The 221,947-nt window shown below is 58.0% G+C and carries 237 protein-coding genes, 2 tRNA genes and 4 pseudogenes (1 of these 243 cut by a window edge); 142 read left to right on the top strand and 101 right to left on the bottom strand.

All coding sequences use genetic code 11. The features are described 5' to 3' along the window. Window positions 1-128 precede the first annotated feature (128 nt). Window positions 129-1,961 (bottom strand): dihydroxy-acid dehydratase, encoded by a 1,833-nt coding sequence (gene ilvD, locus ACR0CR_RS08770; protein ID WP_480598250.1) that lies wholly within the window; start codon window positions 1,959-1,961, stop codon window positions 129-131. Window positions 1,962-2,068: 107 nt separating this feature from the next. Between ilvD and ACR0CR_RS08775 the strand changes: the two genes are divergently transcribed. From ACR0CR_RS08775 to ACR0CR_RS08790, 4 genes are all read left to right on the top strand, one after another. After that, window positions 2,069-2,632, top strand: a complete 564-nt coding sequence (locus ACR0CR_RS08775) for a helix-turn-helix domain-containing protein (RefSeq protein WP_480598251.1) — start codon at window positions 2,069-2,071, stop codon at window positions 2,630-2,632. Next, window positions 2,629-2,901, top strand: a complete 273-nt coding sequence (locus ACR0CR_RS08780; RefSeq protein ID WP_480598252.1) for a CBU_0592 family membrane protein — start codon at window positions 2,629-2,631, stop codon at window positions 2,899-2,901. Before ACR0CR_RS08775 ends, ACR0CR_RS08780 begins: the two co-directional genes overlap by 4 nt. Window positions 2,902-2,971: 70 nt before the next feature. Next, window positions 2,972-3,826, top strand: coding sequence for a 3-mercaptopyruvate sulfurtransferase (gene sseA, locus ACR0CR_RS08785; RefSeq protein ID WP_480598253.1), 855 nt, complete (start codon window positions 2,972-2,974; stop codon window positions 3,824-3,826). After that, entirely contained in the window at window positions 3,826-5,010 is a 1,185-nt protein-coding gene (locus tag ACR0CR_RS08790; RefSeq protein ID WP_480598254.1) for an amino acid aminotransferase, read from the top strand. Before sseA ends, ACR0CR_RS08790 begins: the two co-directional genes overlap by 1 nt. 112 nt (window positions 5,011-5,122) lie before the next feature. On the opposite strand, the gene ACR0CR_RS08795 is transcribed toward ACR0CR_RS08790, so the two are convergent. Next, window positions 5,123-6,448, bottom strand: coding sequence for an ammonium transporter (locus tag ACR0CR_RS08795; protein WP_480598255.1), 1,326 nt, complete (start codon window positions 6,446-6,448; stop codon window positions 5,123-5,125). 33 nt (window positions 6,449-6,481) lie between these two features. Continuing rightward, entirely contained in the window at window positions 6,482-6,820 is a 339-nt protein-coding gene (locus ACR0CR_RS08800; protein WP_058273036.1) for a P-II family nitrogen regulator, read from the bottom strand. Window positions 6,821-7,078: 258 nt separating this feature from the next. On the opposite strand from ACR0CR_RS08800, the gene ACR0CR_RS08805 reads away from it, so the two are divergent. Next, window positions 7,079-9,259, top strand: a complete 2,181-nt coding sequence (locus ACR0CR_RS08805; RefSeq protein ID WP_480598256.1) for a transglycosylase domain-containing protein — start codon at window positions 7,079-7,081, stop codon at window positions 9,257-9,259. Between the two features lie 115 nt (window positions 9,260-9,374). On the opposite strand, the gene ACR0CR_RS08810 is transcribed toward ACR0CR_RS08805, so the two are convergent. After that, window positions 9,375-9,899, bottom strand: coding sequence for a P-loop NTPase family protein (locus ACR0CR_RS08810; protein WP_480598257.1), 525 nt, complete (start codon window positions 9,897-9,899; stop codon window positions 9,375-9,377). A gap of 230 nt (window positions 9,900-10,129) precedes the next feature. After that, window positions 10,130-11,233: a 3-isopropylmalate dehydrogenase gene (gene leuB / locus ACR0CR_RS08815; RefSeq protein ID WP_480598258.1), complete on the bottom strand. Its 1,104-nt coding sequence runs from the start codon at window positions 11,231-11,233 to the stop codon at window positions 10,130-10,132. 91 nt (window positions 11,234-11,324) lie between these two features. Between leuB and ACR0CR_RS08820 the strand changes: the two genes are divergently transcribed. After that, window positions 11,325-11,852: a redoxin domain-containing protein gene (locus ACR0CR_RS08820; protein ID WP_480598259.1), complete on the top strand. Its 528-nt coding sequence runs from the start codon at window positions 11,325-11,327 to the stop codon at window positions 11,850-11,852. Here the strand turns inward: ACR0CR_RS08820 and ACR0CR_RS08825 are convergent. Next, window positions 11,834-12,700 carry a LysR family transcriptional regulator gene (locus tag ACR0CR_RS08825; protein WP_480598260.1) on the bottom strand — a complete coding sequence of 289 codons (867 nt, stop codon included), beginning with the start codon at window positions 12,698-12,700 and terminating at the stop codon, window positions 11,834-11,836. The two genes, ACR0CR_RS08820 and ACR0CR_RS08825, sit on opposite strands and share 19 nt — an antisense overlap. Before the next feature lie 210 nt (window positions 12,701-12,910). Here ACR0CR_RS08825 and ACR0CR_RS08830 point away from each other — a divergent pair, with 210 nt between their 5' ends. Next, window positions 12,911-13,300: a hypothetical protein gene (locus tag ACR0CR_RS08830; protein ID WP_480598261.1), complete on the top strand. Its 390-nt coding sequence runs from the start codon at window positions 12,911-12,913 to the stop codon at window positions 13,298-13,300. Between the two features lie 85 nt (window positions 13,301-13,385). On the opposite strand, the gene ACR0CR_RS08835 is transcribed toward ACR0CR_RS08830, so the two are convergent. The 6 genes from ACR0CR_RS08835 to ACR0CR_RS08860 form a co-directional block, all read right to left on the bottom strand. Further along, window positions 13,386-14,414, bottom strand: coding sequence for an endonuclease/exonuclease/phosphatase family protein (locus tag ACR0CR_RS08835; RefSeq protein WP_480598262.1), 1,029 nt, complete (start codon window positions 14,412-14,414; stop codon window positions 13,386-13,388). After that, entirely contained in the window at window positions 14,411-15,190 is a 780-nt protein-coding gene (locus ACR0CR_RS08840) for a hypothetical protein (RefSeq protein WP_480598670.1), read from the bottom strand. The genes ACR0CR_RS08835 and ACR0CR_RS08840 overlap by 4 nt, the downstream gene beginning before the upstream one ends. 380 nt (window positions 15,191-15,570) lie before the next feature. Next, entirely contained in the window at window positions 15,571-16,176 is a 606-nt protein-coding gene (leuD, locus tag ACR0CR_RS08845; protein WP_480598263.1) for a 3-isopropylmalate dehydratase small subunit, read from the bottom strand. A gap of 42 nt (window positions 16,177-16,218) precedes the next feature. Continuing rightward, window positions 16,219-16,764: an HdeD family acid-resistance protein gene (locus ACR0CR_RS08850; RefSeq protein ID WP_480598264.1), complete on the bottom strand. Its 546-nt coding sequence runs from the start codon at window positions 16,762-16,764 to the stop codon at window positions 16,219-16,221. A gap of 37 nt (window positions 16,765-16,801) precedes the next feature. After that, window positions 16,802-18,205 carry a 3-isopropylmalate dehydratase large subunit gene (gene leuC / locus ACR0CR_RS08855; protein WP_480598265.1) on the bottom strand — a complete coding sequence of 468 codons (1,404 nt, stop codon included), beginning with the start codon at window positions 18,203-18,205 and terminating at the stop codon, window positions 16,802-16,804. Window positions 18,206-18,248: 43 nt separating this feature from the next. Continuing rightward, window positions 18,249-18,344 (bottom strand): isopropylmalate isomerase, encoded by a 96-nt coding sequence (locus ACR0CR_RS08860; RefSeq protein WP_480598266.1) that lies wholly within the window; start codon window positions 18,342-18,344, stop codon window positions 18,249-18,251. A gap of 239 nt (window positions 18,345-18,583) precedes the next feature. Between ACR0CR_RS08860 and rsfS the strand changes: the two genes are divergently transcribed. From rsfS to ACR0CR_RS08875, 3 genes are read left to right on the top strand one after another with little or no spacing between them, the layout of a single operon-like run. Continuing rightward, window positions 18,584-18,946 (top strand): ribosome silencing factor, encoded by a 363-nt coding sequence (gene rsfS / locus ACR0CR_RS08865; protein ID WP_480598671.1) that lies wholly within the window; start codon window positions 18,584-18,586, stop codon window positions 18,944-18,946. Window positions 18,947-18,990: 44 nt separating this feature from the next. Further along, entirely contained in the window at window positions 18,991-19,461 is a 471-nt protein-coding gene (gene rlmH, locus ACR0CR_RS08870) for a 23S rRNA (pseudouridine(1915)-N(3))-methyltransferase RlmH (protein WP_480598267.1), read from the top strand. A 1-nt stretch (window position 19,462) separates the two neighbouring features. Next, a complete protein-coding gene (locus ACR0CR_RS08875) occupies window positions 19,463-19,948 on the top strand; it encodes a flavodoxin family protein (protein ID WP_480598268.1) in 486 nt (161 codons plus the stop codon). A gap of 2 nt (window positions 19,949-19,950) precedes the next feature. On the opposite strand, the gene ACR0CR_RS08880 is transcribed toward ACR0CR_RS08875, so the two are convergent. Both ACR0CR_RS08880 and ACR0CR_RS08885 read right to left on the bottom strand, forming a co-directional pair. Continuing rightward, window positions 19,951-20,298: a hypothetical protein gene (locus tag ACR0CR_RS08880; RefSeq protein WP_480598269.1), complete on the bottom strand. Its 348-nt coding sequence runs from the start codon at window positions 20,296-20,298 to the stop codon at window positions 19,951-19,953. A gap of 35 nt (window positions 20,299-20,333) precedes the next feature. Next, the gene (locus ACR0CR_RS08885; protein WP_480598270.1) at window positions 20,334-21,032 is read right to left on the bottom strand and encodes a DUF599 domain-containing protein; all 699 of its coding nucleotides are present in this window, start codon (window positions 21,030-21,032) and stop codon (window positions 20,334-20,336) included. Between the two features lie 82 nt (window positions 21,033-21,114). On the opposite strand from ACR0CR_RS08885, the gene ACR0CR_RS08890 reads away from it, so the two are divergent. From ACR0CR_RS08890 to ACR0CR_RS08920, 7 genes are all read left to right on the top strand, one after another. Next, a complete protein-coding gene (locus ACR0CR_RS08890; protein ID WP_480598271.1) occupies window positions 21,115-22,554 on the top strand; it encodes an FAD-linked oxidase C-terminal domain-containing protein in 1,440 nt (479 codons plus the stop codon). A gap of 66 nt (window positions 22,555-22,620) precedes the next feature. Then, complete coding sequence (locus tag ACR0CR_RS08895; protein WP_480598272.1) at window positions 22,621-23,718, top strand: FAD-binding protein; 1,098 nt, start codon at window positions 22,621-22,623, stop codon at window positions 23,716-23,718. Between the two features lie 4 nt (window positions 23,719-23,722). Continuing rightward, window positions 23,723-25,045 carry a glycolate oxidase subunit GlcF gene (glcF, locus tag ACR0CR_RS08900; protein WP_480598273.1) on the top strand — a complete coding sequence of 441 codons (1,323 nt, stop codon included), beginning with the start codon at window positions 23,723-23,725 and terminating at the stop codon, window positions 25,043-25,045. Between the two features lie 120 nt (window positions 25,046-25,165). Then, window positions 25,166-25,948: a trypsin-like serine peptidase gene (locus tag ACR0CR_RS08905; RefSeq protein WP_480598274.1), complete on the top strand. Its 783-nt coding sequence runs from the start codon at window positions 25,166-25,168 to the stop codon at window positions 25,946-25,948. Next, window positions 25,945-26,763 carry a trypsin-like serine peptidase gene (locus ACR0CR_RS08910; protein WP_480598275.1) on the top strand — a complete coding sequence of 273 codons (819 nt, stop codon included), beginning with the start codon at window positions 25,945-25,947 and terminating at the stop codon, window positions 26,761-26,763. Before ACR0CR_RS08905 ends, ACR0CR_RS08910 begins: the two co-directional genes overlap by 4 nt. A 124-nt stretch (window positions 26,764-26,887) precedes the next feature. Continuing rightward, window positions 26,888-27,355, top strand: coding sequence for an Hsp20 family protein (locus ACR0CR_RS08915; protein WP_480598276.1), 468 nt, complete (start codon window positions 26,888-26,890; stop codon window positions 27,353-27,355). Between the two features lie 248 nt (window positions 27,356-27,603). Further along, the gene (locus ACR0CR_RS08920; RefSeq protein ID WP_480598277.1) at window positions 27,604-27,846 is read left to right on the top strand and encodes a glycine zipper 2TM domain-containing protein; all 243 of its coding nucleotides are present in this window, start codon (window positions 27,604-27,606) and stop codon (window positions 27,844-27,846) included. Window positions 27,847-27,918: 72 nt separating this feature from the next. On the opposite strand, the gene ACR0CR_RS08925 is transcribed toward ACR0CR_RS08920, so the two are convergent. After that, window positions 27,919-30,102, bottom strand: coding sequence for an esterase-like activity of phytase family protein (locus ACR0CR_RS08925; RefSeq protein ID WP_480598278.1), 2,184 nt, complete (start codon window positions 30,100-30,102; stop codon window positions 27,919-27,921). A gap of 268 nt (window positions 30,103-30,370) precedes the next feature. On the opposite strand from ACR0CR_RS08925, the gene ACR0CR_RS08930 reads away from it, so the two are divergent. From ACR0CR_RS08930 to ACR0CR_RS08965, 8 genes are all read left to right on the top strand, one after another. Then, window positions 30,371-31,450 (top strand): hypothetical protein, encoded by a 1,080-nt coding sequence (locus tag ACR0CR_RS08930; protein ID WP_480598279.1) that lies wholly within the window; start codon window positions 30,371-30,373, stop codon window positions 31,448-31,450. Window positions 31,451-31,656: 206 nt separating this feature from the next. Continuing rightward, window positions 31,657-32,775 carry a hypothetical protein gene (locus ACR0CR_RS08935; RefSeq protein WP_480598280.1) on the top strand — a complete coding sequence of 373 codons (1,119 nt, stop codon included), beginning with the start codon at window positions 31,657-31,659 and terminating at the stop codon, window positions 32,773-32,775. A gap of 57 nt (window positions 32,776-32,832) precedes the next feature. Next, window positions 32,833-34,764: an AAA family ATPase gene (locus ACR0CR_RS08940; RefSeq protein ID WP_480598281.1), complete on the top strand. Its 1,932-nt coding sequence runs from the start codon at window positions 32,833-32,835 to the stop codon at window positions 34,762-34,764. Next, entirely contained in the window at window positions 34,764-35,060 is a 297-nt protein-coding gene (locus ACR0CR_RS08945; RefSeq protein ID WP_480598282.1) for a hypothetical protein, read from the top strand. The genes ACR0CR_RS08940 and ACR0CR_RS08945 overlap by 1 nt, the downstream gene beginning before the upstream one ends. Beyond that, entirely contained in the window at window positions 35,061-35,396 is a 336-nt protein-coding gene (locus ACR0CR_RS08950; RefSeq protein ID WP_480598283.1) for a hypothetical protein, read from the top strand. Further along, complete coding sequence (locus ACR0CR_RS08955) at window positions 35,393-36,730, top strand: DUF6638 family protein (RefSeq protein ID WP_480598284.1); 1,338 nt, start codon at window positions 35,393-35,395, stop codon at window positions 36,728-36,730. The genes ACR0CR_RS08950 and ACR0CR_RS08955 overlap by 4 nt, the downstream gene beginning before the upstream one ends. Continuing rightward, the gene (locus ACR0CR_RS08960; RefSeq protein ID WP_480598285.1) at window positions 36,731-36,997 is read left to right on the top strand and encodes a hypothetical protein; all 267 of its coding nucleotides are present in this window, start codon (window positions 36,731-36,733) and stop codon (window positions 36,995-36,997) included. It begins immediately after the preceding gene. An 11-nt stretch (window positions 36,998-37,008) separates the two neighbouring features. Beyond that, window positions 37,009-37,656, top strand: a complete 648-nt coding sequence (locus ACR0CR_RS08965; RefSeq protein ID WP_480598286.1) for a DUF1523 family protein — start codon at window positions 37,009-37,011, stop codon at window positions 37,654-37,656. Between the two features lie 44 nt (window positions 37,657-37,700). On the opposite strand, the gene ACR0CR_RS08970 is transcribed toward ACR0CR_RS08965, so the two are convergent. The 6 genes from ACR0CR_RS08970 to ACR0CR_RS08995 form a co-directional block, all read right to left on the bottom strand. Continuing rightward, window positions 37,701-38,795: a flagellar basal body P-ring protein FlgI gene (locus ACR0CR_RS08970; RefSeq protein ID WP_480598287.1), complete on the bottom strand. Its 1,095-nt coding sequence runs from the start codon at window positions 38,793-38,795 to the stop codon at window positions 37,701-37,703. Then, complete coding sequence (locus ACR0CR_RS08975) at window positions 38,792-39,799, bottom strand: flagellin (protein ID WP_480598288.1); 1,008 nt, start codon at window positions 39,797-39,799, stop codon at window positions 38,792-38,794. The genes ACR0CR_RS08970 and ACR0CR_RS08975 overlap by 4 nt, the downstream gene beginning before the upstream one ends. Window positions 39,800-39,801: 2 nt before the next feature. Then, window positions 39,802-41,253 (bottom strand): flagellar hook-associated protein FlgK, encoded by a 1,452-nt coding sequence (gene flgK / locus ACR0CR_RS08980; protein ID WP_480598289.1) that lies wholly within the window; start codon window positions 41,251-41,253, stop codon window positions 39,802-39,804. A 33-nt stretch (window positions 41,254-41,286) separates the two neighbouring features. Beyond that, window positions 41,287-42,582, bottom strand: a complete 1,296-nt coding sequence (locus tag ACR0CR_RS08985) for a flagellar hook protein FlgE (RefSeq protein WP_480598290.1) — start codon at window positions 42,580-42,582, stop codon at window positions 41,287-41,289. Window positions 42,583-42,680: 98 nt separating this feature from the next. Beyond that, on the bottom strand, window positions 42,681-43,520 hold the full coding sequence (locus ACR0CR_RS08990; protein WP_480598291.1) for a flagellar motor protein MotB: 840 nt from the start codon (window positions 43,518-43,520) through the stop codon (window positions 42,681-42,683). A gap of 86 nt (window positions 43,521-43,606) precedes the next feature. Next, window positions 43,607-44,944, bottom strand: a complete 1,338-nt coding sequence (locus tag ACR0CR_RS08995; RefSeq protein WP_480598292.1) for a FliI/YscN family ATPase — start codon at window positions 44,942-44,944, stop codon at window positions 43,607-43,609. Between the two features lie 87 nt (window positions 44,945-45,031). On the opposite strand from ACR0CR_RS08995, the gene ACR0CR_RS09000 reads away from it, so the two are divergent. The 9 genes from ACR0CR_RS09000 to ACR0CR_RS09040 are packed head-to-tail and all read left to right on the top strand — an operon-like array spanning window position 45,032 to window position 49,573. Further along, entirely contained in the window at window positions 45,032-45,418 is a 387-nt protein-coding gene (locus ACR0CR_RS09000) for a FlgB family protein (protein ID WP_480598293.1), read from the top strand. A 12-nt stretch (window positions 45,419-45,430) separates the two neighbouring features. Beyond that, complete coding sequence (gene flgC / locus ACR0CR_RS09005; protein WP_480598294.1) at window positions 45,431-45,817, top strand: flagellar basal body rod protein FlgC; 387 nt, start codon at window positions 45,431-45,433, stop codon at window positions 45,815-45,817. Window positions 45,818-45,828: 11 nt separating this feature from the next. Then, window positions 45,829-46,119, top strand: a complete 291-nt coding sequence (gene fliE, locus ACR0CR_RS09010) for a flagellar hook-basal body complex protein FliE (protein WP_480598295.1) — start codon at window positions 45,829-45,831, stop codon at window positions 46,117-46,119. 4 nt (window positions 46,120-46,123) lie between these two features. Next, entirely contained in the window at window positions 46,124-46,396 is a 273-nt protein-coding gene (locus ACR0CR_RS09015) for a flagellar biosynthetic protein FliQ (RefSeq protein WP_480598296.1), read from the top strand. Further along, entirely contained in the window at window positions 46,396-47,106 is a 711-nt protein-coding gene (locus ACR0CR_RS09020; protein ID WP_480598297.1) for a flagellar hook-basal body complex protein, read from the top strand. Before ACR0CR_RS09015 ends, ACR0CR_RS09020 begins: the two co-directional genes overlap by 1 nt. 21 nt (window positions 47,107-47,127) lie before the next feature. Then, window positions 47,128-47,913: a flagellar basal-body rod protein FlgG gene (flgG, locus tag ACR0CR_RS09025; RefSeq protein WP_480598298.1), complete on the top strand. Its 786-nt coding sequence runs from the start codon at window positions 47,128-47,130 to the stop codon at window positions 47,911-47,913. Next, complete coding sequence (gene flgA / locus ACR0CR_RS09030) at window positions 47,913-48,326, top strand: flagellar basal body P-ring formation chaperone FlgA (RefSeq protein WP_480598299.1); 414 nt, start codon at window positions 47,913-47,915, stop codon at window positions 48,324-48,326. Before flgG ends, flgA begins: the two co-directional genes overlap by 1 nt. Next, the gene (gene flgH, locus ACR0CR_RS09035; protein ID WP_480598300.1) at window positions 48,326-49,057 is read left to right on the top strand and encodes a flagellar basal body L-ring protein FlgH; all 732 of its coding nucleotides are present in this window, start codon (window positions 48,326-48,328) and stop codon (window positions 49,055-49,057) included. Before flgA ends, flgH begins: the two co-directional genes overlap by 1 nt. Window positions 49,058-49,066: 9 nt before the next feature. After that, window positions 49,067-49,573 carry a flagellar basal body-associated FliL family protein gene (locus ACR0CR_RS09040; RefSeq protein ID WP_480598301.1) on the top strand — a complete coding sequence of 169 codons (507 nt, stop codon included), beginning with the start codon at window positions 49,067-49,069 and terminating at the stop codon, window positions 49,571-49,573. A gap of 39 nt (window positions 49,574-49,612) precedes the next feature. Here ACR0CR_RS09040 and ACR0CR_RS09045 read toward each other — a convergent pair whose 3' ends face one another. The 8 genes from ACR0CR_RS09045 to ACR0CR_RS09080 all read right to left on the bottom strand — a co-directional run bounded on the left by ACR0CR_RS09045 (window position 49,613) and on the right by ACR0CR_RS09080 (window position 56,744). Next, on the bottom strand, window positions 49,613-49,975 hold the full coding sequence (locus ACR0CR_RS09045) for a hypothetical protein (RefSeq protein WP_480598302.1): 363 nt from the start codon (window positions 49,973-49,975) through the stop codon (window positions 49,613-49,615). Continuing rightward, window positions 49,972-51,060: a flagellar type III secretion system protein FlhB gene (flhB, locus tag ACR0CR_RS09050; RefSeq protein WP_480598303.1), complete on the bottom strand. Its 1,089-nt coding sequence runs from the start codon at window positions 51,058-51,060 to the stop codon at window positions 49,972-49,974. Before flhB ends, ACR0CR_RS09045 begins: the two co-directional genes overlap by 4 nt. Beyond that, window positions 51,057-51,830, bottom strand: coding sequence for a flagellar biosynthetic protein FliR (locus ACR0CR_RS09055; RefSeq protein ID WP_480598304.1), 774 nt, complete (start codon window positions 51,828-51,830; stop codon window positions 51,057-51,059). Before ACR0CR_RS09055 ends, flhB begins: the two co-directional genes overlap by 4 nt. Then, on the bottom strand, window positions 51,827-53,854 hold the full coding sequence (gene flhA, locus ACR0CR_RS09060; RefSeq protein ID WP_480598674.1) for a flagellar biosynthesis protein FlhA: 2,028 nt from the start codon (window positions 53,852-53,854) through the stop codon (window positions 51,827-51,829). Before flhA ends, ACR0CR_RS09055 begins: the two co-directional genes overlap by 4 nt. A 69-nt stretch (window positions 53,855-53,923) precedes the next feature. Then, window positions 53,924-54,613 carry a transglycosylase SLT domain-containing protein gene (locus tag ACR0CR_RS09065; RefSeq protein WP_480598305.1) on the bottom strand — a complete coding sequence of 230 codons (690 nt, stop codon included), beginning with the start codon at window positions 54,611-54,613 and terminating at the stop codon, window positions 53,924-53,926. A 71-nt stretch (window positions 54,614-54,684) separates the two neighbouring features. Then, window positions 54,685-55,113 (bottom strand): Lrp/AsnC family transcriptional regulator, encoded by a 429-nt coding sequence (locus ACR0CR_RS09070; protein WP_480598306.1) that lies wholly within the window; start codon window positions 55,111-55,113, stop codon window positions 54,685-54,687. Window positions 55,114-55,169: 56 nt separating this feature from the next. Next, window positions 55,170-56,489, bottom strand: a complete 1,320-nt coding sequence (locus tag ACR0CR_RS09075; RefSeq protein ID WP_480598307.1) for an MFS transporter — start codon at window positions 56,487-56,489, stop codon at window positions 55,170-55,172. 3 nt (window positions 56,490-56,492) lie between these two features. Continuing rightward, a complete protein-coding gene (locus ACR0CR_RS09080; RefSeq protein ID WP_480598308.1) occupies window positions 56,493-56,744 on the bottom strand; it encodes a metal-sensing transcriptional repressor in 252 nt (83 codons plus the stop codon). Between the two features lie 133 nt (window positions 56,745-56,877). Between ACR0CR_RS09080 and ACR0CR_RS09085 the strand changes: the two genes are divergently transcribed. The 7 genes from ACR0CR_RS09085 to ACR0CR_RS09115 all read left to right on the top strand — a co-directional run bounded on the left by ACR0CR_RS09085 (window position 56,878) and on the right by ACR0CR_RS09115 (window position 61,663). Beyond that, a complete protein-coding gene (locus ACR0CR_RS09085) occupies window positions 56,878-57,492 on the top strand; it encodes a ribonuclease D (protein ID WP_480598309.1) in 615 nt (204 codons plus the stop codon). Beyond that, entirely contained in the window at window positions 57,489-58,457 is a 969-nt protein-coding gene (locus ACR0CR_RS09090; RefSeq protein WP_480598310.1) for a KpsF/GutQ family sugar-phosphate isomerase, read from the top strand. Before ACR0CR_RS09085 ends, ACR0CR_RS09090 begins: the two co-directional genes overlap by 4 nt. Window positions 58,458-58,468: 11 nt before the next feature. After that, window positions 58,469-59,068, top strand: a complete 600-nt coding sequence (locus ACR0CR_RS09095) for an LPS export ABC transporter periplasmic protein LptC (protein ID WP_480598311.1) — start codon at window positions 58,469-58,471, stop codon at window positions 59,066-59,068. Between the two features lie 3 nt (window positions 59,069-59,071). Continuing rightward, the gene (locus ACR0CR_RS09100; RefSeq protein WP_480598312.1) at window positions 59,072-59,563 is read left to right on the top strand and encodes an LptA/OstA family protein; all 492 of its coding nucleotides are present in this window, start codon (window positions 59,072-59,074) and stop codon (window positions 59,561-59,563) included. After that, on the top strand, window positions 59,563-60,321 hold the full coding sequence (gene lptB, locus ACR0CR_RS09105) for an LPS export ABC transporter ATP-binding protein (RefSeq protein ID WP_480598313.1): 759 nt from the start codon (window positions 59,563-59,565) through the stop codon (window positions 60,319-60,321). Before ACR0CR_RS09100 ends, lptB begins: the two co-directional genes overlap by 1 nt. Before the next feature lie 253 nt (window positions 60,322-60,574). After that, a complete protein-coding gene (hpf, locus tag ACR0CR_RS09110; protein ID WP_480598314.1) occupies window positions 60,575-61,138 on the top strand; it encodes a ribosome hibernation-promoting factor, HPF/YfiA family in 564 nt (187 codons plus the stop codon). 60 nt (window positions 61,139-61,198) lie between these two features. Next, window positions 61,199-61,663, top strand: coding sequence for a PTS sugar transporter subunit IIA (locus ACR0CR_RS09115; RefSeq protein WP_480598315.1), 465 nt, complete (start codon window positions 61,199-61,201; stop codon window positions 61,661-61,663). Window positions 61,664-61,711: 48 nt separating this feature from the next. On the opposite strand, the gene dalA is transcribed toward ACR0CR_RS09115, so the two are convergent. Further along, window positions 61,712-62,227, bottom strand: coding sequence for a divisome-associated lipoprotein DalA (gene dalA, locus ACR0CR_RS09120; protein ID WP_480598316.1), 516 nt, complete (start codon window positions 62,225-62,227; stop codon window positions 61,712-61,714). A gap of 171 nt (window positions 62,228-62,398) precedes the next feature. Here dalA and ACR0CR_RS09125 point away from each other — a divergent pair, with 171 nt between their 5' ends. Further along, window positions 62,399-62,998 (top strand): L,D-transpeptidase, encoded by a 600-nt coding sequence (locus ACR0CR_RS09125; protein ID WP_480598317.1) that lies wholly within the window; start codon window positions 62,399-62,401, stop codon window positions 62,996-62,998. 140 nt (window positions 62,999-63,138) lie between these two features. Continuing rightward, window positions 63,139-63,321 carry a hypothetical protein gene (locus tag ACR0CR_RS09130; RefSeq protein ID WP_005979327.1) on the top strand — a complete coding sequence of 61 codons (183 nt, stop codon included), beginning with the start codon at window positions 63,139-63,141 and terminating at the stop codon, window positions 63,319-63,321. Between the two features lie 71 nt (window positions 63,322-63,392). Here ACR0CR_RS09130 and hemH read toward each other — a convergent pair whose 3' ends face one another. Beyond that, the gene (gene hemH / locus ACR0CR_RS09135) at window positions 63,393-64,442 is read right to left on the bottom strand and encodes a ferrochelatase (protein WP_480598318.1); all 1,050 of its coding nucleotides are present in this window, start codon (window positions 64,440-64,442) and stop codon (window positions 63,393-63,395) included. A 57-nt stretch (window positions 64,443-64,499) separates the two neighbouring features. Beyond that, window positions 64,500-65,330, bottom strand: a complete 831-nt coding sequence (locus ACR0CR_RS09140) for a methyltransferase domain-containing protein (protein ID WP_480598319.1) — start codon at window positions 65,328-65,330, stop codon at window positions 64,500-64,502. Between ACR0CR_RS09140 and ACR0CR_RS09145 the strand changes: the two genes are divergently transcribed. The 4 genes from ACR0CR_RS09145 to ACR0CR_RS09160 are packed head-to-tail and all read left to right on the top strand — an operon-like array spanning window position 65,311 to window position 67,652. Next, on the top strand, window positions 65,311-66,075 hold the full coding sequence (locus ACR0CR_RS09145; protein WP_480598320.1) for a double zinc ribbon domain-containing protein: 765 nt from the start codon (window positions 65,311-65,313) through the stop codon (window positions 66,073-66,075). The two genes, ACR0CR_RS09140 and ACR0CR_RS09145, sit on opposite strands and share 20 nt — an antisense overlap. A 37-nt stretch (window positions 66,076-66,112) precedes the next feature. Then, a complete protein-coding gene (grxC, locus tag ACR0CR_RS09150) occupies window positions 66,113-66,370 on the top strand; it encodes a glutaredoxin 3 (protein ID WP_170353766.1) in 258 nt (85 codons plus the stop codon). After that, window positions 66,367-67,197, top strand: coding sequence for a carbon-nitrogen hydrolase family protein (locus ACR0CR_RS09155; RefSeq protein WP_480598321.1), 831 nt, complete (start codon window positions 66,367-66,369; stop codon window positions 67,195-67,197). Before grxC ends, ACR0CR_RS09155 begins: the two co-directional genes overlap by 4 nt. A 14-nt stretch (window positions 67,198-67,211) precedes the next feature. Next, window positions 67,212-67,652, top strand: coding sequence for a MarR family winged helix-turn-helix transcriptional regulator (locus ACR0CR_RS09160; protein WP_480598322.1), 441 nt, complete (start codon window positions 67,212-67,214; stop codon window positions 67,650-67,652). A gap of 534 nt (window positions 67,653-68,186) precedes the next feature. Here ACR0CR_RS09160 and ubiG read toward each other — a convergent pair. Then, the gene (gene ubiG / locus ACR0CR_RS09165) at window positions 68,187-68,933 is read right to left on the bottom strand and encodes a bifunctional 2-polyprenyl-6-hydroxyphenol methylase/3-demethylubiquinol 3-O-methyltransferase UbiG (RefSeq protein ID WP_480598323.1); all 747 of its coding nucleotides are present in this window, start codon (window positions 68,931-68,933) and stop codon (window positions 68,187-68,189) included. 49 nt (window positions 68,934-68,982) lie between these two features. Between ubiG and pip the strand changes: the two genes are divergently transcribed. The 6 genes from pip (at window position 68,983) to infB (ending at window position 76,265) form a co-directional block, all read left to right on the top strand. Then, entirely contained in the window at window positions 68,983-69,960 is a 978-nt protein-coding gene (pip, locus tag ACR0CR_RS09170) for a prolyl aminopeptidase (RefSeq protein WP_480598324.1), read from the top strand. Beyond that, window positions 69,957-70,775, top strand: a complete 819-nt coding sequence (locus ACR0CR_RS09175; protein ID WP_480598325.1) for an ABC transporter substrate-binding protein — start codon at window positions 69,957-69,959, stop codon at window positions 70,773-70,775. The genes pip and ACR0CR_RS09175 overlap by 4 nt, the downstream gene beginning before the upstream one ends. A 159-nt stretch (window positions 70,776-70,934) precedes the next feature. Next, window positions 70,935-71,525, top strand: a complete 591-nt coding sequence (gene rimP / locus ACR0CR_RS09180) for a ribosome maturation factor RimP (protein ID WP_010442531.1) — start codon at window positions 70,935-70,937, stop codon at window positions 71,523-71,525. Next, window positions 71,525-73,135 carry a transcription termination factor NusA gene (gene nusA / locus ACR0CR_RS09185; protein WP_480598326.1) on the top strand — a complete coding sequence of 537 codons (1,611 nt, stop codon included), beginning with the start codon at window positions 71,525-71,527 and terminating at the stop codon, window positions 73,133-73,135. Before rimP ends, nusA begins: the two co-directional genes overlap by 1 nt. A gap of 23 nt (window positions 73,136-73,158) precedes the next feature. Beyond that, window positions 73,159-73,782: an RNA-binding protein gene (locus ACR0CR_RS09190; protein WP_480598327.1), complete on the top strand. Its 624-nt coding sequence runs from the start codon at window positions 73,159-73,161 to the stop codon at window positions 73,780-73,782. A gap of 8 nt (window positions 73,783-73,790) precedes the next feature. Beyond that, window positions 73,791-76,265, top strand: coding sequence for a translation initiation factor IF-2 (gene infB, locus ACR0CR_RS09195; RefSeq protein ID WP_480598328.1), 2,475 nt, complete (start codon window positions 73,791-73,793; stop codon window positions 76,263-76,265). An 85-nt stretch (window positions 76,266-76,350) separates the two neighbouring features. Here the strand turns inward: infB and ACR0CR_RS09200 are convergent, their stop codons facing one another. The 7 genes from ACR0CR_RS09200 to ACR0CR_RS09230 all read right to left on the bottom strand — a co-directional run bounded on the left by ACR0CR_RS09200 (window position 76,351) and on the right by ACR0CR_RS09230 (window position 83,309). Next, complete coding sequence (locus ACR0CR_RS09200) at window positions 76,351-77,541, bottom strand: S41 family peptidase (protein ID WP_480598329.1); 1,191 nt, start codon at window positions 77,539-77,541, stop codon at window positions 76,351-76,353. 141 nt (window positions 77,542-77,682) lie between these two features. After that, window positions 77,683-78,510 (bottom strand): alpha/beta hydrolase, encoded by an 828-nt coding sequence (locus ACR0CR_RS09205; protein ID WP_480598330.1) that lies wholly within the window; start codon window positions 78,508-78,510, stop codon window positions 77,683-77,685. 3 nt (window positions 78,511-78,513) lie between these two features. Next, window positions 78,514-79,392, bottom strand: coding sequence for a tryptophan 2,3-dioxygenase (locus tag ACR0CR_RS09210; RefSeq protein WP_480598331.1), 879 nt, complete (start codon window positions 79,390-79,392; stop codon window positions 78,514-78,516). A gap of 63 nt (window positions 79,393-79,455) precedes the next feature. Then, window positions 79,456-80,484: an L-threonine 3-dehydrogenase gene (gene tdh / locus ACR0CR_RS09215; RefSeq protein WP_480598676.1), complete on the bottom strand. Its 1,029-nt coding sequence runs from the start codon at window positions 80,482-80,484 to the stop codon at window positions 79,456-79,458. Window positions 80,485-80,503: 19 nt separating this feature from the next. Beyond that, entirely contained in the window at window positions 80,504-81,454 is a 951-nt protein-coding gene (locus tag ACR0CR_RS09220) for a PLP-dependent cysteine synthase family protein (protein ID WP_480598332.1), read from the bottom strand. Next, window positions 81,451-82,638, bottom strand: a complete 1,188-nt coding sequence (locus ACR0CR_RS09225) for a glycine C-acetyltransferase (protein WP_480598333.1) — start codon at window positions 82,636-82,638, stop codon at window positions 81,451-81,453. Before ACR0CR_RS09225 ends, ACR0CR_RS09220 begins: the two co-directional genes overlap by 4 nt. A 107-nt stretch (window positions 82,639-82,745) precedes the next feature. Beyond that, entirely contained in the window at window positions 82,746-83,309 is a 564-nt protein-coding gene (locus tag ACR0CR_RS09230) for a helix-turn-helix domain-containing protein (protein WP_480598334.1), read from the bottom strand. A 117-nt stretch (window positions 83,310-83,426) separates the two neighbouring features. Here ACR0CR_RS09230 and ACR0CR_RS09235 point away from each other — a divergent pair, with 117 nt between their 5' ends. Then, on the top strand, window positions 83,427-84,602 hold the full coding sequence (locus ACR0CR_RS09235) for an acetyl-CoA C-acyltransferase family protein (RefSeq protein ID WP_480598335.1): 1,176 nt from the start codon (window positions 83,427-83,429) through the stop codon (window positions 84,600-84,602). A gap of 96 nt (window positions 84,603-84,698) precedes the next feature. Here ACR0CR_RS09235 and ubiB read toward each other — a convergent pair whose 3' ends face one another. Next, complete coding sequence (gene ubiB / locus ACR0CR_RS09240) at window positions 84,699-86,228, bottom strand: 2-polyprenylphenol 6-hydroxylase (RefSeq protein ID WP_480598336.1); 1,530 nt, start codon at window positions 86,226-86,228, stop codon at window positions 84,699-84,701. Beyond that, window positions 86,229-86,981 (bottom strand): bifunctional demethylmenaquinone methyltransferase/2-methoxy-6-polyprenyl-1,4-benzoquinol methylase UbiE, encoded by a 753-nt coding sequence (ubiE, locus tag ACR0CR_RS09245; RefSeq protein WP_480598337.1) that lies wholly within the window; start codon window positions 86,979-86,981, stop codon window positions 86,229-86,231. Window positions 86,982-87,067: 86 nt separating this feature from the next. On the opposite strand from ubiE, the gene mutM reads away from it, so the two are divergent. From mutM to recF, 6 genes are all read left to right on the top strand, one after another. Further along, a complete protein-coding gene (gene mutM, locus ACR0CR_RS09250) occupies window positions 87,068-87,919 on the top strand; it encodes a bifunctional DNA-formamidopyrimidine glycosylase/DNA-(apurinic or apyrimidinic site) lyase (protein WP_480598338.1) in 852 nt (283 codons plus the stop codon). A 66-nt stretch (window positions 87,920-87,985) separates the two neighbouring features. Further along, complete coding sequence (locus ACR0CR_RS09255) at window positions 87,986-88,762, top strand: enoyl-CoA hydratase (RefSeq protein WP_480598339.1); 777 nt, start codon at window positions 87,986-87,988, stop codon at window positions 88,760-88,762. A 227-nt stretch (window positions 88,763-88,989) separates the two neighbouring features. Next, window positions 88,990-89,253: a 30S ribosomal protein S20 gene (gene rpsT, locus ACR0CR_RS09260; protein ID WP_170657895.1), complete on the top strand. Its 264-nt coding sequence runs from the start codon at window positions 88,990-88,992 to the stop codon at window positions 89,251-89,253. Window positions 89,254-89,805: 552 nt separating this feature from the next. After that, window positions 89,806-91,188 carry a chromosomal replication initiator protein DnaA gene (gene dnaA / locus ACR0CR_RS09265; protein WP_480598340.1) on the top strand — a complete coding sequence of 461 codons (1,383 nt, stop codon included), beginning with the start codon at window positions 89,806-89,808 and terminating at the stop codon, window positions 91,186-91,188. Between the two features lie 228 nt (window positions 91,189-91,416). Then, entirely contained in the window at window positions 91,417-92,538 is a 1,122-nt protein-coding gene (gene dnaN / locus ACR0CR_RS09270; protein ID WP_480598341.1) for a DNA polymerase III subunit beta, read from the top strand. 59 nt (window positions 92,539-92,597) lie between these two features. Then, window positions 92,598-93,692: a DNA replication/repair protein RecF gene (recF, locus tag ACR0CR_RS09275; protein WP_480598342.1), complete on the top strand. Its 1,095-nt coding sequence runs from the start codon at window positions 92,598-92,600 to the stop codon at window positions 93,690-93,692. On the opposite strand, the gene ACR0CR_RS09280 is transcribed toward recF, so the two are convergent. Continuing rightward, window positions 93,689-94,255 carry a carboxymuconolactone decarboxylase family protein gene (locus tag ACR0CR_RS09280; protein WP_480598343.1) on the bottom strand — a complete coding sequence of 189 codons (567 nt, stop codon included), beginning with the start codon at window positions 94,253-94,255 and terminating at the stop codon, window positions 93,689-93,691. The genes recF and ACR0CR_RS09280 overlap by 4 nt on opposite strands. 100 nt (window positions 94,256-94,355) lie before the next feature. Between ACR0CR_RS09280 and ACR0CR_RS09285 the strand changes: the two genes are divergently transcribed. After that, on the top strand, window positions 94,356-94,928 hold the full coding sequence (locus ACR0CR_RS09285) for a TetR/AcrR family transcriptional regulator (RefSeq protein WP_480598344.1): 573 nt from the start codon (window positions 94,356-94,358) through the stop codon (window positions 94,926-94,928). Window positions 94,929-95,030: 102 nt separating this feature from the next. Further along, a complete protein-coding gene (gene gyrB, locus ACR0CR_RS09290; RefSeq protein WP_480598345.1) occupies window positions 95,031-97,448 on the top strand; it encodes a DNA topoisomerase (ATP-hydrolyzing) subunit B in 2,418 nt (805 codons plus the stop codon). A 526-nt stretch (window positions 97,449-97,974) separates the two neighbouring features. Here the strand turns inward: gyrB and ACR0CR_RS09295 are convergent. Next, complete coding sequence (locus ACR0CR_RS09295; RefSeq protein ID WP_480598346.1) at window positions 97,975-98,211, bottom strand: hypothetical protein; 237 nt, start codon at window positions 98,209-98,211, stop codon at window positions 97,975-97,977. Window positions 98,212-98,347: 136 nt separating this feature from the next. Between ACR0CR_RS09295 and ACR0CR_RS09300 the strand changes: the two genes are divergently transcribed. Beyond that, on the top strand, window positions 98,348-98,944 hold the full coding sequence (locus tag ACR0CR_RS09300; protein ID WP_480598347.1) for a hypothetical protein: 597 nt from the start codon (window positions 98,348-98,350) through the stop codon (window positions 98,942-98,944). On the opposite strand, the gene ACR0CR_RS09305 is transcribed toward ACR0CR_RS09300, so the two are convergent. Both ACR0CR_RS09305 and ACR0CR_RS09310 read right to left on the bottom strand, forming a co-directional pair. Then, complete coding sequence (locus ACR0CR_RS09305) at window positions 98,941-99,951, bottom strand: BstA C-terminal domain-containing protein (RefSeq protein WP_480598348.1); 1,011 nt, start codon at window positions 99,949-99,951, stop codon at window positions 98,941-98,943. The genes ACR0CR_RS09300 and ACR0CR_RS09305 overlap by 4 nt on opposite strands. Beyond that, complete coding sequence (locus ACR0CR_RS09310) at window positions 99,944-100,879, bottom strand: IS1595 family transposase (RefSeq protein WP_480598349.1); 936 nt, start codon at window positions 100,877-100,879, stop codon at window positions 99,944-99,946. Before ACR0CR_RS09310 ends, ACR0CR_RS09305 begins: the two co-directional genes overlap by 8 nt. Window positions 100,880-100,972: 93 nt before the next feature. On the opposite strand from ACR0CR_RS09310, the pseudogene ACR0CR_RS09315 reads away from it, so the two are divergent. Then, window positions 100,973-101,300 (top strand): annotated as a pseudogene (locus tag ACR0CR_RS09315) (DUF6653 family protein). 209 nt (window positions 101,301-101,509) lie between these two features. Here the strand turns inward: ACR0CR_RS09315 and ACR0CR_RS09320 are convergent. Continuing rightward, window positions 101,510-103,279, bottom strand: a complete 1,770-nt coding sequence (locus tag ACR0CR_RS09320; RefSeq protein ID WP_480598350.1) for a glucosaminidase domain-containing protein — start codon at window positions 103,277-103,279, stop codon at window positions 101,510-101,512. Between the two features lie 115 nt (window positions 103,280-103,394). Beyond that, window positions 103,395-104,366 carry an alpha/beta hydrolase gene (locus ACR0CR_RS09325; RefSeq protein ID WP_480598351.1) on the bottom strand — a complete coding sequence of 324 codons (972 nt, stop codon included), beginning with the start codon at window positions 104,364-104,366 and terminating at the stop codon, window positions 103,395-103,397. A gap of 145 nt (window positions 104,367-104,511) precedes the next feature. Here ACR0CR_RS09325 and ACR0CR_RS09330 point away from each other — a divergent pair. The 3 genes and pseudogenes from ACR0CR_RS09330 (at window position 104,512) to ACR0CR_RS09340 (ending at window position 108,414) form a co-directional block, all read left to right on the top strand. Further along, a pseudogene (locus ACR0CR_RS09330) lies at window positions 104,512-105,284 on the top strand (IS5 family transposase). 485 nt (window positions 105,285-105,769) lie between these two features. Continuing rightward, a complete protein-coding gene (locus ACR0CR_RS09335) occupies window positions 105,770-107,500 on the top strand; it encodes a hypothetical protein (RefSeq protein ID WP_480598352.1) in 1,731 nt (576 codons plus the stop codon). Beyond that, complete coding sequence (locus ACR0CR_RS09340; protein WP_480598353.1) at window positions 107,497-108,414, top strand: transporter substrate-binding domain-containing protein; 918 nt, start codon at window positions 107,497-107,499, stop codon at window positions 108,412-108,414. Before ACR0CR_RS09335 ends, ACR0CR_RS09340 begins: the two co-directional genes overlap by 4 nt. A gap of 412 nt (window positions 108,415-108,826) precedes the next feature. On the opposite strand, the pseudogene ACR0CR_RS09345 reads toward ACR0CR_RS09340, so the two are convergent. Both ACR0CR_RS09345 and ACR0CR_RS09350 read right to left on the bottom strand, forming a co-directional pair. Beyond that, window positions 108,827-109,237 (bottom strand): annotated as a pseudogene (locus ACR0CR_RS09345) (integrase core domain-containing protein); the annotation flags it as partial. Window positions 109,238-109,324: 87 nt separating this feature from the next. Next, a complete protein-coding gene (locus ACR0CR_RS09350) occupies window positions 109,325-110,320 on the bottom strand; it encodes a hypothetical protein (RefSeq protein WP_480598354.1) in 996 nt (331 codons plus the stop codon). 481 nt (window positions 110,321-110,801) lie between these two features. Between ACR0CR_RS09350 and ACR0CR_RS09355 the strand changes: the two genes are divergently transcribed. The 8 genes from ACR0CR_RS09355 (at window position 110,802) to ACR0CR_RS09390 (ending at window position 115,187) form a co-directional block, all read left to right on the top strand. Beyond that, on the top strand, window positions 110,802-111,032 hold the full coding sequence (locus ACR0CR_RS09355; RefSeq protein WP_480598355.1) for a DUF1192 family protein: 231 nt from the start codon (window positions 110,802-110,804) through the stop codon (window positions 111,030-111,032). A 211-nt stretch (window positions 111,033-111,243) separates the two neighbouring features. Next, complete coding sequence (locus tag ACR0CR_RS09360) at window positions 111,244-111,759, top strand: hypothetical protein (protein ID WP_480598356.1); 516 nt, start codon at window positions 111,244-111,246, stop codon at window positions 111,757-111,759. Window positions 111,760-112,151: 392 nt separating this feature from the next. After that, window positions 112,152-112,245, top strand: a tRNA-OTHER gene (locus ACR0CR_RS09365). A 17-nt stretch (window positions 112,246-112,262) separates the two neighbouring features. Beyond that, entirely contained in the window at window positions 112,263-112,685 is a 423-nt protein-coding gene (locus tag ACR0CR_RS09370; protein ID WP_480598357.1) for a hypothetical protein, read from the top strand. Continuing rightward, window positions 112,678-113,175 carry a hypothetical protein gene (locus tag ACR0CR_RS09375; RefSeq protein WP_480598358.1) on the top strand — a complete coding sequence of 166 codons (498 nt, stop codon included), beginning with the start codon at window positions 112,678-112,680 and terminating at the stop codon, window positions 113,173-113,175. The genes ACR0CR_RS09370 and ACR0CR_RS09375 overlap by 8 nt, the downstream gene beginning before the upstream one ends. A gap of 4 nt (window positions 113,176-113,179) precedes the next feature. Beyond that, a complete protein-coding gene (locus ACR0CR_RS09380) occupies window positions 113,180-114,469 on the top strand; it encodes an AAA family ATPase (protein ID WP_480598360.1) in 1,290 nt (429 codons plus the stop codon). A 114-nt stretch (window positions 114,470-114,583) separates the two neighbouring features. Continuing rightward, window positions 114,584-114,817, top strand: a complete 234-nt coding sequence (locus ACR0CR_RS09385) for a hypothetical protein (protein WP_480598362.1) — start codon at window positions 114,584-114,586, stop codon at window positions 114,815-114,817. After that, complete coding sequence (locus ACR0CR_RS09390) at window positions 114,792-115,187, top strand: hypothetical protein (RefSeq protein WP_480598364.1); 396 nt, start codon at window positions 114,792-114,794, stop codon at window positions 115,185-115,187. Before ACR0CR_RS09385 ends, ACR0CR_RS09390 begins: the two co-directional genes overlap by 26 nt. Window positions 115,188-115,356: 169 nt before the next feature. Here the strand turns inward: ACR0CR_RS09390 and ACR0CR_RS09395 are convergent. Together ACR0CR_RS09395 and ACR0CR_RS09400 are read right to left on the bottom strand one after the other, a co-directional pair. Beyond that, window positions 115,357-115,461 (bottom strand): annotated as a pseudogene (locus ACR0CR_RS09395) (IS5/IS1182 family transposase); the annotation flags it as partial. Window positions 115,462-115,565: 104 nt separating this feature from the next. Then, window positions 115,566-116,069 (bottom strand): hypothetical protein, encoded by a 504-nt coding sequence (locus ACR0CR_RS09400; protein WP_480598366.1) that lies wholly within the window; start codon window positions 116,067-116,069, stop codon window positions 115,566-115,568. Between the two features lie 326 nt (window positions 116,070-116,395). Between ACR0CR_RS09400 and ACR0CR_RS09405 the strand changes: the two genes are divergently transcribed. Then, a complete protein-coding gene (locus ACR0CR_RS09405) occupies window positions 116,396-116,932 on the top strand; it encodes a type II toxin-antitoxin system Phd/YefM family antitoxin (RefSeq protein ID WP_480598368.1) in 537 nt (178 codons plus the stop codon). Between the two features lie 83 nt (window positions 116,933-117,015). Beyond that, the gene (locus tag ACR0CR_RS09410) at window positions 117,016-117,321 is read left to right on the top strand and encodes a hypothetical protein (protein ID WP_480598370.1); all 306 of its coding nucleotides are present in this window, start codon (window positions 117,016-117,018) and stop codon (window positions 117,319-117,321) included. Here ACR0CR_RS09410 and ACR0CR_RS09415 read toward each other — a convergent pair. Continuing rightward, complete coding sequence (locus ACR0CR_RS09415; RefSeq protein ID WP_480598371.1) at window positions 117,308-118,144, bottom strand: hypothetical protein; 837 nt, start codon at window positions 118,142-118,144, stop codon at window positions 117,308-117,310. The genes ACR0CR_RS09410 and ACR0CR_RS09415 overlap by 14 nt on opposite strands. Before the next feature lie 677 nt (window positions 118,145-118,821). Between ACR0CR_RS09415 and ACR0CR_RS09420 the strand changes: the two genes are divergently transcribed. Next, the gene (locus ACR0CR_RS09420) at window positions 118,822-119,025 is read left to right on the top strand and encodes a hypothetical protein (protein WP_480598373.1); all 204 of its coding nucleotides are present in this window, start codon (window positions 118,822-118,824) and stop codon (window positions 119,023-119,025) included. Between the two features lie 315 nt (window positions 119,026-119,340). On the opposite strand, the gene ACR0CR_RS09425 is transcribed toward ACR0CR_RS09420, so the two are convergent. The 5 genes from ACR0CR_RS09425 to ACR0CR_RS09445 all read right to left on the bottom strand — a co-directional run bounded on the left by ACR0CR_RS09425 (window position 119,341) and on the right by ACR0CR_RS09445 (window position 123,426). Next, window positions 119,341-120,225 carry a NaeI family type II restriction endonuclease gene (locus tag ACR0CR_RS09425; protein WP_480598375.1) on the bottom strand — a complete coding sequence of 295 codons (885 nt, stop codon included), beginning with the start codon at window positions 120,223-120,225 and terminating at the stop codon, window positions 119,341-119,343. A 72-nt stretch (window positions 120,226-120,297) separates the two neighbouring features. After that, complete coding sequence (locus ACR0CR_RS09430) at window positions 120,298-121,254, bottom strand: DNA cytosine methyltransferase (RefSeq protein ID WP_480598377.1); 957 nt, start codon at window positions 121,252-121,254, stop codon at window positions 120,298-120,300. A gap of 133 nt (window positions 121,255-121,387) precedes the next feature. Further along, window positions 121,388-122,134: a hypothetical protein gene (locus tag ACR0CR_RS09435; RefSeq protein ID WP_480598379.1), complete on the bottom strand. Its 747-nt coding sequence runs from the start codon at window positions 122,132-122,134 to the stop codon at window positions 121,388-121,390. A gap of 126 nt (window positions 122,135-122,260) precedes the next feature. Beyond that, a tRNA-Ser gene (locus ACR0CR_RS09440) sits at window positions 122,261-122,350 on the bottom strand. A gap of 536 nt (window positions 122,351-122,886) precedes the next feature. After that, complete coding sequence (locus ACR0CR_RS09445) at window positions 122,887-123,426, bottom strand: NADPH-dependent FMN reductase (protein ID WP_480598380.1); 540 nt, start codon at window positions 123,424-123,426, stop codon at window positions 122,887-122,889. 476 nt (window positions 123,427-123,902) lie between these two features. On the opposite strand from ACR0CR_RS09445, the gene ACR0CR_RS09450 reads away from it, so the two are divergent. Beyond that, a complete protein-coding gene (locus ACR0CR_RS09450; protein WP_480598382.1) occupies window positions 123,903-124,718 on the top strand; it encodes a FecR family protein in 816 nt (271 codons plus the stop codon). Between the two features lie 44 nt (window positions 124,719-124,762). Next, window positions 124,763-127,021: a CHASE2 domain-containing protein gene (locus tag ACR0CR_RS09455; RefSeq protein WP_480598384.1), complete on the top strand. Its 2,259-nt coding sequence runs from the start codon at window positions 124,763-124,765 to the stop codon at window positions 127,019-127,021. Between the two features lie 216 nt (window positions 127,022-127,237). Here the strand turns inward: ACR0CR_RS09455 and hemC are convergent, their stop codons facing one another. After that, window positions 127,238-128,194 (bottom strand): hydroxymethylbilane synthase, encoded by a 957-nt coding sequence (gene hemC / locus ACR0CR_RS09460; protein WP_480598385.1) that lies wholly within the window; start codon window positions 128,192-128,194, stop codon window positions 127,238-127,240. Between the two features lie 107 nt (window positions 128,195-128,301). On the opposite strand from hemC, the gene hemE reads away from it, so the two are divergent. Then, window positions 128,302-129,336 carry a uroporphyrinogen decarboxylase gene (gene hemE, locus ACR0CR_RS09465; protein ID WP_480598387.1) on the top strand — a complete coding sequence of 345 codons (1,035 nt, stop codon included), beginning with the start codon at window positions 128,302-128,304 and terminating at the stop codon, window positions 129,334-129,336. Window positions 129,337-129,392: 56 nt separating this feature from the next. Here hemE and ACR0CR_RS09470 read toward each other — a convergent pair whose 3' ends face one another. Continuing rightward, window positions 129,393-130,502: a CaiB/BaiF CoA transferase family protein gene (locus ACR0CR_RS09470; protein WP_480598389.1), complete on the bottom strand. Its 1,110-nt coding sequence runs from the start codon at window positions 130,500-130,502 to the stop codon at window positions 129,393-129,395. 129 nt (window positions 130,503-130,631) lie between these two features. Between ACR0CR_RS09470 and ACR0CR_RS09475 the strand changes: the two genes are divergently transcribed. From ACR0CR_RS09475 to uvrC, 7 genes are all read left to right on the top strand, one after another. Next, complete coding sequence (locus tag ACR0CR_RS09475) at window positions 130,632-131,897, top strand: TAXI family TRAP transporter solute-binding subunit (RefSeq protein ID WP_480598391.1); 1,266 nt, start codon at window positions 130,632-130,634, stop codon at window positions 131,895-131,897. A 131-nt stretch (window positions 131,898-132,028) separates the two neighbouring features. Continuing rightward, window positions 132,029-132,958 (top strand): ABC transporter ATP-binding protein, encoded by a 930-nt coding sequence (locus ACR0CR_RS09480; RefSeq protein ID WP_170658270.1) that lies wholly within the window; start codon window positions 132,029-132,031, stop codon window positions 132,956-132,958. Continuing rightward, on the top strand, window positions 132,955-133,716 hold the full coding sequence (locus ACR0CR_RS09485) for an ABC transporter permease (protein WP_170658269.1): 762 nt from the start codon (window positions 132,955-132,957) through the stop codon (window positions 133,714-133,716). Before ACR0CR_RS09480 ends, ACR0CR_RS09485 begins: the two co-directional genes overlap by 4 nt. A 104-nt stretch (window positions 133,717-133,820) precedes the next feature. Continuing rightward, window positions 133,821-134,618, top strand: a complete 798-nt coding sequence (locus tag ACR0CR_RS09490) for a S49 family peptidase (protein WP_480598393.1) — start codon at window positions 133,821-133,823, stop codon at window positions 134,616-134,618. Window positions 134,619-134,786: 168 nt separating this feature from the next. Beyond that, window positions 134,787-135,749, top strand: a complete 963-nt coding sequence (locus tag ACR0CR_RS09495; RefSeq protein WP_480598395.1) for a calcium/sodium antiporter — start codon at window positions 134,787-134,789, stop codon at window positions 135,747-135,749. Window positions 135,750-135,767: 18 nt separating this feature from the next. Continuing rightward, window positions 135,768-136,547, top strand: coding sequence for an SDR family oxidoreductase (locus tag ACR0CR_RS09500; protein ID WP_480598397.1), 780 nt, complete (start codon window positions 135,768-135,770; stop codon window positions 136,545-136,547). 290 nt (window positions 136,548-136,837) lie between these two features. Beyond that, complete coding sequence (uvrC, locus tag ACR0CR_RS09505; RefSeq protein WP_480598398.1) at window positions 136,838-138,712, top strand: excinuclease ABC subunit UvrC; 1,875 nt, start codon at window positions 136,838-136,840, stop codon at window positions 138,710-138,712. Here uvrC and ACR0CR_RS09510 read toward each other — a convergent pair. After that, entirely contained in the window at window positions 138,709-139,593 is an 885-nt protein-coding gene (locus tag ACR0CR_RS09510) for a DMT family transporter (RefSeq protein WP_480598400.1), read from the bottom strand. The two genes, uvrC and ACR0CR_RS09510, sit on opposite strands and share 4 nt — an antisense overlap. Window positions 139,594-139,762: 169 nt before the next feature. Between ACR0CR_RS09510 and pgsA the strand changes: the two genes are divergently transcribed. Genes pgsA through ACR0CR_RS09525 form a run of 3 tightly spaced genes read left to right on the top strand, consistent with a single transcriptional unit; the run spans window position 139,763 to window position 141,125 of the window. Then, a complete protein-coding gene (gene pgsA, locus ACR0CR_RS09515) occupies window positions 139,763-140,431 on the top strand; it encodes a CDP-diacylglycerol--glycerol-3-phosphate 3-phosphatidyltransferase (protein WP_480598401.1) in 669 nt (222 codons plus the stop codon). 3 nt (window positions 140,432-140,434) lie between these two features. Further along, window positions 140,435-140,680, top strand: a complete 246-nt coding sequence (gene moaD, locus ACR0CR_RS09520; protein WP_480531752.1) for a molybdopterin converting factor subunit 1 — start codon at window positions 140,435-140,437, stop codon at window positions 140,678-140,680. A 1-nt stretch (window position 140,681) separates the two neighbouring features. Beyond that, window positions 140,682-141,125: a molybdenum cofactor biosynthesis protein MoaE gene (locus ACR0CR_RS09525; protein ID WP_480598403.1), complete on the top strand. Its 444-nt coding sequence runs from the start codon at window positions 140,682-140,684 to the stop codon at window positions 141,123-141,125. A 6-nt stretch (window positions 141,126-141,131) separates the two neighbouring features. On the opposite strand, the gene ACR0CR_RS09530 is transcribed toward ACR0CR_RS09525, so the two are convergent. The 4 genes from ACR0CR_RS09530 to ubiA form a co-directional block, all read right to left on the bottom strand. Further along, window positions 141,132-141,965 (bottom strand): isocitrate lyase/PEP mutase family protein, encoded by an 834-nt coding sequence (locus ACR0CR_RS09530; protein WP_480598405.1) that lies wholly within the window; start codon window positions 141,963-141,965, stop codon window positions 141,132-141,134. Window positions 141,966-142,055: 90 nt separating this feature from the next. Continuing rightward, on the bottom strand, window positions 142,056-142,376 hold the full coding sequence (locus ACR0CR_RS09535) for a hypothetical protein (RefSeq protein WP_480598407.1): 321 nt from the start codon (window positions 142,374-142,376) through the stop codon (window positions 142,056-142,058). Between the two features lies 1 nt (window position 142,377). Further along, window positions 142,378-144,282 carry an OmpA family protein gene (locus ACR0CR_RS09540; RefSeq protein ID WP_480598409.1) on the bottom strand — a complete coding sequence of 635 codons (1,905 nt, stop codon included), beginning with the start codon at window positions 144,280-144,282 and terminating at the stop codon, window positions 142,378-142,380. 66 nt (window positions 144,283-144,348) lie between these two features. After that, on the bottom strand, window positions 144,349-145,311 hold the full coding sequence (gene ubiA, locus ACR0CR_RS09545) for a 4-hydroxybenzoate octaprenyltransferase (RefSeq protein WP_480598410.1): 963 nt from the start codon (window positions 145,309-145,311) through the stop codon (window positions 144,349-144,351). Window positions 145,312-145,323: 12 nt separating this feature from the next. Here ubiA and ACR0CR_RS09550 point away from each other — a divergent pair, with 12 nt between their 5' ends. From ACR0CR_RS09550 to ACR0CR_RS09595, 10 genes are all read left to right on the top strand, one after another. Continuing rightward, complete coding sequence (locus tag ACR0CR_RS09550) at window positions 145,324-146,049, top strand: 16S rRNA (uracil(1498)-N(3))-methyltransferase (RefSeq protein WP_480598412.1); 726 nt, start codon at window positions 145,324-145,326, stop codon at window positions 146,047-146,049. After that, complete coding sequence (locus tag ACR0CR_RS09555) at window positions 146,046-146,894, top strand: GNAT family N-acetyltransferase (protein WP_480598414.1); 849 nt, start codon at window positions 146,046-146,048, stop codon at window positions 146,892-146,894. The genes ACR0CR_RS09550 and ACR0CR_RS09555 overlap by 4 nt, the downstream gene beginning before the upstream one ends. Continuing rightward, window positions 146,891-147,418, top strand: a complete 528-nt coding sequence (locus ACR0CR_RS09560; RefSeq protein WP_480598415.1) for a hypothetical protein — start codon at window positions 146,891-146,893, stop codon at window positions 147,416-147,418. The genes ACR0CR_RS09555 and ACR0CR_RS09560 overlap by 4 nt, the downstream gene beginning before the upstream one ends. 66 nt (window positions 147,419-147,484) lie before the next feature. Beyond that, complete coding sequence (locus ACR0CR_RS09565; protein ID WP_480598417.1) at window positions 147,485-148,855, top strand: glutamate--cysteine ligase; 1,371 nt, start codon at window positions 147,485-147,487, stop codon at window positions 148,853-148,855. A gap of 70 nt (window positions 148,856-148,925) precedes the next feature. Beyond that, window positions 148,926-149,999: a phenylalanine--tRNA ligase subunit alpha gene (gene pheS / locus ACR0CR_RS09570; protein ID WP_480598418.1), complete on the top strand. Its 1,074-nt coding sequence runs from the start codon at window positions 148,926-148,928 to the stop codon at window positions 149,997-149,999. Next, complete coding sequence (locus ACR0CR_RS09575; RefSeq protein ID WP_480598420.1) at window positions 149,996-150,589, top strand: hypothetical protein; 594 nt, start codon at window positions 149,996-149,998, stop codon at window positions 150,587-150,589. Before pheS ends, ACR0CR_RS09575 begins: the two co-directional genes overlap by 4 nt. Before the next feature lie 281 nt (window positions 150,590-150,870). Then, window positions 150,871-151,674, top strand: a complete 804-nt coding sequence (locus ACR0CR_RS09580) for a CE1 family esterase (protein WP_480598422.1) — start codon at window positions 150,871-150,873, stop codon at window positions 151,672-151,674. Window positions 151,675-151,752: 78 nt separating this feature from the next. After that, entirely contained in the window at window positions 151,753-154,149 is a 2,397-nt protein-coding gene (gene pheT / locus ACR0CR_RS09585; protein ID WP_480598424.1) for a phenylalanine--tRNA ligase subunit beta, read from the top strand. Window positions 154,150-154,409: 260 nt separating this feature from the next. After that, window positions 154,410-155,369, top strand: coding sequence for a hypothetical protein (locus tag ACR0CR_RS09590; RefSeq protein ID WP_480598426.1), 960 nt, complete (start codon window positions 154,410-154,412; stop codon window positions 155,367-155,369). A gap of 62 nt (window positions 155,370-155,431) precedes the next feature. Then, window positions 155,432-155,881, top strand: a complete 450-nt coding sequence (locus ACR0CR_RS09595) for a YtoQ family protein (RefSeq protein ID WP_480598428.1) — start codon at window positions 155,432-155,434, stop codon at window positions 155,879-155,881. A 38-nt stretch (window positions 155,882-155,919) separates the two neighbouring features. On the opposite strand, the gene ACR0CR_RS09600 is transcribed toward ACR0CR_RS09595, so the two are convergent. Next, the gene (locus tag ACR0CR_RS09600; RefSeq protein WP_480598430.1) at window positions 155,920-156,618 is read right to left on the bottom strand and encodes a glutathione S-transferase family protein; all 699 of its coding nucleotides are present in this window, start codon (window positions 156,616-156,618) and stop codon (window positions 155,920-155,922) included. 237 nt (window positions 156,619-156,855) lie between these two features. Here ACR0CR_RS09600 and ACR0CR_RS09605 point away from each other — a divergent pair, with 237 nt between their 5' ends. After that, complete coding sequence (locus ACR0CR_RS09605) at window positions 156,856-157,641, top strand: mechanosensitive ion channel family protein (RefSeq protein ID WP_480598678.1); 786 nt, start codon at window positions 156,856-156,858, stop codon at window positions 157,639-157,641. Window positions 157,642-157,833: 192 nt separating this feature from the next. Here ACR0CR_RS09605 and ald read toward each other — a convergent pair whose 3' ends face one another. Beyond that, the gene (gene ald, locus ACR0CR_RS09610) at window positions 157,834-158,952 is read right to left on the bottom strand and encodes an alanine dehydrogenase (protein WP_480598431.1); all 1,119 of its coding nucleotides are present in this window, start codon (window positions 158,950-158,952) and stop codon (window positions 157,834-157,836) included. Between the two features lie 135 nt (window positions 158,953-159,087). Here ald and ACR0CR_RS09615 point away from each other — a divergent pair, with 135 nt between their 5' ends. Together ACR0CR_RS09615 and ppk2 are read left to right on the top strand one after the other, a co-directional pair. Continuing rightward, the gene (locus ACR0CR_RS09615) at window positions 159,088-159,546 is read left to right on the top strand and encodes an Lrp/AsnC family transcriptional regulator (RefSeq protein ID WP_480598432.1); all 459 of its coding nucleotides are present in this window, start codon (window positions 159,088-159,090) and stop codon (window positions 159,544-159,546) included. A gap of 175 nt (window positions 159,547-159,721) precedes the next feature. Further along, window positions 159,722-160,639: a polyphosphate kinase 2 gene (gene ppk2, locus ACR0CR_RS09620; protein WP_480598434.1), complete on the top strand. Its 918-nt coding sequence runs from the start codon at window positions 159,722-159,724 to the stop codon at window positions 160,637-160,639. A gap of 47 nt (window positions 160,640-160,686) precedes the next feature. Here ppk2 and ACR0CR_RS09625 read toward each other — a convergent pair whose 3' ends face one another. Beyond that, window positions 160,687-161,868, bottom strand: a complete 1,182-nt coding sequence (locus ACR0CR_RS09625) for a CAP domain-containing protein (protein ID WP_480598435.1) — start codon at window positions 161,866-161,868, stop codon at window positions 160,687-160,689. A gap of 283 nt (window positions 161,869-162,151) precedes the next feature. After that, window positions 162,152-162,358, bottom strand: coding sequence for a 30S ribosomal protein S21 (rpsU, locus tag ACR0CR_RS09630; RefSeq protein ID WP_005614280.1), 207 nt, complete (start codon window positions 162,356-162,358; stop codon window positions 162,152-162,154). A 111-nt stretch (window positions 162,359-162,469) separates the two neighbouring features. Between rpsU and ACR0CR_RS09635 the strand changes: the two genes are divergently transcribed. Both ACR0CR_RS09635 and ACR0CR_RS09640 read left to right on the top strand, forming a co-directional pair. Continuing rightward, window positions 162,470-163,162, top strand: a complete 693-nt coding sequence (locus tag ACR0CR_RS09635) for a COQ9 family protein (RefSeq protein ID WP_480598436.1) — start codon at window positions 162,470-162,472, stop codon at window positions 163,160-163,162. 54 nt (window positions 163,163-163,216) lie between these two features. Further along, window positions 163,217-164,203 (top strand): NAD(P)H-quinone oxidoreductase, encoded by a 987-nt coding sequence (locus ACR0CR_RS09640; RefSeq protein WP_480598438.1) that lies wholly within the window; start codon window positions 163,217-163,219, stop codon window positions 164,201-164,203. A 16-nt stretch (window positions 164,204-164,219) separates the two neighbouring features. Here the strand turns inward: ACR0CR_RS09640 and ACR0CR_RS09645 are convergent, their stop codons facing one another. Further along, the gene (locus ACR0CR_RS09645) at window positions 164,220-165,077 is read right to left on the bottom strand and encodes a DUF2189 domain-containing protein (protein WP_480598680.1); all 858 of its coding nucleotides are present in this window, start codon (window positions 165,075-165,077) and stop codon (window positions 164,220-164,222) included. Window positions 165,078-165,272: 195 nt separating this feature from the next. On the opposite strand from ACR0CR_RS09645, the gene ACR0CR_RS09650 reads away from it, so the two are divergent. Further along, window positions 165,273-166,256, top strand: coding sequence for a quinone oxidoreductase family protein (locus tag ACR0CR_RS09650; RefSeq protein WP_480598439.1), 984 nt, complete (start codon window positions 165,273-165,275; stop codon window positions 166,254-166,256). A gap of 22 nt (window positions 166,257-166,278) precedes the next feature. Here the strand turns inward: ACR0CR_RS09650 and ACR0CR_RS09655 are convergent, their stop codons facing one another. The 9 genes from ACR0CR_RS09655 to ACR0CR_RS09695 form a co-directional block, all read right to left on the bottom strand. Beyond that, window positions 166,279-166,812 carry an outer membrane protein gene (locus ACR0CR_RS09655; RefSeq protein ID WP_480598440.1) on the bottom strand — a complete coding sequence of 178 codons (534 nt, stop codon included), beginning with the start codon at window positions 166,810-166,812 and terminating at the stop codon, window positions 166,279-166,281. Window positions 166,813-166,965: 153 nt separating this feature from the next. Further along, window positions 166,966-167,442, bottom strand: coding sequence for a YHS domain-containing (seleno)protein (locus ACR0CR_RS09660; RefSeq protein WP_480598441.1), 477 nt, complete (start codon window positions 167,440-167,442; stop codon window positions 166,966-166,968). 458 nt (window positions 167,443-167,900) lie between these two features. Continuing rightward, the gene (plsY, locus tag ACR0CR_RS09665) at window positions 167,901-168,506 is read right to left on the bottom strand and encodes a glycerol-3-phosphate 1-O-acyltransferase PlsY (protein ID WP_480598443.1); all 606 of its coding nucleotides are present in this window, start codon (window positions 168,504-168,506) and stop codon (window positions 167,901-167,903) included. Beyond that, window positions 168,506-169,786, bottom strand: a complete 1,281-nt coding sequence (pyrC, locus tag ACR0CR_RS09670) for a dihydroorotase (RefSeq protein ID WP_480598444.1) — start codon at window positions 169,784-169,786, stop codon at window positions 168,506-168,508. Before pyrC ends, plsY begins: the two co-directional genes overlap by 1 nt. Continuing rightward, window positions 169,783-170,244 carry a hypothetical protein gene (locus ACR0CR_RS09675; RefSeq protein ID WP_480598445.1) on the bottom strand — a complete coding sequence of 154 codons (462 nt, stop codon included), beginning with the start codon at window positions 170,242-170,244 and terminating at the stop codon, window positions 169,783-169,785. The genes pyrC and ACR0CR_RS09675 overlap by 4 nt, the downstream gene beginning before the upstream one ends. Further along, window positions 170,241-170,627, bottom strand: a complete 387-nt coding sequence (locus ACR0CR_RS09680; RefSeq protein WP_480598447.1) for a hypothetical protein — start codon at window positions 170,625-170,627, stop codon at window positions 170,241-170,243. Before ACR0CR_RS09680 ends, ACR0CR_RS09675 begins: the two co-directional genes overlap by 4 nt. Beyond that, a complete protein-coding gene (locus ACR0CR_RS09685; RefSeq protein ID WP_480598448.1) occupies window positions 170,612-171,130 on the bottom strand; it encodes a hypothetical protein in 519 nt (172 codons plus the stop codon). Before ACR0CR_RS09685 ends, ACR0CR_RS09680 begins: the two co-directional genes overlap by 16 nt. Next, the gene (locus ACR0CR_RS09690; protein WP_480598449.1) at window positions 171,127-172,062 is read right to left on the bottom strand and encodes an aspartate carbamoyltransferase catalytic subunit; all 936 of its coding nucleotides are present in this window, start codon (window positions 172,060-172,062) and stop codon (window positions 171,127-171,129) included. Before ACR0CR_RS09690 ends, ACR0CR_RS09685 begins: the two co-directional genes overlap by 4 nt. Window positions 172,063-172,120: 58 nt before the next feature. Further along, on the bottom strand, window positions 172,121-172,747 hold the full coding sequence (locus ACR0CR_RS09695; protein ID WP_480598682.1) for a scavenger receptor class F, member 2: 627 nt from the start codon (window positions 172,745-172,747) through the stop codon (window positions 172,121-172,123). A gap of 88 nt (window positions 172,748-172,835) precedes the next feature. Here ACR0CR_RS09695 and ACR0CR_RS09700 point away from each other — a divergent pair, with 88 nt between their 5' ends. From ACR0CR_RS09700 to ACR0CR_RS09725, 6 genes are all read left to right on the top strand, one after another. After that, window positions 172,836-173,597, top strand: a complete 762-nt coding sequence (locus tag ACR0CR_RS09700; RefSeq protein WP_480598451.1) for a uracil-DNA glycosylase — start codon at window positions 172,836-172,838, stop codon at window positions 173,595-173,597. Beyond that, window positions 173,597-174,196: a metallophosphoesterase family protein gene (locus tag ACR0CR_RS09705; protein WP_480598452.1), complete on the top strand. Its 600-nt coding sequence runs from the start codon at window positions 173,597-173,599 to the stop codon at window positions 174,194-174,196. Before ACR0CR_RS09700 ends, ACR0CR_RS09705 begins: the two co-directional genes overlap by 1 nt. Then, entirely contained in the window at window positions 174,193-174,813 is a 621-nt protein-coding gene (locus tag ACR0CR_RS09710; protein ID WP_480598454.1) for a LysE family translocator, read from the top strand. The genes ACR0CR_RS09705 and ACR0CR_RS09710 overlap by 4 nt, the downstream gene beginning before the upstream one ends. Window positions 174,814-174,819: 6 nt before the next feature. Further along, window positions 174,820-175,362: a molybdenum cofactor biosynthesis protein B gene (moaB, locus tag ACR0CR_RS09715; RefSeq protein ID WP_480598455.1), complete on the top strand. Its 543-nt coding sequence runs from the start codon at window positions 174,820-174,822 to the stop codon at window positions 175,360-175,362. A 106-nt stretch (window positions 175,363-175,468) separates the two neighbouring features. Further along, window positions 175,469-176,923 (top strand): efflux RND transporter periplasmic adaptor subunit, encoded by a 1,455-nt coding sequence (locus tag ACR0CR_RS09720; RefSeq protein WP_480598457.1) that lies wholly within the window; start codon window positions 175,469-175,471, stop codon window positions 176,921-176,923. A 5-nt stretch (window positions 176,924-176,928) separates the two neighbouring features. Next, a complete protein-coding gene (locus tag ACR0CR_RS09725; protein WP_480598459.1) occupies window positions 176,929-180,330 on the top strand; it encodes an efflux RND transporter permease subunit in 3,402 nt (1,133 codons plus the stop codon). Here the strand turns inward: ACR0CR_RS09725 and ACR0CR_RS09730 are convergent. Continuing rightward, window positions 180,321-180,746, bottom strand: a complete 426-nt coding sequence (locus ACR0CR_RS09730) for an NUDIX hydrolase (RefSeq protein WP_480598460.1) — start codon at window positions 180,744-180,746, stop codon at window positions 180,321-180,323. The genes ACR0CR_RS09725 and ACR0CR_RS09730 overlap by 10 nt on opposite strands. A 4-nt stretch (window positions 180,747-180,750) precedes the next feature. Then, window positions 180,751-181,563, bottom strand: coding sequence for a protein-disulfide reductase DsbD domain-containing protein (locus ACR0CR_RS09735; protein ID WP_480598462.1), 813 nt, complete (start codon window positions 181,561-181,563; stop codon window positions 180,751-180,753). 148 nt (window positions 181,564-181,711) lie between these two features. Here ACR0CR_RS09735 and ACR0CR_RS09740 point away from each other — a divergent pair, with 148 nt between their 5' ends. Beyond that, entirely contained in the window at window positions 181,712-182,266 is a 555-nt protein-coding gene (locus ACR0CR_RS09740; RefSeq protein ID WP_480598463.1) for a YqgE/AlgH family protein, read from the top strand. Here the strand turns inward: ACR0CR_RS09740 and ACR0CR_RS09745 are convergent, their stop codons facing one another. Continuing rightward, window positions 182,267-183,217, bottom strand: coding sequence for an L-threonylcarbamoyladenylate synthase (locus tag ACR0CR_RS09745; RefSeq protein WP_480598465.1), 951 nt, complete (start codon window positions 183,215-183,217; stop codon window positions 182,267-182,269). It abuts the gene before it with no gap. Between the two features lie 137 nt (window positions 183,218-183,354). Here ACR0CR_RS09745 and ACR0CR_RS09750 point away from each other — a divergent pair, with 137 nt between their 5' ends. The 7 genes from ACR0CR_RS09750 to ACR0CR_RS09780 all read left to right on the top strand — a co-directional run bounded on the left by ACR0CR_RS09750 (window position 183,355) and on the right by ACR0CR_RS09780 (window position 189,865). Further along, window positions 183,355-185,061: an acyl-CoA dehydrogenase family protein gene (locus ACR0CR_RS09750; RefSeq protein ID WP_480598467.1), complete on the top strand. Its 1,707-nt coding sequence runs from the start codon at window positions 183,355-183,357 to the stop codon at window positions 185,059-185,061. Then, window positions 185,061-186,107: an MBL fold metallo-hydrolase gene (locus tag ACR0CR_RS09755; RefSeq protein WP_480598469.1), complete on the top strand. Its 1,047-nt coding sequence runs from the start codon at window positions 185,061-185,063 to the stop codon at window positions 186,105-186,107. Before ACR0CR_RS09750 ends, ACR0CR_RS09755 begins: the two co-directional genes overlap by 1 nt. A 5-nt stretch (window positions 186,108-186,112) precedes the next feature. Beyond that, a complete protein-coding gene (locus ACR0CR_RS09760) occupies window positions 186,113-186,562 on the top strand; it encodes a DUF6173 family protein (protein WP_480598471.1) in 450 nt (149 codons plus the stop codon). A gap of 64 nt (window positions 186,563-186,626) precedes the next feature. After that, window positions 186,627-188,465: a glycerophosphodiester phosphodiesterase family protein gene (locus ACR0CR_RS09765; RefSeq protein ID WP_480598472.1), complete on the top strand. Its 1,839-nt coding sequence runs from the start codon at window positions 186,627-186,629 to the stop codon at window positions 188,463-188,465. Further along, window positions 188,452-189,012, top strand: coding sequence for a hypothetical protein (locus ACR0CR_RS09770; protein WP_480598474.1), 561 nt, complete (start codon window positions 188,452-188,454; stop codon window positions 189,010-189,012). Before ACR0CR_RS09765 ends, ACR0CR_RS09770 begins: the two co-directional genes overlap by 14 nt. A 68-nt stretch (window positions 189,013-189,080) precedes the next feature. Next, window positions 189,081-189,215, top strand: coding sequence for an aa3-type cytochrome c oxidase subunit IV (locus ACR0CR_RS09775; RefSeq protein ID WP_480598476.1), 135 nt, complete (start codon window positions 189,081-189,083; stop codon window positions 189,213-189,215). 32 nt (window positions 189,216-189,247) lie between these two features. After that, window positions 189,248-189,865 carry a hypothetical protein gene (locus tag ACR0CR_RS09780; RefSeq protein WP_480598685.1) on the top strand — a complete coding sequence of 206 codons (618 nt, stop codon included), beginning with the start codon at window positions 189,248-189,250 and terminating at the stop codon, window positions 189,863-189,865. Here ACR0CR_RS09780 and ACR0CR_RS09785 read toward each other — a convergent pair. Together ACR0CR_RS09785 and ACR0CR_RS09790 are read right to left on the bottom strand one after the other, a co-directional pair. Then, window positions 189,854-190,186, bottom strand: a complete 333-nt coding sequence (locus ACR0CR_RS09785) for an AzlD domain-containing protein (RefSeq protein WP_480598478.1) — start codon at window positions 190,184-190,186, stop codon at window positions 189,854-189,856. The genes ACR0CR_RS09780 and ACR0CR_RS09785 overlap by 12 nt on opposite strands. Further along, a complete protein-coding gene (locus ACR0CR_RS09790; protein WP_480598479.1) occupies window positions 190,183-190,893 on the bottom strand; it encodes an AzlC family ABC transporter permease in 711 nt (236 codons plus the stop codon). The genes ACR0CR_RS09785 and ACR0CR_RS09790 overlap by 4 nt, the downstream gene beginning before the upstream one ends. Here ACR0CR_RS09790 and ACR0CR_RS09795 point away from each other — a divergent pair. Genes ACR0CR_RS09795 through ACR0CR_RS09815 form a run of 5 tightly spaced genes read left to right on the top strand, consistent with a single transcriptional unit; the run spans window position 190,892 to window position 194,664 of the window. Then, window positions 190,892-191,830 (top strand): formate dehydrogenase accessory sulfurtransferase FdhD, encoded by a 939-nt coding sequence (locus tag ACR0CR_RS09795; RefSeq protein WP_480598481.1) that lies wholly within the window; start codon window positions 190,892-190,894, stop codon window positions 191,828-191,830. The genes ACR0CR_RS09790 and ACR0CR_RS09795 overlap by 2 nt on opposite strands. 5 nt (window positions 191,831-191,835) lie before the next feature. Beyond that, entirely contained in the window at window positions 191,836-192,273 is a 438-nt protein-coding gene (locus tag ACR0CR_RS09800) for a hypothetical protein (protein ID WP_480598483.1), read from the top strand. Then, entirely contained in the window at window positions 192,270-192,914 is a 645-nt protein-coding gene (mobA, locus tag ACR0CR_RS09805) for a molybdenum cofactor guanylyltransferase MobA (protein WP_480598484.1), read from the top strand. The genes ACR0CR_RS09800 and mobA overlap by 4 nt, the downstream gene beginning before the upstream one ends. Continuing rightward, window positions 192,911-193,402, top strand: a complete 492-nt coding sequence (mobB, locus tag ACR0CR_RS09810) for a molybdopterin-guanine dinucleotide biosynthesis protein B (protein ID WP_480598486.1) — start codon at window positions 192,911-192,913, stop codon at window positions 193,400-193,402. Before mobA ends, mobB begins: the two co-directional genes overlap by 4 nt. Beyond that, entirely contained in the window at window positions 193,399-194,664 is a 1,266-nt protein-coding gene (locus ACR0CR_RS09815) for a molybdenum cofactor synthesis domain-containing protein (RefSeq protein WP_480598488.1), read from the top strand. The genes mobB and ACR0CR_RS09815 overlap by 4 nt, the downstream gene beginning before the upstream one ends. A gap of 8 nt (window positions 194,665-194,672) precedes the next feature. Here ACR0CR_RS09815 and ACR0CR_RS09820 read toward each other — a convergent pair whose 3' ends face one another. From ACR0CR_RS09820 to ACR0CR_RS09830, 3 genes are all read right to left on the bottom strand, one after another. Further along, a complete protein-coding gene (locus tag ACR0CR_RS09820; protein WP_480598490.1) occupies window positions 194,673-195,668 on the bottom strand; it encodes a hypothetical protein in 996 nt (331 codons plus the stop codon). A 14-nt stretch (window positions 195,669-195,682) separates the two neighbouring features. Then, window positions 195,683-196,153, bottom strand: a complete 471-nt coding sequence (gene greA / locus ACR0CR_RS09825) for a transcription elongation factor GreA (protein ID WP_480598491.1) — start codon at window positions 196,151-196,153, stop codon at window positions 195,683-195,685. Between the two features lie 238 nt (window positions 196,154-196,391). Continuing rightward, window positions 196,392-196,772, bottom strand: a complete 381-nt coding sequence (locus tag ACR0CR_RS09830) for a VOC family protein (protein ID WP_480598493.1) — start codon at window positions 196,770-196,772, stop codon at window positions 196,392-196,394. A gap of 81 nt (window positions 196,773-196,853) precedes the next feature. On the opposite strand from ACR0CR_RS09830, the gene soxR reads away from it, so the two are divergent. The 4 genes from soxR (at window position 196,854) to ACR0CR_RS09850 (ending at window position 201,721) form a co-directional block, all read left to right on the top strand. Then, complete coding sequence (gene soxR / locus ACR0CR_RS09835; protein ID WP_480598494.1) at window positions 196,854-197,309, top strand: redox-sensitive transcriptional activator SoxR; 456 nt, start codon at window positions 196,854-196,856, stop codon at window positions 197,307-197,309. A 137-nt stretch (window positions 197,310-197,446) separates the two neighbouring features. After that, window positions 197,447-199,093, top strand: a complete 1,647-nt coding sequence (locus ACR0CR_RS09840; RefSeq protein WP_480598496.1) for an electron transfer flavoprotein-ubiquinone oxidoreductase — start codon at window positions 197,447-197,449, stop codon at window positions 199,091-199,093. A gap of 104 nt (window positions 199,094-199,197) precedes the next feature. Beyond that, window positions 199,198-200,910, top strand: a complete 1,713-nt coding sequence (locus tag ACR0CR_RS09845) for a tetratricopeptide repeat protein (protein ID WP_480598498.1) — start codon at window positions 199,198-199,200, stop codon at window positions 200,908-200,910. Next, window positions 200,900-201,721, top strand: coding sequence for a 4-(cytidine 5'-diphospho)-2-C-methyl-D-erythritol kinase (locus tag ACR0CR_RS09850; protein ID WP_480598500.1), 822 nt, complete (start codon window positions 200,900-200,902; stop codon window positions 201,719-201,721). Before ACR0CR_RS09845 ends, ACR0CR_RS09850 begins: the two co-directional genes overlap by 11 nt. Here the strand turns inward: ACR0CR_RS09850 and ACR0CR_RS09855 are convergent. Next, a complete protein-coding gene (locus tag ACR0CR_RS09855; RefSeq protein WP_480598502.1) occupies window positions 201,714-202,712 on the bottom strand; it encodes a polyprenyl synthetase family protein in 999 nt (332 codons plus the stop codon). The genes ACR0CR_RS09850 and ACR0CR_RS09855 overlap by 8 nt on opposite strands. A gap of 56 nt (window positions 202,713-202,768) precedes the next feature. On the opposite strand from ACR0CR_RS09855, the gene ACR0CR_RS09860 reads away from it, so the two are divergent. From ACR0CR_RS09860 to ACR0CR_RS09870, 3 genes are all read left to right on the top strand, one after another. Continuing rightward, complete coding sequence (locus ACR0CR_RS09860; RefSeq protein WP_480598504.1) at window positions 202,769-202,984, top strand: putative signal transducing protein; 216 nt, start codon at window positions 202,769-202,771, stop codon at window positions 202,982-202,984. Next, window positions 202,981-203,754 (top strand): tRNA1(Val) (adenine(37)-N6)-methyltransferase, encoded by a 774-nt coding sequence (locus ACR0CR_RS09865; RefSeq protein ID WP_480598506.1) that lies wholly within the window; start codon window positions 202,981-202,983, stop codon window positions 203,752-203,754. The genes ACR0CR_RS09860 and ACR0CR_RS09865 overlap by 4 nt, the downstream gene beginning before the upstream one ends. Window positions 203,755-203,874: 120 nt before the next feature. Beyond that, the gene (locus ACR0CR_RS09870) at window positions 203,875-204,039 is read left to right on the top strand and encodes a YdcH family protein (protein ID WP_480598508.1); all 165 of its coding nucleotides are present in this window, start codon (window positions 203,875-203,877) and stop codon (window positions 204,037-204,039) included. Here the strand turns inward: ACR0CR_RS09870 and yddG are convergent. The 11 genes from yddG to ACR0CR_RS09925 form a co-directional block, all read right to left on the bottom strand. Then, entirely contained in the window at window positions 204,036-204,902 is an 867-nt protein-coding gene (gene yddG, locus ACR0CR_RS09875; protein WP_480598510.1) for an aromatic amino acid exporter YddG, read from the bottom strand. The two genes, ACR0CR_RS09870 and yddG, sit on opposite strands and share 4 nt — an antisense overlap. Continuing rightward, window positions 204,899-205,846 (bottom strand): transcriptional regulator GcvA, encoded by a 948-nt coding sequence (locus ACR0CR_RS09880; RefSeq protein ID WP_480598512.1) that lies wholly within the window; start codon window positions 205,844-205,846, stop codon window positions 204,899-204,901. Before ACR0CR_RS09880 ends, yddG begins: the two co-directional genes overlap by 4 nt. Before the next feature lie 300 nt (window positions 205,847-206,146). Continuing rightward, a complete protein-coding gene (gene phbB / locus ACR0CR_RS09885; protein ID WP_170353550.1) occupies window positions 206,147-206,869 on the bottom strand; it encodes an acetoacetyl-CoA reductase in 723 nt (240 codons plus the stop codon). Between the two features lie 103 nt (window positions 206,870-206,972). Then, on the bottom strand, window positions 206,973-207,254 hold the full coding sequence (locus ACR0CR_RS09890; RefSeq protein ID WP_480598514.1) for a hypothetical protein: 282 nt from the start codon (window positions 207,252-207,254) through the stop codon (window positions 206,973-206,975). Between the two features lie 112 nt (window positions 207,255-207,366). After that, the gene (locus ACR0CR_RS09895) at window positions 207,367-208,542 is read right to left on the bottom strand and encodes an acetyl-CoA C-acetyltransferase (protein ID WP_480598516.1); all 1,176 of its coding nucleotides are present in this window, start codon (window positions 208,540-208,542) and stop codon (window positions 207,367-207,369) included. Between the two features lie 181 nt (window positions 208,543-208,723). Next, on the bottom strand, window positions 208,724-209,557 hold the full coding sequence (locus ACR0CR_RS09900; RefSeq protein WP_480598518.1) for an EAL domain-containing protein: 834 nt from the start codon (window positions 209,555-209,557) through the stop codon (window positions 208,724-208,726). 93 nt (window positions 209,558-209,650) lie between these two features. Then, entirely contained in the window at window positions 209,651-209,839 is a 189-nt protein-coding gene (locus ACR0CR_RS09905) for a hypothetical protein (protein ID WP_480598520.1), read from the bottom strand. Window positions 209,840-209,931: 92 nt separating this feature from the next. Further along, window positions 209,932-210,903: a sterol desaturase family protein gene (locus ACR0CR_RS09910; protein ID WP_480598521.1), complete on the bottom strand. Its 972-nt coding sequence runs from the start codon at window positions 210,901-210,903 to the stop codon at window positions 209,932-209,934. After that, a complete protein-coding gene (locus ACR0CR_RS09915; RefSeq protein WP_480598523.1) occupies window positions 210,900-211,286 on the bottom strand; it encodes a hypothetical protein in 387 nt (128 codons plus the stop codon). The genes ACR0CR_RS09910 and ACR0CR_RS09915 overlap by 4 nt, the downstream gene beginning before the upstream one ends. Before the next feature lie 80 nt (window positions 211,287-211,366). Beyond that, a complete protein-coding gene (locus ACR0CR_RS09920) occupies window positions 211,367-211,732 on the bottom strand; it encodes a hypothetical protein (RefSeq protein ID WP_480598525.1) in 366 nt (121 codons plus the stop codon). A gap of 58 nt (window positions 211,733-211,790) precedes the next feature. Continuing rightward, complete coding sequence (locus tag ACR0CR_RS09925; RefSeq protein WP_480598527.1) at window positions 211,791-212,357, bottom strand: TlpA disulfide reductase family protein; 567 nt, start codon at window positions 212,355-212,357, stop codon at window positions 211,791-211,793. Between the two features lie 21 nt (window positions 212,358-212,378). Between ACR0CR_RS09925 and argH the strand changes: the two genes are divergently transcribed. The 5 genes from argH (at window position 212,379) to ACR0CR_RS09950 (ending at window position 218,086) form a co-directional block, all read left to right on the top strand. Beyond that, complete coding sequence (gene argH, locus ACR0CR_RS09930; protein WP_480598529.1) at window positions 212,379-213,767, top strand: argininosuccinate lyase; 1,389 nt, start codon at window positions 212,379-212,381, stop codon at window positions 213,765-213,767. Between the two features lie 14 nt (window positions 213,768-213,781). Next, entirely contained in the window at window positions 213,782-213,949 is a 168-nt protein-coding gene (locus ACR0CR_RS09935) for an argininosuccinate lyase (protein ID WP_480598531.1), read from the top strand. A 78-nt stretch (window positions 213,950-214,027) separates the two neighbouring features. Then, window positions 214,028-214,177 carry a hypothetical protein gene (locus tag ACR0CR_RS09940; protein WP_480598533.1) on the top strand — a complete coding sequence of 50 codons (150 nt, stop codon included), beginning with the start codon at window positions 214,028-214,030 and terminating at the stop codon, window positions 214,175-214,177. 65 nt (window positions 214,178-214,242) lie between these two features. Further along, window positions 214,243-215,508: a diaminopimelate decarboxylase gene (gene lysA / locus ACR0CR_RS09945; protein WP_480598535.1), complete on the top strand. Its 1,266-nt coding sequence runs from the start codon at window positions 214,243-214,245 to the stop codon at window positions 215,506-215,508. A 40-nt stretch (window positions 215,509-215,548) separates the two neighbouring features. After that, on the top strand, window positions 215,549-218,086 hold the full coding sequence (locus ACR0CR_RS09950) for a TIGR02302 family protein (protein WP_480598536.1): 2,538 nt from the start codon (window positions 215,549-215,551) through the stop codon (window positions 218,084-218,086). Window positions 218,087-218,107: 21 nt separating this feature from the next. On the opposite strand, the gene ACR0CR_RS09955 is transcribed toward ACR0CR_RS09950, so the two are convergent. Then, complete coding sequence (locus ACR0CR_RS09955) at window positions 218,108-218,839, bottom strand: zinc-ribbon domain-containing protein (protein ID WP_480598538.1); 732 nt, start codon at window positions 218,837-218,839, stop codon at window positions 218,108-218,110. 183 nt (window positions 218,840-219,022) lie between these two features. Between ACR0CR_RS09955 and ACR0CR_RS09960 the strand changes: the two genes are divergently transcribed. Genes ACR0CR_RS09960 through ACR0CR_RS09975 form a run of 4 tightly spaced genes read left to right on the top strand, consistent with a single transcriptional unit; the run spans window position 219,023 to window position 221,928 of the window. After that, complete coding sequence (locus ACR0CR_RS09960) at window positions 219,023-219,700, top strand: cell division ATP-binding protein FtsE (RefSeq protein WP_480598540.1); 678 nt, start codon at window positions 219,023-219,025, stop codon at window positions 219,698-219,700. Next, complete coding sequence (locus ACR0CR_RS09965) at window positions 219,697-220,596, top strand: cell division protein FtsX (protein ID WP_480598542.1); 900 nt, start codon at window positions 219,697-219,699, stop codon at window positions 220,594-220,596. Before ACR0CR_RS09960 ends, ACR0CR_RS09965 begins: the two co-directional genes overlap by 4 nt. Further along, window positions 220,596-221,336: a lysophospholipid acyltransferase family protein gene (locus tag ACR0CR_RS09970; RefSeq protein WP_480598544.1), complete on the top strand. Its 741-nt coding sequence runs from the start codon at window positions 220,596-220,598 to the stop codon at window positions 221,334-221,336. Before ACR0CR_RS09965 ends, ACR0CR_RS09970 begins: the two co-directional genes overlap by 1 nt. Further along, a complete protein-coding gene (locus ACR0CR_RS09975; RefSeq protein ID WP_480598546.1) occupies window positions 221,323-221,928 on the top strand; it encodes a pyridoxamine 5'-phosphate oxidase family protein in 606 nt (201 codons plus the stop codon). The genes ACR0CR_RS09970 and ACR0CR_RS09975 overlap by 14 nt, the downstream gene beginning before the upstream one ends. Before the next feature lie 8 nt (window positions 221,929-221,936). Here ACR0CR_RS09975 and ACR0CR_RS09980 read toward each other — a convergent pair whose 3' ends face one another. Then, window positions 221,937-221,947, bottom strand: partial view of an NAD(P)H-dependent oxidoreductase gene (locus tag ACR0CR_RS09980; protein ID WP_480598548.1) — the end only. The gene runs 583 nt beyond the window's last position; the window shows 11 of its 594 coding nt (coding positions 584-594); its start codon lies off the right edge, out of view; its stop codon occupies window positions 221,937-221,939.

The raw sequence follows: 221,947 nt of genomic DNA on the forward strand, positions 1-221,947 counted from the left end.
CGCCGCGCGTAGCGCGGCGCCGGGCCCAAGGCCGAACGTAGTATCGGCGCAGCCGATAGTGCGCTTCGGGCGCGGGAGCTTTTGTAAACCGGTCAGAGCGTCATGCAAGGGGCGGACTGACCCAATCGTTAGACCTGCCGCACAGCCCCTTTCGCGGCGCTGGTGGCCAATTTGGCATAGGCTTTCAGCGCGGTCGAAACCTTCCGTTTTCGCGGCGCTGCGGGTTCCCAGCCTTTCTCGTCCTGTTCCTCACGCCGCGCCGCCATTTCCTCGTCGGACACGGCCAGATGGATCGTTCGGTTGGGGATGTCGATCTCGATCTTGTCGCCGTTTTGCACAAGTCCGATTTCTCCGCCCTCGGCTGCCTCAGGTGAGACGTGGCCGATCGAAAGCCCTGACGTACCGCCCGAAAACCGACCATCGGTCAGCAGAGCACAGGCTTTGCCCAGACCTTTGGATTTCAGGTACGATGTCGGATACAGCATCTCTTGCATTCCCGGGCCGCCGCGCGGGCCTTCGTAGCGGATGACCACCACGTCGCCCTCTTTCACTTTGCCGGTCAGGATGTCGTTAACGGCCTGATCCTGACTTTCGCAGACATAGGCCGAGCCGGTGAAGGTTAGGCTGGCCGGGTCAACACCGGCCGTTTTCACAATACAGCCGTCGCGCGCGATGTTGCCGAACAGCACGGCCAGACCACCATCCTGACTGAACGCGTGTTCTTGGGACCGGATCACACCACCTTCGCGGTCAGTGTCCAGCTCTTTGTACCGGTTCGATTGGCTGAAGGCTTGTGTCGTCCGCACGCCTCCCGGTGCGGCCTTGAACAGGTCTTGCGCCCTTGGGTTATTGGCAACTTTGATGTCCCAATTCGCGATTGCTTCGCCCATCGTGCCAGAATGCACCGTGCTGCAGCCCTCATGCAGTAGACCGGCGCGGCTGAGTTCGCCAAGGATTGAGAAGATGCCACCAGCCCGGTGCACATCTTCCATATGTACGTTCTCGGTGTTGGGCGCGACCTTGCACAGGCAGGGGACCTGACGGCTCAGGCGGTCCATGTCGGACATGGTGAAATGCACTTCGCCCTCATGGGCGATGGCCAGCAAGTGCAGAACGGTGTTGGTCGATCCGCCCATCGCGATGTCGAGGCTCATGGCGTTCTCAAAGGCTGCGAACGTTGCGATCTCACGCGGGAGGAAGCCTTTTTCGTCCAGATCATAGTGCCGTTTGGTGATCTCGACGATGCGGCGGCCCGCTTCCAAAAACAGCTCTTTACGGTCGGCATGCGTGGCCAGAGTTGACCCGTTGCCCGGCAGGGCCAGACCCAGAGCCTCGGCCAGACAGTTCATCGAGTTCGCGGTGAACATGCCCGAGCAGGACCCGCAGGTTGGGCAAGCGTTTTCCTCGATATGCTGGACCTGCTCATCGGTGAATCGGTCATCGGCGGCAGCGACCATGGCGTCCACAAGGTCGATCTTCTTGGCGTCCAAATCGGCAATGTCGATCTTGCCCGCCTCCATCGGCCCGCCCGAAACAAAGATGGCCGGGATATTCAAACGCATTGCCGCCATCAGCATGCCCGGCGTGATCTTGTCGCAGTTCGAGATACAGACCATCGCATCCGCACAATGCGCATTAACCATGTATTCGACCGAATCCGCGATCACTTCGCGCGAGGGCAGGGAATACAACATCCCGTCATGGCCCATGGCGATGCCGTCATCCACGGCGATGGTGTTGAACTCTTTCGCAACGCCTCCAGCGGCCTCAACCTCGCGCGCGACCATCTGGCCCAGATCCTTCAGGTGGACGTGACCCGGCACGAACTGGGTGAACGAGTTGACGATGGCGATAATCGGTTTGCCGAAATCATCGTCGCCCATACCGGTGGCCCGCCAAAGGCCGCGCGCGCCCGCCATGTTGCGGCCATGGGTTGAGGTTCTGGAACGGTAGAGTGGCATGATGCTGTTTCCCTATTGCCTCGGGTTGCATGTCTTCAGGATTGTACGTTATAGCGCACGTATCACATGTGCGCTATAACGCACAAGAGGATTCGAAAGTTGATGGCATGGCACCGGACGACATAACTCTGAAATTGCGGGACGTGCGGGCGGCTTCCGGGCTGAGTCTGTCAAAGGTGGCCGAGATGACCGGGGTCAGCAAAGCCATGCTGGGGCAGATTGAGCGCGGAGAGTCCAGCCCGACCATCGCAACCTTGTGGAAGATCGCCAAAGGATTTCAGGTGCCGCTCAGCGCGTTGATCGATACGGCCATTGGGGACCGAACGGTGTTCCAGACCGTGACCTTCCCCGGCAGTATCGAGGTCAAGATTGTGTTTCCTTACGACCCTGTGCTGGGGGCCGAGACGTTTCACGTCAGCCTCTCGCCCGCCCAAAGCCACGAATCGCCCGCCCATGCGAACGGCGTCACGGAAGAGGTGTTTGTGCTCAGCGGTACGCTTGAGGTTCTGCGCGGCGAAGACTGGGTTCCCTTGCAAGAAGGGCAGGGTCTGCGGTTCGCGGCGGACATCCCCCATGGATACCGCGCCGGGGCAGAGGGAACGACTTTCCTGAACATGCATCACTATGCCCAGCACGCGGATGGGTTTGAAAATGGCAAGGCACACGCATGACAGCCTTTCTTGACAGTCTGACCATCGTTGACGCCGTTGGCTCATTCGGTGCCCTGATCGTTGTGGCCGCCTATTTTGCGACGCAGATGCGGATGATGAATTCTGACGACTTGGCCTTTCCGGTGGTGAACCTTTTGGGGTCGGTCCTGATCGTTTATTCTCTGGTCCACAATTTCAATTTGGCCTCGATGCTGATCGAAGGGTTCTGGATTCTGATCAGCATCATCGGGATTTTTCAGTATTTTCGCCTAAAACGTACTTCAGAATAGAGCCATCCAGCCTTGAACCCCTATGCTGCCGGGTATAGGGAATTTTCAAGCTCGCTGAGGAGAGGCTTTGATGCAGGACGATCCGAAAACCCTGGTGTCAACTGAATGGCTGGCCGCGCATATCAAAGACCCGGATCTGCGGATTCTGGACGGGTCCTGGTATCTGCCCGCGCAGAACCGGGATGCCAAGGCCGAGTATAACGAGGGCCACATCCCCGGCGCGCGTTTCTTTGATATTGACGAGATTTCCGATCACCGATCCGACCTGCCGCATATGGCGCCTCCGGTCGAGAAGTTCATGTCGCGCCTGCGCGCAATGGGCGTGGGGGATGGCCATCAAGTCGTCGTCTATGACGGCGCAGGGCTGATGTCGGCCGCACGCGTGTGGTGGTTGTTCCGGTTGATGGGGCAGGAAAATGTCGCCGTCCTGGATGGCGGTTTCCCCAAGTGGCAGGCCGAAGGGCGCGAGGTCGAAGACCTGCCCCCCGTGATCCGCGACCGGCACATGACGGTGCGCGTTCAGAACCATCTGGTTCGGGATGTCACGCAGGTTTCTGCCGCGGCCAAGTTGAATGATCATGAGATCATCGACGCGCGCTCGGCCTCGCGTTTTGCCGGAACTGCGGCCGAACCCCGCGAAGGATTGCGGTCGGGCCACATTCCCGGCGCACGCAATGTGCCCTTCGATACGCTGCTGAACAAGAACGGCACAATGAAGTCGCCCGAAGAGTGTCGCGACGTGTTCGAAGCCGCAGGCGTGGATCTGTCGAAACCGGCAATCACCTCATGCGGCTCGGGCGTAACCGCCGCGATCCTCAGCCTTGCGCTTGAGCGATTGGGCAAGAAAGACCACGCGCTTTATGACGGCTCCTGGGCCGAATGGGGTGCTTTCCCGACCCTGCCCGTCGCAACCGGAGAGACCTGATGTTCGAGAATCTCAAACCGCAGCCCGCCGACAAAATCCTGGCGTTGATGCAGATGTATCGCGACGACCCGCGCGATCAAAAGATCGACCTCGGTGTAGGCGTCTACAAAAACGCCGAAGGCGTGACGCCCGTGATGCGCGCGGTCAAAGCCGCCGAAAGCCGTCTGGTCGAAGAACAGCAGACCAAGGCGTATACCGGGTTGGCTGGCGACCCGGCCTTTGCGGATGCCATGATCGGCCTGATCCTGGGGACGTCCGTGCCGCGCGCCAACATCGCGGCCGTTGCCACACCCGGCGGAACCGGTGCCTGTCGACAGGCGTTCGAGATGATCCGCATGGCGAACCCATCGGCCCGCATTTTCGTGTCAAACCCCACATGGCCGAACCACCTGTCGATCCTGAACTATCTGGGGGTGGAAACGGTTCAATACCGGTACTTCGATGACGAGACCCGAGGCGTTGATTTCGACGGCATGATCGCGGATCTGAAAACGGCCAAAGCGGGCGACGTGGTGCTGTTACACGGCTGCTGCCACAACCCCACTGGCGCGAACCTGAACATGGTTCAGTGGCAAGAGGTCGTGAATGTGATCAACGACCTTGGCCTGGTTGCGATGATCGACATTGCCTATCAGGGCTTTGGCGATGGCCTGGAGGAAGATGCTCAGGCCACCCGTTTGGTCGCTTCTTCGGTCAAGGAATGTCTGATTGCGGCCTCTTGTTCCAAGAACTTTGGTGTCTATCGCGAACGCACCGGCCTGTTGATGGCCATCAGCAATGATGGCGGGCAGACCGCCCTGAACCAGGGGACGCTGGCCTTCCTGAACCGCCAGAACTATTCGTTCCCGCCGGACCACGGCGCACGTGTTGTGACCATGATCCTGAGCGATGACGCCCTGCGTGCCGACTGGGCAGCTGAACTGGAAGAGGTGCGCCTGTCGATGCTTGGCCTGCGTCAGCAACTGTCCAAAGAGTTGCAACGCCTGAGCGGCTCCGACCGGTTCGGCTTCATCGCTCAGCACCGCGGCATGTTCTCGCGCCTCGGGGCGGCACCTGAGTTTGTCGAGCAACTGCGCAATGAGCACGGCATCTACATGGTTGGTGACAGCCGTTTGAACATCGCCGGGCTGAACGCCAACACGGTAGCGATTTTGGCCAAGGCGATTGTCGACGTCGGCGTCTGACCCAGCCTCTCGAAAAGGACGTAAGCCGTGCCCGTTTGGGCGCGGCTTTTTTGTTTGTCGAACGAAAAAGGCCGGACGCGAACGCCCGGCCTTAGGTTGTTATTCGCAGGTCTTAGCCTTTTGAGAATTCAGGGTAGGCTTCCATACCCAACTCGCCCATATCCAGACCGTTGATCTCTTCTTCCTCGCCAACCCGCAGGCCAACAGTCGCCTTCAGGATCGAGAAGAGGATGAAGCTGACCACGAAGACGAAGATGCCGATCGCTGCGAAGCCGATAATCTGGGTCACAAAGTTCGCATCACCGTTGGTCCAAGCCACGATGAAGGTACCCCAGAAGCCTGCGATCAGGTGAACCGGGATTGCGCCTACGACGTCGTCGATCTTCATCTTGTCCAGCATCGGCACGGTGAAGACCACGATAATGCCGCCGATTGCACCGATGATCAGCGCCTGGAACAGCGACGGGGCCAGAGGTTCAGCGGTGATCGAAACCAGACCGGCCAGTGCGCCGTTGAGCACCATGGTCAGGTCGACCTTGCCATACATCACCTGCGTCAGGATCAGGACTGCAACGGCGCCCGCAGCAGCGGCCATGTTGGTGTTGGCGAAGATGCGGCTGACGTCTGCAACGTCACCGATGGTGCCCATCGCCAGCTGCGAACCGCCGTTGAAGCCGAACCAACCCAGCCACAGGATGAATGTACCCAGAGTGGCGAGCGCCAGGTTCGAGCCGGGGATCGGAACAACCTTGCCGTCTTTGTTGTACTTGCCGATGCGCGGGCCAAGCACGATGGCACCGGCGAGCGCTGCAAAACCACCTGCGGCGTGCACCAGGGTCGAGCCTGCGAAATCGCTGAAGCCCATTTCAGACAGCCAGCCGCCGCCCCACTGCCAGGACGCCTCGATCGGGTAGATGATGCCGGTCAGGACGATGACGAAGATGAAGAAGGGCCACAGTTTGATGCGCTCGGCCACGGTGCCGGATACGATCGACGCAGTGGTGGCACAGAACATCAACTGGAAGAAAAAGTCCGAACCGACCGATGCATAATCCAGCGCGGTTTCAGTGTCGGCCAGTCCAACAGGCTCCAGCGAGGTCGGGGCGAATGCGCCAAGAATACCCGGGATGGTCCAGCCGTCGCCGGGATACATCAGGTTGAAACCGACCAGCCAGTACATGATGGCGGCGAACGAAAACAGGCCAATGTTCTTGACCAGCTGCATCGCCACGTTCTTGGAGCGCACCAGACCGGCTTCGAGCATGGCAAAGCCTGCAGCCATCCAGAACACCAGAAAGCCGCCCATCAAGAACAGCAAGGTGGTGAAAATATATTGCGTGTGCTGCGCGGCCTCACCAACGGCGGCCTCCTGCGCAAGGCTCATCTGCGGCAGCGCGACAATCGCGGCGGCAGGGATGAGAGATTTCATCAGGTTCATGTGTCTTCCTCGAATAGTGGTGAGTGGCCGCGCTTACAGCGCTTCCTCGTTGGTTTCCCCGGTCCGCACGCGCAGCGCCTGCTCGACATCAAGGACAAAAATCTTGCCGTCGCCGATCTTGCCGGTCTTGGCGGTTTTGGTGATGGTTTCGACGATCTGGTCGGCCATTGTGGCGGGCACCACGATCTCGAGCTTAATCTTGGGTACGAAATTCACGGCGTATTCCGCGCCGCGATAAATCTCGGTGTGACCCGATTGCGAGCCGAAGCCCTTGATTTCGGTCACCATCATGCCGCGTACGCCCGCTTCGGTCAGTGCTTCGCGCACCTCCTCGAGCTTGAACGGCTTGATTGTCGCAATGATGAGTTTCACGTTTGTCCCCTCTGCTTTCCGGATCAGTCCGGTATGTTTGCACTTGCAGAAAAAGCGTGGGCAAGCGCGGTAGGGAACGATTTCCACGTCCCGACGTGAGGGAAAAAGCAGCAAAGTTGCACATTTTTTGCACAAAAACCTACTTTTGATTAAAAATTACGCATTACTTGGAAGGGAAATTAACGGAATTTCGCACCTCTACATGCCAGTGTTGCCGGGGTATGGTGCCCCAAAAGCAAAATCGGGCAGAGTTTGAGCATGACTGAGTCCAGGCGTCGCAAATCACCGCTTGTCGCGGACAAAAGATATCCATCAAAGGGGCGTAAGCCCGCGGCGTCCAAGCGGACGGCCAAGCCCGCTGGCAAGAAGGCTGCGGCGCGCAAAACGACCACACGCAGGACCAAACGTAAGAAAACACGCCGAAAAACGGGCGGTGGTGGCGGTATTTTCCGCCGCATGTTCCGCTGGTTGTGGCGGTTGATCTGGGGCGTGACCTGGCGGGTCGGGGCAGTCTGCGCTGTGCTTCTGGCGCTGGCGATCGGGGTGGTTTACTCAACGTTGCCCGATGTTGATTCCCTGCTGGACGGACGGGCGCGTGGGTCGGTTACGATGTTGGACCGGGACGGCAAAGTCTTTGCCTGGCGCGGCGATCAGTTCGGGGGGGTGATCACGGCGGACACGGTTTCGCCGCATCTCAAGAACGCGGTGATCGCGACCGAGGACAAGCGGTTCTACCGTCATTTCGGCGTCAGCCCCCGCGGCGTGGCCAGCGCCGTGCGCATCAACCTCAGCGAAGGGCGCGGGCCGCTGTCGGGACATGGTGGCTCGACCATCACGCAGCAGACGGCCAAGCTGTTGTGTCTGGGGGTGCCATACGTGCCGGATGACTGGGAATCCGAGGCCGCATACGAATCCGATTGTCGACAGGGGTCGCTGTGGCGCAAGGCCAAGGAAGCCGTCTATGCGATGGCGATGGAGGTCAAATACTCCAAGGACGAGATTCTGACGATCTACCTGAACCGCGCCTTCCTGGGTGCGGGGGCGCGCGGGTTCGAAGCCGCCAGCCAGCGGTATTTCGGAATGTCGGCGGCTGAGGTCTCACCCGCTGAAGCAGCGATGCTGGCGGGCTTGCTGGTCGCACCCTCGCGGTATGCGCCGACCAACAACCTGCAACGCGCGCAGGACCGGGCGCGGCTGGTCGTTGGGTTGATGGAGAATCAGGGCTATTTGTCCAGCGCTCAGGCCAGCGAGGCCCGCAGCCGTCCGGCGGTGCTGTCCGAAGCTGCTGCGGCGCGTGCGGGCGGCTATTTCGCCGATTGGGTCATGGCCAGTGGCCCCGAGTTCTTTACCCGCAACACCACCGAGGATGTGGTGATCCGTACAACGCTGGACCAGCGTATCCAGCAATCGGCGGAGGAGGCGTTGAAGTTCATCTTTCAGGAAAAGGTCCGTGAAGGGTCCAAGGCGCAGGCCGCGATTGTCGTGATGTCCGCCGATGGGGCCGTGCGTGGCATGGTCGGCGGGCGCAAGACGCGCGTGTCCGGCGCGTTCAACCGCGCTACACAGGCGCTGCGGCAGACCGGGTCATCGTTCAAACCCTTTGTCTATGCCACCGCGCTGGAACTGGGGTATTCGCCCTTGGATACGGTCATGGACGAACCGACCTGTTGGGATATCGCCGGGTCCGGTCAGTGGTGCCCCAAGAACTATACCAACAAGTTCTATGGCCGGGTAACACTGGCGGATGCCCTGAAGAACTCGCTGAACATTCCGGCGGTAAAGGTTGCGGATATTTCGGGGCTGGAGAACGTACGAACCGTCACAAGCGGTTTTGGAATCACAAGCGATCTGGCGCAAGGACTGGCGCTCGCGCTGGGCGCTTCGGAAAGCACGCTGATCGAGATGACCGGGGCTTACGCCGGTATCCTCAACGGTGGCTCGGCGGTTGAACCTTATGGTCTGACCGAATTGAAACTGCTGGGCGACGACACGCCGGTGATGGTGACAACGACCGGCATCGGGGAACGTGTCATCAACGACAACGCCGCCAAACAACTGACCTGGATGATGGAACGCGTGGTGTCCGAGGGCACTGGCGGGCGCGCCAAGCTGCCCGGGTGGCAGGTGGCGGGCAAAACCGGCACAACCCAGGCCGCGCGGGATGCGTGGTTCATCGGCTTCACCGCGGATTATGTGACCGGGGTCTGGATGGGGTATGACGACAATACGCCATTGTCCGGCGTGACAGGCGGTGGCCTGCCTGCCGAAATCTGGAAAGAGACGATGGTCCGCGTGACCGAGGGAATGACGCCCACACCGCTGCCGATGATGTCACCGGAACCGCCGGTCAAAACCGCTCAGCCACAGCCGCGCCGCAAGAAGCAAACCGGGTTGGACCGGGCCATTAACAATCTGCTGAACAACATCTTCGGCAATTGACCGAGTAAAGAAAAGGGCGGCACGCCGGATGAGCCTCTTACCTCAGGTGTTTTCGATCATGAGCATGCGGGTTTGGGATTAGCGGCAATTCAATGTCCGGTCTGAGCGCATACCTTCAATCTGGTCGTTGCTGTGCCCACTCTCTGATGACAGCGGCTCGGTCTGCGTTGTTGCGACATCTCCACTTTTTAACCTCATCTGAGCCGTGAAAGACTTCCGAGATATATTTGCGAAATTTCGATCTGTTCTTGAGACTGCGAAGGGCGAATTTGTACTGCTGCCAAGGCCAATCGACATTCCCAGTTGGCAATTCCGGTCTAGTCTTTCCCAGAAACTTCCATGGTCGAGTTGCAAGCTGCCATGCTCTAACCAGCTCAGGCGGGTCAAGCCAGACCAGCGCATCAGCCTGACTAACCGCTTGAGACAAAATGCTTGGGCCGCCCTCAAGTATCCATTCTTCTTTTTCGAGTTCCAGTGCCAGAGCCGCGTCTATCTCGGGTCGAGCGCGCTGTTGCCAACCTGTACGAAGTTTGATTGCGTCGAAGCAGATCACCGGAATTTCTGGCCGTACGGAAGATAACTCCGAAGCGAAACGGCTTTTCCCAACACCATTTGCTCCAGTGACGATGATTTTCCGCATCAGTGCCTCGTTGCTACGGGGCCGCGACGTGCAATCTAGCGACTGAGGTTCTAGATGACAACGACACCTTTTTCCACAAGACCTACACAACTAGAAATACCCCCGCAGGTAGTGCGAGGGTGTTTCCATAATAACAACCCATTGCGCCTTACGTTGTTTTTCGCACAGCAAAACGTCTGGCAAAAGACTTGCCGGACAACTTCGCCCTTGATGCCAACAGGATCGCTGGATCAGAGGCTTTCGTTCAATGCGGCAACAATAGCATCGCCCATTTCTGAGGTCGAAACCGGCTCAACGCCTTCTTCGGCGAGAAGATCGGCAGTGCGTACCCCGTCGGCCAGAACCTTCTCGATCGCGGCTTCCAGACGCGCTGCCTCAGCGCCCTCATCGAAGCTGTAGCGTAGGGCCATTGCAAAGCTGAGGATGCAGGCGATCGGGTTGGCTTTGCCCTGACCGGTGATATCCGGGGCCGAGCCGTGGACTGGTTCATACATCGCCTTTGGGCGGCCATTGGCCATCGGTGCGCCCAGCGACGCCGACGGCAGCATGCCCAGTGACCCGGTCAGCATCGCGGCACAGTCCGACAGGATGTCGCCAAACAAGTTGTCGGTCACGATCACGTCGAACTGTTTGGGCGCGCGTACCAACTGCATAGCGCCATTGTCGGCGTACATGTGGATGACCTCGACCTCGGGGTAGTCTTTGGCCACCTGATCCACAACCTCGCGCCACAGAATGCCCGATTCCATCACGTTGGCCTTTTCCATCGAGCACAGCTTTTTGTTCCGGCGCATTGCCAGTTCAAAGGCCGAGCGCGCGGCGCGTTCGATCTCGGATTCCGTATAGCGCTGCGTGTTGATGCCAACGCGTTCGTTGCCTTCGTCAAAAATCCCGCGCGGTTCGCCGAAATAGACGCCCGAGGTCAGCTCGCGCACGATCATGATGTCCAGCCCCGCGACCACGTCCTTTTTCAGGGACGAAAAGTCGGCCAGCGCATCAAAGCACTGCGCCGGACGCAGGTTCGAATAGAGGTCCATTTCCTTACGCAGACGCAGCAGGCCGCGTTCGGGCTTTACCGAAAAATCCAGATCGTCGTATTTCGGCCCGCCCACTGCGCCCAGCAAAACGGCGTCGACCTCTTGGGCCTTGGCCATGGTCTCGTCGGACAGAGGCTTTCCGTGCGCGTCATAAGCCGCGCCGCCCACCAGGTCCTCGCTCACGTCAAAGTGAAGGCCGCGTTTGTCGCCGAACCAATCGATGATTTTGCGCACTTCGGTCATGACTTCGGGGCCAATTCCGTCTCCGGGAAGGATAAGGAGCGAGGGGTTGGACATGGATAGTCTCCTTGCGTTTTGTTGCACAGGCCCTAGCGTTTGCGGCGCATCGGGTCAATGAGACGATCCGGCCAAAACACAAGGAACACTGATGCTGACACCCGGAATCCCCGCCCCGTCGCTGAAAATTGAAACCGTGGCCCATGGCAGCTTCGATCTAGGCGCTGACGCCGGTGCAAACGGGACACTCGTGATTCAGTATCGCGGCTTGCATTGCCCCATCTGCATTCGCCAGATGGGCGAGATCGAAGCGGCGCTGGATGATTTCGCCGAACTGGGAATCGAGGTCATCATGGTCACCACCGACACCGCCCACCGTGCCGCCGAAACGGTCGAGAAGGCCGGAGTGTCAAAACTGCGCGTGGGCCACAGCCTGCCGCTGGCCGAGGCGCGCGATGTCTGGGGGTTGAACATTTCGGAGGCGCGGAAAGGCAGCGCCGAGCCCGCCTTGTTCGCCGAACCAGGTCATTTCTACATCGCTGCCGATCAGACTTTGTATTACGTCTGGCAGCAAACAACGCCGTTTGCCCGGCCAGCCATGGCGGACATTATCGGGGGGATAAAATTTACGCTTGCCAACAATTACCCGGCGCGCGGCACTTATACCGGCGTCTTGTAGTCCGGCACGAAGGCTTGCTTGAACGCGGTGCGAAGCCACTCGACCGTGACCTGCACCCGTTTGTAGCCCACCGTGTCGGGGTTCAGATACAGGTACAGGGTGCGGCTGAATTCCGGCCGCCCGTTTCCGACACGCACCAGATCGTCGCGCCCCTCGGCCAGGCACATGGGAAGCAGGCCTTTGCCCACCCCTGCGGCAACCGCCGAGACCAGAACGCTGGCATCCGTTGCGGTCAGACGGATCGCCCCTACACCGTTGCTGAGGCGGTCCATGGCGCGGGTGATGATCGGTCGGCTGGCCTCTTCATCGAAGAACGCGACCCAGGCGTCGGGGTCTGTCTTCTGACTGGCTGCGCGGTATACCGCATAAGGCACATGTCCCAGCGTGATCGTATATTCCGCAGACTGGGGCGGGACCTCGAACCAGATCTGCACCGAGGCTTCACCGGTCACCTTGGCAGCAGGCGCACGCGTCAGCAGCCGCAGGTCTAGCCCGGGATTTCGCGTCAGGAACCGCTCCATCCCTGCGCTTGCCAGCTGCTGCATCGTCCAGGCGTTCCCGATGATCCGCATGGTTCCAACCGCCCCGGATTGCGAGCGCGAGATGTCGTCGGTCATGGAATGAAAACCGGTCTCAATCTCTTCGGCGCGGCGAATCGCGATCGCGCCTGCCTCGGTGGCGACAAAGCCCGACTTGGCGCGCACGAACAGAATTGTGCCCAGATCGCGCTCTAGTGCGGTCAGTCGGCGGCCCATGGTGGTCGGATCCACATCCATCTGATGCGCCGCCCCGGTCAGCGACCCCGCGCGGCTGATGGCCAGCAGTATCTTGAGGTTGTCCCAGTTCATGATGCGGCATCCTTTGGTCAAAATCCTGCAAATACGCATGATCTTGATGCAGGTTAGCGGCTTTTTGTCCAGATATTTCCCGATTAAAGTCGCGCCACCCATCTGGTTTCGGCTATTTCCGTTATTTCACAATGGGTTAGTAACACGTCTTTTCTGAAAGGCGGTGGGCGGTCCCGTACGGGGGCTGGCCCGGCTTAAAAGGAAACATGAATGCGAGATTTCTCAAGACTCTGGACCGCGACCCTGTGCCTGTCACTTGTCGTGGCCTGCAGCCAGACCGAGGCCCCGCCGCCGGTTCAGGCTGAACCCATTTTCAACAAATACGGTGATGTTGTGGGGTGTTCCGACGGTTCCAGTCCTGATGGTGCGGATGCGGCCAACCCTTGTCGCCATGTGCCCCCGCCGCCTCCGCCTCCGCCAGATGATTGTGTGGAGATTTCAACTGGAATTCCCTGCCCGCCTGCGGGCGAGGATGGTGACCGCGAAGGCAGTTCGACCAATGGCGGGCGAGATCCGGGTGGAAGCTCGTCCACCGGCAGTCGACCCGATCCAACGGGTGGAACATCGACACCGGGTACGCCACCCGGGTCTTCACCCTGATCGCAATGATTGTATGGTAACAAGTTCGTCTGGTTTTTAAGGCGATCCTCGCGATGAAAAAGGGCCACCCTGCGGTGGCCCTTTTTTATTTGACCTGTAGATCGACCCAGACCAGGCGGTGCCGGCTGGCAGCTTCGGCAATTGCGCGTTGATCGCCATCTGCGTCTGGCCAATACACGCCCGCATCAACAACGTGCCAATCAACCGAAGGCAACACGTAATCCACGCGCATTGCGCCGACCCCCTTCCAGTACACGGTCGCCTGCGACCCGGATGGGTCTGTAGGCCGGGCGTCCTGAAGGGCTGGGTGGGACAACAGGTCGAGAATGGCCTTCTTGCGCCCTTCGCCCTGCTCGGGATCCAGGTTGGCGTCTCCGGCAATGACAAAGGTGTCCGCCGGTTTTGGTCCCATCGCCCCGTTCAGGACATGCGACCAAAGTCGGATTTCGTCTGCATTGCGCAGCCCGTTGCGATCTTCGGGGCCATCAAAAACAGGTGGAGAGGCGTGGAACGTCATCAAGTTGACCAACCCCAGGGGCGATTGGACAGGAACCATCCAATGGGCCGTGTTAGAGAGCAGCTGAACCGCCTGCGCAGGAGCGGACGGGTAAGGCGCACCTTCTGTCTCTGGCAGGGTGGCACCCGGCACATCACGCCATAGAATCTCTGAATAGGAGACAACATCCTCGTTCAGGATGGGGTAGCGTGACAGAACCGCGATACCGTTATGACCGGTGAAACGGCCCCAGCCCTGTGAGTCGCCGGGTCCTTGGGTTTTTCCGTCGCCATCCAGATCGAGATCCGTCGCCATACCTGCGTTCGGCTGCGCCGCGTATTGATTCGGATAGTTCACACCGGCTGCGCGCAACGAACCCACCAAGGCGGTCAGCACCTGCCCGTCTAAATCCCAGTCGATGCCCTGCAGCGCGACAATATCAGGTTGGACAGCTTTGAGAACTTGAACGACCGCATCTACCTGTGGATCGCCGCGGCGAATATCGCGCAGCAATATGCCAGGACCGTCGCGGCTGAGTTCAGTGTTAAAAGTAGCAACGCGTAAGGTTTCCGCCTGTGCCGCCAGCGGAAGCAGCAGGACGACCAGAGCTCGGATCATGCAGTCTGAGTTGCCTCGGTCGTCGAATAGGCGCGTCGCTTTTCAACGATCAGCCCAGCGATGCGCAAGGTCGCCATACCGCGCATGATCATGCTGGCCGGCAGGAATGCCCAGGCGCACAATGTCCAGATCAGCGTTTGCGGATTGCTCAGCGCGACCGGGGTCAGGAACTCGGCCGTCAACTTGATCAGAGCAGGGATCAGGAACGGCAGCAGCGCGCCAATGGCAATGTTCAGTTTTCCGTCCCGCTGCAGACGCGTCACGACGTCTCCGCCTTTGGTGGGGTCGAACAGCGGCAGGTTGGTCCAGACGTTGAATGCGCCATTGCCGGTGGGCCACCCGCGCATTTTTACTGCATAGGCAAAGCTTGCGATTGTGACCAAAGCGGCGACATAGGCGATGCTGGCGGAAATGCGAACCAGATCCTCCAGCCCCTGGTTGGTATCACCCGGCAGCATCAGGACGATCAGGCGCACCGGTGAATAGGGGAAGTCAGCCACGCTTGCGACGGCATAGCCGAAGGCGAAAAACAGGCCGGTCAGCTCGGTCGGGGCATAGACGTTCTTACAGATCAGGGTCAGGAACATAACCATCGACATCAACCCAACGAACCGCAACCGGTTCACCGGTGGCGCGTCCCGGAATTCGATGAAGCTGGGGAAGGCGGAGTTGTATTCGGAGAACGTCAGGATGAACGCCAGAATCGCCAGGAAAACGACGATCTCTGTTCCGTTTGACGTTGATGCCGGAAGGTACAACGCAGGGGTGAGCACCATCAGTGCCACTAACAATCCCCGAATCGCCGCTCCCGTTGTGCGTGCAATCACTATCCGAACCCTTTCCAAACTGGACTTGTCGATTCTGCGTCGACTTAAGTTCCAACTTGAGCCCGCCAGTTATTTTTTGGCGGATGCTTGTTTAGCGCCAACACTGGCGGAAACCCGCTTATCGCTCAAGCCAAGGGGCAGAAAACACCTGATTTCGGGCAAAATGATGGCGAAACTGGTGCGTCATTGCATCATTCCGGACGCAAATCCGACGTGCAATTTAAAAAGACTGCTACATGTTGTGGTTGCCGGGTTCATCACCCCAATGAAAAGACGGGGCCGCCATCGCGACCCCATTAGGTTGAGTATCCACAGATTCGCCCTCAGGCTTACACCCAAGGCCGCGCTTGACTTGCGTGTTCTTCGAACTTGTCGATGTGGTGATCCTTCTCCATCGTCAGGCCGATATCGTCCAGCCCGTTCAGCAGGCAGTGCTTGCGGTGGGGGTCGATGTCAAACGCGATCTCAACCCCGTCCGAGGTGGTGATCTTCTGATCTTCCAGATGCACGGTCATGCGGGCGTTTTCGCCCTTGTGTGCGTCATCCATCAGAATTGAATGGTGCTCTTCTTCGACCACGATGGGCAGGATGCCGTTCTTGAAGCAGTTGTTGAAGAAGATGTCGGCAAAGCTGGTCGAAATCACAACCTTGATGCCAAAATCCTTGATCGCCCAAGGCGCGTGTTCCCGCGAGGACCCGCAGCCGAAATTGTCACCGGCCACCAGAATCTCGGTCTTACGATAGGCGGGCTTGTTCAGAACGAAATCCTCGTTCTCGCCACCGTGTTCATGATAACGCATCTCATCAAACAGCACGACGCCAAGGCCGGACCGTTTGATGGTTTTCAGGTGCACTTTGGGAATGATCATATCGGTGTCGATATTGATCAGCGGCATCGGGGCGGCCACCCCGTGGACTTTGTCGAACTTTTCCATGTCTACACTCCTGCGGGGTAGGGCCGCGCCCTTGCCTCGCTTTTAAGCTTCTTTCGTTTCGTCTTTGGGTGCGTTCTTGATGAAGAACGCCATGAAGATCAGGCCTAACCCGTTGAACAGCATCTCGATGCCCAACAGGATGCCCAGCAAGCTCAGCAAGGCTGCCGGTTCCGCCGCGGCATAAGACCAGATGATACCGGCCAGCACGATCGACAGGATGCCCGAGATCATCGTGGGCCAGAAGAATTGCGTGCCCTTCATCTGGAACGACAGAATGACCCGCGCGATGCCGCCTGCCATGAACAGGATCAGCATCACCGTCGCCAACGTCAGCGTGCCCTGCAGGGGGTGATCCAGAAAGGACCAGCCCAGAAACAGCATGACCGCACCCATGATGAGCGACAGGATCTTGTTGCCGGTACCTTCAACGGTAAAGCCGCCAACGATCTGCAATGCGCCCGCAATCAATAGCAACACGCCGGTTACCACCGTTACGGCAACGGATGCCACCACCGGCGCGCCCAGCACAAAGACGCCGAACGCAATGGACAGCAGCCCCAGCAGCAGCCATTTGACCCAATCACTCATTTTGTATCTCCATCAAATATCTAGATATGAGAGAGTCTTACATCAATTCACGGACATCTGTCAGCCGCCCAGTGATTGCCGCTGCGGCAGCCATCGCGGGGCTCAGCAGATGGGTGCGTCCACCGCGGCCTTGTCGACCTTCGAAGTTGCGGTTCGAGGTCGCGGCGCAGCGCTCGCCCGGTTGCAACTGGTCTGGGTTCATCGCCAGACACATTGAGCATCCCGCCAGACGCCATTCGAACCCGGCTTCTTTGAAGATGTCCGCCAGGCCTTCTTCTTCGGCCTGCGCCCGCACAAGACCCGATCCAGGCACGACCATGGCACGCATCCCGTCCTTGATCTTCTTGCCTTTCAGAATCTCGGCTGCGGCGCGCAGGTCTTCGATCCGACCATTGGTGCAGGAGCCGATAAAGACGGTGTCGATTTCCACGTCGGAGAGTTTCTGACCGGCTTCAAGCCCCATATATTCGATCGACCGGCGGGCCGCGTCGACCTTACCGCCTTCGAAATCTTCTGGGTGTGGAACCGATGCAGTGATCGGCAGCACGTCTTCAGGGCTGGTGCCCCAGGTGACGACAGGCGCGATGTCTTCGCCGCGCAGGGTGATGATCTTGTCGAAATGCGCGTGTTCATCGGTGTAGAGCGTTTTCCACCAGTCCATCGCGGCCTCCCACTGGGCACCTTTCGGTGCATGGGGTCGGCCTTTGACATATTCGAACGTGGTCTCGTCGGGGGCGATCAGGCCCGCGCGGGCGCCGCCTTCGATGGCCATGTTGCAGACGGTCATGCGACCTTCCATCGACAGATCACGGATCGCTTCGCCACAATATTCGATGACATAACCGGTGCCACCAGCCGTTCCGGTCTCTCCGATCACGGCCAGAGTGATGTCCTTGGCGGTCACGCCGGGCTGCAACTTGCCGGTGATTTCCACCTTCATGTTCTTGGACTTCTTCTGGATCAGGGTCTGTGTGGCCAGAACGTGTTCAACCTCAGAGGTGCCGATGCCGTGGGCCAGAGCGCCAAACGCGCCATGGGTGGCGGTGTGGCTGTCGCCGCAGACGACGGTCATGCCGGGCAGGGTCCAGCCTTGCTCGGGGCCGACGATGTGGACGATGCCCTGACGGACGTCATGTACCGGATAGTAGTGAATGCCAAAATCCTTGGCGTTCTTGTCCAGCGCTTCGACCTGAATGCGCGATTCGGGGTTTTCGATCCCGTTTGCACGATCCGGTGTTGTAGGCACATTGTGATCTGGTACCGCGATGGTCTTTTCGGGTGCACGCACCTGACGACCGGCCATGCGCAGCCCTTCAAAGGCTTGCGGGCTGGTCACTTCATGGACCAAGTGGCGGTCAATATAGAGAAGGCTGGTGCCATCTTCGGCCTCGTGGGCGACATGGGCATCCCAGATTTTGTCATAGAGTGTTTTGGGGGACATCGGTCCTCTCCCGTATGTAATGAGAAATAGCTGGCGAGGTGGCTCAGGCGACGGATAGGCGCGCCAGGACCGTGCGGGCAGCCCCAAAGAACCGTTCACGCAGCCGCGCGCGGTCTTCCAGATTCTGAATTTGGGCCACTGTGAGTCTCATGACGGCTGAGATATAGATACCGGCCGCATCTATCAAGGTCTGGAACGCCCCTCAGATGCCGTTGGGGCACATTCCTGCGAGCGTTCAGCGGCATTCATTGAAATGTCATGGGCCGCTTGTTACCTTATACCTACCCCGGCGCCGGGGATGTGCGGCGCGTTGCAAAGGAGGACTATGTCCTGTCTCTACATACTCAGGCGGGTTTGCCCGCCGAAGATGGGGCCAAAATGATGGCCCACTCTCAGTCAATCAGCGACAAGCTGCTTGAACGCATCCTTTCCTCACTTTCCGATGACAAGGCCGAAGACGTTGTGCAGATCAACCTGCAAGGTAAGTCTTCTGTTGCGGATCATATGGTGATTGCCTCGGGTCGGTCGACCCGTCAGGTGGCGGCCATGGCGGAAAAGCTGACGGATCGCATCAAGCAGGAATTCGGTTTCACCTCGAAGGTCGAAGGCAAGGATGCCGGCGACTGGGTGCTGATCGATACGGGCGACGTTGTCGTTCATATCTTCCGCCCCGAAGTGCGTGAATTCTATCAGCTGGAAAAGATGTGGCTGCCTGCGGGCGGCAGCGCCTCAACCAACTGAGGCGCCATCCCGGCCTGTATTGAAGGGCCGGAGGCGAGAGAGATATGCGTATCAGCATAGTTGCGGTTGGGCGATTGCGCGCCGGACCGGAGAAGACCCTGCTTGACGATTACCTGACCCGTTTTGACCGGACCGGTCGTGGCCTGGGCCTTGGTCCCGCGCGGGTGATCGAGGTCGAAGACAAGAAAAACGCAGGCATGGGCGCCGAGGCCGCATTGCTGCGCAAGGCGCTGCCCAAGGGCGCGGTGATCTGCACTTTGGATGAGCGCGGGCGGGTAATTTCCTCACCTGATTTTGCCAAGAAACTAGGCGGCTGGCGTGATGCTGGACGGCAGGATCTGGCTCTGATCATTGGTGGAGCGGACGGAATAGACCCTAATCTGAGGGCTGAGGCTGATTTTTCCATCTCATTCGGGTCGATGGTCTGGCCCCATATGCTGGTCCGTGTGATGCTGGCCGAACAACTCTATCGGGCCGCAACCATTCTGTCGGGCGGCCCCTATCACCGGGTCTGACATGGCGCAGCTTTTGATTGTCTACCATTCGCGCACCGGCGGGTCGCGGCAGATGGCCGAGGCGGCGGCTGAGGCTGCGCGGGCTGAGGCCGAGGTTGTTCTGAATTCCGCCGATCAGGCCGGGCCAGACGATCTGTTGGCGGCAGATGGCTATATCTTTTGCGCGCCCGAGAATCTGGCGGCGATATCCGGGGTGATGAAGGATTTCTTTGATCGCAGCTATTACCTGGTGCTGGGCCGGATCGAAGGTCGCCCCTATGCGCAGATGATATGCGCCGGGTCCGACGGTGAAAACGCCGCCCGTCAAACGGCCCGCATTGCGACGGGTTGGCGGTTAAAAGAAGTGCAACCGCCCCTTATCATCTGCACCCACGCGCAGACGCCCGAGGCGATTCTGGCCCAGAAAACCATTCACGCTGATCAGCTGGAACACTGCCGCGAATTGGGGTTGGCTATGGCCGCCGGGTTGGAGATGGGCGTGTTCTAAATTTAGTTAAGGGTGAAAACAAAAGTCTCTTTGGCCCAACCGTCTGCATTAGTGCGGGCCTGAATCTGCACTTGCGTGGTGCCGTCAGGGATTGCAACACCGCTGAGCGAGCGGGTAAACGGTTGTTCGTTCTCATGCGGGTGATGCAGGACACGCATCCCCAGTTCTTTTCCATCCATATCAAGCACACGCCACCCGTCAGCGTAGTCATCCCAACCCGTTTCGGGGTGCGAGACGGTGACGTCGAATCGCCATGTCTCACCGCTTTGTTTGGCGGTGACGTTTTCGATAACCGGGTCATCGGCAAGCGCCGGAGTGGCCAGAAGAGCAGTCAGAACAAGATATCTCATGATGTGAACCTAACCTTTCGAATGCAAACCGGCGATCACGATCTGGTGTTGAGCAGAACCGTGCGCGAATGCGACGCGAACTCGCGCCTGTACAACATCGCCAGTGTGACCAATGTTCCTAAGGTCAAAGCAATGGGGCCCAGAATCCATGCAACCGCCGCCAGTGCGAAATAGGTCGCCCTGAGGCCACGATTAAAGCTGCGCGCTGCGGTCACACAGATTTCTGCCGCCTGTGCAGCACGGGGATAAGCGGCGGGGTCATCGGGCTCGTTCGGGACAGCGGCCATCAGGACGGCACAATATCCAAACAAGCGATGCGCCCAAACGTATTTCAAGAACGCATTCGCCAGAAACAGCAGGATGGTTAATATCTTGACCTCCCATACCAGCGCCGGCGCGGTGCCAAGCGCGAGATCCTGCGCCAGACCCGACAGACGCTCGGTATTGCCCAGCAGAGCCAGCCCGCCGCCAATGGCAATCATAGTGGTTGAGGCAAAAAACGTGCTGCCTTGTCGCATCGTTCCCACCACCTGAGCGTCGAACATGCGCGGCTGACGCGTGACCATCTCTTTCATCCAGTCTCGGCGGTAGTCATCCATGATCATGCCGACAGAGGGTCTGCTGGGCGACGGGTTTTCGATCCGCCAACCGATCCAGAGCCACGCGCCAATGAGAAGGGCGATGCCGAAGAAATCCAGCGGTGAGAACGGCAATGATTGACTGATCCACGACATGGCTGTGACCCTACGTTCAACCGGAAAAACTTGCCAGAACGGAAAATTGGTAATATTATTTTACCAAACCGGAGGATCAGCCATGGAAATGCCCACGCCAAACCCCGACATCCTGCGCAGAAAGGATGCGGTGCTGCGCCGAATTCTGCAGGTGCTGCCCGAGGACGCGGTGATTCACGATCCGGCGGAAACGCGGGCCTATGAATGTGACGCGCTGACAGCTTATCGCTGCCCTCCGATGCTGGCTGTGCTGCCGTCCACGACTCAGGAGGTCTCGGACGTATTGCGTATCTGCAACGAAGAAGGCGTTCCGGTTGTGCCGCGAGGGTCTGGTACGTCGCTCGCGGGTGGGGCGTTGCCGACGGCGGATAGTGTCATTCTGGGCATTGCCCGTATGAACGACGTGCTGGAAACCGACTATGACAACCGCATCATCCGCGTACAGACCGGTCGCACCAACCTGAGCGTGACCGGAGCAGTGGAGGAGGACCACTTTTTCTACGCGCCCGATCCGTCGTCGCAACTGGCCTGTGCGATTGCGGGCAATATCGCCATGAACTCGGGCGGCGCGCATTGTCTGAAATACGGCGTGACCACGAACAACCTGCTGGGCGTCAAGATGGTGATGATGGATGGCAGTGTGGTCGAGATCGGTGGCGCGCATCTGGATGCGGGCGGGTTGGATCTGCTGGGGCTGATCTGCGGGTCCGAGGGGCAGCTGGGCGTGGTCACCGAGGCCACCCTACGCATCCTGCGCAAACCCGAAGGCGCGCGGCCCGTGCTGATGGGGTTCGATGACAATGAGGTTGCCGGGCAATGCGTCTCGGACATTATCAAGTCGGGCATTTTGCCCGTGGCGATCGAGTTCATGGATACGCTTTGCATCAAAGCCTGCGAGAATTTCGCGCATGCCGGCTATCCCGATTGCCATGCTTTGTTGATTGTCGAGGTCGAGGGCTCCGAGGCCGAAATCGACTATCAGCTTTCTAAAATCATCGAGATCGCCAAACGTCACAACCCCGTTGAGCTGCGTGAAAGCCAATCAGCTGAGGAGAGCGCCAAAATCTGGTTGGGCCGTAAGTCGGCCTTTGGCGCGATGGGGCAGATGAACGATTACATGTGTCTGGATGGTACGATCCCGGTTTCGGCCTTGCCGCAGGTTTTGCGCCGGATCGGAGAGTTGAGCGAAGACTATGGCCTGCCAGTTGGCAACGTATTCCACGCGGGCGATGGCAACATGCATCCATTGATCCTGTTTGATGCCAACAAGCCGGGCGATCTTGAGAAATGCGAGGCGTTTGGGGCGGATATCCTGAGGCTCTGCGTCGATGTGGGGGGATGCTTGACCGGCGAACATGGTGTGGGGATCGAAAAGCGGGATCTGATGTCCCATCAATACGCACCTGCTGATCTTGAGGCGCAGATGGCCGTCAAGGACGTGTTTGATCCGAACTGGTTGTTGAACCCGGCCAAGGTGTTTCCTTTGGATGTGTCTGAGGCGCACCGGATTGCTGCCGAGTAGGGGCGCGCTGCCCCTATCGCGGCTAGCCGCGATTCCCCCGAAGTATTTTTGAACAGAAGAAGTGTCATGAGACCTGAAACAGAGGCCGAACTGGCCGAAATAGTGGCCGGGCTGCAGGGCCCCGTGCGAATTGCCGGTGGTGGATCCCGCGGGATCGGTGGGCCAGAGATGACCATCGAAACCGGCGGGTTGAGCGGGATTACCCTGTATGAACCGGGCGCGCTGACAATAGTGGCGCAGGCCGGAACCCCGGTGGCCGAGATCGAGGCGGCGTTAGAGGCCGAAGGGCAGCAATTGGCGTTTGAGCCGATGGATCATCGAGGATTGCTGGGTACGAACGGTGAGCCAACGATTGGCGGTGTTGTGGCCGCCAATATCTCGGGCCCGCGCCGGATTCAGGCCGGGGCTTGCCGCGATTTCCTGCTGGGTGTGCGCTATGTCGATGGCCTGGGGCAGGTGGTCAAGAACGGTGGCCGCGTGATGAAGAACGTCACCGGATACGATCTGGTCAAACTGATGGGCGGGTCTTGGGGTACGTTGGGTATTCTGACGGAGGTGTCGTTCAAAGTGCTGCCCAAACCCGAGGCGACGGCAACCCTAGGCGTGCCGGTCAAGAATGCCTCTGACGCTGTAGCGGTTTTGTCGGCAGCGTTGAAATCTCCGTTCGAAGTAAGCGGGGCGGCCTATCATCCGCAGAAGGGCCAAGCGCTGTTGCGTCTCGAAGGGTTCGTCGATTCCGTTGCTTATCGAGTGGGCCAGTTGACGTCTGTCCTGTTGCAATTTGGTGATGTCGCCGAGGTTGAAGACACAGACCTGTGGCGCGCGATCCGGGATGCCTCGGCGTTTCAGGGTGCGGACGGGGATGTCTGGCGCATTTCCGTCAAACCTTCGGACGCGCCTGGAATTGCGGGCCGGCTGGACGCGGATCAAACGCTGTTTGATTGGGGCGGGGGGTTGATCTGGGCGCTGGTGCCGAAGGGCACGGACGTGCGCGCCCGCCTTGGTGTGTTTGATGGCCATGCAGCGTTGGTGCGGGCAGATGCCGCGACGATCGAAACCTTGGGGCGGTTTCAGCCCGAAAACACGGGCCTTGCGGTTTTGACACGAGGTATTCGCCAGCGGTTTGATCCGCGTGGTTTGTTCAATCCGGGACTGATGGGGTAAGCACATGCAAACGACGTTTACCGAAGAACAGCTTCAGGATCCGGGCATCAAGCGGTCCAATGAGATTCTGCGCAACTGCGTCCATTGCGGGTTTTGCACCGCGACCTGCCCCACATATCAAGTGCTGGGGGACGAGTTGGACAGCCCTCGAGGACGCATCTACCTGATCAAAGACATGCTGGAGAACGCGCGTGTCCCGGATGAGAAAACGGTCAAGCATATCGACCGCTGCTTGTCGTGTCTTGCCTGTATGACGACATGCCCTTCGGGCGTGCATTATATGCATCTGGTGGATCACGCGCGGGAATATATCGAACAAAACTACAAGCGCCCCCTGACCGACCGCATTTTGCGATGGGTTCTGGCGCAGATTCTGCCCTATCCGATGCGGTTCCGCTGGGCTTTGATCGGGGCCAAACTGGGTCGGCCATTCAAGTTCCTGATGCCGGATGCGCGGCTGCGCGCAATGTTGGATATGGCGCCGAAACGCATCCCTCCGGTTAGTCGCAATGATGATCCGCAGAGCTTTGCACCCATGGGTTCGCGCAAAAAACGCGTGGCGCTCATGACGGGCTGCGCGCAAAAGGCTCTGAATACGGATATCAACGACGCGACCATACGCCTGCTGACACGGCTGGGCTGCGAGGTTGTGGTGGCTGAAGGTGCGGGCTGCTGCGGAGCGCTGACTCATCACATGGGCAAGTCTGACGCCAGCCACAAAGCGGCTGCCGCCAATATTCGCGCATGGGTGGCCGAGATGGATAGCACAGGGCTGGATGCAATCGTCATCAATACATCGGGTTGCGGTACAACGGTCAAAGATTACGGTCACATGTTCCGCGACGATGCCCTAGCCGAAGATGCCGCGCGCGTTTCGGCGATTGCAATGGATATTAGCGAGTTGCTGATGCAACTGGATGTGCCGGAAGGTGACGACAAGGACATGACCGTAGCGTATCACGCGGCCTGTTCATTGCAGCACGGCCAGAAGATCAAGACATATCCGAAAGACCTGTTGAAGCGCGCCGGATTCAAAGTGGTTGAACCCGCCGATAGCCATCTGTGCTGCGGAAGTGCCGGGACATATAACCTGATGCAGCCCGAGATTTCGGGGCAACTCAAACAACGCAAGGTCCGGACGCTTGAGGCCAAAAAACCTGATGTGATCGCCGCAGGCAATATCGGATGCATGATGCAAATTGGCTCTGGCACCGGCATTCCTGTTTTGCACACGGTTGAGCTGTTGGATTGGGCAACAGGCGGTCCTGAACCGCGCGCATTGCAAGCAGGTGCCGGGGCAACGCCAGCCGTTCCGATGCTGCGGTGAACTGAGGGGTGACGACTGTGTTTCAACGCATTCACCAAACGCATCAAGTCGTGCCTTGCCCTAATTTCGCCGCACGCGCTGCCTAACGTCCTAAGCCGGGACGTATGACCGGAGACTTGCGTGCGACACTGGATCATTACCGTTGTTCTGGGCCTTTTGCCGCTGGTGGCATCGGCCAAGGACACAAAGCTGAAAAGCCTTGAGACCACCGATTCCGGGCGGGATTGGATGGCTGTGGGACGCCTGGATATCGACGGAACCGGATTTTGCACCGGCGCGCTGATTTCGCCGACTTTGGTGCTGACGGCTGCCCATTGCCTGTTCGACAAGGCGACGCGTCAGCGGATCGATCCATCCAAGATCGAGTTTCTGGCCGGTTGGCGTCGTGGCCATGCATCGGCCTATCGCGCGGCCCGTCAGGCGGTCATCCACCCGCGATACAATTACAGCAGCAAAGTGTCGGCGGAACGGGTTCAGCACGACGTTGCGCTGATTGAACTTTGGCAGCCAATCCGAAACACTTCGGTCATTCCATTCGAAACAGGATACCGACCCGCGCGCGGTGAAGACGTCGGCATTGTCTCGTATGCGCATGACCGGGCCGAGGCGCCTTCGCTGCAAGAGGTTTGCTCGGTCATGGAGCGACAATCGGGTGTTCTGATCATGTCCTGCGACGTGGATTTCGGAGCCTCTGGCGCGCCGATCTTTTCGTTCGAAGGGGAACGCCCGCGGATCGTATCGGTTGTTTCGGCCAAGGCCGAGTTGGAAGGGCAACGTGTGGCGTTGGGCACCGCGTTAGAGGAATCCCTGCAGCTGTTGCAGGCGGAGCTGTCTGAAGGCCGAGGGTTCGGTTTGTCCTCCAGCATTGGCAAAAACGTTGGCGCGAGGTTCATCAAGCCATGAACAAATCGTTTGTCAGCATCGTTGCCGGACTATGTTTGTTCGCCACCGCTTCGGCGGCGCAAATTGCCGAAAAGCGGCGCCTGACCGACCGCGACGACCTGTACGGATGGGAAGCTGTTGGGCGTCTTGATATCGGTGATCAGGGGTTTTGCACCGGTACGCTGATTGCAAAAGACATCGTGCTGACGGCGGCCCACTGCGCGCTGGACAAGGCGACTGGTAAACCGTTTGAGCCGGGTGAAGTGACCTTTCGCGCGGGCCTGAGCGACGGCAAGGCATTGGCCGATCGCAAGGTGATCCAGATCGCTTCGCATCCAGATTTTGTAGCGAACGCGCCGGTTTCGGCCCCGCGTGTGCGTATAGACGTCGCGCTCATGCGACTGGAAGAACCAATTCCTTATTCCGTCGCCGATCCATTTGCCCTTCACAGCGGTCGCGTGGCCGGAAATGAGATTAGTGTTGCCTCTTACGGGCGGGGACGTGCCGAGGCGATCACCCGACAGCGTACCTGCAAGATTCTGCAGCGCGGACAGGGGCTGATCAGTTTCAACTGCGATGTGACCTTTGGGTCCTCCGGTTCAGCAATTCTGGCAAAAAACGGGCCGCGTTGGCAGATTCTCTCGGTCGTGTCGGCAGTTGGGTATGACGGGCAGATCAAGGTCGGCTACGGAATGGAGTTGGCCGGAATTGTCTCGGACCTCAAGGCCATTCTACGTCGGGACGCACCCCGTCCAACCGCAACCGTCAGGCGGCTACAGCCGGGATCAGCCAAATCAAGCTCGGGCGCGAAATTCATCAGTTCGGGCGGGTCTTGAACTCGGTCAGATCGTTTCCCATGTGAAATGTACCGGATCGCCACACACGGGGTCCGGACAACATCACCGCCCGTCCGAACGGAGGGCACATTTCGTAAATCGCTCAACCATGAGGATACGACACATGCGTACTTTTGACTTTGCACCGCTGCACCGCGCCACCGTTGGTTTCGACCAGATCGCCGACATGATGGACCGCGTGCTGACCAATGACGTGGCCCAGCCCAGCTACCCGCCGTATAACATCGAAAAAACCGATGCCGACGCTTACCGCATCTCGGTCGCTGTCGCCGGATTTTCCGAAAACGACCTGTCGGTCGAAGTGAAAGAGAACTCTCTGGTCGTCGCCGGTAAGAAAGCGGCCGAGGACAAGGATCGCAGCTACCTGCACCGTGGCATCGCCACCCGCGCGTTCGAGCGCCGCTTTGCCTTGGCGGACCACGTCCGGGTCACCGGCGCAAGCCACGAAAACGGCATGCTGAACATCGAACTGAAGCGTGAGGTGCCTGAGGCCCTGAAACCGCGCCGGATCGAAATTTCGTCCGGCCAGGCCATCGAAAAGGATGTGGTCGACGCCAAAGCCGTGAACTAAGGCGGACGATCATTACGCCGCGATAATCGTTCCTCTCTGGGTTATCGCACCATACGCCCCGCGTTCCTCCAGACGCGGGGCGTTGTTCCCCGGATCAGCATCTGTTCTGCACTGAGGCCGAATATTCAGCGCGCTATCTGAATACCTGCGTTGCTTTGTTCGGGGCACTGCCGACATTCGCGAATTCGTCGGACTATCTTGGACAAAAACAAAAGCAACTTTGTACGAGTGAATGGAAGGAAACTGACATGAAGAAGCTAACGGTTTCTTGCTTGCTTGTTGGTGCGATGGCCTTGGCGGCCTGTGGTGCACCAACGACCCCAACTCAGGCTCAGGTACAGCATGATGCGCGTTGCGCTGCGGGTATTTTGGGTGGGGCCGCTGTCGGCGGAGTCGTCGGCAATCGCTTCGGAGGTGGTTCAGGCAATACACTTGCCACCGCGGCGGGCGCTGGACTGGGTATGTACGCCGGTCAGTCGGCCTGCCACTGAGGAAAACACCCAAGCTGAAACGTTAAGCGCCGCGCATGTACTGCGCGGCGCCAGTCTTTAGGGCGGCGTGATTCAGTTGCCAGCCGTCACCGATCCGATCGACCAGAACATCGTCTCGCCCGAGGCATCGTCGACGCCGTCATTGTCGGTCATCACAAACGCCTCGCCCGAGGGCAAGATGGCCAGACCTTCGATTTTGTCCAGAACGTAGCCGCCGGTAAGGGTCAAATCGGGCAGCAGGTCGCGGACCTCTTGCTTGCTGACCACAGGCAGGGTGCCGCCCAGCGGGGCCGGGGTCATCTCGGACAGCGGGATGCGGTAGACCTTCTTGGTCACAGCGCGGTGGTCATGCTGGTTGTCGCGTTCGATCACATAGACATGGTCACCGAAGGCCACGATTTCCGAAAGGCCGACCCAACCGGTTTCCGGATCTGCCTTTGGGTAGTGAACCGCACCCCATTCCTTGGTCTCAAGGTTGTAGGCCACCAGCTTCACGTGGTTTTCCGGGTCGTCCTTCCATTCACGCTGTACGGCCATCCACAGGGTGTCGCCGATCTTGGTGATCCCCTCGAAGCCAAAGCGTTTCTCGACCGCCATCAGCTCGGCAGGCAGGCCAATTTCGCCCTTGCGGTCCTTGACTAGACCGTCGGCCGAGACGTGGTAGATCGCGTGCGGGATCACACGATCGGTGCGCCCTTCTGAGGCAACATAGAAGCCGCCCTTGCCGTCCAGAGTGATGCCCTCCAGGTCCAGCTTTTGCGCCGGGTTGCCGTCCTGACGGTGGATGCGGATCACGTCCACAATGCGAGCGGGCTGCTGGCTGGGGTCGATTTTGAAGATCGAAGGCTGGAAGCCAAAAAAGCTGTCATTGACCGCATAGATCATGCCGTCCTCGTCAGCGACCAGACCGGACAGAGCGCCCCATCCGATCAGCTCATCCGCGCCTTCTGACGTCAGATGCGGGTAAGCGGCGGGTGCATCCTGATACTCGAAGATCGAAACATGCGCGCGCGGGCCGCCATCTTCGATCAGGTCTTTTTCATTGGCCGAGATCAGCAGGTTCCGCTCGGGGATCGCAACGTAGCCTTCCGGTCCAACGCCCGAGGGCAGCAGTTGTTTCAGAACCGGGTTCGCAGGGTCGGTGGCGTCATAGACCCCGACGACCGAGGCACGCTCGGCGCCAACAAAGATCATCGGTGTGCCGCCGAAGGTGGCTGCGGTCACGCTTTCGGGCTCAACCCCTTTGGCGTCCGAGCGTTTGTCGGGGTAGTGGCCGATTTGGATGATCGCTTTCTCGAAGTCGGTGCCGTTTTCATAAACAACGGTGCCGTCTTTGTTGAAGATCGTCCAGCCACGCGATCCGCCCTCATAGTCGCCTTCGTTGGCGGTGGCGAAGTGGTTGTCGTCGATCCATTTCACCGCATCCGGCTCGCGCAAGCGGCCCGGTTGGTTTTCGGTGAAGATCAGCGCGCCGCGCTCATCGGTGGCGTCGATGCCTTCCAGATCCACGCTGCCGGCCGAGAAATGGCTGATCACGGTGCCGTCTTTGGCAACAACCGCGATGTGGTTGTTTTCCTGCAGGGTGACGACGGTCTCACCAAGGCTGTTGATGTCCACGAACTCCGGCTCGGGGTCGGTCGGGGCAACCTCGGCCAGACCGGTCAGCGAGGCCATAGTCAGGCCCGAACAATCCAGTGCACCATCCTTCAGCGGCACCAAAGCCAGCGACCCGGCGGGCAATTGCGGGATGAGGCCATCGTTCAGATCCTCGTCACGCTCGTTCTCAATCGCCACAGCCACAAAGCTGCCATCGGGGGCGATGGCCACGCTGTCGGGCTGACCGCCCAGATCACAGGCACCGGTTTCGGCCTTGCCTGCGATATCAACCGATATCAGCTTGCCCGAAGGCGCTGTATAGCTTTCCGAGGTATTCACACCCACAAAGGCAGTCGCGCCAACGATCCCGACCGAGGTCGGCTCGCCGCCCACATCCATCGCTCCCAAGGGCGCTGGGTTTGCCGGGTCAGTAATATCAACCATACCGATCACGCCCAACGGGCTGTCGGTATAAACCAGCGTCATGCCATCAGCGGTGGCTGCGATGATCTCGGGCGACGTTTCGCGGGCAGTATCGGCCCCATCGGCCATGTTTTTCACGACCGGGAAGGACGCAATTCGATTGAAATTCATCTCTGCCGCAGCCTGACCGGCGGTCAGGGCAAGGGCAGACGTCAGGCAGACAATGCGCAATGACATCGGTGGATTTCCTCTTCTCATTTGGATGCAGGGGGCATGGACGCGGTGTGTTGCACCAACGTGACGATTTTGCTTCAGTTTCATGACAAACCGCGCCCGGCGTTGCAGCAAAACCGCGCAGCGCCAAATCCGCACTGCGCCCGGTCGTTGGCGCTATCTTTTACAGGATGAATTTGCGATTCTTCGAGGGAATTTCGCGCCCAAGGGGATGTAAATGGGCGTAACATTACCTATCTAATTGGGTGCATAACGAAAAAAGGGATAGCAGATGTCGAACCAGCAGTTTGATGCGTTGATTCAGGAAACTCAGGCCAAGGTGCGCGAAAGCCAGTCGCAGATCGAAGGGCTGACCTCGCGGATCGAGGCCGCCCGCGCCAAGATTGGCACGGCTGAAGCGAATATCGACATCGAAAATGCTACTCTGGAAGACGTGCACGCCCATACCGAGGTGATGAACGCCAACATCGCCGAACTGATCATGGGGTTGGACGACGTCACCAACGCGTTCTCCAAGGATTTCGACGAAATGCGCTCGAAAACCGGGTGGGAGAGCTTTGTGGGCGTTTTCTCGAAAGGCAAATCTGAGTCGATGCGGCAGGAACGTATGCGCACCGCCAATATCGACGACAAGCTGCAGGACCTGATCGCCAAATCGGACGTGATCGTAAAGCTGCTGGAAGGCCAGCTGTCGGTGCTGGAAGACCAGCGCGTGAAGGTCGAGGACAACCTGACCGTCACGCTGGACGACCGTGAGGCGACGGTGGCCGAACTAGAGGCGCTGCGCGTCGAGATTCAGGGTATGGACCCGACCATTATCACGCTGGAAAACAAGATCAGCGTCGAGCAGGACGCCGCCGCGCGCACGCAGCTGGAAACTGAACTGGCCGAGCTGAACAAGCAATACAACGCCAAGGTGCAGGAAGAGCAGGTCAAGCTGGCCAAATCCCAGACGTTGGAGCGCTATATCGAAAAGGGCAAGACCTGGGTCGACTCACTTCAGAACCAGGCGGCGACGCAGATGGTGTTGATCAACAAGTTGCAAACAGACACGCAACAGCGCGTGGTGCTGTATGACGCCCTGACCAAATCGTTGAAAACAGCGCAGCAGCAAGACGTGGCCCATCGCATCAACGAGATCGGCGTGCAGACCGACCAGGAGGCGCAGACGGCGATGGCCGCCATCGGCACCGCGACCAACCAGAAGATGGCCGACATGCTTGAGGCGCATGAGGACCACATGGTCTTTGCCCGCGACGTGCTGGAGAAAAAGGCCAAGGCAGATGAACGCTTTGCCCGCCGGTTTGCCTCGATTGTCGAGAAGCATGATAAGAATTTGTATGGGGGTTAAATTGCAGAGATTTCCTCTATTCGGGAGGATAGAACGTTGGCTCGATTGGTGGACCGATGTCGCACTCCTGTCAGCGATTCTTATTGGTGTCTATTATGCAGGTCTTTATGAATTTAGTCCGACCGGTTTCTTCGGTGCGATAGGCGGCGCGTTCGGTTCAATGGTAAGTATTGCGATCAAACTACTTCGTTCGAACAAAGAAGCGAATGACTAACCCCACCCAAGATCATGTCGGCCTGACCGACACCTTCGCCTCACGCCGCTATTTCCGCAAATTTGAGGTGATCACTGTCCACCTCCTGCGCGTGGCCGCGACGATGGAGGCTGAGGGCGCGATCAGCAAGCAAGAGGTGCGGATCGTGTCGCGCTACCTCTCGGGGTTGCTCTACACCTTTCGCGCGCTCAGTATGAAATACCTTCTGGTCGGGCGCGATACGGGGCGGTTTTTTGGCAGCCTTGCGATGGACAAGCGTGACAGCGGGTTTCCGGTGGCGGCTGAGTTGCTGACCATGGCCAATGACGCGCAACAGGCGCAGGTGCATCTGGCGAATATGCCCTCGGAGGATGACCTGAAAACCGACATGGTGCGGACGATCATTGGCGATCAGGAAATCCCCACCAAGCTGCAATTCGCGCTATCCCAAAGGCTCTACTACGAGGAATTGCTGAAAGGTCAGCTGTTCTGGGCCCGCAACGATCCCGAATGCCATTGGATCGGGAATGAGGGCGAGCGGCGCAAGTTCATGGTCCATTGGGCGGTCTATGACAGCCAGATCAACCTGCCAGTCATCTACTTGATGCAGCTTGAGGACAGCGGCAGAACGGCCCTGCCCAAGGACCAACGCCGCTGGCCCGAAGTGCAGGCGCATCTGATGGCGCAGTCCTTGGGCGGGTTGAAGCTGGTGACCATCGCCAAGGGCTTTGATCAGGATTTCGACGACCTGCACCCCAAACACCTGCGTCGCATCCATGTGGGGCCGATGTATTCCTCGGCCTATACCGAACAATCCGGCCCGCTGCGGCAGGTGCTTGAGGACGCGCAGGCGCCTCAGGGGCAGGACTGGGCGCTGGCCTGGACTACGGAAGAGCTGGAAAGCGAGGAGGTGATCGAGGAACGCGCTGGGTGGTTCTCGACCGTCGAACGCGAGGTCTTTGCGCTGGACCCGTTCGGCGGGCAGGGGGCCGAGACCGGAGCCACGCGGACGCAGCGCTCGATCATTCTGCCTCAGCGTCCGTTTCAGGTTCTGGCCGAACGCAACCCGCCGGGCTTTGCCGATGTACGCAAATTCGTGGTCAGCAAGACGGGGCAGGTGTTGCGCTATTAGATTTATTGCCTCCGGCGGAGGTATTTTTGAACAGAAGAAGAATGGGCGGTTTTTGAGATGAGTTTGACGTCAGATCAGTTGGAATTGCGCGAAGACGACATTCGCAAGCATTACCCGGCGGCGACGGCCCTGTTGAACGGGTTCGAGCACGCGCCGCGGATTGCAAAACCGGTTGAGACGGTCGTTGAGCGATCTTCGGGTGTTTCGACGGGGCGGCGATTCCGATCCACGACTCCGGGTCTGGTGACGCGTCGTACTGCACGCGCTGATGGCGTGCATCTGGTTGAGCGGATCGAGGCCTCGGATGATGGCGATACGCTGGTCTCACCCCCTCAGGCCACGGCGCAGCGGGCCATTCGGCGCGCGATTGCAATCGCTCTGGCCGTGGCCGAGGCTTATGCGGAGCAGACCCCATTGGCCGATCTGAAACGGGCCAATCTGGCCGGAGATCTGCCCGCCGCGCGCAAAACAGAATTCTCGGAATTGCTGACGGCCGAAGCTTTGATCACATCCCATACTTTCGGGAATGCGCTGGCCTACCTGATGTCTTCGCATCTGGGCGAGACCACCGTCGACCTCGGCGAGATCGAAGAGGTCCTGACCGACAATGGTCAACTCGCTCTGCACGGTACCCTGTGGGAGCTGGATCAAGTGTTGGCAAAACACGCCCCCGACGACGCGCATCTGATCGCGGCCACGAGCGCCTATGCTGAAAAACTGATGGACAAGGCCGCCCTGCGCGCGCAGTCGGCGGATCATCTGGCCCCGTTCCAGAACGCCGCGTGGCATATCGAGGCGGATGACCTGACGATCCGGGGGTTCGAGCCCGCCTCCAAGGCCAAATCCACCACCCTGACCATGACGTTCAAGAAACCGAACGAGGTGGTCGGCAACCACATCGCCAAGTATCAGGCGATGAAGCTGGCCAAGATGGTGATGGCCTATGATTTCGACCGCCGCCTGAACCCGTTCGCCGAGCTCGGCGGGTTCATCTTTACTTTCATGGGCGACGGCAAACCGGGCACCGGCAAGACTACTCTGATCCAGATGATGGCCGGGCTGATCAACGATTATTGCCAGAACGCGGGCTATCCGTTCCGCTATCAGAACCTGAGCACCGACAATATCGACAGCTATCAGGGCAAGTCCGGCCAGAACGCCAAGGCGTTTATCAACACGATCATTGACCCCTCGGTCATCGGGTTCGGCACCATCGACGATATCGACCAGCTTGCGGGCAAACGCGGCGACCGGCAGTCGTCAGCTGGGCAACTGGAAATCACCGCCGTGCTGATGGAGAGCTTTGCCGGTGCCAACACCGTCGTGCGCGGCAACTGCACCTTTGGCATGTTTTCGAACTACCCCGAGAATGTGGACGACGCCCTGCGTCAGCGTGCGGGGGCGCGGTTTCTGGTGGACGGGCCGCAAACGCGCGAGGATTACATCGACATCCTGCACCTGCTGATGGGCCGCAACCACGACATCCCGTTGGGCGAGCATGAAGCCTTTGCCGCGCAAGAGATCAAAAAGGCCGTCGCCGCCAGCTTCGAAAGCCACTCCCGCCCGCATGAGGACTCCCTGCTGCAGGTCTTTGACCGGGTCTCCGACGATATCGGCCAGATGGACACGATTGCCAAGCTGGGCACCTACCTCAAGGCGATCCAACAGGCGGATGAGCGGTTCACCGGCCGCGCGATCAAGAACATCACCGACGCGGTCAAGGTCCGCGCGATGGATTTCGAACTGCCCGACGAGTGGATGGAAAACCCCGACCTGTTCCTGTTCCGCGACTACGACACCAAGAAGGCCATGATCGAGGACCTGCGCCAGCCGATCACTGTGGAAATGGTGATGCAGGAAATCAACCGCTACGCCGACAGCGAGTTCCGCTATGCCGACAAGAGCGACGAGGTCGCCATCGAAAATGCGGTGCGCGAAATGAGCAGGATGGAAGAAGCCAAGCGGCGGTATTTGGAGGGGAAGGGATAGTGCTCGTCTACGCGATTTCCGGCTTTGCGCTTGTATTGGGCCTGATCCTGCCTCTGCGCTGGGGGGTGATCGGATTTCTGGGTGCCGCGGCGGTGCTGTTTCTAACTCAGTTCGGCGTCAATGCGGGCGGCGGGTTTGAGGGCACCTCATGGGAAGAGTCCCTGATCCTGTTTGAGGGCAGCGTTGTGTCTTACCTCGGGTTCAACTTGCAGATCACAGGGCGAGCGTTTGCATTACCATTGTTGGTGTTGGTGTTGGCGGTTGTGGTTGTTGGTCGGTTTGCTAGGAGTTATTGAGTGCTTGATATCCTCTACCTCATTACTTGTGCGCTCCTTGCCTATTCGGGCATCAAGTTTGTCTTATGGGTGATCAGGCGCAGTCTACCCGTACCTTTGGGTGGCTTTATGTGGCTCCGGTTCTTTTTTTGGTGGACCGCTAGTTTAGGCGTCGCGGTTGCAGTGTATTATGGTTTGATTGCCGTATGTGGCTTGGTGATTTTTGACACTTGGGGGTTAAGTGAAAGGCTAGAACCTTCTGTGGTATTGGTTGGCGGCCTCATATTGTCAGCGCCTTATTGGGTTGGACTGGTCAAGGGAATTGACCTGCAAGTCACGCACAGGTGGTCAGAATGATCCGCCTCATCGAAAAAGGCCTGATGTTCGGCAATCTAGTCCACATCTCCAGCCCGGCCTTAGTCGAGCGGTATAACCGCGCACTGCAGCATCTGGCGGGCAAGACCACGACTTTGACGGATTTCCATGTCGATATCTCGGGCTATTCCCCCGAGGTGGGGATTGAGCTGGAGGACGAGCTCTACCTCAACCCCAACGGGGTCAACCGGCAGTTCATCCTGCTGACGACCGAGCAGAAACGCGCGCCTCTGCTGAATGTCAAATTCTCGACCTCGCGCGATATTCTGCGCGAATTTATCGAGATGAACGAGGCGCAGCTATTCGCCCTGACCGCCACCGATGCGGTGGCCGGAGAACTGGTGAACTCTGTCTTCAAACTCAGCACCCCAGCCGATCTGCTGAACCTGCGTAAGATCGAGATCGAGGCCGATACCGCGGGTGGGACTCTGCGTAAGGCGACGCAGTTGGCAGGGATGGTTGAACAATTCAAAACCGAAGATGACGCCTGGTTCGATGATGTGCTGATCGCTAAAATGATCGAGACAGCCAAGGAGACCGGCGACGTCACCCGAAACCCCGTTCATCTGCGCCACACTGCATTCGAGCAGCCGAATTTCTGGACTGCACATTTTGGCGGTCTTTTTCTGTTTCCGGATCTGGACCACCCTGCCGCGATTTGCATGGGTGACAGACCAGACGACCTGCCATTGAAGTTTGTGTTCGAAAAATTTCAGACCAACCAGATTGCCAAGTTTCTGAACTACAACAGTCTGGTCGAGAGTATTATTGAGGCGCGCGGCGTGGATTCCTCGGCCATCCTGCAACAAAAGATGGATTTCCTGACAATTGCCGCCTCGGCTGACGCGGGTGTCGATCTGACCGGGCTGGATCGTAGCGATATGCGTCGGCTTGCAAGGACCCACGCGGATCAGTTGCCCGAAGCCTATCACGGGCTTGCCCAATTGCTGCGCTGGGCGACCGATGGTGGGCCTTGGCCGCGCATCACCTCGGACCACCCGGCCTATTTCTATACGCTTCGCGCGGCGGATACGCCAAACCGTGATCTGGTCAACATGCTGTTGGCAGAGCTGGCCCCGCTGGACCCGCGCCAGCTGTTCATTTGCCATAAAGAGCTGTTCTACAGCACCTACAAAACCTGGCCCGAGACCAAGAAAGCCTATGTTGCCGACTTCCTCGCGCGTGAGTATCAGGTGGACAAGGCAGGTGCGCGTGCCGCCCTTTTCGGTCATGAACCGGATATGAGCGGGGATGTCAGGGGCCTCGATGACCTTGTTGCGCGTGTCGGTCCCTGGGGTGCAATTGGGAGAGGTTGAATGTTTGTTGCCCTGCGTTTTCTGATCCCTTTGCTGATCGTCCTGACGGTGATCTATGTCGTTGTGTCGCTCTATTCTCGCTGGGTGCGGCGCGGTAAGCTCATCGCGCATTGGGAGAAAAAGGGACTGTCGGGGGATCGCGATGCTTTTCTGGAACGAGGGATGCGGCAATACGACAAGTCTTTTCGAAAGAAACTGCTGCTGGGCATCTATGTCATCCCCATCGGGGCGATTGTCCTGCTGATCTATATAACAAATTTCAAATGAGGGCCGGATAGATGGTCTATGTCAAATGGGCGTTCATAGTCGTTTTCTGGGGGCTTGTGGCCTCGGTGTTGGAATACACTCTGCCACAGCAGGACGTCGTAAGGATCGTGAAAACCGAGGTGCGTCGGGTCGATTTCGGTGAAAACTCGATCTTCTGGGCGCAGCAGGATACCGGACAGGAGGGCGCGCAGACCGTCAACCGGGATGTGCGTTTTGTCGAAACCTTCCGCCCCAATGGGAAGCCGCGTGTTTATCGCAACGAGGACACCGGTTGGGGCTGGCCGCCCTATTTCAAGCTGGACAGCTCAAACCTGCAGGCAGAGTTGACCAACCTGGTCTCAACCGCTGCCGATCCGCAATGGGTGGTTTTGCGCCACTATGGCTGGCGCAATCAGCTTATGTCCATTTTCCCCAACGCAGTTTCGGTGCGACCTGTCGACAGTCCTGATGTTCGTTTGATCCCCTGGTTCAACATCATTTTCCTGACGGTTTTCTTTGCCATTCTGTGGGCGATCTGGGTCCGGTGGCGGCGCTTCCGGCAGCGCCGCATCGACCCGATGCTTGAGAATGTGGAAGACGGTTTCTATGCCGCCGGTGATGCAATTGAAGAAAAGAGCGGCCGGATCAAACAATGGCTGGACAGCTGGAAGTCAAAGTAATGACTGGGTTTACCCGATCCCTTCGCCATATCCGCAAGGGGTAGCTAGCGTACGACGAATTCCGCATGCAACGCTCCAGCGGCCTTGATTGTCTTTAGGATGTCAATCATGTCCCGAGGTGACACACCAAGGGCGTTCAGCCCTGCCACAACTTCGGACAGGGTGGTCGCTTCTGGAATTTCGGCAAGCCCTGTTCCATCCTCTTCTTCAATACCTGCAAGAGTTCTGGGGACCACAACGGTTTCACCTTGCGCGAATGGGTTGGGTTGGACCGCAATCGGGGCCTCTTCGACCGTCAGCGTGAGATTGCCCTGTGATACCGCGACCCGCGAGATGCGGACATCCTGACCCATGACGATGGTGCCCGATCTTTGATCGACCACAACACGAGCTTTGCTTTCCGGTTCGACCAGGATGTTCTCGATCCGGCCAATCGCATGTGCGGTCGAAGCTGTTTGCGTCGCAGCAATGTTCAGTTCGACAGTTCCGGCGTCTCGCATGATGGCCACGGCGCGGTTGAATTCGGTATTGATTGCGGATTCGATGCGACCCGCTGTCGTGAAATCGGGTTCGCGGAGCGCCAGCCTCATTTGCGTCAGATCAGAGAGTTCAAATCCGACCTCTCGTTCGACACGCGCCCCAGACGGGATAACGCCCGAGGTCGGAACACCGCGCACAACCGACGCGGCTTCGCCTTCGGCTGCTGCGCCACCAGCCAGAACAGTGCCTTGGGCCACCGCATAGATCTGACCATCCGCCGCGTTCAAGGGCGTCATGATCAGCGTGCCACCAAGCAACCCTTTGGAGTCCCCGATGGCCGAGACCGTAACGTCAATCTGCCCGCCCACGCGCGCAAAGGGGGGCAAGCTTGCAGTGACCAAAACGGCGGCCACGTTCTTGGGGCGAAAATCCTCTCCGTTCACGTTGACGCCCAGTCGTTCGAGGATATTGGACATGATTTCTTCGGTAAACGGAGAATTACGTAGGCCATCGCCCGTGCCATTCAGGCCAACCACAAGGCCATAGCCAACAAGGTCATTTCCGCGGACCCCGTCGAAATCGACCAGGTCCTTCAGTCGAATGGAGCCGGCGCTTGCCATGCAGGGCAGCAATACAAGCAGTATAAAAATCAGCTTCATCTCAGGAAATTCACCAGGGAAAGGTTCGCGTTGCGAACGGTTACTGAATACAAGCTCTCCAACTGAAACTGAACCGTCTGCAATCGCGCTGCCGTTTCGTAAGGGTCTGCGGCGATCAATGCACTACGAGCAAACTCTTTGCTGGTCCTTTCGGCGGCATTTCTGGTCGCAGCATGCTCTACCCTGGCCTCGGCCGCACCAATATCGGCGCGAATGTTCACGACCTTGTCTTTGGATCTGGCCAGATCGAGACCAAGATCGGTGAACAGGGCCGTACGCTGCACGGTAGGTAGCCCAATCGTGGCATCCGTTGCCAAAGCAGCGACCGCAACGTCCCTGATGGCATCTTTGAGCGCCGGGTCAATTGCCTTGACTGGCACGTCAATGTGTTCGTTTTCCGAAATCTGCATTGGGGCCAGGGAATTGGACGATCCCTGATAGATTACTGCGTCAAACCCGGCTGGATTGTTAAACCAGTTTTCAGCGGCCAACCTTATGTCCGCAGCGGTGACCTGGCCTGTCAGTTGTGTCCGTAATGCGCTCAGCAAAGTATCCGCCGAGGCAAGCGGCGAAACATCCGTGGCTGTACCAGAGTATAAACTGCGCCCCCCGGCACGTGTATTCAGCGCAGAGATCATCGAATCCAGTTGGTTTTGAGCGTGAACCGATGCATGTTCATGCGTCACCGCCTGATTTGAAGTTCCGAATGACAAAAGGCTGGATGAGATTTCTGTGACGGCGTCGGAAAACGTCGTCATGCTTGCCTGCATTGCATCAGTGAACAGGCGCGCCTCGGCCGTTGCAACGGAAAACGCGTTGAGGCGTTCTAGGCCCCGGTCCAGGTCCAGAAGGTGCGAATAATCCCCGCCCAATTGGCCCGAGATATCCTGAACCTGACCGGACGACATCTCATGCGACAGGGTTTCGATTTGCGATTTTATCTCGGTGCTTCGGCTGCGCAATGTCAGCCCGCGGGCCAGATCGCCAATAGAGGTAAGTGTCATGTTCAGAGCCTCAGAAGAGTGTCCATCAGTTCGTCGACCACTGCGACGAGGCGTGCATTTGCGGCGTAGGATTGTTCAATCCGCATCAGGTTTTGCAGCTCTGTGTCGCTGTCAACGCCCTGTTCAGCCACGATTTTCTGCATCTCAAGCTGCGCGGTTGCCGCAAAGGCCAGCCGCTCGCTTGCCACATGGGCGTCTGAACCGGCTTTGGATTGCATGGCTTCGAACAATTCACTTGCCCTTAGATCGCCGGTGCCAAAGATCGAACCGGCGACGGGGCGCGCCAGTGTCATTATGGCTCCGAACGCCCGCAATTGGCTTGCGTCGCCCGGCGCTCCAGGACTGGCAGCGCCAAGTCCGGCGCGCAATCGCCAGCTATCACCGCCTTGATCCGGATCCACGACGGCGTTCACCGATATGCGTGAGGCAAGGCCCGACGGTGCCAACGGATCAAAGCGAACCCCGTCATCGGTGAACACGCCTGGATCGGCCGCAGTTACCGTCGGATCCAAACCAGGCGTCTCAAATCGTTCGATCAAGTCCCGGGCAAGGACGTCCAGGTTTTCTTGCGCTTCGACAGTAAGTTCATCGCGTATTTGAAACTGGGCAACCAGAGCACCGCCCCTAATCTGCGCGAAATCGCCATCGACCCGCACGGGCTGTCCGTTGACGGACAGACCGGAAAGCAGCCCATTGGCAACGGTCATATGCGGCTTCGTGTCGCCTGTGGTCGAAAACTGAAACTCGACCGCCGTACCCTCCAGCAAGATCAAACCGCCGTCCGAATAGAGCGAAACCTGATCATTGTCGCGGGCCACAACGTTTACAGGAACCAAGGCGTTGAGTTCATCGATCAAAACCGCGCGCCGGTCCTGCAGAGCGCCAATGTCACCCCCAGAATTTCGGATGGCCGGTATCTTAGCGTTCAGCGCTTCTATGTCTTTCAAGGTTTGATTCAGCGTTTCCACTTGCTTGCCAATTGTTCGATCCGCATCAGATCGCATCTGGCGCACACCCTCGGATGCGGCATTCAGGCCGTCGCTGAGCGCACCGGCAGCACGGGCGACCTGATCAAGGCGCTGCGCCGAGTCGGGCAGGCTGGCTGCCGTGATCAGGCTGCTTTCGAACGCCGCCAGCCGCGCCGAAATTGACGATGGGTCATCTGCCGTGCCCACCAGCTTTTCAAGCCCGACGTGAAACTCTGCAATAGTATTTGCCATTGATTGCTCGGCATCGGCCTCGCGCCGGTTGGCCATCAAAACCGGGTCCTGATGACGGGTGACACCGACAACGCGTACGCCGTTTCCGGAAATTTGACTGGTTGCCAATTCAACCGATCTTCGGGCGTAGCCGGGCGTCAACGCGTTGGCGATGTTTCCCGAAACAACAGCTGCACCTCTGCTGGCCGCGCTCAGGCCGCCCAGTGCGTTGTTCAGGGCTGTCGACATGTTCATGACAAAGCTCCTTGCCTTTGGTCACCAGTGGGATCAGCGTTTGATATTGGTGGTTTCCTGCAACATTTCGTCGACCGTCTGGATGACCTTGGCACTGGATGAGTAGGCGCGCTGGGTCTGGATCATCGATGTCAGTTCCGTTGCGACATCCGTGGTCGATTCTTCGCGCGCGAATGAGATCAACTCACCCGTCGGGCCTTCGCCTGCGTTCCAAAGGAAGAAAGTTCCGCTTTCCCGTGACGGTGCGTAGGTCTGGCTGTCCAGTGCGGTCAACCCATTTGGATTGGGCACATCGGCCAACGGAATCTGAAACATGCGGCGGCTGACACCGGTATCGTAGAAGGCGTAGACATAGCCGTTCTCGTCCACTTGCACGCTGGTCATTGTTCCCACGGCCGAGCCATCGCGGGTGATCGACACTGGGGCAAACGTGTCAGACAACTGCGTGATCCCGTCCGAGTCTCCGATCATGCCGATATTGATCTCCATCGGTCCGCCCGCGACGTTCACGACGACACTGCCGGTTACCGGATCGTACGCGCCGCCGGAAATCGCCGCGACGCTTGCCAGGGTTCCCCCAGCAGTGCGGTTGTTGGTGAAGGTTAGAGTATATTCGCCGATCACCGCCCCACCCGAGGCCGAATCGCGCAGCGTCATCGTCCAGGTATTGCTTGAGCCTGTCGCTGGCACGGTCGGAACCAGTTCGATATCAACGCTCTCGGATTTTCCTAGGTTATCGAAATACTCGACCGACAGAGGTTGCGTGTTCCCTGGTGCCCCGGCGTCGGTGGCCGTTGCGGGCAGATTCATGCGCAGGTTCATCTGCGTGGTGGGCGCCCCGGACAATTGGTTGACGCTGAGTTGAATCGGCTCCAGCGCGGCGGGTGTATCCCGAGGAACAGCGGGAATTGAACCGTCGGGGTTGGCCCGCCAACCCAGCAACACGAGGCCAGATTCAGTTACCAGGTACCCTTCTTCATTGGTGCGGAAAGATCCCGTGGTTGCAAGCAGCATTTCGTTCGATCCACCTGCAATTTGCGAGCTGGGACGAACCGGCAGCATCCCGCGCCCGCGCACGGCCAGATCGGTTGAATTGCTGGTGGTCACCAGCGAACCGCGCTGGTCAATCAACCGTTGACTGGTGGTACGAACGCCCCCAGCGGAATAACTGCCGCCCTGGCCTGCGGTGACCATCGAATGAAAATCAGTTTCGACCCGCTTGTAGCCGAAGGTCGATGAATTCGCGATATTGTCTGAAATCGTGGCAAGCCTGTTGGCATTGGCCTTCAACGAGGCCACGCCCGCATTCAGCGAAGAAGAAATGGTCATTGGCACGCCCTTCTGTTGCGTCAATCCTTGATGCAACAGCTAACGCACGCGGCCTTAACAGCAGGCTAACATGTAAAATGCAGTCCATAGTTTTTGTCTCAGGGATTGCGCAGGAAAACGATCTCGATCCGGTTGTTCCGCACAGCCATTGGGTTTTTGACAGCCAATTCTCGATCTGCGTGCCCGGTGATGCGGTCAAGGCGCTGGGCGGGTACACCCCTGTCCTGAAGCATCTGCCGAACAGTCTGCGCGCGGGTTGTGGAAACACCCCAGACCGGGTTTTTGGCCAAAACCACTGGCGATGCACGCACATGACCTTCGACGGACATCGCGTTTGTCACGATATCGGACGAGCGCGCAACCAGAAGAACAAGTGCCTGCATCATCGGCGTTGGCTTGTCCGTTCCCTGCTCAAACAGTGGCTGATCTTCCGTGTCGAACAGCTCGACCACCAGGCCTTTGTCGGTCACCCGCGTGACGATGTGCTTGAGCACTTTGTCGGACACCATGCTCTCACCCGTGCGGCCCAAAAGCTGTGCTTCGAGGGACGAAAAATCCTCGAACGCGCCTTTGCCGCCGCCTTTTGCATCAACCCCGGTGGAACCACGCGCCTGTTTGGCGTCGGTAGGACGGCGGTTGCTCGCGCCCGAGCCATCCATCACCATGGTCTTTTCCGAAAACATGTTATCGCCGCCAAAGGCCCCGTCGCCGCCACCCGAAACTGGGTTCACAGGAATCGTCGGCGAGAAATAATCTGCCAGCCCCTTACGTTGTTTTTCCGTCGTTGCATTCAGCAGCCACATCAACATGAAGAACGCCATCATGGCCGTGACAAAGTCAGCATACGCGACCTTCCACGCCCCACCGTGATGACCATCGCCACCCGACACACGTTTCTTCTTGATGATGATTGGCGCCGCATTGGATTGCGCACCCATCTCCACCACCTTTTCTATCACCCAATAACAGGGGTAGCCGGGCAGGTCTTAAAGTGGGTTTAACACCTAAAACTGTCTCGATTTCCTTAGCGCGGAAGGTTCGACCCCGCGCGCCGCAGGATCAGCTGCAGGTGGTTGAAGCTGTTCTTGATGCCATCCGGCTCGGGCTTGGCAAAGAATGTGTCCAAGTCGTCATGCACGCGTACGGCTTGATCAAGCAACGGGTCCGAGCCCTCGGAATAAAGCCCCGCTTTGATCATCACCTCAGATTGCTCATAGCTGCCGACCAGTTTGCGGGTTTCTGAAATCATCTGGTTTTCGTCCGATGTCGCGGCGCCTGGCAGGCTGCGCGAGACCGAGCGGCTGAGGTCAATGGCCGGGAACCGCCCACGTTCGGCAATCTCGCGGCTCAGGACAATGTGGCCGTCTAGCACGCCGCGCAGAATGTCGGCGACGGGTTCGTCCATATCCGAACCGGCGACAAGAACGCTGAACACTGCCGTGATATCCCCCTGTTCTGCCGTGCCGGGTCCAGCGCGTTCGCACAACCCGGCAATCAGTGGCGTGACGGAAGGCGGGAAACCCCGCAAGGAAGGGGCCTCACCCATGGCCACGGCGATTTCTCGGTGCGCCTCGGCAAAGCGGGTCACCGAATCGGCCAGAAACAGGACATTCAGCCCCTGGTCGCGCAGATATTCGGCCACCGCCATCGCCGACCAGGCGCAGCGCCGACGCGCCAGCGCCGACTGATCCGAGGTCGCCGCCACAACGACCGAGCGCTTCATCCCCTCGGCGCCAACTGCGTGTTCGACAAATTCATTCACCTCGCGCCCGCGTTCGCCGATCAATGCAACCACCACCGCGTCCGCCTGCATCGATCTGGCCAGCGTCGCCAACAAGGTCGACTTGCCCACGCCAGACCCCGCGAATAACCCGATCCGCTGCCCTTGCACCACAGGCAGCATGGTGTTGAGCATGGCCAGTCCGGTCTCCATCCGCGCGCCCAGTGGTTTACGGGCCACGGCGGGGGGCGGGGCCTGCATAATGTCACGTTCCTCAGCGCCCGATAGCAGAGGTTTTCCGTCCAGCGGTGTGCCGAACGGATCGACGACACGCCCCAACCAATGCATCCCTGGCGCAAAGGCGGGGGTCTGATCCAGAAACACCCTGTCACCTAGGCAAACACCATCGGGCGCGGCGCTGGGCATCATGTGAACCACGTCCGATTCGACATGCAGCACCTCTCCGGCCAGATCAGGACCGCTGCGCCGCCTCAGGGTCAGGTGGTCGCCGATGCGGGCCTGCCCCTCTAGCCCTTGAATTTCTATGACCCCCCGCCCCACGCTGGACACGCGGCCCATGTGGCGCATGGCGGAAAGCCGGTCGAATTCGCATTTCAGAAGCATCGGGTCGAGATCGGACATTGTGGATTCTCCAACAGGTTCGCTGAAACGCTTTCTAAAGGAATCGGGGTTAAGCCTTGATTGAAATTGATCGAGGGAGAAGCCCCGATGTTCACAGACCTGAACGTCTTTAAGACAGCGTACGCAATGGCAACCCATGCCGGACAACGGCAGGCGGTGATTGCGCGCAACATGGCCAATGCGGATACGCCGGGCTACCAGCCGCGTGATCTTGAGGCCTTTCAAACCGCATTCGAGAAGTCCGGCCATCAAGCCGACATGACCGCCACGCGGGCGGGGCATCTGAACGGTGCCTCGGTGGCCGTGCCATGGGCAGAGCACGAGGCCGCGCCCTCGGGCGATCCCAATGGCAACGGCGTGTCCATCGAGGAAGAGATGTTGAAAGCGGTCGAGGTCAAACGTCAGCATGACCGCGCTCTGGCGATCTACAAGTCTTCCATCGGCATCCTGCGCACCTCTTTGGGTCGCGCATAAGGAGGACGTGGTATGAGCGATTTTTCCCATTCTCTGACAGCATCCGCCAGCGCTTTGCGTGCGCAAGCGGCGCGATTGCGGCATGTGTCCGAGAATATCTCGAACGCCGACACACCAGGTTATCGCCGCAAGACCGTGCCTTTTGAATCCGTCGAAAACGGCGGCAAGGAAATGGTACAAGCCGGGCGGGTCAAGCTGGATCAGCGCGCGCTGTCGCGGATCTATGACCCCGGCCATCCGATGGCGGATGACACCGGTCACTATCGCGGTTCCAACGTCGATCTGATGATCGAGATTGCCGACGCCCGCGAGGCGCAGCGCAGCTACGAAGCCAACCTCAAAATGTTCGACCAGACACGTCAGATGTCGTCGAGCCTGATGGACCTCCTCAGAAAATAAAGGACACCAGAATGGATATCCGAGCCCTCAATGCCGCACAGAATTATGCCGGCGCCCGCCCCGCCACTCAGGCCGATCCCGACCACACCGGAATGGCGCAAGGGTTGCGATCCGGTTTTCAGGACTTTGCGGCAACGCTGAAACAGTCTGAGCAAATGTCTGAGGCCTCCATGACCGGCCAGGCCGACCCGCACGCGCTGGTTCAGGCGCTGGCGCAAACCGAACTGGCCGTGGAAACTGCCGTCATCGTGCGCAATAAAGTGGTCGAGGCCTATCAGGAAATCCTGCGGATGCCGGTCTGACGCGATGCTGAGCGAAGGTCTGTTTTATGACATCGTGCGTCAGGCGCTTTGGGTCGCGGTGATCACCTCGGTCCCGATCCTGGCGGTGGCGCTGGTATCGGGCCTCGTGGTTGGCCTGTTCCAGGCGCTGACCTCGGTGCAGGAGATGACACTGACCTTCGTGCCCAAGCTGATCGCCATTGTCGCCGTGTTTTGGATTTCCATGGGTTTCATGACCCAGACGCTTGTGACGTTCTTTACCTCAACCCTCATCCCGCTGATCGCCGGAGGTCGCTGATGGATACCGCCTACACCACCTTGTCCCGCCAGTCGGGGCTGATGAATGAAATGCGGCTGGTGGCGAACAATATCGCCAACGCCAACACGACCGGATACCGCGCGCAGGGCTTGGTATTTTCCGAGTTTGTGCGCGACATGCCGGGCAATCCGTCCCTGTCGATGGCACGGGCCGAGGTGCGCAATACCTCGTTGCAACAGGGGGTCCTGACCGAGACCGGAGGGCAGTTTGACTTTGCCATCGAAGGCGACGGTTTCTTCATGGTCGAAACGCCGGGTGGCAATCGCCTGTCTCGCGCCGGAGCGTTTTCCCCCAATGCCGATGGTGATCTGGTGACTATGGATGGGCACCGCGTGTTGGACAGCACCGGCGCGCCGGTGTTTGTTCCGCCTGATGCAGCGTCCATCGATGTGGGCGGTGATGGTACACTTAGCGTCGAGGGCCAATTTTTGGGGCAGATCGGTGTCTACAGCGTGGCTGATCCCAAGTCCCTTGTGCGCGAGGGTAGTAATCTCTTCAGGGCCGACGCCGAGGTTGTACCGGTCGAAACACCCGTGGTGCTCAATCATTTCCTCGAAGGCTCGAACGTCAACGCGATCGAACAGGTGACACGGCTGGTCGAAATCCAGCGCGCCTATGAGCTGGGCCAGAGCTTTCTGGAAACCGAAGATGAGCGGGTGCGCGGCGCGCTCAAGGCGCTGATGCGCTGACTTTGTACTGGAGGATTTGACATGCGGGCATTGAAAATCGCAGCGACGGGCATGACGGCGCAACAAATGCGGGTTGAGACGATCTCGAACAACCTCGCGAATATGAACACCACGGGTTACAATGCGCGCCGCGCTGAATTTGCCGATCTGCACTATCAGCAGATGGCGCGGGCCGGTACCGTGAATGCCAACGACGGCACGGTTCTGCCGACCGGAATTCAGTTGGGTCTGGGCGTCCGTCCCGCTGCCGTCACCGTTCAGCTGGAGCAAGGTGCATTGTCCGCCACCGGCAGCGATCTGGACATTGCAATTGAAGGGCGCGGCTATCTGGAAGTAACCTTGCCCAGCGGTCAATCCGCCTTCACGCGAGACGGCAGTCTGAAACGGTCTGCCGAAGGGTTGATCGTGACCTCTGACGGCTTCGCTGTGGCCCCCGAGATCACAATTCCCGACGATGCGAGCTCGATCTCGATCAACGCATCAGGCGAGGTCTATGCCTATTTCGAGGACGCAGCCGAGGGTCAGCTTTTGGGTGAATTCACCCTCGCCAGCTTTTCGAATGCCAAAGGTCTTGAGGCGGTCGGCAGCAACCTTTTCAAAGAAACCGAAGCCTCTGGCGCGCCTATCGTGGGTACCCCGGGTGAGGGCGGATTGGGCACGGTTCGGCAGGGCTATCTCGAAGACAGTTCCGTCGATGCGGTGCGTGAGGTGACCGAGTTGATCGAGGCCCAGCGGGGCTATGAGATGAACGCCAAGGTCATCTCGGCCGTTGATCAGATGATGGGCGCAACGACGCAGGTGCGATGATGCGGATTCTGATTGCATTCCTGGCGCTACTTCCGGTGGCGGCTGTGGCTGAGACAGTAGTGCCCACCCGGACCATTCGCGCCAAGGAAATCATCTCGGCCGGGGATCTGGACGTCAAGCCGTTGGACGCAGCGGGCACCTTTCGCGACCCAACCGAATTGATCGGTCAGGAGGCCCGCGTGGCTTTGTACCCAGGGCGACCTATCCGCACTGCGGATGTCGGTCCACCCGCGATCGTTGATCGCAATGAGTTGGTGACTTTGGTCTTCCATCAGGTCGCACTTTCCATCACTGCCGAAGGTCGCGCATTGGGTCGCGGTGCTGTTGGCGACAGGATTCGCGTTATGAATCTGACGTCGCGAACAACCGTGACCGGAGTTGTCCGAGCCGATGGCCAAATCGAGGTCAGGTAATGTCACGTATTTCCGGAACCGTTTTTCTAGGTGTTCTCGCCATATCAGGTTGCGCCCGGCTGGACCATCTCGGCAGGCCTCCCAGTCTGACTCCTAACACCGAGTCACCGGAACATGTTGCCATGCTATGGCCCGGCCTGCCGCTACACTCGCAGTCGCGGCGGACTGTTGATCAGGCCTCACTCTGGAGCGGCGGGCAACACTCGCTGCTGGGCGATCAGCGCGCGATGAAGAAGGGCGATATTCTGACAGTCGTGATCGAACTGGATGAAAAGGCTGAATTCTCGAACGATACCAACCGTTCACGTTCGGGGTCCGAAAACCTTGAAATTCCAAGCCTATTGGGATTGCCCCAACGGGCCGCGGACAAATTGCCGGTTGGTGCAACATTGGATGACGCGGTTTCCGTCGATTCATCCTCGGTCAGCAAAGGAAAAGGCTCGGTCAAGCGTAAGGAAAAACTGACGTTGCGCGTCGCGGCGACTGTGGTGGACGTTCTGCCCAATGGTGTTTTGTCCATATCGGGTTCGCAGGAATTGCGGGTGAATTTCGAACTGAGAGAGTTGTTGGTCGCCGGATATGTCCGCCCCGAAGATATCTCGCGCCAGAATGAAATCACCTACGACAAGATTGCATCGGCCCGCGTGTCGTATGGCGGACGGGGTCAAATCAGCGATGTCCAGCAACCGCGGTACGGACAGCAGATTCTTGACACTCTATTGCCGTTCTGAGGTGCAGAAATGATTGCGAAACTTCTACCCGTTCTTCTTCTGGCAGTGGGTGTCGCTGCGGGCGCTGGCTCCGGTTGGGTCTTGTCCTCTGGCGCGGCAAAGGACGCGCCAAAAGTCGAGAACGAGGCGAAACCCAAACCAAAAATGGATAAGGCCAGCGCGAAAAAGACCAAAGACGGCACGACGTCGAACACGCATGAATATTTCAAGCTCTCAAAGCAGTTTGTTGTACCCGTCGTTGACCAGGATGAGGTTTCAGCGTTGGTGACAATGTCGCTGAGCCTTGAAACCAAACCCGGGATTGCCGAGGAAATCTATGAGATCGAGCCGAAACTCAGGGACGGTTTTCTGCAGGTCATGTTCGATCACGCCAACACGGGCGGTTTCGACGGGGTGTTCACCACGTCCGACAATCTTGAATCGCTGCGACAGGCCTTGCTGGAGCAGGCTAAAAAAGAAATGGGTTCGGATGTGTCGCGGGTGCTGATCATGAATGTCAGTCGACAGGACACCTGATCATGGCGTCAAAACCCGGCACCCCACAATCGGCGGTGCCTATGGGCCGCGCCTTTTTGTAATTTGTTGTTTGACCAGAGTTTCCACCGCGTGTTTGCGTCCGAACGCGGTGCGTAGGTTGTCCATCGCGGCCAGTTTCTGCGCCCGCGCCCGTGCTAGTTCGATATTCAGATTTCGGCGGGTGGCGGATTCCCAACCGTGCCAGAGCATATCGCCCCCGGTGACGGTGTATCCATCTGTTTTTGCGCTTTCTGATTTCACTTCGGCGACCTGCTGATCCAGCCGAGCCAGTTGCGCGAGCAAACGGGCCTCTTTCTGCAGGACAGGTCTTAGCTCTCGGTATTCGCGCTGAAATACTGCATCGGTCACAGTGGCCAAATCGGACAGGCGGATCTTGGTCATCGGATTTGCCCCTTGGCTCGCTTTCGCATGGCTTCGGCGAACCGGATGGCGGCGGCGACGGGGCGGTAATATTCCTCGGAGATTTCCTGGCCGATCTCAACCGTCGCGTGCAAGGCCCGAGCTGTGGGTGGGTCGGAATGGATCGGAACGCCCGCGTCACCGGCCTTGGACCGGATCGCTGCCGCCACCTCGTCCACGCCTTTGGCCACGCAGATCGGAGCCGAGCCCGATGCGCGAGACCACTTTAGGGCAACGGCGAAATGGGTGGGGTTGACGATGACAACATCCGCCTTTGGCACATCCGTCATCATCTGGTTGCTGGCGATATCCTGCGCGCGTTGTCTGCGTTGTTGTTTGACATGAGGATCGCCTTCTGCGTCCTTGGTTTCGTCCTGGATTTCCTTTCGCGACATTCTGTTCTTGCGCTGATGCTCAGCGTGTTGCCACAGGTAATCCACCACTCCGATGGCGAGGGCGATCAGGATTACGATCAACAGAAACCGAAACAGCAACGCCATCATCAGCGGGATCGAGGATCTGGCCGGCGCGGTGCTGGCCGTCAGGATGTCCGACAGGTTTGACCGAAGAAACAGCGCCAGGCAGGTGCAATAGACCAGCAATTTGACCAAGCTTTTGAAGAATTCGAACAAACCGCCGCGACCGAATTTGTTCTTTGCATTTGAGACGACTGAAATGCGAGAGGCTTTGGGTTTTAGCTTGTCCGGCGCAAACACCAGCGCCCGCTGCGCGATCAGGCTGAGCAAGACCGCCGCTGCAGGCAGGACAAACAGGGCTGAGATCGGAAGCAGAGCGGACGACAAAAGCCCTGCCGTCGTGCTGGACGCGGGTCCGTTGACCAATAACGCGCCGATGTGATCGGACTGGTCAATCAAAACAACAAAAACCGCGCCAAGCTTTTCCGCCGTGTAGCGACCGGCCAGAAACAATGCGATCAGTAGCCCTGAATATGCGGCCACAACCGACAAATCGTTGGACTTCGCAATCTCACCCTTTTTGCGTGCCTTTTCCAGTTTCTGAGGCGTTGCTTCAAAGGACTTTTCGCTGTCATCATCCGAGGCGCTCAATGTGGAACCTCCAACGGATTATGAAGAAAGCTGAGCAGGGCGTCAGACCAGACCGACAGGATCAGCGGAGTTCCGGCGAACAGCAAAAAGAGCCCAGCGAAGGTGATCGCCGGGGCACCGACAAAGGCAACCATAAGCTGCGGCATGGCGCGGTTGATCACACCAAGGGCGAGGTTATAGATCAAAGAGGCGATGACAAACGGTGTTGCCAGCGCGAAGGCCAGGCCAAAACTCCGACCAATCTGGCCAACCCCCCATTGGGTCATATCGGACGCCGTCGGCGTCATTCCCATGGGCAGCATGATGTAGCTTTGGATCAGAAACTGGGCCGCGCGGACATGCAGCCCCATCAACATCGCCAAAGCCAGACCGGCCAACGTCAGAAGATAGCCCATCGCCGGGACAGGCTCGGTCGCGGCTCCGCCCAGGATCTGCGAAAGGGACGTCGCCTGCGCGGCGATCGAACCCGCGGTCTGCAAGGCCAGTACAAACAGCCGCAGACCGATCCCAAGGGCCAGACCGATTAGAATTTCGACCACGATCAGCCCGGCCAATGACGGCATGTTAGTGGCTATGGCGTCCGCTGGAACAGCTGGCGCCACGATCAGGGTAAATGCGATCGCCACCCCGAGTTTCACACGCGTCGGTATGCTGCGTTCCCCGAAAGCGGGCATCAGGGATACCAGTGCCGAGATGCGTAGAAACACCGCAAAAAGGTGCCAGACCCCCTCACCCAGTTGGGGCAGAAACTCTGGCGGTAGGGCGATCACGCGGGCACCGTTCCAACCAGCGCCGGGCGCGCCTCCAGCCCGATTTCCTCAAAGGACAGAACCGGGTTCGAAACCCCGCGTGCGTGCATGATGGTGCGCAGCAGCTTGCGCCGTCGGCTCGAGGTCACAACCGCAGGGAACAAACCGTGATCCGCCGACTGCGCCACAGTGCTGGTTACACCATCCGCCAGCTTGTTGAACAGATTTGGGGGCAGCGCCACATCCAGCCCGGCATTGGGCGCGTCGATCTGGTAGGTTGCGAAGGTGTCTTCCCATTCCGGGGCAAGCTGAATGAGTGGGATCGAGCCATCTTCGCGCTTCATATCTGCCACAAGCTGAAAACCCAGCCTTTGGCGCACCAGTTCGCAGATGCCTTCGGGCTGCGTGGTGGTCAGACGCGCCTCGGCCACGGCTTCGAGGATCAGCGCCATATTGCGGATCGAGACCTTTTCGTCCAGCAACAGGCGCAGCACGGCGTGTAACGTATCGATCGGCACTTTGTCGGGGATGAGTTCATCCAGCAGTTTTCGGTTTGCCTCGGCCCGGGCGCTATCGCTGAGGCGTGTCATCTCGGATAGCAGACGCCGCAGGGACTTCAGGGTCAGTAGGCGCGAGAAATTCTGTTTGATGATCTCCAGCAGATGCGTGGCCAGAATTTCGGGCGGCGTGACGATAGTGGCCCCGTTCAGTGCGGCGGCCTCCTGGTCTTTTGGCAATATCCAACGCGCCGGGGCTCCGTACACGGGCTCGGTGACGTCGTTGCCATCTGGCAGCATGTCCTGGCCATCCTGGACCAACGCCAGCACGAGGTCGGAATTCAGCACCCCCCGGGCCTGCTCCACCCCGTGTACTTTGATCACATAGGTTCCGGTCGGAAGATCCGCGCGGTCGGTCAGTCGGATCTCGGGCAGGATCAGGCCAAAGCTCGACGCCACATAGGTGCGCATATTGGCAATTCGCGCATCCAGCCCAGTGCCTGGATTCAAAACCATGCTGACTAGGTCAGGTGCAAATTCCAGATGCACGTCGTCCAAATCGAGGATATCGCCGATGGCCTGGGACACAGGAGTGTCTGTGTCCGCCTTCGGGACTTCGGCCGCGGCTTGTTGCGATTTCTGCTTTTGCAGCCCTTTGAAAGCGGCGAAGCCCAGCACACCAGCCCCTAGGATAAACGGCACAAAGGGCAGCCCGGGAACCAGCGCGAACAGAGCCATCAGCACCGAAACCGCAGCCAAGGCCGTCGGATGCCGCCCAAGCTGGGCAAAAATCGCGCTGTCCGTGGCCCCTTGCGTGCCGCCACGTGCCAACAATAGGGCCGACGCAATCGAGATGATGACAGCTGGGATCTGTGACACGAGACCATCGCCAACAGTCAGAATCGCATAGGTTTCGAACGCCGAGCCCAGTGGCATTCCGTGCACGATCACTCCCATAACCAACCCCATCACAAGGTTCAGTAAAGTGATCAGCAACCCGGCGACTGCATCGCCTTTAACGAATTTGGATGCGCCGTCCAATGAGCCGAAAAATGTCGTTTCTTGCTGTTCCCGCTCGCGCCGCTCTTTGGCTTGCTGGTGATCGATGGCCCCGGCTGACATATCGCTGTCGATGGCCAACTGCTTGCCGGGCATACCATCCAGTGCAAATCGCGCGCCGACCTCGGCCATGCGGGCGGCCCCCTTGGTGATGACCATGAAGTTCACGATCAACAGCACGCCAAAGACCACGAGGCCCAGAAAGATGCTGCCGCCCATGACGAATTGGGCAAACCCTTCGATCACGTTGCCTGCGGCATTGGTGCCAGTATGCCCTTGACCGATGATCAGCTTGGTCGACGAAATGTTCAGCGAAAGGCGCAACATCAAAGAGGCCAGAAGGATCGTTGGAAAGGACGAAAAATCCAGCGGACGTTCAATGAAAAGCGTTAGCGTAAAGATCAGGATGGCCAACGCAAAGGACGCGGCCAGACCGACATCCAGCACCCAGGCCGGCATTGGCAGGATCATCATCACGATGATCGCCATCAGGGCCATCGCCAGCAAAACTGTGGGCGAAAACAGGGCGCGTATGTCGATTCTTGGCACTGCGGGCTCCTAATTGAAGGGGATGAAGGCGGTGGTGGCGCCCGTGTTCGGAACCAGCGAACCCCGAACGACGGATGGCGAGGCCCTGTCCCAAGACGGGACCAGAGGTGCGGCGACAAAGAACAGAGTGTTTGTTGTCTTATTCGGGCTTTTGGGCACCGGGTCTTCCAACCCGGCCAGGATGGTTTGAAACCGGCCCCGATACGCCTGCGCCAGCGACTGTGTGCGAGAGTGATACGCGCCAGCGGCGGCGGGCCAGGAGCCTAGTTCGGAATAGAGCTGGTTCAAGAACCGCGCTGCATAGGTTGCGTTTTCATCGGGATCAAACATCGCGTCGATGGAGCGAAAGGCCTTGCCATGCCAACGGTAGTTGATCTGAAAGCAGCCGACATCAAAGCTGCGTGCACCGTCTTTGAAGACGTTGAAAACATAGGATTTGGCTTCGGCCTCAGAAGCGAACCAATACCCTTTTCCTTCCAGATTTACCGTCCAAGGCCAGGGTTCAAAAACCCCACCGCGCGTGCGCCCGGTTTCAACGCGGGTGATCGCCCTGAGAACGTTGAGCGGCACACCCTCAGCCAGAGCCGCCCGCTCTGCGGCGCGGTCGCACAGCGTGGCAACATCTGACATCGCCGAGGCAACCGGCGCATTCAAAAACTGCACCAGTAAAAATATTGCAGGAAGGAAGGGTTTTGGCATTCTGCCGGTCCGGGATTCTTTCGCTTCCCGCAACGCTAGCCGGATTTCGGTTTACAGAGCGTTAGCGTGGCTCAGGTCCGGTCGATCTTTCGGCCAAAGACGACGCTGGTGTTGGTGCGCAAAACACCGGGGACTTTGGCCAGTTCGTCGACCAGAATGTCCAGATCCTCGATCCTTGGCGCCTCGGCGGTCAGCAGCAGATCGAACTCGCCGTTGATCGACAGGCACAGTTTGACCTCGGGATAGGCGTCCAGCCGCTTTATGATACGCGTGGTTTCTTTCTGCTGAACTTCTAACAAAACGATGATCTGGACCTTTGGCGTATCCTCGGTTTCGCCCAAAACCACTGAATAGCCCTGGATGATGCCCCGTTCTTCAAGCCGGTGAATGCGTTCGTGGACGGTTGTTCGCGCCACCCCGAGCGTTGCGGCGATGCGCGTGGTCGAATCCCGTGCGTTGTGCTGCAGGGCTGCGATGATGCGGCGGTCGAGCTGGTCCATTCACGCTCCGGTTTTGACTGGTCACACCTTGGTTTAGGGCAGAGCGGCAGGTGGGCTCAAGACTGTCTTGGGAATTGCGGGTGCAGGTCGTCGATCACAATCGGATGGGCATGCGGGGCCGGTCCTGCAAGATGGGGATGATCCAGGGGAAGGTCGGGGTGGTCATGGACAATCGCATCCTTCGTTCCGCGCGGCCAGGCAATCAACGCGCAGGCAAACCCCAGCGTCGCCGCAGTCGACAGCCCAGCCATCGCGACCGTTGATCCGAATTGAGTCATCAGCCACCCGGCCAGTGGATATAGCACCAGCCAGCAGCCGTGGGACAAAGTGAATTGCGCCGCGAAGACGGCTGGGCGATCCTCGGGATGTGCCGAGCGGGTCAGCAGACGGCCCGAGGGCGTCAGTGTCGCCGCGTATCCAAACCCGACCATTGCCCAAACGACGGTCAGCAGGTTAAGGGAAAGGGGGAGTATTGCTGAGGCGACGGCGAATGCCGCCATGGAACCGGTTGCCAAAACGGCTCCGCCCAGCATGACCCGCCGATCAGGGATGTGGTCCAATAGGTGCGGCAGGGCAAAGGCCGCCAGCATCGATCCAGCTCCGAACCCTGCCAAAGCAATGGCAACATCGCTTTCTGATAGACCCAACTGCGCGCGGACGATGACAACCGTATTGACGATGACCATCGCGCTCAGCGCTGCTGCGGTCCAACTTAGGGCCAGCAGGCCGCGCAGGCGCGGGGTCTTGAGATAGATGCGAATCCCGCGAGTCGTCCGGTCGTAAACACCGCGTCGTTTGGTCGGTCGGGGTGAGGGCAATGCAACCGATACCACCAGTATCGCGGACGCCACAAAGCCAAACCCGGTGCCCCAAAACAGGCTGTTAAAGCTGACTACCAGCAAAAGCGCTGCCGCGAGCATCGGGCTGAGCAGGCTTTCCAGATCATAAGCCAGACGGGACAGGGACAGCGCCTTTGTATAATCCTGTTCATCCGTCAAAACATCCGGGATTGTGGCCTGAAACGCGGGTGTGAACCCGGCAGAGGCGGATTGCAGCACAAAGATCAGTACGTAAACCTGCCAGATCTCGGTGACGAAAGGCAGGCAAATGGCGACCAGCGCACGCACCAGATCCAATGCAACCAGCATTCTGCGCCTGTCCAAAAGTTCTGCAAAGGCAGCAGCCAGAGGCGCGATTGTGACATAGGCCACCATCTTGATGGTTAGCGCGGTTCCCAGAACCATGCCCGCTGCGCCTCCGGCCAGATCATAGGCCAACAGGCCAAGCGCCACCGTTGCCAGCCCGGTTCCGGTCAGAGCAACGATTTGCGCGGCCAGCAGGTGTCGGTACGTGCGGTTTCTTAGAACACTGAACATGGCTCAAAGATACTTGGTTATCGCCTTGAAGTCCTCAATCTCTGTGCCCGTCGCCGTCAGACAGTGATCCACATGATCGTGGATCAATGCGCGCTTGGCATTTGTGATCGCTTTTTCAACGGCAAAAAGTTGCTGTGCGATGTCGGCGCAGGAGGCTTCGTCCTGCAGCATGGCGATGACTTTGCCAAGGTGACCATGCGCACGCTTCAGGCGCGCCGTGATCTGCGGGTGAGATTGATGAGCGTATTGAGTCATGGAATATCCTTATCCTCCCCATGGGGATATGGTCAAGCGACCCGGCGGGTTGTTTCTGCCGCAGGTTTGCTGGCGTTGAGTTTGCTGGCGAAACCTCCTATTTCGGGGTCGAAGACGCACAAAGGAACACCGCGTGGCAAACCATCTTTATAAAAACGACCTGCCGGACGGGCTGGATCTGGGTCCCGTTGTGGCCATTGATTGCGAAACGATGGGGCTGAACCCGCACCGTGATCGCCTGTGCGTGATCCAGATGTCCGGTGGAGATGGCAACAGCCACATTGTTCAAGTCGAACAGGGCCAGACCGAGGCCCCCAACTTGTGCGCGATGCTCGAAAACCCGGATGTTCTGAAGCTGTTTCACTTCGGGCGTTTCGACATCGCCGCGATGTATCATACGTTCGGCGCATTGGCCGCACCGGTATATTGCACCAAGATTGCCAGCCGGTTGGTCCGCACTTACACGGATCGGCACGGATTGAAGAACCTGTGTCAGGAACTGATCGGTGTCGATATCTCGAAACAGCAGCAGATGAGCGACTGGGGCGCGGAAACGCTTTCGGACGCGCAGCTGGAGTATGCGGCGTCGGATGTTCTGTATCTGCACCGTTTGCGCGATGCACTGGATGGCCGCCTTGCCCGCGAGGGGCGCACCGAGATGGCGCAGGCGTGTTTTGAGTTTCTGCCAATGCGTGCGAAACTGGACTTGGCCGGTTGGCCCGAAACGGATATTTTTGCGCACTCATGACCGATATCGACGCTTTTTTGAAAACCGCAAGACAAGTCGTCACTGACGAAGCCCGAGCTCTGGATGTTTTGGCCGCCGGCCTGGACGCGCAGTTTGCCGAAGCCGTGCAGCTTGTCCTGCAGGTCAAAGGCCGGTTGATTGTCAGCGGCATCGGAAAATCCGGCCACATCGGCCACAAGATTGCCGCCACGCTGGCCAGCACTGGAACACCGGCCTATTTCGTGCACCCGGCTGAGGCCAGCCATGGCGATCTGGGCATGGTGTCGAAAGGCGACGTTGTTCTGGCCATCTCGAATTCGGGTGAGGCACCTGAACTGGCCAATCTGTTGGCCTTTACGCGCCGGTTTGGCATCCCGTTGATCGGCCTGTCCAGCAAGCCCGAGAGCACGCTGATGAAACAGGCCGACGTGCATCTGTTGATCCCGTCGCTGGGTGAGGCCTGTGGCTTTGGCATGGTGCCCTCAATCTCGACCACGTTGACGCTGGCGATGGGGGATGCGCTGGCCATTGCGCTGATGAAACATCGGGACTTCAAGCCCGAGGATTTTCGTGCCTTTCATCCCGGCGGCAAGCTGGGCGCGCGGCTCAGCACGGTTCGCGATCTGATGCATACGGGCGCTGCGCTGCCTTTGGTCAGCGCGGACACGCCCATGGGCGACACGCTGATCGAAATAAGCCAGAAAGGGTTCGGTGTTGCAGGCGTCACCGATGAAAGCGGGCACTTGGCCGGGATCATCACCGATGGCGACTTGCGTCGGCATCTGGACGGATTGTTGGAGAACACAGCAGAGCAGGTGATGACCGAAAACCCAACAACGATCGGTCCCGACGCTATGGCAGAAGAGGCCGTGGGTATCATGAATGATCGCAAGATCACCTCACTTTTCGTAGTTGATCCGGACACACAAGGACAGGCGCAAGGTCTGCTGCATATCCACGACTGCCTGCGCGTTGGTCTGGGCTGAAGGTGGACAGGGTGGATCGCTATTCGCGCATGGTGCAGTTCCTCAAGGTACTGCTGCCGCTGGCCGCGATATTGCTTTTGTCCACAGTGTTTCTGTTGTCACGAAGCGTTGATAACAACGTTTCGGTGCCGTTTTCCAGCAAGGACATTGACGAGCGTTTGTCGGATCAGGTTGTCACGCAGCCGAACTATCGGGGTGTAACCGCAGATGGCGAAGAAATTCAGGTCGAGGCGCTGAATGCACGCCAGGGCAGTGAAGGTGACAACCCAACTGCGGCAGACCTGCAGGGCCGCTTTGGCTTGCGCAATGGCGGCGAGATCACACTGGTTTCCAACAGCGGTACAATCCGGCCCGACAAAGGAACGGCAACCTTCGTCGGCGACGTGGTCATCACGACGACAGACGGTATTCAGATCACGACCGAGTTGCTGAATACGTCGCTGGACGAAATTCGCGGCGATACACCCGGACAGATAGACGGAATCGGGCCGATCGGAGATTTCACTGCCGGGCGCATGACGTTCGGAACAGAAAAAAAGGACGGACCGGTCCATATTCTTTTTACAGATGGTGTGAAGCTGATATACGAGCCTCAAAAAGCTGAAAGATAACCTGTGTTCTATTTTCGTATCGTCTTTGTTTGGTTCGCTTTTGTCTTCGCCACGCTGCCGGCGTCCGCGCAAGAGGCGCAGGTTGCATTCGGGTCGGTCAAGGCAGACCCCACTCTGCCTGTCGAGGTGACGTCCGAGACGCTCAACGTGAACCAGGAAGACGGATCGGCCGAGTTTATTGGCAACGTGATCGTCATTCAGGGCGAAATGCGCCTGACGGCAGAACGAGTGCTTGTCATCTATAATCAGGACCGCTCGGCCATCGAGCGGATGGAAGCCAGGGAAAACGTCGTTCTGGTCAGCCCACCTGATGCTGCCGAGGGAGATTTTGCGGAATACACCATCGACTCGGGCGTGATCGAGATGAGGGGCAATGTTCTGCTGACCCAGGGGCCCAGCGTTATCAGCGGCGACCAGATGACCGCGAACCTGACAACCGGTACAGCGACCATGTCGGGCCGCGTCAAAACCATCCTGCAACAGGGTCAGAACTGATGGCCCGCCCCAATTTGTCCGTTGCCCCGGGTTCTTCGGGCCTGAAGATTGAAAAGCTGCGGAAATCCTATCGCAAGAAAACGGTGATCCGCGACGTATCGATGACATTGGACCGGTCCGAGGTGGTTGCGCTTTTGGGGCCGAACGGATCGGGCAAGACAACGACCTTCTATTCCGTGGCCGGGCTGGTTTTCCCCGAGGCAGGGACCGTGACGATAGACGGTCAGAATGTGACAACCCTGCCCATGTACCGCCGCGCCCGTCTTGGCATTGGGTATCTGCCGCAGGAAATGTCGATCTTCCGCGGCATGAGCGTTGAAGACAACATTGCCGCCGTTCTGGATATCACCGTCGACCATGCGCACCGTCGCAAAGAGCGGCTGGAAGAGCTGTTGTCCGATTTCTCGATCGAACATTTGCGGCGGGCCCCCGCGTTGGCCTTGTCAGGCGGTGAACGTCGCCGTGTTGAGATCGCGCGCTGTCTGGCCGCCGACCCTAAATACTTGTTGCTGGACGAGCCGTTTGCCGGCGTTGACCCGATCAGCGTTGGCGATATCCGTCATCTGGTCGCGGATCTCAAGAAACGTGGCATTGGGGTTCTCATTACCGATCACAACGTGCGCGAAACTCTGGAAATTGTTGACCGGGCGTACATCCTGCACGACGGTCAGGTGTTGATGTCGGGAACTCCGGACGAAGTTGTCGAAAACGAAAACGTTCGCCGGGTTTACCTGGGCGAAAACTTCCGGATTTCATGAGCTTGCGCGGAATTGCGCTGGGCGCATGGCGGAAATCGCGTATATACACGTCTGTTTTGATTGACTCTTCCTCTGTCTCTTGCCTCAATTGGGTCATGGCAATTTTTCGGTTCCAGTCAGGATCTCGATGCCCCTTCGTCGAAGGGCCGGAACTGGGGCAACCGCAAAAAGTGCCTCGACCCCCCACCCGATAAAAAACAAGCGCGCCAAAGCACTTGGCGTCAAAATGGGTGTGAATTGTGAAGGAGATCACATGCGTTACCAAATCAGCGGAAAACAGATCGACATCGGTGCGGCCTTGCAGACCCATGTGCAGACCGAACTGGGCGAAGTAGTTGGCAAGTATGCCCAGCGCCCAACAGATGCCAGCGTTATCTTTTCCCGTTCGGCGCATGAATATGTTTGCGAAACCACCGTGCATCTTTCCACAGGCCTGACAGCTCAGGCCAAGGCGCACGCAACCGAAATCTACGCGGCATTCGAAGGGTGCTGCGACAAAATGGAAACCCAGTTGCGCCGCTACAAGCGCCGGTTGAAGGACCACCACAAGGACCGGTCCGAGCCGGTTGAACTCTTCGGGGCATCGGCATATATCCTCGCTTCGGACGAATCGGAGACAGCTGACGAACCCGAATCTCTGCAGCCTATGATTGTGGCCGAGATGGAGACCAAGATCCCGTCGCTGAGTGTCGGCGAAGCTGTCATGCAAATGGAACTGGCAGGCGCCCCGGTGCTGGTGTTCCGGAATGAGAACAAGGACGGGTTGAACGTCGTGTATCGCCGCGAAGACGGCAATATCGGCTGGATCGATCCTTAACAGGCAAGAAGAGTTGGCTTGCCCCCGGTGGATACGGGGGCATCGCCCAGGAGCGAAACGATGGAGCTTTCGAGCATTTTGAAGCCCGAGGCGGTGCGTGTGTTGTCCGCGGCTTCCAGTAAGAAACGTTTGTTTCAGGAAATCGGCGAAGTTGCCGCGGGAACCCTTGGGCTGAATGCGCAGACGGTCGTAGACAGTCTGCTTGAACGTGAAAGCCTTGGTCCCACGGGCGTTGGCCATGGTGTAGCGTTGCCGCATGCACGTTTGTCTGATCTGGACAGCGTCGCAGGGGTATTTGTCATGTTGGAAAAACCGATCGATTTTGGCTCGGTCGATCGCCAGCCCGTCGATCTGGCGTTTTCACTGTTTGCCCCGGAAGAGGCCGGCGTGGATCATCTGAAAGCCTTGGCTCTGGTGTCGCGGACACTGCGGGATTCGAGCGTGTGTGCCAAGCTGCGTGCCAATCCGGACCCGGTCAAGCTGTATGCGATCCTGACCGAAGCGCAGTCAATGCAAGCCGCATAAAAAAAGCCCCCGATCTCTGGGGGCTTTTGCTTTGGGATGCGCGTTGTTTCAGCCGCCAGAGCCCATTTCCAGCGTCCACCAAATCTTGCCGCCGTTTTCCTGATGCCAGGCAAACCCCATCTGCGTGGCTTTGGGGTCCATGATAACAGCGCGTGGACCAGGTTCCTGCATCCAGGCGGCCAGGGTTTCGGTCTCGGTCTCGTAGGTTTCGGAAATGGCTTCGCCCAAAAACGTACCAAAATACCCGACGCGCGTGGCGCGATCCAACGGCGATGATCCGTCCGAACCGAAATGCCAGGGTCGATTCTGCCGCGCCATGTCTTTGGAATGGGTGGCGGCCGCCGCATTCAACTGCGCGTTCAACTGCACCGGTTGCAGGCCTGAAGCCTGACGCAGCGCATTGACCGAATCCAGCATCCGGAACTGCAGTTTTTCAGGGTTACCGCGGATTTTGTAAACGGTTGGCAAAGGCCGTCCGTCCGCCCCCAGGGCGGTGGTTCCCGAATCAGTACACGCGGCCAGCGCGGTCAGACAAATCAGCAAAAGAGAAAAAATACGGGTCATGATGGGCCTAAATCTTGTGTCGACATCGCAAATACCCTGCCTGACCGCTTGGGGCAAACGCACAATGGCGCGTGCTTGCATGATTCTGCCGGTTTGATTTGCGACTGAAGCATTCTGGCCATAGAATACGGCTAATTTCTGCTCTGTTTCTTATCAAAGGGCCACGTAACCATGGTCAAACCCCGCATTATCACTTCGACGCGCCGCGGATTTCTGATCGGCGCCGCAACCAGCCTCGCCACGCCCGCGATCGCGCAATATATTCCGGGCGACCCACTGCGTCCCGCGCCCGAGGCCGAGGCTCCGGTGCGGCGCAATGTGTCAGGATTTCAGGCCCAAAGCTGGACACCCTACTTTTCGGATACGAAAAACGGCGCAATTCTGGTCGATACCGTATCGCGGGCGCTGCATTATTGGTCAGAAGACCAATCCGTCTACAAGCTTTACCCATCTTCGGTGCCCCTGACCGAAGAATTGACACGCCGAGGGCGTACAAGCGTTATCCGCAAGGTTGAAGGGCCCAGCTGGTCGCCCACGCCGTCGATGAAAAAGAGAAACCCGGAGTGGCCCGATCATATTCCGCCGGGTCCCGATAACCCTTTGGGCACGCACGCTTTATATCTGAGTTGGAAATATTATCGCATTCATGGCACCCACGACACGCGCAAAATCGGGCGGCGATCGTCAAACGGCTGCATTGGGCTTTTTAATGAAGATATCGAGGAACTTTTCGCAATGGCACAGGTTGGTACGCAGGTGTTGCTTATTTGACGACATTTTCGCGCACGAACCCGCTTGCGGCGCAAGTTACAATTGCATTCCATCGGGATAGCTGATTAGAAAAACCCACGAGGTAAGTCTTAGATGTACGGTTTCGGCAATTGGAATCGTGCAAATTCTGGAGGTTAATTATGAAGAAACTCGTTCTCGCTGCTGCACTGACTGCTGCTGCTTCGACCGCATATGCTGGCAACCTGGAAGAGCCGGTTGTTGAAGCACCTGTTGTTGTCGAAGAAACCCAAGGTTCGTCGCAGGGCATCATCCTGCCGCTGATCCTGCTGGTTGTTGTAGCCGCAGCTGTCGCAGCTGGCTAAGTCGACGAGACTCAATCGAATCAAAAAGGCGGTGGAGCGATCCACCGCCTTTTTTTGTTCTTCGGGGCGGGTTAGTCCAACCAGCCCTTAAGGTTATCTTCGACAACTTTTCCAAGCGCGGCAATGTGAGCGTCGTCATCGTTGAGGCAGGGGACATAGGTGAAATGCTCACCACCGGCCTCTTCAAAGCTCTCCTTGATCTCTTCGTTGATCTCTTCCAGCGTCTCGATGCAATCGGCTGAAAAGGCCGGGGCAATAACGGCTATGTTCTTCTTGCCTTGTCGCGCCAGTTCAGCGACGTGATCGACCGTATAGGGTTTTAGCCATTCCTCGGGTCCGAACCGAGACTGGAAGGTTGAAACCAACTGATCATCGCTCCAACCCAGCCGTTCTTTCAGCAATCGGCTCGTTTTCGCGCATTGGCAGTGATAGGGATCGCCCTGCTGCAAATACCGCTCGGGCATGCCGTGATAAGAACAGACCAGAATGTCGGGTTTGGTTTCCATCGCGGCATAGGCCGCTTCGACCGACCCGGCCAGCGCGTCGATATAGGCGGGCTCGTCGAAATAGGCTGGTACTGTGCGGCTGGCGGGTTGCCAGGCTTCGTCCATCAAGGCGCGAAAAAACTGATCATTGGCCGTAGCGGTCGTGGCCCCTGCATATTGAGGATACAGTGGAAAAAACAGGATGCGATCGCAGCCTGCGGCCACCATTTCGCGCACTTTGGATTTGGTCGAGGGGTTCCCGTAACGCATGCAAAAATCGACCATCACCTGATCGCCATAGCGGTCCTGCATCGCACCGCGCAGCTTGGCGGTCTGATCCTTGGTGATCGTCATCAGCGGGCTTTCGCCCTTGTCGTGGTTCCAGATCGATTTGTAGGCCTCGCCCGAGCTGAAGGGGCGTTTGCTCAGGATGATCCCTTGCAGGATCGGCTGCCATTTCCATTTCGGATAATCGATCACACGTTGATCCGACAGAAACTCGTTCAGATACCGGCGCATGGGCCAGTAGGAATAGTCGTCTGGCGTGCCCAGATTGGCCAACAGAATGCCGACGCGCCCCATCTTGACCTTGGGGTGGTCTGCGGCGGCATGAGCAGGGCGGATGGCGTCAAACATGTGTTAATTCCTGAACCAGTCTTGTTTCGGGCTGAGATAACGGGAAATCGCGCGCCGTCAATCGGACAGTTTGCCCTCTTTCGTGCCCAGCGCATCCGCAAGGCGCGCTTGTGCTGATCCCGGACGCAGGGGTTTTGGCTGGCTGTCGTCCGGCGACCAACCCGTCAGACAGATCAACTCAAACGTCGCGCGCAGGCGTCCCTGGGACGTTGCGAAATGTTCGGCGTAAATCTCTTGCGCCCGGCTAAACACCCGCCGCCGGGTGGGGCGTTTGACGCGTGCGCTCAGGCTGTTGGTCTCTCCCATCGCGCGCAGGTCGTGCATCAGGTGGGGCAGATCGCGGTATTCTGCCGGCAGTCGCGCGGTGTCGGCCACCGGCAGCGCAAACCCGGCGCGTTGCAGCAAACCGCCCAGATCACGCAGTTCGCCCATCGGGGCGATACGTGGGCTGAGGCCGCCGGTGATCTCGACCTCGGCCTGCCCCAAGGCGGCGCGCAGTTCGTTCAGCGTTTCACCGCCCAGACAGGCCACCAACAGCAGCCCGTCGGGCCGCAACGCGCGGTGGCATTGGATCAATTGGCCCACGGGGTCGTTTGCCCAGTGTAGCGCCATCGCATGAATCACCAGATCATGCGCGCCGGGCTTCAGATTCAGTACATCCTCATCGGGAATGATATGCGCGCCGGGTAACACATCGCGCCAGATGGGCGCGAACGGCGTCACCACCGCAGGCGCCGTAAAGGTTTTGTTAACCATGGCGAGCCGATCCTGCACTTCGTCCACGGCGGCGCGGTGCAGAAACAGTGCCTCGTCACACGCGCGGGCACGGTGCAGGGCAAGGGCCGGACGGTCGAACAATGAGGGTGCAGTGGAGTCAGGCAGTTTCATAGGGCGCAAGTATCGCATCCGGCAGCGAATTCAAACCGCCGTTGAACTGGTCTACCCGCCACGCTGCATGGGATGCGGAGCGCTGACGGAATCCGATTTTGGTCTCTGCGCCACGTGCTGGCGCGGCACGCCGTTCATCGGAGGGGTCGTCTGTGAAAGCTGCGGGATGCCTCTGCCCGGTGAGGCAGACGGCAACCGAATCGAATGCGACGATTGCATGAAAACGCCACGTCCCTGGCGGGATGGGCGATCGGCCTTGCTGTACGATGGCAAGGCGCGCACGTTGATCCTGGCGCTCAAGCACGGTGATCGGCCCGAGCTGGCGCGCCCCGCCGCGCGATGGATGGCCATGGCCGGGCGCGAGATGTTCCGGGATGACATGCTGGTGGCGCCGGTGCCGCTGCACTGGTCGCGCCTTTTGAAACGACGCTACAATCAGTCAGCCCTGCTGGCGCAGAACCTGGGACGGCAAACCGGGCTAAAGGTCTGCCCGGATTTGTTGACCCGTCGGGTCAAAACCCCGGTACTGGACGGCAAGACTGCAGCAGAACGCATCAAAACGCTGGAAAACGCGATCGCAGTTCATCCAAAGCGGCGGCCTAAAATGCAGGGGCGTGACGTGCTTTTGGTGGATGATGTGATGACTTCGGGCGCGACGCTTGCGGCCTGTGCACGGGTCTGCCTTGCATCAGGGGCAAATCATATTTTCGTGTTGACCCTAGCGCGCGTTGCCAAGGATGCCTAATTCGCCCAAGATTACGCGAAACCCGAAGGGACGGACAATGAAACCGGTTGAGATTTACACATCGCCTCTGTGCGGCTTCTGCCATGCGGCCAAACGCCTGCTGAAACAGAAGGGCGTCGAGTTCAAAGAGGTCGACGTACTGATGCATCCCAAACGCAAACCCGAGATGATCAAACGTGCGGGCGGCAAGCGCACTGTACCGCAGATCTTCATCGGTACGCAGCATGTGGGCGGCTGCGACGATCTGTATGAGCTGGACCGTCAGGGCAAGCTGGACCGCCTGCTGGCGGCATGAAGACTGCGCTGCTGCAGATCACGTCGTCGGATGATCCGTCTGACAATCTGAACATGGTGCGCGCCCTGATGGCCGAAGCGGCCGCGCAGGGCGCGCAGTTCATTCTGACACCCGAGGTGACGAATTGCGTTTCCACCTCGACCACGCGCCAACGCGAGGTTCTGCAGCACGAAGAAGACGACCAGACGCTGGCAGGCCTGCGGGATGAGGCCGCCGCGCTGGGCGTGTGGCTGCTGATCGGGTCTCTGGCCGTCAAGACGCACGACGCGGATGGGCGCTTTGCCAATCGCTGCTTTATGATCGACCCGCAGGGTCAGATCGTGGCGCGGTACGACAAGATTCATATGTTTGACGTGCAAGTGTCGGACTCTGAGACCTTCCGCGAATCGAAAAACTACCGCCCCGGCGACCGGGCCGTGATTGCCGAGACCGAATTCGGCAAGGTCGGCCTGACCATCTGCTATGATATCCGCTTTCCGCATCTGTTTGCCACTTTGGCGCAGGGCGGCGCGCGAATTCTGACCGTTCCGGCGGCGTTCTCTCCGGTCACGGGCAAGGCGCATTGGGAATCGCTGTTGCGGGCACGAGCGATTGAAAATGGTGCCTGGGTGCTTGCCCCGGCCCAGACGGGCGAACACCCGAAGACCCGTGGCAAAACGCGCCATACCCACGGCCACAGCATGGTTGTGGCCCCGTGGGGAGAGGTCGTCATCGACGCAGGCACCGATCCGGGCATTCACATTTTCGATTTGGATGATAGTTCTGTGTCCGAGGCGCGCCGCCGCGTGCCCTCTTTGACTCACCTGCGGGCTTTTGACGGCCCCTGACCAGAGCCGGACCCATGACGGACGAGACCAATGCCCTTGCGGTCACGCTGTTCAGCGAGATCCTGACCGCCGACCAACTATTGCGCAACCGGCTAAGCCGGGTGCTGCCCAAGGGCATGGAAATCTCACATTTTTCGGTGCTGAACCATCTGGTGTTCGTGGGGGATGAGCGCACACCAGCGCAACTGGCCAGCACCTTTCACGTCACGCGCGGGGCGATGACCAACACCTTGGCCAAGCTGGAATGGGCCGGATACATCCACATCCGCCCCGACTGGGACGACGCCCGCCGCAAGATGGTCGCAATCAGCCCCGCCGGCCGCCGCGCCCGCGATCAGGCGATTTCCTCGATTGCCCCCCTGATCAACCGCGTGGTCGGAGAGCTGGGGCTGGAGCGGGTCCGCAGCACGCTGCCCGTGCTGCGGGATTTGCGGTTGCAGTTGGAAGGGGAGTAGGGGCGCGACTATTTGGTAGCCGAGACGACCGACTCCCAAAGATCCACAGCACCTTTATCGTCAACTTTGCTCATTCTTTCTACGAGCCTTCGCCCCCAATTCTGTGGGACTGCGCGCGAATACTGAAGTGCGCGTTCGAAAGCTGCTCGCGCCTGGTCATTGCGACCCAATTGCGAAAGTGCGATACCTCGCTCAAGGTTCATCAATGATCCTCGGGCTCGCCCCGCAGGCGTTAGACGAAGCCCTATGCTGCTTATTAGAGCGGCGTTACAAAAGCCCAGCTTAGCCTTTCCTTCTAAACGATGTGACTGACACGCTAGACCAAGTGCTGCAACAAACATCCCAAACAGCCATAATACTACGAAGGCAAAAGCAAGAATCGAGCCAAGACTCTCGCGTGGCTTTGGCGTGTTTTCTGGCGGGTCAAACTTCATCTAAATAACTTTGAAGAGATTGTTTTGATATAATGCGAGATGGGTGTTTGGCCCATCCCTCTTATTAGTTGGCGACGGAAGGAAGGCGTAAACACCCATCCTACCCCGGCTTCACACTCGCCGTCACATAGTTTACGCTCAAATCCCTGTCCGAGATCGACCAGCTCCACAGAATCGGGTTGAAGACGAACCCTTTGCGGTCCACCGGCTCCAGCCCGGCCTGGCGCAGCAGGTCGAACAGCTCGTCCGGGGTGATGAACTTGTTCCATTCATGCGTGCCGCGCGGTAGCCAGCGCATGACGACCTCGGCCCCGAAAATGGCCATGGCATAGGATTTCGGGTTGCGATTGATGGTGGAACACACCTGTAACCCGCCGGGTTTCAGCAATTGTTGCGTTGCGGTGAGATAGCCGAGGGGGTCGGCCACATGCTCGACCACTTCCATGTTCAGCACCACGTCGAATTTTTCGCCTGCGGCGGCCATATCTTCGGCCGTGGTGTGGCGATAGTCGATCTGCAAACCCGATTGTTCCGCATGGATGCGCGCGACGGGCAGGTTGCCCTCGGCGGCGTCCGCGCCCACGACCGTCGCGCCCAGACGCGCCATCGGTTCGCTCAGCAGCCCACCGCCGCAGCCGATGTCCAGCAGGCGCAGGCCCTCAAACGGGTTCGGCGCGGTCAGATCCCGGTCAAACTCACCCGCGATCTGCTGCGTGATATAGTCCAGACGACAGGGGTTCAGCATGTGCAGCGGCTTGAATTTCCCGTGAGGATCCCACCATTCTGCGGCCATCGCCTCAAATTTTGCGATCTCGGACGGGTCCACCGTGTTCGGATGCGCTTGCATTCCTGTCTCCGTATGCTCTTTTACGTCTTAAGGACTATATAGGGCCATAATGGACAAGTACCCGGACCAAAAGCGCGCAGTTCAATATCTGTACCCGCCGATCGACCCGTTCGATCAGCGGATGGTCGATATGGGCGATGGGCACCGTATTTATGTGGAACAATGCGGCAATCCTGACGGTATTCCAGTGGTCATTCTGCATGGAGGTCCGGGGGGTGGATGCAGCCCGGCGATGCGGCGATACTTCGATCCGCGCCATTACAGGGTGATTCTATTTGATCAGCGTGGGTGTGGTCGGTCGCGGCCCACAGCGTCGGTCGAGAATAACACGACATGGGGCCTTGTGGCGGATATCGAGCGGCTGCGGGTTCTGTTCGATATCGACGAATGGATCGTCTTTGGCGGCAGTTGGGGGGCGACGCTGGCCCTGATCTATGCACAGACACACCCTGACCGGGTCAGCCGGTTGGTGCTGCGTGGCGTGTTTTTGGCCACGCAGGCCGAGCTGGACTGGTTCTATGGTGGCGGCGCGGGCAAGTTCTGGCCCGAGCAATGGGCGAAATTCACGGCCTTGCTGTCCGAATCGGAACTTGGAGACACGATCGCGGCCTACAACAAGCGGCTGTTTTCGGGGGATCGCGCGACCGAGATCCTCTACGCTCGTGCCTGGTCGCATTGGGAAAATGCTCTGGCCTCGATCCATACCAACGGGTCGGTGGGCGAAAGCCCTGGCGAGTATGCCCGCACATTTGCGCGGCTTGAGAATCACTATTTCACCAACAAAGCGTTTCTGGAATATGACGGCCAGATTCTGGATCAGATGGATCGGATTGCGCATATCCCCGGTCATATCGTGCAGGGGCGCTATGACATGATCTGCCCTCCGCAGGCCGCGTGGTCTCTGGCCGAGCGCTGGCCGAATGCCGATCTGAAAATGGTGCGTCAGGCGGGTCACGCCCTGTCCGAGCCCGGTATCAGCGCGGAGCTTGTCCGCATCATGGACCGTGTGGCAGAGGGCGTCGTATGACCCGGATCGACCGTCGAGCCCTATTTGCATCAGGTGCCGCAGCGGCTTTGCTTGCGGCCACAGGAGTATCGTTGGCGGATACGCCAAAGTCAGGTGGAACGCTGAGGCTGGCGGTGCCCCGAGATGACAGCCTTGAACAGGTGGCACGCGGGGCGGTCTTCGACACGCTGACCGAGATTGCACCGGACGGCACGCTGCGCAGTGAACTCGCCGCTGGTTGGCAAACCGACGCCGAAGCCAAGGTCTGGACGTTCGATTTGCGCGATGATGTCCTGTTTCATGACGGTTCGGCGCTGGATGTTGCGGATGTTTTGGCCGTTCTGGAACGCCTCGGGACGGCAGAGGCGTTGTCGTCAAAGTCTTTGAGGTTGGAATTGCCCGTGGCGAATCCCGGCCTGCCGTTTCTTCTGGCGGAAAGCCAATTTGTCATCACGCGCAACGGTCAGGACGTAACGCCCTTGCACGCCGCCAATGGCACCGGGTGCTACCGGGTCGAACGCGCGGAAGATGGCCGTCATTTCCTCGGGCGGAAGGTGGCGGGGCACTATAAAAACGGACAGCCCGGATGGGCCGACGCCATCGAGATCATCGTGATCCCGGATGCGCGCGTTCGTGCCGAAGCCTTGCGGGATGGCTATGTGGATGTTGCCGCGCTGCCGGACGGCAATGACCTGAAAGGTGAACGCGGCCTGCGCTATCACCCGTCTGAGGCCGATATGGCGCTGGCTGTGGCCGCCCAGGTTGGGATGCCACGTCAGATTGGAAAGGCCATGCTGGATGATGGGCGGATCGCCGAACGGTGGTGGTTGGCTTAAATTAGATCACGATTTTCGCCGGGGGTTGCAGACTCGGGAAACCCTGCGTATATGCATCTGCAACAGCGGCGCGTTGGACTTCCGGTCCGGGGCTCCACCGGAAAATACGACGGGCCGCGCGCCCGTTTTTTTGTGCCCGATGACAGGGTAGAGAACCTGATGACAAACGACCTGATAGCCAAAGCAGCCATCGACCGGCGACTGGCCGAGATCATCACCCCCGTGATCGAGGATCTGGGGTATGAGCTTGTCCGTATCCGCTTGATGAGCGGCAAGACCACCACGATGCAAATCATGGCGGACAAACCCGATGGTGGCATCGAAGTGGATGACTGCGCCGAGATTTCCAACGCGGTCAGCGCTACGCTGGATGTCGAGGACCCGATTTTGGATGCCTATACGCTGGAAGTGTCCAGCCCTGGTATCGACCGGCCTCTGACCCGTCTCAAGGATTTTGAGACCTTCGAGGGATATGAGGCCAAGATCGAAACCGCTGAATTGATCGACGGCCGCCGCCGCTTTAAGGGTGAGCTGGCCGGGATCGAAGGGGATGAGGTTCTGATCAATATCCCCGAGGGGGATGAGACGATCACCATCGGTCTGCAATTTGACTGGCTGAGCGACGCCAAGCTGGTCCTGACCGATGATCTGATCAAGGAAATGCTGCGCCAGCGCAAAGACGCCGGTGCCCTGAACGAAAACGCTTTCGACGAGATTGAGACCGAAGGGTCCGAAGAGGAGACGAACTGATGGCAATCACCTCAGCCAACCAGCTGGAGCTGCTGCAGACCGCCGAGGCAGTGGCCCGCGAAAAGATGATCGACCCCGGTCTGGTTGTCGAAGCGATGGAAGAATCGCTCGCTCGTGCTGCCAAGAGCCGCTATGGCGCGGAAATGGACATCCGCGTGTCCATAGACCGCAAGACCGGCAAGGCGACCTTTACCCGCGTCCGTACCGTGGTCGAGGATGAAGAGCTTGAGAACTACCAGTCCGAGTTCACTGTCGAGCAAGCCAAGCAGTACATGGAAAACCCCGAAGTCGGTGACGTCTTCGTGGAAGAAGTTCCGCCGGTCGAAATGGGCCGTATTGCTGCTCAGTCCGCCAAGCAGGTGATCCTGCAGAAGGTGCGCGAAGCCGAACGTGATCGTCAGTACGAAGAATTCAAGGATCGCGCAGGCACCATCATCAACGGTGCGGTCAAGCGCGAGGAGTTCGGCAATGTCATCGTCGATCTGGGCGGTGCCGAGGCCGTTCTGCGTCGCAACGACAAAATCGGCCGCGAAAGCTATCGCCCGAATGACCGCGTTCGCGCCTATATCAAGGAAGTTCGCCGCGAGGTTCGTGGTCACCAGATCTTCCTGTCGCGCACCGCGCCGGAATTCATGGCCGAGCTGTTCAAGATGGAAGTGCCGGAAATCTATGACGGCATCATCGAGGTCAAGGCCGTGGCCCGTGACCCCGGCTCGCGCGCCAAGATCGCTGTGATTTCCTATGACGGCTCGATTGACCCAGTTGGTGCCTGCGTCGGTATGCGCGGCAGCCGCGTGCAGGCCGTTGTTAACGAACTGCAAGGTGAGAAAATCGACATCATCCCGTGGAACGAAGATCAGCCGACTTTCCTGGTGAACGCTCTGCAACCTGCCGAGGTTTCCAAGGTGGTTCTGGACGAAGAAGCCGGCAAGATCGAAGTTGTTGTTCCTGAAGAACAGCTGTCGCTCGCGATTGGCCGCCGCGGTCAGAACGTTCGTCTGGCCAGCCAGTTGACCGGTCTGGACATCGACATCATGACCGAAGCCGAAGAATCGGCGCGCCGTCAGAAGGAATTCGAAGCCCGCACCCAGCTGTTCATGGAAACGCTGGATCTGGACGAGTTCTTTGCACAATTGCTGGTCTCGGAAGGATTCACCAACCTTGAAGAGGTGGCCTATGTCGAGATTGACGAACTGCTGGTCATCGACGGTGTGGACGAAGGCACCGCGCAGGAACTGCAGACCCGCGCGCGCGAATTCCTGGAAGCGCAGGCCAAAGCGGCGCTTGATGCGGCGCGTGCATTGGGTGCCGAAGACAGCCTCATTGACTTTGAGGGCCTGACGCCCCAGATGGTAGAAGCGCTGGCCAAGGACGACGTGAAGACGCTGGAAGACTTCGCAACCTGCGCCGACTGGGAACTGGCCGGTGGCTGGACCACGGTTGATGGTGAGCGCATCAAGGATGACGGTGTACTGGAACCTTTCGGCGTCACGCTGGAAGAGGCTCAGGACTTGGTCATGACGGCACGCATCATGTTGGGCTGGGTTGATCCGGCCGAGCTTGAGCAAGCCGAAGAAGAAAGCGAAATTGAAGAGGAGGCCGAGGCCTGATTTCAGGGCCTCGGAGGTCGTAAATGGGTCGCGGTGGCGTCCATAAGGATCGGTCTGATGGACCCGAGCGCAAGTGCATCGCCACGGGCGAGGTTCAGCCCAAATACGGGCTGATCCGCTTTGTGACGGGGCCGGACGGTCAGGTCTATCCCGATGTCGCGGCGAAACTGCCGGGGCGCGGGGTTTATGTGGCGGCGGATCGCGCGGCGCTGGACAAGGCCGTTGGCAAGAAACTGTTCTCGCGCGGGTTCAAGGCGCAGGTCAGCGCGTCGAAGGACCTGACGGACGAGGTCGAAAAACAGGTCGCGCGCCGTGTGGTTGAATTGCTCAGCCTGGCGCGCAAGTCCGGTGACGCGGTTGCCGGGTATGAAAAGGTCAAGACGTGGCTGGATCGCGAAGAGGCAAGCGTGCTGATTCAGGCCAGCGATGGCTCGGGGCGCGGTAAGTCGAAACTCAGCACGCCGCATTTCGGCAAATACATCGGATGGCTGACCGCGGACGAGCTTGGGGCGGCATTTGGGCGTCAAACCGTGATTCATGCGGCCTTGGCCTCTGGCGGACTCGCCAAACGTGTTGTAGAGGAAGCGCAGCGCCTGCGTGGCTTGCGCGAAACGGATGACGGCGGCAAGGGCCGCACGGAAGGGTAAGAAGCTTTATGAGCGATACTGACGGCAAAAAGACATTGGGTCTTCGTGGCGGGGCACGCCCCGGAAATGTGAAACAAAGTTTCAGCCACGGACGCACCAAGAATGTCGTGGTGGAAACCAAACGCAAACGCGTGGTGGTCCCCAAGCCGGGTGCCGGAAAGCCGAGTGGCGGTGCAACGCCTTCGGGTGATCCGTCGCGTCGCCCAGCCGGGATTTCCGACGCCGAAATGGCGCGCCGGATGAAGGCATTGCAGGCCGCCAAGGCGCGCGAGGCCGAAGAGACCGCCGCCCGCGAGGCACAGGAAAAGGCGCGTGAAGAAGAACGCGCCCGTCGCCGCGCCGAGCAAGAGGCCAAGGAGCGCGAACAGCGCGAGGCCGAAGAAAAGGCCCGGGCCAAGGCCGAAGAGGAAGAGCGCAAGCGCCAAGAGGCGGAAGAAGCCGCCAAGCGTGCCGCTGCCGCGCCTGCTCCGGAAGAACCCAAAGCCGCGCGCAGCCCGGCCAGCAAGCCCGCACCGGCTGCTGCCCCGCGCAAGCAAGATCGTGAGCGTGAGCAGCGTGGTCGTGGCAAGGGCCGTGATGACAATCGCCGCTCGGGCAAGCTGACACTGGGTCAGGCGACCGGTGGTGAAGGCAACCGCCAACGCTCGATGGCCGCGATGAAGCGCAAGCAAGAGCGTGCGCGTCAGAAAGCCATGGGCGGCTCGGTCGAACGCGAAAAGGTGATCCGTGACGTTCAGTTGCCCGAGGCGATTGTAGTCTCGGAACTGGCCAACCGTATGGCCGAGCGTGTGGCTGACGTTGTTAAATCGCTGATGAACATGGGCATGATGGTCACGCAGAACCAGACCATCGACGCCGACACTGCCGAGCTGATCATCGAGGAATTTGGCCACAAGGTGACCCGCGTATCCGATTCGGATGTCGAGGACGTCATCAAAGAGGTCGAAGACACAGATGATGATCTACAGCCGCGCCCGCCGGTCATCACCATCATGGGTCACGTTGACCACGGTAAGACCTCGCTGCTGGATGCAATCCGCGACGCGCGCGTTGTGGCCGGTGAGGCCGGTGGCATCACCCAGCATATCGGCGCCTATCAGGTAAAAACCGATGGCGGCACCACGCTGACCTTCCTGGATACTCCGGGCCACGCGGCGTTTACGTCGATGCGGTCGCGCGGTGCTCAGGTCACGGATATCGTGGTCCTGGTTGTTGCCGCCGACGACGCAGTGATGCCGCAGACGATCGAGGCGATCAACCACGCCAAAGCGGCCCAAGTGCCGATGATCGTGGCGATCAACAAGGTCGACAAGCCGGATGCAAACCCGGACAAGGTGCGCACCGATCTGCTGCAGCATGAAGTGATCGTCGAGAAAATGTCTGGTGAGGTTCAGGACGTCGAAGTGTCCGCAATCACCGGTCAGGGCCTTGATGAACTGCTGGAAGCCATCGCGTTGCAGGCCGAAATTCTGGAACTGAAAGCCAACCCCGACCGCGCCGCCCAGGGTGCCGTGATCGAGGCGCAGCTGGATGTGGGCCGCGGCCCCGTTGCCACGGTTCTGGTTCAGAACGGCACCTTGCGCCAAGGCGATATCTTCGTCGTGGGTGAGCAATACGGTAAGGTCCGTGCGCTGATCAACGACAAGGGCGACCGCGTCAAGGAAGCCGGGCCCTCGGTTCCGGTCGAGGTTCTGGGTCTCAATGGCACGCCCGAGGCCGGTGACGTTCTGAACGTCACCGAGACCGAAGCGCAGGCGCGTGAGATTGCTGCCTATCGTGAGCAAGCCGCCAAGGACAAACGCGCCGCCGCCGGTGCCGCGACCACCCTTGAGCAGCTGATGCAGAAGGCCAAGGAAGACGAAAACGTCACCGAGCTGCCGATTCTGATGAAAGCGGACGTACAAGGTTCCGCAGAAGCCATCGTTCAGGCGATGGAAAAGATCGGCAACGACGAAGTGCGCGTGCGCGTGCTGCATTCGGGTGTGGGTGCGATCACCGAAACGGATGTCGGTCTGGCCGAAGCTTCGGGCGCACCGATTTTCGGGTTCAACGTGCGGGCCAACGCATCGGCGCGGAACACGGCGAACCAGAAGGGTGTCGAGATCCGCTATTACTCGGTGATCTATGACCTCGTGGACGACGTGAAAGCGGCCGCATCTGGCCTGCTGAGTGCCGAGATCCGCGAAAAGTTCATCGGCTACGCCGAGATCCGCGAAGTCTTCAAGGTCACAGGCGTCGGCAAGGTTGCAGGCTGTCTGGTCACCGAAGGCGTGGCGCGTCGTTCCGCAGGTGTCCGCCTGCTGCGCGACAACGTGGTGATCCACGAAGGCACGCTGAAGACGCTGAAGCGCTTCAAAGACGAAGTGACCGAGGTTCAGTCGGGTCAGGAATGCGGTATGGCGTTCGAGAACTACGACGATATCCGCGCCGGTGACGTGATCGAAATCTTCGAGCGCGAAGAGGTTACGCGGACGCTGGACTGATCTGGGTCCGACAAAAGATGGAAAACAGCGGTTCATTTGAGCCGCTGTTTTTTTGTGTGCCAACAGGCGCGACTGCTATGTGGGTTTACCGGTGGGTCGTCCAATCGCGCACAGTTTTGAGCACTCGTTGATAGAACGCGCCTTGCGTATCTTCATCGCTTGGTCTGACAACCCATTCCTTATCCATATTCAGTGCTCCCACGGGTACGACTTGCCGCGCGATCTCGGGCGGTGTGGTTTCATCAGACTTTCCGTTCTTCCAGTCGTGAAAGGCTGATGAGTATCGAACGACCGCTCCGCTGGTCGGCAAATCGAGCGACCCTCCTTCGGCAAAGAACGTCAACCCGTCCCCCATTTCTTCCCCGACGAGTTCGAGCCTTTCTCCCAAACGATGTTTAAGTATGGCAACGAACACTATCGCTGCGGAAAACGTGAATTTGTCGACAAGCACAACGACCTGTTTGCCTGAGCTTTCCGAGATCGCGTCGATCAAGGGCATCGTTAGAAGAAAGTTGCCACCAGTGTTTCCCCGCACGTCAACTAAGAGTGTTTTGTTCGGACAAGCGCGCACATGTTCAACTGCGGTTGAGATCGCTTTGGACAGAGCATTTTCGTTCGGATCAAAGAAGCTTGGCAACGCGATTGATAGTCCAAGTTCTTGCCAGTCCTTTATCTCCGCAAAGGTCTCGGGCTCCCAGTCTGGATCAGCGTTGCCATGCTCGTTTCTAGGGTAGAGCATTGATCCGGGAACAGTCTGTTCATTAGCTAATTTCAGATTGGTTATCCGCCCGTGTTTGTCCTTCACACGGCACTCGGTCGTTCCGTCGTTTGACGAAAAACCCAAACGTGCCAAAGCATACGGCCACACCAGCAGAATCGGTCCGATGACCCGTTTCCTTTGGCTCGTTCCTGCCAGAAATTCTTTCGCAGCGGCTGCAATTCGGCTCAAAGCCACACCATTGACGGCCATCACCTCTCCGAGGGGTGCAGTTACGCCCGGCGCGGTGCCGATGACTTGCACAGAACGCCCCACGCTCACCAACCTCAGCGGCAGCACCGAGATCGCATCATTCGGAATCAGCCGCGTGTGCCCATTGTCGGGAAGCGCCAATAGGCGCATCGCCGACATCAGGAAGGCTTCGACAGAGCCCTCCAACGCGTATCGCCGGCATTCACTAATGCAGTTTTCTATCACGGCCTTTTCGATCCGCCGAAAGCTTGGATCGATTGGCAGGACAGTTTCCAGAATTAGGTCCAGGTCTTCCGTCAACGACATGTTTCACGGTGCGCATAGCCGCTCGCGAATGTCCAGATTGGGTTCAAACCGGATAGGAGTTGGTAAAAGAAGTGCGGCTTGTATTGGCTGCGTAGCTTTGCGCCTCAGACAACGGACCAGTTTGATTTCCCAAACCTGTGCCTATCGCGACCCCGCCAAAAACGTCCCCGCGTGCATGATGATGTCGAAGTGGTTCACGCCCTTTTGCAGATCGAAACTCACCGAATGCCCGCCCTTGCGCAGCAACTCGGCGTAGTGTCGGCTCTGGCGGATGAACTCGGGTGTGTCGCGCTCTCCAACGGTCACGCGATAGCGCGGACCGGGGGCGGGGAGGTGGAGGATGGGGGACAGGTCATGAACCTCGACTGGGGTCAGTTGCAGCGGGTCGTTGACGGGCGTCAGGCTGATCGGCTCCAAATCGTAGACGCCGCTGATCAGGATCACGTCACGCACCCGCAGCCCCGCGCGGGCCAGCGCATCGGCTGAGGTGGCCATGACCATGCTGACCAGATGCCCGCCGGCGCTGTGTCCGGACAGGGTGACGCGGGACGGGTCAAAGCCTAGGTTGAACGCGTTTTCGGCCAACCAAAGCAAGGCGCTGCGGCATTCGTCGATCATGTCTCCGATGCGCGCATCAGGGGCCAAGGTGTAGTTCAACGTCGCGAATGAGTGCTCGGCCTCGATCAGCGCCGGGGCCATCATGGCCGAGTCGCGATGGCTGAGAGCCTGCCAATAACCGCCGTGAATGAACACGTGTAGCGGCGCGCCTGCGCCTTTCGCCGGGAAGAAATCCAGAACCTGCGCAGGACCGTCGCCATAGGCCAGATTCTCGCGGCATTCCATCTGCGCCCGGTGTTGCGCGCTGAGCGCGGCGTAGCTTTCGACATAAGGCGTCAGGTCGCCGCCGATCATCGACCGGGGCGAATATTCCTGATCCAGTTCTTCCTGAGTGAAACCTCGGTACAGCATTGCTTACTCCTGCTCGGAATACATCAGTTCGGTGCGCATGTCGTAGAGATCATGGAAGAACCGCAAATCCAAGGCCTTACGCAGAAAGGACACGCCGCTGGAGCCACCGGTGCCGGGCTGGTTTCCGATCACCCGCTCTACCGCCGTGACGTGGTCGAAGCGCCAGCGTTGGAATAGGGATTCCACATCCATCAGCTTTTCGGCCAACGCATAGAGGTCCCAATACCGATCTGTGTCGCTGAACACCTGCACCCAGATTTTCACCACGCGGGGGTCGCCGGAATAAGGTTGCGCATAGTCGCGGTTCAGCAGGTCCTGCGGTACGTCAAACCCTTGACGCGCCAGCATGTGCAGCACCTCGTCGTAAAGCGAAGGTTTGGTCAGTGCGGCGTTTAACGTTTCCATCACTTCGGGATCATGGGCATGCACCTTCAGGGTCGAGGCATCTTTGTTGCCCAGAATGAACTCGATCTGGCGGTAGCCATAGCTTTGGAACCCGGAGGAACTGCCCAAAGCCTGCCGAAAGGTCATGTAGTCCGCGGGCGTCATGGTCAGCAGCGTTTCCCATGAGGTGATCAGTTGCCGCTGGATGGCCTTCACCCGGTCGAGGTTTTTCATCGCCGGGCCAAAGTCGTCTTGCTGCAGGAACCGCCGAACTTCGACCAGTTGGTGATGCATCAGCTTGAGCCACAGCTCGCTGACCTGATGGATGATGATGAACAGCATCTCATCCGGCTGCGCCGGGTCCTGAAAGGTTTTCTGCAGGTTCAGCAGGGTCTTGAGTTGCAGGAAATCACCGTAGCTTTTGCGGTGGGTTTCCGCGAAATCGGTGACCAGAGAGTCTTCGATCCCGCGTTCCAGATACCTGTCCTTGTCGCCCATCTGCTCCTCCAAACGCCGGGTTTGCCCCATGTGTAGGGCCAGAGTCCGTGTAACGCCAGAGGGTCAGGTCCAGTCTAGAACCACCTTGCCGGATTGACCGGATTTCATGGCGGCAAAGCCTTGGGCAAAGTCATCCACTTTGAACCGATGCGTGATCACGCGGCTGACATCCAAGCCGTTCTGCAACATTGCGATCATCTTGTACCAGGTCTCAAACATCTCACGCCCGTAGACGCCCTTGATGGTGATGGCCTTGAACACGATGCGCGACCAGTCAACCGGAGATTTCCCCGGCGGAATCCCCAACAAAGCGATCTTGCCACCCATCACCAGCGCCTCGACCATTTGGTCCAAGGCGATTTGTGAGCCAGACATTTCAAGCCCGACGTCAAAGCCTTCCTTCATTCCAAGGTCTGCGATGACGTCCTGCAGGTCTTCTTTGGAAACATCGACTGTGCGCACCGTGGGTACCACATGTTCCGCCAGTTTCAGGCGGTCGGGGTTGATATCCGTGATCACCACATGCCGCGCGCCCGCGTGACGCGCGACGGCGGCTGCCATGATGCCGATAGGGCCCGCGCCGGTGATCAGCACGTCCTCACCCAGCAGATCGAAGCTGAGCGCGGTGTGAACAGCGTTGCCGAGCGGGTCGAGGATCGCGCCGATTTCATCCGGAATGTCATCCGGCAGGGGGACGACGTTGAAGGCAGGCAGTTTCAGATATTGCGCGAAAGCGCCCTGTTCGTTCACACCAATCCCGCGTGTTCCGGGGTCCAGATGGAATTTGCCCGCGCGGCTCTGGCGGCTGTCATTGGTGATCAGATGCCCCTCGCCGGAACATCGTTGACCAACTTCAAGCCCGGTCACGTTGCGACCGATCTCGACAATCTCACCAGCAAACTCATGGCCGGTGATCATCGGGACAGGCACCGTATGCGCCGCCCATTCGTCCCAGTTCCAAATGTGAATGTCTGTCCCGCAGATACCCGTTTTGTTGACCCGAATCAGAACCTCTTCGGGCCCGATTTCTGGCACCGGGGCCTGCACCATCCACAGACCTTCCTCGGGTTTGGACTTCTCAAGTGCTTTCATCGTGTTGTGTCGCATCAGATCACTCCCACAAGTCGGTCGAAAGGTATTTCAAACCACTGTCACACATCACAATGGCCACGCAGCCGCCCTTTTCCGGGCCACGCAACAATTCGATCGCCCCAGCTAGGTTTGCGCCCGCCGAAAAGCCAGCGAAAATGCCTTCGGTGCGGGCGAGCATTCGTGCGCCATCCCGTGCCGCGTCGCCCGAAACGGACAGATGGCCAGCCAGGGTTGTACCGTTCAGATGAACCAGATCGCCCATCGCGTAGCCACCGCCTTGAATCGGATGATCGGGGTTGGAGATGGGTTCTCCGGCGATGGCCCGTGCGCCTTCAGGCTCGATGGCATAGCAGTGTACCCCACGCGGTGTCAGATAGGCAGCGGCTCCGGCCAGAGTGCCGCCGGAACCTGCAAAGTCACAGAAAGCCGTGACGGTGCCATCGGATTGCTCCCAGATCTCAGGTCCGGTACCGGTGGCGTGGGCTTTGGGATTACCGGAGTGGCCGAATTGATCGGCCCGAAAGGCATTGCGCTCGGCGGTGATGCGTTGCGCGGCCTCATCAACCAAATTCAGATCTTCGCCTGAAACCTCGCCGGGTTTGCTGCCCTCGGCCTGGGGAACAATGACGACCTCGGCACCCAAGGCGCGCATCATGCGCGCCCGTTCGACTGAGTTCCCAGCACTCGTGACGGCAACAAAAGGATGACCCAGAATACCGCAGACGATCGCCAGCCCGGTGCCCATGTTGCCCGAGGTCAGTTCAACGACAGGCTGCCCCGGCGACAGGCCTCCGTCTGCACGGGCCAGTTCGATAATCGACTTCGCAGCGCGGTCCTTTTTTGAAAACCCTGGCAGCAGATAGTCCAACTTGGCCAGAATACGTCCGTCCAGTTCCAACCGCTCGCAAATGCGCGACAGTTCAACAAGCGGGGTGTTTCCAATCGCATCGATAGCAGAGGGCAATATCACGAAATTACTCCCAGTTCCTTGCCCACCTTACCAAATGCGGCCAGCGCCCGGTCCAATTCGCCCCGGGTCAGGGCGGCGTTCATTTGCGTTCTGATCCGAGCTTGCCCGCGCGGGACGACCGGGAAGAAGAAGCCCGAGACATAGACGCCCTCTTCAAACAAACGCGACGCCATGTCCTGCGCCAATTGCGCCTCACCCAGCATCACCGGGATAATCGGGTGTTCGCCGGGTAGGAGGTCGAACCCCAATTTGTCCAGCCCAGCGCGCCAATATTTGGCGTTGCCGAACAGCTGTGCACGCAGCATGTCGCCTTCTTCGACCAGACGAATGGCCTCAAGCCCGGCGGCGACGATCGAGGGTGGCAGCGAATTTGAGAACAGATAGGGCCGCGCCCGCTGCCGCAGCAGATCAATCACTGGCTGCGGCCCGGCGATATAGCCGCCGATTGCCCCCCCAAGTGCCTTGCCCAAAGTTCCCGTCAGAATGTCCACATCGACGCCGAAATGATCCGGCGTGCCAGCACCGTTTGGCCCCATGAAGCCAGTGGCGTGGCAATCGTCGACCATGACGATGGCGTCGTACTTGTCCGCCAGTTCGCGAATTTTAGGCAGATTGGCCAGATAACCATCCATCGAGAACACGCCGTCTGTCGCGATCATGATATGCCGCGCCCCGTCCTCGCGCGCTTGTTTCAGCCACGCCTCAAGATCGTTCATATCATTGTTCAGGTAGCGATAGCGCTTGGCCTTGCACAGTCGAACACCATCGATGATCGAGGCATGGTTCAGGCTGTCCGAGATGATGGCATCCTCTGGTCCCAGCAGGGGTTCGAACAGCCCGCCATTGGCATCAAAACAGGCTGCGAACAGGATCGAGTCGTCCTTGTTCAGGAACGCGGCCAGCTTCTGTTCCAATTCACGGTGAATGTCCTGGGTGCCGCAGATGAACCGGACTGAGGCCATGCCAAAGCCCTTGGGCTCCATCGCGCCCTTGGCGGCGTCAATCAGAGCGGGGTGATCCGCCAGACCCAGATAGTTGTTGGCGCATAGGTTGATGACCTGTTTGTCGCCCACTGTGATCTCACCGCCCTGGGGCGAGGTGATCATTCGCTCGCGTTTGTACAAGCCCTCGGCCTCAATCTGAGCGAGTGTATCCGAGATGTGGGACAGGAATGCATCAGCCATGGCGGTCTCCGTTGATCTGAGTCGCATATCTAACATAGCGGATGTAGTTCCCAAATAGGGGAATTGCAATATAAAAGAAAAAAATCCGTAAAGGCGGAAAGTTGCCGTCAGGCGTTTTTGACAATCAGAAACACACGCGCAGGCCCAATGGAAGAAATCGCGTGAACCGTATCCGCCGCATAGCGGGCGGTATCACCTTGCTTCAGTTCTGATTGGGCGGTGCCGGAGGTGACCCGTACCGCGCCTTCCAACACGGTCAGTTGCTCGCGTGCCCCACGCGCATGCGGCTGGCTGTTCAGCGCACCTCCCTCGTCAAAGCGGATGTCATAGACCTCGTGACCACCGGCTTCTTCGGGCGGGGACAGAATGCGAATGCGGCAGTTCTGGCCCATATTGTCGATGCTTGGCACTTCGGCCCGGCGCAGAACTTCAATCTGGTTGGCGCTGTTGGCATCTTCCAACAGCCCCGCAAAATCCACCTGCAGCGCGCGGGTCAGGTTCCACAGGGTCGAAATTGTCGGGCTGCTTTCGCCCCGTTCGATCTGGCTGACCATTGACCGTGAGACGCCGCTGAGGTTGGCGACCGCTTCAAGCGACAGGCCCTTGGCCCTGCGCGCGTCTTTCAGGCGGGCGGGAAGGCGCGTCAGGATATCGTCTGTGTTGTCCGTCATGACGGAATCCATGCGCTTTGCGCAGGCGGTTGTCAATTCCAACCGTGACGGGACGTCCCACGGGACAGACCTGCGCGGCGGGTGCATACTGCCGCAAAATGCAGGAGGAACAGGTCAATGACTGACATCGTAATTTTGGACGGCGCGCGCACGGCAATCGGCACTTTTGGCGGCGCGCTGGCCTCGACCGCACCAATTGATCTGGCCACCGTCGCCACCGAGGCGGCGTTGGAACGTTCAGGCGTCGAGGGCGCGCAGATCGGGCATGTGGTATTTGGCCATGTGATCAACACTGAACCGCGCGACATGTACCTGTCGCGCGTGGCCGCAATGCAGGCAGGCATCCCGCACGGAACGCCAGCAATGAATGTGAACCGGTTGTGCGGCTCGGGTGCGCAAGCCGTTGTATCAGCGGTTCAGGCGCTGATGCTGGGCGATGCCGAATTTGCAGTGGCGGGTGGTGCCGAAAGCATGTCGCGCAGCCCCTACATCGTGCCTCAGGCGCGCTGGGGCGCGAAGATGGGGGATGTGACCTCGTTGGACATGATGCTGGGTGCACTGAATTGTCCGTTCGGCACCGGCCATATGGGTGTGACCGCCGAGAATGTGGCGGATGAGCATCAGATTAGCCGCGAACAGATGGACGACTTTGCCATGACCAGCCAGACCCGCGCCGCAGCGGCGATTGAGGCGGGGTATTTCGACAGCCAGATTACGCCGGTGCAGGTGAAGGTCAAACGGGACATGGTAGATTTCGCGGTTGATGAACACCCAAAGGCGACAACCGCCGAAGCTCTGGCCGGGTTGCGTCCTGTTTTCAAGAAAGACGGCCGTGTTACGGCGGGCAATGCTTCGGGCATCAATGACGGCGCGGCGGCCATGGTTCTGGCGACGGCGGATGCGGCCGAGAAGGCCGGGTTGAAACCCAAGGCTCGTATTCTGGGCTATGCTCATGCCGGCGTCCGCCCCGAGGTGATGGGCATCGGCCCGGTTCCGGCGGTGCAGAACCTATTGGCCAAAACGGGTCTGTCGGCGGGTGACTTTGATGTGATCGAGAGCAATGAGGCCTTTGCGGCTCAGGCGCTGGCGGTCAATCAGGAGCTGGGTCTGGATGGCGCGAAGGTGAACCCGAACGGTGGTGCGATTGCGTTAGGACATCCGGTGGGCGCGACCGGCGCGATTATCACGTTGAAAGCTTTGTACGAGCTGGAACGTACTGGTGGATCGAAGGCGCTGGTGACGATGTGCATCGGTGGCGGTCAGGGTATCGCGATCGCGTTTGAGCGGCTTTAATCCGAGACCTTGTTGGGGGGCTGTCTGCCCCCCATCGCGCCAGTGGCGCGATTCCCCCCGAGGATATTTTTGGCCAGATGAAGGCGCGGATCGGGTTTAACTGAGGGCCGAGAGGAGCAGAACAATGGCCGCGCCGGCGACCGCTCCGATCGTCGCGGGCAGGGCGGCGGATCGAAACCATGAGGGCTCGGGGGTGTCGTTCTTGGTTTGGGATATGAGCGCGCTTTCCACCAGCGCCGGAAGGCGGGGGCCAAAGCGGGCCAGAACCAATGCCGTTTTGCCCAAATCGCGCAGCGCGGCGCGAGGGCCGATCGATTTCTTGATATAATCTTCGACCACCGGGCGGGCGACCTGCCAGATATTGATATGCGGATCGAGTGAGCGCGCGACGCCTTCGACCACGACCATCGTCCGCTGCAGAAGGATCAGCTCGGTGCGGGTTTCCATGCCAAAGCGCTCGGTGACTTCGAACAGGTAGTTCAGCAACCGGCCCATCGAGATATGGGTGGCGTCCATCCCAAAGATGGGCTCTCCGACGGCACGCAGCGCGCGGGCGAATTCGTCGACGTCCCTGTCGGCGGGGACATATCCGGCCTCGAAATGGACCTCGGCCACACGTTTGTAGTCGCGGCGGATAAAGCCGAAGAGGATCTCGGCATAGACCCGGCGGGTGTATTCGTCGATATGGCCCATGATCCCGTAGTCATAGGCAATGATGTCTCCGTTCGCGGCGACCTTCAGGTTGCCCTGATGCATGTCGGCGTGGAAATAGCCATCGCGCAGGGCGTGCAGAAGGAACATCCGCAGGACGCGTTCTGCAAGGTCGCGACGATCATGGCCTGCAGCGTCCAACGCATCATTGTCGCCGAGTGGGATGCCATCGGCCCAGCTGAGGGTCATCACGCGGCGGGCGGACAGAGACCAGACAACCGGCGGCAACCAGAAACCTGCGTCATCCTTGGTGTTGGCGGCGTATTCCGACGCGGCGGCGCTTTCGAGGCGCAGGTCAAGCTCGCCGCGGACCACGCCGTCAAAATGTTCGATCACCTCCATCGGGCGCAGCCGGCGTGCGCCGGGGGCGCAGAGGGAAACAATGCGGGCGGCAAAGTAGAACGCGTCAACGTCTTTGCGGAATGCGCGCTCGATGCCCGGGCGCAGGACTTTGACTGCGACGTCTTCCCCGCTGCTGGTCAGTTTGGCCTTGTGAACCTGTGCGATGGACGCGGCGGCGATGGGTTCGCTGAAATCGCTGAAGATTTCCGAGACGGGCTGGCCCAGTTCCTTTTCAACCTCGGCCATGGCTTCGGCCTTGGAGAAGGGGGGTAGTTTGTCCTGCAAAACACGCAGTTGTTCGGCCAGCTCATTGCCCACGACGTCCGGGCGGGTGGAGAGCACCTGGCCGAATTTGATGTAGGCCGGTCCCAGCGCTGTCAGCGCGCGGGTCGCGGGAGGCATCTCGGGGTCGCCCTTGTAGCCCAGCCATTGGAAGGGCTTGCCGAGGGTATGTGCCACGATGCGCAGGGCGCGCGGCGCTTCGAACGCATCCAGCACCACGTTCATGGCACCCGTGCGCTCCAGAGTGGCGCCTGTGCGGATCAGGCGGATGATGTTGTGAGGGCCGCGCATCTAGATTTTCCAACCGGAATGCAGTGCCGCGATGCCCATGCTCAGATTGCGGTATTTGGCATTTTCGAACTCGGCGGTGCGGACCATGTTCAGAAATGTCTCCTGATCGGGGAATTTGCGGATCGACTCCACCAGATACTGATAGCTGTCGTAGTCATTCGCGATCAGCTTGCCCATGCGCGGGATGACGTTGAAGCTGTAGAGGTCGTAGAGTTTCTGCAGCCCATCATTGGGCAACTGACTGAATTCCAGCACCATCAAGCGACCACCGGGCTTCAGCACGCGGTAGGCCTCGTTCAGCGCAACTTGCGGGCGGGTCACGTTCCGGATGCCGAAGGATATGGTGTAGACGTCGAAGGTGTTGTCCTCGAACGGCAGGGACATTGCGTCGCCCACGACCCAGTTCAGACTATCGGCCATCTGGTCGGCCTCGGCGCGCTGGCGACCTTCGACCAGCATCGGCTCGGTCAGGTCCAGAACGGTGGCATGGCCGTGCCCCGCGCGTTTGAGGAAGCGAAAGGAAATGTCTCCGGTCCCGCCTGCGACGTCCAGAAGGCGCTGACCGGGGCGGGGGGCGAGCCAGTCCATCATCGCGTCTTTCCAGACCCGGTGGATGCCCATCGACATCACATCGTTCATCACGTCATATTTCGAGGCGACCGAGTTGAATACGCCCTGCACGCGCCCGGCTTTTTCAGCCTCGCGCACGGTTTCGAACCCGAAATGAGTGGTCTTGTCGCTGTTGTCGGACATTTGCCTTGCCGTTCGTCGAATTTCGCCTCTGTTATAGGGCCATAAGAGGCGGGCACAATGCGGCCCTTTGGAATAGGAGCCATCTAATGCCCGAATTGCCCGAGGTCGAGACAGTAAGACGCGGCCTTTCTCCGGCGATGGAGGGGGTGGTGATTGCGCAGGCAGATGTGAACCGCCCGGATTTGCGCTGGCCGTTTCCTGAACGGATGGCCGAGCGGCTGACCGGACATCGTGTGGATCGCCTGCGACGGCGGTCGAAGTATATCTTGGCCGATCTCAGCAGTGGCGAGACCCTGTTGATCCACTTGGGTATGTCGGGGCGGATGACGGTGTCGGGCGATCCGCTGGGTCAGTTTGTGCATGACCACCCGATGCCGGAAAAACATGACCACGTGGTATTTCACATGGCCAACGGTGCACGCATTACCTTCAACGACCCGCGCCGGTTTGGGGCGATGGATCTGTTGCCCACGGCCACTGCTGAAGACCACAAACTGCTGTCCGTTCTGGGGCCAGAGCCTTTGGGTAACGATTTCCACGAACAACATTTGATCGATGCGTTCAAGGGCAAGAACACTCCGGTCAAATCGGCGCTACTGGATCAGGGAATCGTTGCCGGTTTGGGCAATATCTATGTCTGCGAAGCGCTTTTTCGCGGCAAGGTGTCGCCACGTCGCAAAGCCGGGCAAATTTCTGCACCCCGCGTCGCAGCTCTTGTGCCGATCATCCGGCAGGTGTTGCAGGACGCCATCGAGGCCGGAGGATCGTCGCTGCGTGATTTCCGCCAAGCCGATGGAGAACTTGGATATTTTCAGCACAGCTTTGACGTCTACGGGCGTGAGGGCGAACCCTGCCGGACAGAAGGATGCGGTGCGGCGATCAAGAGAATCACCCAATCCGGACGCTCATCCTTCTATTGTGCGCAATGCCAAAGATAGCTTGATCCAGCGTTTTCGCGTGATAATGAATCGTATCTGAACGGAACAACCGGAAGCTTACACCTCATGGCTTTTGAGACGATCATCGTCGAAATCGAAGACCACGTCGCCCTAATCAAACTCAACCGTCCGGACGCGATGAACGCGCTGAACACCCAGTTGCTGGGTGAGTTGGGCACCGCGCTTGAAGAGGCTGATACCAACGACAAGGTGCGTTGCATCGTCATCACCGGCTCGGACAAGGCATTTGCGGCTGGCGCGGACATCAAGGAAATGTCCGAGATGAGCTTTGTTGACGTGTTCAACGTCAACCTGTTCGCCGAGGCGAATGACCGTGTGTCTGCCATCCGCAAGCCGATCATCGCCGCCGTGGCCGGTTACGCACTGGGCGGCGGATGTGAGTTGGCGATGCTGTGCGATTTCATCATCGCCGCCGATACCGCCAAGTTCGGCCAACCCGAAATCAATCTGGGTGTCATTGCCGGACTGGGTGGTACGCAACGCCTGACCCGGTTTGTCGGCAAGTCCAAAGCAATGGACATGAACCTGACCGGTCGCTTCATGGATGCCGAAGAAGCCGAGCGCGCGGGCCTTGTCAGCCGGGTGGTCCCTGCCAAGAAGCTGATCGAAGAGGCGGTAAGCGCCGCCCAGAAGATAGCTGAGAAATCACAGTTGAGCACGATGGCCGCTAAAGAAGCGGTGAACCGCAGCTATGAACTCCCGCTGAGTGAGGGGATGCTGTTTGAACGTCGGGTGTTCCATTCGATGTTCGCCACAGAAGACCAGAAAGAAGGCATGGCCGCTTTCCTGGAGAAGCGCGCGGCACAGTTCCGGGACAAGTGACCGGGGCTTACGACCAAGACCAAGCGGGCCCTGGCCCGCTTTTTTCATGACGGATAAGTCGTTCAAAGAATCCGCTTGGCAAACATGGGCAACTTGGATAGTAAGCGCCGTCATACATGCGCGTGCGGCCCGCTTGGCCCGACTCACACTCGTGATTCCTGATCCGGTGCGGACAAACCCGTGGCGCGCAACCCTAGATAACCGTACCGAACAAAGGTCACAAACACATGGCTAACTCGCCCCAGGCAAAGAAACGCGCCCGTCAGAACGAAAAGCGTTTTGCCGTCAACAAAGCACGCCGTTCACGCATCCGCACCTTCCTGCGCAAAGTTGAAGAAGCAATCGAGTCCGGGGACAAGGACGCGGCAACCGCAGCCCTGCGCGCCGCTCAACCTGAACTGATGCGCGGTGTCACCAAAGGCGTTTTCCACAAGAACACTGCAGCGCGCAAAATGTCGCGCCTGTCGTCCCGCGTCAAAGCGCTGGGCTAATCTTTGGCTTGACCTTGCGTCAAGCAATTAAAGCTGATCTACTTTGAAAGACGCCGCCATGCGCGGCGTCTTTGTCTTATGTTGCCCGAAAGTCGCGCCTTCACGAAAGCGAGAGATTCGTTCGACCGATCTTCGAGTCAATAACAGAGTTTCGTTGCCGCAGCCCTCTGGGTCTTGTTACCACTTAGTCAGCGATTCACTCGCTTGGGGGGACAGGCTGTCTCTGTGATCGAACTGACGGGCATCAGCGAGATTCAGAGACGAATGTTCGTAAGTCGGCTGCCGCCGGACGAACGATCTGCTACGGGTCACGGATTTCCGCTGACCTTGGCCCTGTCAGACATTGAGGTTGAGACGCGCGTCCGGTTTTCGGGCCTGTTCCCTGTTGGGGCAAGGTCGGGGCGTTCGCGATCCTGATCTCTGTGAAGCACCCGCCAAACCATGTGGTTTGGCGTCACGCTACCCTTGTGCGTGATCGCAAAAAAACCGGGAAACCGGAATATATGAATAAGGCCGAAGGGCCAATAAAGAATGGGATGCGTGAGGCGCTGAATGACACAAGAGAAATGGGGACAACTGCGTAGCAAGTTGATCAAAGCCGTTGGACGGAACAATTTCACCACTTGGATCGAACCACTGGAATTTCAGGAGTTGCAAGATGGGGTGGCGGTATTTTCTGCGCCGACCAATTTTATGGGAAACTACGTCAGCCAAAATTTTGCGGACCATATTCTCTATGAACTAAAAACGTCAGGTGAGGCCGTTCAACGCCTGACATTTCGGACCGCTGCCAATTCGACCGCCCGTCCCGCTGTACCGCAGGAGGTAACCAAAATGGAACCGCCGCAGGATCAGCCCACCGATCCGGACTTGGGTGGCGCTGCGCAGGACTCTCTACAAGCCGCGCCGCTGGACGCGCGCTTTACCTTTGACAGCTTTGTTGTCGGCAAGCCCAATGAACTGGCCCACGCTGCCGCGCGCCGCGTATCAGAAGGTGGGCCGGTCACGTTCAATCCGCTGGTCCTTTATGGTGGCGTGGGTTTGGGTAAAACCCACTTGATGCACGCCATCGCTTGGGAGTTGAAAACAAAACACCCTGAACTGAATGTCCTGTATCTGTCGGCCGAGCAATTCATGTACCGGTTTGTACAGGCCCTGCGCGAGCGTCGGATGATGGATTTCAAGCACCTGTTTCGCTCGGTCGATGTGCTGATGGTTGATGACGTACAGTTCATCGCGGGCAAGGATTCCACGCAGGAAGAGTTCTTTCATACGTTCAACGCACTTGTGGACCAGAACAAGCAGATCATCATTTCGGCCGACCGTGCGCCCGGCGAGATCAAGGATCTTGAGGACCGTGTGAAGTCGCGTCTGCAGTGCGGACTGGTCGTGGACCTGCACCCGACCGACTACGAATTGCGACTGGGCATCCTTCAGAACAAGGTCCAGCACTACAGCAAAAACTATCCGGATCTGACCATTGCTGATGGCGTGCTGGAATTCCTGGCCCACAGGATATCGACCAATGTGCGCGTGCTGGAAGGCGCTCTGACTCGGCTCTTTGCCTTTGCCTCGCTGGTAGGCCGCGAAATTGATATGGAACTGACGCAGGATTGTCTGGCCGACGTGCTGCGCATGTCCGAGCGCAAAATCACGGTCGAAGAAATTCAGCGCAAGGTTTCGGAATATTACAACATCCGCCTCAGTGACATCATCGGGCCCAAGCGCCTGCGATCTTACGCCCGCCCGCGGCAGGTGGCGATGTATCTGTCCAAGCTGTTGACCAGCCGGTCGCTGCCCGAGATCGGTCGTCGTTTCGGCGGACGTGACCACACCACGGTGATGCACGGCGTCAAGCGTATCGAAGAGTTGAAGCTGACCGATGGTCAGATCGCCGAAGACGTGGAAATGCTGCGCCGCGCGCTTGAAGCCTGACCAAAGTCCTTTACCGCTCACGAACCGCCCTGGACTGCCAAGTTCGGGGCGTTTTCTTGTGCGCTATTGTCCACGGTCTTCCACGTTCTTCGGGTGCATGTGTGCCAACCCCTTGACGCTTAGGTCATTCCGGCTGAGAAAACGGTAAAAAGTCCTTGTGCCTCGGGTCAGAGCCGCTAACGTGCCAGTCCCGCCTGTTTCGGCACGTAAGTCAAAGGAAATGAGGGTATGAAGATCAGCATCGAACGCGGCACCCTTCTCAAGGCCGTTTCGCAGGCCCAGTCTGTTGTCGAACGTCGCAATACAATCCCCATACTTGCCAATGTGCTGATCGAGGCCGAGGGCAACCAGGCCCAGTTCCGCGCCACCGATCTGGATATCGAAGTGGTCGACAAGGCACCGGCACAGGTGGAAAAGGCGGGCGCAACAACCGTGGCCGCGACGACTTTGCATGAGATCGTGCGCAAATTGCCGGACGGTGCTTTGGTGACGCTGACCGCGGACAGCGCTGCGGGGCGTTTGACAGTCGAGGCCGGGCGATCGAACTTCTCTCTGGCAACACTGCCGAAAGAGGATTTTCCGGTGATGGCATCCTCGGAATATCAATCGAATTTCAAGGCGCCGGCGGCGCTACTGCGGCGTCTGTTCGACAAGTCGAAATTTGCCATTTCAACGGAAGAGACGCGGTACTATCTGAACGGCGTCTACATGCATGTGGCCGACGGCTCGGAAGGAGGCAAGGTACTGCGCTGTGTGGCCACCGATGGGCACCGGCTGGCGCGCATCGATGCTGACCTTCCCGATGGTGCGGCGGACATGCCCGGCGTGATTGTGCCCCGCAAAACCGTGGGTGAACTGCGCAAGCTGCTGGAAGATGATGAGATGGAGATCGCGGTTTCCGTCAGCGAAACCAAGGTACGCTTTGCGACACCGGACATCACGCTGACATCCAAGGTGATCGACGGGACGTTCCCGGATTACACCCGTGTCATTCCTCAGGGAAATACGCGGCAGTTGGAAGTGGATGCCGCTGAGTTTGCGCAGGCTGTGGATCGGGTTGCGACGGTATCGTCCGAGCGGTCGCGCGCGGTTAAGCTGCAACTGGACGCGGACAAGCTGACCCTGTCGGTCAATGCTCCGGACAGTGGGGCTGCCGAAGAGGAGCTGGCCGTGGCCTATGGCGACGAGCGGCTGGAGATCGGGTTCAACGCGAAATACCTGCTTGAAATAGCGTCTCAGGTCGATCGGGAAAACGCGGTGTTCCTTTTCAATTCGGCAGGTGATCCGACGTTGATGCGCGAAGGAACGGATCAGAGCGCGGTCTATGTGGTCATGCCGATGCGCGTCTGATCGAGCTGACGCGCGATGCCTCCGGCGGGAGTATTTTCAAAAAGATGAAGGGAGGGGTCATGGGATTGGCCCTGACCGAGCTGACGGTCTCGCATTTTAGGTCTCATAAACTGGCGCGGTTGTCGTTGGACGGCCGACCGGTGGCGATTCACGGGCCGAACGGGGCGGGCAAAACCAACATTCTGGAGGCCGTGTCGCTGTTTTCGCCCGGGCGCGGGATGCGGCGGGCGAGCGCGTCTGAGATGACCAGGCGGCCCGAGGCCTTGGGATGGAAGCTGTCCGGCTTACTGAGCGTTCAGGACCAGAATTTTGAGATTGAAACATGGTCCGAAGGTGGAACTGCGCGTCAGGTTCGGATCGACGACAAGGCCGCCAGCCAGATTGATCTTGGCAAACTGGCGCGTGTTGTCTGGCTGATCCCTTCGATGGACCGGCTTTGGATAGAAGGCGCTGAAGGGCGGCGGCGGTTTCTGGACCGCATGGCTCTGAGTTTTGATCCGTCCCATGCCGAAGCGTCTTTGACTTACGAAAAATCCATGCGCGAACGGAACCGCTTGCTGAAAGAGCAAGTGCGCGACGCCCATTGGTATGCGGCATTGGAGGGTCAGATGGCCGAAACGGGCCACCGCATTCACGCTGCACGCCTGGCCGCGCTGGAACATCTGAGGGCCGCACAGGAACAGGCAGAAACTGCTTTCCCATCCGCCGATCTGGAACTAGTGCAGACCGAGGGCGCGATGCCGGAAACGGTTGAGGACCTGCGAGAGGCGCTGAACGAAAGCCGGTTTCGCGATCTTGCTGCGGGTCGGACATTGGTCGGCCCTCACCGGTCGGACCTGCACGGCGTGTTTGCGGCCAAAGGGGTTCCGGCCAAGGATTGTTCCACCGGGGAGCAGAAGGCGTTGCTTGTTTCGCTGATCCTGTCGAATGCACGGGCGCTGGCCGGGATGGTTGGCGCTCCGCCCATCGTGTTGTTGGATGAGGTGGCCGCACATCTGGATGCGGCACGGCGGGCGGCGCTTTATGACGAGATTTGCGCGTTGGGTGCTCAGGCCTGGATGACGGGCACCGGGCCTGAGTTGTTTGCGGAATTGGGGGACCGAGCCCAAACGCTGACGGTCAACGACAGCGGCGAGGGCTCGGTCGTCGCTTAGGCGGGTTCAGAGACTTTACGTTCCCACAGGAAGCCGCGCATGACCTCGTCAACAGGGGTATGCGCCATGTGGTTGACGTAGTTTGACATGGTTTTTTGCGCCAGACCCAGGATCACATCCAGAACCGCACGGTGCGAGTAGCCAGCGTCAAAGAATGCCTGCAGCTGTTCCTCGGTCGGGTTTCCACGGGTTTCCATCACTTGCAGTGTAAACGTGCGCAGAGCTTCCAGCTTTGCCGATGGCAGCGGGGTTTCGTTGCGCAGCGCCTCGGTGATCTCATCCGAAACCTTCATCATCTTGGCGATGCCGGTGTGGGCGGGCACACAGTAGTGGCATTCGTTTTCCACGTTGATGGTCTGCCAGACGACGGTTTTTTCGTCATTGTCGAAATCGGTCTGCATGAACAGGTGGTGCAGAACCTGATAGCCTTCCAGATGCTGTGGGCTTTCGGCCATGACCTTGTGCAGGCCGGGCAGGCGGCCAAAGGCGACCTGGGATTTTTCAAGCAGCGGTTTCGACCCTTCCGGGGCGGTTTCTAGGTCATGTGAGGGAAAGTTTGCCATGTCAAAACTCCTGTTTCTGGCGCATTGGGCCATATTTAGGGTTTATTGAGTGATCACTCAAGTATATATTTGAGCGAACGTTCAAGAATTGGTGAGCCCGATGCCCCGCAAACCCTCATATGACCGCGACGCGTTGATCGTGCAAGCCAGAGATCTTTTCTGGCGTCAGGGTTGGGCCGGGACGTCTCTGAAGGATTTGGAGCGGGAGTTGAGGCTAAAACCCGGCAGTTTCTATGCGGCCTTCGGATCCAAAGATGCGCTCTATGCGCTCACTCTGGAACGTTATGCCCAGGATGGCGTCGCGCGTCTGATGGCGATGGCCGAAGAAATGGGTCCGCTGCGGGCACTGAAGGCGCAACCACATGTGGTGATTGATGATAGTCAGATGCCTGCGCGGGCTTGTATGCTGGCGAAAACATATGCGGAATTGCAGGCCAAGGGGCATGAGCTGGCGGACAAGGCGAACTGTCATATTGTCGAGATGAAGGAGTGCTTTGCGACGCTCTTTCGACAAGCGCAAGACGCGGGGGAAATTGGGCCGACCCATGACCCGAACCGGCTGGCCGCACGTTACCAGTCAGACATTCTGGGCCTGCGATTGTCGGCAGAACGCAGCGATGTGAATGCGTCTGAAATCGCGTCCGACATCGCGTCCGATCTTGATCGGCTGTAACCGGTCAAAACACGCAAAGAAAAACACAAAATCTTGGGGGATGGCGTGACAATCCCTACCAGAAAACGTATAACATACCAAAATAATATAGGTACCAACGGCATGTCCGACGACGCACAGGCTCCGCAGGAATACGGCGCAGATTCCATCAAGGTTCTCAAGGGTTTAGAGGCTGTCCGCAAGCGCCCTGGCATGTATATCGGGGACACGGATGATGGCTCGGGTCTGCACCATATGGTGTATGAGGTTGTGGACAACGGAATTGACGAGGCGTTGGCCGGTCACGCGGACCATGTGACGGTGAAAATCCACGCCGATTCCAGCGTTTCGGTCAGCGACAACGGGCGCGGGATTCCGGTGGATATTCACCCCGAAGAAGGCGTTTCAGCCGCCGAGGTCATCATGACCCAGTTGCACGCGGGCGGTAAATTCGACAGCAATTCGTACAAAGTGTCGGGTGGTCTGCACGGTGTGGGTGTCTCGGTCGTGAACGCCCTGTCGGATTGGCTTGAACTGCGTATCTGGCGCGCGGGAAAAGAACATGTGGCGCGGTTTGAAGGCGGCGAGACGGCGGAGCATCTGAAGGTCGTTGGTGACTGCGGGGATCGGACTGGGACCGAGGTGCGGTTCTTGGCCTCGACCAAAACATTCTCGAACTTGGAATATTCGTTTGAAACGCTAGAAAAGCGCCTCCGCGAGTTGGCGTTCCTGAATTCGGGCGTGCGGATCATCCTGATCGACGAACGCCCTGCGGAAAGGTTGGAAACCGAGCTGTTCTATGAGGGCGGCGTCAAAGAGTTCGTCAAATACCTTGACCGATCAAAAACGCCCGCAATGCCTGAACCGATCTATATCAAGGGCGAGCGCGACGATATCGGGGTTGAGATCGCGATGTGGTGGAATGACAGCTATCACGAAACGGTTCTGCCCTTCACCAACAACATCCCGCAGCGCGATGGCGGCACCCATGTGGCCGGTTTCCGGGGTGCATTGACCCGGACCATCAACAATTACGCCCAATCCAGCGGGATCGCGAAGAAAGAGAAGGTCAGCTTTACAGGTGATGACGCGCGCGAAGGTCTGACCTGCGTACTGTCGGTCAAAGTGCCGGATCCGAAATTCTCGTCTCAGACCAAGGATAAACTGGTCAGTTCCGAGGTGCGCCCGGCGGTCGAAAGTCTGATGAATGAAAAGCTGGCCGAGTGGTTCGAGGAGAACCCCAGCGAGGCCAAAGGAATTGTGGGCAAGATAATCGAGGCTGCGCTGGCCCGTGAGGCTGCCCGCAAGGCCCGGGAGCTGACGCGCCGCAAGACGGCGATGGACGTGAATTATCTGGCGGGCAAGCTGAAGGACTGCTCCGAGAAAGACCCGTCCAAAACCGAAGTCTTCCTGGTCGAGGGTGACTCGGCGGGTGGTTCTGCCCAAACGGGCCGGGACCGATTGACCCAGGCTGTTTTGCCCCTGCGCGGCAAAATCCTGAACGTCGAACGGGCGCGGTTTGACCGGATGCTTTCGTCTCAGGAAATCGGCAACCTCGTGATGGCGCTGGGCACCGGCATTGGCCGGGATGAGTTCAACATCGAAAAGCTGCGCTACCACAAGATCGTCATCATGACTGATGCAGATGTGGACGGCGCGCATATCCGGACGCTGTTGCTGACGTTCTTTTATCGTCAGATGCCGAAGCTGATCGAAGGCGGGTTTCTCTACATCGCGCAACCTCCGCTCTATAAGGTTTCACGCGGAAAGTCAGAAGTTTACCTGAAAGATCAGGCCGCGTTGGACGACTACCTGATCAATCAGGGGGTGGAAGGTGCGGTGCTGAAACTGGGTTCTGGTGAGGAAATCATCGGTCAGGATTTGACCCGCGTTGTGGATGAGGCGCGCCAGTTGAAACGCGTGTTGGACGCTTTCCCGACGCATTATCCGCGTCACATTCTGGAACAGGCCGCCGTTGCCGGGGCCTTTGTGCCCGGTGCTGTGGATGCCGACCTGCAAGGCGTGGCCGACAAGGTTGCCGCCCGTCTGGACCTGATCGCACTGGAATATGAGCGCGGCTGGCAGGGCCGGATCACGCAAGATCACGGTATCCGTCTGGCCCGCATCCTGCGCGGCGTCGAAGAGGTGCGCACACTGGACGGCCCCATGTTGCGTTCTGGCGAAGCGCGCAAGACCGGCAGTTTCACCCAAAGCCTGCAAGAAATCTACAACACGCCGGCCACCCTGATCCGCCGTGACCGGATGCAGGCCATCCACGGTCCGCTGGACCTGCTGCGCGCCATACTGGAGGAGGGCGAAAAGGGTCTGTCGCTGCAGCGCTACAAGGGGTTGGGCGAGATGAACCCCGACCAGCTGTGGGAAACGACGTTGGATCCCGATGCGCGCACGCTGTTGCAGGTGCGTGTGGATGATATGGTTGAGGCCGATGATCTGTTCACCAAACTGATGGGAGACGTCGTCGAACCCCGCCGAGAATTCATCCAGAAAAACGCGCTGAGTGTGGAGAATCTGGATTTCTAAGCTGGTATAGGCGTGCGCATAACGCTGCGTTCCAGTCATTGATTTCATTCATGAAATTCAAGTGTGCTCGCCCATAACTTTGCGCGACGTTTGCGCATAATTTTGCACGATTTGCCCATAACTTTGCGCTTTTCAAGAAACCTACTCAAGTTATGGTTTATGCCGTGCGATTTGGTCAACTTTGAAGCGCTGTTGCTCAATCAAAAGTGCATTCTGGCTGGCAAATTTCAACCTTTATCCGAAGATAGGATACTCATTCGAGCGTTGCGGAAAGTCGCAGAGTCGGAACCCGGCGGCAGTAAAAATACTCGGTGGAAGGCCTTGCGATGTAATATGCTTTCTCATTCTATCGATGAATGCCTGATCTTAACCAGAGGACGAGACTTGAAAGCGGTTGTGGTCAGCATTGGATGAATCCAAATTCACTAATGGACTTACAGTTTCTGGAGTGACTCGATGGACATAATCCGACTGACCGAACGCTTTATGGGCATGAAAGACTATGTTTGGTTGGGGGTCTATATACTTAGCTAGCCACCCGGTGCGCGGTTGTTAGCATCCCAAATATTTCTCTAGCCGCATCAAGATTTGTGGCCTTCGCGAGTATCTCGAACTGGTTACGACGCTCTCTGGCGATGAAGTAACCGCGTGGCCCGCCGAGGTTATCCGCCTCTACAAATTCATCGTATGTCTGGTCATGCATGGGTGACACGTATAGCGTTGTGTCATTATCCAGTTTTGCAACCAAAGTGATATCATCCATGCCAGATTCTCCCATATTCAAGCTCAATCGCAAACCACAAATGTCAGTCAACCTTATGGGCGATTATCTTGCTTGCCAAAATGCGACACAACGTAGACGCGTGATACAAAAAGCGAAGTTTCCTCAAAAAGGCCATATGTCCACCTATTCGCCGATACGCAAGCCGTTAAAAGATGCCCTTACAGCACCTGACTTCAATCGTGACGGTCTTGAGTTCCTGATTGCTAAGTACGAAGCCGAGGAGCGTAGGGAAAGAGGGCAAGCCAAGAACAACGCTAGACTTAGAGCCAAGGCGATCAAGTGCTTTCAAGAGACATTCAATCCCAGATCCTTCGCGAAATACTCAATAAGCGCAGCGCCTTCGACAATTGTTCGGACCATAGCAGGAGTGAAGGTCAACGTTACACTTGAGGCGACAGTTACAGCCGAGAAAGATGGCGTAGTGCATTCAGGCGGGATTTCCCTCGTCTACGCGTTCTCAGCAGAACGTGGCCCGATGAAGGACAGGCTGTTGGCCTCTGCGGGCCTAATATTGTGGACGCTTGAAGGCGGACAGATGGAGCCACTACCGAGACTATGTATGTCAGTGGACCTCGCTGAGAAGAATATAGTGAGGGCCAGCGACAGCCACCAAAGACTCAGAGAGAGGTTGACCGACGCTTGCGCCGAGATCGCAGCCCGCTGGGACGACATTGAACCGCCCCACGACTACGACGGTCCAGATTGGCATTAGCTATCCAGATCATAGGCCTCAATGACAATCTGGGAGAACGAGGCGGGAAGCTCTTTCTGTTTGATCTTTGTATTCAGGTATTTGGTGAATTTTCCGTCGCCAATATAGTTTTCCCGCATCCAGCGGCGAAATTCAGGCAATGCAGATTCTGGGTACGCCTTTGCGGGCTGAGGATTTGACTTCGCTTGTGGGAAGTAATCTGGGAAATTGTGATCCCACTCTATCCGCTCACCAAATTGATCTTTGAGGTTATTGTCTTTCCAGTGCTTTGCCCAATGAATACCCACGCTGCCATCGGGAACGAAAGAACTGTCTATCGCCAAGCCAGCCTGCCCAAGTGTAACGATCATATCCGCGATCTCCTTAAAGACGCTAAAGTACCCGGCTGGCACTGAGTTGTAGGTCAGCGATACGCGGTCGTGGAATTGCCGCCAAACTGCTGGAACATGCTGTTCAGGATCATATCCAACTTGTGAGTAGATGAAGTCATGCAGGGCTTTTCCTGCGAGCAGTCGGAAGTTCTTAATGGCTGTTTCGCGTATACCATCGCCGGCATCAAAGGCGTAGTATTCCAAAACCGCGATACACAGAGCATCCGGGTAAGCGTAGAACGCGCCGCTTCGCTGGTTGATTTCGATGTGTGGAGCCTCAACCACGATGCTCTTAGACGCTAGGATTTCTTTCACCCGCTTGGTTAGGGCGCGACGTTCATCTTTCCAGTCTGCGCTTAACTCAACAATCCTGGCATTGCTGATTCCGCACAAGCGAGCAAGTCCACGACCAGTAAGAAAAGGGGTGCCATCTGTTAGGACCCCCATACCCACGCCATCTACTTCAATTTGCTTTTCAATTTGAAGATTTAGCATCCCTTGACCGGGGGTGATCGCGAAACCACCCGGAGCGGCGGTTAAGCTTTTGTTTTTGCTTACTTTAGGGGTGATCGCGCTCACCACCTCGTCAAAGTCAGCGTCAATTGGTTCAATTACATCTTTTTTCTTGTCAGCCATTGATCGGCCCCTTGTATGTAAGCCGTTTGTCGGCCATTCGCTCGATTGTCATATTGATGAAGTTCATGGTGCCAGCTTGCGACGTGTTATGACGGAACGAGAATTCGTTGACATAGCGATGCAGATGCTTGGCACTCATGTAATGATAGATGCCGTAGTGACCGCGCTTGAGTAGCGCCCAGAAGCTTTCTATTCCGTTGGTGTGGGCCATGTCTCGGACGTACTCACCTACTGAGTGATTGACGCGCTTGTGGGTGTAACCTTGCTGATCAAGGCCCAAATAGCCCTTGTGGCTGTCTGTAACCACCGTTCCGCCTTTTGGGGCATGTTTGCCCACAAAGCCTTTCAGGGTTTCGCCTGTCGTGTTCTTGACGGGCGTAGCGCGAACCTCGCCGTGCTGATCGCGGATACCAACAACGGCAGTCTTGCCAACTGTGCCGCGACCGGCGTGCAGTTTCTTCTTGGCGTGCTTGTTGCGCTCTTTGCCACCGACATAGGTTTCGTCAACTTGGGTTTGGTCGCCCATATCGCCGCCGCCTTGACCTTTCAGCCATGTTTCGCGAATGCGCTGTGCAAGGAACCATGCGGATTTCTGAGTGATGCCCAATTCACGGGCCATCTGAGTGCTGGGGATACCCTTGCGGGCGCTGGTGAGCATGTAGATAGCCAGAAGCCACTTTTGCAAGGGAAGGCGACTCTCGGCCAGCACCGTACCCGTACGGACGCTGAAATGCTTCCGGCAATCTTTGCAGCGGTATGGCATAGGCTTGTGGTCTTTGCACTCTGTCACGCTGACAGAACCACAGTGACCACATACCGGCTCATCACCCCAACGGCGAGCTTCGAAGAACTTGCGCGCCGCTTCCTCATCTGGAAACTTCTGAAAGAACTCGAAGGTAGAGAGTGTTTCGGGTTTCGGCTGCGGCATCAGTCACTTCCTTGTTGGATGGAAGATAACTAGCCATTCTGGCCGACAAATTCAAGGGGTAACTTGGCTAGTTAAGTATATAGGCCCCTTTGGTTGCGACATACAAACCCTTGGTCTGTCTGGACTCGCGTACTTGCGCCGCTGCCTCTTTTGGCGTTAGCGATCTGGAGTCGCGCGTGGATTAGCGGCTGGGCATGGGTTGCTGTTGGCCTGGTTCTGGATCAATCCGCGTACGTTTTCACAACCCAAGACTTTTGACAGCTGGTCAGCGCGAGGTGTATTGGTGGAGCGTGTCTGGCTGCGGCACCAAGACAAGATTGCGGCGCATCATGTCCGTTGTCAGATAATCTGGGCCAGTCGACGGTCATGGCTAGTGGAAAGTTCCGACCATCTTGTTTCTGACTATGCGGCCTGTGCTTGATTCTGCAAACGGCAATGGTTGTCGTCACCAAAATGAACCAGCGTGGCTGCGTTCAGGACTCCCTGTCCGTTGTCAGAGTTCCGGCAGTTGCGCGATCAGAATAGTGCTTGCAACGGGTCCGATCCCACGGACGGAACGCAAGATACCAGCGGTTTGTGTAAGGCGTTGATCGGTAGCAAACGTCCACGCAATCTGATCCTTCAATTAGCCTACTCTAATGGGTTGAGGTTACCGCCGCTCCGGTGGTCACCAAGGCGTGCATCCGCAACTTTGTTAGCAAACAAACGTCCAAGCAACCCTGCCGCCAAAACCCCAACTGATCCACCAAAGCCTGGCAACAGACTTGCTCCGACAGTTGCAACGCCCTGCATAGCCGTTTGCAAAACAGTATCGTTGGCGAAAAATTGTGGCAGTAAATCGAATACAGTTCGCATCTGTGGTTGTGTGACATTTGATGAGTTGCTTAGAGACTCGATTAAAGCTGCTAACCCTGGATACTGTGTCGCAAAATCAGCAGGCAAGCTGTCCAGAACCGGAGAAGAAGTACTTGCAGTTTCCGGCGCCGAGTTAACAATCGTGCTGTTTCCAACGCCGAGCACACCGAATGTGCCTAAGACCCAACTTAGGAATCTACCGCGTCGCGCATTTACCATTGTCCGCGAACCGGCGAGTGCTAGCTCTTTTTCCGTCATAGCTTCGCGCTCTTTGCCAAAGCGGCGCGGTTGTGCCGAATTTAGTGCGGATTGTGTGACGTCATCGACAACACCGGTTGTCGGGATACCGTTTTCATTCTGAAATGCCAGTAAAGCTTCGGTCGTAAGTGGCCCAAAAAGTCCATCTATTTTGCCAAGTTTGTAGCCGAGGGACGTTAGTTTCCTCTGCAATCCCTCCACGGCCATTTTATCCTGATGTCCCTCAAACAAATAATTAGACATAACTTTCTCCAAACTAGCACTGGCATTAATGGAGCTCACTCCGCCCTCGACATTAAATGCATATAAGTTGTTGGATTTCATAATTGATTTCAGCTTTGTTCCGTATTGAGGATCTGTCGCATAAACTCCTGTGAGAGCGTCCGCGAATTTATCCGGGTCATCAAGGAATTTGCGAGCATCTGCGTAGGGGCTACCTTTTCCCAGTAATCTTGCATGCCGACTAAATGCGGCCTCAAGGCTTGGAAATGAACGGAACTCCGCCAGGACCTTCCGAAATCGACCGCCAACAAACTCTGTAGTCCAAACCTGGACAGATGCTTCTCCGGCTCTAGCCTTGATGCCAAATGGATTGTTTGAACCAGGCGGCATGCGCGTTCCGTATGCGCTTTCTATTGCCCACTGAGCCAATGTAACCGAAGTGGGAATACCCCATTCCCTCTGGCTCTCCTGTGCTGCAAGGATGACTTCTTCATTGAAACGCGCCGGAACATCAACTAACGCGCTAGCCGGGCTCCCAAGAATTACATCTGCGTTTTCCGGAAGGTCCTCTATTTCATCGTCTTCCAGTTCGTAAACCCAGCCCGGTGGACTGTACCAACCACTATTGGCTGCCTCACGAAGCCATTGAGGTGCGTTTTTTGCCCGTCCGTTCGCACCCCAAACGATTTTTCGCTTATCGCTTTCATTTACGCCGAAGCCAACGTGCAATGTGTTCGGGCCCATGTAACCAACACCTGCGCCGATACCGTTTGCACCATAAGCTGCGCATGCTGTAATAAATTTTTGGATGACTTCCGGAGCCTTCTTATCGGAGAACGCCAGCTTCTTGTCGTCAACAACGACGTAGAGATCTGCGGCTTGACCATTATTGTGCCTGGTTGAACCAGTCGTTCGACCGGTGCTTCCAGGTTGACCGCCGGATACCACAAAAATGGTATCTATTCCCGATACCGAACCTGCCTTCGAAAGCAGAGATCGGAGCGTCTCGCCAATCGGTTGATCTCTAATTTTTCCTCTAAGCTCTGATTGATTTATTATTGTCATGGTACACACTCACTTCATTTCAAAAATATCTATGAAAGATGGGATCATAAAAGGACGTAGCCAGCGACACTAGATGCCAGGCATTACTCTGAAACATTCTTTTTGGTGCAATCCATCACCTTAATATGATGGAACGCTGATGTGGGTCATCGGGGAACACACGCCCAACATCTATGCATTGAAAAATATGATCGAACACTAGTCCTGATTTGCCAGGAGTTTTGCCGTAGCGAAAGTAGTTGTGACCCTTCGGAAAGTCGTATTCCGTGTTGATATCATCGCAATCAACTTTAAAAACATTGCGCGGAGTGCGAGCCATATTCTCCGGGCCCGTGTGGCCAAGACGGCGAGATGCAACCTTGTTTTTTAAATTGGCAGCCTTGCTTGCGCGAAGCGCTAAATCGTCCGAAGCATAGTAAACGATGACGTTTCGTGAGGCGTGTGAGATGAGTTCGCCGGCTTGACCTTCCTGAAGAGATTCATTTACTACATCGGCAGCCACCAAGAATGTATTGCGAAAAATTAGAGGCACTCCGGCGGCCAAATCATACCTATTCCAACTAGCAAGTGTCTGCCGAAGCACACGGTTCCCCATTGAGTGGGCGAGAAGATTGATGCGCTTCAAACAGGGAGCAACTTCTGGATTATTCTCTTTTGAATTACGCCATGCCAGGAATTTCTCTAGAACTCGAGAAAAAGAATAGCCACTTTGATCAGCAGACTTTTGATCATCCCAGTAGTCTTTTACAATACCTAGATCTTTATCACACGGCCATATAAGTGGCACGACCAGTACTTCTTTTCTTCTTTTATCATCGCATAGCTTCTGCAATTCTGCGGCCATACGGAACACATCTTTTGGCAGGTTACTAAAGCCGTGAAGGAAGAGAAGAATCTGCCGATATTTACTCTCTTTGATTCTTCTCAGAAACTCCAAACTTCCAATTTCCTTATGAGTTTTACCCTTACCCTTTTCACAAAAAAATACTGAGTTGCTGGGTGCATTATTCTTTAAATCGAAATTGAATTTACGCCCATTCTCGGACTCAATGCTTTGCTTTGGAAATCGATTTGTAACAAAAAGCATGATGGCACCTCAACATTCCCATAAATAAAGTCAAATAAAGTTTAACGTTATCAGAAATTGAGCATTTTGTCCAATTGACTAGGGACAGGATGCATTGATTTCTGCCGCGCCGGGTGATTCACGGCTCCGAAAACAGAGCGGTGACATGAGCGATCATTATTGGCTAACCGACGAGCAGATGGCGAAGCTCGAGCCCTTCTTCCCGAAGTCGCACGGCGAGCCTCGGGTTGATGATAGACGGGTGCTGAGTGGAACTATCTTCATCAACCGCAATAGGTTCAGATGGCACGATGCCCCTGCGGCCTATAGCCCGCACAAAACGCTGTATAGTCGGTGGAAGCATAGTCGGTGGAAGTGGTCGAGCGAGAAGCGCATCTTCGCATGTAAGATGGCTGGTCTGGCCGCTGATTACGGCGAAGAGAAGACCGTGATAATCGAAGCGACTTACATGAAAGCACATCGAACGGCGCCCAGCATGGCCGCCAAAAAAGGGCGCGCGGTCGCCTGATCGGTCGAACTAAAGGCGGCTTGAACACCAAACTGCATGCCATCTGCGACAGCCAAGGGTGCCCGCTCGAGCCGTTCGTAACCGCCGGTAAGGTCAGCGAAGGCGTCAGCGCGCGGGCATGACTCAGCAGCCTGAAAAAAGCTGACTGGCTGCTCGGGGATCGTGGCTTAGACGTCGACTGGTTCCGAGGAGCCTTAAAAGACACAGGGATACACGCTTGCACCCTAGGCCGCAAACAACCCAAGACCCCGACAAAACATGACAAGCGTAGGTAAAAACGCCACAAACGGATCGAGATCATGTTCGGAAGGTTCGAGGACTGGAAGCGAGTCGCAACCCTCTATGACCGCTGCCCCAAAGTATTCCTGTCCGCAATCGCCCTCACTGTAACGGTCATTTATTGGCTATGAAACCTGACCCTAGTCGTACAATTGGAACTGCATTCCAAACCAGCAAAATGGTATTATATAGACATTACGGGTACTTATACCCAATTCTATTGCCGCCCCCTGCCGGCGGCGATTACAGTACAAACGCGGCAAGATAACTCTTAAAAGAAATATTGACGCTCAGAAAAACGTCAAACAGCCCACAAGCTCGACAAATCCGCTAAAGTACTCTATAAAGGCTCTCGTTTTCAGTTAAGTTTTTGTCGGAGACCTTGCTTTGAAAAAGTCTTCCAATCTAGCGCACCAAATAACTACAGCATTCCTAATATTGGCGATGGCGTCTCTTGTTTCGACTCCTAACTTAGCCGCAAGCGCGCCCTGCGATCCTAAAAAGGAAGTTTGCTCCTGATTTTTCAGTTGGATTTCGAACTTTGAATACTTCTATCGTATTATTTTTCAATCGAAACGAGTACCTCATTTGCTTAGTATTGGGGCTCGCTGCGATAATGAATTTCGGATATAAACAACTAAAACTACCTCTGCCCAACGCCAGTTCAGAAGAAGGAATAGAAGTACTGCGTGGAAGCAATGTTCTTAACACCGTTGGTCGAACTTTATTCTTTGAAGCCTACTTCTATTTTTCACTTTTCTTGGTAGCACTATACATAACTCTTTGTTTTTCTGAAAATATTTTCAACTTCGTGTTCGGACCAAAAGAAGGTGGATCAAATCCGACAACAGAGTTCAATGGCGGATCCGGTGTTTGGCCTCTCACCGTTGCAATGCTGATAGTCAGTTTCAGCCCAGACGCACCGATATTGAAGGAGTTAGAATTATTCTTTCGTAGGCTATCTCGATATTCCGCCGGCATATACCGAAACGTTGTTGGTACACGGGACAAATTGCGAAAAATTCAATTCTCAAAACTTCCACAAACAGTATTCATTCAAAGCATCCAAGAAAAGACTAGCTTGGTAGAATTTGTCCAGGTTATGCAAAAGTTGACACCGCCTCAGATAGAACACTCAAAAAAGGCTTTACTTGATAGTTACTTGTTGCACTATTGGACTTTATCCGAACACAGCAACGTCAACTGGGGGACTACGCAGAAGTCTAATGCACAGAAACTACTTGGAGATCTATCCAAGAAAATGACGTTTCAACAAAACGAATTAGAGAACTATATCGTAGAAGTAAACACCGCTGAATTTGACGGAAAGTCTTTTGAAGTTCAGTTTCGTCGAGCTTTCCCAGACGGGTTCACACATGATCTTAAAGAGACAGTTCAGGCAACAACGCTGTGGCAAGAATTCAACTCCGAACTCATAGAGTTTGGCAATAGAGCCAATGAAGCGATACAAAAAGTAACAGAGATTAGCGATGAGCTATATGACCTGTTTGCCATTTTGTTCACACAAAACAGATTTCCGAACTACGACAAAGGCTCCGACCCAGCTTTGAGAACGGTTCTGCGCTATCTTAGGTCTTACAGCTCTCAGGCAACAAGAAATCTAATTGTGAGAATACTGCTACTTTTTTTCGCATCCGCTGCGATTATAGCAACAAGCTATATTTTCTACAGAGAAGCAATAATGAAGGAAGCCCCGAACAATGAAGCACTGTTTGTAAGCATTAAAGTTGGTCTAAAACAAGCGGCAGGTTACCTTGTTGGCTGCATGGCTAGTGTATTAACTTCACTAGCACTACTGCGCCTTTGGGATGATCAAATAGAAAGCTTGGCGCAGCCAAGGCCAAATCTACCTATGAATTATGTAGCAGCAACGTTTTTAGTTTGCACGGCGATAGCTTTTATTTCGCGGTTACTTCTTTGGTACACTTTCAATTTACCGGAAGCAGACACCTTAAATTCCGCTCTCATAGCATTCAAGTCCATTTATCCCATAGAACTGTCTGATTCCATTTCCTTCGGTTTTGTTGGTGTCCTTTTCTTTTGGATTATTTTTCGAATGAAAACAAAAACTGGCGGAAGACGGAAAGCCTTTGGCTTTAGATATTATTTGGTTTCTGGATTTTTTTCCATCATGTCTGCTGCATCCATTTTTGTTGGGCACAACCTATTCTCACAGAATCCACCAAATTGGTATATCGAAACTAATTCAAGTTTGTTGTACTTGATTTTGGCGTTTTTTGTTCCTCTGATTTCTTTTGTAGCCCTTCGCGGTTTTTTAATCAGCATGGCCACGTATAGATCAATTGAGCTGGAGGTTTCGAATTGATTTATCTACTACGATCAAGTATTATTTTAGCTCTACCTTTGTTGTTAGGAACTGTTGCATCAAGTGAAGGTGCCGACATTGTAGTAGCCTATCGTGAAGACGCCCCTCCTTTTTCCCAAAAAGTTGACGCAGGGTATGCGGGTTTCGTCGTTGATGTTTGCGAGACTGCGATCAGTGATATTGGACTGGAAGATTCCCTTCAAAGAATTGGAGTTACTGCGGAAAATAGGTTCTCGGTCATTGAAAATTCTGACGCTCACATTTTGTGTGGTCCGGTCAGCATGACTCCAGATAGATTGAAACAGTTTATTTTTTCTATACCCATTTTTGTTTCTGGTATCTCCTACGCTACAATTTTACGCCCCGCCCTAGAGACAGGAGACCCGCGGAAGGCGCGTGCAGCTATTCTACAAAATACAACTGCTTTCTCGAGTTCGAGTAAGGAACTTATGGTTCAGAATTTTGGTATGGCTGGGCAAGGTATTTTTGATGATTTGGCATACTTGAGAGGGGACAGCGACAATCAACACTACACGCTTGAAAACGTAGTTATTGTAGATAGTTATGTTGAGGGATTTATAGATCTTTGTGCTGGTGACGTGCAGTACTTAATCGGGGACGTAGATATTCTTAACAGCTTTTTAATGACATCAGAGCTCCCAGATAATTGTGAACTCGTGGTTGCACCACGTACCTTGACAAGAGAAATGTACGGCATTGTTTTTGAACCTAATTTCGTAGAGTCACCTTATGGAAACCGAATTTTCCGGAACTTTCAGTCTAGTATCTTCGAACAGTTTCAAAACGGTGCTGCAACTGAGTACTTCAAACAAAACTTTCCAAGTAATGTTGTAATGTCTCGGGAGTTGCGACAACTTTTTACACTTTATGTTCGTGAAGTGGGCTCACAGTAACTAAATCTCTGGTTAACTGACTTGATATAGATTTCTTACCTGCCTTTAAATTATCAACCTAATACATTGGCTGCACATCGTTGCTCCCCAAGATTCAGTTTTGGGTCAAGATTTCTGGCTCCGAATCCTAGTCACCAACAGCGTGAGTGCATCAAATCACTCTTTCAATTGGAGTCATCACATCGTGCGAAAAACCAATATCAAATTACCACAAACTTCTCCAATAAGAGCTATAGTTTTCGTCCGCACTACGCACAGGAACCATTGATTTCCCCTGGGCGGCGTGATTCACGGCTGTGCAAAACGGAGCTGTGGCTTGTCTTATCTATTTTGGCTGAGTGTCCGCCGTCGAATGACTTGGAACAGGAGCGGTTGATTGGTTTAGGAGGATCAAGCTCTCTGTAGTTTCAGTTTACGCCGCGTTGTTTTGATGGAGCATGCAGCGGTTCTTGATTGTCTGGTGTTTGATCTCCTTTCTGCGTCGGAGGATGGTTTCGTCCCAACCGAAGTAGACGTCGGCGGGCGTCAGGTTGCCGATGCTTTCGTGGTATCGGTTGTGGTTGTAATGATCGATTAAGCCATCGATGGCTTGTTCGAGCGTTCCGAGCAGATAGTAGTTCTCCAGCAGGATGCGGTTCTTCAAGGTCTGGTGCCATCGCTCGATCTTGCCCTGTGACTGTGGGTGGTTTGGAGCAGCGCAAAAGTGATCAATGCCCTGTTCTTCAAGCCATCTCGCCAGTTCACTAGAGATGTAACTGCTACCGTTGTCACTGAGTAGCCGAGGCTTGTGAACAATGGTGGTACTGTCGCAGCCTGATGCTGCGCAATTGTGGTGGTTTCTGACTTCTTGCCGTCACGAAACTGCAAGGAATTGGCGGAGCGCCGAGTGCGAAGCGTCCAGTCCGCCAAACTATGTTACGGGCAGTTTGCGACGCTCGACTCTCTTCCAATCCCGTCCGGAAACGATGCCCCAGTTTCCCGCTCCGTTAGGGCGACGCCAACGCGGAGTGGCCATCTTCTGAAGTTCGGCAAGCGCTTCGTCATAGTTGTCATACTGAATCTCCTCCCCCTTTGCCCCAATTGTGAATTTACCGCCTCGAGCCAGACGAGGGTGGAAATAAGAGTTATCGGTAGCCACCGGAACGAAAACCACTTCATCTTCGAAATCTATGCTGGGCACGGTTGGTGTAACGTCATCCGGCTTTTCCCAAATTGAAGGGTAGTATTCCTTCCTACCTTTAAGCCATTGAGCAGCACTCGATGCAGTTACACCCTGCTCAGCCTTTACAAGACAGCTTTCGCCGCTCGACAGTATGTTTCGGATGCGCCCCTCGGAAACACCGCCAAAAATCGAAAGCGAACCAATATCTACGTGGCCTTCAATGGATTCTTCATCATTAGTAAGGGACTCCAAACTCATACCTGAATCCATTGTATGGCGCGAAAGTGCGAGATTTATCACTACCTCAAAATTTTTGAACTCCGGATCCAGATGCGCTTTCTGCCGCCATTCATTCAGACGGACTGGCAAAATAGCGACCCATGATCGGCGTGTCGCAAAGCTGATCTCATCAGGTGTAACGCCGTACAAGCCATACAATCCGGCGTGATCCAAAAGAACTGCACTCTTCCACTGCTCGTTAATGGGCGACAATGAAGAAGAGCTGAGAACGCCGTTCCAATGGTCTTCATCTTTGCTATCGCCCGGCAGGAGCTCCAGTAGCTTGGAAGTCGCGATCTCTTCTCCTAGTAGGCTCTCAATCGCAAGAAAATGGTAATCTAGTGACCTCTTTAACGGGAATTCGAAATCGCGCAGGTATTGCACCAGACCATTCTCTTGGTTGCAGTACCATTCATGACGACGCTCTTGGGCAGTCGTAGCAGCGGGAGACGTTTCGGGTTTCATTGATAGGTCCTTCAACGGTGCAATCTACGGATGTCAGCGCGGAGATTGAGCCACGCACGACGATCAGAAGGCGTAGATGGCGCAATTACAAATCCCCGCTCGAAGCATAGTGCGTAGTGTCGCCTGCGGTGAGTTATTTCGATCAAGGATGCACCCTCAGATTGACAGAGCTTTTGGTAATTCCGTTTGATTTTCTTCATGAGGTAAATTTCAACAAAGGTGAAAGTCATTTTTCACGTATACATAGGACGATCAAAAACTGTAAAGCATGAATTTCATGCGTCACGATTTTCGCCTCTGCGGAATTCGGAGTAAATCCGCTGCTGGGGCCAAGAGCTGAGACAACTTTGAAGCACATCCGCTACGCAGTGTAGCCTAGGCAACACGTCCTGAAGTTTGTCTGAGTGCCAACGTCCTGGCTGAAGCTTTGCCAACATCACTGGCTTCGGTCTGCTATCATCAGACAACAATGGTGGATTCGATGACAAAAACAGAGACTGAACAGTTTGAGCACATCCAGTTTCGGATCCCAAAAGCCAAACTGGATGAGTTTAATTCGATGGTCTACGAGCGCTACGGCATGAAGCATGGCGGCAAGACCAAGATGTTTCTCGACCTGATCGCGGAACATCAGACATCGCAGAGGATCGCGCTGTTGAAAGCCGAGATAGAACGGTTGGAACAGCAAAGGCAGGAAAAGCACGCGCTCTAGGAAAAAACTCACCGCCGGGCCGATAGTTCCTGTGGTCATGGGTGGCGAGAAGCAGTTGCAAATCCAGCACAAAGAAACGCGACTTTCCTGTAGTAATAGATACTACAACTTGCAGTTGACACCCTAAGCGAAGACCGTTGTCCCGTCAAAGTACTGCCGGAACCCAATCGGAGCTGAACCCCCTACCGGCGCAACTCCAGGAGGGCGCGTAATGTCTGAAACCGAAGCCACCATCAATGTGGTCGACTACGACAATATCCAGGCAAGCGTTGAGCATGAGTTGGGAGTTACACCAAACGGTTGGTCAGGGATCGTGACTGAACTTTTTGAGCACATCAAAGCACGCAGTGACAAGATCGGGATCGAGTATCCAAAGGTCCTCCAGATCAAGGAAAAGTTTGGCGAACTCCGGATCTACTTCAGCATTGCATCCGAGGATGAACGCATCCGCGGCTGGGTCGCAGCGGCAATCAGCCGAGCAAACCAGAGTTGCGAGAGATGCGGGAACGCGGCACGCCCGCAGAATTTAGGAAGCTGGGTCATGACGTTATGCTGTTGGTGCGCGCATGAAGAAGCGGCCAGGCGGTTCAATGAGCACAAACGCCGCTATTTCCGAAAAACGGATGCGCCCGAACACCTCGTCTGCGCGGTTTGCGGTTACGTTGGACATGTTGACCGTTCCGATGACAAGCGGAGATGCCCCTGCTGCGTGAAAAAAGACTGGTGAGGTCTAGGTAGGCTCCAACCAGATCGCGATCCTCATCGCGTTGTGCGGAGTAACTTAAGAGCTGATCATCCGCAGCTTCAGAAAAGACACGAAAGCTTCAAACCAGTTCGCGCCGACTGAGAAACCGGACGTTCTGGCGATCTTTATGAAACCAGAATCACCTCCCGATTCTCACTTTGAGCAGGAAACGTGTGTGCCTGAGACGGTCGGAAGGCAGCAATTTACACAACTCATGATAGAAAGTTCCCGGAACTACGCGGTGAATCACAACGTTTTTTCATACTTCATGTTGACACGATGCCCCGCGCTGGGTCAGCTTCGCCTCATGACAAACACACGCATCCACTGCCAACGAATATCGACCTGAGGTCGATACCCCGCGCGAAACACGTGGGAGGCAGCATTGGTATGCGGGCGGGGCTTATACCCCTGTGATAGCTCCAGATAAGAGTGCACGAGTCGGTTCGATTCCGACGCCTCCTACCAAACTCTGGAGGCATTCCATGTCAAAAGACCCCTATACAAATAAAGACCTGAAAAGACGCCTGAAGCTCTACGCCAACGACGAGCTTCTATCGGAAGTTAAAACGCGCATCGAGACTGGTGAGCTGAAAGAAACGCTTCTGTTCCATGGCGCTACAGGTCGGATGTACTCAGACGTTGGAAAGGAAGATAAGCGCCTTCTTCCTCCAGATGCCATTCTGCGATTGGTATTCCCTTTGCACGAATTCGACCCTGAAAGTATCAGGCATCGAAACGTCGCTGAATGCCTGTTCGACTTACCGGACGAACACTTCTCCGCTCTGAAATTGACGGTGGCGGCAGAGACAGAAAAAGGCCTGCATCGTTTTATTGCTGCGCTGGAGGAAATTGCTTCAGAGCAAGAATCCGAACCCCCTAGAACCGGGGATCCGACGGATGACTGACGCCTTCGACTACGATGACATCCGCGGCTCCGTTGAACAGAATTTGGGAAAAGACAATCTGCGATGGGTTCGGATTGTCACCGAGTGTTTTGAAGCGATCAAAAGGCACTGCGACCGGCGTGAGGAAAGCTATCCTTCGGTCGGCCATATCAAGCAGAAATTCGGCTCGCTTCGGATCTACCTGGATGGCGCGCAGGAAGACACGTTCATTCAACTGCGGTTGCAGCAAGCTATGCAGGAAGCTGAGATGTCCTGTGAGCGGTGCGGTAACGCCTCTACGGTCCAGGTCATCGCTGCCTGGCATGTCAACCTGTGTTGTTGGCACGCGCATGAGGCGGCCAGTGAGCGGATGGAGACCTTTCCCACGGTGCGTTTGAATACTCGTGCCAAGCGAGATGCGCTTCAATGTCGTAGCTGCGGTTATATCGGACAAATTGCCTGGGGCGCATCGGGTCACCGATGTCCCGCCTGCGTGGCGAAAGGGTGGTAACCCGATGAGTGGAACAACCTGGGAAGAAGATGAGATTTTTGCGCTGGCTGGCTTTTGCCATGACGAGGCAGACATCCTCCGCCCTGTTTTGAGCGCAGCCAACTCCTTTGCGTCCTGGGAAATCGTGAAGCAAATGATTTTGGAAAGAGCCAGTTCTGAAGACCTCCTCAAAGTGATCAATGAAAGATCTGAAGAAACTGCAAGATTTAGCGATGAGCCTGACAACTGGCGGCAGACGGAAATTAGCCGTTTGAGGGAAATCGATCCTGCTCTCGCCATCTTCGCCCAGGACATGGTGGAACAGATGACGAGCGTTAAGCGCTGGAAAGAGGTCATGGGCCTCATCTCCGAACGTCATGCTGCCGACATGAACATGGAAGCCTCTCGCGCAAAGAGTGAGAAGACCATTGCCGCACGGTATCTTCTGGACAAGGTGGACTATGAGTACCTGCCGCGCACGCTCCGAAACGAGATGCCGGAACATATCAAGCAACTCACAACCTGGAGCAATCAATTCGCCCGGCTGACCTCACTTGATGAGTTGAACGAGCTTCGCGCAGTTTCCCAAAGGTTCCCTCATTGCAACTTCGTCATCGAAGAGATGGCCCATGACATCGAGTGCCGATGGAGCATCGGATCTGACATCCTTCACATCCAACCCACCCTACTGGTTGGCGAGCCCGGCGTTGGCAAAACAGCTTTTGCAAAGACAGCCTGTAAAGCTCTAGGCCTTTACGTGCAGAGCGCAAATGTCGGCGGCAAGTCGGAGAACCATTTGTTTGGTCTTTCGGTAGGTTGGAGTAGCGCGCATGCAGGGATCATGACGGAGGCCGTGGCAACGTCACGCGTCCTTAACCCAATGATCATCCTCGACGAAATCGACAAGACGCACGCGAGCCGCAACGGAGATATCACCGGCGAACTTCTTGCGTTGCTCGAGCCCTCTGAGGCCAGACGATATCGAGAGAAGTACTTAGCTGCTGATGTGGATGCCTCACATGTGAGCTGGATTCTGACGGCAAATGACCTGAGTGGCGTTCCTGCGCCTCTTCTCAGCCGCTGCTCGATCTATGAAATCCCACCCCCGACACCGGAGCAACTGCCTGCCATCATTCAAAGCCTGGTGAGCGAATTTGCTGCTGAGTTTGGGTTGAGACCTGAGTTTTTTCGACTTGATCTGGGCGATGTTGAAGCTTTGGTGGGCACCTATGGGCGGCACAAGTCAGTGCGGGTTCTGAGACGGTTAGTTCGGGGCCTGCTGCATCAAAAGACCAAAAATCACCCCTGGAACTAAGGCGGGTCCATGACGGCCCAAGCATGGAAACACCCAAAATAATAAAGACGAAAAATGCTAAGAGTTGTTGTTTATGTAAATCGTACCCCAATCGCGGAAGCCCGGGCTGGAAACATGAGCGAGCTTGCGGATATTTCTGACTACAAGGTCAGAGTATTCGAAGACGAAGCACCGCATCTCGATATCCCGGCAAAGGATGTGACCGGCTGGATCAAAGGGCACACACGCCGTAGCAGCGTTTGGTATCTGGTTCGGAAAATCGCCGAGTTGGCTGTACGGGAGATTGAAGCAAAGTCTGACAATGAGCACGATGTGTCGCCAGATGACACCCAGCAAAACGAGCAATGAAGAGTACCGGATCTGGTCTCCCGTCCTTCTGCAACATCGCAAACTACTCGCGCTGGAAGACGAGCTTGTTTGCAGCATTAGAGCCTCTCCTGAAGAAGCGCTCGCACGCCCGAGAACTGGCTTTCCGAGGGCGATGAAGTATTATGCAAAGTTAGCCAATTGCCCGAAAGCGTCAGATACAGTGGGAATGAGAATGTCAGAAGAAGGGCACAATAAGACTACGGAAGAATTCGAGAAATGCTGCGAGGTTGACGCCATCACGGTGGCCTTTCTCCTCGTCAAAGCAGCTCAGTTCGCCTCAGAGGATGGGCCAACGCGAAAAAGCATGAGCGCTGATGAGTGGGGAGAACTCGCCCCAAAGCAGGTCTAACAGGGGTAAGTGCCGCCGGTTTTTGAAATGTGCGCGATAGGTTTCTAGCAGCCGACATTCGCAACAAGACTTTGCAATTTCCGAGATGCAGATAGCCATCTGAGTTTGCCAGCGTTACCGGTGAGATGTTAGGGTGGTCCTGCGCGCCGGAGGGCGCGACGCCTCAGATCATCTCGGGGTCTAACCATATTGTCCGCGAGTTCCGCCGCTTGATCTCTTCGTTGTAGCTCGGCCAGTTCCCGGTCTTGTAAGTCGGAGGTGTCGGTCTACTCACGCCCTCCAGCCATCACACTGGTTTCACAGATTGAATCCTGTCACGCGTTCTTTGCAACAGAGCTCTCAGCCACTTAAGCTATTGAGTCTCACATCTAAGCCCGCCTAGTCTACCGTGTGCTGGAAAAAATGGATCCTTTCGTCGTCGACGACGATGCGAGCCCTGTAGAATTTCAGGACGCGTTCTACATATTCGACTGGAGCTGCATGGCAGGTGACAGAGTTGTATCCTTCGATAAGCTTGTATTCGTTAGATGCAATCCCAATTTCTCTGGCAACCTCTGATGGTCGCTTCCCAATTTGGGCCCTCGCTGAAGCGAACCCCGGATATGCAGAATATTGGCCATTATCTGCCTTCAATCTTTCACTGAGCCGGAAGACATGTTCTCTCTTGTCCAGCTTCACACCCACTTCTGTCGAGTAAATATTTGAAACTGCATTAAAAACCTTGGAAACTAGCGTATAGGAGCCTGGTTGTCCGGATTCCCATTTTCGTAAGGTTTGCGCTGATGGACGGGCGCCACAAATGGTGGAAATTTCATTTTTTCCTCTGCCCATCTCTTCTCTCAAATTGTGGAGTGATGGAAAGAACGCTCGATTGCCAGCCATTTTTTCATCCCCTCCCAAACACTTAGTTTTATAATCAGGTCATGTGTACGTAACATATTGTTGGAAAATTAGCGATACCTATCGCTATCTACCGTTAGGTTCCCCTGAACATCGACGCATATCCGGGTTCATATGTGAAATAGGATTGACTCAGCCATTGATGGGTTTTGTGGTTAAATTACAGCCGGGAACCCACAATAGGATTGCGATACGGGTTAATTTGACTAATTCTTGTACAATACAGTCCTGCAAACCTTGACATCAGCCAAGTCTTGTACAACATTACGAATGTAACAACAGTCGAACTCTATGCGTGGAGCATGAAAATGAACCAAGTATCGAAAAAAATTGACTATGCGAGCGTCTCTTTAGAGGAGGCCAGCCCGCCTCACACTGTTGGCTTCAGTGATGCCCGGCGAGCTTTGCCTGCGTTAATCAAGCAGGTTGCTGACACGGGCGTTCGTGCGGTCATAACAAGATATGACAAGCCAGCTGTTGCAGTGGTCCCCCTTGCGGATCTCAGGCGGCTTGAAGCTTGGGATGCGGAAAGGGCTGGTGAACTGACATTTGAAAAGGATGTTTCTGCCGACTCGCTTCAAAAGTTCATGGAAATTGTCGAAGACGAAGCTGGTTCAGACCAGGCGTCGGACGAGGTGCTCGTTGAATGTGCAGCAGTTGTAGATCACATGCTGGCATCGATGCTTGCCGTCCCGGAGATGGAAGCCCGATTCCAGCAAGTGATGGCCTCCGCGATCAGGGATGTGGCGAGTAGCACGACAAAGTCTCCGGCGGTCGACCTGACGGCGGAAGCCCTTGGTACGAGGCTGCAACAAAATGTGCTTGCGGCGTTTTCCTCTCGATAAAAACGCTAGATTATATTGTGATTTCGTAGTACGCATCGGCTTTCAAAAGGCGCAAAGCCGATGCTGTTCTTTGAGAATATGAAATGAGTACATTTAAATCTGGCGAGTATGATCTGATGATCACTCCTCGAAAAAGCACCCAGTTCAAAATGGTTCTGGAGAAGATTGCCGAAGTAGAAGGTGAAACCTTGGAGGCAATTCAAAAAAAGCTCTGGCGGGCAATAATGGCTGATGTTCAGAGCGGGTGTTTTCCGGCTGCATCACAAGTCAGAACGGGTACGGGAGTACCGGATAGAGCATTCACGATGAGTTTTTCCGGGGAAGTTTTTTCTGCATCAATCGATACTGAGTTGATGCTGGTTGTGCTTCACGACATTACTGGCCCGTAGACTGATCTCGCTCTTCCATCATAGTGAATGGCGTTTCAATTTTTGAAATATTTCCACTACCGTTGAGGCGAACGGATGAAGCGTATCCAAGTTCGCAAAACCATTTAAGGTTCCGTAAAACTTTGAGGCAAAAGAGCTTCTTTTTGCACTCTCCGAAGATTGCAATACACACCATTTCACCTGGTGCAATTTGAATGGGATTGCTGTGTGTTGCGTACTCCAAGGGCTTTTCATGTTGGGTCAAATGTAGCGTTGCACTGGTGACTTTAAAAAATGAAATTTTCATCTCGACACTGTTGATATACAGGGTCATGAGCCCATTGTTTTGGACATTTAACCGGCTGTAGTAGCTCGCCCCGTCCCTGGAAACAGAGAGACGGCCCGGCAACGGGGAAATTGTTGAGTTCCCGTTTATATTCAGTGACAAATACAAATCTGCCGCCATATTCTTCAGCTCAAGAAGTGCCAAAATACAAATCGCTGATATGATAAGGCCGCCGTTATCAGAGTTGGTTACAAACGAAGCGATATCTAAAATGATCAGTTTGTAGGTGCTTGTCCCGTCGGATGTAGCGACAGTATCTTTCATTGAGTTAATAGTTTTAGTGAAAATATTTGGTACAAGAAGTACGGCGATGAGGGATGCGATAAGTCGCCTGAACATATACTTTGGATCCGAGAACCCATACAAAATTAAAAACAGAGCAACTATTGAGAAGAATATACCGGAAACAGGTTGAAAAATTGGAAAAAAAATAGCAGCGCAAACTAGGCCAGCTATCATTGCAGATTGAAAAAAAACTCTTTTAAACCACTCACTCATCAATCAGTCTTTCTATACATTTTATCATTTGTTCAAAAATTTGCTTTGCCCGCCGTGATTGAACCGACCTAAGTGGCCCAGTTTGATTGTTAGTGCATGACCGGTCTCCGGTCCATCGGGAAGATGCAGCGTTAGCAATTAAATACAGCTAGTCTGACTTTTTCGACTAGTTATACAGGTCGCAACGACCACGATCTAGAAGTTAGGGTTTTGCCCTTCAAATCAACTATATGTGCTGCGATATGATCACCCTAAAACTGATCTACGCCTGTCCCCTAGCGGCTTTTTCAAGGAAGGCGACGCCCGCGCTTAGCTTTTTGCCAATGCAGTAAAGGTCAGATCAAAGGGACACGACAGTAGCCTTTCAACTTATGAACAAAGTACTACCTTGGGCCGACCGCCCAACTTTGCAAAGTCCGGTTTCTACGTATCACTGACCTTTGAGTGCCAAGAAGCATTTTGAACTTTGGGCTCATGGCTGCTGCTGAAGGAATGTTCACGACCGACCGATGTTCGGATGCAGCGGGGGATTGGCTGGCGAGAGCCCAATCGCTCCATAATTGCGACTTATGTTAAATCTCGAACAGTCTCTGGATCGGGGCAAAATTCGCATTTCTTATACGTGAGATTAATTTCGACCTGCAATGGTTGCCCGGTATTCTACATGAGGATTTGACATGAAAAAACTTGCAACAATCGACCTACCCAGGACAAGCGCCAATGCATTTGAAGTGCTGGCACGCTGCCAGGCCGCAGCCGAAAAAGCCGGAGGCGAACAAGCCAGAATTCAGACTTTTCTGGAGGAAGCCGTCCAGGGTGATTATGAGCACTTATTGCGTGTGGTGAATACCCACTTCGAGGTCTCTAGCGCCAGGACTTGACTAGAGAGGGCCTGGTATGCCGCCAGGCCCCTAACTCAAAATACTCTCAGTCACCGGTAATGCGCTCGATATGGTTTCTCTTCCGCAAGGCATTGGGGGCAAACTGGGTCAGAGTGAAGACGTTCGTATTGCCAATCTCGACTACCCGAGGCCCTGTTGGTCGTTCCTCAAGACTCCGGCTACGACCTGAAGCAGCTGGCAAAACTCAGAGATGAAATCGGTCTTGATGGAATTCGTTTTGCGACACTACCGGAAGCTGGAGCCAAGCATTTTGAAGACTAGGTGGTTCAGGAGTAGAAGTCTAAAGTCATAAAACTAAGGATCAATTGCGCCGATTTTGAGCAACTTTTCTCTTTCAATTGCATCTTTAGGAATGATCGCCATGAATGTTCGCGGGGGAAGTCGACCGCGCCCCAGCTCATCTAGCAGCGCGTTACCAAAGGTATCTGAAAGTAAAGCTATTCCTTCTGGCCCCAGTACACCACGTGCGCCTTGATTCTTACGCAGACGCTTCATTGGATCATCTTGATCAAAAAGAAGCGCTTCAACCACTTCGCGCGGCACAGGCTTGTCAAGGTTTCGACGGAAAAACTCAGCTGCGCGCGCAGTACCAGGCATAACTTTTCGGAGCTCTCGGAAAGCTTTCATATCAAACGCTCGCCAAACGGAGGTCGGATAACTCGCACCTTCGACCAACCAAAGTACATTAACAACTGCTCCTGACTTCACACCCCGTTTTCCGTCGCGGTTCGGAGCGTTGAGGTATTCCTTACGGGCGAGCATTACCCCCATCCAGCATTGGCTTTCTTCCTCTTTAGAGTTAATTACCAGACAAGGCCCTTCGTCGCGGTAAGTTTCGGGCGGAATCATCCAAGCGTTGTCCAGCGTATTTTTGATGTCGACGTCTCTATTTCCGATCACAAGATCGCGGATCCCCTTCGGAGCGCCAAGAAAGTCGCGAACGTAGTGCTCAATCTTGAGACCCACAAAGGTCTTTTCCACGTTGTCGAGTTCGCCGATTTCGGTTCGTCCTGTTCGGATTGGGTCAAGTACAAAATCGATGGCATCACGGACTGCCTGCGGAAACGCCATTCTTATGGCCGTTTCACCACCAGCGATATCGAGAATTCCCAATCGTATTCGATCCAGCTCTTCGAAGTCTGGATGCGACTGATCTACAACTGAAGGTAACATCTTCATGAAATTTTTTTTGTCGGCAACCGGGTCAGATGTGGAGTCGAAACGACTGAAAAATTACGTAGCTTCTCGGCGCTAAGCAACTGCGTGGAGGGCGCGCGCGGTTAGCGCGGAAAAAAGCTGTTTTCCAACTGCTTCTGCAACAGGTGGAGGGAATGCATTACCAACTTGGCGATATGCGTTTGTCTTTGCACCAGTGAAATGCCAGTTGTCGGGAAATCCTTGAAGCCTGGCTACCATTTGGACCGTCAGGCGAGGCATTCCCACGTGGTCTGGTCCTGGTGCCTCTGGAGCGATTGTCCTCCCCTCGACCCCAAGTGAAGCCCAAGCCTTACGCGCACGAGTTGGCCCAAGATCGGGCCCTCCGTGCTTTTTACTACCACCAACAATAGTTGGCGCAATTTCATTTGCCTGCTTCGCCCAAGCATCGACACCTCTCCAGCCATTCTCAGACATCATTTGCTTGAGAGTTTGACCGACGGTTTTAGGCCTCCGCTTTGATGGTTCCGGCCAGGAAAAATGCTCTACTCTGCTTTGTTCAACTGCCATAATGATAACGCGCGGACGTAGCTGTGGGACGCCGAAATCTGATGCATTCAATAATTTAGGTTCAGAGTGATAGCCTAACTTTCGTAGCTGCTTCTTGAGATGTAGCCGGTAGTCTTCAAACACCGCATCAAGGAAACCGCGTACATTCTCAATCATGATGGCACGCGGACGCATAACACTAATGATGTCAATGGCTTCATCAAAAAGATTGCGCTCGTCGGCCCGCCCAAGCTGTTTTCCAGCTTTGGAAAATGGCGGACATGGTAGCCCTCCAGCCAGCAGATCAATTCCTTGAAACTGGTTTGCTGCATCCTTGAAGACACGCATGTCTTCCTCGAGTACATTCCATTTAGGACGATTATGACGCAGGGTATTGCAGCAGTGCTTGTCAATCTCCACCAGCGCTTGATGACGAAATCTGGCCCTTTCAAGACCAAGAGCCTGACCGCCAGCTCCTGCACAAAGTTCCAGAGATGTCAGCATGTAGATGATCCTCCTCAGTGCAATACAACAGGTTGCGGAATCTGGTGCAACCTTGTTTAGCCCAAGCGCAAAATGTTCACAATACGTTCTACACAGTGTGAGCTACTTCGCGAAGGAAGATAGCGTCTGTGCCTCATTCAGCTAACGAGAACTTAAAGACCTTTGTGTCGCCAACACCAACTGAAAAATTCTTTGAATCAAACTCAGCCGGCCGCACGTAGACCACCCTATTTACTGGAAGAACCGCAGCGGCCAAGCCGCATATTATTGTTTCAAGTTTACCACCAGTCAGTGCGATTTCGAAATTTGATCTAAGTGTTTGGTAGGCTTCCAAGTGGTTCTCAAATAGAGCGCTGACAAGTCCACCCGGCTCACTCGTTGAAAACTCAATAGCTGACCCCAATTCCCCGCTTCTAGTAGCAATGCTGGCAGTTTTTTGAGCTACTTTGTGGCGGTAGCTCTTTCCTGAAGGAACAAATACATCAATTTCATCGTAAGCAATTTCGTCAACCAGATGTAGTAGTCGCCCGTGTTTTGCTGAAGAGAATGCACAGAGCTTACGGTTTCGTGATGGGTCGGAACGAAGCTCTTCAACGATCACGACTCTATAAGGTAATTTATCACCGCTGAGAATGTCCGAAAGCGTATCTACCCCGGCATCGCCCCAAAACTCTACACCATCTCCAATCGCGGCACTTAGATCAGCCTCGGTAGGCTGATACTCCTCTGGTTCTGTTATAGCTGCCCAAACCTCACTGCTCTGCGAGAATGTACTCTTAACCAGCTTGAAAATAGCAGGTTTTGTCAATCCTGACGCGTCAACTAGCGTCTTCCCAGACAATGGGATATTCGCGCCTGACATAATTTCGTCAATTTTCACCTGCTGGAAGTTTGCCCCCAAATCCTCTGCTAGCTTTTGTGTCTCGGCTATTTTTCCAGGTATGGCGGGCTTTTTGGCGGATATCGGCGGTAAGTCGCAAAAATATCATTTAAAATCAATGATATATGGCGGAGACGAAGGGATTCGAACCCTCGAGACGGTTTCCCGCCTACTCCCTTAGCAGGGGAGCGCCTTCGACCACTCGGCCACGTCTCCGCCGACGGGTATATCCTTGCAAGCAACGGGAATACAAGGCGAATTTTCCAAATTGTCTCGCTTTTGATTGAAACTTCGGAACCTTTTGAAAACATGTAAGAAACATCCTCAAAAAAGGGTGTGTGCAGTGAGGGTCAGGGCCGCTGCAATCCGACGTGATCAGGACCGTCACTGATCGTAAGGCACTTGGGCTTGGCTAACGCAGGCCAATTCGCTCCGGTCCGCGAGGAAATTCTCGGCCAGGCCAACGTCAGAGGCGTTCATTCACTGCAAATCCAATCGGGGTCGCACCGCGTGCTTTACACTGCCCCAGATGAATTGCGCGGCTGGTGTAAGGATGATCCAACAGAGGCGCGCGGCGGAAACCGGGTTCGGGCGGGCTTTGAAAGCGGGCAATCGGGTTGCTTCTGACCGGCCATGACCCCGACACCCAAATGATCGGCAAAGATCGAGCCGCTGTTGGTGCCAAAGTAGTTCCGGGCGGAAACGTGTGTGTCACCGGCCATCGCCTGCCCCAGAACGGTGACATCTTGCGACTATAGCTGCGCAGCAAAACTTGCCACGAACTTGCGCAGCCTCTCAATGGCAGCTCTATCGATCAGTGTCCCGGTCTCGTCGAACAACTCGCTTGCCCCGCCCAGCATCAACCGGCCTTCGAACCAGGGGCGGGTTTTGAGGGTGCGAAGTACGGGCCACCAGGCATCCTGCGCCAAAACGGTACCATAGCGCATGGGCGACGCGCCCATCACGGCAACGGGTTTTCCGACAAACAAATCGGCGGCAGACCCGCTGGCCATCCAGTCTATGGTGTTCTTGAAAACGCCAGGTAGGCCGTTGTTGTATTCAGGGGTCGCCAGCAATAACCCGTCCGCATCTTCCAGCTGATGACGGAGCAATTCGACAGCCCGAGGTGTCTCTCCGCGGGCTTCCAGGTCCGCGTTATAGAGTGGGACCTGCGCAATTGAGCCTATGATCAAGTCAATGTCATCTGGCATCATTGTGGCCGCTGCGCGAAGTAAGCCGCTGTTGTAGGAATCGCGTCGCAGACTTCCGGACAGGCCAAGAATCTTTGGCATTTGAAGCGCCTCAAAATCGGGGTTCACAATGGGCACAATACCGTGTTGACCCGTCTTTTGCGACCACTTCAACGCGGCAAAGCGGCTACGTGATCCGAACCCTCACGGCCAATCAGGCAAAGGCAGCCACTAAAGGTCTGGCGCCTGAAACCTGCGCCCTAAACGGCGTGTCGGGACCGCGCGACTCTTAAGCTGGAATCTGAAAGCTTGCCAAAAGGGCCGTTTTCGGCGCATATTTGTTTAGTTTTAAGAAATTTAATGACTAATAAAATCGACAATATGAGGTGAAATTTCGGGCGCGGGGTGGATTGAACCCCTACAGGAACCTTTTGGGGGAAGGGGACTTGGTGTTGGCCTGGTTAAAAGTTTGTTTGGTTTTTTTGACACTTGTGACGTTACCGGTTTCGGCAAAGGCTGCGATTGGAAAAGTTCTTCGTGTAACTCAGGGCGCTGAAATTACCCGTGCGGGTAAAACCATGCGTTTGCGCGAAGGGATGGAAGTCGCCTCGGGCGATACAATCTCGACCAACCGAACGGGTGTTGTCCAGTTGATCTTTGTGGACGAAACAAAGATCGCGGTCGGTCCCAATGCGCAAATGGTGCTGGATGTCTCGATGCTGCGCGGCGGGCGCAAAGCAAAGAACTTTACTGTCAAGGCTTTGGGCGGCAGTTTCCGTTTCATCTCGGGTAAAAGCCGCAAGCGGGCGTATTCGATCCAGACTCCCACAGCGACGATGGCCGTGCGGGGAACAACGTTTGACATGTGGATCACTTCTGGCAACCAAAGCGCGATGATCGTCATCGAGGGTACCGTGCGTATGTGTGGCACAGGCGGATCATGCCGGTCGGCCAGCCGCCAATGCAGCTTTTTTGCCACCAATTCCGGCGGGCAGGTTGGACGCGCCGCAGATCGCCAGCAATACGACAAGGCATTGAAAGGCGGATTTCCTTTCCTGCAATCGCAACAACGGCTACTACCGGCATTCCAGGTCGATGCCGAAGGATGTTCCGGTGACTCTGTGGCTGCCCCTCGTATTAAGTCGGACGCGCCCGAGGTCAGAACGGCCCGTCGGCCCGCACCGGAACGCCAGGCGGCGACCAAATCCGCACCGGTCGAGCGCGGTGAGCAAACCGAGGCAAAGTCCGAAGCCGGCGCAAAGTCGGGCACCGGCGCGCAATCTTCGGCGGGCGAAGTGAGTGTTTCGGCGGGCTCGCCCAGTGAGCGGGACGGAGGCGGGGGCGCCAGGGCGACAGCAACGGCTGGCGATGTCACGGCCGAGGCTGGCGGGTAGCGTGTATTCAAAATTTCTTTCGCCTTCGCGATCAGGAGGCTGACGTGGCGGGTAAAGCAACAGACAGAAAGGCGCGATGGCTGGCGTTTCGGCTGGTCGGTCTGGCGCTGATCATGTTCGGTTGCTTCATCCGCGTCATGGACCCCTATCCGGTCCAGATGTCGCGACTGATTTACTTTGACGTGCTACAGCGCATCTCTCCGCGCGCGTATGATCCGGGCTTGCCTGTGCGGGTCGTGGACATTGACGAGCGCTCGCTGGCAACCTGGGGTCAGTGGCCGTGGCCACGCACGCAATTGGCGCATATGGTGACGCGGTTGTCGGAATACGGCGCGGCGGCCATCGCGTTTGACATGTTGTTTGTGGAACCCGACCGCTATTCCCCGTCGCGGTTACTGCAAGACCCGGCCTTGTCCGGGATTTTGCACATCGATCAGGGTGCCGCGAACCTGGATAATGACCAGAAATTTGCTGCGGAAATCGCCAACCTACCTGTCGTGCTGGGTGTCGCCGCGCGCTTGTCTGACAGTGGCGAGGTGGTTTCTCCGAAGGCCGGTCTTGTCGAAATCGGCGAAAACCCCGCTGCGGGCCTGGTGAGCGTTGCACACTGGACGCCGCTGGCCCATCCGCTAGAGGACTACGCGTCCGGTATCGGTGGCGTCAACGTTTCGCCAATCGGCAGCCTTGGTGTTGTTCGCCGTGTCCCGGTGCTGTGGTCTGGACCGGGCGGAGTCCTGCCTGGTCTTGGCGTCGAAGCGCTTCGTGTGGCGATGGATGAGCCTGTGTTCTTTGCAGAAGGGGCCCAGGACGAAGCCGGAATCATGCTGGGGGTTGGCGTCGGTGGCTTTGATTTGCCGACGACCGAAAACGGTGAAGTTTGGGTTCGCTACAGGCGAGACAATCCCGGTCTCTATTTGTCGGCAGATGATGTCATGCAAACCGAAGAAATCCCCGCCCTACGGTCCGAGATCGAGGGGCGCATCATTCTGATTGGCACCTCTGCCGCAGGTCTGTTTGACATGCGCGAAACGGCACTGGGTGAATCCGTTCCCGGCGTTTCGATTCATGCGCAAATCATCGAGCAGATTTTGCTGGGCGAGATGCTCAGCCGCTCGGACGTGACCGCTGCGCTTGAGCTATTGGCCTTTGTAGTTTTGGGCATTGTGGTGACCGTGGTCATGTCGAGCTATGGTGCCGTTGCATCCTTTGTCGCCGGGGGCGTTGCTGCGGCGGTCGTCATGGGGATCAGTTGGGCTGCGTTCCAAAATCAGTTGGTCCTGTTTGATGCCACTTTCCCCTTGCTGGGCGGTATGGCGAATTTCGGTCTGCTGGCCGCTTATCTTTTTGCTTCGACGGAACGAGAGAAACGTGTGATCCGCCAGACGTTCTCGCACTACGTCGCCCCCGAAATTCTCGACGAGATGGAGGCAAACGGCCATCAGTTGCAATTGGGTGGAGAAACCCAGGAAATCACTGTGATGTTCTCGGACATACGCGGCTTTACCCCGCTGTCCGAGACGGTCTCGGCAACCGATCTCGTGGCACTATTGAACGAATTGTTTTCGGAAATCGGCGACCGAATTCTGGATGAGCGCGGTACGATTGACAAATTCATCGGCGACGCGGTCATGGCCTTCTGGAACGCTCCGCTGCCGGTAGCGGACCACCCGTGCAGGGCTGCATTGGCGGCATTGAAGATGCGGCAGGCACTGAGCGCGTTCAACGCGTCCCCAATCATGGAGGGGCGTCCACCGGTCGCTTTGGCGACAGGCTGTGCAACGGGGACGGCTTGCGTCGGCAATATCGGGTCGCGCAGTCGATTCAACTATACCGTCATCGGGGACGTCGTGAATGTGGCTGCAAGGATCGAACAGAACTGTCGGCACGTAGAATACGATATCCTCGTTTCACAAACCGTTTACCAGGCAACGCGGTCGGATCTTGCAATGCTCGAGGCCGGGTATGTTGATCTGAAAGGCAAAAGCGAATCCGAACCGGTCTATATTCTGATCGGAGACCGCGCGGTTGCGCGCAGCCAGGGTTTTCGAGCGCTGAAATCCGCGCATGACAGGTTGCTGTCGGGCATTCGCACCCGCGCACCTCAGACAGCGGTCGCCGAACTTTGTGATGCATGTCGGGATATGGCTGTTGGGGTTGAGCCAGGGTTGGCCGACTTCTACCGCTCGATCCCGGGGCGCGCAGCCGAGTTTAGGGCGGACACGAAAACCGGGCGGATTATGTTCAGTCACCATAACGGTAAAGGTAAATCAGCAGAATGGAGCGAACCGTCCAGCCAGTCCTGAAATAGAATGGGGCCACTGTTGGAAATTCAACAGCGGCCCCTGTCCGTGGATCAAAAGGTTTCAGTCTCGCCCCCTCGAATACTATCTAAAAAAAAACGGGCTAAAACTTTCGATATATTCGAGACTGACCTTCTACACTCATCGGAACACGTTCATATTGCACGATGGCCGAGGGTGTATCAGTGAACCAGATCACATTCGTTGAAAATTAGTTGTTTACCGCCAATCAAAAAATCCCGGTCCGGCTTGTGCCAATAGATCCGCTGCCATTTTCTGACCCAAAGCCGCACCGTCGGAGGCAGGTCCCGACGCCTCAAGCGCAATGGATTCGGACCCGTCCGGGCGCAAAACTTCGCCGCGCAGTGACAGCTGTCCATTTTCGATCTGCGCCAGCCCTGCAATGGGTGTTTCGCACGATCCGTCCAATCCCAATAGCAGCGCGCGTTCAGCGGCCAGACGGTCGCCTGTCTCTGAATGGTGAATGGCGGCCAGCAGGTCAGCCGCGCGTGCGTCATCGCTGCGTCTTTCGATGCCAATCGTGCCCTGCGCGATTGCGGGCAGCATGTCATCGGGCGAGATCGCTGTTGCCGGAACCTCGTTCATCTGCAACCGCCGCAACCCGGCCATTGCCAGAAAGGTGCAATCGGCAACGCCATCGGCCAACTTTTTCAACCGGGTCTGCACGTTGCCCCGAAACTCGACCACTTGCAGGTCAGGCCTGCGGTTCAGCAACTGGGCCCGCCGTCGGAGCGATGAGGTGCCGACCACCGCGCCTTGGGGCAAGTCGTGGATCGAGTTCAGAGTGGGCGAGATAAACGCATCGCGCACATCTTCGCGCGGCAGGAACGTGTCCAGCACCAGCCCGTCGGGTTGTTCGACCGGCATATCCTTGGTGGAATGTACCGCGATGTCGATATCGCCGCGCAACATCGCCTCTTCGATTTCCTTGGTGAACAGGCCCTTGTTGCCGATTTCCTTCAATGGGCGATCGGCGTCGATCATGGCGCGGTTGTCGCCCGTGGTCTTGATCACCACGATCTCGAACGCTGCGTCTGGCAGGTCGAACGCCACGCTCAACCGCTGCCGGGTCTCATAGGCTTGCGCCAGGGCAAGGGGCGATCCACGGGTGCCAATCTTGAGCGGTGAGTCGGGGGAGGGCAGGGTCAGTGTCATGGCCTCAGCTTTAATCGCGTCACATTGCCCTGACAATGGGGGCAAAGCTTGACAAATTGCCACTGAGGGCCGACGCGTAGCGGCACACCGGAAGACTGGGGGCAGGCATGGCCGAGACAAAGAAAGTGTTGCGCGCGTTGGCGGGCGAGGTGCAGGACATCCCACCGATCTGGATGATGCGGCAGGCCGGGCGGTATCTGCCCGAATATCGCGCGACCCGCGCGCAGGCCGGAGATTTTCTGTCGCTATGCTATACCCCGGATCTTGCCGCCGAAGTCACGTTGCAACCGATCCGTCGCTACGGGTTTGATGCGGCGATCCTGTTTGCCGATATTTTGCTGGTGCCCCAGGCGCTGGGGGCCGACCTTTGGTTTGTGACCGGCGAAGGGCCGCGGCTGTCGACGATTACCCGGCAATCGGAGTTCGATGCTCTGAAACCAGTTGAAGCAATTCACGAAACGTTGTCCCCGGTTTATGAAACAGTGCGCATCCTGTCGCAGGAATTGCCGTCCGAAACGACGCTGATCGGATTTGCAGGCGCACCTTGGACGGTGGCCACCTATATGATCGCCGGGCGTGGTACGCCGGATCAGGGACCCGCGCATGCGCTGCGCGAAGGGAACGCGGCCTTGTTCGAAGCGCTTCTGGATCGCATCACGGCTGCAACGATCGAATACCTCTCGGCCCAGATCGATGCCGGGGCCGAAGTGGTGAAGATATTCGACAGTTGGGCCGGGTCGCTGAAGGGCGACGCGTTCCGGAAATATGCCGTGGAACCATGCCGGGTAATAACGCAAGCCATAAAGGCCCGTCACCCCGGAACCCCTGTCATCGGCTTCCCACGGGAAGCAGGTGAAGGTTACGTGGGGTTTGCCAAAGCAACGGGCGTGGATTGCGTCGCGTTGGACAACTCGGTGTCACCTGCTTGGGCGGCAGAGCACGTTCAGGCGGATGGGTGTGTGCAGGGGAACCTGGCCTCATCCCATATGGTGACCGGTGGGCAGGCGCTGGTGGATGAGACCCGCAGGATTGTCGAGGCGTTCTCAAAGGGACCGCATATTTTCAATTTGGGCCATGGGATTACGCCGGACGCGAATCCGGAAAATGTTCAATTGATGATTGATACGGTGCGCGGGCGGTGAGTGGGCAGGGGGCCAGCCCCCTCTTGGCCTTTGGCCAATTCACCCCCGGGATATTTTTAGCCAGATGAAGGGGCGGATTTTGCGTTTGCGGAGAGTTCGTCCAGTATCTCTGGCGCGTGTTCTCCGCGTTTTGGACTAGGCTTTGGGTGCCAAAAATGGGTCGAGAAGCGAGGGGCGGCCGCGGCTTGTGTCGTGCCGTTTTGGGTGAGCCAGACTTGCCGCGCAGTATTCATCGGGTGATCTCGCGCCTCTTGTGGTGATAGCACGGGCGCGACACAGGCGTCGGTTCCGTGGAAAAGTTCTGCCCAGTGATCGCGTGGTTTGCTGGCAAAGATGTCTATTAGTTTACTGGTTAGGCGTGGCCACGCAGTGCGATCATATTGTTCGGCAAAATCCAGGTCATCACTGAGGCCGAGTATTTCGAGGAAGCTGGCGTAGAACTTGGGTTCTAGGCATTGGACCGAGAGGAAGGCTCCATCAGCGCAGCGGTATGTTCGACTCCAATGCGGGCCGTCCAGCAGGCTTTGACCGCGTGAGGTTGAGAGGTTGCCGGTCTGGCCCAGGCTCATAAGCAGGTTCATCATATGGGCCGAGCCGTCATAGATTGCTGCATCCACAACGGTGCCGTTGCCGGTGCGTTGGGCCGATAGCAGGCCAGCGAGGATACCAGCCACCAGATACATCGCGCCACCACCGATATCACCCACCAGCGTGGCTGGCGTCATTGGCGGCTGGCCGGGTTCGGAAGCGTACCACAAGGCTCCGGACAAGGCGATGTAGTTCAGATCGTGCCCGGCATTCTGCGACAGAGGGCTTTCCTGCCCCCAACCGGTCATGCGCCCATAAATCAGCCTCGGGTTGCTGGCGTGACAATCTGTTGGGCCCAGGCCCAGCTTTTCCATCACACCGGGTCGGAACCCTTCGATCATTGCATCGGCGGTGTCGATCAGCTGTCTGGCGGTCGCCAGATCACGCGGGTCTTTGAGGTCCAGCGCAATGGACCGCTTGCCGCGATCCAACAGCGAGCGGTCTGGCATGCCCGGGGTCACCGGCGCGCCCTTGCGGTGGATGGTGATGACGTCTGCCCCCAGATCTGCAAGCAGCATGGCCGCAAAAGGCCCCGGGCCCAATCCTTCGATTTCTACAATGCGGATTCCGCTTAGCATTTTGTCTCTCTCCTCATGTTGCAAGTTTTCCGGGACCGAGGCGAATTGCAACCCTTTGAGTTGGTAGCAGACGCTTGTCAGACATCCGCTTGCGGCGTAGCCTCTGCAGCGGGATGGAGTGAGGGTCGGATGCGCCTTTGGATAATGTTGTGCGCGGTCACTGCGGTGGCCATTTTGGCGACCATAATTGTGCGCCTGCACCCACCGGGTAGCCTGTCACTGGCGGCAGGCCCCGACGGAGGTGCCTATGTGCAGGTGGCCCGAGACTATGGCACCATTCTGTCTCGTGATGATATCCAGATGGATAGTGTCAAGACCGCAGGGTCGGTCGAAAATGCCGAATTGCTGAACCAAGGGGCGGTAGACGCGGCCTTTTTACAGGGCGGCATCAGAGTTGATCCAAGCAAGGCCGAAGCGGTTGGTGCGGTGTTCTTTGAACCGATCATCTTTCTGGCCCGCGATGACGCCACGATCCCCCGCAATCCCGCCTTGTGGAAAGGGCTGCGGATCAACAGTGGCGCGGCGGGATCAGGAACTGCCGCAGCTTTTCGGGATTTTGAGAACGCGGTCGGTCTGACAGAATCCGACAACGAACACCTTTCGATTCCCTACGCCGACGCGGCTGAGGCGCTGCTGGACGGGCAATTGGATATTGCAGTTTTTGTCGCTCCGATCGAGGCGCCTTATCTGAAAGCGGCCTATGAAGTACCCAGCCTGCGCGTGCTGGATCTGGATCATGTTGAGGCGATCTCGCGTCGGTTGGAATATGCAACCGTGGTGACCGTGCCGACGGGCGGCATGTCGCTGGACCCCGTCCTGCCGCCGCGCCCGGTTGATCTCATCGCGATCGAGGCGCGGCTGGTCGTCCGCCCCGACCTGCACCCAGCGCTGATCAACCGCCTGACCATGGCTGCGCTGGAACTGCATCGCACCAGAGGTATCATCACGGACCCGGGTGTTTTTCCAAGTTTGGAAGGCACCGGGCTGACAGTCAGCAACACCGCGCGGCAATTGATACTGGAGGGGCCTTCGACCTGGCACAACTGGTTGCCCTATTGGGTGGCAGCCCAGATCAACCGGGTGCTGCTGTTGCTGTTGCCATTCTTTTTCATTGTCGTGCCGCTGCTGCGGCTTTTGCCCATGGCTTATGCCTATTTCATGCGCTGGCGCGTCTGGCAGCATTACCCCGAGATACGGGATATTGAAAATGAACTGACAAACAATCCGGGTCCAGAGCAACTGGCGGACATGCAGGAACACCTGCATGAATTGGATGACCGTCTGGCGACCCTGCGCCTGCCTGCCGCATATCGGCAAGGGCAATATGATGCCCGTCTGCATCTGGAGCTTGTGCAAAAGCGGATCGCGGAGATGCAGCGCACCAGTCACTCGTGACGAGCGCCAGACTTGTGCGACAATGGACGTGCAGGGGACCTTCGCTACGGAAATGCGCATAAACCTGTGCGGAAATGCCCTGTTCTCTTGCCGGATGGCGGGATAGTGTCGCGGCCAGAGCGAGGGAACGCATGACAACCATTCTATCCATCCGGGATTTACGCAAATCCTATGAAGGTGGCTTTGAGGCGCTGAAGGGTGTCTCGCTGGACATCGAAGAAGGTGAGATTCTGGCTCTGCTTGGTCCGAACGGGGCAGGTAAGACCACGTTGATTTCTACCGTGTGCGGGATCACCACGCCAACCTCGGGGTCGGTGACCGTGGGTGGACATGACATTCAGACCGACTTTCGCGCTGCACGTAAAATGATCGGTCTGGTGCCGCAGGAAATCGCGCTGGAGCCGTTTGAAAAGGTTTGGAACACCGTCCGGTTCTCGCGTGGCCTTTTCGGTCATGGCAGCGACAATGCCCGGATTGAAGAGATCCTCCGCAAACTGTCCCTTTGGGACAAGCGCCGCAATGCGATCAAGGAATTGTCCGGGGGGATGAAGCGGCGGGTTCTGATTGCAAAGGCTCTGGCGCACGAGCCGCGTGTGCTGTTTTTGGACGAGCCCACTGCAGGGGTCGATGTCGAGCTGCGCAAAGATATGTGGGCGATTGTGGCCGAGCTGAAACAGGCCGGTGTCACTATCATTCTGACCACGCATTACATCGAAGAGGCCGAGGCCATCGCCGACCGCGTCGGCGTCATCGACAAGGGCGAGTTGCTGTTGGTGCAGGACAAAGACACGTTGATGGCACAGATGGGGAAGAAACAGATTGAGGTTATGCTGACCGATCCGATCTCGGCAATTCCCGACAGTCTGGCCGCGCACAGCTTGACTATGACCGAAAGCGGCGATGCGCTGGTTTATACCTATGATATCCATGCGGATCGCACAGGCATCACCACTTTGTTGAACGACGTGGCGCAGGCCGGTCTGGTGTTGCGGGATGTGCAGACCCGGCAATCGAGTCTGGAAGAGATTTTCGTTAATTTGGTATCCGGAGAGTCTGCATGAACTGGTCCGCCATCGCCGCCATCTACCGGTTCGAAATGGCCCGGTTCTTTCGCACGTTGGCACAGAGCTTTCTGTCGCCTGTCCTGTCCACGTCGCTTTATTTTGTCGTCTTCGGCACCGCCATCGGCAGCCGCATCCAGGAGGTTGAAGGCGTATCCTATGGCGCATTCATCGTGCCGGGGCTAATCATGTTGTCGGTCGTGATGCTGTCGATCTCAAACGCCTCGTTCGGCATCTATTTCCCCAAGTTTCTGGGTACGATCTACGAGTTGCTTTCGGCGCCGATCAATTTCATCGAGATTGTGATCGGCTATGTCGGCGCCGCCGCCACCAAGGCTTTGTTCGTGGGGCTTGTTATTCTTGTCACCGCCACATTCTTTGTCGACCTGCGTATCGAACACCCCTTTGCGATGGCGGCGTTTCTGATCCTCTCCTGTCTCAGCTTTTCCCTATTGGGCTTCATCGTTGGCATCTGGGCCAGCAACTTTGAGCAAATGTCTCTGGTGCCTCAGCTTGTCGTAACGCCGCTGATCTTCCTGGGTGGCACGTTCTATTCGATATCCATGCTGCCACCGCTTTGGCAAACGATCACGCTATTCAACCCGGTTGTATATCTGATTTCCGGTTTCCGTTGGTCGTTTTACGGAATATCCGATGTCCCCGTTTTCTGGAGCTTGCTGGCCATCGTCGCGTTCACCGGGGTTTGCCTGGCCATCATCGGCTGGATCTTCAAAACCGGCTGGCGCATCCGCAGTTAAGGCGTTGCATTTATGTCGTTTGCACCTGTGAATTTGGTTCACGTAACGTTTAAGGCCCGGTGGGTCCCTTGTTTCGCGGTTGGCCGCACTCTACATCGGCATCCATGAAGCTCAGCCTGCCTTTCGTCAAAAAACAGCCTACCGTCGCCATTGTCCGCCTGTCCGGAGCGATTGGAATGGCGGGGCGCGGATCGTTGAACGACACGGCGCTGGCGCCGGTTCTTGAAAAGGCATTCCGTAAGGGAAAACCATCCGCCGTCGCGCTTGAGGTTAACTCACCCGGCGGGTCACCGGTGCAAAGCTCATTGATTGGTGCGCGTATCCGGCGGTTGGCGGAAGAGCTTGATATCCCCGTCTACGCTTTCGTCGAAGATGTTGCCGCGTCCGGCGGGTACTGGCTGGCGGCGGCTGCAGATGAGATTTGGGCCGACGAAAGCTCGGTCGTGGGATCGATCGGGGTTATTTCGGCTGGCTTTGGAGCGCATGTGTTTCTGGCGCGGCAAGGGGTTGAGCGGCGGGTTCATACGGCGGGTCAATCGAAGTCGATGCTGGACCCGTTTGCTCCGGAAAAGAAAGAGGATGTCGCAAGGCTCAAAGTGCTGCTGGGCGACATTCATGAGAATTTCATTGCGCATGTCAAAGCCCGGCGCGGCGACAAACTGGATGCAGACGCGGACCTGTTCAATGGCGAGGTCTGGTTGGCTCGTCGCGCGCAAAAGCTGGGTCTGATCGAAGGCATTGCGCATCTGAAGCCCAAGATGCAGGAGCGGTTCGGCGAAAAGGTCAGGTTCCGCCGCTACGGGTTACGCAAACCGATCTGGTCCCGGTTCGGGGCATCTTTGGCACAGGACACCATCTCCGGGATTGAGGAGCGTGCCGCTTACGCGCGTTTCGGTTTGTAGCGTGATTATCAAGGCCGTCACTCTGTTCCTGATTGCCATGGCCGTTCTGGCGATGTTCGGCAAGCTGCGCTTTCCGGGGCAGAAGCGCCTTAGTTCAGCAAGATGTCCGCGGTGTAAACGGTTCAGGATCGGTACAGGCCCCTGCGCTTGCGAAAAGGGAGGCCGTGGATGACGGCATGGCTGTTCTCTGGCCTGGGTTTGCTGATCCTGTTACTGGCAGGCGATGCGTTGGTGCGCGGTGCCGTCAATCTCAGCCTCAGGCTGGGTGTTCCGGCGCTGATCGTCAGTCTTACGATTGTGGCCTTTGGGACATCTGCCCCGGAGTTGTTGATTGCGATCAGCGCGATCAAGGAAAACGCGCCGGGCATCGCGCTTGGTAACGTGGTTGGGTCGAACACCGCCAATATCCTTCTGGTCCTGGGCCTGCCCGCGCTGCTCGCCACGCTGCACACAAGCGAGTGCGACAGCCGCAAAAACTATGTCTTCATGCTGCTGGCCAGCGTTTTGTTCATTGGGCTGGCCTTTTGCGGGGTATTCAATCTTTTCAGCGGAGCGATCCTGCTGACGGCCCTGGGGCTGGTCTTGTGGAACGCCTTCCGCGAGGCACATGCGCATCGCAAAGCCTGCGGTGAGGCCTGCGCCGATGATGATGATCTGGAAGGTCTGGATGAGGCCGACCCGAATATGCCCTATTGGAAGGTCACGGTGTATTTGATCCTGGGCCTGATCGGTCTGCCTATGGGCGCACATCTTCTGGTCGAAAATGCGACGAAAATTGCGCTGACCTACGGGGTCAGTGAAACTGTGATTGGCCTGACCCTGATTGCGGTCGGAACGTCGCTGCCCGAACTTGCGACCACCGTAATGGCCGCGCTGCGCAGGCAGGCTGACGTGGCGCTGGGCAACGTGATTGGCTCGAACATGTTCAACCTGCTGGCCATCGTCGGCATCGCCACTTTGTTCGGACGCATTCCCGTCGATCCGGAATTCCTGCAGTTCGACCTTTGGGTCATGCTTGGCGCGTCTCTGTTGTTGATCCCGTTTGTCTTTTTCAAGAAAGACATCACGCGCGGATGGGGTTTTTTGTTGACCATCCTTTACGCGGTCTATGTCGTGTCTCTGTTGGCATGAGATGACGGAGACACTGCAATGACCCGAGCCTTAGTCACAGGTGCCGGAGCGCGACTTGGGCGGGCTATGGCGCAGTATTTGGCGCAGCGCGGCTATGACGTGGCCGTGCACTATGCGACCTCCGGTCAGCCCGCGCGGGACACAGTGACCGAGATCAAAACTCTGGGCCGAAACGCGGCCGCCTTGCAGGCCGACCTTTTGGACGAAGCGCAGGTCACGCAATTGCTGCCGCGCGCCGCTGAGGCGCTGGGCGGGCCGATCACCTGTCTTGTCAACAATGCCTCAATATTTGAGTACGACAACATCCGCACCGCCACACGCCAAAGCTGGGACCGGCATATCGACAGCAATCTGCGCGCGCCCTTTGTGTTGTCGCAAGCGATGGCGGAACAAGGACTCAGGCCCGAAATCGACGAAATGGGCGAACCGGTCGCCACCGGCCTGATCGTCAACATGGTGGACATGCGCGTGCGCAAGCTGACACCCGAATTCATGTCTTACACCATCGCCAAGATGGGGTTGTGGGCGCTGACCCGAACTGCGGCACAGGCGCTGACACCAGCCATTCGCGTCAACGCCATTGGGCCTGGGCCGACGTTGCAAGGCCACCGCCAAAGTACTGAGCACTTTAGTGCTCAGCGGGCCAACACCGTTCTGGAACGTGGCGCAAATCCATCTGATATCACTGCCGCCCTAGGCTATTTTCTAGACGCGCATGCCGTCACGGGGCAGCTTTTGTGCGTGGATGGAGGCCAGCATCTCGGATGGCAAACACCGGACGTTTTGGGCATTGAATAGACATAACAGTTGCAAGTTTTACACCGCTCTCGATTCCGTTACATGTGCGTTACAAAATTGTCTTGTTTTTCATGCACTTGTCATGAGCTTGAAAAAATAACCAACAAATTCAACGGTATAATCTGCTGCCTAATTTTTGTGCAAATCCAGGAATTCTTAATAAATTAAGGGAAAATGGCGATCCTACAAAACTTATCTGCACAGTTATCCACAGAAACCGTGGATTTGTTTTCTCTTGATTTGAGGGTCGCAAGATTGCAGCCATTGTCAGGGAATCATATCTCAGGCCCATGACCGTTCAGAACGACCCGAACCCCGACAGCCAGCGCATTGGATACAAATGCATACAGCGTTACGTGAAAACGCTGGACAGCTCTCCGGGGGTATACCGGATGCTCGATGCCGACAGTCGGGTTCTGTATGTGGGCAAGGCGCGTAACCTGAAGGCGCGGGTGTCGAACTATACGCGGCCCGGCCATTCGGGGCGGATCGAGAAGATGATCGCCGCGACCGCCTCGATGATGTTCCTGACCACGCGCACTGAGACCGAGGCGTTGCTGCTGGAACAGAACCTGATCAAGCAGCTCAAGCCCAAATACAACGTGCTGCTGCGGGACGATAAGAGCTTTCCCAATATTCTGGTCGCCAAGGATCACGCCTTTCCGCAGATCAAGAAGCATCGAGGGGCCAAGAAAGAGAAGGGCGCTTATTTCGGCCCCTTTGCCAGCGCAGGCGCCGTAAATCGGACGCTGAACCAGCTGCAAAAGGCATTCCTGCTGCGCAATTGCTCGGACTCTATGTTCGACAGCCGCACGCGCCCCTGCCTGCTGTATCAGATCAAACGCTGTTCGGGGCCGTGTGTCGGGTTGATCTCGGCAAGCGATTACCGCGAAAGCGTCAAGGATGCCGAACGGTTCCTGTCGGGACGGTCGACCAAGGTGCAGGAGGATCTGGCCGAACAGATGATGGCCGCCTCTGAGGCGATGGAGTTCGAACGCGCCGCCGGTCTGCGTGACCGGATAAGGGCGCTGACGCAGGTTCAGACCAGTCAGGGCATCAACCCGCGCGGCGTGACCGAGGCGGATGTGATCGGCCTCTATATGGATAGCGGGCAGGCCTGCGTTCAGGTGTTCTTTATTCGTGCGAACCAGAACTGGGGGAACAAGGATTTCTACCCTCGGGTCGGCCCGGATGTGTCCCCGGCTGAGGTGATGGAGGCGTTCCTCGGCCAGTTCTACGACAATAAGGAACCGCCGCGTCAGCTGATCCTGTCCGATGGGATCGAAAACGGCGATCTGATGCAACAAGCGCTGTCGGAAAAGGCTGGTCGCAAGGTTGAAATCCTTGTCCCGCAACGCGGCGAGAAACAAGAACTGGTCGCCGGAGCCCTGCGCAATGCGCGCGAGTCTTTGGCGCGGCGCATGTCGGAAAGCGCCACGCAGGCCAAGTTGCTGCGTGGTGTGGCCGAGGCGTTTGATCTGGATACCCCTCCGGGTCGGATTGAGGTCTACGACAACTCACATATTCAGGGCACCAATGCCGTCGGCGGCATGATCGTGGCAGGCCCCGAAGGGTTCATGAAGAACGCTTATCGCAAGTTTAACATTCGAGGCGATGACCTGACCCCGGGTGACGATTTCGGGATGATGAAAGAGGTCCTGACCCGCCGCTTTACGCGGTTGCAAAAAGAAGATCCCAATCGCGACAAGGGTATGTGGCCCGACCTTCTGCTGATCGATGGCGGGGCCGGGCAGGTCAGTGCAGTGCACGAGATCATGGTCGAGCATGGCGTTGACGACATCCCAATGGTCGGCGTCGCCAAAGGTGTCGACCGCGACCACGGCAAGGAAGAATTCCACCGAACTGGCCAGCGTCCCTTTGCCCTGAAACGCAATGACCCGGTGCTGTACTTCATTCAGCGCCTGCGGGATGAGGCGCACCGTTTTGCAATTGGCACCCATAGGGCCAAGCGCGCCAAGGCAGTTGGGGCGACGCCTCTGGATGAAATCCCAGGCGTGGGGGCCGCGCGCAAACGCGCCTTGCTGACCCATTTTGGCAGCGCCAAAGCAGTTAGTCGGGCCAACCTAGCGGATCTGAAAGCGGTTGAGGGGATCTCAGCCGGGCTTGCACAGAAGGTTTATGATTTCTTCCACGACAAGGGCTAGGCCCGTCGCCCGCGCCATAGGATGTAAAGCCCCGAGGCTACGATCAGCGCTGACCCGATCCACATCGTTTGGTCCAGACGTTCACCAAATATCGCCACGCCCAACCCGATCCCGAACAGAAGCCGGGAATAGCGGAAAGGCGTGACCGAGGAGACCGCGCCTGTGCGCATCGCTTTCATCAGCGCTGCATAGGCCATGACGCCCATCCCGATTGCGGCGCTTATGTGCAGGCCGACATGCGGGTTCAGGGGGTGCAGCGGTGTGCCTTCCCAAAAGCGATAGAGCAGCCCGGCGACGATGATGCAGAGGAAACCGTAAAAGCCCAGCACCTCTGTCCCCAATGACGCAGGCGCGGCGCGGCTGGCCAAATCGCGCCCGGCAAAGCCCAACATGCCCAGCACCGCCAGCAACGACAGGATCGAGAAACTGTCCTCGGTCGGCTGGATGATGATCACCACGCCGATCAGCCCAATCAGAATGGCGCTCCACCTTCGCCATCCGACGGTTTCGCCAAAAAACAGCGCTGCTCCGGCGACGACGACCAAGGGGGTTGCCTGCAGGATTACCGTAGCCGAAGAGAGCGGCGTCAAAGTAATGGCCAGCACATAGAACAACCGCCCGAGGATTTCGAAGACCACGCGGATCTTCATCGGGTATGACAGTACATCCGCCTGAAACAGCTTCGTGCTGCGCAGCACAGCCACGGCTGCAAATATCACCGCGCCGCCCGAGCCGAACAGCACCAGCATTTGCCAGATCGGAAGAACGGCCGCAGCGCCTTTCAGCAAGGCGTCCTCCAGCGCAAACAATGCCATCGCCGCGACCATCCACGCGCTGCCGGCCAGGTTCGACCGGGCGTCGGTTTGAATATGAGTCTTCATCGTGCACCCCGTCGAAACCAACAGCCAATCTGAACGCAAACCCGACGCCCGCCAAGGCGCGTGTTCGTGATTGCGAATCTATGGCTGCAATGCCGCAACCATCTGTGATCGGGCCAGATTTTCAATGGGCCATCTTTTATGTCTCGGACCGGCGATGTAGGGTCGGTTCATGAAGTGGAACCTGCCCAATATCCTGACTCTGCTACGCCTGTTGGCGGCGCCCGGTCTGGCCGTGATGTTTCTGTATTTCACCCGGCCCTATGCCGATTGGTTTGCGTTGATCCTGTTCCTGTCGGCCGCGATCACCGACTGGTTCGACGGGTACCTCGCCCGTGCTTGGAAACAGGAAACAAAGATGGGGGCAATGCTGGACCCGATTGCCGACAAGGCGATGGTGGTGATCGCGCTGATGATCATCGTGGGCTATTCAACGGAGCACTGGACGCCATGGCTGGTGTTGCCCGCCACCGTGATCCTGTTCCGCGAGGTCTTTGTCTCGGGTCTGCGGGAATATCTGGGGGACACCGCCGGAACCTTGAAAGTAACCAAACTGGCCAAGTGGAAAACGACGGCGCAGATGGTGGCGATTGCGGTGCTGTTCTCGCAGGGTATTTTCGAACACTATCTTGTGATGGCCACATTCGGCATGGATCCCACGATCATCGATCAGGTCCTTTCCGGGCAGGCAGAGGATGTGAACCACATCCGCTGGCACTTGGAAGGCATGTTCTGGTCGGGTCGTATCGGTCTGTGGCTGCTGTGGATTGCGGCAGCGCTGACATTGATCACAGGCTTTGACTACCTACGTAAAGCCATGCCCCACCTGAAGGAGAGCTGAGCGATGGACGTGTTGTATTTCGCCTGGGTGCGCGAACGCATCGGTCTGCCGAAAGAAAAGGTCGAAACGCAGGCTGCAACGGTCAGTGATTTGGTCGCCGAACTCAGCGCGCGCGAGGATCGCTATGCCGCCGCCTTTGCTGACCTGTCTGCCCTGCGCGTGGCGCTGGATCAGGAGCTGTCGGATTTCGACGCGCCTCTGACCGGTGTCCGCGAAGTCGCGTTCTTCCCTCCCATGACAGGCGGTTGATATGCGCATCGTCGTTCAGCAAGCCCCCTTTGATCTGGGGGCCGAGGCCAACGCGTTTGCGGATGGCGACGATGCCAATGGGGCGATTGTGACCTTCACCGGTGTGGTGCGCGATCTGGCCAGCGGCGATCTGGATGTGATGGAGATCGAGCATTATCCCGGCATGACCGAACGCGCCTTGACCAAAATCGCAGAAGAGGCCCAAAGCCGATGGTCGCTTGGCGATGTTCTGGTCATTCACCGGCATGGGCGTTTGGTTCCGGGTGATCGGATCATGATGGTCGCGACCGCCGCGCCACATCGCAAGGATGCGTTTGAGGCGGCGGAATTCCTGATGGACTACCTCAAATCCCGCGCGCCATTCTGGAAAAAAGAGATCACGACTTCCGGTGCTGAATGGGTCGCTGCAAAGGATGAGGACGAAGACGCTTTGACGCGGTGGTAGACGCGATCAGTCCAGCCGCTTTGAGGCCAGAAGCCCGGCCATCTTGGCGTCGGGTATCGCATCACGCGCATAGCTGAATGTTCCGTTGGATTTCACTTCGTCGGCTGCCCGCTTCAATGCCCCAAACGCAGCCCGCGCGAATGAGCCGCCAACGCTGACGCGCCGTACGCCTGCCTCGGACAGTTCAGCCACCGAGAATGTCGCGCCGCTTAACCCCATCACGACGTTTACGGGTTTGTCGACCTCGTGGCATAGGGTTCTGATTGCGTCCAAGTCCGGTAGGCCGGGGGCATAAAGAACATCCGCGCCCGCTTCGGAAAACAGCTGCAAACGCTTGATTGTATCCCCCAGATCCGGGCGGCCCCAAAGATAGTTCTCTGCCCGCGCGGTCAGAAGGAAGGGCAAATCTGACGCCGCCTCGGCAGCGGCCTGAATGCGATCCACCGCCTCATGCATGTCATAGATTGGGGCATCCGGGTCGCCTGTGGCATCTTCGATTGATCCGCCCACCAAACCGGTTTCTGCTGCCCGTCGAATGGTCTGGGCGCAGGTTTCCGGCGCGCGGCCGAAACCGCCTTCGAGGTCAGCGGAGACGGGCAGGGTGACAGCCTCAACGATGTCGCGGGCGTTGGCCAGAACCTCATCCCGGCCCAATTCCGAGCAGGAATCGCGTTTTCCTTTTGAAAAAGCAAGGCCGGCGCTTGTCGTTGCCAAGGCCTCAAATCCGATATTCGCCAGCAATCTGGCCGAACCGGCGTCCCACGGGTTGGGAATGACCAAGGCTTCGGACCTGAAATGCAGGCTTTTGAAATATTCAAACGTGGCGTGTTGATTCGACATTGGTCTTCCTCATGCGTGTGCGGAACATAGCGTGAGGTTGCCGATATCGGAGCGAAAAACTTTGGGGAACAATCCCGAGCGGCGACCTGTTCAATCCGCGTTGTTGATCCGCCCGCGCAGTTCCTCGGCCTCCTGACGCGCGGCCCGAAGGCCTTCCATCGCGGCGGACAGCTCGGCCTCGGTCTGAGTCAGTTGGTTGGTCAGCTCAGCTTCGCGCTGCTGCAAGTAGGTGATCGCCTGATCGCGGGTCTCTTCTGCTTCGTGCAGTTCCTGGCTCATACGATCCAGATCGGCCACGTCGCTTTGCCGCACGCGAGACAGGCGATGGGCCAGCCAATTTGCGAACCAGCCCATGCAGAACGCAGCAAACAGGATTATGGCAGTGGCGATAATGAATTCTATTCTGTTCAACTTACTGGTCCTCTGCGGAAGCGTCTGTCTGCGCATCTGTCGGCGTTTCGGTCTCGGCTTCCATCGCCTCTAACCCGGTTTCTGTGTTGGTCGCAGGCGCGGGCCGGATCAGCCGGAACTCGATCCGGCGATTTTCCTCGCGACCCTCTTCGGTGTCGTTGTCGGCAATGGGCTGGGTCTCTCCATACCCGACAGCGGAATAGCTTGAGGTTGGCACACGGCGGCCGCGCAATTCGTTCAGGATGGATTGCGCGCGCCCTTGGCTGAGTTGCTGGTTCATCTCTTCCCGGCCTTGGCTGTCCGTGTGGCCCTGAATTTCAAGCCGGATCGGCCCGCATTCCCGCAAGATGTCGGCAATCTGGTTCAACGTGTCCCGAGAATCCGAAGCCACGGTCGCTGAGCCGGGTTCGAATGCAATTTTGTTGGCAGATTGAACCTCGGCGATCTGTTCCTCGCACAGCTCGGGATCAGGCAGGGCGTCTTCAGGCTCGGGTGGCTTCTGATAGGTGATCGCCAAGGTGAATTCCTGTGCGTCCCCCAGCTTGTCCGACAGCAGGCCGGCAATCCGGGCCTTGCCATCGGGGTCGTGGCTGATGCCCGACAGATCGACCGCATCCGGGGTCACAGTCAGCGCACCGTTATGTAACTGCGCCAGCGCCTCAAGCCCGGTCAGCACTCGCACGGGCCAGTCTGCCGGCAGATCCGGAGCGATACGCGTTGCGATATGAACCTGAGTGGAACCGAACGCCGCGCGCGCAAAACTGTCGGTCATGTCCCGCAGCGTTTCGTCGCCCAGCCGACCGCGCAATTGGACCAGGCCTTCGGGGCTGCGCGTGGCTGTGAATTCAATCGGGCCTGCGGCGTCTTCGGTCTCCGGCTCTGGCAGCACCGCGTGCAGGGCAAATACGTCAGGCAGGGCATTTTCCAATTCACCCACGACCCGGTCGAAGACTGCAGGGTTTGTGCCCTGCGCCGCAACCAACGTGATATCCGCGTCCGACAAAGTGACCGATCCCTGACCCAGCCCTGACAAGGCATCGATACTGAGGGCCGCCGCGTCCGCCCAGCGGGGCGAGGGCACACCCAGGCCGATGGTGCAGGAATAGGGCCCATGCAGGCCGGCCTTTTGCGCCGCTTCGATTATCGCATCCCGTGCCGTCTCGTCCTGGGCCGAGCAGGCGTCAAACGCGCCACCGTCTTCGGTGATCAGGTAGCGCAGGGTAAAGGGCGTGATCACCGGGCGCGGGGCTGAAATGTCCAGCCCGATGCGCAAACCCGGCGGCGCAGTGCGGCTCAGGTCCTGTTCCAGCCGTTCTTTTTCCTGCTGGCTTTCCGCAATGGCGGTGATCCGAACCAATCCGGGGCTGGCCGAAATCTTGGCGCGGGGTAGGCGAGACAGGGCTTCGACAGCATAGGTGATCGCGTCGTCCCATCCGTCTGGCCTGGGGTAGTCGGCGCTTTCCGTCAGGTCCATGACCGGATTGTCGCGATCCAGGCTTTCCAACTGATCCATCAGTGCTGCGCGTGCCTCGGCTCCGGGAACAAGCCCGATGACCGATACACCGCTGTCGTTTCTTAGAATCTCTGCCGAAAAGCGCGGCGGCGTCAGGTCAGCGGTCGGAGCAACCTCCATGTCGTCGATGACCCGAGACGTATCGACCTCGGTCCCGGCAGCGGTCAATGCGTTGAACCGCGTTGCTTCGTCGGGCGCGGTCCCAGTCAAAACCACCCGCAGCCCGTCGGATTCAACCTCGGCCCAATCGTGGCCTTGCAGGTTCAGCGCTTTGCGCACCGCCAGTTCCGAGGCGTCTTCGATCCGTGTAACAGCAAGGCCTGCCGCAGCAAGACACAACGCGGCAGATACCGCAAAAATCAGCGCAACGGCGATGGCGTAGGGAAGGCGCATGGGGTGAATCGGGACTCCTCGGGCGTTCAGTGACGGACTCTTACCCAGCCCGAGAGCGAGGTGCAATCAGAGCAGCAACGCCACGCACAGGAAGATCAGCGGAATAAGGCCAGTATCGCGGTTCGAGCGAAAGACCTGCAGCAGTTTTGCGTTGTCTTCCGTATCCAGTCCTCGCAATTGCCAGGCCATATGCCAGCCCATGGCCCACGGGCCGCCCAGAGCAACGACCAGCGCCAGAAAAGAAGCTTGCGACAGCATCGCGTCGACGATCGCCAACCCCATCAAGCCCACGGTTGCGACCAGAAAATACTTGAGCCACCTGGCCGTATCTTCGCCAAACAACCGGGCAGTGGACTTGATGCCAATCAGTTCATCATCCTCGGCATCCTGATGCGCGTAGATCGTGTCATAGAACAGGGTCCATGCAATTCCGGACAGGTAGAGGACGATCGCGGGCCAGCCCACGGTGCCGGTATGCGCGGCCCAGGCCAGCAAGGCCCCCCAGTTGAAGGCAAGGCCCAGAAACGCCTGCGGCCACCATGTAAAGCGCTTGGCATAGGGATAGATCGCAACTGGCAGCAAGGACAGCACGCCCATGGCAATGGCCGCCTGATTGAAGGTTAGCAGAATCCCCAGCGCCAGCAGGCATTGAACCCCCATCCAGATCACGGCCTGCCGCACGCTGACCTGACCCGAGGGGATGGGGCGCGACCGGGTGCGTTCCACCTGCCCGTCAAAGTCACGATCGGTGATGTCGTTCCAGGTGCAGCCCGCACCGCGCATCAGGAAGGCTCCGATGGCACAACCGACGGCGATCCACAGATCCTCCCACCTTGGGTTTCCGTCGCTCAGAATCGCCAGCGTCAGCCCCCACCAGCAGGGCAGCAGCAGCAACCAGGTGCCGATGGGCCGGTCTGCGCGGCTGAGCCGCAGATAGGGGCGGGCAAAGGCGGGCGCGTGGGTGTCGACCCAGTTGCCGCTGACGGCATCGGCGACCTGACCGTCTGGTGTTGGGGCATTGCCTTGCATATGTAAGGTCTCATGAGTGCAAAGATCAGACTGTATGTAGAGCACCCTTTGGGTCCGGGGCAATCGGTTCCTTTGACGCGTGAGCAGGCCCACTACCTGTTCGGCGTCATGCGGTTGGTTGTTGGTGGCCAAGTGGCGCTGTTCAATGGCAAGGACGGTGAGTGGCTGGCCGATGTGGTTGAAGCCGGGAAACGTGGTGGTTCTTTGACTTGTCTCCACCAGACCAAACCGTTGCAATTGCCGCCTGACCTTTGGCTGCTCTTTGCGCCAATCAAGAAGGCGCGCACCGATTTCATCGTTGAAAAGGCAGCAGAAATGGGGGCTGCTCGGATCATGCCGGTGCAGACCGAATTCACCAATTCCGAACGCATCCGTCAGGATCGTTTGCAGGCTCATGCGGTTGAGGCGGCTGAACAATGCGGAGGCACATTTGTGCCCGAGGTCACTGACCTTCAGCGTCTGGATCGGGCTCTGGACGCGTGGCCTGATGACCGGCAGCTGATGTTCTGTGACGAGGCCGAAGTTGGCTCGGCTGTGCGCCTGGCTGCCGAGGAAAAGGGTTGGCCGTGGGCCATTTTGATTGGTCCCGAAGGCGGGTTCTCGGATCGCGAGCGTAAACGTCTGTCGGGTTTGCCCTTTGCGCATGTGGTCAGCCTTGGCCCGCGCATCCTGCGCGCCGATACGGCGGTGGTCGCGGCCATGACGATGTGGCAGCAAGCGCTGGGGGATTGGGTTTGACGTGGCACGAGGCGCAGGATGCAGATCTGCCAAAGATCGAACGGTTCCTGTTGCAACATGTTCAGACCTCGATGTTTCCTCTGGCGAATTTGCGGGATTATGGGCTGCGCGGCTCTGACCCGCGCGCGGTCAATATGTGGCTGTTGGGCGACGATCTTCGCGCGGTATTCTCGATCACGAACGAAGGCATGGTTCTGATGCAATGCCCCGATTGCACGGAAGCGGAAATCTTGGCCGCGCTTGATTTGATCCGGGGCCGCGCATTGTTCGGGTTGGCTTCAGAAGCGACACAGGCCCGTCGTCTGATGCAACTGGCGGGTTGGGAGCGGCGTCCCGCGACCCTGAACAGCGATGAGCCCGGGTTTTCGCTGGAACTCGATCAGATTGTCCTACCTGAATCGAGCGGAGCAAGGCTGGTTCCACTGAACGAGCTTGATCGGGACGTCACTGAAAAATGGCGCACGGATTACCTGATCGAAGCTATGGATTTTGACCCCAACAGGGCAAGTGAGCAAGCCGCCACCGATTGGGCCGCCTACACAGCGGGCGATTCTCATCGTGTTCTTCTAATCGAGGATCAGGCGGTTGCGATGACCGGGTTCAACGCACGACTGCCGGATGTCGTGCAGATTGGGGGCGTCTATACACCGCCGGAAATGCGCGGCCGCGGCTATGCCCGTTTGGCCGTTGCGCTGCACCTGCTTGAGGCGCGCGCGGCGGGCGTGAACCGCGCGGTTCTGTTTGCGGCTTCCGATTCCGCCGCGCGTGCCTATATCGCTATAGGGTTCAAACCCGCCGGTCAGTTCTCGCTGATCTTGTTCAAAAACCCAAAGGACCCGGCATGAGTTTCATTCGACCCGAAGCAAAACTGGCTCTGTGGCGCTGGCGCGAAGTATTGACCGCGACGGTTGTTCTACTGGTCGGCCTCAGTTGGATCAGCGGCCCCGGGGGGCTTCTGGGCTGGATGGGTTGGGTTCTGGTTGCTGTCGCGGCGGCCTTGGCCGTGATCGGCATACAGCGCGCCCGGTTCAGAACCGGTGCGGGCGGGCCGGGCGTCGTGACCATCGACGAGGGCCAGATAACCTATTTCGGGCCGCTGGACGGCGGCATCGTCGCCACGCGTGAAATCGAACGGCTGGCGCTGGACCCCACCTCGAACCCGGCGCATTGGGTTTTGTCTCAACCCGGCCAGCCGACCCTTCACATTCCGGTGAACGCCGAAGGGGCCGAGGCTTTGTTCGACGTATTCTCGAACCTGCCCGGCTTGAAAACCGAACAAATGCTGGCTGAACTGAATGGCGGAGCGGTGCATCCCGTCGTGATCTGGGAAAAGCATCCGATGCGCCCAGCGCATCTGCGGCTGCATTGACACTCGCGGCATTTCCGCCCACGACTGACCTCAAGACAGACACAGCAGGATCGGAGCACAGGTCTCATGTCCATCCCCCAGTCCGGCGGCGGGCCGATCGAACGCCACGAGCAACTGGCCGAATATCTGGAATCGGGCTGCAAGCCCAAAGCCGATTGGCGCATCGGGACCGAGCATGAGAAGTTCGGTTATTGCAAGGACACGCTGAAACCTCTGCCCTTTGAGGGAACGCGATCCATTGTTGCGGTACTTGAAGGTCTGCGCGACCGCCACGGCTGGGCCGAAGTGCGTGAAGCAGGCCACCTGATCGGTCTTGAAAAAGACGGTGCGAATGTCAGCCTGGAACCCGGCGGCGCGCTGGAATTGTCGGGTGCCCCTCTCGAGACAATCCATGAGACCTGTGACGAGGTGAACACCCATCTGCGTGAGGTGAAGGACATCGCCGACGAGATCGGTGTGGGCTTTATCGGATTGGGGGCCGCTCCGATCTGGACCCATGACGAGATGCCTCTGATGCCTAAGGGCCGTTACAGGCTGATGAACGACTATATGGAGAAAGTTGGCACCATGGGCCGCGCCATGATGCGGCGCACCTGTACGGTGCAGGTCAATATCGACTTCGGCTCCGAGGCCGACATGGTCCAAAAGCTGCGCGTGGCCTTGGCGCTGCAGCCGGTGGCGACGGCGCTGTTTGCCAATTCTCCGTTCTTCGAGGGCAAAGTGAACGGCCAGAAAAGCTGGCGCAGCTATATCTGGCGGCATCTGGATGACGCGCGCACCGGTATGCTGCCCTTCGTGTTCGAAGAAGGCTTTGGGTTCGAGCGTTACGTTCAATACGCGCTCGATGTGCCGATGTATTTCGTCTATCGCGATGGCCAGTATATCAACGCGCTGGGCATGTCCTTCCGCGACTTTCTGCAGGGCAAACTGCCTGCGCTGCCCGGTGAAACACCCACGCTCTCTGATTGGGCTGACCACCTGACCACGGCCTTCCCAGAAGCGCGGATCAAGAAATTCATGGAGATGCGCGGCGCCGATGGTGGTCCGTGGCGTCGCCTGTGTGCGCTGCCCGCCTTCTGGGTTGGGCTGACTTACGATCAGGGCGCGCTGGATGCGGCCTGGGAACTGGTCAAAGGCTGGGACACAGAAACGCGCGAGGCACTGCGGATTGAGGCCGCCAAGGACGGCCTGCAAGCACAGGTCGGCACGATCAACATGCACGATCTGGCGCGTGAGGTGGTCTCGATTGCCGATGCCGGTCTGAAAGCCCGAGCCTACCCCGGTGCGGGCGGGCTGGTGCCGGATGAGACGCATTTCCTCAATGCCCTCAAGGACAGCATCGAGACGGGACAGGTGCCAGCGGATGAGTTGCTGGAACACTACAATGGCGACTGGAACGGCGACCTGACCCGGATTTTCCCTGAATACAGCTATTGATCCGCCCGGTCCCGCTTGCATTCGCGGGGCTGGGCCGATAGCAGGTTGGCGACCAAATTCAGAGGGCGTCATGGACGATCTTAAGGCAAAATATCTGGGCCAAATCGCCGAGGCCGGCGACGAGAACGCGCTTGAGGCGATCCGCGTCGCCGCCGTGGGCAAAAAAGGCGAGGTCGCGCTGAAGATGCGCGAGCTGGGCAAGATGACCCCCGAAGAGCGTCAGGTCGCAGGCCCCGCGCTGAATGCCCTGAAAGATGAGATCAACTCGGCGCTGGCGGCGAAGAAGGCCGCTCTGGCCGATGCAGCCCTTGATGAGCGTCTACGCACCGAATGGCTGGACGTCACCCTGCCGACCCGCGCGCGGCGTCAGGGCTCGATCCACCCGATCAGCCAGGCGACCGAGGAACTGACCGCGATTTTTGCCGAGCTGGGCTTTTCGGTGGCCGAAGGGCCGCGCATCGAGGACGACTGGTACAACTTTGACGCCCTGAACATCCCCGGCCACCACCCCGCGCGGGCCGAGATGGACACGTTCTACATGCACCGTGCCGAGGGCGACAATCGCCCGCCGCATGTGCTGCGGACGCATACGTCGCCGGTGCAGATCCGCTCGATGGAGAAACAGGGCGCGCCGATCCGCGTCATCTGTCCGGGGGGCGTGTACCGCGCCGACTATGACCAGACCCATACGCCGATGTTCCATCAGGTCGAGGGGCTGGCGATTGATAAAGACATCTCGATGGCGAACCTGAAATGGGTTCTGGAAGAGTTCGTGAAAGCCTTCTTCGAGGTCGACGATGTCGAGCTGCGCTTCCGTGCCTCGCACTTTCCCTTCACCGAGCCGTCGGCCGAGGTCGATATCCGTTGTTCCTGGGACAATGGTCAGCTGAAGATCGGCGAGGGCGACGACTGGATGGAGATTCTGGGCTCCGGCATGGTCCACCCCAAGGTGATCGCCGCCGGTGGCATTGACCCCGAGGTCTATCAGGGCTTTGCCTTTGGCATCGGGATCGATCGTTTGGCGATGCTGAAATACGGCATTCCGGATTTGCGGGCGTTCTTTGATTCTGACCTGCGCTGGCTGCGGCACTACGGGTTTGCGGCGCTGGATATGCCGAACCTGCATGATGGTTTGTCGCGTTGAATGAAGTTGAGTTGATTGCGGCATGCGAAAACGTGTGCCGTGACTTTCACTGGCTAGGATCATTTTCTGACTGGGGGCCAACTCTATTGGCTTCTGTCACGGCATTGATAATCGCGTTCAAAGCTTACCCGTGGCAAAAAAGCGAAGATCGGAAGCTGCAAATTGAGTTAGAGCAACGAAGAGTTTATGAGGAACTAGTGGCTCAATTTACAGAGGCACGACTGAAATTCTCTGACATTAAATTTGACGACTTTGAAACTCTTGAAGATAGCTTGTCAAAAACTTTCAAAGTTCGTCGCGAGTTAATCGTCAAAGTGAAGGCCTCCACGATTTTAATGCATTCAGAAATTGTCCCGATTGCGATTGAGTGCTCAAAGTCAACTTCAGATATTCTAAGAAATCTCTCTTCCGAAATTGAGAGCATTTTACAAGTATTAGGTCCCAGTGAAGAGATAAACAAAAAGGAGTTAAACGACCGATGCAAGCCGGTATTAAAGAATGCTCTCCGAGAATTTGATCGAGCAATTGATAATCTGGCGAATGAAGTTAGGGTGAGGGCATATAAATTGCCTCCTCTTGATCGAATTTAAAGTGGTAGCACTCGATGCGCGGAGCAAAGGCCGATAGGCCGCCGCGCTATCGCCAGACCGCCCGCACGGGCTGGCGATTTGTCTCCGCCAGCGCAACGCTCGAACAGTGCTCGGATTTGGCTGGCATAAAGTGTCCAATACAGACCTAGGATCGCCACCCCGCGGTCTGGCGACAGCGCGGCTTGTGATCTGACATGACAACTGGGCAGTCGCGCGGCTTGTTACAGGTTCCCACAGGGTTGTGACGTGACAGTTGGCGTCAGGCGGCTAGGCTCCGGCCTATGATCTATCGACTGCTTCTACTGCTGCTGACCGCGACCCCGGCACTCGCCATGGGGCCTTGGAAATCCGACTGCCATGGCGATACGGCCTGTGAGGTGGGCGACCGCTCGTACCATGTGCTGGAACCTGAGGGGTGGGACGGCGAAACGCCTCTGCCCGTATTGCTGCATTTCCACGGCTGGGCCCGGCAGGGCGATGTGGTGGTGAACCATGAACGCATTGCAGGGGCGACCAAGCTGCGCGGCGTGTTGCTGGTGGCACCCAATGGCTTGGGCAAAAGCTGGGATTTCTGGCGCGCGGACGCGCGGGATGTGCCTTTCGCCGATGCTGTGCTGGAGGATGTGGCAAAGCGCTATCCGATTGATCCCGACAGCATCTATGTCTCGGGCTATTCCTTCGGCGGGGCCATGGCGTGGCGCTATGTGTGCCTATCGGGCAACGACATTGCAGCCCTGCTGGCCGTCGCAGGCAGCATTCGGCAAACCGAAGACTGCCCCGAAGCCCCGCGCGAAGTGCGTCATGTGCATGGGCTGGACGACACGGTGATGGATTTTCCTCTTGGCCCGGGTGGGGACACGACTTATCCGGTCGCGCTCTGGCGGGCCAAGTTTGATTGCCACGCGGCCACCCCGCGCGGGGATTGGAGTGTGAAGCCGTTCCTGACGCTCAGCCGCCTGGAATGGACGGATTGCGCGCAAGGACAGGTCACGCTGGACACCCATCCGGGCGGGCACTTCATCCCCCATGGCTGGATCGGCTGGCAATTGGACGAGCTTTTGGGCCGGACTCCGACCTATCCGTGACGCGCAGCGCTTGCACCTTGGCGCATTCTTTGTCATTGCCTGTGCCAAACGGATATCTGCCAAAAAAGGCCCCGAGCAATGAAATTCACTCTGTCCTGGCTGAAAGACCACCTCGACACGGACGCGTCGGTTGATGAGATCGCCGAGACGCTGACCGATCTCGGGCTTGAGGTCGAAGAGATCGCTAATCCGGCGGACCGGCTTGCAGGCTTTACACTGGGCCATGTGAAACACGCCGAGAAACATCCCGACGCCGACAAGCTGCGTGTCTGCACAGTTGAGACGGATGAGGGCGACCTGCAAATAATCTGCGGTGCCCCCAACGCGCGCGAAGGCATCACCGTCGTGGTCTGCAAGCCGGGCATGTATATCCCCGGTCTGGATATCACCATCAGCGTCGGCAAGATCAGGGGCATCGAGAGCTTTGGCATGATGGCCTCGGAACGCGAGCTGGAGCTCTCGGACGAGCATGACGGCATTATCGAGCTGCCCTCGGGCGAAGTGGGCGACAGCTTCGTCGATTGGCTGGCCGAGAATGAGCCGTCGAAAGTAGATCCGATGATCGAGATCGCGATCACGCCAAACCGCCCCGATGCTTTGGGCGTGGCGGGCATTGCGCGCGATCTGGCCGCGCGGGGTGTCGGCTCGCTGAAAGAGCGCGCCTATGCACCGGTGCCGGGGGATTTCGAAAGCCCGATCAAAGTGTCGATTGACGACGATACTCTGGACGGTTGTCCGCATTTCACCGGGCGTGTGATCCGGGGTGTCAAGAACGGCCCCAGCCCGCAATGGCTGCAGGATCAGTTGAAAGCGATTGGTCTGCGACCGATCTCGGCTCTGGTCGACATCACCAACTACATGACTTACGACCAGAACCGCCCGCTGCACGTGTTCGATGCGGACAAGGTGCGGGGCAATCTGCGGGTGCACCGTGCCGAGGGTGGTGAGACACTGGTCGCGCTGGATGAGAAGGAATACACCCTGCAGCCCGGGATGATGGTGATCTCGGACGACAAAGGGCCGGAATCGATTGCCGGTATCATGGGCGGTGAGGAAACCGGCTGTACCGAAGAAACCGTGAACGTGTTCCTTGAAAGCGCGTTTTGGGATCATGTGCAGATCGCGTTGACGGGCAGGGCGCTCAAAATCAACTCGGATGCCCGCTATCGGTTTGAGCGCGGTGTTGACCCTGATTACACCCGTGAAGGGTTGGAACAGGCAACACAGATGATCCTGGATATCTGTGGGGGCGAAGTGTCGTCGGTGGTCGAGGCCGGGAAGGCACCCAAGCATGCGCGCGCTTACAAACTGGATTCTGCCCGCGTGCAGTCTCTGGTCGGAATGGATATTCCTGAAAGCGACCAGCGGCAGACTCTGACCCGTCTGGGTTTCCGTTTGGAAGGCGAGATGGCGCATGTTCCCAGCTGGCGCCCGGATATCATGGGCGAGGCCGATTTAGTGGAAGAGGTCGCCCGCATCGCGTCGCTGACCAAGCTACAGGGCAAGCCGCTGCCGCGCGTGACCGAGGGTATTCCCGAGGCGGTGATGACACCGACGCAACGCCGTCAGTCGATGGCGCGTCGCACCTGCGCTGCGCTCGGCTATAACGAATGTGTTTCGTACACATTTATTGATCAGGCCTCGGCTGCGCTGTTCGGCGGTGGGGATGACGCGACCCGGTTGGAAAACCCGATCTCGTCCGAGATGAGCCACATGCGCCCCGACCTGCTGCCGGGCTTGCTGCAGGCTGCGGCGCGCAATCAGGCGCGGGGATACGCGGACGTCGCGCTGTTCGAGGTCGGCCCGGTTTTCCATGATGGCGAACCAGGTGATCAGAAGACGCAGATCACCGGCCTGCTGGTTGGAAGGGATGGTCCCAAGGATGTGCACGGCGCGTCCCGCCCGGTTGACGTGTTCGACGCGAAAGCCGATGCCGAGGCGGTTTTGGCCGCGATTGGAGCGCCTGCCAAGGTGCAGATCCTGCGCGATGGTGATGCGTGGTGGCATCCGGGGCGGCATGGCAAGATCTGTCTGGGTCCGAAAAAGGTGCTGGGCGTTTTTGGCGAGTTGCACCCGCGCGTTTTGCAGGCGCTGGACATCAAGGGCCCGGCGATGGCGTTTACCATTTGGCCGGACGAAGTGCCTCTGCCCCGGAATTCCGGCGCAACCCGCGCGGCGCTGGAGTTGCGCGATTTGCAGGCGGTTGAACGTGACTTTGCCTTTGTCGTGGATGACAGCGTCGAAGCGCTGACGTTGGTCAACGCTGCGGCGGGTGCCGACAAGGCACTGATCGAAGATGTCCGTGTCTTTGACGAATTCATCGGCGGCAGTGTCGGAGACGGCAAGAAATCTCTGGCGATTACCGTTCGGCTTCAGCCATCGGATCAGACGCTGAAAGAAAAAGACATCGAGGCCGTGGCCGAGAAAATTATCGCCAAAGTGTCCAAAGCGACAGGCGGCGTTTTGCGCGGCTAAATCGTATTTGATCCAATTGCAAAGCGCGCCATTCGGCGCGCTTTTCTCGTATTAGTCTGCGTGTTGCTGTGCCGCAACACACAGACGCACCTGAATCCACAGGGTTGAATGGAATCAATCCCTGTCGGTAAACACGGCCCCCTGACGCAATCAAAACCAGGAGTCTGCATGATGCCAGATCCCAGCCTCGCAAGAGCCATACCGAAAACCTGATTGCCCGCCAGCTGACCGGCGGGCCTGTTAACCGTTGGAAAGCTGTCATGAACCGCCAAGACATCTCGATGATCCGGCAGATTTTGCCGGATGAGATTCCCTTTTACTACTATGCTGACAGGCAGAGCCCCTGGCTGTTGTATCAAGCCATGGAGGCCGAGACACCTGTGGCAGAGCTCAGGCAATCTGGGCTGTCCCGCTTTGTATCGCGTCCATTGCTAAAGCCGATGGTCGCCCGGTGCGGTGGCGTCTTGCGGCGTCACGACGTAATGGCTGTGGCGCATGCCGATCGCGCCATGCGTTTTGATGGGCTAAGCCCCGCCGCAACCGTCGGGTTGGAAGCGGCTTATCAGTCCGAGTGGCTGGACTTTTGCCTGAGCTTTGACATCTGGTCCGGCGAACAGACGACGCGCAAAGCGCACAATCTGGTCGTTCAGCTTGGGTTCCCGACCGAACACGCCGAACTGCTATGGAAATTCGAGCAGCGCGACGCGGTGGGCACGTACCAAAGCTGCTGGCACCCGGTGCGCATGCATGGTCGTCCGACCCTTGCCTGGTGTCGATTGGACATCGACCTGAGCACAGGGCATTGCCTGATCGAAGAGATTCAGTCTGATTGGTTGCGTTTTGTCAGCCGCGCGCGGCATCGGTTGCAGAATCGAGCCCCGCGCTCACGCGAGCTGCGGCTGACTTCTGAGTACGAGCAGGCCTTGCAACTGAAATACGCCAAGATTTGGTCTGACGTGATGATGTTATCGGTTCTGATGCTACTGCGCGATGAATTCGCCGTGCGTGATGTCTGGATGCATCAACCTGTGCCTGGCGCTAAGTTGAAAGGCATCACTTGGGGCCGTCTGCCACCCCGGTCGATCTACACCCGGTTGCCAAAGGCGTTCGGATTTTTACCAACCCGCGAGATGCCTCCGTTTCTGGGCAACAAACAGAAAAGCAGCGCGCGGCGCGCGGTCAAAGATGCGCAGCCGATCTTTTGGCGTCTGAGCTTTTGATGGACCCTTGGGTCCGACCTGGTTTGGCCCTAGGGTCGCTCACAAAATCTGAGGAGATACAAATGAGTCTGAACGTTTACCTGTCTGGCGAGATTCATACCGATTGGCGTGAACAGATCATCGATGGGGCGCAAGGGCTGGACGTCACGTTTAACAGCCCGGTGACGGATCACGCTGCCAGCGATGACTGTGGCGTTGCCATTTTGGGCGCGGAGCCCAACAAATACTGGCACGACCACAAGGGCGCGATGGTGAATGCCATCCGGACGCGCAAGGGGATCGCCGATGCAGATGTCGTCGTGGTTCGGTTTGGCGAGAAATACAAGCAGTGGAACGCCGCGTTTGACGCGGGATACGCGGCTGCGCTGGGCAAATCGTTGATCGTTTTGCATGGACCCGACGATCAGCACGCCCTGAAGGAGGTTGATGCCGCCGCGTTGGCGGTTGCCGAACACCCGTCGCAGGTGGTCGACATTCTGAACTATGTTTTGACCGGAAAGCTGCCCGGATAAGTGACAAGGGTGAGGCGTTACCTCACCCTTGACTATCTTTACTCGGTTGCGGGAATGCGCAGCCCACGCTGCACGGCGGGTCGTTCCAGGAACCTGTCCACATAAGGCTGCAGGTTCGCAAATCCGTCCCAACCCACGATCTCTTTGACGCCGTAATAGTCCAGACCACGCAGCCACGGAACGATGGCGATGTCGGCGATCGAGTAATCTCCGGCGATCCAGTCGCGGCCTTCAAGCTGCGTGTTCAGGACGTTGAGAAGGCGCTTGGCTTCAGCCACATAGCGTTCGCGGGGACGGGGGTCTTCGATCTCTTTACCGGCGAATTTGTGGAAATACCCCAATTGACCGAACATCGGACCCAGGCCGCCCAACTGGAACATGACCCATTGGGTGACAACATGTTTGTCGGCCGCTGTTTTGCCCTGCAACTGCCCGCTTTTCTCTGCCAGATACAGCAAGATCGCGCCGCTTTCGAACAGGCTGAGAGGTTCGCCACCCGGGCCGTCAGGGTCAATGATGGCCGGGATTTTGTTGTTGGGATTCAGCGACAGAAACTCTGGGCTTTTGACGTCGGCATCAGCCAGCGTGACCAGGTGCGCCTCATAGGGCAGGCCGGTTTCTTCCAACATGATCGAGGCTTTGACACCGTTTGGTGTGGGATAGGAATAGAGTTGAATTTTGTCTGGTGATTTTGCCGGCCAACGGGCCGTGATCGGGTGTGTGGCGGTATCCAGCATGAGGGGCTCCTTATCGGGCTGCGACTACCAGTTAGGCATCAAATTGCGACTCTGCCAGTGTTTACGATGTGCGCTGCCGGTCAATTGGTGTGTATTTTGGAACAACGGGGAAATCCGTGACATCTCACACCTAGACCGAAATCGGGTTGTCGCTAAAACTTTCGCGAATCCCGCGCGACTGGCGCGGGATTGTTGCGACTGGAGAAGGAGACGCTCGTGGATGAAGTCGTTACGCAGATGGGAGCGTTCGCCCCTCTGATCCTAAACGCCGCCAAGGCGCTGATTGTTTTGGTCCTGGGTTGGATCGTGGCTGGTGCGATTGGAGGTATGGTCCGGCGACGGATCAACAAAACACCGCATATCGATCCAACGCTTGGCAATTTCGTCGCCAGCCTGGTGAAATGGGTGATCCTTGCGATGGTTCTGGTTGCCGTTCTGGGCATCTTCGGAATCGAGGCAACAAGCATCGTCGCCATACTGGGTGCAGCGTCGCTGGCGATTGGGCTGGCTTTGCAGGGCACACTCAGCGATCTTGCGGCCGGTGTTATGCTGGTGGTTTTCCGGCCGTATAAACTGGGTCAGTACGTGGATATTGGCGGCACGGCGGGCACGGTGAAAGACCTCAACCTGTTCACGACCGAACTGGTCACGCCCGACAATGTGCAAATCATTGTGCCCAATGGTCAGGCCTGGGGGTCGGTGATCACCAATTACTCGGCCCATGACACACGGCGCGTCGATCTGGTTTTCGGCATCGATTACGGCGACAGCGCGGATGAGGCGATGAAGATCATTTCGGATATCGCTAGTGCGGACAACCGCGTTCACAGCGATCCAGAACCATGGGTCCGCGTGACCAATCTGGGCGACAGTTCGGTCGACCTGACGGCACGTCTGTGGTGCGATGCCGCGGATTATTGGGATGTGAAGTTCGAGTTGACTAAGACCATCAAAGAGGCGTTCGACGCCAAGGGCGTTTCGATCCCCTATCCGCATTCTGTCGAAATACAGAAACAGGGATAATGGCTCCCGCCTGTCGGGCGGGCATTGGAAATGCCCTTCTCCGGTTGGGCCCAGCGCCGCGCCTTTGGCGCGGCGCTGTTGCGTTTAATGAATACCGTCGCGTTCCAGGTGTTCGCGACGCGCCAAAGGCGCGTCGCCCGGCCCAACACTGTAAACCCCCTCGGCAGAGGGGGCTTTCAGGGGCGGGAGCACCTATGACTTGATCGCGACACTTGGGGATACGACGTCGATCCCCAATGCTTTTCCGACAGCGTAGTAAGTCAACTGACCAGCATGGACGTTCAGTCCCGCCAGAAGGTGCGGGTCGTCCTGACAAGCTTGTTTCCAGCCCTTGTCCGCAAGCGATAGCATGAACGGCATCGTCGCGTTGCCCAAGGCGATCGTCGATGTCCGTGCAACAGCGCCCGGCATATTCGCAACGCAATAGTGCATGACGCCGTCGACCTCGTAGATCGGATCAGCGTGGGTTGTCGCCTTGGATGTCTCAAAACACCCGCCCTGGTCAATCGCGACGTCCACGAGCACGGCACCCGGTTTCATCGTCGACAGCTGATCGCGAGTGATGAGCTTTGGCGCTGCGGCACCGGGGATCAAAACCGCGCCGATCACCATGTCCGCATCCTGGATCAGTTCGGCCGTCGCTCCGGCTGTGGAATACTGGTTCTTGAACTGCCCGCCAAAGACGTCGTCAAGATACCGCAGGCGCGGCAAAGACCGGTCCAGAACCGTAACATCAGCGCCCATTCCCGCGGCGATTTTGGCAGCGTGTGTGCCCACGACGCCCCCACCGATGACGACAACCTTGGCCGGACCCACGCCAGGGACACCGCCCATCAACACGCCGCGCCCGCCATTGGCCTTTTGCAATGTCCACGAGCCGACCTGAGGGGCCAGACGGCCCGCAACTTCGGACATGGGGGCAAGCAGGGGTAACCCTCCGTTTGCGTCCGTCACGGTTTCATAAGCGATAGCGGTACAGCCTGATGCCAGCAGGTCATGGGTCTGATCCGGATCGGGTGCAAGGTGCAGATAGGTGAACAGCAGTTGGCCTTCGCGCAGCATCTTGCGCTCACCGGCCTGAGGCTCTTTGACTTTGACGATCATGTCGGCGGTTGCAAAGACTTCGGCAGCCGTATCGACGATGCGGGCTCCTGCGGCTTCATATGCGGCATCGTCAAAACCCGCGCCCGCGCCGGCGCCGGTTTCGATGATGACCTCGTGTCCGCGCGCGACTGCTTCACCAGCCGCATTCGGGGTCATGCCGACCCGGAACTCCTGCGGTTTGATTTCCTTGGGGCAACCGATTTTCATGAGAGACTCCGTTCATAAACTGCCCAAATAATAGGCAGGCCGCGATGCAATTTCTGTGAAACCCTGCTTGCAATTCCTGCGAAACGCGGGAAATTATTCGGCCCAAGTGTAATTCTCTGCAAGTAACGTGCGTAAATGACGATAGACTCAACAGATCGGAAGATTCTGGCCGCCCTTCAACGCAAGGGGCGTATGTCTAATGCTGAGCTGTCTGAGCAGGTGAACCTGTCGCCTTCTGCCTGTCACAGACGCGTTCAACGGCTTGAGACCGAAGGGTATATCCGAGACTATGTTGCCCTGCTGGACGCGCGCAAACTGAATGTCGCCACCACGGTGTTTGTCGAGATAACACTGCAGGGTCAGGCCGAGGAAGTGCTGGAGGCGTTCGAGAAAGCCGTCTCGCGCATTCCCGACGTTCTGGAATGTCATCTTATGGCCGGAACGGCGGATTACATCCTAAAGGTGGTGGCCGAAAACACCGAGGATTTCGCCCGCATCCATCGGCAGTATCTGTCCCGCTTGCCGGGCGTGTCGCAAATGCAAAGCTCATTCGCATTGCGCACGGTATTCAAGACAACGGCTTTGCCCGTCTGAGTGCAAACGCCGAATGATGGGCCTTGCGTCAATGCCGCAGGTTGTATCCTGCGCCACACCGCGCCACATTTAGGGCAGTTGGTCTGATTTGACCCCCGGCGCTTTGTAAGTGACATCCACCGGTTACACATCGCCGATACGATCCGCACCCGTTGGAAAAGAGAAGGAGCAGGCATTGGTTAATGAAAACGACAGCGCCCCAAAAGACTGGTTGGAGGCCGAACTTGAAGATACGCTGGACGAGGATTTTGAAATCGAATTCAGCGAACCGATGCTGTCGATGGAGGTTCGCAAGATCTATAAGGACCAGCACCCCGACATGCTGGACCGCAAGGTCTATTTCCGCAATTTGCTGCGCCTTCAGGCCGAGCTGATCAGGGTTCAGGACTGGGTGCAGCATACCGGGGCCAAAGTCTGTATCTTGTTCGAAGGCCGAGACAGCGCGGGAAAGGGGGGCGTGATCAAGCGCATTACGCAGCGCCTGAACCCACGGGTCGCGCGCGTGGTCGCCCTGCCTGCGCCTAGCCGACGGGAACAAAGCCAGTGGTATTTCCAACGCTACGTACCGCATCTGCCTGCCGCCGGAGAAATCGTGCTATTCGACCGGTCCTGGTACAACCGCGCGGGGGTTGAACGGGTGATGGGGTTTGCCAACGAAGATCAGGTTGAGCAGTTTTTTCAGGACGTTCCCGAATTTGAACGGATGCTTGTGCGGTCGGGGATTATCCTGCTGAAATACTGGTTCTCAATCACTGACGAAGAGCAGCAATTGCGATTCCTGATGCGCATTCATGACCCGATGAAGCAGTGGAAACTGTCGCCGATGGATCTTGAATCCCGCATCCGCTGGGAGGCTTACACAAAGGCGAAAGAAGACATGCTCTTTCGAACGAATATCACTGAGGCGCCTTGGTACATCGTCGAAGGCAATGACAAGAAACGCGAACGTCTGAATTGTATCGAACATCTGTTGACCAAAATTCCCTACGACGACGTTCCGCAAGAAAAGGTCAACCTACCTGATCGCCGCTACAACCCTGAATACGAACGCCGTATTCTGCCCGATGAGTTACACGTGCCAAAAATCTATTGATCCAAAAGGTGCGAGGCAGTTGGTCTGCCTCGCACTAGACGTACCGGTCAGGCAGCGTCCATCATGCAGTCAAAGCTGAAGAAATTGAACTGGAGGACATCAAAGTCGTCGTCGCAGGACACGTCAGACATTGGTGCCTCTTCTTCATCCGGCGCGAAATCGTCATCCATGACCAGCTCAAACTCATCGACCGAGTCGGACGGCTCCATCGGGTCGTTGTTCCAGGCGAACTGATCAAGTCGCGATTGCAGGGCCTCGACAAACGCTTCGATCTCGGCAAGGAAGGCTGCCACGTCGAAACACTCATCGTCCAGATCGTCATTGTCTGTAACCTCGGTATCCGGCATGTCCGGCGCTGGGTCGTCAGCTTCCGTGACATCCGTATCCGGCGTTTCAGTCACGGGATCGTCCGTTTCTGTGACGTCTGTGTCCGGCATGTCCGGTTCCGGATCGTCAACGTCTGTGACGTCTGTGTCGGGCACTTCCGTAGCCGGGTCCTCGGTATCCGTGACATCCGTATCCGGCGTCTCAGTGTCCGGGTTATCCGTTTCGGTCACGTCGGTGGCTGGCGTTTCCGGCGTCGGATCTTCGGTCTCGGTTACATCTGTGTCAGGCACTTCAGGGTTCGGATCAACCGTCCCAGGTACATCTGTGCCCGGCGCTGGATCTGGAGCTTCCGTGACATCCGTATCCGGGGTCTCGGCTACGGGTTGGTCGGGCGCTGGTGCCTCAGCCACCGGTGGCGTCGGTGCAGGTGCTGCCGCCGTGCCGGTGTCCAGGCTAACCGTACCGTCTGTGGTCGCAAAGTTCTGAGTGACCATGACCGCATCAAAACCCTGCATGTCGCCGGTCTCGACGCCGATCCCGATATACTTGAATTCAGGGTTCAGGATATTGGCCCTGTGGCCCGGGCTGTTCATCAGGTTCTGGTGCAGCTGAGCCACATCATCGCTGATGCCCGGTGCGCCTCTTTCGGACTGCCAAGCGATGTTTTCGCCGGACCGCCAGCTGCCGTCGAAGTCGAAGCCTGCCGCTTCCATCCTTTGTGTCGCGCTAGAGCCGCCCGCACCGGTATGGCTGAACCGGTCCGTGTTCAGCATCCATGCGCTGTGATCTTCAGATGACGCGTTGAGTTGCGTTTCAAGTTGCAGGGGGTTCAGCCCTCGGGATGTGCGCTCTTGGTTGATCAGCGCCAACATTTCCCGCTCAACAGTGTTTGCTGTCGACATATTTGCCTCCGTTTGGTTTCTGTCTTTGCAGACATGGCCAGATACGTTGGCAGTTGCCCGATGCAAAAGAGGGGATATTCAATCAGGGCGTGTAGCGGCGACGTCGCGCTTGCGCGAATGATTCGCTGCGCTGCAAAATGCCGGTCCAAATGCGCACCGGCCTGATCGGCAGGAACATGCACGGAGAAAGCGGAAAACCGACTGCCCAGAAACGACAAACCCCCGGGCGGCGCCTCGGGGGTCGTCAAATAGTGTCATCCAAAGCTGGACGAGCGTCAGGTGCTTAGAGCAAACCTTCGCGCTGTGCTTTCTTACGTGCCAGTTTACGGGCACGGCGGATCGCTTCAGCTTTCTCGCGCGCTTTTTTCTCGGACGGTTTCTCGAAATGTTGCTTGAGCTTCATTTCACGAAACACGCCTTCGCGCTGCAGCTTTTTCTTCAGGGCACGAAGCGCCTGATCGACATTGTTGTCGCGAACACTAACCTGCATGTGGTTGTCACCACCTTTCTAGATAGAGTTGCAAGGAAATTGCAGGAAGTGGCCGTATAGCAAAGCGGTTCTAACTTGTCTAGTACTGGGGCCGAGATTGGGAGATCCGCCATGACCATGACTTACGAAGATGTCAAAGACCAGTTGCTGACCGCCATGCTGGACCATGTTCCGTTCGATGGATGGTCCGAAACCGGCTTTCGGGCCGCAGTAGCCGATTGCAAGATCGACAGCGATCTGGCGCGCGCGGTCTGCCCACGCGGGGCTGTGGATCTGGCGCTGGCTTTTCACGCGCAGGGCGATCAGGCCATGCTTGCGCGCCTGAAGTCCGAGGACCTGAGCGGGTTGAAATTCCGCGACAAGGTCGCCTCCGCTGTCCGGTTTCGCCTGCAGGCCGTCGATGACAAAGAGGCTGTGCGCCGCGGCGTTACCCTGTTTGCCTTGCCGCTGCACGCCGCTGATGGTGCAAAAGCCGTTTGGGGGACCTGCGACCATATCTGGAACGCGTTGGGGGACACATCGGATGATGTGAACTGGTACACCAAGCGCGCAACGCTGTCGGGCGTGTATTCCTCGACGCTCTTGTTCTGGCTGGGCGACGATTCGCAGGGCAATCGGGCAACGTGGGAATTTCTTGATCGGCGCATCAACGATGTGATGCAGTTCGAAAAGCTCAAGGCGATGGTGAATGGCAACCCGTTCATGAAACCGTTTCTGGCAGTACCGAAATGGCTGGCCGGACATGTCAAACCGCCCACGAAAGTGCCAGCTGATCTTCCCGGCACACTGTCGCCCAGAAAATAGCGGGTGGGCCTCTGGTGTCCTGACTGTTAGGCAAGAGCCAAAGGAGAATTGCCGATGACCCAGACAATGCGCGCCGTTGAAATTACGCAACCGGGCGGACCGGATGTTTTGCAAGTGGCGGACCGGCCCGTGCCGGAAGCTGGTGCGGGGCAGGTCGTCTTGAAAGTGGCCTATTCAGGCGTGAACCGGCCAGACGCGCTGCAGCGGGCCGGCGCGTATGATCCGCCTCCGGGTGCCAGCGACTTGCCGGGGCTGGAGGCGTCTGGCGAGGTCGTCGCCATCGGTTCCGGTGTCGAAGGTCTGACGCTGGGGGATCAGGTGTGCGCGCTTTTGCCCGGCGGTGGTTATGCCGAATACGTCGCAACCCCCGCCGCGCATTGCCTGCCGATTCCGTCCGGAATGGGAATGAAAGAGGCCGCGTGCCTGCCCGAAACCTTTTTTACTGTCTGGTCCAACGTCTTCACACGCGGTGGCCTGAAGGCGGGCGAGCGGTTTCTCGTCCATGGCGGTTCAAGCGGGATTGGCACAACCGCGATCCAGCTGGCCAACGCTTTTGGCGCGCGGGTCTTTGCGACAGCAGGGTCAACCGAGAAATGTGCGGCTTGTATTGAACTGGGGGCCGAGAAGGCGATCAACTACAAGGACGAGGACTTTGTGGCCGCGATGCGCGCCGAAGGCGGTGCGAATCTGATCCTGGATATGGTCGGAGGCGATTATATCCCGCGCAACGTCAAAGCGCTGGCCGATGATGGTCGATTGGTTCAGATCGCCTTTTTGCAAGGCCCGGTGGTCGAACTGAATTTTGCGATGATGATGGTCAAGCGCCTGACCTTGACCGGCAGCACACTGCGGCCGCAAAGCGATTTGGCCAAGGCCCGCATCGCTCAGGACCTGCGCGAAGCCGTCTGGCCATTGCTTGCGGCCGGAAAGATCGCGCCCGTGATGGACAGCGAATTTGATCTGGCCGATGCGGCGGCGGCCCATGCACGAATGGAAAGCTCGGGCCATATTGGCAAGATCGTTTTGAAGGTCGGCGGCTGAAAACAGCGCCGTGCGGTCAGGCCACTGCGCGGCGATACAGGTGCCAGGTCGCGTGACCCAAAACGGGCATGACCACAATCAGCCCCAGTAGCATCGGAATCGCGCCGATGATCAGCATACCTGCAACGATTGCCCCCCAGGCCAGAACGACACGCGGATTGTGGCGCAGCACCCGGACTGACGTCACGACCGCTACTGGAACGCCCACTTTTCTATCCAGCAGGAGGGGGAAACTCACGACGCTCAGGGCCAGTGCAACCAGCGCAAAAACAAACCCAACCGCCGTGCCAAAGATCACCATCACCCACCCGGCGCTTGTGGTGAACACCTCGGTCACGAAGGCACCAAGTGAGGTGGGGGGTTCAGGTCCCAGCGTCTGTGCATAGATGCTTTGTGCGACCATCAGCCAGACCAGCAACAGCATGACCAAATAGAACCCAAGCGCCAGAATCGCGCCGAAAGAAGGCGATCGGAACACTCCGAACGCGTCCAGCCAGTGCACGGCACCGCCCTGTTCGCGTTTGCGGCTGATTTCATACAGACCGACCGCAGCCACCGGCCCGATCAGCGCGAACCCGGCGACAAGAGGCGCTAACAGAGGCACCATATCCATGTTCAACCCAAGCCCGAACATCAGCAATCCGGCAATCGGGTAGATCAAAACGATGAAAATCGCATCGGCGCGGGTCTCCAGAAAATCATTATACCCAGCTTTCAGACAGGCCTTGAGGTCCTGCAAGGTCAGCGTGTGAATAGTGGGCAGAGCGTCGACTTCGGCGCTGCCAATTTCGGTCATGCTTTCCGCGACGTGATCGCCCGTTGCGCGCAGGTTCCGGGCGGCCCAACTGATCGGGTTACCGATTGTCTTGTCCATCATCATCCCCTCCGTGACGTGATCGCGTCCCGGGATGAATCCGGCTTTGGGGTTGCCCGTGACCGGATCATCCGGCAACGCCGGTCCCCAGTATAGCACATTTTGCGTCAAATTGCCTGTTCAACGTCCCGTGACCTGCAGGATTGCCCTGACGCGCTGGCATGTTAGCCTTGCCGCAAAGTGTGGGAGGGTATCATGCAGCAGACAGCGCGCACCGTTGTGATTCATCAAACCGGGGGGCCTGAGGTCCTGCAAATCGAAGACCGGACCGTCGGCGACCCGGGCCCGGGCGAGGTGCGAATTCGGCATCATGCCTGTGGGTTGAATTTCATAGATGTGTATCAGCGCACAGGTCTGTATCCGCTGGATCTGCCCCATGGGTTGGGTATGGAGGCTGCGGGAATTATTGAAGCGGTCGGCGAAGGTGTCACCCATCTTGAACCCGGCCAGCGCGCGGCCTATGCATCAGGCCCCGCAGGAGCGTATACCGAGGCGCGTGTCATGCCCGCCGCGCAGGTGTGCCCGTTGCCTGAAAATATCTCGTTCCGAACGGCTGCTGCGATGATGCTCAAGGGCATGACGGTCGAGTATCTGTTCCACCGCACCACCCCACTGCGACGTGGGGATACGGTTCTATTCCATGCCGCTGCCGGAGGTGTCGGCCTGATTGCCTGCCAATGGGCCAAATCCGAGGGGATCACCCTGATCGGAACCGCCGGGTCGGATGAAAAATGCAGCCTGGCGCAATTCAATGGCGCGGCCCATTGCATCAACTATCGGACTGAAAACTTTGCCGAACGTGTGGCTGAAATCACCAAAGGTAAGGGTGTCGATGCGGTTATGGACTCGGTCGGCGCGGATACGTTCGAAGGATCGATCAATTGTCTGAAACCGCTGGGCATGATGATTTCTTTCGGAAATGCTTCTGGCCCTGTTCCACCCGTTGATTTGGGACTGCTTGCGCAAAAAGGATCGCTGAAGATAACGCGACCCACGTTATTCACGCATATTGCCGAGCACGCAACCTGTCAGGCCATGGCACGTCGTCTGTTCGGCAAGGTCGAGGGTCGCGAGGTCAAGGTTCACGTTGACCAGCAGTTCCCGTTGGACCAGGTCGCGGATGCGCACCGCGCGCTCGAGTCTCGGCAGACCACTGGCAGCACGGTTCTGACCCTTTAGGATCAGAACCCCACCTTGGGCATCAAAAACGGCGTGCAACGCGCACCTGAATTGTCGTTGCATCCACATCCACACCGGTCGAGTTGAAATCGTCGAACTCGTGGTACAGGATTTCACCGCCTAGGCTGACATTGGGCGCGATGATCTGTTCGTAACCAGCGCCGATGAACCAGCCGTTGTCGCTGCCTAGATTGTCAGTACCGGCTTCGGCATACCCGCCGGTGCCATATAACAGCCCCTGAGGACTGATCTTGTAGCCCGCGCGCGCTTTGATGCGCCACACGTCCTCAACCGTCGCGGCCCTCGAGAGGTCCGCGTCAGTCCAGTCGTAGTCGAATCCGCCCCCAAAGACCCAATCACCGGCATCATAATCATATCCCAGAATGATCCCGCCAATCGCACTGTCGCCGTCCAGCCCGGACACATTTGTATCGACGTCAATGTAACCGATCTGTGCACCGCCGTAGAAGCCGGTCCAGTCACCAGCAGACTGCGCAAGGACCGATCCAGCAGCAAGTGTTGCAGCCGCGGTGAAAAGAACAAGTTTGCCCGTCATGTTTTCGTCCTTTCGCTTGAATTGGGACTGCGGGGCGATCCCGCAACCTCGACCCCCTTCTGTTGAGTCACGTAGGTCTGAAACCATGCGCTTCAAATCAAAAACGGCGGCGGATACGCTCCGCCGCCGATACATAAGTCAGGTTTGAGCAGATTATTGCTGCTGCAGTTCCGCCGGGGATTTGTCGGCGATGGTTTCCCAGTTCACATCGGCGCGCTCGTTAAAGCCCGGGATGTCACCTTCCCAGCGTTCCTGAATGTCTGCCGACAGGTTCAGGTACAGCTTGTTGTCGACGATTTTCCAGTAGTTCGGGTCGCCGTCAAACTTGAAGCCCATCGCGGTACCAAATGCGCAATAGCCGCCATATGCGGGCAGGTATGCTTCGGGATTTTCCTCGAAGGCAACTTTGTTCTCTTCCGAAGCGAACCGGTACAGCGCGTCATTGTGCAGCGTGGTGATGCGGTAGTCGCCCTTGGTGGCTTCGCCAACAGTAAAATAGGCAACCGGGTCATAGCCTTGCAGCGCAAGGCCGGTCGAGCTTGCGTTCAGTTCAACGCCAGCAGCCAGAGATGTGGTTGCAACTGCGACGGACAGCGCGACGCCGCCAATAAGGGATTTAATCGAGTTCATGGTTTTCACCTTTCGTGAAGCGAGCGCCGGATGATCCTGAAATTGAACCCTGGCATGTCTCGCGATTTTGTTTGTGTGCGGTCGATAATTGGCCGTCACGGAACCGAAGTGGGCAGCAGGGTCATCACGTTCAAAACAATCAATTGTGATTGTGCGGTGGTGAAGAACGTGTGTTCAAAATTGCAAATTCGCGGACGAAACATCAGGGCGGAACGAAGTCACAAATTCAATGACTTTTCGGGCCGTCATTTCGCAGGGCCGCAACAAGGCGCCTTTGCGCGTCTGATAGAGGTTCAAGCTGACGTAATCGTTGCCGCCCAACTGCGACGCGACCAGCTTGTGTGACCGACCATTCGCAAAAATCGATCGGCTGACGACGTAGCGCTTGCCCCGACTTTTCCCGGTGGTCGTTCCGATTGGAATCTTGAAGAAGGCGGCAAGAAAGTCGTCAGAAGCTGTCAAGATTGACCGATTTTCGGCTCTGTCCCCGCGTGGATCCGGGCCAGGTTCGCTTTGTGTCGCCCATAGACCAGAACGGTTAGAATGAGGCCCAAGAAGAAAGTGCGCATGTCCGTCAGCACAACGATCCAGGCTGCCGACATGGCGGCAGCCATGAGTGCTGCAAGTGAAGAAATGCGCCAGATGGCGGCGGCGACAAGCCAGGTCAGGCAGCAGGCGATCCCGACCTGCCAATTCAAAGCCAGCCAAAGGCCCAGAAACGTGGCCACGCCTTTGCCGCCCTTGAATCCCAGCCAAATAGGGAAACAGTGACCCAAAAAGGCCGCAAGCGCGGCGACCTGGGCTGCATCCTCTCCGGCAATGGAACGGGCCAACAGAACAGCGGCTGCGCCCTTGGCGGCATCGAAAACCAGGGTCAGGGCCGCAGCGGCTTTGTTTCCCGTGCGTAGAACATTTGTTGCGCCAATATTGCCGGACCCAATCTGACGCAGGTTACCCAAACCCATCACTTTGGCGACAATCATTCCAAAGGGGATCGACCCCATCAGATATCCAATCGCGGCCCAAAGGATCAATTGGGTCGTCGTACTGTCAATCGGGGGCATCAGGATCTCCGGTAAACTTCTTTGCCTGCAACATAAGTTGCCGTGACCTTACCCTGCATCCGCTGACCGTCAAACGGTGTATTCTGTGACTTTGATTTCAGGCTGAACCGGTCCAGCACAAAAGGCACATCCGGGTCGAACAGAACCAGATCAGCAGGCGCGCCTTCGGCCAGACGACCGCTGCCGAGCCCTAGCCGTTTCGCCGGGTTCAACGCCATGGCACGGAACAGAGTGGGCAGGTCCAGCTGATCCGCGTGATACAACCGCAGGGCCGCAGGCAGCAGAGTCTCCAAAGCGACTGCGCCCGAGGCCGCCTCTTCAAACGGCAGACGCTTGCTTTCTTCGTCCTGGGGGGTGTGCATCGAACTGATGGTATCAATCAGACCGGTACGCACCGCTTCGATCACCGCCTGCCGATCATCCTCGGATCGCAGCGGAGGCTTGACCTTGAAGAAGGTGCGATAGTCCGCGACGTCCAGCTCATTCAGCGTCAGATGATGGATCGAGGTGCCAGCTGTGATATCCAGCCCGTTGCGCTTGGCGCGGTCCAGAGCGGGCAGGGCGCGTGCTGTGGTGATCTGATCGGCGTGATAGGCGGCCCCCGTCATTTCCAGCAGCGCGATGTCGCGGTCCAGACCCATCCGCTCGGCCATGGGCGATACGGCGGGCAACCCGCGCAGGGCGGCGAACTTGCCGCTGGTGACAGCGGCTCCTGCGCTCAGGCCTGGCTCTTGCGGGTGGGCGATGACCAGTGCGCCGCAGGATTTGGCATAGGTCAGGGCGCGAGAAAACACCTTGGTATTGGCAATGACATGGTCGCAATCAGTGAACGCCACGGCACCTGCATCTTGCAGAAACCCGATCTCGGTCATCTCGCGGCCCTCACGTCCCTTGGTCAGAGCGGCCATGGGCAGCACGTTGACTGGCGCGTCTGCTTGCGCGCGGCGGGTGGCGAATTCCAGCGTTTCGGGCGTGTCTACCGCGGGCAGCGTATCGGGACGGGTCACGATGGTGGTTACGCCCCCGGCCGCCGCTGCCAAACCGGCGGATTTATAACTCTCCTTGTGCCGCTCGCCCGGCTCGCAAACTTTGACACCGATATCGACAATACCGGGGGCGAGGCATTTCCCTCCGCAGTCGATCACCGGCGCATCCGTGGTCGGAGCCGCACCCGTACCGAGGGCAGCGATCTGCCCATCAGCGACGTGCAGCCAACCGATCGAGTCCGTTCCGGCCTCGGGGTCGATCAGGCGGGCGTTGGTGAAAAGCTGGTCGGTCATGTCTGGGCCTCTCGGGCTTTGGTCAGGGCTGCCATGGCGGCATCTGGGTCAGTCAGATACTCGAATACAAGAAATCGCAGGTGGGAAAACACGATGTTTCGACCGTTGCGGTAGAATTTCAGTTCCCGGTGAATGGGAAGGTGCTTGGGTTTGAATATCTCGCTGAGCCACCAGACGTTGCGGGTTGTGACAACATACACCCGCCGTGTCCGGACCAGTCGATCCCACCACATGAAAAAAGCCAGGAAAATCGTACAGCCGACCAGTTTCCAGTAATCCCGCACAGTCTCGGCAAACCAGGGGCTGGCCAACCAGACCAACGCAAGGCAGACAATCAGAAACCTGTAGACCCAGCGCAGCCGGGGTGGAAAGTACGCTTGGTATGGCCGTCCTGACCATAACACCTGTTCGGCTTCGGGGATCTGGCTACGCCACCAGCCGTCATCCGCAGCCGTCATCCGATCGCCCTTTCAATCGTGGCCTTGGTCGCGGCAGGATCGGCCTGATATTTGATCAGGTGTTTGTCGCCGCCCTTGGTAACGATCTGAACAAAGCTGCCCATGGTCTTGACCGCCTCGATCTGGTTCAGAGGAACAACGCGTGCCCCGGGGCCGGTGAGGGTGGTCTGGGACAACTCCCACGTGTTGTTTAGCTCCTCCGAGGCCAGATACCATGCGCGGATACCAATGGCCGCAAGCCCCGCAGGTGCGCCGGTCCAGACATAAGGGTTGCCGATCAGCCAGAGCACGATCATGGCACCCGCCATCGCAATAGCCGCCAACGTCAGGTTGGTCTGAATGTATGCGCCTTTGTTGGGGGTAAAGATCACAGGATCAGCCACAGGGCACCTCCGACGATAAGAAGGATGATGATGGCCAGCAGCGCCGACCCCATGCGGCGAGGTTGATCATTTTGGGGTGGTGTCTGGGGCGCGGAAAAAGGCTTGGCGCTTTCCGTCGCGATGGGTCCACCGGTCCAGTTTGTCGCCTCTTCGGTATAAAGGCCCAACAGGCGCACGCGAGGGTCCGGGTTCAATTCGGCGGAGTGACCCCCAAAAGCAGCGCTGCGCAGCACCATGACCCAGCCTTCAATCGATTCCAGCATTGTCCGGTTCAACTGATCCTCGGAAACGCCACAGCCATCGTTCAGATAGCCAAACAGCCCAAGGTCTTCGAGATCCGTGACGGGGAAAACATCGATCTGTGCCGGGTCCAGACCCGTGACACCCAGCACCTGATCAGCCGCACCGGGTTCGCGCAGGAACTTGGCCTCTTCCGCACGCATATCCAGCGTGAACAGGCGGATCACACCGCGTTCGTTGGGGGCGACCGTCAGGTTGCTCATGCGGCCTCGCGCTGGTTTTGGGCCAGCAGCTCCATTGCCGCCATGCGGACTGCGACGCCCATCTCGACTTGTTCCTGAATGACGGATCGGTTGATGTCGTCGGCCAGCGTTCCGTCGATCTCGACACCTCGGTTCATCGGGCCGGGATGCATGACGATGGCGTCGGGCTTGGCCAGCGCCAGCTTTTCGGCGTTCAGCCCGTAGCGATGATAATACTCGCGCTCCGACGGGATGAACCCGCCATCCATCCGCTCGCGTTGAAGGCGTAGCATCATGACGACGTCGACGTCTTTCAGACCTTCGTTCATGTCGTCATAAATCTCGGCGCCGAAGTCGGCGAACTGGCTGGGGACCAGCGTTGGCGGGCCGATCAGGCGGATGCGGTTCTCCATCTTGCCCAGCAGGATCAGGTTAGAACGCGCCACACGGGAATGGGCCACGTCCCCGCAGATGGCGACGTTCAATCGGTGCAGCCGACCCATGGCGCGCCGGATCGTCAGCGCGTCTAGCAAGGCTTGCGTGGGATGTTCATGCCGTCCGTCGCCTGCGTTCAACACGGCGCAGTTCACCTTCTGCGCCAGCAGATCAACTGCGCCGGAATGCGGATGCCGCACCACCAGCAGGTCAGGATGCATTGCGTTCAGGGTCATCGCGGTGTCGATCAGCGTCTCGCCTTTTTTGATCGAACTGGCCTGCATCGCCATGTTCATCACGTCTGCGCCCAGTCGCTTACCCGCGATTTCAAAACTGGCCTGCGTGCGGGTCGAGTTTTCAAAGAACATGTTGATCTGCGTCAGACCGGCCAGCACATCAGAATGCTTGGTCGACTGCCGGTTCAGCGCGACATATTTCTCGGCCAGATCAAGGATGGCAGAGATATCGGATTGTGACAGATGCTCGATGCCAAGAAGGTGACGATGGGCGAAACGCATGGGCGGGCTCCTGTCTGACAATCGGCCCGCTTATAAGAAGGCGCGCGCGCAGAGGCAACTACGGATCAGAGCCTTCGGGCAATATCTCGCACCCGCCATCGGGCAGGCATTGCTCGCCGGGCTTGCACCATTTGCCGTAACCGCAGTCGATGGCCTTGATCGGGACACACCCTTGATGAGTGGAACATTTGAAACCTGGGCGGCATTGCGATCCGGTTTCTTCGCACAAAAACCAGCCGGGGCGAGAGCATCCGCCACCGGGCAGGCAAGACGATCCCGAGGCACATGAATTTCCGTCATCGCACAGTGTTGGTCGGCCCCGTGTGGCCGAATCCGGGTCAAGCTCGGGCGCGATCCGCTCGCATTCGCCACGCCCGTTACAGAAACTCCCGCCCGGGCAATCGAGGCGCGAGGTGCATTTGTTCGCCCCCTTGGGCGCGCAGCGGGTGCCACCAGCCACACAGCGTTCGAACGGGCCGCAGGATCGTCCCCCGCCGCAATATGTACCGCCTGCGCGAATGCAGTGGCCGTCAAAGCTGCATCTTTGGCCGACCGAACAGCACCGGCTGCCGCATTGGAACTGTCCTGCGCGGCATTGGTTGTGCCTGTCGTGAAAGGTCGCGGATACCGGGCCGCTGATGAATGTCAGCAGCGCGCCGATCAGAAGGAATCGCAAAACACACACCATATCAAGACCGATGGTCCGTGCGGCGGACCGCCCGATCAAGGTCTATTCGCTTTCCCTCGGTCAAAAGGTGGTTAGATTGAGGGCTATGGAATCGGCACTGGACTATCACACCGCGCGCGCTCTGCTGGAGTGGCAGATCGAATTGGGCGAAACCGATGCGATCGGGGACGCGCCCGTCGATCGCTATGCGCTGCCTGACACCGCGCCCAAGGCCAAGAAACCGGTGGCACAGGTCGTGCCTGACAAACCGGTGCAGGTCGATCCGGTTGCGATTGCGAAAGACGTGGCAAAAAGTGCCGGATCATTGGATCAGCTGCGCGCAGCTATGGACGTCTTTGACCATTGCGAACTGAAACGCGGCGCGCGCCAACTGGTGTTTGCCGACGGCACGCCGGGCGCGCGGGTGATGATCATCGGCGAAGCACCCGGCCGCGACGAAGACCGCGAGGGCAAGCCCTTTGTCGGACGCGCGGGTCAATTGCTGGACCGGATGCTGGCCGCCATTGATCTGGACCGGCGCGAGACCGCCTACATCACCAATGTCCTGCCATGGCGACCGCCGCAGAACCGCGACCCAAAACCCGAAGAGATCGCGATGATGAAGCCGTTTCTGGAGCGTCACATCGCGTTGGCAAAGCCCGAGGTTCTGGTGGTGATGGGCAACATCAGCTGTCAGGCCGTGCTGGGCAAACGCGGCATCACGCGGTTGCGTGGCCAATGGGATCAGGCGCTGGACTTGTCAGTGATCCCAATGTTCCACCCGGCCTATCTGCTGCGCCAGCCTCAGATGAAACGACAAGCCTGGGCTGATCTGTTGGAACTGAAAGCCCGGCTGGAGGGGATGTGATGCGCATTCTGGCCTTCTCGGACCTACATATGGCGCGCAACCGCGCGGCTGAGATTGTTGCCGCCAGCACGGACGCCGATCTGGTGATCGGTGCCGGCGATTACTGCAACATGCGACAGGGGCTGGAAGACGCCATGGAGATGCTGACCGGCATGGTCGCACCTCTGGTCCTGATCTCAGGCAACGCGGAAAGCGCCGGAGAGCTGTTGGATGCCGTACCAGAAGGGGTTCACGTCCTGCACGGCACCGGCATGACCCTTGATGGGCTGCGGCTGTTCGGGCTTGGCTATGGCGTGCCGCCCACGCCTTTCGGCGACTGGTCCTGTGACATGACCGAGGCTGAGGCCACCGAGTTGCTGGATCGCTGCGATGCAACGGATATCCTGATCACGCATTCTCCGCCCAAGGGGCATGGAGATACCACATCGATGGGCGATGCTGTCGGCTCGGTTTCTGTTAGGGATGCCATTGAACGCCTGCAGCCGCAATTTTCCCTTCACGGACATATCCATGACAGCTGGGGCTATCGCGGCACGATCGGACGGACGCAGGTCGCAAATCTCGGCCCCACAATAAACTGGTTTGAGGTTCCCTCATGATCGACACAGTCACGCTGCTGGCCTTCATCCCGGCTGCATTGGCCCTGAATTTTACACCAGGGGCGGACATGATGTTCTGCTTCGGGCAGGGTTTGCGGTCGGGTGCGCGCCCTGCCATCGCAGCAAGCGCAGGGATTTCATTGGGCGCCATGATCCACGTCTTGCTGGCAGGTCTGGGTTTGGGTGCAGCGGTGGCAACGATGCCATGGCTGTTCGATGTGATCCGCTGGCTCGGCGTGGCCTATCTGCTGTATCTAGCCTGGGGTGCCATTCGGAACGGAGCCGTGGCAGGCGATGCGTCAGCCAAACCCGCGAAATTCGCGTTCCGCGATGGGTTGGTCGTCAATCTCACCAATCCCAAGGTCATCCTGTTCGTCTTGGCCTTTATCCCGCAATTCGTGGATCCCGCCCAAGGCGCAATCCTGCAGCAATTCCTCATATTCGGCGCGATCATCGCGCTGGGAGGGTTCGCGGTGAACGGGCTAGTCGGGATCTTTGCAGGTGGCGCAGGGCGAGTGCTGACCTCCAACCCGCGCGCGTCGCGCATCATGGGTTGGGTGACGGGCGGAATTTTTACCGCGCTGGCTGTTCGGCTGGCCATCATGGAAAGGGCCTGACGCCAGATGTCTCGCATCGACGAAAGCATGGAATTCATCCCGGTCCGGATCGCCGTTCTAACCGTTTCGGATACGCGAACCTTGGACGAAGACCGTTCGGGTCAGACATTGGTTGAACGGATCGAACGTGCGGGCCACACAGTGGTCGACCGCAAGATTATCAAAGACGAACGGGGCGAAATCGCCGCGCAGTTGAGGCTTTGGGTGGGTGATCCCGAGATTGACGTTGTGATCTCGACCGGCGGCACGGGGCTGACCGGGCGCGATGTGACTGTTGAGGCGCATCGAGACGTCTATGAAAAGGAAATCGAAGCGTTCAGCACAGTGTTCACGATTGTCTCGATGGAGAAAATCGGCACCTCCGCCGTGCAATCCCGCGCAACCGGGGGCGTGGCAGGTGGCACATATATGTTTGCTCTGCCTGGCAGCCCCGGCGCATGTAAGGACGCCTGGGACGCAATTCTGGAAAAACAGTTCGACTATCGACATCGGCCCTGCAATTTCGTGGAAATAATGCCGCGATTGGACGAACATCTGCGACGGAAGTAGACTGGTCTTACGTTCAACTGTTCATAACCGCTTTGTGGCTTGGATTTTTTTGGTGTCCGACTACCATTTGCAAGTGCTGAGCCGATGCAACCCGGGTGAGTGATACATGCGATTTCTAAGGCAAAGCCTTGTCGGTGTTTTCCTGGCGTCTTTGACGCTGGCCCTGCTGTTTGTTGCTGCGCAAACCATCATGGGTGCGGTGCAGGATGTACTGAATCGGGATGAGACATCGCCCGAAGCGCGTGAACGTGTTTTTGCCGTCAGTGTTCGACCCGCCGAATTGGAAACCGTGACGCCCTACCTTGAGGCATTCGGAGAGGTTCAAAGCCGCCGCAGACTAGAACTGCGCGCCGCGCTGGGTGGTCGTGTCATGTCTTTGGCTGACGATTTTGAAGACGGCGGCTCGGTTACGGCTGGCGAAGTTTTGGTGGAACTTGACCCGGCAGATGCTCAATCTGCAATGGATCGCGCCAAATCGGATTTGCTGGATGCGCAGTTTGAGGAACGCGACGCCGAGCGGTCCCTGCTGCTGGCGCAAGACGAACTGAACTCGGCCGAGGCGCAGGCGGAACTTCGCGGGCGTGCCTTGCAGCGTCAACAGGATTTGCAAAGCCGTGGTGTTGGTGCCGCCGCCGCAGTTGAAGAGGCTGAGTTGGCCGAAGCCGCAGCGCAGCAATCTGTATTGGCGCGAAGAATTGCGCTGGCGCAGGCCGAATCCCGTGTGGATCAGGCGACGACGCTATTGGCCCGGGCGCGTATCGCGTTGGAAGCTGCAGAACGCGATCTTGAGGATATGACAATCCGCGCAGGATTTGGCGGTACTTTGACCGATGTGACCCTTGTTGAGGGGCGGTTGGTGTCGGCCAACGAAAAGCTGGCGGAATTGGTCGACCCCCATGCGCTGGAAGTGGCCTTTCGCGTGTCGACGGCGCAGTATGTTCGCTTGCTTGACGCCGACGGCGACCTGATAGACGCGCCTGTGACAGTGTCCCTTGAGGTGACAGGCACCGACTTGACTGCTGCGGGGCGCATCAGTCGGGACAGTGGCTCTGCAGGCGAAGGCCAGACCGGCCGACTGATCTATGCCCGCCTGGACAGCGCCGCCGGTTTCAAACCCGGTGATTTTGTCACGGTGTCGGTTCAAGAGCAGCCATTGGATCAAGTGGTGCGCCTGCCGTCGTCCGCCCTTGGCGCGACGGGCACCGTATTGGTTCTGGGTCCTGATGACCGGTTAGAGGCGTTGTCTGTGCAACTGGTCCGGCGGCAGGGGGACGAAGTGCTGCTGCGTGGCGACGGGCTTGAAGGGCGCGAGGTTGTCATTGGCCGTACGCCTTTGCTTGGCGCGGGCGTGCGCGTCCGCCCGTTGCGGGTTGAGGCGAATGCAGGGGCCGAACCAGACATGGTCGAATTGTCCGATGAAAAGCGGGCAGAGCTTGTGGCGCGGGTCGAATCCAGCGATCGCATGCCCAATGATGTGAAATCCCGCGTTCTGGGGCAATTGCGTGAATCCAAAGTTCCGGCCTCATTGGTCCGCAGCATTGAAAACCGGGCCGGAGGATAGTCGCCATGATGCGCGACATTCCCGGAGCGGCAGGTGGCATTCTCAGCTATTTCACACGCCACAGGACCGTCGCAAACCTGCTGTTGCTGGTCATGCTGGTTCTGGGGGCGGCGGCCATCCCCAACATGCGGGCACAGTTCTTTCCGGATGTCGTCCTTGAACGTGTGGATGTGAACGTCACTTGGGACGGTGCCGGGCCCGAGGATATCGACAATGCGATCGTCCAGCTTCTTGAGCCTTCGCTTCTGGCAGTCGAAGGCGTTGTCGACACAACGGCGAACTCACGCGAGGGCCGCACGCGGATCAGGTTGGAGTTCGAACCCAATTGGGACATGTCGCGGGCCGTCGAAGAGGTCAGGACGGCCATTGACGGCATAGACAACCTGCCCGAAGACGCAGAAGAACCGACGATACGACGCGGTGCTTGGCGCGACCGCGTGACCGATGTTGTGGTGACAGGACCTGTGGCACCGGAGCAGTTGGCCAAGTTCACCGACGAGCTGATCGACAAACTGTTTGCCGCCGGTGTGACGCGCACCACAATTCGTGGTCTCGCGGCACCAAGAGTGGTTGTCGAAGTGCCAACCGCGCAGTTGATCGCCAATGACATCACTCTGTCCGAGATCGCTTCGGCAATATCCGCGGAAGTGAATGCCAATCCGGCAGGCGATGTCAGCGGGGCCAATGCGCGCATCCGAACCGGCGCAGAAAAGCGCTCGCCTGACCAGATCGAGGGTATTGCGCTTCGAAATTTCGCGGATGGGTCCAGGCTTGTGATCGGCGATGTGGCTCAAATCCAGGTTGAGGGCGTGGATCGCGATCGCAGCTATTTCGTCGGCGACGATCCGGCTATGTCGATCCGGGTTGATCGCTCAAACCTCGGAGATGCCATCCGCATTCAACAGACCGTAGAGGATGTTGTCGCGGAAGTTCAGGCCGAGTTGCCGCAGGGCGTTACGGCAGAACTGATCAGGACACGTGCACAGGCGATTACCGACCGCTTGGACATTCTGGTCGACAATGGCCTGCTTGGTCTGGGTCTTGTCGTCTGCTTGCTGTTTTTGTTCCTGAACGCGCGCATTGCATTCTGGGTGGCTGCGGGAATTCCGGTTGCGATGTCTGCGGCCATCGCGCTGATGTATATCGGCGGCTTGTCGATCAATATGGTGTCGCTGTTCGGCTTGATCATCACGCTGGGCATTGTCGTGGACGACGCGATTGTCGTCGGCGAGCATGCCGATTTCCGTGCGCGACGACTGGGAGAGCCGCCAATCGTTGCGGCTGAACGCGCGGCGCGGCGGATGGCGATGCCCGTGTTTGCAGCGACGATAACGACAGTGATCGCGTTCTTTGGTCTGACGGCTATCGGCGGGCGCTTTGGAGAGTTGATCAAGGATATTCCCTTTACGGTGATTGCCGTCCTCATTGCGTCATTGATTGAATGCTTTCTGATATTGCCGAACCACATGGCCCACGCCATTGCGCACTCGGCGAAAGAACACTGGTACGACTGGCCCAATCGCGTGGTCAACCGAGGGTTTCGCTGGGTCCGCGATCATGTCTTCCGCCCGCTGGTTGGGTGGGTGATCTGGGCACGTTATGTCGTGGTCGCACTGATGTGCGTCCTTTTGGCCAGTCAGATCGCGCTGTTCATTCGTGGCGACGTGAACTGGCGCTTTTTCAACGCGCCGGAACGTGGGTCGGTCACGGGTAACTTCATCATGGCCGAAGGCGCAACGCGTGCCGATGCACTGGAAATGATGCATATTCTGCAGGAATCCACGGCTGAGCTTGGCCAGATCTACGAGGAGCGGCACGGCCGAAATCCGATTGACTATGTGCTGGCCGAAATTGGCGGATCGGCGGGCTTTGGCCTCTCGGCGGCGGAAGGGAAGGACAGGGATCTTTTGGGCGGGATCTCGATCGAACTGATCGACGCCGACCTTCGCCCCTACTCCAGCTTTGAATTCGTCGGAGAGCTGCAGAATTTCGTGCCTCGCCACCCCAAAGTCGAAGTTCTGAGCTTTCGGGGATGGCGGTCCGGGCCGGGCGGTGACGCGATCGAAGTCCAGTTTTCGGGTGCCGACGTGAATACGCTTAAGGCCGCGTCGGAAGACCTGAAGGCTGCGTTGTCCCGGTATCCCGAAGTGTCGGCGCTTGAGGACAGCCTGGCCTATGACAAAGAAGAATTCAGCCTGGACCTGACCGCGCGGGGGCAAGCGCTTGGGTTCCGCATCGAAACCCTGGGGCGGGTGTTGCGGGATCGGCTGAGCGGGATCGAGGCCGCGACCTACCCCGACGGGCCGCGCAGCGCTGAAATCAGGGTAGAACTGCCGGAAGATGAATTAACGGCTGATTTTCTGGAGCGCACTCTGATGCGCTCTCCGGATGGGGTGTATGTACCGCTCGCCGACATCGTTTCGGTCGAACGCGAAGCGGGTTTCTCGGTGGTGCGGCGCGAGAACGGATCCAGGGTTGTAACGGTGAATGGTGACATTTCCGAGGATGATCCTGCAAAGGCGTCTGAAATCGAACGCGCAATGCGCGACGAGATTCTGCCTGATATTGCCGCTGAACGGCAGGTCCAATGGGCCATGGCCGGGTTAAGTGAACAGGAAAATGAATTTCTGTCCGAGGCCCGTACCGGACTGATCCTGTGTTTGACGGGCATCTATCTTGTGCTGGCATGGGTTTTTGCCAGCTGGACGCGGCCCTTAGTTGTGATGGCTATCATTCCGTTTGGTCTGGTGGGGGCCATTTGGGGCCACTACATTTGGGATGTACCGCTGAGCATGTTCACCGTAGTGGGCTTGTTGGGGATGACCGGTATCATCATCAACGATTCGATTGTTCTTGTGACGACAATTGACAGTTACCGACAGGATCGGGGACTTGTGCCCTCGATCATCGAAGGCACAGCGGATCGGTTGAGGCCGGTGATGCTGACGACCTTAACTACGGTGTTGGGACTTACTCCGCTGATGTATGAAAGCTCGCAGCAGGCGCAGTTCCTCAAGCCAACCGTGATTACGCTGGTCTATGGGCTGGGTTTCGGCATGGTTTTGATCCTGATGCTGGTGCCCGCGCTTTTGGCCATTCTGAATGATGTTGCGCGTCCTATGACATCGATGCGCCGCGCGCTCCGCGCGCCGGATCGCGTCGTGCGCATTGCGGTACGGTCGATGGCGCTGGCGCTTGCCGCGTGGCTTGGGGCGTCGATGGTCTGGCCTTTGGTCTACGGTGTTCCAATGGGCGTATTGGCACGTTTCTATCCCGGGGCGGATGGTCCAGGTATCCTGCAAACCGGCTTTGCTGTTTTCGCGGTGGGCGCGCTGTTGATCTTTGTGATCGGTGTCTCTCTTTCGAGCGCGCTCTATGCCCGTTTGTCCGGGCGCGTTCAGACCTGATCGGATCTGATTGCCGCGCGTAGCAACTCCGGAACGCGCGCGCTCATATCCAGTTTGCCCTGAAGAACTTGTTCGACAGGAAACCAGCGCGCATCCCGTGCGTCGTCTGCGGCCACAGGCTCACCCGACACATACCGACAAGCCACCCCCACAAGCAGGTAATGTGCGCGGACGTGTCTCTGGTCGTCGCGGTGCAGCAAGTCCAAATTCTTCAGATACCCCTGTGGATGGCCAACCACGCCCGTTTCTTCCAAAAGCTCTCGCGCGGCGGCTTCCAAAACAGTCTCACCCCATTCCACATGGCCGCCGGGAAATCCCCACAGCCCGGCATCGGGGCTTTTACTACGTTGCACCAACAGCACCTGCTGCTGCCGCAGAACAACGGCCAGAGCCCCGATCTTTGGGACAAGGGTCATGCGATCAGCCAGCGCTGCACCCAAGAATATCCACAGCGTGTTTGTCGCCCAACACGGTGATCCGGACCTCGGATCGATCCAGTGCGAACGCCGCGCCCGACGCGCTGATGACCTCGGCGCTGGTGATCAGTGTGTTGCCTTGCCGCCGTGTGTCTGGCTGCGAAGCCCAAAGCGTCGGGTTGCCCGGTTCGATGACCGCGATCTCGGTTTCGCCAGCCGAGGGCATATCAATACGCGCCTCGATCCGCATTCCGTCCAACGTTGGCTGCAAGGTGCAGCGCGCTGCGGCCACTCCGGCTTCGCGGGCCGAATAAGGACGCTGTGCAAGTGCCGCTGCAATGGCTGGATGGCGTCCAGCATCGGCGTCCAGCGTGTGATCGATATCCAAGCGACCGGGGACGCAAACGTCTTTGCAGACCCCCAAATCCATCTCGCCGCGCAGACGAACCGGCTTGGTGGGGTTCTTGGGCGTGATTTGAACCGGCAAAACCAGCTGATCCTCGTATCCAATCGACTGCAGCCCGTTCTGATCAAACACGCTCGGCGCGGGCCAGGTGATCGAGACATCGGCCACGTTGCCAGACTCACCCCAATCGAATTCGGGCGGAATCCCTGCGTCGCCCGGCGCGCGCCAATATGTTTTCCATCCGTCTTTCAGGGTCAGACGCAACGCGCCCTGATAGGTGCCATTGGCGGATTTTCCGCCGTCCAGAACTTCAAGCTGAACAATCTGATCCACGCCCTGAGCAAAAGCGGGCGTGGCCAGGCTAGTGCAGGCGGTTACGGCGGCAATAGTGTGTTTCCAGAACGTGTTCATAGTCCTAAAATGCGCATTGACGCGGGGAATGCCAAGTCACGTCTAAGTCACCCGGATGAAATGCGCGGAAATCCCGGTTGATCTCTTGCCATTCCCCTCCCCACAGGGGCATTGTTGAAGGGAACCTGATCCGAAAGTAGCCAACGACATGGACCTTACCGGCAAATTGTTGATCGCGATGCCTGGCATGGGCGACCCGCGATTCGAACATTCGGTTGTCTATATCTGCAGCCATGGCCACGATGGCGCGATGGGGCTGATCGTCAACAAGCCATCGGACCTGCGGTTCAAGACGTTGCTGGAGCAGTTGAACATTCCCTGCCGCAACCCGGTGATCGGCGAGCGTCTGGTCCATTTCGGCGGTCCGGTCGAGATGTCGCGCGGCTTTGTCCTGCACAGCGCAGATTATGAGGCCAACCTGCATTCGATGCAGATCTCCGATGATTTCAGCATGACTGCGACTTTGGATGTGCTCGAGGACCTGTCTTCGGGCTGCGGTCCTTTGAACGCGATGCTGACGCTGGGCTATTCCGGCTGGGGGCCGGACCAGCTTGAGGACGAGATTGGGATGAACGGCTGGCTGACCACTGAAGCCACGTCGAAGCTGGTGTTCGACGTCCCCGACGATGAGAAATGGGAGGCCGCCCTGGCCACGCTGGGGGTTGATCCTCTGACTCTGTCGGCCAGTGCAGGGCGCGCCTGATCAGCTGTCGCGCGGTGCAGCGGCGCGGCGCAGGCGGTCGTTGATCGCAACGCCCAACCCGTAATCGGGGATTGGCGACACCGCTATCGGGCGACCTGTTTCGTTCAAGCTGTGAAGCGCCGCAAACAGATTGGCCGCCGCTTCCGTAAGGGCGCCATCGGGGGACAGGTTCAGATCGCATTCGACCGGTCCGAAGCCCAGAAAAACCTCATCACCTTCTATCGTGTCGGCGTTCAAACGAACCGGCGCATCCGGCGCATAGTGTGACTGCAGTTGGCCAGGGGCGGTCAGGGGGCCTCCGGTTTGGTGAGAATGCAGGTGGGTGCTCAGAACCTCTTCGATATGTTCCAACGCGATGCCGCCAGGGCGCAGCAGGGTCGGTTCTGTGGCCAGTCCGACGATCGTGGATTCCAACCCGACCCCGCAGGGGCCATCATCCAGAATGGCTGCGATGCGCCCGCCAAGCCCTGCGCGGACGTGGTCGGCGGTAGTCGGGCTGATCTGACCGGACGGATTGGCCGAGGGGGCTGCGACAGGCCCGTCAAAGTCCCGCAGCACAGCACGGGCGGCGGGGTGGGCAGGCACCCGAACCGCCAGCGTGTCCAACCCCGCGGTGACCAGCGACGACACGCCATGCCCGGCGCGCAACGGCAATACCAAAGTCAGGGGCCCCGGCCAGAAGGCAGCGGCCAACGCCTCGGCCTGATCCGACCATTCCACTATGCGCTGCGCCGCCCGGACCGAGGCGACATGCGCTATCAGTGGGTTGAAACTGGGTCGGCCCTTGGCTGCGTAAATGCTGGCCACGGCCTCGCCATTGCGGGCATCACCGCCAAGCCCATAGACTGTCTCGGTCGGAAAGGCGACCAGCAGGCCCTGCCGCAACAGGTCCGCAGCCTCTGCGATTCCGGCCGGATTGGCGGACAGGTCGGTTGTACCGTTAGGGATCATAAGTGGTGACGCCGCGTTTCGATTGCTTGTAACATAGGGACGGGTACCTAATCGTCCAAAGCCAGATGAATAACGGCGGGTGCCAGGTTTTCCAACCCCGTCGTTTAGACCCATAAGAAAAGCACCGAGGTGAAGCCATGCCGTATCGCGCCCCTGTCTCTGATTACGAATTCCTGTTCCGTCATGCGGTTGATTTCGATCAGATCGCGGCAACTGAAAAATTCTCAGAAGCCAGCAAAGACGTGGTCAGCGCCATCCTGACAGAAGCGGGAAAAATGTGCGAAGAGGTGATTGCCCCGTTGCAGCGCCCCGGTGATCTGGAACCCGCGCGGCTGGAAAACGGCGTGTTGCGCACCTCGCCCGGCTATGGTGACGGTTGGAACGCGATTGCCGAAGGCGGCTGGGTCGGAATGAGCGCCGATCCCGAATATGGCGGTATGGGTTTGCCGATGACGCTGACCACTGCCGTGAACGAGATGATGGGCGCGGCATGCCTGTCGCTGCAACTGGCCCCGCTGATGACGCAAGGCCAGATCGAAGCGCTGGAACATCACGCAAGCGATGACCTGAAAGAGCTGTATCTGCCCAAGATGATCGAGGGCAAATGGTCGGGCACGATGAACCTGACCGAACCGCAGGCGGGCTCGGATGTGGGTGCGCTGACGTCGAAGGCGGAACCCAATGGCGACGGGACCTATGCGGTGTCCGGTCAGAAGATCTATATCTCGTGGGGCGACAACGATTTTGCGGAAAACGTCTGCCACCTGGTGCTGGCACGGCTGCCCGACGGCGTGCCCGGAACCAAGGGTATTTCGCTATTCCTGGTGCCCAAGTATCTGCCGGATGAAAACGGCAATCCTGGTGTGGCCAACGATCTAAAAGTGGTCTCGCTTGAGCATAAAATGGGTCTGCATGGCTCGCCGACCTGCGTGATGCAGTATGACGGCGCCAAGGGCTGGCTTGTGGGCAAGGAACACGGCGGTATGGCCGCGATGTTCACCATGATGAACAATGCGCGCCTGGGCGTAGGCGGTCAGGGTGTGGGCGTCGCCGAGGGTGCTTATCAGCACGCGCTGGAATACGCGCTGGAGCGCAAACAGGGCAAGACACCGTCGGGCACCATCATCGACCACGCGGATGTGCGTCGGATGCTCATTGGCATGCGGGCCGATACCTTTGCCGCACGTGCGATCATGCTGGCCAACGCCGCCGCCATCGACATGGCGACCGCCACCGGTGACGCGGATTGGGTGTCGCGCGCCGCGCTTCTGACGCCGATCAGCAAAGTGTTTGGCACGGAAACGGGTATGCGTGTCTCGGAAGAGGGTGTGCAGGTGCACGGGGGCATGGGCTTCATCGAGGAAACCGGTGCCGCGCAATACTATCGCGACGTCCGAGTAACTGCGATCTACGAAGGCACCAACGGCATTCAGGCCATGGACCTTGTGGCGCGCAAGATGATGGACGGGGGCGAGGCCGCTGCCCGTCTTTTGGACGAGATCGAGGATCACGCCGAAAAAGCCCGTGCAACTATGCCCGAACTGGCTGGTCCCGTCTGGGAAGCCACCGAAAGCCTGCGAGAAACAACCGAATGGTTGGTCTCGCAATCGGACATGAACACGCGCTTTGCCGGCGCGGTGCCATATCTGCATGCCTTTGCACGGGTTTTGGGCGCGCATTACCACCTCAAGGCGGCTCTGGCGGAACCGGAAGGGTCGCGCTTTAAGCTGGCGCGTTATTATATCAATGCATTGCTGCCGGAATTTTCCGGTCTGCTGGTGCAGGCGCAAAACGGGGCCGGCGACGTTTACGCCCTGAGCGCCGAGGAACTGGCAGCAGCCTGATGGATGGTGATGCTCCTTTGACGATCCGGTATCCTTGGCCCGAGGCACCGGCCCCGGGCGAAGCGATTGAGGTTGCCGAAGGCGTGCTGTGGATGCGGCTACCGCTGCCCATGGCGCTGGATCACGTCAATATCTATGCGCTGGATGACGGCGACGGATGGACTGTGATCGACACCGGGTTTTCGTCGAAAAAGACCCGTGCCATCCTGGAAACCCTGATGGCCGGGCCTTTGGCTGGAAAACCCGTCAAACGGGTGGTGGTGACCCATCACCATCCCGACCATATCGGCAATGCCGGATGGTTTCAGTCTGACCATGGTGCCGAGCTGGTCACGACCCGCACCGCGTGGCTGTTTGCGCGGATGCTGACGCTGGATGTGCAAGACACCTGGCCGCGCGAAACGCTGGATTATTATCGCAGCGCTGGCATGGCGTCGGAGATATTCGAGAAACGTCAGGCCGAGCGGCCGTTCAATTTCGCCGACATGGTCTATCCGATGCCGCTGGGTTTCACCCGGATCAAACAGGGCAGCGTGATCCGTATGGGCGGGCGGGATTGGGATGTCCACATCGGCAATGGGCATGCACCCGAACATGCCACGTTCTGGAGCCGCGACGACAATCTGGTGATCACCGGCGATCAGATCCTCAGCTCGATCAGCCCCAATCTTGGCGTCTACGTGACGGAGCCGATGGCTGATCCGGTGGCGGAATGGCTTGAGGCATGCGAGCGTTTGCAAACCTTGGCGCGGCCCGAGCATTTGGCATTGGGTGGGCACAAATTGCCCTTCACCGGCCTGCCACTGCGCATGAAGCAATTGATCGATAACCACCATGGCGCGTTGGACCGCCTGCAGGACTATCTGGACGAGCCGAAAACGGCCGCCGAGTGCTTTGTGCCTTTGTTCAAGCGCCAGATCGGTGAGGGGGAATATGGTCTTGCATTGGTCGAGGCGGTTGCACATCTGAACCATCTTTACCACATTGATGCCGTGACCCGGACGCGGCGTGCGGACGGGGCGTGGGAGTTTCAGCGCAAAGGGTAAAGGGCATGGACAAGATCGAAACCTCGGCCGAAGCGGCGGAATCGGCGGCCTTGCCGCGTTGCTATGAGGTGCACGCCAACCCCGACGCCCAATCCGGAGCCAAGGACTTGCCCGGCCCTCTGCAAAAGCCCGTTGAAACCAAAAGCCCGGCGCAATGGGCCTATGAGCGGTTGATCCTGTACATTCAGAACTTTGAGAAAACGCTGGATGGTGGGCACGAGGTCGCCATGGGTTTTACCGGCGGCGATGCGGGCGTGATGCGGATCGAAGGCATGGGCTATTTCGATCCTGACATTATCACGTTCTACGGCTCGGACGCTGGCGGAGCCCGGACGCAGTTGGTCCAGCATGTCAGCCAGTTGAACGTGATGCTGCGTGCGCTGCCCAAATCGGTCGAGGATAAACCGGCCAATCGCATTGGATTTCGACTGGCGGCAGATCTGGAAGAAAGCTGATGGCCTGACTTGCAATTCGCGCCTTCGCGGCCTTGAATGACAGGGCCATTCAAGGGGGCGTATCGTGAGCAGTTTTTCAACCGTTACAAAAGCCTACCGGGGCGCGTGGGCGCGTCGCCGCGTCTTTGTGCCGATCTATGTCGCCGTGCGCCTTTTGCTGATCGCTTTAATCGCGCCCGGCGTGGCGGTGACCGTCAATCTGGCGGTGTCGCTGTCCAATCAGACCGCGCTGACCGATCAGGATATCGCGGCTTTCATTCTGTCCCCCATCGGGTTCGTGGTGGCCGTCGCGGTGCTGAGCGTGTTTTTGCTGGCCGAGGTCCTCGTCTTCTCGGTCATGGCCGGATCATTACGGATGGGGGAAGCTGACCCATGGCGGGCCGGCAGTTCCGCCATCGGCCTGATCCTGACCCGGTTGCCGGCATTGTTCGGCTTTGCCGCGCGCTTTGTCCTGCGTGTTCTTCTGCTGATCCTGCCCTTTGCGGCTGTGGCAGCATTGATCGCATGGTGGACGCTTACGGAATACGACATCAACTATTACCTGACCTTTCATCCTCCCTCTTTCTGGATTGCCGTTGGGCTGATCGGTGCGGTGGTTCTGGTGATGGCGTGGGTATTGATCCGGCGTCTTTCGGCCTGGGCTTTGGGCCTGCATCTGGTTTTGTTCGAAGGGGTCGCCCCCGCGAGCGCCTTCAACTTCAGCGCCAGCCGAATGGAGGGCAAGCGCGGTCGGTTGAAAATTGAACTGGCCATTTGGCTGGGTCTGAGGCTTGTCATTGCGGCCCTGATTGCAGGCGTCGCCGGGCTTCTGTTCGATCTTGTGCCGCTGCAGGGTGCCGCGCATCTGAGGCTGGCGTTGATCTACAGCCTCATCGTCGCAGGGCTCTGGTCGCTGGCGGGGCTAATATTGGCCGCAACGGCATTAGGGGCGCTGGCGCTTGTGTTGGATGGGTTTTTCGAAATCAAGACATCTGAACCCGCGCACCCTGAACCGGGCAACCTGCGGGTTCCGCTGATCGGAACCGTTGGCGCGGCGGCCGTGGCCGTGCTGGTCGGGCTGTGGTTCGGGCAGGAACTGCTTGAGAATATTCAGGCTCCGGACAGGGCCGAGGTGATCGGCCATCGCGGCGCAGCGGCGTTGCGGCCGGAAAACACTATGGCAGCGGTTGTGAAGGCGATCGAGGATGGCGCGGACTGGGTTGAGATCGACGTACAGGAATCTGCCGACGACGTGGTGATCGTGGCGCATGACAGCGATTTCATGAAACTGGCCGGTGTTTCCCTGAAGGTGTGGGACGCGACCATGGCGGACGTGGCCGAGATCGATATCGGCAGTTGGTTCGCGCCCGAATACGCGGATGAACGAACGCCGACCCTGCGTGAGGTTCTGGAAGCCGCAAAGGGCAAGGCCAAGGTCATTATCGAGTTGAAATACTATGGCCATGATGTCGATCTGGAAAACCGTGTGATCGCGCTGGTCGAGGAACACGGCATGCAGGATGACGTCGCCACGATGTCGCTGAAATACCCGGCGGTGCAGAAAATGAAGAAACTGCGCCCCGGCTGGCGCGCGGGCGTTTTGGCGGCCACCGCCGTGGGTGATCTGTCGGGCCTTGAGGGCGAATTCGTTGCGGTCAATGCCGCGATGGCGACGCCGGGGCTGGTGCGTTCGGTTCAGGAAGCGGGCAAGGACATCTATGTCTGGACGGTGAATGACCCTCTGCAAATGTCGGCCATGGCCTCGATGGGTGTGGACGGATTGATCACCGACCGCCCGGCGATGGCCAACGAAGTGCTGCGCGTACGCGCCGAGATGGGTCCGGCGGAACGCTTGTTGCTGTGGCTGGCGACGACCTTTGGCATGTCCGTGGACACTGAGGAAATGCGCGATGCGAGTCCGTGACCTGGCCGTGTCCCTTGCCTGCATCGCCGCGCCCGTATCCGCACAAGAGGTGATGCGTGTGGTCGAGATGCCCGCGCATCGCGCTTTGATGGCGCAGGCCGACGACGCCGAGCTGTTGGAATTCGCAACCGACGGGTGCTCGGGCGGGTTGTCGTCCAGTTGGCGGCTGGTTGCGGAAACTTTCCCGAAACTGGCAGATCTGTACGAGGCACACCCGCCATGGGAATATTGCTGCGTGACCCATGATCGGGCCTATCACAACGCGGGTGGGGCCGGTCAGGCGGATGAGAGTTTCGATGCGCGTTTGAAGGCAGATGACACTTTGCGATCCTGCGTCAAGGCACATGGGACTACGCACGCTGATGACTATGCCGCGCGGTATGACATGACGCCCGACCAGATCCGCTCGGTCCATTCCATCACCGCCGAGGCGATGTACATGGCGGTGCGGTTTGGCGGTGGCCCGTGCAGCGGATTGCCCTGGCGCTGGGGGTTTGGCTATCCGGGGTGCTCGGTCTTTGAAACACCCCTGCCTGCGCGCGAATGACGTGGTGACAGGCCGGAATTTTTGCATTATCCAACGGATCAAACACGCGAATTGGGAATCTTTGACACATGGCAGACCACAAGCACGGCGAGATGGACATTACCGTTCAGACCAAAACTTTCGATGCGTTCATCAAGTTCACCACCTGGTGCGTGGTATTGATCTTCTTTCTCTGCGTTTTCCTGGCAGTTTTCGCGGCGTAAGCCGGACGGTGTTGTCCGTGTTCAGGGTTTTGATGGCCTGCCTGCTGGTTGCGATGGTGGCCGGGTGCGCGGGGTCGCAGCGGCCTCAGGCGGATCAGGCCGAAATCGTGGCCCGGTCTTATCGTGATCCGGGGCCCTCGACGTTGACGCTTTATACGATGATCAACACGCGCACCGGATCGGGGGCGCATACGTCGTTGATGATTGGTGCAAGCGAGCGTGTGATCTTCGATCCCGCGGGGTCTTTCCGCGCCGATGTGGTGCCGATCCGGGATGATGTGCTGTATGGCATTACTCCGAATGTGGAGCGCGCATATCGCAGCAGCCATGCGCGTGAGACGCATTATGCGCGTATTCAAACCATCGAGGTCACGCCGCAGCAGGCTGAAATCGCGCTGCAACTGGCCAAACAGTCAGGACCGGTGGCCGGAGCGTATTGTGCCAACTCGACCGCGCGGCTGTTGCAGCAGGTGCCCGGGTTTGAGGAGATCGACGTGACCTTCTACCCGGTCAAACTGTCCGAGCAATTCGGGCAATTGCCCGGTGTTGTCACCACCGAATATCGCGAGACCGACGATGGCGATCTGCAGGCCGGACTGGCGGCAAACAATGCCCGGCTGAACCAGTTGGACGCAACCTCAACCCAGTAGAAACAGCAGGCCGTATAGCGTCGCGGCGCCTGAAAAGATCGCTGCAAGGACGTTCTTGGTCATCACTCCGACAGCAAGCGTCACAGCCGCGGCTGCCATACGCGGCGCATCCGGTTGACCGTCCGTCGCGGTCGGCCAGACCACCAGCGGGGCGATCAAGGCAGGGATGATGGCAACGGCCGTATACCGCAGATGGCGCAGCAGCCAAGCGGGCATCGGGCGATCTCCGACCAATCCGATAAAGGTGAACCGCAGGGCGAAACTGCCGATGGCCAGCCCGCCGATGACGATCCACATGGTCGTTGGGTCGATCGGTGTCATGGCTTTCTCCGCTCCAGAATCAGCTCGGCTTGCGCGCCTGCGATCATTCCCGCTGTCCCTGCGATCAGCAGACCGAGGTTGAAGGGCACGACAACGGTCAGCAGCGCCACCACGATAGCGACCAGCGCCGCAACCACATGTGCCAGCGTGCGCATCATTGGGCCGATCATGGCCAAAAACGTGATCGGCAGGGCAAAGTCCAGCGCCCAGCTTTCGGGAATTTGCGCCCCAAGCACGGCGCCCAGATAGGTTGCCAGAATCCACAGGGGCGTGATTGGCGTCACCGAACCGATGAAATAGGCCATACGCTGCGGTACGGTCATCTTCGGCTCTTTCTCGAATTGGACGATGGAACAGGCGTAGGATTGATCCACCGTCAGATAGGCCGCGCAGGCCCTTTGCCACAGCGGTGCGGCACCCAGAAACGGCGTCAGAGAGGCCGAATACATCGCCACCCGCAGGTTCACCGCCAAGGCCGAGGCCAGAACAATCGCCGTGGGCGTATTGTCCTGCAGCAATTGCAACGCGGTGAACTGCGCCGCCCCGGCGAACACGGTCGCCGAAAAGGCGATGGTCTGGACGATGTCCAGCCCGGCCTCGGTGGCGAACACGCCAAACAGGGTGCCGAAGGGGATGGCGACAAAGATGAACGGCGTCCCGTCGCGAAAACCCCTCCAGAAGTATGACTTGGATGTGGTGTCTGCCATGGCTAGATCCTATGGTGCTGTGCGCAGCAGTATCTGTCTTGCGAGGGGGTTGCAATTGGCCACGGAACCGGAACTTTCAGACTATATCATCGCGCCTGATCCCGGCGCCGCCCGTCTGACCCGCGCGGTCTCGGGTGTGGACCACAATGGCGAGGTTAGCCAGATCTCGGTGGTCGAGGAACGCCCGCTGACGATATTCCTCAATGCGCAGGAAATCGTGACGGCGATGACCATCGGCGACTACCCCGAATATCTGGCGCTTGGGTTCCTGCGCAATCAGGGGATGTTGCTGGCGGACGATCAGATTACGCGAGTAGACTATGACGACGATCTGGAAACCGTCGTGGTACGGACCGAACGTGAAACTTCCTACGAGGACAAGCTGAAGAAAAAGACCCGCACCAGCGGCTGCGCGGTTGGTACCGTTTTTGGCGACATGATGGAAGGGCTAGAGGATGTGCGCCTGCCACAGGTGCAGGTGCGCACCTCATGGCTGTATGATCTGGCCGCCAAGATCAACCGCACCCCGTCTCTGTACCTTGAGGCCGGTGCGATCCACGGCACGGTGCTGTGCTGCGAAAATCGACCCTTGGTCTATATGGAGGACGTGGGCCGCCATAACGCAGTCGACAAGATCGCAGGCTGGATGCTGTCCGAAGGCGAGACCGCTGAGAACAAGATACTATACACCACAGGCCGTTTGACCTCGGAAATGGTGATCAAAACGGCGATGATGGGCATCCCGGTGCTGGCGTCCCGCTCCGGTTTCACTGCTTGGGGAGTCGAGATCGCCCGCGAGGTCGGTCTGACGCTTATTGGCCGGATGCGCGGGCAGCGGTTCGTCTGCCTGGCGGGTGAGGACCGTCTGCTGCGCGACATCGACCCGGCCAGCGTGGCGGTCGAGGACAAGAAACATCGACGGAAGAGTGCTGGATGATTGAAATGCTCGCAGGACTTGAAGAGCTGCTGGTGTTACCGGTTCTCTGTGTGACAACGCTCTATTCCATGAAATTCCAATATGCGGATGAACTGACGATGGATATGGCGTTGGCGTCCTATCCCGACGACGTTCTGGATCGGCTTGGTTGGGGGGCTCTCACTGAATTGATTGCAGCCTCTCGTGCGTCTGGTTGCCCGTCACGGCGAAAATCGACGCGTCTGCGTATCTTGTTTTGGGGACTGCCTGCATTGAAAGGGCTGAGTAGGCCGACCCTAACTGCGGCACGGCGATACCGGCTAAACACCTGGACCATATTCCTTTCAGTCTTTCTAATCTCTAGCGTTTGGTCTTTCTGGTTGGCCGGTATTCTGGTTTTGATCGCTGTCGTCATCTTTTTGCGTACACCGAAGTGGCCCAAGCTGAGGGGACTGACGACATGACCAAACCCCTCGGAGTAATCCTTGCCGGTGGTCTCGCGACCCGGATGGGCGGCGGTGACAAGGGGCTGCTGCAGATCGGTGGGCAGAGCCTGTTGTCCCACGTGATCGACCGGCTTACGCCGCAAGTCGGCGGGCTGGCGCTGAACGCCAATGGTGATCCGGAACGGTTTTCCGATCTGAACCTGCCGATCCTGCCCGATACAATCGAAGGCTTTGCGGGGCCTCTTGCCGGGGTGTTGGCGGGGCTGGACTGGGCGGCCACACAAGGGGCGGACGCGATCGTCACCGCCGCCGCCGACACGCCTTTTTTTCCCCGCGATCTGGTGACGCGTCTGGTGACCGCTGCCGAAGGGCAAGCCCATCCACTGGTGCTGGCCACCACGCCGCGCACCGGCGACGAAGCACTGAAATCCGGTGGTGGCAAACGGATCAACCGGCACCCGACCTTTGGCCTCTGGCCCGTTGCGCTGCGCAATGATCTGCGCGAGGCGCTGACCGATGGGCTGCGAAAGGTCGTGCTGTGGACCGACAAACATGACGGGCGCGAGGCGCTGTTTCCGGCTGAACCGTTTGATCCGTTCTTCAACGTCAATACGCCGGATGATCTGGCACGGGCCGAACATCTGCTGGAGCAAGCATGAAGGTCTACGGGGTCACTGGCTGGAAGAACGCAGGAAAAACCGGCCTGATGGAGCGGTTGGTGGCCGAGATTTCCGGGCGCGGTATTTCGGTCTCGACCATTAAACATGCGCACCACGCGGTCGATGTAGATCAGCCCGGCACCGACAGTTACCGGCACCGCGCGGCGGGCGCGTCCGAGGTTGTTCTGGCCTCGGCCCAACGTATCGCAATCATGCAGGAATTGCGCGGCGCGCCCGAGCCGTCTCTGGCCGCGTTGCTGGCGCGCCTTGGCCCGGTCGATCTGGTGCTGGTCGAGGGGTTCAAGCGCGCAGCGCATCCCAAGATCGAGGCGTACCGGGCTGTCGCCGGACATGCGCTGATCGCCCCGGAAAACGAAACTATCCGCGCTGTGGCCAGCGATTCACCGCTGGACCTTGACCGCCCGGTTTTTGATTTGGATGATACGTCGGCGATTGCGGATTTCATCCTGCACGAGGTGGGCCTATGACGAAACCGGACCTTGCGCCTCCGCCGCTGCGCGACGATTGCTTTGCCTTGCCTGCCGGGGTGAACTGGACCCCGGTCGACGACGCTCTGACCCTTTTGCGCGACCGGTTGAGCGTGGTGACAGCGACAGAAACCGTGCCTTTGGCGCAGGCCGCGCACCGCGTTTTGGCCGGGGACGTGCGGGCCGCACGATCGAACCCGCCCCTACCCAACACGGCTGTGGATGGCTATGGCTTTGCCGGGCCAGCGCCGGACGGGCCACAAGTGATGCCTTTGGCTGAAGGCCGCGCTGCCGCAGGCATTGCGTTTGACGGAAAGGTGCCGCCGGGCCACGCGCTTAGAATACTCACCGGAGCGGCGCTTCCCAAGGGCGTGGACACCGTCATTCTGGAAGAGGACGTGACCATGCAGGGCGGCCATATCGCGTTCCACGGGCCATTGAAACGCGGGGCAAACACCCGGCGCGCCGGCGAGGATGTGGCCGAGGGGGATTTGACTTTGCCCGCGGGTCGCAGGCTGACACCGGCTGATTTGGCGTTGCTGTCGGCAACCAATGTGGCCGAGGTTTTGGTGCAAAAACCGCTTCGGGTGGCGGTTCTGTCCACGGGCGATGAATTGGTCGAACCGGGTTATGTTGCCGGGCCGGGCCAGATTTTCGACGCCAACCGTCCGATGTTGCTGTCGTTGATCGAACGGATCGGGTTCCAGCCTGTCGACATGGGCCGTGTCCCGGATAACCGTCAGGCTCTGCGTGATTGCCTGAACGCCGCAGCGCAAAGCGCGGATGTCATCCTGACCAGTGGCGGGGCCTCGGCAGGGGATGAGGACCACGTTTCTGCCCTGTTGCAAGAGGCCGGGGCCATGCAGGAATGGCGCATTGCGCTCAAGCCCGGTCGTCCGCTGGCTTTGGGGCTTTGGAATGGAAGGCCGGTGTTTGGATTGCCCGGGAACCCGGTTGCCGCTTTGGTCTGCACGTTGATTTTTGCCCGCCCCGCTCTGGGACTTATGGCAGGCGAGGGATGGTCAAGCCCGCAAGGATTTGACCTGCCCGCCGCCTTTGAAAAACGCAAAAAGCCCGGTCGGCGCGAATACCTGCGCGCCCGCATTCGTAATGGCCGGGTCGAGGCCTTCGCATCCGAGGGTTCGGGCCGGATCAGCGGGCTCAGCTGGGCCGAAGGACTGGTCGAGATCGGGGACGACGCACGACACATTCGTCAGGGCGACCTTGTGCGGTTTATTCCGTATCAGAGTTTCGGGCTGTAGCCCCCCGATCAATCAAAGGTTCCGGCAACCCGACCGACCAGCATAAAGGCACGTGCGGTGCGCGTTTCACCCAACGCGTTAAGATCGGCATCGGTCGCGTCGGGTTCGAAATCCGCAATCATGTGGTCGAACCGCCGCAAAAAATGATGCGCGGCGTCCCTGAATATCGGGTCCTGTTTCATGCGCGCTGCCGTCAGCGCCAAGGATGACCGGTCGCGGATGCCACCCAATGCGGCCACCGCACGCCCGCGTTCGCCCTTTGCGAATTGGCGCCAGACTTCGGGCCGGGCCATATCTGGGCGCAGGTCATCCATGTATATGCCTTCCTGGCTGAGCAGGGTGAGGACGTCCTGTGATGCCTGTACCAACTGTGCCGCCTTGCGGTCCTTCAGGGCCTTGCGCAGCGCGTCAAACCCCTTCGAATCGTTCTGTGTTTCGGGAAAGTTGAGCGCTCGGATAAAGTCATCCGTCGGTAGCGGTTGCGCGGTCTCTTCGGCTTGCGCGCCGAGCGCCAACGATGGTTGGCTGCCCGGTGCTGGTTCCGGGGCTGGGTTGCGCTGCGGCTCGCTGCGATGGGTGCTGAACGTCGCCTGTGCGCGTTCGGGTCTGGCGACTTCGCTAGCGGTCCTGTCCGACCGACCACCATTCGCCGGGTCAAAAGCGCTTGAGGCGCGCTGTTGCTGGGTGACATAAGCCTGGCGGACGGCATCAATTGCGGTCTGCAGCCGGGCACTTTCTTCGCGCATGATTCGGCTGGTTCGCATGGCAATGGCTGCCACCCAGATCATCGCCACTGGCATGAAAACGGCCAGAAAGGTGACGATCAACCCGCCGCCTTCCTGCTGACCGGGCAGAACCAGGAACACCACCGATACAATCAGCCATACTACGCTGAGCGCTATGGCTGCGATCTCGATCTCGGTCACGGTCTGCCGGTCCGGACGATCATAGATGCCCAGAGACGTAGGTCTTTCGGAGTCCGGTTCAGGTTTCGGGTCCGACATGCGTAACGCTCCGATCAGGCGTATTCGATATTCAGGATTTCATAGGATCGCACACCGCCGGGGGTGCGAACTTCGACGCTATCCCCTTCGTCCTTACCGATCAGAGCGCGAGCGATGGGAGATTTGATGTTCAAAAGGCCTTTTTCAATGTTGGCTTCGTATTCGCCGACGATCTGCCAGGTCTTTTCCTCATCGGTGTCTTCATCGACCAGCGTGACCTTGGCCCCGAACTTGATCGCACCGCTCAGTTTTGTCGGATCAATCACATCAGCCAGCGACAGGATACCTTCCAGTTCCTTGATGCGGCCTTCGATAAAGCCCTGTTTTTCGCGGGCCGAATGATACTCGGCGTTTTCCTTCAGGTCGCCCAGTTCGCGCGCTGTCGCGATGGCTTCGATGATCGCCGGACGCTCGACGGATTTGAGGTTTTTCAGCTCAGCCGCCAAAGCAGCATTGCCCGCAGGCGTCATTGGAATCTTTTCCATATTCTTGTCGTCCACGCATAAATTGATGCGCCCCGCCGCATGAAACCAGCGTCGGGGCGAAGGGATGGGTCGTCGAATACCTGACCCAAATGGGGCGTGAATTGCAAGAGGCGACAGAATTCCGTTTGGTCAATTCGCGATTTAGCGCCGCCTTGGTGGCGGAGGGGCTCGCCTGTGGCGGTGTCCCAAAAGGTTACCTCGCCGCCACCTGTGCGCCTCGGCGCCAAGCCACAGTAGCTCAATCATATTGCACCACCTCAAATTCAATGCCGTTGTCGTCGTCAAAGTAAAACCTTTTGCCAGGCTCATAGTCTGCGTGATTATGCGGCTCGAACCCCGCGCCGCGGACCTTGGCCTCGGTCGCCGCTATGTCTTCGACCAGCACACCCACGTGGTTCAGGCCACCCACGATGTCATAGCTGCTTTCGCCCGAAGGTTTTGGATCGCTGGGTGCATAGAGTGCCAGATAGGTGTGGGCGCTGCCGACGTGAACGGTGTAACCGCCCGCGATTGCGGGTCCTTCCCAGCGGGTTTTCCAGCCAAAGACATCCTGCATCCACTTGGCCGAGGCTTTTGGGTCGCGGACCGTGAAGTTTGTGTGTTCAAGCGTCGCCATCATGGGATCTCCTTTTTTGGCTTGTCCCGACTCACGTTAATTTCTAAACCTAACTTTAGGTCAAGGTATTTTTGCGAGGTTTAGATGGCGGTTTCCGAGGGGCTTGCAATCGGCGCATTGGCCCGGCGCACCGGATTGGCGGTTTCAGCCATTCGATATTACGAGTCGCAAGGGCTGATCTCGCCCTGGCGCAACGCGGGTGGTCAGCGGCGGTATCAGCGGGCCGACATCAGACGCCTGAGCTTTGTGATGATCGCGCAGCAGTTCGGACTGTCATTGCCGGAAATCCGGGATGTCCTTTCGGGGCTGCCCGGAAATCGCACACCCACACCGCAGGATTGGCGTCGGATCAGTGTTGATTTGCGATCTCATCTAGATCAGCGAATCAACGCGTTGACCCGGCTGCGCGACAATCTGGACGGCTGCATCGGGTGCGGATGCCTGAGTCTGCCAAAATGCGCCCTCTACAACACGGATGACCGTGCCAGATCGAAGGGAAGTGGTCCGAGATACCTGATGGGTGACACTCCGGACACCTGATTTGCCGCATTGCAGCGTTGTTACGCCGTGTTCTGATTGACCAAGGTCTGGGTGACCATGTAGTCAGCAGGGAAAGAAAATTGCGCCGAGCACGTGCACAAAGCGCCAATTCGGAAAGTTAGCTAAGGAGCCCCGCCATGGCCGAAATTGAACGCGAAGCGATGGAATATGATGTGGTGATCGTGGGGGCCGGCCCGGCGGGCCTGTCTGCGGCCATCCGTCTAAAGCAGCTTGACGCTGACCTGAACGTGGTCGTTTTGGAGAAGGGCTCGGAAGTTGGTGCGCATATCCTGTCAGGTGCGGTTCTTGACCCTTGTGGCCTGGACGCGCTGATCCCGGATTGGAAAGAAAAAGGCGCGCCGTTGAATACGCCGGTTGAGGAAGACAACTTCTACATGCTGGGCGAGGCGGGCAAGATCCGCGTGCCCAACTGGCCGATGCCACCGCTGATGAACAACCACGGCAATTACATCGTCTCGATGGGCAATGTCTGCCGCTGGATGGCTGAACAAGCCGAAGAGCTGGGCGTCGAAATCTTCCCGGGCATGGCGTGTTCCGAGTTGGTCTACGGCGAGAATGGCGAAGTCAAAGGCGTGGTCGCCGGTGTCTTTGGGCTGGAGGCAGACGGCTCTTACGGTCCGAACACCGAGCCTGGAATGGAACTGCACGGCAAATATGTCTTCCTGTCGGAAGGGGTGCGTGGCTCATTGTCCAAGGAAGTGATCGCCAAATACGATCTGCAAGCTGGGAAAGAGCCGCAGAAATACGGCGTCGGCATGAAGGAGATTTGGGAGATCGACCCGGCCAAGCACAAGGAAGGCACTGTCACGCACACGATGGGCTGGCCACTGGGTAAGAACGCAGGCGGCGGATCGTTCATTTATCACCTTGACAACAATCAGGTTTACGTCGGTTTCGTGGTGCACCTGAACTACAAGAACCCGCACCTGTATCCTTACATGGAGTTCCAGCGCTTCAAGCATCACCCGATGGTGGCTGAGCTGCTGAAAGGCGGCAAGCGCGTGGCTTACGGTGCCCGTGCGATCACCGAGGGTGGTTACCAGTCGATGCCGAAACTGGTGGCTCCTGGCGTGGCTTTGCTGGGCTGTTCGGCGGGCATGGTCAATGTGCCGCGGATCAAGGGTAACCACAACGCGATGCTGTCGGGCAAGGCCGCTGCCGAGGCTGCTTTTGACGCCATCAAGGCCGAGCGTTCGGGTGACGAACTGACCGCTTACGAGACCGAGGTTCGCGACGGAGCGATTGGCAAAGACCTCAAGAAGGTCCGCAACGTCAAGCCGATGTGGTCCAAGTGGGGGCTGATGCCGTCACTGGCCCTGGGCGGCCTGGACATGTGGACCAATACGATGGGCTTTTCCCTGTTTGGCACGATGGGACATGGCAAATCGGATGCGGATGCGACGGAAGAAGCCAGCAAGCATCAGCCGATTGACTACCCCAAACCGGACGGCACATTGTCGTTCGACCGTCTGACAAACGTATCTTTCGCGGCAACCAACCACGAAGAAAGCCAGCCCTGCCACCTACGGCTTGCTGACCCGGAAATCCCGGTCAAGGTCAACATGCCGAAATATGACGAGCCTGCGCAGCGGTATTGCCCGGCTGGCGTATATGAAATGCTCGAGGATGAAAACGGTGCGCGTTTTGTGATCAACTTCCAGAACTGCGTGCATTGCAAAACCTGCGACATCAAGGATCCCAGCAAGAACATCACCTGGACCACGCCGCAGGGCGGGGATGGGCCGAACTATCCCAATATGTAAGCGGATAAACGAAGAATGGCGGGGTCGTGAAGGCTCTGCCATTGCCTCTTCCGGACCAAAGCCCTAGCTTGTCGCATAGTCAACGAAAGCAAGGCAGGATATCGGTGATCTCCCTGGTTCGTCGCACGGCGCTGGCCGTGTTGGTAAGCTCTTCAATCGCAATACCCGTCGCGGCCGATACCGGCTCGGGGTCTTATCTGGCCGGGCGTCAGGCGATCTATCAAAGCGACTATGAGGCGGCCGAGCGCTACTATGCGCTGGCTCTGACCGCTGATCCGCAGAACGAAAAGCTCTTGGAAAGTGTTGTTCTGGCTCGACTGGCGCTGGGTCAGGTGGAGCGTGCGCTGCCGGTGGCGAAAATCATCGAAGAACGCGGCCTTCCAAGCCAGGCGGCCAGAATGGTCATTGCAGCCGACTTGATTGTTGACGAAAAGTTTGACGAGCTGCTGGCCCGCGACCCAGAGACACAAGGTGTCGGGCCTTTGGTCGATGGTTTGCTGATCGCCTGGACCCTTTTGGGGCAGGGCGAGATGACCAAAGCGATGGAAAAGTTCGACGAAGTCTCGACCCAAGATGGCCTGCGAGAATTCGCGCTGTATCACAAAGCGATGGCTCTTGCGTCTATCGGCGATTTCGAAGGGGCCGAGGCCGTGTTTGCGGATGGGTCGGGGGCTATTGGTCGCTTTTCTCGCCGCGCGGCACTGGCCCGGGCCGAGGTCCTGTCGCAACTGGATCGCAATGAAGATGCGCTTCAATTCTTGGGCGATGTGTTTGCCGCAGGTAGCGACCCGACAATTGAAGGTTATACGCATCGCCTGACTGAGGGTGAAACGCTGCCGTTCACGCATGTACAGACGGCGCGTGACGGTATGGCCGAGGTGTTTTTCTCGGTTGGTGCCGCCCTGAGGACTGAGGCGGCGCAGGATTATGTCCTGCTGTATTCGCGTATTGCAGCCCATTTGCGCCCTGATCACGTGGACGCCATTTTGCTCAGCGCAGAGCTGCTGGATGGGTTGAAGCAATACGATCTCGCGGTGGAAACATATCGTCAGGTTCCGGCTGACAGCCCCGATCATCACTCGGCAGAGCTGGGCCGCGCAGATGTTCTGAGCGAATCCGGAAAAAAAGATGCGGCGGTTGAGGTTTTGCAAGCTCTGGCGGCCAAAAGCCCGGGCCTGCCGGGGGTGCATGTGGCGCTCGCAGATTTGCGCCGCCAGCAAGAGGATTATGAGGCGGCGGTCACCTCTTACGACCGTGCAATTGAGCTGTCCGAGGACGGTGTGCGGGGCAGCTGGTTCCTGCATTATGCCCGCGGTATTTCCCATGAACGCCTAAAGAACTGGGACAATGCCGAAGCCGATTTCCGCCGCGCGTTGGAGCTGAATCCGGATCAGCCCCAGGTTCTGAATTACTTGGGCTATTCCTTGGTGGAGCGCCGCGAGAAACTGGATGAAGCGTTAGACATGATCCAACGCGCCGTCGCCGCCCGACCCGAGAGCGGCTATATCGTGGACAGCCTCGGTTGGGTTCTGTTCCGGCTGGGCCGTTATGACGAAGCCGTTGGACACATGGAGCGCGCGGTCGAGTTAATGCCGGTGGACCCGGTGGTCAACGACCATCTGGGCGATGTTTATTGGGCCGTTGGACGCGCCCGTGAGGCGGAATTTCAGTGGAAACGTGCATTGTCCTTTATCGACCCCAGCGACACTGATGGTGAGGCCGACCCGGACCGCATTCGACGCAAGATCGAAGTGGGTCTGGATGCTGTTTTGGTCGAAGAGGGCGCGGAGCCGCTGAAAGTGGCCAATGAAGGCTGAGGCCTTCGCGCCAGCCAAGGTCAACCTGACACTGCATGTCACCGGTCGCCGGGATGACGGCTACCATTTGCTGGATTCGCTGGTGGTTTTTGCAGATGTTGGTGATCGGCTGACCTTTACGGCAGGCCCGGAACTGTCGCTGAACGTCACCGGCGAACACGCCGCTGGTGTGCCCTGTGATGCACGCAACCTCGTCTGGAAGGCGGCTGCAGCGGTGGGTTGGAGCGGGCTCATACAGCTCGTCAAGGCTCTGCCGCATGGTGGTGGCATCGGCGGCGGCTCATCTGATGCGGCTGCCACGCTCCGTACTCTGAGCGAACATGGGTTTGACATTCCCGAAGGCCTGCCGCTGTCTTTGGGGGCTGATATTCCGGTCTGCATGCGGGGCAAGGTTACGCGTATGCGAGGGATCGGTGAGCAATGCGATGCCGTGACATTGCCGCCAATGCCTGCCCTGTTGGTCAATCCCGGCGTTTCTGTCCCAACGGGTTCAGTGTTTGACGCGCTAAAATCGACTCAGAACCCACCCATGCCCGAGGTCCTTCCAGAGTTTAATGACCCAGAGGACTGGGCGTTTTGGCTGCGCGATCAAAGAAACGATTTGCAGCTACCCGCAACCTGCGTGGCCGGAGAAATTGCGCGCGTTTTGGATGAACTAACGGCGACCAAGGATGTTTTGTTGGCGCGCATGTCAGGGTCAGGTTCCACGTGCTTTGGATTGTACCCGACCATGAAGGCCGCGCATTTCGCGGCCTATGAGCTGGGCGCGGCGCATCCCGAGTGGTGGTGTCGCGCGACCCTTCTCAGTTAAGGCGCGCAACCACGTAGTCGGCCAGATCACCCAACAAGGTGCGTATTTCGTGATCCGGCAAAGCATCCAATGCGGCTTTGGCCTTTTCGGCCCAACCAAACGCGTCCGACCGGGTTGCGTCCAGCGTGCCATATTTGGCCATCAGGCTCAGCGCATGATCCAAATCACCGTCCTGTTGGCGGCCACGCCCAATGGTGCGTTCCCAAAACGCATGTTCGTCTGGCGTTGCCTGCGCAACGGCCTTGATTACCGGCAGCGTCAGCTTACGCTCGCGGAAGTCGTCGCCGACATTCTTTCCCGTTGCGCTGCTGTCGCCCTGATAGTCCAGCAGATCGTCGGCGATCTGGAAGGCAACACCCAGCGCATCGCCGTAGTCAAACAAAGCATGGACCTGCTGGTCTGTCGCTCCTGCGATGACACCCCCAACCTCGGTCGCGGCGGAAAACAGGGCCGCGGTTTTCCCGCGAACGACTTGCAGATAGATGGCTTCGTTGGTGCCCAGATCGGTTGCCGCCGTCATCTGCAGCACCTCACCTTCGGCAATCGTCGCCGAGGCGTTGGCCAGGATGTCCAAAACACGTAACGAGCCCGTTTCGACCATCAGCTGGAAGCTGCGGGAAAACAGGTAGTCGCCGACAAGAACGCTGGACTTGTTGTCCCACAAAAGATTCGCAGTAGGGCGACCGCGTCGCTGTCCACTTTCATCCACTACATCGTCATGCAGCAGAGTTGCCGTGTGGATAAACTCAACCGTCGCCGCCAGCCGAATGTGATGATCGCCCGCATAGCCGAACAGACGTGCCGCCGCCAGCGTCAGCATTGGGCGCAGACGCTTGCCTCCGGCTTCGACCAGATGCGCGGTGACTTCGGGAATCCGAGGCGCGTGATCCGACACCATGCGCGTTCGAATCACCGCATTCACCGCGTCCATTTCCGTTGCCAGCAGTTCTGCCAATCGCTCATGCGGTTTCGAGATCGTGTCGACGTTCATCACACTCCTGATACAAGGCTCGACTTCCGCCTCACCTTGCCCTTACATCCATCCCCATGAAAGAACTATTGCGCAGCACCGATCCGACAATACTGGCATTCGCAACCGCTCTTCTTGAAGGCGAGGATATAGACTGCTTTCAGATGGACGTAAATATGAGCATCCTCGAAGGTGGCATCGGAATCTTCCCGCGCCGTCTGATGGTACGCGCCGATGATCTGACTCGCGCCGAGCGTGTGATGCGCGACAATGAAATTCCGTTTGGCAGATGACACTGTTCGAGAACAGCGATCTGACCTGCAATGAGTTTCTGGGTGGGCGTCTGCGGCTGTGGCAGCCCGTGACGGGGTATCGCGCCGGTGTTGATCCGGTTCTTCTGGCCGCAGCCGTTCCCGCAAAGGCCGGGCAGTCTGTGCTGGAACTCGGCTGCGGCGCCGGAGCTGCTGTGCTGTGTTTGGCGTCACGCGTTCCAGATTTGCACCTGAAGGGTGTCGAGTTACAACCGGCCTATGCCGAACTGGCGCGTAAAAACAGTCACGAAAACGGTTTGAACTTGGATGTGGTCACCGCCGATCTCAGCGCTTTACCAGCGCATCTTAGGCAACAAAATTTCGATCATGTCATCGCAAACCCACCCTATTACAGGCCAGGGGCTCATACCCAGACAGAAGATCAGGGGCGGCGCGTCGCGTTAGGGGAGGACACGCCGCTGGACGACTGGATTTCGGTCGCGGCCAAACGCCTCGGGCCGCGCGGATACCTGCACATGATCCAAAAGGCCAACCGATTGCCTGATATGCTGTCGGCATGCCACAGGCGTTTGGGGTCTGTCGAGGTTCTGCCAATAGCCGCGCGCGTGGGTCGAGTGGCCGAATTGGTGATTGTTCGTGCGCGCAAAGGTGGCCGGGCCGAGTTTCGGTTGCATGCACCGTTGATCCTGCACAAGGGTGCGCGGCACGAAAAAGACGGCGACAGCTACACAAAATCCGTTTCCGATGTTTTGCGCGAAGGGGCCGCGCTAGAGGGTTTCTCAACCGCCTAGGCAAAGACCAGCCGAATTTGTCGGATTTGCGACAGTTTTTGTGCGTCTGCAGCGTGACAGGGCCGAAACGATATGGTCAAATTCAAAAACACACCTTGCAACCAGAGAAGGAGGATCGCCATGAGCGTGAGCGCACACCTGACAGAGCTGAAGAGGAAACACGAAAACCTCGGTCTTGAAGTAGAAGAAGCTCAGCGCTCGCCTGGTATCGACGATCTCCATATTGCTCAGTTGAAAAAGCAAAAGCTGAAACTGAAGGAAGAGATCGAACGCCTGTCGACCTAACTCTTCAGGCTGGCGCGGGCCGCAATGGCTGCGCCCCCGGTAACAAGAAGTGCCGCGATCGCCAGACCCCAGGTCGGGGCGGCGATCCCGGCCAGAACCAGAACCAAAGTAGACAACAGCGGGGCTGCGTATGACGCCGTTCCCAGGATTTGTATGTCTCCACGTTTGACGCCTATGTCCCAAACATAGAAGGCCAGCCCAACTGGCCCAAGCCCCAGTGCCAGCACCGAGGCCCAACCAAACAGGTCCTGCGGCCAGATCGTATCCTCGGCGGCGAAATGCAATCCCCATGAGGCGATGGCCGTGATCACACAGAATACAGCGACCGAGCTTGTTGGGGTGTCGCCCAGTTTTCGTGATAGCACGGAATATCCTGACCATGTCAGAGCACATAAAAGCGCCAGGGCGTAGCCCGGAAGATGCTCGGCCTGAAACCCGGCGCTCCCGCCGCCGGTGATGATGACCGCCGCGCCCGCAAAGCCCAAAGACGCGCCGATCAGGTGACCCAGACGCAGGTGTTCACCCGGCAATAGTCCTGAAAACAGGACGATTAGCAAAGGCCACAGATAGGCGATCAACCCGGCCTCAGCCGCAGGTGCCATACGCAAGGCCGAGAAATAAAGTGCGTGATAGCCGAACAGACCGATGGCCCCGAACAGATAAGTCGTCCATCTGATGTCACGCAGTGGACCCAGCCCACCGTTGGCGATCGTCCAGATCAGGCCCAATGTGCCGCCGATAGAGAAACAGATGGCGTTCAGCAGCAGTGGCGGTGTTGGTGCGGACCCTACTGTGAACAAGGCCAACAAGGCCCAAAGCAGCACCGCGACAAACCCAATCGCAGTCGCGCCCATTCTTGTCATTGTTGCAACACCTTCTCGACGGGGATGATTTCGAATTCGTCCGACAAATGCGCCGTTTTTTCAATTTCCGCCAGAAACCAATCGCGGAAGGCGGCGATCTGAGGCCTTTTTTCTCCGCCGGGCAGACACAGAAACCGAAATCGTCCACCCGTTTCAATCGCGGTTTTGAATGGCGCGACGAGGCGGCCTTCGGTCAAGTCCTTGATAATCATCGCTCGACGACCCAGGGCCACTCCGACACCCGCCACCGCTGCGTCGATGGCGTGGTCGGCATTTGAAAAATGTGCGCCGTGGCTGGGCGCAAAATCAACACCCACCGCGTTGAACCATGTCCGCCAGTCGCAAGGTGGTTTCAGAAACGCGATGGAATCGTCGTGGATCAATGGCGCATCCCGCAGGCTGTCTGGGGTGCGAAACTGCTCGGCCAGGTCCGGTGTCATGACCGGCGTCAGCCATTCTTTCCGAACGGGAACCGAATACAGGCCTTCGTCATCGCCGTCACCGAACCGGATGGCGACGTCCACGTCATCCCGCTCAAGATCCATGTTCCGCAAGGTGGCTGAAAACTTGAGGTCGATCTCGGGATGCGCGCGTGCAAACTCGTAAAGGCGCGGGGCCAGCCATTTGGCCGTCAGCGCGGGCCCGGCAGTTACCGTCAGGCTGGTTTCATTGCCTTGTCGCCGAACGGCCTGCCAAGCGGCTTGCAGGGCTGCAAACCCTTCCGCAGCCCCTGGTGCGAGTGTACGCCCGGCCTGCGTCAATTCCACCGCTCGGTTCAGACGATGAAATAGCGGGCGACCAAGGTGCTCTTCGAGCGATTTTATCTGAAAGGACAAGGCCGCCGGGGTCACGTGTAACTCCTCTGCCGCTTTGGCAAATGACATGTGGCGCGCGGCAGCGTCAAAGGCGCGCAAGGCCGTCAATGGGGGAAGGAAGTCGCTCATGACGTAAGAAAATCTTAAGTGATGTGTCGAGAAAGCTCGTTTGATTGCAGCATTGATAGGGTGCATATTGGCTATACGTCAAGCAAATCTGAACTGAAAGGACGACTGCAATGATCGAGATGACGACCAACCCCGCCGCCGCCCGCGCCTTTCAGAAGGCGCATGCCGAACGCGGTAAACTCATCAGACAGGCACTGAACTGGCTATTTGGTTCCCGCTGAGCGCAGCGCGCGCGTTCTTACGGGATAAAAAAGGGCCGGTCGCAATGACCGGCCCCGTTTTCTGTTTCCGTTTTTCGGATTAAACGAAGAATTGCGCCCCGTTCGCTGAAATGGTCGAGCCATTGATGAACTGCGAATCGTCTGATGCGAGGAACGCGACACAGCGCGCGATTTCCTCGGGCTCGCCCAAGCGACCTGCCGGGATCTGGCCAATGATCGACTCGCGCACTTTTTCCGGCACTGCCATCACCATCTCGGTGGCGATATAGCCGGGGCAGATCGCGTTGGCGGTGATACCTGCCCGCGCGCCTTCCTGCGCCAGCGATTTGACGATGCCCAGATCGCCCGCCTTGGTCGCGGCATAGTTTACCTGTGCGAACTGACCTTTTTGACCGTTGATCGAACTGATCACGATGATACGGCCAAACTTGCGCTCGCGCATACCGGGCCAGACAGGGTGGACGGTGTTGAAAACGCCGGTCAGGTTGGTGTCGATCACCTGATGCCACTGTTCGGGCGTCATCTTGTGGAACGGCGCATCGCGGGTGATGCCCGCGTTGGCGACAACGATGTCGATTGGGCCAACCTCGGCCTCGACCTTTTCAATGCCCGCCTTGGATTCATCGTAGTCGGCCACGTTCCACTTATAGGTGGCAATGCCGGTTTCTTCGGTGAACTTGGCCGCGGCTTCGTCATTTCCCGCGTAGGTGGCTGCAACATTGTACCCTTCGGCCTTGAGCGCCTTGGAAATTGCCGCGCCGATACCGCGTGAGCCGCCGGTAACAAGTGCTGTACGTGCCATTTTGGTAATCCTCCAGATTCAGTCTTCTTGGTAATGCTGTTACTATTCTACTCGTCAATGCGCAATAATATTACCTGCGCGTTTCGCCGCAGTGCAGCGCAAGTTAAGGCAGTGAAAGACCTCGATCTTTGCCCAGGGCTCGGCAATAGTCGATCCAGTCTTTGTTTTCGTGCAACAGGACGAGGCTGCCAAAACGACCTTCCCATTTCTCGGCCAGCCTAATCTGTACTTCGTGGATATGCGCGTAAGGATCGCTTTCGCCTTCGCGTCCGGCCTGGGAACGCGCTTCGACCGTAAACAACGAGGCGCTGACAAGGGCGGCATTCACATCCTCGCTGTCTTTGCCTCGGCGGGTCGCCAATTCCGCAAGTTCGGAAAAGATCACGCTGCACTCTGCGAGACTGGTCGAAATTGGCTGCCTGTTCTGCGCTTGGGTGGCCCCGGCAATGCAAATTGCAAGGGCCGTCGCACATGGCAGCCAAAGCTTCGGCACCCGATCAGTCGCGCTCGACGCAAAGGGCAACGCCCATGCCGCCGCCGATGCACAGGGTCGCCAGACCTTTCTTGGCGTCGCGACGCTTCATTTCGAAGAGCAGCGTGTTCAGAACCCGGCAGCCCGAAGCTCCGATTGGGTGGCCGATAGCAATCGCACCGCCGTTGACGTTCACGATCGACGGGTCCCAACCCATGTCTTTGTTGACGGCGCAGGCTTGTGCGGCAAAGGCTTCGTTGGCCTCGACCAGGTCCAGATCGTCAACCGACCAACCCGCCTTTTCCAGCGCCTTGCGCGAAGCATAGATCGGGCCGACACCCATGATTGACGGGTCCAGACCGGCGGTTGCATAAGATGCGATGCGGGCCAAGGGCTCGATCCCGCGCTTTTCGGCGTTTTCGGCCGACATCAATAGCGTGGCGGCCGCGCCATCATTGAGGCCGGACGCGTTGGCTGCCGTGACCGAGCCGTCCTTGGTGAAGGCCGGGCGCAGTTTGGCCATCGCTTCCATCGTTGCGCCGTGGCGGATGTACTCGTCACTGTTCATCACGATGTCGCCCTTGCGGGTCTTGATGGTGAAGGGCGTGATCTCATCCGCGAACTTGCCTGCCTTCTGCGCGGCCTCGGCTTTGTTCTGGCTGGCGACCGCGAATTCGTCCTGCGCGTCGCGGCTGATCTGCCACTTTTCGGCGACGTTCTCGGCCGTCTGACCCATGTGATAGCCGTTGAAGGCATCCCACAGACCGTCGCGGATCATCGTGTCGATGTACTTCATGTCGCCCATCTTGTGCCCGGCGCGCAGCGATGCGGCGTGGGGCGACATGGTCATGTTTTCCTGACCACCGGCGGCGACAATGTCTGCGTCGCCCAGCTGGATGTGCTGTGCGCCCAGAGCAACCGCCCGCAGGCCCGAGCCACACACCTGGTTGATGCCCCAGGCGGCGCTTTCTTGGGGCAGACCGGCGTTGATATGCGCCTGACGAGCCGGGTTTTGTCCCTGCGCTGCGGTCAAGACCTGACCCATGATGGTTTCGCTGACTTCACCCTTTTCAATTCCGGCGCGCTCGACCACGGCCTCTAGAACGGCGGTCCCCAAATCATGTGCGGGCGTATTTGAAAACGAGCCGCCAAAGCTGCCGACGCCGGTCCGCGCTGCGGATGCGATTACTACATTGGTCATTTAGACAATCCTCTACCACCAAGGTTCTGTGGGAACTCTGACGGCGCAGGTCGCAGAGGGGAGCCTCCGAGAACAGGAGCGCCTCATGATCTCCCGCTCCAATTGCCTTTGGAATAACGTAACGTTGCAGATGCAGCAACGGGCAGCTTGTCTCAGGCTGCCGTAACAGGGCGCTTTAGCCCTAACTGCCTGTTTGTTTGCGTTTTTCCGCCGCCCAGGGCGCGGAAACCGAGGGCGCACCAAACAGATAGCCCTGCAGGCAGTCGACGCCATTGGCGATCAGAAATTCTGCGTCTGCTTTTGCTTCGACTGATTCGGCGGTCACAAGGATTTCGAATTCACGCGCGACGGCGACAAGGGCGCGGACCAGCGCCTGGTTGTCCGGGTTCTCACTAACGCCCCTGACGAACTGGCCGTCGATCTTGGCTGCGTCAAAGAGGAACTCGCGAAAATAGCGAAAGCTGAAATTGCTGGCCCCGAAATCGTCCAGTGCAAATGCGACGCCTTGCACTTGCATCCGGTCCATGAAATCGACGACCAGTTCCGGGACAGCCATGGCCGAGTTTTCCGAGATTTCCAAAATCAACCGATCACCCAAGCCAGCGTGTTTCTTCAGAAACCGCTGCAACACCTGGGTCCAGCGCGCATAGCCGATCGAGCGCGCCGACATATTTATGGACAGGCGGATTTCAGGATTCCTGACCATTGTCCGCAGCCCCATTTCAAGCGCAATGCAGTCGAGTTCGCGGCCAAGGGGCGTGTTTTCAAGCTGCGGCATGAAGTCCCGCGCGGGGATCACCCGGCCCGTTTCGTCGAGTACCCGTATGAACCCTTCGTAGAAAGCGACGGTCTGAGGATGGCTGGCCTGCACAACCGGTTGGAAAGCCAGCTTGCACTGTTTGTGTTTCACCGCCTCGGTCGCCATTTGAACCGTCGAGGTATCGCGCGAGGATACGGCCGCGTTCAACGGGTTGTCCGCGCCTTCGGGCAAATCCGCCAGCTTCCTGTTGCGCATGATTCCATCACTTCCCAAATCGCCACCGCTTTGGCTTGGATTTCAGGGTAAATTTATGAATCTGCGGTTAAGAGAAATGAAAATGCCCCGGCTTTAGCGGATGGTCCCCAGCGCGCTGCCCAGTGCAGACGCCACGCCGATTACGGCGCCGACGAAGCCCATGACCATAACAAAGTAGCCCAAAGCGACAATTCCGAGGCCGGTTCCGCTCAGCGCGCCGAGCATTGCGACAAGCAGTCCGACCAGACCCAGTAAGGTGAATCGGGTGGTCAAACGTGACATGTCAGTCTCCTGCTACTCAGCAAATGCACATCAGCCCGATATGGACCCACGCGGCCAGTTTTCAAGGCCTCCTGTGGGTGGGGTCAGCGTACTCAGGCTTGCTTTGCCTCAGAATTGGGCAGTTCGGCTTCAATTTGCTCGAATCCGGGCGTTCCGCGATCCTCGGGGTGGCGGGCCAGATGTTTGGCTTTGATCTGTGCCGAACTGTCCCGGCTGCCATCATGGCTGTAGCCCGGGGGCGCAAAGCAATAGGCCAGGCGCTGGCGCAGGGTCAGGCCCGGCTGTGTCGCGTCGCGCCAGATGCCGACCCATTCGTGAAACGCAACGCGCAGCGGATTGAATGTACCGATATTGTGGACCAGCCCGTAATCGACGCGATCATCCTCTTGCTCAGGCACAAAGGTGCCGAACATCTTGTCCCAGATGATGAACACGCCCGCATAGTTGCAATCCAGATACCGCGCGTTGCGTCCGTGATGGGCACGGTGGTGGCTTGGTGTGTTCATCACCGCTTCGAACCAGCGAGGCATCTTGTGGATAGCCTCGGTGTGAATCCAGAACTGATAGATCAGGTTCAGCCCGCCGACAAACAGCACCATCGCCGGGTGGAATCCCAGCAGGATCAGCGGCGCGCGCACCACCATCATGAAGGTGAACGTATAGGTCCATGTCTGCCGCAGCGCCGTGGTCAGGTTGTAATGCTGCGAGCTGTGGTGGTTCACATGGCTGGCCCAGACCCAGCGGATGCGATGCCCAAAACGGTGCACCCAGTAATAGCGCAGGTCGTCCAGCACGAAGCACAGTATGATAATCGGAATCGACGTCCCAAGGTTCAAAGGCGTGATCTGCCACAGCCACATGAAGAACGCATAGGCAATGAAGCCCAGCAGAAACCCGGACGCGATATTGCCCGCCCCCATGATCAGAGAGGTCACGGCATCGCGCGTCTCATATCGCCCGCCACGTCCCTTGACGGCGATCCACAGGAACTCGGCCAGAATGGCAGCGATGAAAAAGGGCACGGCCCATTGCACCGCATCGGGAAAAGTAATCTGGTCAGTCATTCCGGATCCATCAGGTGTTGCCAGTGCTGGCGCTCGGTCTCGTCGAGGCGGATCGTCGCGCGGGGGGTGCTGAAATCGTGAAACTGGACCTCAATGCCCTTGGACGTCTCAAGCCAGTCAAAGTCCCTAAGATGCCGCGCGACGGTATCCGCGCCCAAGGACCAGATCAGCCCGGCCCCGGTTTCTGTCCGCACAAGGGCAGCATGACCGTCATGGGCCACGGTCACATCGATCACGATGTCATCGGGAAAATGCCGCAGCCACTGATCCGGGGCAGTCTCTCGCGTCAGCACATGCTGCCGGGACTTGCCCGTCAGATGCAGCAACAGCGTGATCCCGGCAATGCCACCGACGACCAGAACCAATAGAATTTCCAGCGGCATTCCATCCTCCTGCGGTCAACCTGCAAAGCGCGGAGGCAGGTGTCAAAGGTGGCGTCGCGTCAGCCGGGATGCCGGTTCGCCTATTTTGTGATGGTGTATGTGCCGCCTGAGTCACCCTTGCCTTTGTTGCGGATGAATGTGACCTGATTTCCATCCACTGACACTTTTTGGCAATCCTCAGGCACTTGACTGCCACCAACCACCAGAGTGCGGCACCAGAACCTTTTGTTCCAGACCCACGCGCCCACAAATTTGGTCCCGTTGCTTTGCTGGCCCGAGATTTTGCCGTCCGAGCCAATCGTTAATTTGGCGTTGGTTCCGACAAGTTCCTTGTCGGCCACCGCCTCAAGAAACTGGCTTTCCTTTTTGATGTCCTTGGCCTGCCCCGTGACTGCTGACGCGAAAACAACCGAAACCGCCGCAGCGATCATTGAAATGGCTTTCACCGACAAACCTCCCACTCAAAACAAGTGGGAGGGTATCACGGCATCACCTGTTTCGCCATTAGCTTTCGCCGCCCACCAGCGTTGAGACAATTGCCTTCGCGCTGTCCGAGTTCCACTCGGCATCGCCAATCAGCCGTGCGATTTCCTGACCCTCGGGGTCCAGGATCACTGTGATCGGCAGGGCGATGACGCCGAACTCACGCGCTGCGGCTGAGCTTACATCTTGATGGCGGGGCAGGTTCTCGATGCCGTTTTCTTCAAAGAACTTTTTGATCCCGGCGGGCGAGTTGCGCCCCGTTGCAAGGGTTAGAACCTGGAACTTGTCGCCTCCGAATTCCTGCTGCAATTCGGCGATCTGGGGCATCTCTTTGCGGCAAGGCGCACACCATGTGGCCCAAAAGTTCACCAGCACATATTTGCCGGCATAGTCGTCCAGCGTGCCGACGCCCCCATCATCTTCCAACTGGAACTCGATGGTTTTGGCCTCTTTCGGTTCACTATGCAGGATCAGGCGTTTCAAGGTGCCGTCGCGCAGAGGCTTCAGCGTTTCGACATCCGCGGCCAACGCCGCGTTTGCACCCAGCGCTAGGGCCATATAAAGGGGGATCAGACGTAACAGGCGCATATCAACTCCGGGTTTTCTTTCATGACCGATCAATCCTCGAACCAGATGTGGGGCGGCCGCTTTGCCGCCGGTCCAGACGCGATCATGGAGGCGATCAACGCCTCGATCGGGTTCGATCAGCGGATGGCAGCCCAGGACATTGCAGGCTCGCGCGCCCATGCCGCCATGCTGGCAGCCACGGGCGTTATTACTGATAATGACGCGCAGGCCATTCGGGAAGGGCTGCTCACAGTCTTGTCAGAAATTCAGTCCGGTTCGTTTGAGTTCTCGACCGCGCTGGAAGACATTCATATGAATGTAGAAGCGCGGCTGAAAGAGGTGATCGGAGAGCCTGCGGGGCGGTTGCACACAGGCCGGTCGCGAAACGATCAGGTTGCCACTGACTTTAAACTCTGGGTCCGTGAACAGTTTGATGCGGCTGAAACCGGCCTTTTGGCCCTGATCCGTGCTTTGCTGGCACAGGCCGCGGTGGGGGCCGATTGGGTCATGCCCGGTTTCACCCACCTGCAAACCGCGCAGCCCGTAACATGGGGCCACCACATGATGGCCTATGTCGAGATGTTTGGTCGTGACCTGTCCCGCGTTCGCGATGCCCGTGCGCGGATGAACGAATCCCCCTTAGGTGCGGCCGCGCTGGCAGGGACCTCTTTCCCCATCGACCGCGCAATGACCGCTGAGGCGTTGGGCTTTGACCGCCCCGCCGCCAATTCGCTGGACGCGGTCAGTGACCGTGACTTTGCGTTGGAGTTCCTGTCGACCGCCTCGATCTGCGCCGTCCACCTTTCTCGTTTCGCCGAGGAACTGGTGATCTGGTCGTCTGCCCAGTTCCGGTTTGTAACTCTGTCAGATCGGTTCTCGACCGGCTCTTCGATCATGCCGCAGAAGAAAAACCCCGATGCGGCCGAGCTGATCCGCGCCAAAGTGGGCCGGATTTACGGGGCGAACACCGCGCTGATGATGGTGATGAAGGGCCTGCCGCTGGCATATTCCAAGGACATGCAGGAAGACAAAGAACAGGTCTTTGATGCGGCGGACAACTGGATGCTGGCACTTGCTGCGATGGAAGGGATGGTCAAGGACATGACCGCCAATCGCGACAGCCTGGCGGCGGCAGCGGGATCGGGATTCTCGACCGCGACCGATCTGGCCGACTGGCTGGTTCGGGTGTTGGGCCTGCCTTTCCGCGACGCGCATCATGTCACTGGATCGTTGGTGGCTATGGCGGAAAACAAGGGATGCGACCTGCCGGACTTGACGCTTGAGGACATGCAAACGGTTCACGCCGACATCACGGATGACGTCTTTTCTGTCCTTACCGTCGAAAATTCGGTAAACTCGCGCCAGTCCTACGGGGGCACGGCGCCTGATCAGGTGCGGGCCCAGATCAAACGGTGGAAGGCATTGGTGTGATGCGGATCGTTCGGATGATGCTCTTGATTGCGGCGGGCTTTGCCCTTGCGGCTTGTGGCGCGGATGGTGAACCGATCCAGCCCACCATGAGCGCCAATGTCGGCGTCGGCAGCAGCGGTACCTATGTTGGCGGCGGCGTCGGTCTTCGCAAAGGCGGGCTGGGCGTTTATCTGGGGATTTAGCGCACAAAATGATTGTATCGGCCGCGCAGCATGCCCATCTGACCTATAGAATAACACCTGCAAATTCACGAGACTGCCATGCGCGCAATCGCCCTAATCCTGTCCTTCGCTGTTCTGGCAGCCTGCGATCCATCCTACAAACCACGACCGGAACCCGAGGCATCTACGGGCGGCTCGGGCGTGACCTTTTCCGGCTACGGCAGAATTGGCGCGTCCGGCGTTAACTGACGAAACGTTCCACGACGTTCAGAATCCATTGATCCCGCACGCCCTTTTGGTCTAAGCGCGCACGTATGGACCACTTTCTGTACCGCGACGGCGCGCTTTTCGCCGAAGACGTTCCCATAGCCGAGATCGCAGCAGCGGTCGGGACCCCGTTCTACGTCTATTCGACGGCAACCCTGTTGCGGCACTTCAAGCTGTTCGATGATGCGTTGGACGGCACCGAACACCTTGTTTGCTATGCGATGAAGGCGGCCAGCAATCAGGCAATCTTGAAGACGCTGGCGCAGGCGGGTGCAGGGATGGATGTGGTCTCGGGCGGGGAATACCTGCGGGCCAAGGCCGCCGGTGTTCCGGGAGACAAAATTGTGTTCTCGGGCGTTGGGAAGACAGCGGACGAGATTCGCGCTGCGCTGACCGGTGGTATTCGCCAGTTCAACGTTGAATCCGAACCCGAGATGGAGGTGATCAACGCCGTCGCCCTGGAATTGGGCACTGTCGCACCGATCACGGTTCGGGTGAACCCGGATGTGGATGCCAAAACCCATGCCAAGATCGCCACGGGCAAGTCCGAGAACAAGTTCGGCATCCCAATCTCGCGCGCATCCGAGGTCTACGCATTGGCCGCCAGCCTGCCGGGGCTCGAGGTTATTGGCATCGACGTCCATATCGGTTCGCAACTCACCGATCTGACACCGTTCGAACTGGCCTACACCAAAGTCGCGGAACTGACCGAGCGGCTGCGATCCGAGGGGCACAACATCAAACGCCTCGATCTGGGCGGTGGTCTGGGCATTCCGTATACCCGCGCTAACGCAGCGCCGCCGCCGCCGGGTGAGTATGGTGCTTTGATCAAGCGCACGCTGGGTCACTTGGGATGCGAGTTGGAAATCGAGCCAGGTCGCCTGATCGCCGGAAACGCAGGTTTGATGGTGACAAAGGTGATTTACGTGAAATCCGGCGAGGGCCGCGATTTCCTGATCCTCGACGGTGCCATGAATGATCTGATCCGCCCCGCGATGTACGAGGCGTATCACGACATCGTCCCAGTCAAGGAACCAGCGCCGGGTGTGGAGCAAAGGCCATATGACATTGTCGGACCTGTCTGCGAATCCGGTGATACTTTTGCCAAAAACCGTGACATGCCGCCCCTGTCATCCGGTGATCTGGTCGCATTTCGCAGCGCCGGGGCCTATGGTGCCGTGATGTCGAGCGAATACAACACCCGGCCTCTGATCCCCGAAGTTCTGGTGAATGGTGATCAATTTGCAGTCATTCGTGAACGGCCAAGCTTTGACGAAATCATAAACCGCGATACCATACCCGAGTGGCTCTGACGCGATAGGCGCGCGGGCCAACGCACGGAGGCCCGCCTTTATGGCTAAACAGACCCTGCCGATCCCAAGACTGTCCCTGTGGTTTACGCATGCAGGGATGCTGGCCGAGCAGGTCTTGCGCGCCTTTTGGCCCTTCTTTTCGATAGTCATGGCAATTCTCGCCGCCCTGATGCTGGGTCTGCAAGACCACGTGGGGGTCGAAGTCGTTTGGCTGGTCGCGGCCCTTTCGCTTATGGCGTTGCTGGCCACGATGATCCTTGGCGCGCGCCGATTCCATATACCTTCACACGCCGAGGCGTTGATGCGCTTGGATGCTTCGCTGCCAGGTCGCCCAATTCAGGCGTTGATGGATGATCAGGCGATCGGCGCAATGGACACGGAGTCAGTGGCCCTGTGGCGCGCGCATCAGAATCGAATGGCGCAAAGGGCTGCGCAGGCCGAACCGGTCAAACCGGACCTTCGCCTAGCCGATCGCGATCCCTATGCGCTGCGTTATTCAGCTTTGCTGGCGTTTGTCATTGCAGCACTGTTCGGGTCGTTCTGGCGCATTGGGTCTGTGGCCGAGATGACACCGGGTGCGGCCGTTGCCGGACAGGGGCCAAGTTGGGAGGGTTGGGTCGAGCCACCGCGCTATACTGGCCTTCCGACGCTTTATCTGGCGGATCAGACGGATCCTACCTTGTCCGTTCCGCAAGGCAGCCGGATAACGTTGCGGTTTTACGGTGAAGTCGGCGCGCATAGTCTGACGGAAACGACCACGCCTTTGGGTGCCGAGGGTGCAACCGAGCCGGAACAGGACATTGTCGCAAGTCGGTCCGGGCAGCTGAAAATCGAAGGACCTGCGGGCCGAGAATGGGCGCTGAACGTCCTGATGGACACACCGCCTCAGATCGGGGTTGCCGATGTGGCCGAGGCCGAGGCAGGGGGGCAGATGAAGCTGCCCTTTGCGGCCAGCGACGATTACGGCGTTGTGTCCGGTACTGCGACGATTGAACTGGATCTGGCCTCGGTGGATCGCAAATTTGGGCTGGTGCCCGCGCCGGAGCCGCGCGAGACGATCAGCGTGGAACTGCCGATGCCGATCACCGGTGATCGGGCTGATTTTACAGAAGACCTGATCGAAGACTTCTCACAGCACCCATGGGCGCACCTGCCGGTCAAAATCACCTTGATGGCGCGAGATGCCGCGGATCAGGAGTCGGTTTCTGAACCATACTTAACTGCTCTGCCCGCACGGCGTTTCTTTGACCCATTGGCAGCGGCGATCATCGAACAGCGGCGCGATTTGCTTTGGACACGGGACAACGCGACGCGTGTGGCGCAGTTGTTGCGAGCAGTATCGCATCTGCCCGAAGGGTTTTTCCGGTCAGACACCGCTTACCTTCGGTTGCGGGTAACACTGCGCCGCTTGGAGACGTTCAATGAGTTCGGGCTGAAATCCGAACAGCAGGAAGAGATTGCACAGGCGCTTTGGGAACTGGCGGTTCTGATCGAAGATGGCACGCTGGCGGACGCTCTGGAACGGATGCGTCGCGCGCAAGAACGTCTGACCGAGGCCATGCAAAATGGCGCAACGGATGAAGAGATCGCCGAACTGATGCAGGAATTGCGCGAAGCGACGCAGGACTACATGCGGCAGCTGAGCCGTTTGGCGCAGGAAAATCAGGATGGCGAGGGCCAGCAGGGTCAGAACGGTGAATCCCTGCAGATGACGCAAGACGATCTGCAGCGGATGATGGACCGCATTCAGGAATTGATGGAACAGGGCCGAATGGCCGAGGCGCAGCAGGCGTTGGAAGAGTTCCAGCAAATGATGGAAAACATGCGCGTCACGCAAGGTCAGGGTCAAGGCCAGCAGTCTGAAGGTCAGCAAGCCATGGAAGGTCTGGCCGAAACGCTGCGCGAACAGCAGGGCCTCAGCGATCAAGCGTTCCGCGACCTGCAGGAACAGTTCAACCCGGGTGCTCAGGCGGGAGAAAACCAAGGCAACGAAGGTCGCAACGGCGGTCAGGGCCGAGGTCAGAGCCACGACGGACAGGGCGGTCAGGGCCAGGGTCAGGATCAAGCCGGTGAGGGCCAGCAGGGGCAGGGATCGTTGGCCGATCGCCAACAGGCTCTGCGCGACGAATTGAACCGCCAGCAACAGAACCTACCTGGTGCCGGGACACCGGAAGGCGAAGCGGCGCGGGATGCGCTGGGGCGCGCCGGTCGCGCGATGGAGGATGCCGAGGACGCTTTGCGCGGCGATGATCTGGCCGAGGCTATTGATCGCCAATCCGAAGCGATGGAAGCGTTGCGCGAAGGCATGCGCTCATTGGGCGAGGCGATGGCACAAAACCAGCAAAACCAGCCGGGCCAAGGTGCGCAGGAAGGCGATATGCAGGCCAACAACCGCGACCCTCTGGGCCGCAACCCGGGCGCGACCGGGTCGATTTCAACCGAAGAGAACCTGCTGCAAGGTGAGGACGTCTATCGCCGTGCGCGAGAGTTGTTGGATGAAATCCGCCGTCGCACTGGCGAATCTGATCGACCCCAGATCGAGCTGGAATATCTCAAACGTCTGTTGGAACGTTTCTGATCTTCAAACAACGTACGGTATTTAGTTTGCAGCCGCGCCACCTGTCTGAGCTTCCAGCCAGATCCGCGCCTGATCGATCATTGAAACATAGGATTTCAATACGGGGTCGGCTTGCGGGACGGCTTCACTAATCTGGCTCGCATTGCCGTATATCAACAGCAGAATTACGCCGACTATCACCATAAGCGCGAACCCACGCAGGAAGCCGCCGGACTTGCGCGGCGGCGTGGTTGGCTCCTCGGTTTCATCCCCATCACTGCGCAGGCCCGAGTTGATTGCCTCGACATCCGGCAACACATCCTTCTGACCCGCATCCTTTGCGGTTTCGGTTGCCTGCGGCTTTTGTGGTGTGACTTTGGGCTCGGCTGGTGGGTCCAGCGCCAGATCAGGCTGACTTTCCAGGCTGCCCCCTTCGCGTGACCGCAGATCGGCCTCGCGCGCGGCCTCTTCCTTTAGGATGTTTGCGACCGCAGGGTCCACGTTTCCGCTGTCCGTTGGTTTCTCTGCTGGTTCTGGCGGTGTGGGCGGTTCTGGCTGTTCAGATGCCTCAGTCGGTTCAGGAACGGTGGGTTCGGGCTTCGGTGCTGGATCTTCTTCTGTCGCCAGTTCTGGCTCGGCGACTGCGGCTTCGACATTCTTGGTCTGAAACCAGGTTTCCTCGCAATTGGAGCATTGCACATCGCGACCGCCCTCGGGGATGACATCATCCGGGACTTCGTATTGGGCACCGCAATTGGGACACGTTAAACGCATTCTGCCTCCTGGCCAGCGAATTGACCTGATAGTAGTTTTTTCAGGAACCATATTCCGTTAAGACGCAACCGCAAAGCGTGTTTTCGGCTTCGCAAGGTGAGTGTCACCAAATCGACCCGCTACAGGCATTGAATCCGCAGCCATGCTCGGGCAAGACAAGCGGAAGAAGAATTGGGGACAGGCGTGATCGAGCTGGACAATATCAGCTACAACTACGGTGACGGTGAGTTGCTGAGCAACGTGTCGTTGCAACTGCAACCCGGATCGTTCTACTTTTTGACCGGCCCGTCGGGCGCGGGCAAAACGACCTTGCTTAAACTGTGCTATGGCGCGTTGCTGCCGACCTCGGGGCGGCTAAACGCATTTGGCGAGGATATCGCGCGGCTGGACCGGGACCAGATGGCTTTGCTGCGTCGCCGGATCGGTGTGGTGCATCAGGATTGCCATTTTCTGGACCACATGACGCTGGCCGAAAATGTTGCTCTGCCGCTTATGGTGTCCGGGAAATCAACCGATGCGGAACAAGATGATCTGAAAGAGCTTTTGGGCTGGGTGGGTCTGGGTCCCCGACTGGACGCCCACCCTCCTGAGTTGTCGGGCGGCGAGAGACAGCGCGCCGCTTTGGCCCGCGCGGTCATCCTGTCGCCAGACGTGGTGCTTGCGGATGAGCCCACCGGCAATGTGGATTGGGAGATGTCTCAGCGGCTTTTGCGACTGCTGATTGAGCTGAACCGGATGGGCAAAACAGTCCTGATCGCGACCCATGATCTCAGCCTGATCCGCGCAGCGAAAAGTCAGGTGCAGGCTAGGGTGCTCAGGATATCTCAGAGGCAGCTGCATTTGGCGGGGGCAGATCTATGAGCAAAGGCGACATCCGTTCTCTGCTGCGCCGCGACAAGCGGGCTGACCGTGTGGTCCCGCCAACCGGGTTCACGGCGCAACTGACGCTTTTTGTGTCCGGGGCCGTGGCGTTTTTGGCGGTATTCGCGCTGGCCTTGTCGCTGGCCGCGGGTCGGTTGGCTGACCGTTGGGCGACCGAGCTTGCAGGGGCTGCCACGCTGCGCATCAACGCGCCGCTGGATCAACGCGCCGCGCAAACAGAGGCTGCTTTGACAGTCCTGGGACAAACGCCGGGTGTGGCATCCGCACGCGCGCTGACGGCGGGGGAACAGGCTGCGCTGTTGGCCCCATGGTTTGGACCGGATTTGCCATTGGACACACTGCCTGTGCCGCAGTTGATCGAAATTATTGAGGGAGAGCCCGGGTTGGATGCCCCCGGCCTGCGCCTGCGCCTGGGGGCCGAGGTTCCGGGTGCCGTGCTGGACGATCACACAAGGTGGCGCGAGCCGCTGGTCGATGCGGCCAAATCGCTGCGACGGGTCGGCTGGGTGTCTATCCTGCTGATCGGTGGCGCAATGGCAGCGATGATTACGTTGGCCGCCAATGCCTCGCTTGCGGCGAATGCGCAGATCATCGAGGTTCTGCGTCAGGTTGGTGCGCGCGACCGATTTATCGCTGGTGCCTTTGTCCGGCGCTTTACCTTTCGTGCGCTCTTTGGAGCCGCCGTTGGCACTTTATTCGGCATGTCCGGCGTTCTTCTCCTGCCGGATGCGTCGGACGCAGGAGGATTTCTGACGGGATTGGGATTTCAAGGTGTTAGCTGGCTGCTGCCCATGCTCATCCCACCACTGGGCGCATTGGTTGCCTTTCTGGCCACATGGTCTTCGGCGCGACGCAAGTTAAAGGAGCTTTCGTAATGTCCCTGGCTCTGCAATGGGTGCGGTCCCTGATTTTCATGATCACGATCTATGTCTGGATGCTGATCCTAGGGCTGGTCTTTGCGCCTTATGCGCTGTTCTCGAAACGCGGTGCGTTACAGGCCTGCAAAACCTACGCCCGTACGACAATCTGGCTGGCCCGCTGGATGGTTGGCATTCGGTCAGAGGTGCGTGGACCTGTTCCCACAGGTGAAGTCGTTATCGGTGCGAAACATCAGTCGTTTCTGGACATCATCATCATCTTCGACGCCGTTCCGCATGGCAAATTCATCATGAAGCGCGAATTGCTTTGGACGCCAATCATTGGCCTCTATGCACGCAGACTGGGTTGCATCCCTGTTGATCGAGGCAAAAAGGGTGTCGCGGTCGCCAAAATGGTCAAGGACGTTGGGCGTGAGTTTTCCGAACCCGGCCAATTGGTCATCTATCCACAGGGCACGCGCGTGGCGCCGGGTGCGCACAAGCCGTACAAAGTCGGCACAGCGGTTTTGTACGAAGGCCTGGGTTTCCCATGCATCCCAGCATCGACAAATGTGGGGGTCTTTTGGCCCCGCACCGGAATTCTCCGGAAGCCTGGGCTGGCAATCGTCGAATTTCTTGATCCGATTGAACCGGGTGTGGATCGCAAAGAATTTCTGCACAGGCTGGAAACCATGATCGAAACCCGGTCAAATGAGTTGATGCAAGAGGTGGGGTTCAATCCAGATGGAGTTCATTGAGAATATAGCCGCCTTAGAGGCGCTGTATGGCCAACCGGGCGCTGCATCCCTGCGCAAGGTGGCCTCGCGCCTGACCCCAAAATATCGGGAATGGATCATGGCCTCAAAGCTGTGCATCCTGACTACGGTCGGTCCAGAGGGCGTGGATGGCAGTCCTCGTGGAGACGACGGCCCCGTAGTGACAGAGCTTGATCCGGGCACGCTTGCCATGCCGGATTGGCGGGGCAACAACCGCTTGGACAGCTTGCGCAATATCGTGCGCGACCCTCGCGTGTCGCTGATGTTTTTGGTGCCGGGTTCAAACAACGTGGTGCGGGTCAATGGAACGGCCCGTTTGACCGCAGACGATGCGCTGCGCACTAGGTTTGAAAAGCGTGGGATACGTCCGGCGACCGTGATCGTTGTCGAAATCTCCGAGATCTATTCGCAATGCGCTCGTGCGCTGATGCGCGCTGGAACTTGGGATGGCAATGACGAAAGTGCCGCATTGCCTTCAATGGGCGAGATTCTGGCCGAGGTTTCAGAAGGCGAGGAAGGCGGCGCGCAATATGACCTGGAATGGGGTGCGCGCGCCGCAAAGACGATGTGGTAAGCTGCGGTTTAGATTGCAG

The organism is Ruegeria sp. AM2, assembly GCF_056540685.1.

Bases quoted from the DNA above. Each gene is read 5' to 3' on its own strand.
- ACR0CR_RS09370 (WP_480598357.1), top strand. From the start codon at position 112,263: ATGTCAAAAGACCCCTATACAAATAAAGACCTGAAAAGACGCCTGAAG.
- ACR0CR_RS08780 (WP_480598252.1), top strand. From the start codon at position 2,629: ATGACAGCCTTTCTTGACAGTCTGACCATCGTTGACGCCGTTGGCTCA.
- ACR0CR_RS09350 (WP_480598354.1), bottom strand. From the start codon at position 110,320: ATGAAACCCGAAACGTCTCCCGCTGCTACGACTGCCCAAGAGCGTCGT.
- ACR0CR_RS09895 (WP_480598516.1), bottom strand. From the start codon at position 208,542: ATGACCAATGTAGTAATCGCATCCGCAGCGCGGACCGGCGTCGGCAGC.
- uvrC (WP_480598398.1), top strand. From the start codon at position 136,838: ATGACCGTTCAGAACGACCCGAACCCCGACAGCCAGCGCATTGGATAC.
- ACR0CR_RS09800 (WP_480598483.1), top strand. From the start codon at position 191,836: ATGCTCGCAGGACTTGAAGAGCTGCTGGTGTTACCGGTTCTCTGTGTG.
- ACR0CR_RS08820 (WP_480598259.1), top strand. From the start codon at position 11,325: ATGCTGACACCCGGAATCCCCGCCCCGTCGCTGAAAATTGAAACCGTG.
- ACR0CR_RS08955 (WP_480598284.1), top strand. From the start codon at position 35,393: ATGATCCGCCTCATCGAAAAAGGCCTGATGTTCGGCAATCTAGTCCAC.
- ACR0CR_RS09725 (WP_480598459.1), top strand. From the start codon at position 176,929: ATGATGCGCGACATTCCCGGAGCGGCAGGTGGCATTCTCAGCTATTTC.
- ACR0CR_RS09375 (WP_480598358.1), top strand. From the start codon at position 112,678: ATGACTGACGCCTTCGACTACGATGACATCCGCGGCTCCGTTGAACAG.
- ACR0CR_RS08960 (WP_480598285.1), top strand. From the start codon at position 36,731: ATGTTTGTTGCCCTGCGTTTTCTGATCCCTTTGCTGATCGTCCTGACG.
- ACR0CR_RS09935 (WP_480598531.1), top strand. From the start codon at position 213,782: ATGATGCTCTTGATTGCGGCGGGCTTTGCCCTTGCGGCTTGTGGCGCG.
- ACR0CR_RS09115 (WP_480598315.1), top strand. From the start codon at position 61,199: ATGGAGCTTTCGAGCATTTTGAAGCCCGAGGCGGTGCGTGTGTTGTCC.
- ACR0CR_RS09905 (WP_480598520.1), bottom strand. From the start codon at position 209,839: ATGTCACGTTTGACCACCCGATTCACCTTACTGGGTCTGGTCGGACTG.
- ACR0CR_RS09600 (WP_480598430.1), bottom strand. From the start codon at position 156,618: ATGCTGGATACCGCCACACACCCGATCACGGCCCGTTGGCCGGCAAAA.
- ACR0CR_RS09325 (WP_480598351.1), bottom strand. From the start codon at position 104,366: ATGCTTTTTGTTACAAATCGATTTCCAAAGCAAAGCATTGAGTCCGAG.
- ACR0CR_RS09390 (WP_480598364.1), top strand. From the start codon at position 114,792: ATGACACCCAGCAAAACGAGCAATGAAGAGTACCGGATCTGGTCTCCC.
- ACR0CR_RS09915 (WP_480598523.1), bottom strand. From the start codon at position 211,286: ATGCCGCTGGAAATTCTATTGGTTCTGGTCGTCGGTGGCATTGCCGGG.
- ACR0CR_RS09235 (WP_480598335.1), top strand. From the start codon at position 83,427: ATGACTGACATCGTAATTTTGGACGGCGCGCGCACGGCAATCGGCACT.
- ACR0CR_RS09320 (WP_480598350.1), bottom strand. From the start codon at position 103,279: ATGACAATAATAAATCAATCAGAGCTTAGAGGAAAAATTAGAGATCAA.
- ACR0CR_RS09850 (WP_480598500.1), top strand. From the start codon at position 200,900: ATGAAGGCTGAGGCCTTCGCGCCAGCCAAGGTCAACCTGACACTGCAT.
- ACR0CR_RS09965 (WP_480598542.1), top strand. From the start codon at position 219,697: ATGAGCAAAGGCGACATCCGTTCTCTGCTGCGCCGCGACAAGCGGGCT.
- lysA (WP_480598535.1), top strand. From the start codon at position 214,243: ATGGACCACTTTCTGTACCGCGACGGCGCGCTTTTCGCCGAAGACGTT.
- ACR0CR_RS09955 (WP_480598538.1), bottom strand. From the start codon at position 218,839: ATGCGTTTAACGTGTCCCAATTGCGGTGCCCAATACGAAGTCCCGGAT.
- ACR0CR_RS09815 (WP_480598488.1), top strand. From the start codon at position 193,399: ATGACGAAACCGGACCTTGCGCCTCCGCCGCTGCGCGACGATTGCTTT.
- ACR0CR_RS09785 (WP_480598478.1), bottom strand. From the start codon at position 190,186: ATGACACCGATCGACCCAACGACCATGTGGATCGTCATCGGCGGGCTG.
- ACR0CR_RS08795 (WP_480598255.1), bottom strand. From the start codon at position 6,448: ATGAACCTGATGAAATCTCTCATCCCTGCCGCCGCGATTGTCGCGCTG.
- ACR0CR_RS09775 (WP_480598476.1), top strand. From the start codon at position 189,081: ATGGCAGACCACAAGCACGGCGAGATGGACATTACCGTTCAGACCAAA.
- ACR0CR_RS09735 (WP_480598462.1), bottom strand. From the start codon at position 181,563: ATGAACACGTTCTGGAAACACACTATTGCCGCCGTAACCGCCTGCACT.
- ACR0CR_RS09605 (WP_480598678.1), top strand. From the start codon at position 156,856: ATGGGAGCGTTCGCCCCTCTGATCCTAAACGCCGCCAAGGCGCTGATT.
- ACR0CR_RS09925 (WP_480598527.1), bottom strand. From the start codon at position 212,357: ATGCGCCTGTTACGTCTGATCCCCCTTTATATGGCCCTAGCGCTGGGT.
- rsfS (WP_480598671.1), top strand. From the start codon at position 18,584: ATGATGGCCCACTCTCAGTCAATCAGCGACAAGCTGCTTGAACGCATC.
- ACR0CR_RS09355 (WP_480598355.1), top strand. From the start codon at position 110,802: ATGACAAAAACAGAGACTGAACAGTTTGAGCACATCCAGTTTCGGATC.
- ACR0CR_RS08775 (WP_480598251.1), top strand. From the start codon at position 2,069: ATGGCACCGGACGACATAACTCTGAAATTGCGGGACGTGCGGGCGGCT.
- pip (WP_480598324.1), top strand. From the start codon at position 68,983: ATGGACAAGTACCCGGACCAAAAGCGCGCAGTTCAATATCTGTACCCG.
- rpsT (WP_170657895.1), top strand. From the start codon at position 88,990: ATGGCTAACTCGCCCCAGGCAAAGAAACGCGCCCGTCAGAACGAAAAG.
- ald (WP_480598431.1), bottom strand. From the start codon at position 158,952: ATGAAAATCGGTTGCCCCAAGGAAATCAAACCGCAGGAGTTCCGGGTC.
- ACR0CR_RS09705 (WP_480598452.1), top strand. From the start codon at position 173,597: ATGCGCATTCTGGCCTTCTCGGACCTACATATGGCGCGCAACCGCGCG.
- ACR0CR_RS09590 (WP_480598426.1), top strand. From the start codon at position 154,410: ATGAACCGCCAAGACATCTCGATGATCCGGCAGATTTTGCCGGATGAG.
- ACR0CR_RS09860 (WP_480598504.1), top strand. From the start codon at position 202,769: ATGAAAGAACTATTGCGCAGCACCGATCCGACAATACTGGCATTCGCA.
- ACR0CR_RS09255 (WP_480598339.1), top strand. From the start codon at position 87,986: ATGGCTTTTGAGACGATCATCGTCGAAATCGAAGACCACGTCGCCCTA.
- ACR0CR_RS09770 (WP_480598474.1), top strand. From the start codon at position 188,452: ATGCGAGTCCGTGACCTGGCCGTGTCCCTTGCCTGCATCGCCGCGCCC.
- ACR0CR_RS09380 (WP_480598360.1), top strand. From the start codon at position 113,180: ATGAGTGGAACAACCTGGGAAGAAGATGAGATTTTTGCGCTGGCTGGC.
- moaD (WP_480531752.1), top strand. From the start codon at position 140,435: ATGGACGTGTTGTATTTCGCCTGGGTGCGCGAACGCATCGGTCTGCCG.
- ubiG (WP_480598323.1), bottom strand. From the start codon at position 68,933: ATGCAAGCGCATCCGAACACGGTGGACCCGTCCGAGATCGCAAAATTT.
- greA (WP_480598491.1), bottom strand. From the start codon at position 196,153: ATGGAAAAGATTCCAATGACGCCTGCGGGCAATGCTGCTTTGGCGGCT.
- ACR0CR_RS08880 (WP_480598269.1), bottom strand. From the start codon at position 20,298: ATGAGATATCTTGTTCTGACTGCTCTTCTGGCCACTCCGGCGCTTGCC.
- ACR0CR_RS09745 (WP_480598465.1), bottom strand. From the start codon at position 183,217: ATGATCCCTAACGGTACAACCGACCTGTCCGCCAATCCGGCCGGAATC.
- ACR0CR_RS09405 (WP_480598368.1), top strand. From the start codon at position 116,396: ATGAACCAAGTATCGAAAAAAATTGACTATGCGAGCGTCTCTTTAGAG.
- ACR0CR_RS08940 (WP_480598281.1), top strand. From the start codon at position 32,833: ATGAGTTTGACGTCAGATCAGTTGGAATTGCGCGAAGACGACATTCGC.
- ACR0CR_RS09450 (WP_480598382.1), top strand. From the start codon at position 123,903: ATGCGTTTGCGCGAAGGGATGGAAGTCGCCTCGGGCGATACAATCTCG.
- dalA (WP_480598316.1), bottom strand. From the start codon at position 62,227: ATGACCCGTATTTTTTCTCTTTTGCTGATTTGTCTGACCGCGCTGGCC.
- ACR0CR_RS09790 (WP_480598479.1), bottom strand. From the start codon at position 190,893: ATGGCAGACACCACATCCAAGTCATACTTCTGGAGGGGTTTTCGCGAC.
- flgG (WP_480598298.1), top strand. From the start codon at position 47,128: ATGCGGGCATTGAAAATCGCAGCGACGGGCATGACGGCGCAACAAATG.
- ACR0CR_RS09750 (WP_480598467.1), top strand. From the start codon at position 183,355: ATGCCGTATCGCGCCCCTGTCTCTGATTACGAATTCCTGTTCCGTCAT.
- pgsA (WP_480598401.1), top strand. From the start codon at position 139,763: ATGAAGTGGAACCTGCCCAATATCCTGACTCTGCTACGCCTGTTGGCG.
- leuC (WP_480598265.1), bottom strand. From the start codon at position 18,205: ATGTCCCCCAAAACACTCTATGACAAAATCTGGGATGCCCATGTCGCC.
- lptB (WP_480598313.1), top strand. From the start codon at position 59,563: ATGGCCCGCCCCAATTTGTCCGTTGCCCCGGGTTCTTCGGGCCTGAAG.
- ACR0CR_RS08935 (WP_480598280.1), top strand. From the start codon at position 31,657: ATGACTAACCCCACCCAAGATCATGTCGGCCTGACCGACACCTTCGCC.
- soxR (WP_480598494.1), top strand. From the start codon at position 196,854: ATGGCGGTTTCCGAGGGGCTTGCAATCGGCGCATTGGCCCGGCGCACC.
- ACR0CR_RS08890 (WP_480598271.1), top strand. From the start codon at position 21,115: ATGGAAATGCCCACGCCAAACCCCGACATCCTGCGCAGAAAGGATGCG.
- ACR0CR_RS09475 (WP_480598391.1), top strand. From the start codon at position 130,632: ATGCGCCTTTGGATAATGTTGTGCGCGGTCACTGCGGTGGCCATTTTG.
- ACR0CR_RS09690 (WP_480598449.1), bottom strand. From the start codon at position 172,062: ATGCGTTTCGCCCATCGTCACCTTCTTGGCATCGAGCATCTGTCACAA.
- ACR0CR_RS09190 (WP_480598327.1), top strand. From the start codon at position 73,159: ATGGGTCGCGGTGGCGTCCATAAGGATCGGTCTGATGGACCCGAGCGC.
- ACR0CR_RS09595 (WP_480598428.1), top strand. From the start codon at position 155,432: ATGAGTCTGAACGTTTACCTGTCTGGCGAGATTCATACCGATTGGCGT.
- hemE (WP_480598387.1), top strand. From the start codon at position 128,302: ATGGCCGAGACAAAGAAAGTGTTGCGCGCGTTGGCGGGCGAGGTGCAG.
- dnaA (WP_480598340.1), top strand. From the start codon at position 89,806: ATGACACAAGAGAAATGGGGACAACTGCGTAGCAAGTTGATCAAAGCC.
- ACR0CR_RS09160 (WP_480598322.1), top strand. From the start codon at position 67,212: ATGACGGACGAGACCAATGCCCTTGCGGTCACGCTGTTCAGCGAGATC.
- ACR0CR_RS09420 (WP_480598373.1), top strand. From the start codon at position 118,822: ATGAAAAAACTTGCAACAATCGACCTACCCAGGACAAGCGCCAATGCA.
- ACR0CR_RS09660 (WP_480598441.1), bottom strand. From the start codon at position 167,442: ATGAACTCGATTAAATCCCTTATTGGCGGCGTCGCGCTGTCCGTCGCA.
- rimP (WP_010442531.1), top strand. From the start codon at position 70,935: ATGACAAACGACCTGATAGCCAAAGCAGCCATCGACCGGCGACTGGCC.
- flgH (WP_480598300.1), top strand. From the start codon at position 48,326: ATGTCACGTATTTCCGGAACCGTTTTTCTAGGTGTTCTCGCCATATCA.
- hemC (WP_480598385.1), bottom strand. From the start codon at position 128,194: ATGACACTGACCCTGCCCTCCCCCGACTCACCGCTCAAGATTGGCACC.
- ACR0CR_RS09335 (WP_480598352.1), top strand. From the start codon at position 105,770: ATGAATTTCGGATATAAACAACTAAAACTACCTCTGCCCAACGCCAGT.
- phbB (WP_170353550.1), bottom strand. From the start codon at position 206,869: ATGGCACGTACAGCACTTGTTACCGGCGGCTCACGCGGTATCGGCGCG.
- ACR0CR_RS09280 (WP_480598343.1), bottom strand. From the start codon at position 94,255: ATGGCAAACTTTCCCTCACATGACCTAGAAACCGCCCCGGAAGGGTCG.
- ACR0CR_RS09940 (WP_480598533.1), top strand. From the start codon at position 214,028: ATGCGCGCAATCGCCCTAATCCTGTCCTTCGCTGTTCTGGCAGCCTGC.
- sseA (WP_480598253.1), top strand. From the start codon at position 2,972: ATGCAGGACGATCCGAAAACCCTGGTGTCAACTGAATGGCTGGCCGCG.
- ACR0CR_RS09840 (WP_480598496.1), top strand. From the start codon at position 197,447: ATGGCCGAAATTGAACGCGAAGCGATGGAATATGATGTGGTGATCGTG.
- ACR0CR_RS09425 (WP_480598375.1), bottom strand. From the start codon at position 120,225: ATGAAGATGTTACCTTCAGTTGTAGATCAGTCGCATCCAGACTTCGAA.
- dnaN (WP_480598341.1), top strand. From the start codon at position 91,417: ATGAAGATCAGCATCGAACGCGGCACCCTTCTCAAGGCCGTTTCGCAG.
- ACR0CR_RS09445 (WP_480598380.1), bottom strand. From the start codon at position 123,426: ATGCCAAAGATTCTTGGCCTGTCCGGAAGTCTGCGACGCGATTCCTAC.
- ACR0CR_RS09640 (WP_480598438.1), top strand. From the start codon at position 163,217: ATGACCCAGACAATGCGCGCCGTTGAAATTACGCAACCGGGCGGACCG.
- yddG (WP_480598510.1), bottom strand. From the start codon at position 204,902: ATGACAAGAATGGGCGCGACTGCGATTGGGTTTGTCGCGGTGCTGCTT.
- ACR0CR_RS09635 (WP_480598436.1), top strand. From the start codon at position 162,470: ATGACCATGACTTACGAAGATGTCAAAGACCAGTTGCTGACCGCCATG.
- ACR0CR_RS09675 (WP_480598445.1), bottom strand. From the start codon at position 170,244: ATGACGGCTGCGGATGACGGCTGGTGGCGTAGCCAGATCCCCGAAGCC.
- ACR0CR_RS08840 (WP_480598670.1), bottom strand. From the start codon at position 15,190: ATGGTGCTCACCCCTGCGTTGTACCTTCCGGCATCAACGTCAAACGGA.
- ACR0CR_RS09065 (WP_480598305.1), bottom strand. From the start codon at position 54,613: ATGCCAAAACCCTTCCTTCCTGCAATATTTTTACTGGTGCAGTTTTTG.
- ACR0CR_RS08850 (WP_480598264.1), bottom strand. From the start codon at position 16,764: ATGAGTGATTGGGTCAAATGGCTGCTGCTGGGGCTGCTGTCCATTGCG.
- ACR0CR_RS09015 (WP_480598296.1), top strand. From the start codon at position 46,124: ATGCTGAGCGAAGGTCTGTTTTATGACATCGTGCGTCAGGCGCTTTGG.
- ACR0CR_RS09760 (WP_480598471.1), top strand. From the start codon at position 186,113: ATGGACAAGATCGAAACCTCGGCCGAAGCGGCGGAATCGGCGGCCTTG.
- ACR0CR_RS09685 (WP_480598448.1), bottom strand. From the start codon at position 171,130: ATGAGCAACCTGACGGTCGCCCCCAACGAACGCGGTGTGATCCGCCTG.
- ACR0CR_RS09820 (WP_480598490.1), bottom strand. From the start codon at position 195,668: ATGTCGGACCCGAAACCTGAACCGGACTCCGAAAGACCTACGTCTCTG.
- ACR0CR_RS09200 (WP_480598329.1), bottom strand. From the start codon at position 77,541: ATGTCGTTGACGGAAGACCTGGACCTAATTCTGGAAACTGTCCTGCCA.
- ACR0CR_RS09410 (WP_480598370.1), top strand. From the start codon at position 117,016: ATGAGTACATTTAAATCTGGCGAGTATGATCTGATGATCACTCCTCGA.
- ACR0CR_RS08970 (WP_480598287.1), bottom strand. From the start codon at position 38,795: ATGAAGCTGATTTTTATACTGCTTGTATTGCTGCCCTGCATGGCAAGC.
- ACR0CR_RS09230 (WP_480598334.1), bottom strand. From the start codon at position 83,309: ATGACGGACAACACAGACGATATCCTGACGCGCCTTCCCGCCCGCCTG.
- ACR0CR_RS08990 (WP_480598291.1), bottom strand. From the start codon at position 43,520: ATGGGTGCGCAATCCAATGCGGCGCCAATCATCATCAAGAAGAAACGT.
- nusA (WP_480598326.1), top strand. From the start codon at position 71,525: ATGGCAATCACCTCAGCCAACCAGCTGGAGCTGCTGCAGACCGCCGAG.
- plsY (WP_480598443.1), bottom strand. From the start codon at position 168,506: ATGCCCCCGATTGACAGTACGACGACCCAATTGATCCTTTGGGCCGCG.
- pyrC (WP_480598444.1), bottom strand. From the start codon at position 169,786: ATGACCGACCAGCTTTTCACCAACGCCCGCCTGATCGACCCCGAGGCC.
- ACR0CR_RS09430 (WP_480598377.1), bottom strand. From the start codon at position 121,254: ATGCTGACATCTCTGGAACTTTGTGCAGGAGCTGGCGGTCAGGCTCTT.
- ACR0CR_RS08825 (WP_480598260.1), bottom strand. From the start codon at position 12,700: ATGAACTGGGACAACCTCAAGATACTGCTGGCCATCAGCCGCGCGGGG.
- fliE (WP_480598295.1), top strand. From the start codon at position 45,829: ATGGATATCCGAGCCCTCAATGCCGCACAGAATTATGCCGGCGCCCGC.
- mobB (WP_480598486.1), top strand. From the start codon at position 192,911: ATGAAGGTCTACGGGGTCACTGGCTGGAAGAACGCAGGAAAAACCGGC.
- hpf (WP_480598314.1), top strand. From the start codon at position 60,575: ATGCGTTACCAAATCAGCGGAAAACAGATCGACATCGGTGCGGCCTTG.
- ACR0CR_RS09130 (WP_005979327.1), top strand. From the start codon at position 63,139: ATGAAGAAACTCGTTCTCGCTGCTGCACTGACTGCTGCTGCTTCGACC.
- ACR0CR_RS09480 (WP_170658270.1), top strand. From the start codon at position 132,029: ATGACAACCATTCTATCCATCCGGGATTTACGCAAATCCTATGAAGGT.
- glcF (WP_480598273.1), top strand. From the start codon at position 23,723: ATGCAAACGACGTTTACCGAAGAACAGCTTCAGGATCCGGGCATCAAG.
- ACR0CR_RS09655 (WP_480598440.1), bottom strand. From the start codon at position 166,812: ATGACGGGCAAACTTGTTCTTTTCACCGCGGCTGCAACACTTGCTGCT.
- leuB (WP_480598258.1), bottom strand. From the start codon at position 11,233: ATGTCCAACCCCTCGCTCCTTATCCTTCCCGGAGACGGAATTGGCCCC.
- ACR0CR_RS08975 (WP_480598288.1), bottom strand. From the start codon at position 39,799: ATGACACTTACCTCTATTGGCGATCTGGCCCGCGGGCTGACATTGCGC.
- grxC (WP_170353766.1), top strand. From the start codon at position 66,113: ATGAAACCGGTTGAGATTTACACATCGCCTCTGTGCGGCTTCTGCCAT.
- ACR0CR_RS09650 (WP_480598439.1), top strand. From the start codon at position 165,273: ATGCAGCAGACAGCGCGCACCGTTGTGATTCATCAAACCGGGGGGCCT.
- ACR0CR_RS08930 (WP_480598279.1), top strand. From the start codon at position 30,371: ATGTCGAACCAGCAGTTTGATGCGTTGATTCAGGAAACTCAGGCCAAG.
- ACR0CR_RS09910 (WP_480598521.1), bottom strand. From the start codon at position 210,903: ATGACTGACCAGATTACTTTTCCCGATGCGGTGCAATGGGCCGTGCCC.
- ACR0CR_RS09540 (WP_480598409.1), bottom strand. From the start codon at position 144,282: ATGCGCCTTCCCTACGCCATCGCCGTTGCGCTGATTTTTGCGGTATCT.
- ACR0CR_RS09205 (WP_480598330.1), bottom strand. From the start codon at position 78,510: ATGCTGTACCGAGGTTTCACTCAGGAAGAACTGGATCAGGAATATTCG.
- ACR0CR_RS09550 (WP_480598412.1), top strand. From the start codon at position 145,324: ATGAGTGCAAAGATCAGACTGTATGTAGAGCACCCTTTGGGTCCGGGG.
- ACR0CR_RS09020 (WP_480598297.1), top strand. From the start codon at position 46,396: ATGGATACCGCCTACACCACCTTGTCCCGCCAGTCGGGGCTGATGAAT.
- pheS (WP_480598418.1), top strand. From the start codon at position 148,926: ATGGACGATCTTAAGGCAAAATATCTGGGCCAAATCGCCGAGGCCGGC.
- ACR0CR_RS08965 (WP_480598286.1), top strand. From the start codon at position 37,009: ATGGTCTATGTCAAATGGGCGTTCATAGTCGTTTTCTGGGGGCTTGTG.
- ACR0CR_RS08805 (WP_480598256.1), top strand. From the start codon at position 7,079: ATGACTGAGTCCAGGCGTCGCAAATCACCGCTTGTCGCGGACAAAAGA.
- ACR0CR_RS09000 (WP_480598293.1), top strand. From the start codon at position 45,032: ATGTTCACAGACCTGAACGTCTTTAAGACAGCGTACGCAATGGCAACC.
- ACR0CR_RS09470 (WP_480598389.1), bottom strand. From the start codon at position 130,502: ATGCTAAGCGGAATCCGCATTGTAGAAATCGAAGGATTGGGCCCGGGG.
- ACR0CR_RS09400 (WP_480598366.1), bottom strand. From the start codon at position 116,069: ATGGCTGGCAATCGAGCGTTCTTTCCATCACTCCACAATTTGAGAGAA.
- mutM (WP_480598338.1), top strand. From the start codon at position 87,068: ATGCCCGAATTGCCCGAGGTCGAGACAGTAAGACGCGGCCTTTCTCCG.
- ACR0CR_RS09295 (WP_480598346.1), bottom strand. From the start codon at position 98,211: ATGGATGATATCACTTTGGTTGCAAAACTGGATAATGACACAACGCTA.
- ACR0CR_RS09525 (WP_480598403.1), top strand. From the start codon at position 140,682: ATGCGCATCGTCGTTCAGCAAGCCCCCTTTGATCTGGGGGCCGAGGCC.
- ACR0CR_RS09560 (WP_480598415.1), top strand. From the start codon at position 146,891: ATGAGTTTCATTCGACCCGAAGCAAAACTGGCTCTGTGGCGCTGGCGC.
- gyrB (WP_480598345.1), top strand. From the start codon at position 95,031: ATGTCCGACGACGCACAGGCTCCGCAGGAATACGGCGCAGATTCCATC.
- ACR0CR_RS09285 (WP_480598344.1), top strand. From the start codon at position 94,356: ATGCCCCGCAAACCCTCATATGACCGCGACGCGTTGATCGTGCAAGCC.
- ACR0CR_RS09415 (WP_480598371.1), bottom strand. From the start codon at position 118,144: ATGAGTGAGTGGTTTAAAAGAGTTTTTTTTCAATCTGCAATGATAGCT.
- moaB (WP_480598455.1), top strand. From the start codon at position 174,820: ATGTCTCGCATCGACGAAAGCATGGAATTCATCCCGGTCCGGATCGCC.
- ACR0CR_RS09855 (WP_480598502.1), bottom strand. From the start codon at position 202,712: ATGAACGTCGACACGATCTCGAAACCGCATGAGCGATTGGCAGAACTG.
- ACR0CR_RS09070 (WP_480598306.1), bottom strand. From the start codon at position 55,113: ATGGACCAGCTCGACCGCCGCATCATCGCAGCCCTGCAGCACAACGCA.
- ACR0CR_RS09175 (WP_480598325.1), top strand. From the start codon at position 69,957: ATGACCCGGATCGACCGTCGAGCCCTATTTGCATCAGGTGCCGCAGCG.
- ACR0CR_RS09040 (WP_480598301.1), top strand. From the start codon at position 49,067: ATGATTGCGAAACTTCTACCCGTTCTTCTTCTGGCAGTGGGTGTCGCT.
- ubiA (WP_480598410.1), bottom strand. From the start codon at position 145,311: ATGCAAGGCAATGCCCCAACACCAGACGGTCAGGTCGCCGATGCCGTC.
- ACR0CR_RS09155 (WP_480598321.1), top strand. From the start codon at position 66,367: ATGAAGACTGCGCTGCTGCAGATCACGTCGTCGGATGATCCGTCTGAC.
- ACR0CR_RS09300 (WP_480598347.1), top strand. From the start codon at position 98,348: ATGTCCACCTATTCGCCGATACGCAAGCCGTTAAAAGATGCCCTTACA.
- ACR0CR_RS09495 (WP_480598395.1), top strand. From the start codon at position 134,787: ATGACGGCATGGCTGTTCTCTGGCCTGGGTTTGCTGATCCTGTTACTG.
- tdh (WP_480598676.1), bottom strand. From the start codon at position 80,484: ATGAAAGCACTTGAGAAGTCCAAACCCGAGGAAGGTCTGTGGATGGTG.
- ACR0CR_RS08925 (WP_480598278.1), bottom strand. From the start codon at position 30,102: ATGTCATTGCGCATTGTCTGCCTGACGTCTGCCCTTGCCCTGACCGCC.
- ACR0CR_RS09580 (WP_480598422.1), top strand. From the start codon at position 150,871: ATGATCTATCGACTGCTTCTACTGCTGCTGACCGCGACCCCGGCACTC.
- ACR0CR_RS08810 (WP_480598257.1), bottom strand. From the start codon at position 9,899: ATGCGGAAAATCATCGTCACTGGAGCAAATGGTGTTGGGAAAAGCCGT.
- ACR0CR_RS08875 (WP_480598268.1), top strand. From the start codon at position 19,463: ATGGCGCAGCTTTTGATTGTCTACCATTCGCGCACCGGCGGGTCGCGG.
- ACR0CR_RS08920 (WP_480598277.1), top strand. From the start codon at position 27,604: ATGAAGAAGCTAACGGTTTCTTGCTTGCTTGTTGGTGCGATGGCCTTG.
- ACR0CR_RS09870 (WP_480598508.1), top strand. From the start codon at position 203,875: ATGAGCGTGAGCGCACACCTGACAGAGCTGAAGAGGAAACACGAAAAC.
- ACR0CR_RS09385 (WP_480598362.1), top strand. From the start codon at position 114,584: ATGAGCGAGCTTGCGGATATTTCTGACTACAAGGTCAGAGTATTCGAA.
- ACR0CR_RS09645 (WP_480598680.1), bottom strand. From the start codon at position 165,077: ATGGACAAGACAATCGGTAACCCGATCAGTTGGGCCGCCCGGAACCTG.
- ACR0CR_RS09075 (WP_480598307.1), bottom strand. From the start codon at position 56,489: ATGTTCAGTGTTCTAAGAAACCGCACGTACCGACACCTGCTGGCCGCG.
- ACR0CR_RS09500 (WP_480598397.1), top strand. From the start codon at position 135,768: ATGACCCGAGCCTTAGTCACAGGTGCCGGAGCGCGACTTGGGCGGGCT.
- ACR0CR_RS08885 (WP_480598270.1), bottom strand. From the start codon at position 21,032: ATGTCGTGGATCAGTCAATCATTGCCGTTCTCACCGCTGGATTTCTTC.
- ACR0CR_RS09485 (WP_170658269.1), top strand. From the start codon at position 132,955: ATGAACTGGTCCGCCATCGCCGCCATCTACCGGTTCGAAATGGCCCGG.
- flgA (WP_480598299.1), top strand. From the start codon at position 47,913: ATGCGGATTCTGATTGCATTCCTGGCGCTACTTCCGGTGGCGGCTGTG.
- ACR0CR_RS09625 (WP_480598435.1), bottom strand. From the start codon at position 161,868: ATGTCGACAGCAAACACTGTTGAGCGGGAAATGTTGGCGCTGATCAAC.
- ACR0CR_RS09795 (WP_480598481.1), top strand. From the start codon at position 190,892: ATGGCTAGATCCTATGGTGCTGTGCGCAGCAGTATCTGTCTTGCGAGG.
- ilvD (WP_480598250.1), bottom strand. From the start codon at position 1,961: ATGCCACTCTACCGTTCCAGAACCTCAACCCATGGCCGCAACATGGCG.
- ACR0CR_RS09975 (WP_480598546.1), top strand. From the start codon at position 221,323: ATGGAGTTCATTGAGAATATAGCCGCCTTAGAGGCGCTGTATGGCCAA.
- ACR0CR_RS09210 (WP_480598331.1), bottom strand. From the start codon at position 79,392: ATGGGCGACAAGGACAGGTATCTGGAACGCGGGATCGAAGACTCTCTG.
- rpsU (WP_005614280.1), bottom strand. From the start codon at position 162,358: ATGCAGGTTAGTGTTCGCGACAACAATGTCGATCAGGCGCTTCGTGCC.
- ACR0CR_RS09090 (WP_480598310.1), top strand. From the start codon at position 57,489: ATGACCGATATCGACGCTTTTTTGAAAACCGCAAGACAAGTCGTCACT.
- ACR0CR_RS09615 (WP_480598432.1), top strand. From the start codon at position 159,088: ATGACGATAGACTCAACAGATCGGAAGATTCTGGCCGCCCTTCAACGC.
- recF (WP_480598342.1), top strand. From the start codon at position 92,598: ATGGGATTGGCCCTGACCGAGCTGACGGTCTCGCATTTTAGGTCTCAT.
- ACR0CR_RS09700 (WP_480598451.1), top strand. From the start codon at position 172,836: ATGGAATCGGCACTGGACTATCACACCGCGCGCGCTCTGCTGGAGTGG.
- ACR0CR_RS08895 (WP_480598272.1), top strand. From the start codon at position 22,621: ATGAGACCTGAAACAGAGGCCGAACTGGCCGAAATAGTGGCCGGGCTG.
- leuD (WP_480598263.1), bottom strand. From the start codon at position 16,176: ATGGAAAAGTTCGACAAAGTCCACGGGGTGGCCGCCCCGATGCCGCTG.
- ubiB (WP_480598336.1), bottom strand. From the start codon at position 86,228: ATGCGCGGCCCTCACAACATCATCCGCCTGATCCGCACAGGCGCCACT.
- ACR0CR_RS09720 (WP_480598457.1), top strand. From the start codon at position 175,469: ATGCGATTTCTAAGGCAAAGCCTTGTCGGTGTTTTCCTGGCGTCTTTG.
- flgK (WP_480598289.1), bottom strand. From the start codon at position 41,253: ATGAACATGTCGACAGCCCTGAACAACGCACTGGGCGGCCTGAGCGCG.
- ACR0CR_RS08995 (WP_480598292.1), bottom strand. From the start codon at position 44,944: ATGTCCGATCTCGACCCGATGCTTCTGAAATGCGAATTCGACCGGCTT.
- ACR0CR_RS09730 (WP_480598460.1), bottom strand. From the start codon at position 180,746: ATGACCCTTGTCCCAAAGATCGGGGCTCTGGCCGTTGTTCTGCGGCAG.
- ACR0CR_RS09080 (WP_480598308.1), bottom strand. From the start codon at position 56,744: ATGACTCAATACGCTCATCAATCTCACCCGCAGATCACGGCGCGCCTG.
- ACR0CR_RS08830 (WP_480598261.1), top strand. From the start codon at position 12,911: ATGCGAGATTTCTCAAGACTCTGGACCGCGACCCTGTGCCTGTCACTT.
- argH (WP_480598529.1), top strand. From the start codon at position 212,379: ATGACCGATCAATCCTCGAACCAGATGTGGGGCGGCCGCTTTGCCGCC.
- flgC (WP_480598294.1), top strand. From the start codon at position 45,431: ATGAGCGATTTTTCCCATTCTCTGACAGCATCCGCCAGCGCTTTGCGT.
- mobA (WP_480598484.1), top strand. From the start codon at position 192,270: ATGACCAAACCCCTCGGAGTAATCCTTGCCGGTGGTCTCGCGACCCGG.
- ACR0CR_RS08910 (WP_480598275.1), top strand. From the start codon at position 25,945: ATGAACAAATCGTTTGTCAGCATCGTTGCCGGACTATGTTTGTTCGCC.
- ACR0CR_RS09310 (WP_480598349.1), bottom strand. From the start codon at position 100,879: ATGCCGCAGCCGAAACCCGAAACACTCTCTACCTTCGAGTTCTTTCAG.
- ACR0CR_RS09530 (WP_480598405.1), bottom strand. From the start codon at position 141,965: ATGTCGAATCAACACGCCACGTTTGAATATTTCAAAAGCCTGCATTTC.
- ACR0CR_RS09565 (WP_480598417.1), top strand. From the start codon at position 147,485: ATGTCCATCCCCCAGTCCGGCGGCGGGCCGATCGAACGCCACGAGCAA.
- ACR0CR_RS09225 (WP_480598333.1), bottom strand. From the start codon at position 82,638: ATGGCTGATGCATTCCTGTCCCACATCTCGGATACACTCGCTCAGATT.
- flhA (WP_480598674.1), bottom strand. From the start codon at position 53,854: ATGGCGATCATCGTGATGATGATCCTGCCAATGCCGGCCTGGGTGCTG.
- ACR0CR_RS09950 (WP_480598536.1), top strand. From the start codon at position 215,549: ATGGCTAAACAGACCCTGCCGATCCCAAGACTGTCCCTGTGGTTTACG.
- ACR0CR_RS08985 (WP_480598290.1), bottom strand. From the start codon at position 42,582: ATGACCATTTCTTCTTCGCTGAATGCGGGCGTGGCCTCGTTGAAGGCC.
- ACR0CR_RS09710 (WP_480598454.1), top strand. From the start codon at position 174,193: ATGATCGACACAGTCACGCTGCTGGCCTTCATCCCGGCTGCATTGGCC.
- ACR0CR_RS09880 (WP_480598512.1), bottom strand. From the start codon at position 205,846: ATGAGCGACTTCCTTCCCCCATTGACGGCCTTGCGCGCCTTTGACGCT.
- ACR0CR_RS09740 (WP_480598463.1), top strand. From the start codon at position 181,712: ATGGACCTTACCGGCAAATTGTTGATCGCGATGCCTGGCATGGGCGAC.
- ACR0CR_RS09900 (WP_480598518.1), bottom strand. From the start codon at position 209,557: ATGCGCAACAGGAAGCTGGCGGATTTGCCCGAAGGCGCGGACAACCCG.
- ACR0CR_RS09830 (WP_480598493.1), bottom strand. From the start codon at position 196,772: ATGATGGCGACGCTTGAACACACAAACTTCACGGTCCGCGACCCAAAA.
- ACR0CR_RS09970 (WP_480598544.1), top strand. From the start codon at position 220,596: ATGTCCCTGGCTCTGCAATGGGTGCGGTCCCTGATTTTCATGATCACG.
- ACR0CR_RS08835 (WP_480598262.1), bottom strand. From the start codon at position 14,414: ATGATCCGAGCTCTGGTCGTCCTGCTGCTTCCGCTGGCGGCACAGGCG.
- ACR0CR_RS09140 (WP_480598319.1), bottom strand. From the start codon at position 65,330: ATGAAACTGCCTGACTCCACTGCACCCTCATTGTTCGACCGTCCGGCC.
- ACR0CR_RS09490 (WP_480598393.1), top strand. From the start codon at position 133,821: ATGAAGCTCAGCCTGCCTTTCGTCAAAAAACAGCCTACCGTCGCCATT.
- ACR0CR_RS09360 (WP_480598356.1), top strand. From the start codon at position 111,244: ATGTCTGAAACCGAAGCCACCATCAATGTGGTCGACTACGACAATATC.
- ACR0CR_RS09865 (WP_480598506.1), top strand. From the start codon at position 202,981: ATGACACTGTTCGAGAACAGCGATCTGACCTGCAATGAGTTTCTGGGT.
- hemH (WP_480598318.1), bottom strand. From the start codon at position 64,442: ATGTTTGACGCCATCCGCCCTGCTCATGCCGCCGCAGACCACCCCAAG.
- ACR0CR_RS09510 (WP_480598400.1), bottom strand. From the start codon at position 139,593: ATGAAGACTCATATTCAAACCGACGCCCGGTCGAACCTGGCCGGCAGC.
- ACR0CR_RS09125 (WP_480598317.1), top strand. From the start codon at position 62,399: ATGGTCAAACCCCGCATTATCACTTCGACGCGCCGCGGATTTCTGATC.
- ACR0CR_RS09780 (WP_480598685.1), top strand. From the start codon at position 189,248: ATGGCCTGCCTGCTGGTTGCGATGGTGGCCGGGTGCGCGGGGTCGCAG.
- ubiE (WP_480598337.1), bottom strand. From the start codon at position 86,981: ATGTCCGACAACAGCGACAAGACCACTCATTTCGGGTTCGAAACCGTG.
- ACR0CR_RS09045 (WP_480598302.1), bottom strand. From the start codon at position 49,975: ATGACCAAGATCCGCCTGTCCGATTTGGCCACTGTGACCGATGCAGTA.
- pheT (WP_480598424.1), top strand. From the start codon at position 151,753: ATGAAATTCACTCTGTCCTGGCTGAAAGACCACCTCGACACGGACGCG.
- ACR0CR_RS08790 (WP_480598254.1), top strand. From the start codon at position 3,826: ATGTTCGAGAATCTCAAACCGCAGCCCGCCGACAAAATCCTGGCGTTG.
- ACR0CR_RS08915 (WP_480598276.1), top strand. From the start codon at position 26,888: ATGCGTACTTTTGACTTTGCACCGCTGCACCGCGCCACCGTTGGTTTC.
- infB (WP_480598328.1), top strand. From the start codon at position 73,791: ATGAGCGATACTGACGGCAAAAAGACATTGGGTCTTCGTGGCGGGGCA.
- rlmH (WP_480598267.1), top strand. From the start codon at position 18,991: ATGCGTATCAGCATAGTTGCGGTTGGGCGATTGCGCGCCGGACCGGAG.
- ACR0CR_RS09305 (WP_480598348.1), bottom strand. From the start codon at position 99,951: ATGGCTGACAAGAAAAAAGATGTAATTGAACCAATTGACGCTGACTTT.
- ACR0CR_RS09755 (WP_480598469.1), top strand. From the start codon at position 185,061: ATGGATGGTGATGCTCCTTTGACGATCCGGTATCCTTGGCCCGAGGCA.